This window comes from Holophaga foetida DSM 6591 (genome assembly GCF_000242615.2).
Lineage (GTDB): Bacteria > Acidobacteriota > Holophagae > Holophagales > Holophagaceae > Holophaga > Holophaga foetida.
In genome coordinates this window covers 1,257,725-1,481,763 of record NZ_KI912268.1, presented here as the reverse complement: position 1 = coordinate 1,481,763, position 224,039 = coordinate 1,257,725, and the positions used below count along the sequence as shown (strand labels likewise).

Here is a 224,039-nt window from a genome sequence, read left to right as displayed (position 1 = left end):
AGGCTGGGGCTGATGAGGTTGCGGCCGCAGGCTTCGGCGACGGTCCGTCCGAGGGCCGTGGACCCGGTGAAGCTGAACTTCTGGAAGAAGCCCTTGTCGATGGCCGCCAGGAAGTGCTTGCCGCAGGCCGCATGGCCCTTGCCGTTGACCGTGTTGACCACGCCCGGAGGTAGGCCGGCATCCATCATGGCCCGGACGAAGAGGTAGGCGATGGTGGGGGCCTTCTCCGAGGGCTTCCACACGACGGTATTGCCGCAGAGGATGGCGGGAATGATCTTCCAGCTGGGCACCGCCAGGGGGAAGTTGCTGGAGGCCAGGACGCCCACCACGCCCAGGGGACGCCGATAGGTGCTGAGGGACTTGTCCGGCATCTCGGAGGGGATGGTCTGGCCGTGGAGCCGCCGTCCTTCGCTGTGGAAGTAGTGGCAGGTGTCGATGGCCTCCTGGACCTCGCCCAGGGCCTCCCGCATGGGCTTGCCGACCTCGCGCACGATGACCCGGGCCAGCTTCTCCTTCTGGGCGCTCAAAACCTCACCGATGCGCTGGATGTAGGCTCCGCGCACGGGGGCCGGGACGTCCTTCCAGGTCTTGAAGGCTTCCGCTGCCGCCTTGGCGGCCTTGGCGATATCCCGCTCACTGCACTCGGGGAAAATTCCGACGATGTCGCGGCGATCGGCGGAGGAACGGGCGTCGAAGGAGGGCAGGTCGCCCTCGAGTTCGCGTCCGGCGATCCAGTTGAACCCGATGACGGATTTGCCCACATGGGCCATTTTCGGGACGTTGGGCTTCACGTACATGCAGGCTCCCGGAGTGCGTCTGCCCAGAATAGCTGTGTTTGGAAGAAAAATCCCGGTTCACACCCGTCTTGTTCGCCCCACATTGGAGGGGGAGGTCGGGAATGCGGCGCTTTGACCTGGTGGTGGTGGGGGCCGGGATCGGAGGCGGATCCCTTGTATACAACCTGCTGGCGCAAGGGTTCCGGGGCCGCCTCCTGGTGGTGGACCGGGGCGCAGCGGTGGCCATGGGGGCCACGGGGCTGAGTGCCGGGGGCTTCCGCAACCTCTGGACCACCCCCATCAATCAGCGGCTCTGCACCCACAGCGCAAAAATCCTGGCGCACTTCGCCGAGGAAATGGGGGTTCCCATCGGCTTCCGCCCCAGCGGATACCTCTTCACCCACGGCCCCGAGGCCTGGGCCAGGGTGCCCCTGGCGGCGGAGATCTGGCGCGAGAACGGTGTGCGCTTTGAGTTGCTGAGTCCCGGGGAGATCGAGGATCGGGTTCCCGGTCTGCGCTGCGGGATAGGGGAGGTGGATGAGGAGGTCCGGGAATTCCTGGGACTGGAACCCATCGTGGGTGGGGTCTTCGGGCCGGACTGCGGCAGTTTCGACCCCTCCCAGGCGGCCCAGGGCTATTTCCTGCGGGCCCAGGACCGCTTCCCGGTCCGGCCTGAACTGGGTTTTGGGATCGAGGTGCTATCCCTCCTGTTTGGCAAGGATGGCGCAGTCACCGGTTTGCGCCTCAAGGGCCCTTCGGGGGAAGAGACCGTCGAGGCCGGGCAGGTGGCCCTCTGCACCGGGCCCTGGACCAACGCGCTGCTGCAGGCCTCCGGGTGCCCACCGGAGGAGCTCATGCCGGTGATCAGCCAGAAACGCATGCTTTTCGTGACGGACTTGCCGGGGCAGGACCCGCGCTGGAGGGATATCCCCCTCACCATCGTCGACCAGGGGATCTACTTCAAGGCCGAGGGGGACAACCTGATCCTCGGCAAGGCCCGCAAGGACGCGCCGGACAGCCTGGAAACCACCTTCGAGCCAGACTATTACCTGGAGGAGATCAACCTGGTGCTCCAGGAGCGCATTCCGGCGGTGGCCTCCTGCCGTCTGAAGAGCGGGTGGGCCGGGTTGTACGACACCTGCACCGCCGACCATAACGCGATCCTGGGCTGGCACGATGCCCATGCCGGGCTGCTGCTCCAGGTGGGCTACAGCGGGCATGGCGCCATGGAAAGTCCGGCGGCGGGAGTGTGCCTGGCGGAGCTGGTGCTGGACGGAGCCTATCGGACCCACGACTGCCGGCCCCTGCGGGGGAGCCGCTTCCGGGAGAAGGATCTGGTGGAGGAAAGGATTGTGATCTAAACCTTGAACTGTGCCACGCCCTGGAGCAACTGGTCGGAGATCTGGGCCAACTCTTCGGCGGTGCTGCGGATATCCCGGGTGGAGGCCGCCATCTGGGTCGCCGCCGAGGCGTTCTGGGTGGCTTCCATGGCTGTTCTTTCCACCTGGCGGGCGGACTCGCCGCTGGTGACGGCCTGCTGCTCGGAGGCGGTCCCGATTTCTGTGGAGATGTCCGCCAGCTTTTCGATCTGTCTCCGGATGGTCTCCAGGACCTCCACTGAGGCGGCCACCCGGGTCTGCCCCTCCTGGACCGCCAGATTGCTCTGATCGATGAGGGCACTGATCTCCCGGGCTGCGAGGCCCGAACGCTCGGCCAGCTTGCGCACCTCCTCGGCCACCACCGCGAAGCCCTTCCCATGGGTGCCCGCCTTGGCGGCCTCGATGGCGGCGTTCAGGCTCAGCAGGTTGGTCTGACGGGCAATATCCTGGATGACCCTGACTGCCGCGATCATCTTGCCGGTTGCGGCATGGATGGCCTCCATTGCCTGGGTGGCGGAGGCACCCGCCTCGACGCCGGACCCCACGGTCTGCACGCCTTCCTCCGCCATGGAGCGGGTCGTGCGGGCGTTGGTGGAGACCTCTTCGATGGAGGCGGAGAGTTCGGTGATGGCAGAGGCCAGCTGCTCGGTGGCCTGTTCCTGGCGATCGGCACCCTCACTGATCTCGTGGGTCGTGGCGGCCATTTCCGTGGCAGCCTGGGAGAGCTGGATGGAGCCCGCCGCCACCCGTTCCGCCTGGGCTGCCAGGGCCTTGAATATCTCTCGGAACTTGGCGTTGTAAGCATTGAAGGTGGTGGCAGCCTCTCCGATCTCATCCTGAGTATCCACCTGGAGGGTCGCGGTCAGATCGCTGTTGTGCATCCCCTGGACCAGGGCATCGAGGGGTTGGGTGATCTGTCGGGTGAGGATGCGGGTGAGGATGGCAATGGCGGCTAGGGAGACCAGCAGGATGGCCAGGGTGCTCCAAAGTCCCCTGGTGGTCTCGCTCAGCAGGGCATCGGACCGTTCCCGTGCGTTGGCCAGTTCTTGGAGTTCCACCTCTCTCAGGTCATTGATCTTGGTGGTGGCTTGGGCAAAAAAGGCCTGGGGGTCAATGCCGAAATGGCCCACGGCCGCCTGGTCGATGGCTTGGTTGAAGTGCTGATTCACCGCCTCCCAGTGGGGCTGCAACCGCTTCTCCTTCATGAGGGCGAGGCTTCCAGGGCTGAGGATTAGGGCCCTGGAGTTCAGGTTGCCATCCACGAGGGCCTGGATCGAGAGAAGTTGGCGGCGCTGTTCCGCGGGCAGGGGCTTGTCCACCGCCAGGATGTTGCTCAGCAGGGCCCGCATCTGGCCCATGGATTCCTTGGCGGTTTCCAGGATGGTGAGGGAGACGAAGACCTTGCCGATGCCCTTGGTGGTGGGGGCGTTGGCCGCCGCAGCCTCGAGGTCGATGAGGCACTTGATATTCTCGGAATAGGCCTTCCGGGCCGTGGCCGCATCGTTCTTCTCCTGCACGAGGTTTCGGGTGGACGCAATGGACCCCAGGGCCGCCCGGACCCCCTGGACCTTCTCGGGTGACAGGCTGGTGGTTTCCAGGCTTCGCTGCAGGGCAGGGAGGGTCAGGTCCGTGACGGCCCGCTGTTCCTGGACCTTCTGTAGGGGAACGCCATTCCCGAGATAGAGGGAGCTGAGTCCCCTTTCCTTCTGGATTTCATGGACGGAGGCCGCTGCATGCTGGATGAGGTCCAGGTTGGCCTGCACCCCCAGGGCCATCCGGCGGGTCTCTAGGGCCTGGCGGGAAGTCTGAAAACTTTGGAAAAGAAAGGCTGCGGTGGGAACGGCGGCGATGAGCAGAATCTTTCTGGAGATGCGCATGTGGTATTCCCTGGCTTGGGTCGTGGATGAAGGTAATTCATTCCTGAATGTTCTTTATATAATAATATCCAGGCAAGTAAGAATAACCAAGCCTTCCGCGGCTTTTTTACAAGGATTCAACGAGGTATTCGGTGGAAATTTCAAACCTTTCCTGGTGTAGGGGCCTGTCGGGTACCATGGACTTTCTGCTGGAGTCGCTTTGTTCGATAGCCTTCCCATCGCCACCATCCTTGTCAGCTACGTCGCCGTCCTCTTTGCCCTGAGCGTCCACGAGGCTTCCCACGCCACCGCCGCCTACCTGTTGGGGGACGACACGGCCAAGCATCTGGGTCGCATGACCCTGAACCCCGTCGCCCACATTGATTGGATCGGCACCGTGCTGATGCCCCTTATCGGTGCCATCAGTGGTTTCAACGTATTGGGTTGGGCCAAGCCCGTTCCCGTGGATACCTCGCGCCTTACCCGCCGCTTCCGTGCCCGCGTGGGCTATGCCATGGTGGCGGCGGCGGGCCCGGCGTCCAATCTTGTGCAATCGCTCGTTTTCCTGGTCGCGCTCTGTCTATACATCCGGGTGGGCTTCCCCGGGCTTCCCTCCCTGGGGCTCCTCGGGGCCAGCATGGGGTATCCCGTGGAGGAATTGTTGAAGATCCCCGGCCTTCCCGCCGGGCAGGTTCTGGTGCTGACCCTGCTGGGACATCTGGTCTGGATCAATCTCGGGCTTGCGATCTTCAATTTGATCCCCTTCGGCCCACTCGATGGCGCAGGCATCCTGCGCGGTTTCTTGCCCTTCCGCTGGCTGGCTCCCTTCGATCGGGCCCAGCCCACCATCACCATTATCCTGCTGGTGCTCTTCATGGTGGGTGCCCTGAAATACATCCTCGGGCCCTTCTTCATGCTGGCGGAACTGGTCTACATCAACCCCCTTGCCCGTCTCATCCTTGGAGTCTGATTCATGCAGCGTGTGCTTTCCGGCGTCCAGCCATCCGGTTCCCTCCATCTCGGCAACCTCGTGGGGGCCATCGAGAATTACGTCAAGCTCCAGGACGACTACCAGACCTTCTACATGATCGCGGACTGGCATGCCCTGACCTCCAAGTTCGACAAGGTGGGCGAGATCCTGCCGGCCTGTCTCGAGGTCACCGCCACCTTCCTGGCCGCTGGCCTGGACCCGAACCGTTCGGCCATCTTCATGCAGTCCCTGGTGAAGGAGCACGCTGAACTGCACCTCCTCTTCTCCATGATGACGCCCCTCTCCTGGCTGGAGCGGGTGCCTACCTACAAGGAGAAACTCCAGAATTCCGTGGCGGATCTGGGCAGCTATGGCTTCATGGGCTACCCCCTGCTTCAGGCGGCGGACATCGTCATCTACAAGGCCAACAAGGTGCCCGTGGGTGAGGACCAGCTCTTCCATCTGGAACTCTGCCGCGAGGTCCTGCGCCGCTTCCACTTCCTATACGAAACCGAGATCTTCCCCGAGCCCCAGGCGGTGCTGACCCAGGCGGCCAAGGTGCCGGGCCTGGACGGCCGGAAGATGTCCAAGACCTACGAGAACTGCATCTATCTGAGGGATACTCCGGAGGTGATCCTCCAGAAGTGCACCCGGCAGATGGCCTCCGACACCGCCCGTGTGCGCAAGACCGATGCGGGGAATCCCAGCATCTGCACCGTCTTCGAATTCCACAAGCTCTTCAGCACCCCTGCCACCTGTGAGGAGGTGAATACCGAGTGCCGACGTGCTGGCATCGGCTGTTTCGACTGCAAGAAGCGCCTGGCGGAGGCCGTGACCGCCCGGGTCGAACCCGTGCGGGTGAAGATCGAGGACCACCTGGCCAAGCCTGATGGCCTGCGCGACATCCTCCGGGATGGCAGCGCCAGGGCTCGAGCTGTCGCCCAGGAGACGATGGTGCAGGTCCGTGAAGCCATGCAGATGCCTTCTTTCTGACACGGCGCCGCATTTTTGCTTGCTTTTCTCGTTGCTGGTGATAGACTGAATTCTGCTCTGACGGTTCCTTAGCTCAGTTGGTTAGAGCATCTGACTCTTAATCAGAGGGTCCCCGGTTCGAGCCCGGGAGGAACCACCAGCAAAAAGCCCTGAAACCTAACGGTTTTGGGGCTTTTCTTTATGTTTTATCAGGCTGTTTTCTGAGTGTGCCCATGGCTCTTGGGCACACATTGGGCACACCGTCAGGAAGTGCGGGGGGCAAGCCAGGAGGCAGAACTAGACGCGATCGCTCTTCCATCGCTTGCACTCCCCCCGGGGGGGGGAGCTCAAACAATGCAAAGTCGATTTTCTGGAAATGGCACGTAGAGGCCGTACGAGCTGTGCAGTCCCCTCGATCCCGGGCTCCAGATCCCCAGAAGGACCCGTCAGGGGGGGGTGGGGCCATCATGCCCCCTCCCTTGCCCCCCTGGAACTCTAGGAGTCTGAGAAGGCATGCATTTCTTGCCCCATGTGTAGGCATTAAGGTGGGCTCGTGCGATACCCCTTGGCTTCGCCCCCCCGGCAGAGGACCCGCCCCGCTTGATGGGTCACTCCTCGCCTTGGGCTGGAGCCGGGTAGCGGGTCCGCTGGGACCGGTAGACCAGGCGCAGGCATGAGCGGCACCCCCAGGTGTCCCCGGCATCGTTCAGGTAGACGGCAGAAGCGCGGCAACCGCATGAGCAGCGGAACCACCAGGCCCGCCCCCCGAAAGGTAGAGGGCGGGGCACCAGGTCCACCCATTGAATGGACGGGCCACCTCGGGGCCTCCGCCAGGTCAGGCGGAGCATGTGAGGGGGGCCAAGTAGGAGGGCCACTGTGAGGCCTCCGGCTTCCACCCCCTGAGATACCCATCTCGTCCTCGGCACCTGGGCCACCCTGACCACCGGGCGGCCCTCTACCGTCGAAAGAGTCTTCTGGCTCATGCAGCCGCCCTCCTGGGGGCGATCCCTGCCCGGCGCTCTGCCTCCGCCCTGGGCAGCCCGGCCTCATGCTCCAGGATGGCGGCCCGCTCCTCCCGGAGCTCCTGGGCATCCTCTGGAGGCAAGCCAGAGCAGAGGGCCTCCAGGGTGGGGTCTTCGATCAGGGAGAGGATGGGGGCCTTCCATGCCTTCAGTCGGCTCATCAGGTCAGGCGACAAGGGGGCCGGGCTCTCGTAGTGGAGGTGGCCCAAGTGTGCCCAGAGGATCACACCCTGGGCACGGGCTTGGATGATGGCCTCCTGGGCATCTCCCGCAGCGGTCACAGCACACCTGTGAAAAGAGTTTCGGGGTTGGTGATCGTCCGACCGTCCGATTGACCGAAATTTAGTGCTGGTGCGGGTTTGGCTTCGGACGGTTCATTTTCGGTGATCGTCCGACATGCGGGATCGTCCGAATGATCGTCCGAAGGCTCAGGGGCCGGGTAAGCCAGGTGGAGCATCCGGCCATTCTTCTTGGACCCGTCCCGCCCGTCCGGATTCACCTCCCACCCCTGGAGCCGGAGGACCGGGGCGATGCGGCGGAGGCGTTGGGAAAGGTGATTCGCGGCAGGCGGCCACACCATCCCGGTGGGGATCGTGCTGGGCCTCTTCTCGATCAGTCGGCGCAGCTCACTGGCGGTCCCTGTGAAGCTCCAGAATCCGGCCCGGTGCTGGACCAGTTCAGCCAGGGCGATGGCCAGGGGGTCACCTTCGGCCACATTGGCGGCCACACTCTCCCGGGCCTGGTCTGAGATACGGGCGAAGGTGCCCGGCTCCCATCCAAGGGCAGGCTCTGCGGCGGCCATGAGCTTGGCGCTCTGAGCCATCCTGGGGAGGCGGTCCAGGGCGACCGTGGGGAGGCGGTCCAGGGCTGAAGCCAGCACATCCAAGAGGGCCCCCAGGACCCCGGGAAGTGCCTCCTGGAAATCCGCGTCCATCTCGTCCCTGGCTCGCATCCTCTCCGGGTCGATCCTGTGCAGGGTGACACTGAAAGCCCGGTCCGCCAGGTCGGACCTAGTGAGCTGCTCAGAGATGCCGTTCAGGATTATGGGGGCGGCCACCCGGAACACCATCTCATCGTCATCGGTATAGAGAGCCCGGCAAGCATAGCCGGTATCAAGGGCCAGGGCGCACAGGGCGTCCGGTAGCCACTCCGGGGGGCTGCTCAGGTTGTCGAAGGTCAGGACATGGGCATTCTTGGCGGCAATGAAGAGGTCCTTCTCTTCCTTGGGTACCTTGCGGAGCGGAGCCACGTTGGGGTCAATCAGAGCCCGAGCATAGCGGGTGGCGGTGCTTTTGGCGGCCCCGGGCTCACCGCCGAAGACCAGCACCGGGTATTCCCGCCCGGCGGAGATGGCGGCCAGTGCCCAGGCCACCACCATGCGGAAAGAATCTTCATCGCAGTTGAAGAAGGGGCGAAGGGCCTCCACTTGGCCACCCCGAACCGGAACCGGGAGGGCCATCATCCCTGGGGATCGGGTGAAGCGGATCGGGGATGATGCGGCGGGGATGATGCGCCAGGCCTGGGGGGCGATCTCTGCCACCTCCCATGAAGGGGTGCAGAGGTCCAGGAAGACCCGCCCCTCAAACCGGGCCACCCTCCGTGCCGTGGGGAACACCCGCTTGGATGCGGATGCCTCGGCCACCAGGTTGGCTAAGGCATCCTTCATGGCACTTGAGCCCAGGGCCCGGCGCTCGGAGCGGTAGAAGAGACCCCCCAGCCATCGCCCCGCTGGGGAGCCGGGATCGGCCCTGAGGCGGTAATGCTCCACATGGTCCTCAACGGGCACCGTGATGAAAGCCGTGTCCGCATCATCCAGCCAGGCGACAGCCCCGGCGGAGGCGGCCAAGCGGAGGGCGATAGTTGCCTGAGAAGCCTTGGGGGCCTTGGGGGCCGGAGGGGCTCCAGCAGGTGCAGGAGCGGCCTGGTTGTCAGCCGAAGAGGGCGAGCCAGGAGAGAGGCGGGGGCCTTCTCTCAGGAGGTGCCCGCGATCCTGGCAGAGGGGGGCGGCCCGATCTACCGCTCGCTGAATCTCCGCAGTGCTCCAGAGGGGCTGGCACCGGGGGTTGTAAAACCGCTCCAGGAAGTCCACTGCATGGCCATTGGTCAGGTCATAGCCGTCCGTGATCTTTAGGGCGGCAGTGAAGAGGGCATGGCTACCGTCCTGGCCCTGGATGGAGGGTTCCAGGGTGTCCAGGTAGCGGCGCACTTGGTCAGAGTCCGGGGCGGTCCTGCGGGTGCTGGAGGGTTGGGCCTTGGGCTCCTGGGCCTGCGGCTCTTTCCTGGCTCGCTGGGCCTTCTCCTGGGGTGGGAATGCCTCCCGGATCTCCTCCCGGCTGTAGCGGGGGCCATCCACCAGCACCAGGCGCACCGGGAGGGGCTGGTCTTTCCTGTGCTCGAACCCCGGGAGGCGCAGCACCCGGGCAACCTCGCAGGCGGCCCGGTCGGCTCCGAAGATGGAGAGAGCCGCCTGGAGGCCTCGCAGCTCGGCTTCATGCTCCAGCCTCCGGGCCTCCTCCGGGCAGGGCATGGGCTCATGGGGCAGCCAATAGAGATGCCAACCGCCGGGGGTCTGCACGGCCATGGTTGGCGGCAGGGGCACCCGGGCCAAGTCGAAGGGTTCAGAGGCGTCTTTTGTGTCCAGGTCGGCATGCCAGCCCCGGAGGGCCTGGATGTGGGCTTTGGTGCGGCCCCTCCCATCGGTGCGGTTCACGGTCAGGAAGATGCCCGCCCCTGCCTGGTTCAGTCGCTCCAGTTCTGCGGCGGCCCCGTCCAGGTCTTGGGGCCAGTGCTTGGCCAGGCTCCCATCCTTGCGGGTCTTGTCCTCATCAAAGGTCTGCCAGTGCTGGGGGCGGAGCCACGCATCCTCAGGGGCGCACTCCTCCAGGCAAGCCAGGAAGGGCAGGGCCTCCCGCACCAGGCGTTCACGAAGGCCGGTCATCGGGCCACCTCCGCCAGGTTCCGTTCCTTCAGGTAGGCACCAACCACCCCGGCCAGGAGGTCGAAATCAGAGGTTCGGCCCCGCAGGCGCTCCAGGAGGGTTTCGGGGGTGGGCAGCATCTCGATAGCCTTGAGGCGGTCCAGCTCCTCCAGGGCGAGGGCCACGGCGACAGCGGGGCAGATCGCGGGGGCGGTCATTGGGTCACCTTCTCGGCTCGCTTGGTCTCCATCTTCTCGATGTCCTCCAGGGTGAGAAGGTCAGCCTTCCCATCTCTCCACCAGCCCAGACGAACCCTTGTTCCACCTTGGCGGCGCAGCTCGTTCAGGAGCGGATAGGAAAGGTCGCTCGCAAAGGTCGGCAATGGGTTGATCAAGATCCCGCCTTCGCCGTCGAAATCAGCGGCCACAACACAGAGCGGGAAGATGGATAGGCACCCCTCGAACCATCCTCCAGGGGCTGCGGATCGGGCTTGGTCCAGGAGTTCCGCAGCCATCGCATCCGCTTGGCGGGAGAGTTCCACAAAAACAGGGTCAGGAGTAGAATGGTTTCCAGCGTTCCCGCGCTGTTCTTGGTTCTTGGGGGTCTGCATCAGCGGGCCCCTTTCTTCTTCTTGGGCTTCGCCAGGGGCAGAGGGCGGCCCTCCAAGGCCCAGGCGTGGAAAGCAGCCCCGGCCATGAACTCCAGGGCGGGGCGGTGGAAGTTCAGCATTACCCGGGCCTGGCCCTTCGGGCCTTCCTCCTGGAGCTGGACCACCCGGGAGGCGCATTCCTTGGCCTTCTTGCGCCAGTCGGAGAGGATGGAGGCGGCCAGGATCTCCGGGGCCATCATGAGCCCCACGGCCTCATGTCGCAGCCGGTAGGCCAGGATCTCGGGGCAGGGGAACCAGATCAGGGCCTGATACTCCTCGCAAGAAACTACCACCTGGTCTTCATCGCGAGCCAGGGAGCAGCCAACGGCGCGGGCGGCCTCGATGGCGTGGACGTAAGCGGGGTTGTCATAGGTGTGTTCGGCTCCCATCTCAGGCCTCCAGCGCATCGGCCTGGGCCGTGTTCGTGACGGTCCGGGAGTTGAGCCAGGCTTCCAGGTCGGAACGGCGGTATCGAACACACCGGCCCACCTTGAGGAAGGCGGGGCCCGTGCCCTTGCATCGCCAGTCGGCAAGGGTCAGAACCGAGACGTTGAGCACTCCAGCGGCGTGTAGGGAATCCAGCAGAGCCGGGGGGTGGGGCTCCTGGTGGATGGGTTGGGATTGTGTGTTCTGTGCCATGTCTGGCCTCCATGGGCGGTATGCCCTGGAGGCAGGTTCGAGCCGCAGCGGAGAGGACGGCCCTGTCGCGCTCATCATGTTTTGCGGGTGGAGTTCAACACCATCAAGCCGGGTGGGCTTTGCACCATCGGCGGTAAGCCTGTTGTCCCGCTTCCAAGCCCCAATCCTTGCCGGGGGCCAAGTGGAAGAGGATCACCTGAACGATGGGGAGCACATGCTCCCGGGGGCATCCATTTCGGGCTAGGCATTCAGCAACAGCAGTCGTAAGGGCCCCAGGTAAATCGGTCAGTGGCCTGAAAAAGGATGTCTTCTGCCTAGCTCGCTCCGCCTTGATGGCTCCAGCGAGGGCCCCCAGTTGCTCCGCAAGGCCCGCCAGCGCGTACAGCTCTTCAATACCTGCCCCGGTATCTTCTGGCACAGATGCACTTTGTCCGTCCGGATTCATCTCTAGAATGCCTTTGAACCACTGCCCGCCCCGACAGGCCCTCCACCCCGGGGATGGGGCACCGCCAGCAGAGATTGCAACCTCCTGGAGCAGCCCCGATGCCTCGGGAGGCAGGGATGAGCACAGGCGAGCCAGGGTGGTGGCGGCCTGCTGGATCTCGTGAAAGCGGTTCTCCAGCGCCTTGCAGGTCGTAGAAGGGGGGAAGTATCGTTGGCGAGCGTAGGCAATAGCAAAGCCCTGGGCGAGGCTCGCAAGGCCTGGAGCTGGGTTCACCTTTTTCGCCCCTGAGGGGTCCAGTTCGATCAGGGTGTATCCCACCCGAAGGGGCTTGCCCTCCACCCCCCAGCACCTAGCGGCGCTCTCACGGTGGAGGGGGGATAGTGCTTCCCCTCCATCAAGAGGGGGCTTGGTCAGCTTGGCCTCCAGCCCTTTCATGTCGGACTTCTCTACCAGCTCTTTGCACATGCGTCCGAAAAGGTCTTCCAGGACTTCGAAGCGCTTCACTGCACCCTCCTACCGGATGCCCTACAAGGTTTCGGCGCGGCGGGCCCGTGTAGGAGCGGGCTTTCGGCGGCCAAACCTAGCCGCGCCGATGGTCATATTACGACAGGTGCAGATTGCCGGGGGGGGCAAGCCAGGTGGGGGAGCCCCCCGCAGGGTTTCGGACGATCAACCACCCTTCGGACGATCACCTATTTTTGATTGTCCGAACGGAGAGGCGCACCAGTTCTGCATTTCGGACGGTCGGACGATCGGACGATCCTCTTTCTCTTTCCCGATTATCCACATGCCTCCGAAACCAGGAGGCGGACAGGGTGAGGCGGGGTATTTGTGACTGCGGCGAACAAGGCAGGGAAGATGGCCTGGAGGTTGAAGCGGCGATTGAAACGGAACTGGTGTTCGGCAAGGTATCTGGGCAGATGCCGTGCGCTACACCAGCGACAGACGCCGAGGATGTTGCCCTTCAGGTTGGAGATGACGGTGTTCACGGCCTGAAAGGCCTCCATCTTGGAACCCTTCCAACCCCCTTCACTTTTGATGGGTTCGTGGGAGGCTCCAGATGCGGCGACGCCACGAAAGCAGTGAAGGCCATCCGATACGACGTGAGTTCCAGGGTCCAGGGCCTTCTTGGCCCATGCCTCGATCGTCTCAATTTTGAAGTCCGTCACGGCTTTGAGCACGGTATAGATGACCTGCCTGTGGTTCTCCATCGCTGTTTGGACCGCAACCAGGAAGGGCTGCTTCCCGGGAGCCCCACGGCCACGCTTGCCTCCGTGGGTAGCTCCACCCGCATAGGCATCATCGATCTCAACCCGATCCTTGAGCTTCCGGCTCGATTCCGCAGCACTCATGGCGCAAAGGATCTTCTGCTTCAGGTAGTAGGCAGTGGGGTATCTGACACCCAGATAACGCTTGAGTTCCAGGGCAGAAATCGAGTGTTTGCCGTGTGAAAGCCGATACATGGCCTCGAACCAGGTCCTCAGTGGGAGGTGGCTGGACTCCATGACGGTCCCCACGGTGACAGATGTCTGGTGGTGGCAAGCCTTGCACTGGAACAACTGCCGAGGAACCAAGAAGTAAGCCCCGCCACTACCACACTTCGGGCATTGGAACCCGTGTGGCCACTTTGCCTTCACCATTGCGTCCCTGCACTGCACTTCTGTGCCATACCGGGCTTGGAAATCCCGAAAGGACAGACCCTTCTGGAACTGGATCCGATTGATCGCCATGGAACACCTCCATGACTCGAAGGTTCGGTCCCATGGCGCGACAAATCCTGTCCAAAACCCGCCTCACCCAGAGGTTTCGGAGATACATGGATAATCGGGTTCTCTTTTAGGAAGAGAGAAGAAGAGAGAAAGAGGGGAATGCATTCAACGCAGACCCCCCTTTTAGCCTTAACGGCTACCGCTCCCTCCTGATCTCATGGCGGATGGTCAGGATTTCCTCATGGGTGATCCCCAGGTCCTTCCTTACGCTTTCCTGGGCAGCGTGAAAATTGATCAACCGGTGCTGGATGCCGTCCGCGATGAACTCAAGGAACATGGGCACATCAAAGCGGTCGAAGTCATCCACGACCTTCTCGATGGATTCAGGGCAGGTTGCATGCCCCCGGATATCGCGGATCCTGTCGAGGGCATACAGCACCTCGGGAATCTCCAGGAATCGGCTTGCCCGCTCCTCCAGCTCCGCCAGGCACTCGATGACCTGCTCACGGGGAAGAGTGGATGCGGCTTCGCCCTGACGCCGGGCGGCGTTGCTGATGGCCATGGGGCCTCCTGTAGACCGGGTTTCAATCCGGTATGAGATTGGGATAGAGCGGTCCCAGGGCGCGGCCTGGAACCGGGAGTTTGAAACGGGGTACAGGGCCCCTGTCCTTCTTTCCCTTGCGGGTGTTGTATCCGGACACTCCCGGCATGGATGCCGTTCTGTGCCGCCTGCATTTCTGTGCTGTCGAGGGCGGTTCCCCGCCTGTAGGAGGTTTCAAGCTCCGAGGCGAGAATATCACCAGCCCATGCAGGAGTGATTGATCTTTTTCGGGGCTGATCGAGTTGAGCCGGGCCGGGAGCCTCCGCATTGGGATGCAGAGCACAGGCTGGCCAACCTGGGGTATCACGATGTTCGTGACACACGAATGGGGGGTGGCTGTCCAGGGACCCTGCTAGCTGGTCTTCTTGGTCTTCAGGGCTTGGGCCTTCTTGCGTTCCTCTGCTTCTTTCTCGGGGTCAATGGTGCCCTTGAGGAGCCCATCAATCCTGACCCCTATGGTCTCCGCTGCTTCCTGGAGGCGGTCCCCGGCTGTCCGGGTGTAGATGTCCGTCACGGTCTTCTCGACATGGCCCACCAGCTCCGGCACGAAGCCCCGGAGTCCCAGGTCTGCGGCCACGCTGGCAAAAGTCCTGCGTAGGTCATGCAATCCCGGGTCCTGCTCCTCTGGCTTGCCTTCCTTGGTCAGTTTGGCGGCCAGACGCAGCCGCTCCCAGTTGTTCTGGAGGGCTGTGTAGGGCTTCCATGTGCGGGTCTTGTCCTTCCCGACCACCCCCCGGCCAGGCACCACGTAGGGGCAACCCAGGGTCGGCATGATGGCCTTGAAGTCCTCCACCAGGGCGGAGCAGAGGCGAACCACCCGGGCGCGGCCAGTCTTCTTCCCGGTCTTGTGGGCCTCCATGGGGATGCGGATCATCCCGGCGTTGATGTCCACCCATTCCCACCGGAGCCCCTGAATCTCGCCTTTTCGCATCCCCGCCAGGAGCCCCAGCCGGACGGCCAGGAGCATCTCAGGGGCTTCCTTTGACTCCCGGAAAGCCTGGCCCAGGGCCACCAGCTCCGCATCAGTGAGGCGGCGGTCCCGCTTGGTCTCCTGGTGCCTGGCCTTCACCACGGCCACGGGGTTGGTGCCCAGGTCCCGAAGGGACCACTCTTCAGCCCGCTGGAACATTGTGCACAGGACAGCCCGCACCCGGTTGGCCTGGGTCGGGGTGTCCTTCCCGATCTTGAAGAGCAGGGCGGAGACATCCCCGGGAGTCACGTCCTTGACGGGGGTCTTGCCCAGGGCCGGGAGGATGAAGCGAGCCAGGTAACGCTTGATGTTCATCTGCCAGGAGGCGGAGTTGTCCGGTAGGTGCTCCAGCTCGTAACGCTCCGCCAGGTCGGCAACCGTGAACCTGGTTCGTCTCTCTTCCTCTGCGGCCTTCTTGGCATCAGCTTTGGCCCGGTTGGGCTCCTGCCTCTTGTGGATGTCATCCCATAGCCGGGTCCATTCCTTATCCGCCCGGTCCGGGGTCATGGTGGGATATGTGCCCATGACGTGCTTTCTCTGGATGCCATCAAATCGATACCGCAGCACAAAGAAGCGTGTGCCGTTGGGCAACACTCGGATGTTTAGCCCCTTGTGGGCAACCACCGGCACAAAGTATTCCTTCGCCTCTGGAAGGAGCTTCTCGATTTCCGTCTTGGTCAGCTTCACCGGCTCGCGGTCCTTTCGTTCGCTTCGGGGTGTCTCATGTGTGCCCATCATCTCCTCCTTGGGCACATTATGGGCACACTTTGGGCCCATCTCGACATGAATTGACCTTGCTTGATCGATGTTGTGGCTGCTTAAGTGTCCTATTTTCATGTATCGGCCAACAAGTGCCAATGCTTGCCAATCTTGTTTTCCTTGACTCTTAATCAGAGGGTCCCCGGTTCGAGCCCGGGAGGAACCACCAGCAAGTCCCTGAGGTTGCAAAACTTCGGGGACTTTTTCCGTCATGGGAAAGATCCAAAGCCACCTTCTAAGTGGTGCCTCCATGGTAGGGCAGGTGCAATAGAGGTGTAAGTCGAATTGATGGCTAACCTTTTGCATTTCTTGGCTTGCGATCGCCCTGGGCGCTAGGGTTGCCTGTGGTTGTTGTCTTGATGGTGGGGCAAGGGTTTCCCGCTGCAAAAAACCGAATCCTGGATACCCAGGGTGGTCAGCATTGATCCCGAGGTCTGAACGGTCACAAAGAGGTAAAGGAGCGTGGGTGGGGCCTGCCAGTCACCCCACATCGCGCTCCGGGTTACCCCGTGTCCATTGTCATGGGTCCGAACTGCCGCAGGTTGTTGCCGCGGCGGCGGCCTCTGTGCGCTACTAACGAATATTCTTCCAGGGTTTATACACCGATGCCACAACAGCAAGCACAATGATCGTCAGATTGAGCATTGCAGCTTTTATGGCAAGATCCATCGAGTTCTGGAAAAACGGATGTTGAGCCAGTGTCGATTGTTCCCGTATTGACCACGCAAGCAGAGCTTTGACCGAGGGACCCAGATAGAAAGTCCCCCACAGGACCATAAAGAGGGTGACAACCCACTTGAAGATGATCCAGCCATGCTTGGCAAATCCCCAGTTAGTGAAGAGGGAATACACGAGTCCTGTAAGCAGTGTAAGCGTGGCTGCGGGACTCAGAACGCATATGTCGATTAAATGATAGATGCGTACAAACATCCGTACGGCGCCGTTCTCCACATCCTTCGTCAAGACTAAAGGAGTCACCAGGAGTAGAAGGATGCACGATAGCCATAGAAACGAGCATGACAGATGAACAAGCTTGAGAGCTTTTTGGGCTCCAGGAGAAATCCTCTTCATAGATCACCACCCTTCCCATCTGTAGCCAAACGGTCACACAGTGATTGAATGGATTGGACCACTTGGTCGATCCGATCCGCCTCATATCCTTGGGAAACCCTGTTCGCCCATTCGACCTGACGGCATTCAACCTCATCCATAACCTGTCGACCATGTGACGTCAAATCAAGCAAGTTAGCAGTGGCATGGTCGGGATTCGGTATAAATTGAGCGAACCCAGTCTCAACCAAACGATCTGCTGTGCGCTGGACGCTTTGTCGAGCTAGTCCCACTCGCCGTGCGATCGCGGATACCGTAAGCGGATTTTCCACTATCATGCCAAGCACCTGCCAGCGGGCAGAGTTGAGCCCGAGGTCTTTTACCAGCTTGTCGCCGGCAGCGATCAAAGCCCCGTTCGCACGAAATATGGCAAGGGTAAGACCCGTAAAAGCCACCCCTGTATCAGAGTGTTGCACCCTTCCTCCTCGTGATGACAGCAGGCTAACGTGGTGACATCGTGCTGTCAAATATTCCCCAGCTCCGAACCTCGGCATTCCATCGAAGACGAGAGTGGGGAGGGATGCCCCCCCTCATTCCGCCCCTGCACGCTTGGAGAAGCTGCACCGGGCATCCCTAATCCGCCACCGGAGCCGCAGCATCAAGACCTCCAGGTGATCGAAGATCTGCTCGTGAGAAGGGCCCTCTTCACATGGTTCGTCCTACCGCCCACAGCGGTTCATGACGAGGCAGAACACTGTGAGCAGCACCGCAGCGATCGCGAACCCGTAAAGCTTTTCCTTGTTTGGATTCCTGCCTTGCGGCCCAGGGGTGGGGTTTGTTGTGCCCAAGACTGCCTCCTTGTGAAGTGCTGAGGTGGGTCAGGGTACACCTCTCGAAATGGTTCTGAATCTGCGATCTGACTGCCCGCACGCGAGGTTTCCCGGCCACATTGTCACGTTTCATAGGGTGCTACGTCGGGTTCTTCCTTGGATCCGAGCCTTGGGGGACTGGGTGCGTCTACCGTTGCAAAGGCAAAGGCTTGAAGAATTTCAACAATAATAAACTATTAAATTGTAACATTCTGGGCCTTCATTTTTTTTCGATCCGGCTGGGTACGGGTTTTCCGCAAGTTTCGCGGATTCTCGAACAATCGTCGTCCACGAAAACCATGCGGCTCAAGCAGGAATTCCTGTCTGTGCTTGGAAAATCATGAATGGGCCACTTGCATTACAAGCTCTTGACGTCGCCTTGGGGGCTGTCTTTTGCGCCCTGAGATGTATCAAGCATGAAAATTGCGGACTCCATCCTTGGATGGGAGGTGTATGCTGTCCTCCCTGAAGGAGCTGACTATGAAAAGACTCATTCTCCCCTTAGCTTGTCTGATCTTGCTGGCAGGAGCTCCAGCCAAGGCGCAGGTGAATGTGCACATCGATCTGGGCCTTCCGGTCGCTCCTCCTCTCGTGGTGGTGCAGCCTGGCATTCAGGTGGTGGAGGGTTTCCAGGATGAAGTCTTCTTCCATCTTGGCTGGTACTGGTGCCGCAGGCCCGACGGCTGGTACCGTGCCCATCACCCCCGGGACCGTTTCGAGCCCGTTGAGCGGCGTTGGGTTCCGAGGGCCCTGGTCAGGAGTCCCGAAGGGCGCTACCGGAACTGGCATCGCCGGGACTCGGACCACAGAGCTCCTGCGGTTGTGAGGCGCTCCCGCTCCGAGGAGCGGCGCATGGAGCGCCGTGAAGATCGCCGCGAGGACCGGAGGGAAGAACGTCGAGAGGAACGTCGTGAGGAGCGTCGTGATCGACGGGGCAATGATCACGGTCCGAAAGGCAGGGATGATCGAGGGAACCGCGGTCACTAGGACTTGGAAGGGTTGTCTCAGGCCCCCGATCCATCGTTCTTCGATGGGCGGGGGCTTGGTTGCGTTGGGCGTCCAAAATCCCGCAATCGAAGGCTGGGAGCTTCCTGAAACGCTTCGGAAGCCTTATGTTGAGGTCTGGAGGCGCTTGGGGGGATGGCCATGGATGCTCTGACCTTGATGAGCTATGCCGCTGCCAGCATGGCCAGCCAGAGCCAGGGCCGCCTACAGGGCTTGATTGTGGCAGCTGGCCAGGACCCGTCGGCGGAGTCCATCACGGCGGCCAAACAGGCTCAGGTGCGATCGGAAGAGGCAACCCTGGTGTTGGCCAAGGCCATTGCCGCCACCGAACAGGCCGGAGCCGATCTGGTGGCTCTGATGGATCAGGGGGCTGGGCTGGGGCGTAGCCTCGACACCTATACGTAGCCATGGCTGATGACCAGAATTCGGTAAAGTCCCTGTAAAACTTTCCCGGGTTGGGATATGAACCAACCCAAGGCATCATAATGCTTAGAGGGGGAGGTTCCATGCCTGCACACACCGATGTCTTGGCGGTCATTCTTGGGGGGGGCAGGGGGTCGCGTCTGTATCCGTTGACGAGCATGCGCTCCAAGCCTGCCGTGCCCATCGCAGGGAAGTACCGCCTGATCGATATCCCCATCAGCAACTGCATCAATTCAGGGATTTTCAAGATCCATGTCCTGACCCAGTTCAATTCGGTCAGTCTGCACCGTCACATCACCAACACCTACAAGTTCGACGCCTTCCACACCGGCTTCGTGGAGGTCCTGGCGGCGGAGCAGACGCCCACCAGTGAGGCCTGGTACCAAGGCACGGCCGACGCCTTCCGCAAACAGCTCTTCGAGATCCAGGCGGCCCGGGTGGACCATGTGCTGGTGCTGGCGGGTGATCATCTATATCGCATGAATTACTCTTCAATGATCGCCCACCACCTCAAGACAGACGCCGATATCACCGTGGCGGTCCAACCGGTGCTTACGGAAGAGGCCCATCGCTTCGGCATCCTGAAGCGGGAGCCGGATGGCCGCATTGTGGACTTCGTGGAAAAACCCAAGGACCAGGCCACCCTCGAGCGCATGAAGAGCCGGGAGGACGGCGCCCGCCCCTTCCTGGGTTCCATGGGCATCTACATCTTCAAGATCACGGCTCTGATCGATCTCCTCACGGAGCATCCCGATTACGATGATTTCGGCAGCGACGTGATCCCCCACGCCATCCGGCACCGTCCCGTGCAGGGTTTTGACTTCGAGGGCTACTGGGAGGACATCGGGACCATCCGATCCTTCTACGACACCAACCTCAAACTGACGGTTCCGAACGCCCCCTTCAACTTCTACGATTCCAAGGCTCCCATCTACACCCATTCCCGCTTCCTGCCCGGGTCCATTGTGACGGACAGCCGCATTGATGCCGCCCTGATCACCGAGGGCTGCGTCATCGATCGCGCGGAGATCATTCACTCCATCGTGGGACTCCGAAGCCTCGTGGGTGCCGGTTCCGTGGTCAAGGACAGCATCCTCATGGGAGCCGACTACTACGACACCAGGCCCCATGACATCCCCATGGGCATCGCCGAGGGTTGCCACATCGAGGGGGCCATTCTGGACAAGAACGTTCGGGTGGGTCGCGGATCCCAGATCCGCCCCTTCCCGAGGGGAACCGAGCTGGATTGCGGCTCCTATGTGGTTCAGGACGGCATCGTGGTGGTTCCCAAGGGCACCATCCTGCCGCCGGACACCCGGATCGGGCCCTCTGCGTGAGCGAGGCTCCCCTCTCCGTCAAGGTCTTCCTGGAGCGGGTCAAGGACCTGGTCGAGAAGCCCTTTGCCGGGGTTTGCGTGGAGGGCGAGGTCTCCAACTTCCGGGGTTCCGGTCGGCATTGGTACTTCACCCTCAAGGAGGAGGGCGCTTCCATCCAGTGCGCGGTATGGGCCAGTCAGCAGCGCTTCCTCAAGCACACCCCGAAGGATGGTGAGCGGATTGTTGTCATCGGGAATCTCAACCTCTATGTGGCCGGGGGCAGCCTCACCTTCGCCGTGACCCAGGTGCAGTTGGCGGGGTTGGGGGATCTCCAGGCGCGGCTCAGGCAGCTGGAGGCCGAGCTGCGGCGCCGTGGGCTCTTCGACCGTCCCAAGCGAGCCATTCCCCGCTTTCCCAAGAGGATTGGTGTCGTGGCGGCCCAGGGGGGAGCCGCCCTCCGTGACGTGCTGGAGGTCTGTGCCCGCCGGGCCCCCGGGCTGGATCTCCTCATCGCACCTGCCGCCGCTCAGGGCGAGCGCTGCGTCCCCGAGAACCTGATGGCTCTCCAGGAGATCCAGGACGAGTTCTGGGGATGCGATCTGGTCCTGTTGGTCCGGGGCGGGGGAAGCCTGGAGGATCTCTGGGCTTACAACGACCCGGCCCTGGTGGAGGCCGTGGCCACCTGCCGCCTGCCCATCATCACCGGGGTGGGGCATGAGATCGATACGACCCTGGTGGACCTGGCTTCAGATCGCCGGGCCGCCACCCCCAGTCAGGCCGCGGAACTGGCCACCCCTGACCGGCAACAGCTGGCCAGCGAACTCGCCCGCCGGGTGGATGCCCTCCACGGGCGCATGGCCTGGAGGATGCAGGGTTTCGAAACCACGCTGAACCTGCTGGTGGATCATGGCTTGATGCGCTGTGAGCCCGTTGTGGTGGCCTCCCAGCGCATGGAAACCCTGGGGCGGCGGCTGGAGGATGCCCAGCCCCTGCGGCGTCTGGAAAGGGCTGCAGGCCGCTGGGCCCTGCTGAACCAGCGGCTGATGCACGCTGCGGCCGGTGTCTCCGGGGAAGGGGACCGGCCCCGCTGGGTGGAGGCCAGTCGCCGTCTGGCTCCCGCCGCAGAACGGGTGCTCGCGGATCGCCGCGAGCGGCTTTCGGTGCTGGGGGCCCGACTGGAGGGGTTGAATCCCACGGGGCCTCTGAGCCGCGGCTTCGTCCTGGTGAAGGACGGGGAAGGGCGCCCCGTGCTCTCCGCAAAGGCCCTGCCGGATGGCGCTGAAGCCGCCCTCCTGTGGGCCGATGGGGAGCGCAGGGCGAAGCTGGATTGATGCATTCCGGACCCCTGCGCCTGGCTCGGCAAAGCCGGGCTCATCGCTGCTTCGCAACGCGGATAACGGGGGCACCCTTTATCCGCGTGCACCCAATTCATCTGCGGCCAACATGCTTTTCTCCTCGGGGAAAGCACGATCCGTGGCTCTCGGGCTGAACGGCTACCCTGTTTTAGCCCACGACCCTGTTCCGCCCCTGGCGTTTGGCTTCGTACATGTTCTGATCCGCATGGCGGGTCAGGTCCTCGGGAGTGACACACTCGCCCGGCCAGGCGGTGGCGACGCCGAGGCTTATGGTCACGTGGTCCGCCACCTCAGAGAACTCGTGAGGGAGTCCCAGGGCAGCTACGGCCTGGTGGACGGTCTCCGCCACAGCCCTGGCCCCTTCCTGATCCGTTTCAGGCAGGATGCACACGAATTCCTCGCCCCCATAGCGGGCCGCAAGGTCACCCGGGCGATGCAGACTCTCAGCCATGGCTTTGGCAACCCGCCGCAGGCAGTCATCCCCCTGCACATGGCCATAACCATCGTTGTAGCACTTGAAGAAGTCCACATCCCCCAGGATCACCGAGAGGGGCTTGGCCCTGCGTCCGCAGCGGAGCCATTCCTGGTGGAGCTGCTCGTCGAAACGCCGCCGATTGGCGATGCCGGTCAATCCGTCCAGGAGGGTCAGGGCCCGCAGGATGTCCCGGTTGCGCTTCAGCTCCAGGTGGTTTTTCACCCGCGCTGCCAGGACCGGTGGACTGATGGGCTTGATGATGAAGTCTGAGGCACCCCCAGCCAAGGCCATGGCTTCGTCCGTGTCCCCGCTGAGGGCGGTCAGGAAGAGCACGGGGATATCCGCCGTGAGAGGATCCGCCTTGAGGGCCTTGCAGACCGCAAATCCATTCATGCCCGGCATGATCACATCCAGGAGGATCAAATCCGGCTTGGCTTCTCGGGCGATTTCCAAGGCCTCCATTCCGTCTCCGGCCATGAGGATGTCGTAGTCCTTGGCCAGGATGCCCCGGATGAGCTGGCGGATGGTTTTGGAATCATCGGCTGCCAGGATGGTGCTGCGCTCCGAGTCCGGCCCGGATTTCCCGGGCTGGGCCTGCTGGGAGGTTGCATGGGGGGCCTCCCGGGGCACCGGACTCGCGTCCGGCAGGGTGATGGTGAAGCTGACGAGTCCCGTCGGACGCTGATGGGCGATGAACTTGCCACCCAGGCATCGCTCCGTGAGCAGTCGGATGGGGTAAAGCTTCGGGTCGTTCCCCAGGTTAAGAGGCATGCCTGCTGCATGGTTGAACTGGAGGTAGAAGTGGCGATAGGCGCCACCTCGCTCCATCCAGAGCCGGATCGGCTCCTTGGGGGGCGCCAGGTGGATCCCAGCCTTGATCATGAAGATCAGGGTGGATGTGAGCAGGATGGGGTCAGTGAAGAAGGGATGACTGGGCTCAATCCGGATGTCCAGGCGGTTTTCCCTGCTGATCTCATGGTGGAGGAACGCAAAGCGGATCTCGTCGAGCACCTCGGCCGAAACGACCGTCCGGGGCTCCAGTTGGAGCAGGCCCTCCTCCGCATGGCGCACCAGACGGTGCATGAACACCTCCAGGGTCAGCCGTTGGGAGAAATCCAGGATCCTGCTGGCCGATTGTCTGCGGGTCGGGGTGTCAGGACTCAGGGGACTCCCCCCGGGCATCTCCGAAGCTTGATCCAGGCTGACCGAGAGATCCGCCATGGTTGCCAGGAGTTCCCGGGTCAGGGGCTGTTCCGCACAGAGCTCGACGAGCCTCCGCACATGATCTGCGTCCGGTCCCGAACAGGAGGGGATAGGGCTGGGGGGCTTCAATGGCTGGTGCACAAGGGACTTTCTAATGATTATTTGGAGCTGCTGATCTCCTTATTGTTACCTGGATATGGCCATTTGATCAGGGTGCCTGATCAATCCTTTCAAAAAAGGCAGGGCTGCTGGTTCTGGACCCGGGGAAGGGCGGGGCGGGGTGGAGTCGGCGGCCTTCGCTGGGGCCGAAGACCCTGGGGAATCTCCCTCTGGACGGCCTGGCGCACCTCCTCCGCATAGTCAGCCTCCAGGATCCGCTCCCAGCCATGGTCCTTCAGAACCCCAAGGAACGGATCCCTTTCCAGGAGGCGCAGGCGTCCCACCCAGGCGCTGCTTGCCCCGCTGGAGGCCGCCCGGCGGGCGAAGGCCTGGATATTGTCCATGGGCATGAGGGGGGTCACCGCCAACCCCACGTCGATGCCGCCCCGGGCCAGACGCTCCACCGCAGCCCAGCGGGTAGGGATGGGCGGTGCCTTGGGTTCCACGACTTGGCGTACGGTGTCGTCGTCCGTGGGGATGGAGAAACCCACGGAAAGGCGGTTACCGAACTCCCGGAGGAGATCCAGATCCTGGAGCACCAGGGCAGAACGGGTGTGGACGACCACCCTCGGCGTGGCCAGTTCCAGGAGGATCTTCAGGCAGGCCCGGGTGAGGCGGTGCTCCCGTTCAATGGGCTGGTAAGGATCCGTGGCGGTGGAGAGGAAGACCGTGGCGTTGTGGAGCCGGTGGCGCTGGCTCCAGAGGAGTTCAGGAGCGTTGAGCTTGGGGGCGATCCACCCCCCCCACTCTTCCTGGCTGTGGAGGGCATTCGGGTATTCCCGGACATAGCAGTAGCGGCATCCGTGGGCGCAGCCACGGTAGGGACTGAGGGTGAACCCGAGCCCAAGTCTTTCGTCCCGCTGGGGGCGGAGGATGCTCCGGGCCTCCTCGGGTTCCACCAGGCAGTTCTGGAAGAGGGAGGGGGCGGACGGAACTTCGTGGAAGAGTCGGGCCATGAATCTATTTTCGTCAAAAATTCGTCATCGGCAAGTGGATATTGCCCATGAATATGGCATGCTGGTGGAAAGCCTGGAGATTCCATGTTCACCACCGCGCGACACGCGAGATTTACGCCTTTCAGGGAGAATCGTTTCCTGAAGATCCTGGTCACACTGTATGCCCTGATGTGGCTGGCCATGGCCTACAAGCCCCTCTATCCCTCGGGTTGGCTCCTGGAAAACTGGCTGGTGTTCGCCCTTGTGGGGCTGCTGTTCCTGAGCTATTGGCGTTTTCCGCTCTCCGATCTCTCCTATCTCCTCCTGGCCGTATTCCTGAGCCTTCATGCCGTGGGGGCCCACTACACCTATTCCAACGTGCCCTTCGGATTCTGGCTCCGGGATCACTTCCACCTGGCCCGGAACCCCTTCGATCGCATCGTGCACTTCAGCTTCGGACTGCTCCTGGCCTATCCCGCCCGGGAGCTCTTCATGCGGGTGGCCAGGACCCGGGGCTTCTGGAACTACTATCTGCCCCTGGACATGGTGCTGGCGCTTTCGGCCATCTACGAGATTATCGAGGCCCTTACTGCCCATTCGGCGGCGCCTCACCTGGGAGATGCCTTCCTGGGCACCCAAGGGGATATCTGGGATGCCCAGAAGGACATGGCCATGGCAGCCACCGGGGCCGTAGTCGCCATGGCGGTGACCTTCATCGTGCGGCGATGGATTTCGCCTCCGGAGACGGACTGACTTATACCAGAGCGCCGTCAACCATGGGGTCTTCATCCCCGCAGTTACAGGTTTTGTAGCCGTTTAGCTCGAGAGCCACGGATCGCGATTTCCCCGAGGAGAAAAGCCTATTGGCCGCGGATAAATTGGATGCACGCGGATAACGGACGCCCTGGTTATCGGTGTTGCGAAGCTTGATCTCCCCGTCCCAGGAAAAGCAAAGGCCCTTTCAGCCACCGACGAACAGGGGCGGCACAGATCAAGAACGTTCACCAGGGCACCTGGGGCTGCCCATAGACCATTTCTTCATCCGCGTTTATCCAATTTATCCGCGGCTGATTCTGCTTTTTTCACCGATCCTCTTCCATGGCGAAGGCTGCTGACCTCATGCTGCGGATGAACGAAGCCGGTATTCGGGTTCAGATCACCCAGTCGTGGGGCATCTCCTGGACAAATTCCTCGGACCTGCGGTTCTTGTACTGGAGTTCGGGGTTCTTGGTACTTACCCGGGTGTGGGCCGGCACGGACTGGGTGATGAACACGTTGCTGGCGATGACCGCCCCCTGTCCGATGACCGTCTCGCCACCGAGGATCGAAGCTCCGGAATAAACCGTGACGTCGTCCTGGAGGGTGGGATGGCGCTTGACCCCCCGCAGGGTCTGGCCCCCCCGGGTGGATAGGGCCCCAAGGGTCACACCCTGGTAGAGCTTCACATGGCGACCGATGGTCGTGGTCTCGCCGATCACAACACCGGTGCCATGGTCGATGAAGAAATACTCCCCCAGGGTGGCTCCCGGATGGATATCGATGCCTGTCACTGAGTGGGCGTATTCGGTCATGATCCGAGGGATCAGAGGCACCTTCAGGAGGTGCAGTTCATGGGCGATGCGCTGGATGGTGGTGGCCAGGAGGCCCGGGTAGGAGAAGATGATCTCGTCCGTGTCCCCCGCCGCCGGATCCCCTTCGAAGGCCGCCGCCACATCCGTCGCCAGAATGGCCCGGAGCCGGGGCAGGGTACCCAGGAACTCCAGGACGATCTCCTGGGTCTTGCCGTCCACGTCCGGCAACCTCACGCGGTGGCGCAGCGAGCGATGCACCAGGGCGTTGCGGATCTGGCTGTGGAGCTTGCTGTGGATGGACTCCAGCAGCTCCCCCACATGGTTTTCCAGGGTGCAGGAATCCAGATCCTGCTTTCCGAAGTAGCCAGGGTAGATCAGTTCCCGCAACTGCTTCAGGAGCTCGATGACACTATCCCGATCCGGCAGGCTGCCCGAATCCACATGCCGGGTGCTGGCATCTTCGCTGTAGCTGGTGACGATGGCTCCGACCAGAGGGGAGAAATCGATCTCTGTCATGGCTGTTCCGTGAGTACGGCCTGGAAGGCGGGAGTGCTGAGGTAGCGGTCCCCGGCATCGGGAAGGATCACCACGATGGTCTTGCTGGCGTACTCGGGACGCTGGGCCAGCTGGATGGCAGCCCAGGCCGCGGCACCGCTGGAGATGCCCACGAAAAGCCCCTCCTCCCGGGCCAAGCGGATGGCGGTCTGGATGGCCTGTTCGTTGGAAACCGTCACGACCTCATCCAGCAGCTTGACGTCGAGGACCTCGGGGATGAAGCCCGCTCCGATGCCCTGGATGCCGTGGGGCCCCCGCTTTCCCTGGCTGATCATGGGGGAGGCGTCCGGCTCCACCGCCACTACCTTCAGGGTGGGCTTGAGTTCCTTCAGGAAGGAGCCGGCCCCCGTGATGGTCCCTCCCGTGCCCACGCCCGCCACCAGGGCATCCACGGTGCCATCGGTATCGTTCCAGATCTCAGGGCCGGTCGTCCGGTGGTGCATGGCGGGATTGGCTGGGTTGCCGAACTGCTGGAGCAGGAGGTAGCGGGCATCCGAGGCCGCGAGTTCCTCAGCCTTCTTGACTGCGCCGGGCATGCCCTCGGCAGCGGGGGTGAGGATGAGGCTGGCGCCCAGGTGGCGGAGCACCTGGCGGCGTTCCAGGCTGAAGGACTCGGGCATCACCAGGGCGATCTTGTAGCCCTTGGCGGCGGCGACCCAGGCCAGGGCGATGCCGGTGTTTCCGCTGGTGGGCTCCACCAGGATGGTGTCCGCCTTGATCCTGCCCTCCCGCTCGGCGGCTTCGATCATGGCGACGCCGATGCGATCCTTCACGCTGTTGGCCGGATTGAACATCTCCAGCTTCGCCAGAACCGTGGCCCTGCTGTCTCCCACGACCCGGTTGAGGCGCACCAGGGGGGTCCGGCCGATGACGCGAGTGATATCCGGTGCGATATTCATGGCTTCCCTCTCAAATCGAATAGTTCAGGATGGGGTTCTGTTCCTTGGCCCGCTGGCGTTCCAGCAGGGTGGCCAGCGAGGTCTCCAGGAAGACCTGGTTCATGGCCGTGCTGGCCTCCTGCCAGAGCTCCTTGAGGACGCAGGTTTCGGGGTGGCCGCAGCACCCGGAACCGCCGGGGCAGTCCGAGAGCGTCAGGGGACCCTCCAGGGCCTCCAGGAGAACCTTCACGGGGATCTCCGAGGGATGCCGGGCGAGGGTGTAGCCACCCTTGGCGCCCCGGACCGCCTGGACCAGACCCGCTTTGCGCAGGGGGACCATCAACTGCTCCATGTAGGTGCCGGGCAGGTTCTCCCGTTCGGCGATGTCCTTGAGGAACATGGAGCCGCGTCCGTGCTCCCGGGCCAAGGTGAGCATGGCCCTCATTCCGTATATGGCGCGGGTGGAGAATTTCATATCCTGGTGCTCCGGAGGCGCCCTGGGGCGTACGGGCTCATTATATCTATTTCTGATCGGTAGAGTTGGTAGTTTGTGTCATCGGGGAATCGCATAGATGTGTTGCAGGTCACAACGGCTGGGCGGGTTGCGGATATAGACTGGCGCTCATAACAGTAAGCTTCACTGTCCACGAAAGGAATCCCCATGGCTCACCAGACCTTCCCGGAACTCGTTGCCGAATTCCGCGGCAAGCTTGCCCGCAATCCCGAAAAGGTCGTGGAATCCGGCCTCCAGGGTGTCATGCAGTTTGACTTCCGTGAGGATGGAGCTGGCCAGTTCCACGTCATCTTCGACCAGGGCAAGGCCACCCTGGTGGAGGGCGGCCATCCCGCCCCCACCTTCACCGTCACCGCGCCCCACGCCATCTTCGACGCCATGCATGCCGGCGAACTCACCCACGACGAGGCTGGCAAGTCCGGCAAGCTCAAGGCCGCCGGTCTTGAGACCTTCGGCCAGGGCTTCGGTAAACTAATGAAGAGCCTGTCCTAGTGATCGTTTCCGATGAGGTTGTTCAGCCGTGGTCGTTCAGGCCTCCGCCATGGAATAGGAACGGTGGGAAAAGCAGAACCGGCCGCGGATAAATTGGATAAACGCCGATAAAGAAGTGGTCTACGGGCGGGGCACCTGGGCCTGCCCCGCGACGCGGGGGCGGACGGCGAAGCCGCCCGCGTTCAACAAGGGAGAGGGAGGCTATGGCACGCATACGTGCCTCCGCCTCCCTCTCCCTTGCTGAACCAGTCCCAGGTACCCAGGTGGACTTCTCTGATCTGTGTGCATCCTGCGCGTCGGAGGCTGAAACGGGGAGATCAAGCTTCGCAACGCCGATAACCGGCGCGTCCTTCATCCGCGTGCATCCAATTTATCCGCGGCCAACATGCTTTTCTCCTCAGGGAAATCGCGCTCCTCGGTTCTCGAGCTGAACGGATACAAAATAAGGGAGTAGCCAGGATGAAGGGGATTCAGGGGATAAAGCTTGCCAACAAGCGGTAAATCCAATTGTCCAGGAGCGTGAAGCAACTGGGCTACGATCACTAGGCGATCGACAACTCAAATACATAACTAGCTGCAGGTTAGTGGTGTCTTTTCATGGCATGGCCAGGATTTCTGGACAGCGACTCAGTGGCTTTCCTCCGCTCCCCCGCCCAGGAACTGCTTCAGGCTTTCCAGGTTCGGCTCCATGAGCACGCCCTTCTCGGTGATGAGGGCCGTGACCAGTTCCGCGGGGGTCACATCGAAGGCGGGATTCCGCACGGTGACTCCTGCTGGAGCCCACTGGCAGTCCCGGAAGCCCGTGACCTCCTCGGGGGCCCGCTCCTCGATGGGGATGGCGTTGCCATCGGGGATTTCGATATCAATGGTTGATAGCGGACAGGCGACGTAGAAGGGGATGCCGTGGCGTCGAGCCAGGACCGCCACCATGTATGTGCCGATCTTGTTGGCCACGTCGCCATTGGCGGCCACGCGATCCGTGCCGACGATGACCGCATCGATCTCACCCCGGCTCATGAGGTGTCCGGCCATGTTGTCGGTGATGAGGGTGACGGGGATGCCCTCCTGCACCATCTCCCAAGCCGTAAGCCGGGCCCCCTGGAGGAAGGGGCGGGTCTCGTCGGCGATCACGGAGATGCGCTTGCCCGCCTCCACGGCGGATCGGAAGACCCCCAGGGCTGTGCCGTGTCCGGCGGTGGCCAGGGCTCCTGCGTTGCAATGGGTCAGCACCCGGGCACCATCGGCCAGGAGGGCGGCTCCATGGGCGCCCATGGCCCGGTTGATGCGGATATCCTCCGCCAAGACCTCATGGGCCTCCTGGAGGAGGGCCTCCGCGATCTCAGGGGGCGGAAGATGGGCCTGGGCCTCCCAGCAGCGCCTCATGCGCTTCAGGCCCCAGAAGAGGTTGACCGCCGTGGGACGGCTGGCGGCGAGCACCACGAAGGCATGCTCCAGGGCGTCCTCGAAGGCCTCGGGGAAGGTCGCACGGTATTTCATGGCCTCAAGGGCGATGCCGTAGGTCGCCGCGCAGCCGATGGCCGGTGCCCCCCGGACCACCATGGAACGGATGCCTTCGGCCACCCCGGCGGCATCGTGGTAGGCCAGATACTCGAAGCGGGCCGGGAGGATCCGCTGATCGATCATCTCCAGACATCCCTCGCGCCAGCGGAGCGTCTCCACGCCATGGTCGGTCATCCTAGTCCCCCTCGAACTCACAGAGGGCGAAGACTTTGTGGCCGTGGCCCTCAAGGCGCTTGCGTCCCCCGAGGTCTGGCAAGTCGATGACGAAGGCGCACTCCACCACCTCGCCACCCATGCTGGTGATGAGCTTGCAGGTGGCTTCCGCCGTGCCGCCGGTGGCGATGAGGTCATCCACCAGCAGGACGCGGTCCCCCTTGGAGATGGCGTCGGTGTGCAGTTCCACGCGGTCGGTGCCGTATTCCAGCTCGTAGTCGTGCCCCACGGTTTCCGCCGGAAGCTTGCCCTGCTTGCGGACCGGGACGAAGCCCACCCCCAGCTGGAAGGCCAGGGCCGAGCCGATGATGAAGCCCCGGGACTCGATGGCGGCGATCTTGTCGATCCTGGCGCCGGAGTAGCGGTTGACGAGCTCCTGGATGGTGATACGGAAGCCCACCGGATCCTTGAGGAGGGTCGTGATGTCCCGGAACATGACGCCGGGCTTGGGGTAGTGGGGGACAGTGCGGATGCGGGACTTGATGGGCATGGTCATGGCTTCAGAAGGCGACCAGCCACGGCGTCCAGTTTCTGGAGCAGGGCGGGGTCGCGGCGTTCGGGGGCGGTGAGGAAGGCGTTGTCAAGGGCGCGGCGGCAGGCACATGCCGGCCCATGGGGATCGGAGGAGAGGCGGGGCGCCACCCGCTGAACCAGGGTGCGGGCGTTCTCGGCGTTGGCCGTGAGCACCTTGACAATGGCCTCCACGGTCACGCTGTCGTGGTCGGGGTGCCAGCAGTCGTAGTCCGTGACCATGGCCACGGTGGCGTAACAGAGCTCGGCCTCCCGGGCCAGCTTGGCCTCCGGCAGGTTGGTCATGCCCACCACATCGCAAGCCCAGCTGCGGTAGAGGCGGGATTCCGCCAGGGTGGAGAACTGGGGACCCTCCATGGCCACATAGGTGCCCCCCCGGGCCACCTTCAGCCCCGCCTCCCGGGCGGCGGCCTCCAGATGGTCACCCAGGCGGGAGCAGACAGGGTGGGCAAAGGCCACATGGGCCACCAGTCCCGTCCCGAAGAAGCTCTTCTCCCGGGCGAAGGTGCGGTCGATAAATTGGTCCACGATGACGAAGGTGCCCGGGGGCAGGTGCTCCTGTAGCGAGCCTACGGCGCTCACCGACACGATCTCCGTGACACCGGCCCGCTTCATGGCGTCGATGTTGGCCCTGTAATTGATGCCCGTGGGGGAGATGCGGTGCCCGCGCCCATGGCGGGGCAGGAACACCATGGCCTGGCCCTTCAGTTCGCCGAAGAGGAGCTCGTCGGAGGGCTCGCCGAAGGGCGAGGCCACCCGCTCCCATCGCTTGTTCTCCAAGCCTTCGATGTCATAGACCCCACTGCCGCCGATGACCCCGATGACCGGGGTTCCGTTGCTTCCGCTCATACCGCTTTGCTCCCTCGATTGAAAAATCATTTCACAGATGGAGCCTCTGCGGGCATGGGGAATCGATGGAATCTTCTCTGGTCTGATTGCTTGGCGCGTCGGCTCGGTGCGCCTTGGTTGACCAAGGCCTCCTTCTTTGCTTCGGTATCCCTTTCATCCCCTTCATCCTGGCTAAATGCTTTTTTTTCTGCTTTTGGGCTGTGGCTATGGCTCTTCTTTTATGTCGGGGTTGGCATAAGGCTTTGTGTTGCTTAAATGTCTTGTGATGTATGGCTTCATTTGGTAAAAATACGCCAATCGTATGGCGTGCATGGGTCGCAATGCCAACGATCACTGCGAGGGACGGCCATGACGCTCCGAAACACCTCCGATATCGACTGGCATGAACTCACGGACCGGGCCTACACGCCCTCGCCCGCCGCCTGGGAGGACCAGGTCTTCTACTTCCTGATGGTGGACCGATTCTCGGACGGGAAGGAGAAGCACTACCTGGACCTGAAAGGGAAGGTGGTGGAGAAGGGGACCACGCCCCTCTTCCAGCCCCGGGACGAGGGGACGGCGGAGCGGGCCGCCTGGACCGAGGCTGGGCGGGGCTGGTGCGGCGGCACGCTCAAAGGACTGGAGAGCAAGCTGGGCTATCTGAAGCGCCTCGGGGTCACGGCCATCTGGGTCAGTCCCATCTTCCAGCAGGTGGCCTTCCAGCCCACCTATCACGGCTATGGGGTGCAGGACTTCCTTTCCATCGACCCACACTTCGGGACGGAAGCCGATCTGCGCCGTCTGGTGGACCGGGCTCACGCGGTGGGGATCTACGTGATCCTGGACATCATCCTCAATCACTCCGGCAACGTCTTCTCCTACAGGCCCGATCGCTACTGGGTTCCGCAGGGGGATTCGGGGTATTTCGATCCCCGATGGGACGGTCAGCCCTACCCCGTGGCGGGCTTCCATGACGCCAAGGGCCTCCCCTCGCTGCCCTTCGCACCCTCGGAGGAGGCCTGGCCCTATGGTGCAATCTGGCCCGAGGAGCTCCAGAACCCTGAGACCTTCTCCCGGAAGGGGCGGATCTCCAACTGGGACCACGACCCGGAGTTCCGGGAGGGAGACTTCTGCGACCTCAAGGACATCCATCACGGCAGCGGGGACGTGGGGGCCTTCGAACCCTCTGCCGCCTTCCTCGCCCTGGTCGAGTGCTGCAGATACTGGATCGCATCGGCGGATCTCGACGGCTTTCGCATCGATACCGTCAAGCACATGGAGCTCGGTGCGACACGGCTCTTCGCTTCCATGATCCGGGAGTTCACCCAGACCCTCGGCAAGGAGAAGTTCTTCCTCCTGGGGGAGATCACCGGGGGGCGGGAGCGGGCCTTTGACACCCTGGAGATGACGGGACTCGATGCCGCCCTTGGCATCGACGACATCCCGGACAAGCTGGAATACCTGGTGAAGGGCTACCGCAACCCCTCGGACTACTTCGGCCTCTTCCGCAACTCCATGCTCGTGAACAAGGATTCCCATGTCTGGTTCCGGGACAGGGTAGTGACCCTCTTTGATGACCACGATCAGGTTCGCAAGGGGAAGGGGAAGGCCCGTTATTGTGCCGGGGAGCAGGGACGGAAGAGCATCCTCTCGGTCATGGCCCTGAATGCCCTCACCCTCGGGATTCCCTGCGTCTACTACGGCTCCGAGCAGTATTTCAACGGCGCGGCTGAGGCCGAGGCGGACGGCAATGATGTCTTCCTCCGGGAGTGCATGTTCGGCGGCCCCTTCGGTTCCATGCAGAGCAGGGAGCGCCACTTCTTCAACGAGGAGAGTCCAGCCTACGCCGAACTCGCCAGGATCCTGGCCCTCCGCGCCGAGAAGCTCGCCCTCCGCCGAGGACGGCAGTACTTGCGTCCCATCTCCGGGAACGGGATCGATTTCGGGGTGCCTGAGATGCTGGGTGGGGAACTGCGATCCCTGGTGGCATGGTCACGCATCCTGGACCGCCAGGAAATCCTGGTGGCCATCAACACGGACTGCGATCAGGCCCGGACCGCCTGGGTGACCCTGGATGCGGGGCTTCAGAGGGAGCACTTTGAACTGACCTGCCTGTATTCCACAGATGCCACGCGTATTGGGCAGAAGGTAATGGTGGAGCCCCGGAACGGACGGGCTGTGTCGCTGACCCTTCAGGCGTCCGGGGTTGAGGTGTGGGAATAGCCACCCGTAGGCGTTCATTGCGCCAAGAATCGCGATTTCACCGAGGAGAGAAGCAAAAGCGGTTTCATCCACAGATACAGGGGATGGACACCGACTCAAAGAAGTCCACCTGGGCACCTGGGGCTGGTTCAGCAAGGGAGAGGGAGGCGATGGCACGCATGCGTGCCTCTGCCGCCCTCTCCCTTGCTGAACGCGGGCGGTTTCACCGTCCGCCCCCGCGTTGCGGGGCAGGCCCAGGTGCCCCGCCAGCAGACCATTTCTTTATCGGTGTCTGTGGACGGTGCTGCTTTTGCGAACGGTTCTGGTCCATGGCAGAGCCCTGAACGCATGCAGGCACCCTATGTTAAATGCCTGACTTTCGAAGCTTTTCCGAACATCTTATCAAAGGTGACCACTTCCCTGGCCCCGTTGGTGAAGCCGACCTGGGCCAGGAGGTGGTCCGCAAAGCCTCCAAGACCGTCTTGCCGGGTGGCTTCGATCGCTTCCTGGGCAAAGGCGGGTGATTCCACGAGTACACCACGGGTGTGGAGCAGGCCCTCAAGGGTGTCCAGAATCCGTTCCCGTTCCCACCTGGCCCGGAGAACCCATGAAAGCTCGGCGAGGACGATCAACGGGACGAAAACCCCGCCTCTGGCCTGTCCATCGGCCAGCGCCTTGCGAGCCTTCGATGTCTGGGATGCATCGTCGTTGAGGAATGCGCGGGCCCATACATTCGTGTCTGCAACGATCATTACCAAGTCCTCCGAGCCTTGGCGGCATCCATTTCTTCGAAACTCAGGACATCCCCGGGGTGGGCGCCTTCGTCCGCCATCTTCCAGATGTCCTCCAGGTCGTAGAGCACCGGATCTGCCCGGAATCCCCCGAGGGGGTCAAGGCTGAAGCGGAGTCGGGAACCGGTCTGGATGCCGAGATGGATTCGCAGGGCCTTGGGCAGCGTCACTTGGCCCTTGGAGCTCACGGTGGCCTCCACCTTCGTTGCTGGAATGTAAGGAATACTGCGGAGCATTATAAGACCTCCGCTTTACATTTTAGGTAATTTTGCCTTACTCACCACTCTCTTCATCCGGACGCATCCCATCCTTCCGCTGCCCGGAAGCTGTGGTAGGCCTCCCGCCCCAGGATCAGGTGGTCCGCCAGGGGAACCCCCAGGGATTCACCAGCGGAGCGGAGCCGCTTGGTCAGCAGGGCGTCCTCGCGGCTGGGGGAGGGGTCGCCGGACGGGTGGTTGTGGTACGCCAGGGCCGAAGTGGCGCCGTAGCGCAGGGCCTCCCGGAAGAACTCCCGGGGGCTCACCAGGGTTCCGGTGGCGGTGCCCTGGCTCATGACACGCTCCGCAAGCAGTTCGCCCTTGGCATTGAGCGCCAGGAGCCCGAAGCGCTCCTCGCCCAGGCCCTGGCAGCGCGGCAGCAGGTATTCACCTGCGGCCCTGGGACTGGTAATCCGAGGGCGGGGGCCGCCCCGCTGGCTCCTCCGGCAGATCTCCTGGGCGGCCCACAGCTGGCAGGCCCGGGCAGGTCCCAACCCCGGGGTCTCCTTCCAGTCGTTCAGTCCCAGGGAGAGGAGCCCCGCCAGCCCTCCGGCCCGGCTCAGGATCTCCTGGGCCAGCTCCACGGCGTTGCGTCCCTGGCGTCCCGTGCCCCACAGGAGCGCCAGAAGCTCCGCATCGCCCAACTCGTCTCCCTGGCCCGCCAGCAGGCGCTCCCTGGGGCGGAGTTCGGGGGAGAGATCCATCATCCGCATCTCAGCACCTCGTCCATTTCTGCTGGGAAGCCTTCCAGCGAAGCATCTGGACTCGTCCATGCCCCGACAAGCGCATGCATAGGACATCCCGCCCGTCGTGGAGGAACCAGGCGGAGGCTGTGGCGGTCCGCCTGGGCGTGACCGTGATCCGGGCATGGGCAAGGCCCGTGGTGGCGGCCTTGACCGTGGGATCCATGCCCGAGGGCAGGGGGACTTCCGGGAGCTTTCCCCAGTGGACTCCCCGGGGGAGCTGAAGGGGAATGATGTCCTGGGCCGCCTGGGAGTTCAGGACCACCGTCACATTGGAGCCCCGGGCCCTGGCCAGGTGGAAGGCCTGATCCAGGCTCCCCTGGAGTTCCACCTGGAAACCCGTGAGGGCAAGCCCCCCACCGAGATCCAGGGTGCTGATTCCGCAGGCTCCGAGGATTCCGACAATCCCAAGGGTGATGGAGGTTTCCGCCAGGGTGAACCCCTGGCCGCTCATGGCTTGTTCGCTGGCTTGGTGCCGACACTCAGATGGGTGCGCAGCTTGGCGAAGGATTTCTCACCAATCCCCTTCACGTTCATGAGTTCCTCGGTTCGCTTGAAGCCCCCGTGCTGCTTGCGGTAGGCCACGATCCGCTCTGCGGTCTTGGCACCCACCTTGGGAAGCTGCATCAGCTCCGTCACGCTGGCGGTGTTGATATTGACGGGGGCCTGGGGTGTTCTGTCACCCGCAAAAAGGGGCAGGGCAAGGGCGAGGACGGCGGTCCGAAGGATTCTGGGCACGGTTTCTCCTGAGAAAGGTGCTTCCCGGAAATCAAAGGTCGTGCCGTGATGTAAATTCATTTATCAAAATGTTTGCTGAACAACCGGCAAAATGTTTGTGTATTAATTTTTTTACATCGATTTGCGGCGGCGCCTATGTAGAACTATTCATCTTGATAATTGGACCGTGTGAGTTCGTGTCGCATCTGCCCCAGCGACAGCATCGAAGACCGGTAAGTTTCGATTCGCGCTTTCGGCCCTCCGGGGCGATGATGTTCTCAAATGCATTGCCAGGTGAATGAATGATCAAGAAGGTCCGCAAGGAAGATCTCAAGCTCGGGATGTACATCCACGACCTCAACTGTGGATGGATGGATCACAACTTCTTCCGCAGCCGCTTCATGCTCCGCAAGGAGGAGGATCTCCAGAAGATCCACGCCAGCGGCATCACCGAGCTCTACATCGACACCGTCAAGGGCATCGATGCCGACGGGCCCACGCAGCAGGAGGTGGAGCAGAAGATCCACGACTCCATGACGGACATCGCTGCCGCTGCGGCCAACCTGGGACATACGACCAGCCACAAGGAGGAACTGGCCGTGGCCAAGGCCATCCATGGCGAGGCCAACAAGGTGATCCATTCCATGTTGACGGATGTCCGCCTGGGCAAGCAGATCCAGGTGGAGCGGATGGAGCCTGTGGTGGCCCAGGTCACGGATTCGATTCTCCGCAACCAGGGCACCCTGGTGAGCCTCTGCCGGATCAAGGAGGGGGATACCTACACCTTTCAGCACTCCGTCAGCGTCTGTGCCCTGCTGGTGACCTTCTGCCGCTACATGGGCATGGACCGGGACCAGATCCAGCTGGCGGGCATGGGGGGCATGCTCCACGACATCGGCAAGATGAGGGTGCCCGATCACATCCTGAACAAGCCCGGCAAGTTGACGGACGAGGAGTTCGGGACCATGAAGTCCCACGTCACCCTTGGCCTGGAGGTGCTCCAGCAGACCCCAGGGATCTCGCCAACGGTTTTCCAGGTGACGGGGCAGCATCACGAGAAATTCAAAGGGGCAGGTTATCCCCTCGGCTTGGCTGACGCTGAGATCAGCACCCTCGGCAAGATGGCCGCCATCGTGGATGTCTACGACGCCATCACCTCCAATCGCGTCTATCACCGGGGCATGGAGCCCGGTCTGGCCCTCAGCAAGCTCTTCGAGTGGGGGGAGAACCACTTCGACCCGGCACTGGTCCAGCACTTCATCCAGGCCCTTGGGATCTATCCCGTGGGCTCCCTGGTGAAGCTGGACAGCGAGCGTCTGGCGGTGGTGGTGGAACAGAGCGAGGCCGGCCTTCTCTATCCCGTTGTGCGGGTGGTCTTCGATATCAGGCGGAACCAGCTCGTGAGCCCGGTGGACCTCGACCTCTCCCGTCCCGAGTCCGGCGGGGACAGCATCGTGGGCAACGAGAATCCGGAGAGTTGGAGGATCGACCCCTTTCGTTATCTGACACTGGCTGTCAATTAATGGCACACGAGGGCTCTGGACACTGTTTGCAAACAGGAATCCGGTTGTCGGGCTGAATGCCTACCTGTTTTGTATCCGTTCCGCTCAAAGGCCACGGATCGACCTTTTTCGCAGGAGAAAAGCATGTTGGCCGCGGATAAATTGGATGCACGCGGATAAAGGACGCCCCAGTTATCGGCGTTGCGAAGCTTGATCTCTCCGCTCTTGGAAAAGCAAAGGCATTTTTAACCACCGATGCACAGGATGCACACAGACGTGATGGTCGGGCTTTGCCCGGCCACCACGTGGGGGTCAAAGGGGGGACATCGCGAGCGCAGCGAGCAGGCGGTCCCCCCTTTCATGGCAGAGCAAGGAAGTCCACCTGGGCGCCTGGGACTGGTTCAGCAAGGGAGAGGGAGGCTATGGCAAGCTCGCTTGCCTCCGCCTCCCTCTCCCTTGCTGAACGCGGGCGGCTTCGCCGTCCGCCCCCGCGTTGCGGGGCAGGCCCAGGTGCCCCGCCCGTAGACCACTTCTTTATCCGCGTTTATCCAATTTATCCGCGGCCGGTTCTGCTTTTTCCACGGCGGTTTCTATTCCATGGCGGAGGCATGAACGACAAACCTGTTTTTCACCTGAGCGGCATTGATTCCCAGCAGTTCCTGAGCCGTTTCGCTCGACCCCTTGACCGTTGCCGCCAAGGCCTCGCCGGAGACACCCATTAGGACCAGGAACAGGGCTCGGCTCAGGTGTTCCATCCGGACATTGGCCACATGCATCTCCTGGACACTCAGGGTCCCTTCCTCCTGATCCTTGTACCAATGGGTGTAATAGTTGCGAGTCCTGATCCAGGTGTGGGGGATCGTATCCTCAGCACCTAGAACCCAATGGCGATAGGGTTGGGGCACTATGGCGGCCAGGGCATCAAGGCGCTCCTGAAGCGGTTGCCGCTTCTTCTTCGAGGTGGGCAGCGGGACGTCCTTGGGCAAGGTGTCCATGAGGACAGCGTCCTCCATGCCGTGATGCAATCCCTCCAGCGCCTGTATCCACATGAGAAACTTGAGGTTGATCCACAAGTTCTCGGAGGCGAAGATGCTGTGGGCCAGTCTGCATGGCTTCTCGATCTCGGGAAAGACGTTGAACCATCGGGAGACGATTTCGTTCAATTCCATACCCGTGGCCGATCTCGGCAGGAAGAACTTCCAGAGCCGATCAAAGGCGCATGGGGTTCGGTCATTCTTCAGCAGCAGGGAGGCTCTGTTGGGGGATTCGTCAACGAAGGCCTCGATCTGGTCGGCGGACATGGTGCTCCCGGCCAGCCAGGCCAGCATGAAGGCGATCTTGTCCTGCTGTTCCAGATACCATTCCAGGGGCTTGGGGGAATCGGGCCGCAGCGTTGTCCACCCGGAGACCTCCAGCTGGATTCCCGAATAGGGATCCCTGGTGTTGGTCTCGCGGCCGACGATCTCCCAGTCCAGGGTTGCGCCAATGCACTGGATTCGCGTGCTCCACGCATCCAGCTCCGCGATCCGGTACACCCAGTTCTTTTCGTCAGAGTCAGGGTTCATCTCCAAAGACCGTTTCACCAGAGGGCGGGCCAGCCAGAGGTGCAGACCGGGAATCCGGAATCGCATCCTGGGGTACAGGTGGGACAGGGAAACGTGCCCTCCGACCAGAAGTGCCCAAGCCCCGATCTTTTCGAAGACCTGCACCCCGGTGGGGCGGATGTGCCTCGATAGCCCGGACTGGTGTGCCTGCAGGAGGGTTACGGCTCCGAAATCCTCGCTGACGCCGTGGATGATGGGGTACGCGTGCAACTGGCCCTCGAAGGCCTCCTCCACCTCGCAGAACGCCCCATCCAGCTTCAGTTCCACTCCTTTCGGTGAGCGGCTGAGCTGTCCGTGAAGGACTTTTCCGGGCTCCTCGGGACGGTGCCATTGCCCCATGACTGCAAACTGGGCATCCAGAGCCAGGTCTGTCATCGTTCAATCCCCTCTTCTTCCTTGAGTATTCCAGGCTGGAAGGTCTGTCGGGGGGGCGTAGATGGTAAGGCTCGGGTTGCTCATGGATGTGGCATCTTGCGCGAGGCTGCATAAAGTGCGAACTTGGGTACTAAAGGTGGTGCCAAATGCTTCCACGCCTCGTTCCCATTACCGATATCAAACGCCAACCAGGCAAGATCCTTGACGAACTTCGCCAGGATCGTGAACTCATGGTCATCACTGAACATGGAAAGGCCGCTGGGGTGCTCATGGATGTGGCCAGCTTCGAGGCGATGGCTCGCCGCGCTCAGATCATCGAGGGCTTGAGCGAAGGCGAACGGGATATCGCGGAAGGTCGTATGCATTCTTGGGAGGAGATCAAGGCGGAGCTTGCCACATGGCACCGTTGAACATCCATTTCACGACACGAGCCCGCCGTGAAATGCGCGAGATCTTGGGGAATCTTCCCTGCCTGGAACTGGAGACCACCCGATGAGTGAAGATGTCGTGCTCTATCGGACCGAGGATGGCCAAGCCCAGGTCCAGCTCCGTGCTGAAGGGGGCACAGTCTGGCTCTCTCAGGCGGCCATCGCAGAGCTGTTCGCTACCACCAAGCAGAACGTGAGCCTTCACGCCCGGAACATCCTGGAGGAAGGGGAGCTGGGCCAGGGGGCAGTTGTCAAGGAATCCTTGACAACTGCCGCTGATGGCAAGAACTACAGAGTCAAACTTTACAACTTGCCCATGATCCTGGCCATCGGCTACCGGGTGCGATCCCCGAGGGGCACGCAGTTCCGCCAGTGGGCTACGGCCCACTTGGCCGAATACTTGGTGAAGGGCTTCGTCATGGATGACGAACGGCTCAAGAACCCCGGCGGATGGGATTACTTCGATGAGCTGCTAGCACGGATCCGGGAGATCCGGGCTTCGGAAAAGCGCTTTTATCAGAAGGTGCGGGATCTCTTCGCTCTCAGCGACGACTACCGGGCCAACGATGCCAGTGCCCATCTCTTCTTCGCGGAGGTCCAGAACAAGCTGCTCTACGCGGTCACCGAGAAGACTGCGGCGGAACTGGTGGTGGCCAGGGCTGATCCCGAAGCACCCAACATGGCCCTGAGGTCATGGAGTGGCCCTTGGGTCCGCAAGCTGGACGTCGTGGTCGCCAAGAACTACCTGACCGTCGACGAGGTGGACACCTTGAACCGCTTGGTGGTGATCTTCCTGGAGCAAGCCGAATTGCGCGTCAAGGACCGGAAGCCCCTCAGCTTGGCGTATTGGCGCGAGCAGGTGGACCGCCTGCTGGCCTTCAACGACCGCCCTGTGCTGACCCATGTCGGCAGTGTCAGCCACGAGACGATGAGGGCCATTGTCCACGAGCGCTTTGAACGCTTTGATGAGAAGCGCCGGGAGGCGGAGGCTCTGGCCGCCGATGCGGAGGACATCCAGGCGTTGGAATCCATTGCCCTTCAGGCCAAGGGGCCTCGCAATACGAACTGAGGCCCAGTTCGCGGATGCTTGTGCACTCCTTCCGCAAAGGCTTTCAGGACAAGTTCGGAACACGGCCCCTTTCCGAAAAAAGGTGTGGCGGTTCAATGCAAAAAGGACCTGGATTTCTCCAGGTCCTTTTTCTGGAGTTTGGACCTTTTTCGGGACCACCACGACCGTGGGAATTAGGGTTCCGACGGCTCCCCTATTGAATCAGCGGCTTCGGGTCTCGTGACATGTCACCGTTTTTTCCAGCGAAGGTTCCGCACGCTGGCGCCAACGGGTGACATTCCCTCTGGTAGTCATTCCCAGGTCGGCTTCAGGCAGGGTCAGATCGATCTTTTTCGATTTCTTGTTCGCCCTGTTGTTACATGTCCAGAAGCTCCCGCAGCCCCTTTCGGGGCATTCGGGAGCTTCCTAGTTATGCGTGGCGGATCAAGCGGCCTGGTAGGTCTCGTGGTGAGAGAGCACCCAGCCTTTTGGGCGCCTCATTCGCCGCTGCTCTTGAGTCCACACGTCTGTGAGGTTGTTTCGCAACATCGACACCAAGTCATGCTGGCTGGGTCGCATAGGTGGCTTTCGCTTCCGCCAAGCTGGCAGATCAGGATAGTCCTTGGTTCGCTTCCCATTGAATGTGCGAAGACCGGCAAGATTGAGCATCGAGTAGGCCGCTACTGTCGCACCGTGAACCCTCTCGTTTGCCGCATGGCTGAAAGCCTGCACCTGACCCACTCCGATGCCCGCCTTCAAATCCCGGTGCAGCACTTCGATCTGCCAACGGTCCAGATAGGCCTGAACGAGCTGGGCGGCGGGTGACGTTAGGTCAGTGGTCAAGAGATAGGCGGGGTTGTTGTAGCCTCGCTTTCTGCGGCCAACCACTTTGTAAGGAATGGGCATCACGATGAGGAGGCGCATCACCTGCCCACGTGTCCCATCCTTCCAGAGAACATTCTGAATTTCCTTGAATCGGATTTCCCGGAGGCCACCCCCGTAATGGAGTTCTACGCTCTGAAATGGGATCTCCAGATCCTGCCGAAACTGCTCCGGTGTTGGGAGGACTTCGCCATAAATCCTTTTCCCTTCCTTTTTTTCGGTGGGTGCATAGATGCGGGCATTCTTTCTGAAACGCCCGATGAACTCTGTGTTTGCAGGCAAATGAGCAATCGTGGCCCCATTGGTGAAACTGCTGTCCGCGACGATGAGGAGCTTCCTTCGCTTTTCACCGCTCTCATCCAGTGACTTCCGGATGTTTGCGATCAAACGGACTGCCCGCGTTGTTAGGCTTGCTTCCTTTTTGGCAGCTTCGAGAGCTGCCAATTCCGCCTCAGATAGGCCTTCCTTGTTTTTGACCTTCTCGACTGCGGGGATGGGCTCAAAAGCCACGCTGAGTGCCAGAGGTCTGTGATTGATGTAGTTCGGGACGATGATGGCCGCGTGCAGCATTCGAATGCCCCACTGAATGGGCATATCCAGGAATTTCGGGGCCAGCGGATCATGACACCATCGAGCCTGGGGAATCTTTGTTCCAGTCTTCGGGAGGCTGGTGTCATCCATGGCCAGCACCAGGGGTGCCTTGACGGGCTGTTCCTTGATCGCCTCAAGAAGCACCGCCCTGAAGAGTTCCGAGGCCTTCCACTCGGAGCGATTGAAAGCCTTGTAGTCTGCACTCCAATCGGCCTGCTCTTGGCCTCGATACATAATCGAGTTAGTTAACGTTCCCCTTCCCTGGCACACCAAAAGGCCAACCACTGCATTCACGACCCGTTCAAAGGTCCGAAATTGCTTGAATGCTGGCTCCCAGCTCGTTAGCAGTCCCCGGAAGTGATCCATAAACGAGGCTTTTTCTGGCGTGGCTTGCCTAGGCGCCTGGCGGGCGCCATACTTCCTTTTAGCGTTCACAAGCACTCCTTGCCACGGCAGTGGCGGGCTACAAGCGGGGCTGCAACCCCGCTTTTTTGTTGTGGGTTACTCGTCCTTGGGGCGGGTTCTGACCAGTCGATATCGGGACGGCCATATGTCCTGGGGCTGAACGCCAAGTAGCTTTGAGATGAACTCGCAGACACACTCCGACCGCCCGTTCTGGATGGTCAGAAGGACCGTTCGTCGGCAAAGGTCGAGTTCGTCGGCGATACGTTGCTGGGTCCACCCCAACTTTCGCAGGGCCGCTTTGGTATCTTCGGGATGCCATCCTGGCGGATGAGGTAACATAAGTCACCTCCTTGACATCAAGGATAACCATCGGGAACCTTCATGCAAGATAAAAATAACCATTCGGAATCATTCGAGACCATTGGTGAACGGATCCGCGCCGCCAGAAAGCATCGCGGACTCACCCAAGAAGGGCTAGGAACTGCGGTTGATGTGGCCAAGGCGAGCATCGCTAGATGGGAAACAACATCGCGCAATCCCGGTGGAAGCGCCCTTGTTGCCCTCTCTAAGGCCCTCAAGGTTCCCTTGGAATGGTTGGTCGCTGGTCAGGGGCCGCCCCCTGACAGCTCCGAAGACAAGTTGGTGCAACTGGTGAAGGCTCGACGAGCCCGTCTGCGACAAATCCTTGAGGGCCAGCCCGACCTTGGCGACTTTGCAGAGCGGTGTAGCGTCAACATCCTCTACCTAGAAGAGGCCAAGAAAGGGCGAAATGATAGTTTCACCATCGATGAGGCCATGCGAGTTGCTCATGCAGCCAACAAATCACCCTCCTGGCTGCTCTTTGGGGAGAAGGGTGAGAGTGTGTTCTTTGCTCCGGAGCCAGCGAAGTTGCACCTGTTTCCAGGTCAACGAGAATACTTGCCGGGTCACGACCCAATCCTCGGCGCTGATATGCGCGACGATGGGTTGCCCAGCGCGGACAACACTGATCGTAGGCGGAGACTGGAACAAATCTTGAGAGCCCAGATTGATCTGAAGGCGCTTGCGGCCAAAGCAGAGGTCTCAGAAAGCAGCCTTCGCGAGTTTCTAGGCGGAAAGCGCACATTAAATTTTGATCAAATTGCCCGACTAGCAATCGCAGCAGGACTTTCGCTTAATTGGCTACTCTTCGGGGATCAGACCAATGATCCAATATCGTTTTAGTCCAAGCGTTCAGGCCTCCACAGTGGTCCGAACACTTTCCCACCCCAAGCTCAGGCGAGGGTTGGAGCTTGCTTGCCTTCGATGTTCGCATGGAGGGCGTGCGTGAGCCAGTCGAGGAGGTTGGTCAAGTTCGGCTACAGCCGGGACCACCGAGGCGACCGGATGCAGTTCACCTATGAACTGCTGTGCAGTGCGGAGGGCGCTCCGGTGGCGGTGGAGGTGTTCGATGGCGCTATCAACGACCACAAGACTGTAGGGAGTCAGATCGACAAACTCAAGGTCCGGTTCGGAATGGATCATGTGGTGCTGGTGGGGGATCGAGGAATGGTTTCCGAGACCACCATCCACAAGGAGTTGGAGCCTATCGGCCTGGACTGGATCACAGCCCTGAAGTCGGCCAGTGTCCGGAAGCTGGCCGAGGCCAGGGTGATCACCCCCAGCCTGTTCGACACCCATCAGGTAGCCGAGGTCCAGCATCCCGACTTCCCTGGAGAGCGCCTCATCACCTGCTTCACCCCCTTCACCAAGGAGCGCAACATTCGCCGGAGAGAGGATTTGCTCCCGCTTCTGCGACAAACCCAAGCAGATCAAGGGGACTCTCGCTGATTCAATATGGAACTTCAGGAAGGAGCGGCGCCGGAGGAACAGGAACCGAAAGCGTGCCTGGTAGATCAGAAAGCTGTTCCGAATCCTCTTGACGAGAGTAATAACTTACTTACACTATTTTCAGGCCTCGTAGTACCGGCCATCCTGCTCCATGTTTCCACTTCACGAGCAACCACTGATGCCAGGAAAACGCACCACGACCCTCAACCGAATCGAAATCGCCGACGCGGCCATCCGCATCATTGGCGACCGCGGTATCTCATCACTCACTACTACGGCGCTTGCGAAAGAACTGGGAGTTTCATCCGGTGCGCCCTTTCGGCATTTCGCGTCGCGAGAAGAGATCCTGTGTGCGGTAGGCGAGCGCGTGCTCGAGTTGATGGGAAAGACATTCCCAGATGAAGCCCTTCCGCCACTGGAGCGCCTTTCACAACTCTTCGTGGCAAGGATCCAGGCGGTGACCCGACATGGTGGTGTGGCGCGCCTTATCTTCTCGGATCAATTTTCCAAAGCTCTTCCTGAGGCGGCTGCCGAGCAGATCTATGCCTTCGTCCTGCGCACTCGAAAGTTCGTGCTGGATGCCATCGCTCAGGGGGCCGCGTCCGGGGACATTCGAAAGGATGTGCCAGCCGAGCATCTCCTGGTTCTTTTCGTTGGCACCATGCAGCACGCTGCGTTCCTCTCCGCGATGAACTGCGACCAGAGGCCGGCTCTCCCCCTGGATCCCCAGATCATTTTCCAGTCCATCCGGACCTTGATCGGATCCCAGGGTCAAGGCACCACCAAGTAGTCCCTTACTGGCCCCCAGCTTTCCCTTTCGTCTCCGTCCTGAATAGGCGGCCTAGAAGGCGTGTATTCACTCGCAGAGCCGCCCCAACCCTACTCGTCCCCCCGCTCATCCCACGAGGTCTCCATGAACAAGAAAGCGATTATCGTCCCGGCAGCCCTGCTGGTTGTCGCCGCGGCCGGGATCTCCTGGTACCGCCAGCATGATGCAGCCGCCAAGAACGGCACCATCTATGGCAATGTCGATATCCGGGAAGCGACACTCGCATTCCGTGTTGCAGGCCGCGTTTCCGCCTTCAATGTCGATGAAGGGGCCACCGTAAAGGCCGGGGACGTCATTGCCGCACTCGACGCGGAACCCCTCCAGAACGCCTTGTCAGCATCCGAAGGAACCGAGGCCGCGCTTGCCGCTCGCAACAGCTTGGTTCATCACGGATTCCGTACCGAGGACATTGAGCAGGCCAAGGCGCGTCTGGCTTCGTCGAAATCCGCGTTCGCGGAAGCTGAACGGCAATTGGCGCGTCAGCAGGCGCTGGCACCCGAAGGTGCTGCCCCCCAGAAAGCCCTGGACGGCGCCCAGACGGCACGGGATCAGGCTGCCGCACAGGTAAAGGTGATGGAGGAACAGGTGCGCACCATGACCACAGGCTTCCGCAAGGAAGAGGTGGCAGAGTCCGATGCCCAGCTACGACAAGCCCAAGCCCAGGCACGCGCGGCGCGCCTTGCATTGAAGGATGCGGTGCTTACGGTGCCCAGCGACGGCGTGATCCTCTGCCGGTCCATCGAGAAAGGCACGATGGTTCAGAACGGCACCCCCGCATTCAGCCTCTCTCTGACAAATCCGGTGTGGGTCCGGGCGTATGTCAGCGAGTCTCAACTCGGCACCTTCGCTCCCGGAACGAAGGTGACGCTGCACACAGATGCCAGCCCGGACAAGGCCTACAAGGGCACCGTCGGATTTGTGTCGCCTACGGCGGAATTCACCCCAAAGCCGGTCGAGACTTCTGACCTCCGTACATCGCTCGTCTATCGCTTACGGGTCGTGGTGGAAAATGTGGACGGCCAGCTCCGGCAGGGCATGCCCGTCACCGTGAGGCTTGCGAAATGAACATCCCACCTTCGACAGGCGCCGCCTTGGAGGTGCGCGGCCTAGTGAAGACCTTTGCCCCAGGCCTTCCTCCGGCACTGGATCACCTCACCACCAGCTTTCATGCAGGCACCATCACCGGCCTGGTGGGCCCGGATGGCGCAGGTAAGACTACTCTGCTTCGAACACTCGCGGGTCTTCTCCAGCCCACCGAAGGAAGCGTTCGTGTTCTCGATATGGACCCCTTCACCCAGGGGGACTTCCTTCGGGACCAGGTTGGCTACATGCCTCAGAAGTTCGGGCTCTACGAGGACCTGTCCGTTCTCGAAAACCTCGTATTGTATGCAGATCTCAGGAACGTGACTGGGGAGGACCGAGAGCGCAGCTTCAAGCAGATGCTGGCATTCACGGATCTAGCACGCTTCACGGACCGCCTCGCCGGCAAGCTTTCGGGTGGCATGAAGCAGAAACTCGGGCTCGCTTGCACCCTGCTTGGTTCGCCTCGGGTCCTTCTGTTAGACGAGCCTGGCGTGGGGGTCGATCCCATCTCCAGGCGAGAGTTGTGGCGGATGGTGCGGGGATTGGCCAGCGAAGGGTTAACCATTCTGTGGAGCACCGCCTACCTGGATGAGGCCGAACTCTGCGATGACGTCAGGCTGATGAACAAAGGAAACATCATCGCTAGCGGAACGCCGAAGGAACTCATGGACCAAATGCGGGGACGATGCCTCCATGTGGCCAATCTCAAGGCTCAACGTCGCGAGGTTCTCCGCAAGGCACTTCACGACCCAGAAGTGGTCGATGGAGTCATTCAGGGAGCGAATGTCCGAGTGGTTATCCGTGAGGTCGGTCGGTTCCCGGATCTTGCGGCCATGGAAGCCGGTCCGGATGCCGTGCTAGTGGAAGTCGATCCCCGTCTGGAGGATGCCTTCATCAGCCGCCTCGGAGGCGTCCACGGAGGTGATTCGGCCCTCGCCGCAGTGACCAAGCCCGTGGAACTACCTGCTTCAATCGACCCAGAAGCCGTGATCGAGGCGCGAGGCCTCACCAAGCGTTTTGGTGAATTCACGGCCACGGACCATGTCAGCTTTAAGGTGTCCAAGGGAGAGATCTTCGGTCTCCTTGGACCCAATGGCGCAGGCAAATCGACAACATTCAAGATGAAGTGCGGCCTGCTGAAGCCCACGGAGGGCCAAGCCCTGGTGATGGGGCTCGACCTCAAATTCAGCCCTTCCGAGGCCCGGCAGCGGCTGGGTTACATGGCCCAGAAGTTCTCTCTCTACCTCGGATTGACCGTCGAGCAGAACCTAGTCTTCTTCTCCGGAATCTACGGCCTGGATGGGCAGCAGCAGAAGGAGAAGATCCATGAGCTGGTGGAGGCGTTTGGACTCCGCCCATTCCTCCAGACGAAGACCGTGGACCTCGCCCTGGGGTTCAAGCAGCGGCTGGCGCTCGCCTGTGCGGTGATGCATGAGCCTCAAATTCTCTTCCTGGACGAGCCGACCTCAGGCGTGGATCCGGTCACCCGGCGGGAGTTCTGGACCCACATCAACGGCCTGGCCCAGAAGGGCGTGACCATCATGGTCACCACCCACTTCATGGATGAAGCCGAGTACTGCGACCGCATTGCCTTGATCTACCGGGGGAAACGAATCGCCATGGGTACACCGGATGACCTCAAGGGTATGGTTGTCACCCCTGACTGCTCGAATCCAACCATGGAAGACGCCTTCATCGAACTGGTCCTGCGAGCGGACCGCGAACGTGAAGCGAAGGTGAGCCAATGAACCTCAGCCCCTCCCTCCGTCGCCTCCTTGCGCTATGCCGGAAGGAGTCCTATCAGATCGTCCGTGACCCCAGCAGCATCCTCGTGGCCTTCATCCTTCCAGTGGTGTTCCTGTTCGTGATGGGCTACGCCATCAATCTCGATGCTGACCATGTCCGGATCGGTGTCTTGCGCGAAGATGCGGGACCGGCAGCGGTTCGTTTCGAACAGGTTCTGAGTGCTTCGAAAGCCTTTGAAGTCCACTCGGGTCCTTCCCGGGAGGCTCTGGTCAAACAGATGGCCCGCGGAAATCTCCGAGGTGTCGTGGTCATTCCAAACGATTTCAGCATCCGCATGGCACAGGGACAGGGCAAGGCATCCTTACAGGTCCTGGCCGATGGTTCCGAACCCAATACCGCAGCCTTCGTCGGCAACTATGTGCAGGGGGCCTGGGAATCCTGGCAACAGAGTCTGGCACGCGACCAGGGGCGAACCCAACCCCCTGGGTTGGAGGTTCGAACACGCTCCTGGTTCAACCCTTCCGCCATCAGCCGCAATTTCCTGGTTCCCGGCTCCATTTCCGTGGTGATGACCATCATCGGAGCCCTCCTCACGTCCTTGGTCGTGGCACGGGAGTGGGAGCGAGGAACCATGGAGGCACTTCTGGCGACGCCGGTGACCCGCACAGAGCTGCTGGTTTCGAAGATCATTCCCTATTACGGGCTGGGCATGATCGCGATGGTGATTTGCATGCTGGTGGCCGTCTTCGTAATGGGCATGCCATTTCGAGGTTCCCTGTTCGTGCTATTCGGCGTATCCACCCTCTTCCTCGGCAGCACTCTCGGCCTGGGACTGTTTCTCTCCACCGTCATGCGCAGCCAATTCAATGCGGCCCTGGCAGCGCTCACAGCGGGCTTCCTGCCTGCGCTGATGCTCTCCGGGTTCGTGTTCGAGATTTCAAGCATGCCTATGCCCATCCGGGTCATCACGCGGTTCATCTCGGCTCGCTATCTTTCCAGTTCCCTTCAGACCCTGTTCCAGGTCGGCAATCTGGGGTCGGTCCAGGGCTATGCATCCATCTGGCTCATTGCGTTGACCGTCTTCTGGATCGGCCTCACCGCCTTGAAGACCCGCCGAACCTTGGACTGAAACCATGCTCAAGCGACTCTTTCGACTCATCGTCAAGGAACTCCAGGTCACGGCGGGTGACAAGAAAGCCCGCCTGATGCTGTTGGTTCCCGTGCTGCTCCAGATCGTGATCTTTCCATGGGCCGCCACCCTGGAAGTGAAGAACAGCACCATCGCTGTCTACAATCAGGATGGAGGTCCGGCCTCTATCGAGATCCTTCAGCGACTCACTCACACGCCCGCCTTCGAGCGCATTATCGCCGTGCATAGTGATGGTGCTTTGCAGGACAGCATCGACAGCCAGCAGGCTCTCCTGGCCCTGCGGCTGCCTGCGGACCTCTCCCGGAACCTCCAGGCGGGGCGACCGGCCACCGTCCAGATCCTGATCGATGGCCGTCATTCCAACAGCGGACAAATTGCATCTGGCTATGTTTCGCAGATCCTCCAGGCCACACGCTCCGAGCATGGCGTGCGCCCGACGTCGATCGTGAACATACGGAATCTCTTCAACCAAAACCTCAATTTCAAATGGCACATCGTTCCGAGCTTGGTTGCCATCATCACGACCATCGGCTGCCTGACCGTTACGGCTCTTTCCGTGGCTCGGGAGCGTGAGGAGGGCACCTTTGATCAACTGCTGGTCTCCCCTTTGACGCCGGGTTACATCATGGCGGGTAAGGCCATACCCGGCGTGCTGGTCGCCCTGGGGCAAGCGGGACTTATCGTTCTGGCAGCCATCTTCGGGTATGGCCTGCCCTTTACCGGGTCCATCCTCACGTTGCTGATGGCCATCATCTTCTACGGGCTAGCGCTGGCCGGGATTGGGCTATTCATTTCCTCGATCTCCGCCAATCAGCAGCAAGCGTTCCTCGGCGTCTTCTCCTTCATGGCACCTGCGGTGCTCCTGTCCGGATTTGTGTCCCCCATCGAGAACATGCCCACGGTGTTCCAGTGGATCGCGTGGATGAATCCGCTCAGCTACTTCATTCCGCTGGCGAAGGGGCTCTTTCTGAAAGGCTTCGGGTTTGCGGATGCCTGGCCCTTCTTATGGCCAATGCTCGTCATCGCCACCTGCACCCTCTCCATCTCATTGTCCCTGTTCCGTCGCCACATTGCCTGAATGGACCACCCCATGAACAAACTCCTGCTACTTCCCCTGCCGCTTCTTCTGGTTGCCTGCCGCCCCGTGGGCCCAACCTACACGCCACCGAGACCGACGGTTCCGGAGCAGTTCACCTCCACGGGAGGAACGGCGGCCGCGGCCAGCGAATGGGGCTCAATCTGGAAGGATTCGCAGCTTCAGATGTTGGTCAAGCGCGCCTTCATTGAAAGCCCTGACTTAAAGGCGGCCGAAGCCCGGCTGCGACAGGCGCGTGCGAGCCAGGGCATCCAGGAGGCAGCCGGCGGGCCTGACATTGGCATGGGCGCGAAGGTATCCCGTGACAAGATGAGCGAGAACAGTGGCCTGATCTCCAACCTGCCCGTGAAAAACCTGAAAACCGAGTTCACCACCTACCAGGTGGGCTTTGATGCCTCCTGGGAGATTGATCTCTTTGGACATCAGCGGCGCATGGCCGAAGGTGCAAGGGCGAGAACCCAGGCTTCGGAGGAACGCCTGCGCGACGTTCGGCTGGTGCTCGCGTCGGAGGTGACCCGGAACTATGTCGAATACCGGATGGGCCAGCAGCGCTTTGTGCTGACTGAAGAGAGTGTGAAGCACTACGAGGAACTGGTCCGTCTCACGAAGCTCCGTGTCAGCGCGGGGGACGCCGCGAGCCAGGATCAACAGAGGGCAGAGACGAATCGGAACCAGGCCCAGGCCGCTCTGGCGGGGTTGAGTGTGAACGTACACCAGAGCCTGGCGGCATTGTCGGTCCTGACGGCCACTCAGTTGCCGGAACTGGACGCCCAGCTTCGTGAGACCGCACCGCTCATGCCCGTTCCCGCGGCTCCGGCAACCGGGCTGCCTTCCGAACTCCTCCAGCGACGCCCCGATGTCCGGGCCGCCGAGCGCGAAATGGCAGCCGCGTGCGCGGATGTGGGTGTCGCCCAGGCTGAACGCTATCCTCGTTTCGCCATCCTGGGCTCGGGTGGATGGACTTCCATCTCCTCCGAGACCTTGATCAGTTCGGCCAGTTCCGCCTGGAGCGTAGGGCCCCAGCTCAGCCTTCCGCTCTTCAACCGGGGCAAGTTAAAGAACAAGGTTCGGGCCAATGAGGCCGCCTACGATGCGGCCACGGCAACCTACCGCAAGTCCGTGCTCACGGCCGTGGCTGATACAGAGGTGGCCCTCACTCGCGTCGCCAAGAGTGAAGACCGGCGCTTGCGGCTCGAGGATTCCGAGCGGTTGTCTCGCGAGTCCGTCAAGCTCGCCGAGCTTCAGGTCAAGGCCGGCGAGATCTCCAAGATGTCGCTTCTGGAAGCCCGCCTGAACCACGCCAACCAGGAGGATCAGAAGATCCAGGCCCACGCCCAAAGCCTTACCGCGCTTGTGTCGCTTCAGAAGGCATTGGGTGGCGCGTGGCAGTAACCATCACGCAATCAGACCGACTCCGCAATTTAGAAAGGCTGAATCTGAATGGCCATGAATCCCACCCCTGAACGCATCCTCGAAGCGGCAAGGATACTCTTCTCCGAGCAGGGGTTCGAGCGCACCACCATTCGTGGGATCGGGGCATCCGCGGGTGTGGATCCAGCACTGGTCGTTCACTACTTCGGGAACAAGGAGAACCTTTTTTTCGAGACCACACTTTCGGGCTTCGAAGTTCCCGACTTGCGTCAGATGGAGGGGAGGGTCACCGGCAAGAAGCTAATCGCGCTCCTGCGGGCCTCCGTATCCCATCCCGGTGCCCTGCACGCCCTCCAAGGCATTCTGCAAAAGCGCCTCCAGCGAGTGCTGGCGGAATTGCTTCCCGTTGATGAGGCAGACCTGCGGTCGGGCCTCATCGCGACCCAAATGGTTGGCCTCGCCGTGACCCGCTACATCCTGAGAATTCCATCTGTGGTGGCCCTGACGAAGGACGAGATTGTCCGGCGGATCGGTCCGGTGATCCAGCACTACTTGTTCAGCCATATGGCCGATGCCACAAAGAGCACCGTCATCGCTGGCTAAGAATCTGTCCCCAGCAAGGAGCCAAACACCCATGCCTATCGGAATTCGGACAACCATGGCTGTAGTGCTCGCGACAGGTTCCATGGTTCCTGGTCAAACCGTCATCGGGCGACCGGGTTGGATCCACACGGGCGAAGGGGTTCGCGAGAAGAATCTCGCCCTTATCCACGTCCAGGCCTACGCCATCAGCCATTGGGTCCGGATGCGGCCTCCTGCGATCACCCGGTTCGCCATGATCGACCTTGAGGAGGACAAGCAGTTCACCATCAGGATGCTTCGCGATGTCGGAGTCCTCCGAATGAAGGGCATGTTCCGGGATGCCTTCGCGTTGAACGGCTATCGAGACCAAGCCAGGATCGAAACGTTTCTGGCCGCCCTCACGAGGGATCTTGCGAAGGACGACCAGATCACGGTTGCCTACACACCACAGGGGGCGACCACCTCGATCTCTTTGCAGGGCTGCGGAACTGCGACCGTGCAAGGCAAGGACTTTATGCGGGCGACCTGGAGCATCTGGTTTGGTCAATCGGACCAACCGGCCCTGGGGGAAGCCCTGGTCTCGAAGCTGCGAACCGGGAAATGAGCCGAGGGTGTAACCGTCCGATCTACTCGCCGTCACCGTAGGAGTGACGAGGCTGCTTTTCCTCCGCCTGTCCGCTGAGTCCGGAAGCCTGGGTGTGGAGGTTCACTACGTAACGGATATATTTAGGCGGGCGTTCTAAAAATGTCCAAACTCCAGAAAAAGGACCTGGATTTCTCCAGGTCCTTTTTTGGTTGGCGCGAGTGGTCTCGAACCACCGACCCCCACCGTGTCAAGGTGGTGCTCTACCCCTGAGCTACGCGCCATCGGAAGTTCCATGCTACCAGCTTTCTCGCGCTTGTCGAGTCCTAATTGCCGGGAAAAGGCCGACACGGGCCGTTCTGCTTTTGGCTCAACCTTCCTGCGGCGGCGTGGTAGCGTGGATGTTTAACGGTTAATCCTTTTCGCGGCGGAGAGTCTGGATGCACATCACGGGTTCCATTCTGGTCACGGGCGGTGCTGGCTTCATCGGGAGCCATACGGTGGTCGAGCTGCTGGCGGCGGGGCGCGAGGTCGTGGTCCTGGACAACTTCTGCAACGCCAAACCCTCGGTTCTCCCACGCATCCGCACCCTCGCGGGGCGGGACTTCACCTTTCAGGAGGGGGATGTCTGCGACAAGGGGACTCTTGAGTCCGTCTTCAGGAAGCACGATATCGGGGCCGTCATCCACTTTGCGGGGCTCAAGGCCGTGGGCGAGTCCACCCGCCTGCCCCTGGACTACTACCGCAACAACCTCAGCGGAACCATTGGGCTGCTGGAGACCATGCAGGCCTTCGGCTGCCGCAACCTGGTCTTCTCCAGTTCCGCCACCGTCTACGGCGATCCGGCCGAAGTGCCGATTCGCGAAAGCTTCCCGCTCTCCGCCACCAATCCCTACGGTCGATCCAAGCTGATGGTCGAGGATCTCTGCCGGGATCTGGCCGCCAGCGAAGCGGGGTGGCGCATCGCACTCCTGCGCTACTTCAATCCGGTGGGAGCCCACCCTTCGGGTCTCCTGGGTGAGGATCCCCAGGGCATCCCCAACAACCTGATGCCTTATCTGCTCCAGGTGGCAGCCGGTCAGCGGCCCTTCCTGGAGGTCTTCGGGCAGGACTACCCCACTCCCGACGGCAGCGGCGTCCGGGACTACCTCCATGTCGTGGATCTCGCGAAGGGGCATCTGGCGGCCCTGGGGGCGCTTCACGGGCTGCAGGGGGCGGTGCCTATCAATCTGGGAACAGGCAAGGGCTATTCGGTCCTGGAGATGATCCAGGCCCTGGAGCGCACCGTGGGCCACCCCATCCCCTGGCGTTTCGGGCCCCGGCGCCCCGGTGATATCGCCCAGTGCTACGCCGACCCCACCCGGGCCCAGGAGCTCCTGGGCTGGCGGGCGGTCCTGGATCTGGACTGCATGTGCCGGGACGGCTGGAACTGGCAGCAGAGCGGAGCGGTTGCCCAGATCTGACCGCATCACGCCGGAGTTGCGGGCTCCGCCAGGCCCAGGACAATTCGCTTGAATTCGATCCTGGGCTTTCCGAAGTTGATGAGGAGGCAGAGGTCCAGTCCTGTGGCTTTGAGGTAGTTGATGCATTGGGCTGCGTGGGTGTCGTCCAGGGCCTTGGCTGCCTTGAGTTCCACCACGATGCGGCCCTCCACGAGGAGATCCGCGAAGAACGCTCCCACCACGACACCGTCATAGCGGACCTGGATGCCGTGCTGCTGAAGAACGGTTAACCCTTGTTTGCTGAGTTCATGGACTAGGGCGTTCTCATAGATCTTCTCGAGGAAACCAGCACCGAGGATGTTGGAGACTCTGAATGCAGCGCCAATGATGGCCTCAGTCAGCGGATCCTGGATCGGCATCGCAGCTCCTCGTGTCAGCTTGATGTGTGTATCATAGATTTCTTGAAAAAGCAAAAGCAGAATCAGCCGCGGATAAGTTGGATGAACGCGGATAAAAGATAAGGAATTTGAGGTTCGCCTCTGGGCACTGCCACGGCGCTCTGGCCGCCCCGCAAAGCGGGGGCGTCCGGCTTTGCCGGGCGCGTTTCGGGAGGGTGTGGGGGCCCCGGCACGCTTGCGTGCCCTGGCTCCCACACCCTCCCGAAACCAGGCCAGAGCGCCGACGTTGAGCCGGTCTTCATCCGCGTTTATCCAATTTATCCGCGGCCAACTTTCTTTGCTTTTCCTACTCCACCGTCACACTCTTGGCCAAGTTTCGCGGCTGATCCACGTCGCATCCCCGCAGCACGGCGATGTGGTAGGCCAGCAGCTGCAGCGGCACGGAATAGAGGATGGGCGCCAGCCAGGGGTGGACCTCCGGCATCTCCAGCGTGTCCTCGGCGATACCCGCCAGGCCCGTATCCCCCTCCGTCACCAGGGCCAGGATCCGGCCCTCCCGGGCCGCCGCCTCCTGGAGGTTCGACAGCGTCTTCTCCCGGTGCTCATCCCTGGGCATGACCGCCACGATGGGCAGGTGCTGGTCGATGAGGGCGATGGGGCCGTGCTTCATCTCTCCCGCCGGATAGCCCTCTGCGTGGATATAGCTGATCTCCTTGAGCTTCAGCGCACCCTCCAGGGCGATGGGGTAGAGCGGACCCCGGGCCAGGTAGAGGAAATCCCGGGCCTCCTGCCAGCGATGGGCCCACTTGATCAGCGTCTTCTCCTGGTTCACCGCCCGCTCCATCACAGCCGGGAGCTCCCGCAATCCCTGGAGCAACTCCGCCCGCAGGGCCGGGTCCAGCGTGCCCCTGGCATCCCCCAGGCGGATCGCCAGGAGCAGCAGCACCGCGAGCTGGGTCGTGAAGGCCTTGGTGGAGGCCACCCCGATTTCCGGCCCCGCGTGGGTCAGGAGGACCGCCTCGGCGGTGCGGGTCGCGGTGGAACCCTGCACATTGCAGATGGCCAGGGTCCGGGCCCCGCGGCTCGCCGCCTCCTTCAGGGCCGCCAGGGTGTCGGCGGTCTCGCCGCTCTGGGTGATGCCGATGGCCAGCGTCCCAGGCTCCACCACGGGTTCCCGGTAGCGATACTCGCTGCCGTAGTCGACCTCCGTGCTGAGGCGGGCGATGTGCTCGATGTAGAACTGCCCCACCAGCCCAGCGTGGCGGCTGGTGCCGCAGGCCAGGATCACGATCCGCTTGAAGCCCCGCAGTTCCTCGTCCGTGTAGGGCAGCTCCAGGGGCAGGGTCTCGCCATCGATGGGCAGGCGGTTGAGCAGGGTGTTGGAGATGGCCAGGGGCTGCTCGAAGATTTCCTTCTGCATGAAGTGCTTGAATCGGCCCTTCTCCGCGCTGACGGGATCGTAGGGGATGGTGTGGACCTCCCGGGTCACCTCGCTGCCATCCTGGCGGAAGATCCGCACCCCCTCGGCCCGGAGCTCCGCGAGATCCCCGTCCTCCAGGTAGATCACCCGGCGGGTGTACTTGAGCAGGGGCACCACATCCGAGGCCAGGAAGTTCTCCCCCTCGCCGATGCCGATGATGAGGGGCGGCCCGCTGCGGCCCACCAGGATGCGGCTCGGGTCATCGGCGTGGAGGCAGGCCAGGGCGTAGATGCCGCGGACGCGCCCCAGGGCCTCCCGGAAGGCCATGGCGAAATCCCGGCCCTCGCTCATCAGGTGGGAAACCAGCACGGGGAAGCACTCGGTGTCCGTCTCACTGACGAAGGTGTGGCCCGCCTTGCTCAGTTCCTCACGCAGCTCCAGGTAGTTCTCGAAGATCCCGTTGTGCACCGCCACCACCTTGCCATCGGCACTGCGATGGGGATGGGCGTTCTCCTCCGTGGGCCGCCCGTGGGTGGCCCAGCGCGTGTGCCCGATGCCCACGGGCGTCGGGTCCGAGAAGTCCAGACGGGCCTGGAGGTTCACCAGCTTCCCCGAAGCCCGGGTGATGCGGAAGCTGCCATCCCCAGGCGCCAGGGCGATTCCCGCGCTGTCATAGCCCCGGTACTCCAGGCTCCGCAACCCATCCACCAGGATCGAGGACGCGCCCTGATGGCCGATGTAACCGACGATGCCGCACATGGGAACTCCTAGTAATTGTTAGTAGGGATGGACCCCAGGATCAGCTTAGGGCTTTTGGCGGTCCCGGGGGTATGGGGTGGAAAACACCTCAGGCGAGGCGGGGTGTCTTTTGTTTCCATTTGTGGGGGTCAATGGGCGCAAGAAGCCGCCGGATGTCGATTGGTGTGTGCTGAATGCATATGCCCCCCCCGGGCTCCTATGGAAGCAAAACGCCTTGCCAGACCCTGCTCCGGGGAGGACACTTGTGAGACCGTTTTGCGACTGTCTCGAGGGGTTGTTCGTTCTGGTTGGGATGTGGCGTATGTTTCATGGCGAAAATTCGATGGCTTGGCTGGCTGGATCCATGGTTTTTACAGCCATCCTCGCCCTTCTTGCCATTCGTCTTTCCCGGCGCTTCGGTCTGCTGGACCATCCCCAGGGACGCAAGCAGCACGGTCGCCCCACGCCCCTCTGCGGGGGCCTGGTCCTCTGGAGTGTCCTTTCGATCCTGAGTCTCCTGGGGAAGCTGGATCTGGGCCTTTCCCTTTGGGACTGGCTCGCCCTCCATGCCATGGCCCTGGTGGGGCTTCTTGATGACCGCTTCGGTTTCCGGGCCCGGACCAAGGGGGTGATCGGCCTCGCTGCCGCCGCCATGCTGGCCCTTACCCACGGCGTGGCCCTGCTGCAGCTCGGCGGCACCTACCCCCTCTTCGGCATGGGCCTGCCCAACGCCGTCTACACCACCTTCCCCCTCTTGCTTCTCTGGTTCTGGTTCCTGCCCCAGGCCATCAACCTCATGGATGGCATCAACGGCCTAGTGATCGGCTTCAGCCTGCTCGTCCTCTGGTTCCTGGGGGCGCCCGGCATCCTGCTGATCTCCCTCGGGGCGCTCCTCCTCTTCAACTACCCCAGGGCCAGGCTCTTCCTGGGGGATTGTGGGGCCCTGCTCCTGGGCACCCTCCTGGCCATCCTCACCGTCAAGGCAAGGCTGCCCCAGAATCCCAACGGGTTCTTCGTGCTGTTCATCTACCCGATGGTGGACGTGAGTCTGGTGGTGTTCTCACGATGGCGGAGCAGGAGGCCGCTGGGGGTGGGGGATCGGGGGCATTTGCATCATAGGATGACAGACCTCCTTGGGGGGTGTTCTTGGATGGCAACTCCAAGTCTTCTCTTGATTGCCTTTGGGCTTCGAATATTACTGGAACTCGGGTACGGTGATGATTTGGAGATGCGGCGGCTTGGAGTGTCTCTATTTATTTGCTTCGTAGTCATTCTTGCTCGGCGATCTGGTTCGGGCGCTAGGTTACAAGGGACTTTTGGTCCGCGTGTTAATAACGCATCAATGAGGTAGGTTGACGAGTGGTTTACCTCCCAGATTGAGGCACTTCAGCCACCAGAAGGCAGCCTGCTGTGTCGTGGAGCTTTACACGTTTGGCTAGCCAGAGGTTGATTTGGTTGAATATTACCTCTGTAAGCCGGTTTTGGAATATGGTTAAAACTGAAGCAAGCAAATACAACGGCTTGTTGATCTGGCGCAGTTTGGCGGTATAGCGTTTTGGGTAGAATGGGAACCGGATCGGATCATAAGGGTAAAGACGCACCTTGACGAAGCCAGACTGTTCTAGAAATTCCTTAAGCTCGTGTACGGAGTGCAGGCTGATGTGTTCCTCTTCGGAATCGTCCATCCTGAATCCTTTCCGGGCGAGATAGGTTGGGATCGTAAGCGCTTGGCCAGTGACTGTTTCCGAAAACGCGATCAGCCGTCCGCCTGGGGGGAGTAGCTTGCGCAATGTCCTGAATGTTTCTGGTACCGAGGGCACGTGCCCAAAAACATCGCATGAGATGATGGCGTCCAGTGGAATCTCCCGGAGAACTGCTTCCATGTCGCAGGAAGGGTCGGCGATGAAGCTCACGCTGGCCTGATGGCACTCGGCAGCGCGGTGAGCAATTTCGACGGCTTTGGGGCTCACGTCGTAGCCATGCATCCTGATCCTGCTTCCCATAACTGTGGCCACATCTATGGTGACTCCACCGTGGCCAGAACCGAAATCCAGCACGTTCAGACTGGATTTGTCCATATCAGCCTGCAGTCGCTCCAGTTCCCGCACGAAGAAGAACCGCTTGGTGTCATGCCAGAGCTTGAGGCGGTCTACCCAGTTCATCTGTGGTGAGAGCTTGGGGGGATTGTTCCATTTCTCGATTGCGGCATCATTTCGCTCGAGAATGTTCTGGCTGTTCATGATCGAGACTCTATAACGGCGTTTCTAGAACCCCCTGCTTTGCGCATGTTATGCCCCAAATTAGATGCGTCTGTCCTGTCTGCGTGGTTGGGGTGCGGGGGCTTGGGTGGCTTTTTAGGTGTTGGCAGCAGGCCGATTCCTAGATTTATTGGAAGTTGGGCGACGTCAATCTCTGAATGTGCTGCACAGTTGTAATTGTCGTCGCGCACAAATTTAGTGCATTTGAACATAAGATTCCAAAGGTGTATATTTGCGGTATTTGGGCTGGTCTTTTGATCTGCTCGAAATTGAATTTGCATAGTTTGACTGGGTGAATCTGTGGATAAAATTATCTGCTGCAATGTCGGAATTGTCCAAGCCAAGCTGGGCCCTCGAAATACAGGCATGAAGTCGGATCTGATCTGATCTCGGAGCGAATGATACGTGCTGGGGTTCCTGCCACTAGGGTATTCGGCGGGACATCCTGGGTGACCACTGCTCCTGCGGCTACGATAGAACCATCGCCAACGGAGACACCTGGCAAGATGACGGCTCTCGCCCCGATCCAGACTTTGGAGCCTATGTGGATTGGAGCAGCAATGCTTTTGCGGGTTTCGGCGTCGTGATTGATGGTTAAGAACATTGCTTGTGGTCCTACCATGACTTGGCTACCAAAGGAAATCACGCCATGCCCTTGCAGAAAGCAGCCATTGGAAATCAACACGTCACTTCCAAAGCTCACCTTCTTGGGTGATGTGATGTGGCACCCAGGTAAAATGGTAACTCGGGATTGCAGCCACTGCGCCTTGAATTGAAACTGTTGACACCGCTCCTTCCAGTGGGTTAACGATGCGCGGAAGAGTAGCCAGTAAGCCATCACGAGGGCCTCCTCTGTGGTTGTGTGGATATCCACATCCAGCTTATGGATATCCCGCACCAAGCTGCTAGGGTCAAGGCACCTAGCCCTACGACCCCGAAAAACTTTCCGGCTGGGTAAGTCAAGATGACTGCACCCGCAAGAACTGGTAAATAACCCCTTACGAGCAACTCGCGAATGCGGGTGGAGGCTAGAATTACCGAAATTTCGAAGCGGAACCAGCAGGATATGGCGACGCCCAATAGGATCAGGGTAGTAGCCAAGGCCGCTCTGGGCTCGATTCTGCCTGTGACTGAGAAGTGCCAAATCTGGTAACCACCAAAACCGAACAGCGCGACTCCGCTAAATTTGAAGATCTTGCGATAATGGGTCGAGACGGCACCCTCCCCTCGTGAGTAGCCATGAATTACAACTGATTGTAGAACCTGGAGGGGGACTAGTGCGGCCAGTAACAGGCGATTGATGTAGGCGATTTGACCTACTTGTTGAGCTGAAACACCATCAAACATCCCCATGGAAATAGGTGCTAACTGCGCGAGAGCCATTGTTGTTAAAGATATCCCCTGTGACCAGAGGCCATAACGTCTTATTGCGTAGTTTGCGAAAAGTATAATCCGAGATATGTTGAGTTGGAAGGGAAAAAATAGTATGCATGAGAGCATTAGGGGGAGTGTGTAGCCCAAAATGTAGAAGGAAACGGAAATTTGGGGCAGCTGATCCAATACCAACAAAATACCTAAACCCAATAGCCTTGTTCCTACAGCAGCGATCGCCACCCGGCGCACATTCCCAAGGGCCAAAGAGACTGTGCCTAAGACTCCCCACAGGGCTTCCGTTGCTGAATAGATCGTCGCCCCGAGGGTCAGAAGTATAAGATTGCCAGCCTGTGCTTCAATTAGGCTAGAGCTCACCAGGAATGGCACGCATAGAACGGTCACGATCACTGCCAGGAGCGTCTTCGCCAGGAGGTATGGCGTGGCCAGCGACAATAGCCTTCGTGCCCGGTCTCCATGTCCTCGAACCAGAATGAATCCATGAGGGTCGGGAATAGGCCCAAGAATTAGATTAAAAATGCCGAAGATCCAGGCTGGCAATGCATACCCAGGCCCACCGAAGCGGTGAAGGATGAATGAGTGGAAGATCAAGCCGAAGATGCGCGGAGCAAAAGCGTCCAAATATCGCCAAACGACTGGCCCGTTGACTAATTTCCTGAGGTAGTGGTGAAGTGACATTCAAGGCACCCTTTCCGAACAATGCGAGCCCCACGACCAACCCAGGACGCGAGACCTGGGCGTGACCACATGAGTGATTCGGTTTCCAGGGATCCTGTGGTTTCCCAAGAGTCAAAACCATGTTCTGCCCTAAGCCACAGGGTGGGAGAGAATAGAACATGTGTGCCACTCGATGGCAAAACTTCCATCGAAAATCGGAAAGTATTGCCATCGTATTGCAGCGTGGAGGATCCGCATGAATGCTTGAATCCTGGGGTAATTGTTGATGGGTTTTCCTGTCGGTAGCGAGTGGGGTGTTGAGTCAACATGCGCCTTGGCATTGTTTGAATGACACTGCGGAGTAATGTGAGCCCCTCCCGAAGTCCAAATGTGTCAGGCATTGCCACTGGGGTTCTGGGCGGTAGTAGGGCTGCCTGAACGCCTCTAGAATCGGCGATCAATCCGTGCCCTGCAAAATCTAGGGGGTGCCACCAGAGGCCTTGCTCCCTGTTGCACATACCAGTAAACCCGGTGAATCCCTTGAGCCAGAACTCGCCAAAGGCCCGGTAATCTTGAGACGTGTTGTACCCATGCAGCAGGGCCGTTCGATGGGGTCCTGTCCAATCTGAAGCAAGCGAGCCATTTGGTTGTTCTGGTGGCAATCTGCGAATGACTTGGGCAGTCCAGCCCCGGTCCAATTGGACCTCCCATGGTTTGGAATACTGGATAGCGGCTGCCATGGAGGCATAACCGAATGATTGGAAACGTCCGCGGCCCAAGGGTGAAGGATCTCCGAACATGGTGCAGGTATTCGCAAGCCAATCAAAAGACGCCTGCACTCTGGATTGCAAACTTGGCGTAGGCTCTGCGAAACGAAGAATTAAAAGCAAAAGGTAGGCATGATATTGCGTGCTGCGATCTTCGTGTGTGTCCCAAAGCAGTCCATCCGAGGCTTGGGTGAGCCGAATTTCCTCAAGGTCCCGTTCTGTCAAAGGGCGCTGATCTAGGGCACAGGCCGCAATTCGTTGCATCAGGCGCCAGTTGGTCGTGTGGTGGCTTTGGCCGAGGTGGGGGGACGCATGCCGGAGCAAACGTCTGAGATTCGGTTCCAAGGGTTTGCCGAGAGTGGGGGTAAATGTGTCCACCAGGGCGGTCGAAAGGAACTCCCAGTGGCCCTCTCCTGGTGGATTACGGGCGTGAACCTCGTATAGATACTGAGCTAGTGATTTATCTAGTCTTGCTTCAGGTGCGCCTTTGACCATAGTCAGGAGGCGGTAGGATTCAGCATAGAAACCATCAAAGGTTGGGTTCATTCTTCAATCTCCCATTCGACGCTGAATTCAAGCCATTGTTTTGGAAGCATCAGGATGCCCCCATTAGTTTGAAAAGGAATCCGCTGACTGACTCGCTCTCTCACATAGAGTGTTCGATCTAGAAATCCTGGGATTGCTCGGGCGATCTTTTGGAAAAAAGGTGAAAAGGGTGCATTGAACCAACTGTTGCAGCCTCGTACGACCGTGTTGGTAGGTTGAATAGCCAGCATTCGGATATGGAAAACCCATGCATCTGGCTCATCCCGGAAATAGACAAACAGGGCCATACCTTTTGGGGTGCGAACTGCTTTTGGTCGAAAAATGATTCGACTGCCATTAGTCAAACAAACCAGTGAATCCTCCGCCAAATACTGGTGGTAATGGTTACGCTTTTGCCAGGGAATCACCCTCCCCCCAATAGAAACGCTTTTGACTCGTAGCAGAGGGAAGACAAAGCGAATTACTGAATCCATGAGGTAAGAAGGCTGTGTTACCTGCACTCTCAATCGGCGTGAACCTGTTGCTTGGTGAATAGAAAAACCTTCAAACACATTAAAATACGCATCCTTTAGCCGAACCTGGGCATGAATGTAGTCCTCTCCGTCTTCCTTTGAATCCGTGACCGCAAGGCTCAAGATTTCTCCGAGCCCAGGACGGTCCATTGAGTAGAACGTAGATAGAGAACCGACTTCGACTCCCATGTGTGCGAGCAAGCCATCTTCATCTTCAAGGATGCGAAGAATTGCTAGGGAATTCGGGGGGGGGGGGAGCCTATGTATCTGCATCAGCCACCTCATGGTGCAAAGGCAGATGTCGCATGGAAATTACAACAAATAGTAGTAAAAACCAGTAATCGCCCAAGCGATGGGCAAAGAAATAGTTACCTCCCTTTAGGTGAGCAATAAATGTGAGCATTGAGATGTGATAAAGGCTGTGAGCATACGTTCGTGTGGCTGTAGGCCAGCGCTGATCCTGGGAAGCGCGTGCACAAACCCACGTCATCAATCCATGGATTAAGCTCCAGAATGCGAGACCAATCGATCCAAACATAAAGAGGTATTTGGCGTAGAGTTGGTCTGCTGTCGTCTTAATATCCAAGCCTGCTCCTAACCATGGCTCCCAAGGATTCAGAAAGAAGACCGACAGGTTCATGTAAACAGTGCCATAGAACGATTGTACGTCCATTGGATTACCTCGTTTGAATATCTTCAAGACCTCGAAATATCGCCCCATTAAAGATCCCTCTCTCCACACATCATCTGGGAGAAAGTGGGCGACACTTCCCGTTACTACCAGGGTGATTACAAGCAAGAGTTTCTTTGTGTGGCCCAGTCGGCAGATCAGCTTCAAAAACAGGTAGAATCCCAATAACAAAAAGCCTGTCCGCGCCGCTAAAAATGCGCCGATGGCGCTAAATACAATTGCTAGACGAAGGACGTTTGGATTGATCCGGCAGTCGCGCTGGAGGGCGTGGTAGAAGATGATGGCCATTCCGCAAAAAAACATAGATGTCACGTCATAGCCGCTGAAAATGGCCCGCGCCCGATAGGAAAGTTCTTGAATGCGATCGGGCGCGCTCATGGGGTACAGGTCCAGCAGGAGACTCCGAAAGGACGAATTTGTTAGTTCCATAACCTGAATAAAGAAAATAAGAAATGTCAAGGTCAATAATGACCTGAGTAAGTCCCTGTCCCAATCAAGGGTTCGAACGACCAGCTCTCTTATGAGCATTGCCCAAATAAGCATTTTCCATGGCCAAATGGCATATTTGACGGCTTCTCCGAAGTCAGGATAGTTCGAAGGGATCCTTAACAGTGCCATGATCCCAAACATTGCGATCAGGAATATGAGCAAGGACTCCATCCTGCTCAAATTGTATCGGAATTCCGTTTGTCCGATTTTGAAAGTGCAGGAATACAACCAAATAAAAGCCGCAGGCAGAAGGAGCAGGTAATCCCACCGAAGAAAGATGCCACCGACATGAAAGAAACGCTCAGGCATGACGACTGCCAAGGGGAGCGCGACTACCAGCAGGAATGTGTGAACCCGTCGATGTTCCATATTAGTATGAGCAAGAATGGGGTGCTGATGTAAGCGTCATAGCAGCCTCGGATGCCCAGTCCGCAAAAGAATTACCCGTTAGATATTTGCTTGCGTAACTTTTGCCCAGCTCACTGCATCGCTGCCAAACCTCGTCATCCCTCACAAGGATGTCCACAAACTGAGCAAACTCGGTGGGTGTATCCGCAACCAGCAGGCCGGTCTTATCTAGTTCGGGAAGCCCCTCGGCTCCAATGGAAGTGGTCACGATGGGTAGACCATGGGCTAAAGCATGGATCACCTTGATCTTTACTCCTGAGCCCGAGAGCAGTGGTGCTATGAAAACCCTGGCAGACTGGTAGTAGGCATCAAGATCCTCGATGAAGCCTTTCATGTATACCTCCGCGTGTTTTCCTGCCTGGGCCAGCAAGGACGCAGGGGCCCCATTGCCGACGACATCCAGGCGAAGCCCCTGTAGCCATGGCCAGACTTCCGCAAGGAACCACGTCAGCCCTTCTGTATTGGGGTGCCAGGATAGGGACCCCACAAAGAGGAGTGCGGACTGCCGATTGCTTAGCGGCCCGGGTTCACAAGGAATCTGGACTGCTGGCAAGAATACCTTGGCTGGCAAGGTGTAACCACAATCTCGCTGGGTGATGTTCAGGTCATCTTGGGAAAGGAAATGGATTTCGTCAAAACTTGCAAGCCATCGGCGCAGAAAATCCATAGCTCTAACGCTTTCACATCGCGTGACCCATGCCTTTATTCCCTTCATCTGCAATGCAGCCCGTTCGAGAAGTTGATGCTCTGCATTATGCAGATGCAGAACCCTGTATGGGCCCTTAAGGTGATATGCAGCGGGTATCATTAGCCAGTGATCCACATATATCAGATGAAAGGGGCGAGAACCCATCTGGCGGGACAGTTCCAGCAGTTCTTTCGAGTGATTACGGAAAATAGAAAGCGGAAGACGGTATGCTAACGAACATAACCAAACCCATAATCTCCTGGGCCTCAGGTGTCCCGCCGCAAGATGACTTCCCTCTGTGATTGGGGTTGCAGGTTGTTCGCCTTCTAAACTTAGAACGGTAAGGTCAAAAAAAGAGGCCAGCACCCGGAGCCGTTCCTGAGTGACCACAAGTCCTCCGCTTGCTCCGGAAGAGGGATAGCTTGGTGTAAGGAAAAGGGCACGCGGTCGTTCTTTGGCGGACATTGATATCCTATTAATTGTTAACTATTGTTTTTTAATAGATTTATAAGGCGACGGACGTGAAGCCGATGCCACACGAATTTCATCTGAGAGCGCAGAGAACATACATTCCACTGCTCTTCTAGAAATTTGCGGTTTCGCATCCAGAAGACAGCATTGTTGCGAATGGCCCAATACTCATACCAGAGTATTCCATGTCGTCTTTGTCCGCCTCCGTCGGCATAGGCCAATGCCAAAGGGAGATGGAAGCAGAAGCTGGCAGGGATCAGATACACAGACGCTTCGTATCGCATTTGTGCTTGCACCTGGGGGTCCGTTTCTTCTCGGAAACCGTTCCCTTCATAGCCTTCGAAGTACCGCAAGCCCTTTTGAAATAAATCTCGCGGCCACAAGGCGATTGAGGTTATAAAAGGCACTCTAATGGCCTTGCCGTCGCCTGCCCAGGGGGTCAACAACAATCGACCCATGTCCATATATGGCAAAGATGCATCTGGCTTGGTTCTTTCTATTGCTTGGGTTGTCGTCTCCCCATCCCTCAAATAGATAACTTTAGGCCCAGTCACTACAGATTTGCCGGAAGGGCGGAAAAGTCTGCAGGTACGCACAAGATCGTCTGCAAGGATGATGTCATCGTCTACTGTCAGGATTTCCTCGCCAAGGCACTCTAGAATGCCTCGGTTTCGTGCTGCAGGTGCGCCCCTTCGTGCGGGTAGGTTGATGAGGTGAAAGCGAATGCCTTGGGCCGCGCATGCCTCGCCTATGGAATTGTGCAGCTTGGCATAGTCTTGACTGCTGCCGTCATTCACTAGGACAACATCAATTAGGCCGTCTTGTTTCATCCAGCTCGCCCAGACTCGCTCTATCACATTAAGGCGATTGTGAGAGGGGATCAGGATGCTCAGCGTGGGACAGGTCATGCCAAATCTCCCGAATCTAATTTGTTGCATGGTTTACCGGATTCTGGCACCAATCCAAAATCTCTAGTGGGGTATTGCCATGGGAGATCGCTGCATAGCTTGGAAAGGAGGTCGTGATATTGCCTTAAGACCACTGGCAGGGATGACGTCTTCTCCACGAATGCTCTGGAGAGATTACGCACTGTTGGGTAGACATCAGGATGGGAAATTGCTTCCACTGCCGCGACCCAATTCCTTGGGTCGTCTGGTGAATTGACCACCCCCAGTGATAGCGGAGGACCGGCCTGCTTCAGAAGTCGAGTCGGACCTTCCACGCAGGTGACCACTGGACATCCGCAGGCTTGGGCCTCGCTTATCACTTGGGGGTAGCCTTCAAATCGCGATGGGAGTAGAAGGACGTCAGCGGATCGATAAAGGTCCGGCATGTCGGCATGGGCTGTGTCGAATCTGAAGAGGATTTCTGGCCTGTTATCTCTATGAAATCCAAATGGCTTAGGTGTGGCAACCAAGAGCTGCCAGCCAGCGGGTAGCATACTGGCAATGGCCTCCATGCGATCCATGCCCTTGGCGTATTCCCATCTCCCTGCAAATAGAGCCAGTTTTGACGTCAGTTGGAGTCCAAGGCGTCTCCTTGCATCTCCCTGATGGCCAAATGTGAATCTCTCCGTATCAGTGGGTGGCATAATGGTATCTGGGTGGACTCGAACACCAAAGGACTCCAATTGATCCCTCAGGCTCTCGCTGTTGGCAAGTGCTCCTAATGTCCCTCCTGCTTTTCGCTCCAGGATCGCAGACACTCTGATCAGGACCATGTTGATCAAACGATGCAAGGTTCCGCGAGGTCGGACAGCTTTTGAGCGGAACCCCGCGTAGGAACCCAAGAACAGGTGTAGATGCCGCGGATGATGGACACCGATACCCATCAATTCTGTAGAAAGGATGAAATCGAAGTCACTGAATTTGGGGTATCCAGGTAGGTCCTTGGTTCGAATCAAAGATGCCATAAGAGGGGCCATTTGACTGAGGCATGCTCGGAGCCCAGATGTATCACTATCATTCCACGTTCTTATTGTGACGCTCCCGCCAAGTTCCGTCAGGATCTTCTCCATGTACCCAAGCATGACTTCTGCACCACCGCGGTCTCCCTTTGGGTAGGGTGCAAGTATCAATACCTTTATGGGCTTAGGCATTCGCTTCTCCCGGGCTGAAATTGGACGGGTCATGCAGGGCAGATCGGCTATTTGAAGTGGGCCAGAGTGGCTGCTCGTAACAAAAATTCAATTCTGTCATTGGCGATTTGACGACTGTAATATTTACGCGCCACATCAGATCGATATTCTGTGAACGATCTCAGGTTCTGCGTGTTTTCAGCAGCTGAGTCCGCTGCAATTTGAAAAGCCTCCCAGTTCGTTGTTACGATGCCCAAACTGGGGTCTTGAAAAATGTTATGCAACGGCGAAGATTCACTTGCAATAGATATGTTATATAAACCGCATGCCATGTACTCAAAGGTTTTCACTGGAAGGCAGTAAGCTCGGTGCTTAGGCAGTGGATTTAATCCGAAATCTGCCGCACACATAGCCTCGGCGAGTTGTTCGCTGTTTAAGTTTTCTAGCCAGTAGAACCGGTTCTTCATGCCTGCTTTGGCGACCATGTTTCTGAATTGAGATAGTAGGTTGATTGAATATTCGTTGCTGACCGCAGCGACGATTACCCTAGCATCATGTCGATCCAGGACTGGGAATAGCGCCAAAAATGTTTGGTCTAGTTCTTTGCCGCCAAGAATACCCTGATAAATGAAGACTGGACTATCGCCAAGGCCTAGTTTGAGGCGAGTGGTCACCCGCTTGTTCGCGTTGGCTGGGAAAACTTTCAGATCAACACCATTGGGGGCAATGATCGACTCGGGGAAAGGGGTTCCCTGCAGTTCGGTCATTGCGGCTCGGAGGTCCTCTGAAACAAAGCTGATACGCCTGGTCGACGAGAGGAGCATTCGCTCCAGTCGCTCTTTCATCCATAGGCGCCAGCCTGGAGGTATTTCCCCAAGCTTGCGGGCCTCGGCGACATACGGATCACGTATGTCGACCACTAGCTGATAACCAAGCAGTTTAGCCAATAACGCGACTTCTGATGCTGGTGTTGCTGGTGGTGAGCTTATCATGATTGGACAAGGTTGCTCTCGCCAAAGCCATCGAAGCAGTCCAAGCCGCCCACGCACGCGTACCACGTCAAACTCATTGGAAGCTTGGTGGTGAGGGCGGGACGTCAAGAGGGTCGGACGGTATCCCTTTGTCAGCAGATGGCGGGCAAGGCTGGCGATGCGGGTCGAGCATGCGGATGGCTCTGGGGGCAAATAATGGGCATATATGATTACGCGATTCATCCTGGATAATCTCTCTTAGGGGTGGAACCCTTTGTTCGAAATTTAAGAGATTCCATGAAAACAATTGCAAGAAATACGGGGAGCGTGGTCAATTGGCGCCGCAGGCGGCGGGGTTCTCGGAGCAATCGGAATAGCCATTCCAGTCCTGCTTTGCGAACCCACAGCGGTGCACGAGGCACCTCTCCGCTCAGAAAATCAATCGTCCCACCCAGGCCGGCTGCAAGCCCGACCCCGGATGCTTTGAGTATGTCCATGTTGGAGTGGATCCACATTTCCTGACGTGGGGCGCCCAAGCATACGGCAACGACCGCTGGTCTGGTTTTTTGTAACAATGAAGTGATTTCTGACTGTTGAATTAGAGGCAAGCCGGGGTGATAAGTCGGCGAAAATCCAAATACTGCTAAACCGGGATAACTGTCCTTGAGATTGGTGATAGCCTGGGCTAGGTGTTTTTCTGAGCCACCAAGAAAAAAGATGGGACGTCCACACTGCTGTGCGGCGCGGGCGAACACATGGACAAGGTCCGACCCACAAAGGCGCTCAGGGCATGGTTTCTTCCTTAATGTCAATGCTAGGGCGACTCCGACGCCATCCACCACGTTCCAATTTCCCTGGCGTAGTACTGACAGATATTCCGAGTTTCGCTGACCTAGCATGATGATTTCTGGATTTAGGGTGTAAAGAGAAATTGGGGTAAGGCATGTTTCTAAATGGGTTCTCAGGGATTGCTGAAGAGCAGCCTTGGTGGTCAACCAGAGAGGGATTTGTAATAGCGTTGTGGTTGGGTGTGGATGCAACATTAATTTACACCCATTAACTTGGCCGCAAGCCATCTCCGGTTCTGGTAAGTCCAGCTTATTGTTGACACAAGTAGGAAAGTTGCAAATACAAAAAGAGAGCGTTTGGGGCCACTCTTCTCGGTCGGGGTGTACCCCTTGTCAAGAATATTGATTTCCTGGAGCTGGCTTCTCGCGTCGAGAAGGCTGACTTCATAGGCTTGCCCTGCATTTACGACAAGAGATCTCGCAAAGCTAAGTTCTGCTTCTAGTCTTGCGCCCTGAAGGCGGATAGATGGGTCATTACTGGTGTTATAGTTGTGATTTTTTTCGATAAAATTACGCAAATTTGATTCTGCGGTCAATAACTCGTTTCTTTTTGATTCGAGTCTCTGGTTGGCAAATTCCGCTTTGACCGCTTTGTCTGAAATATTTTTGTTCTTAAGATAGAATGAAAGTGACTCAGTTGTCTTCTTGACGATAGCCGCGGACAGATCAGGAGAATGGGTGGTGGATGTTATGGTGATAATGGATAATTTGGGGTCTCTCTTGACTTTCATTAAACCCCGGAGTGCGCCCACTCCTTGATCTATATTCTTAAGACCAAGATAATCAAGAAGGGTTTCTTGATGCCGGACTGGTTTGCCCCAGTACCCCCAGCGCTGGTCAAAGGAATATTGATTTGTTAGAATCTGCTCAGCCATCCATCTACTTCGTAGGATATTCTCATACATGACCAATTCGTCATCCTGGCCGCTTACTGAGCCTGTTAGCTCGGCAGCTGCAATGGCTAGGTTATTGGTTATCTGATTGGATTTAGATGCGGGTATAAGGGATGACTCCGATGTGTAATTGTTTGAAATAAGCATGGATGCAGCAGTGGTAATTGCTGATGCAAATATTGCATGAACAAGAGCGCGTTTGATGGCTGATTTTAGTTGGCTTTTCATTGGTTCCTGCACGTATTTTTGCTTTTGTTTTGTTAGCGTCTCACGGCACTAATCAGGATCGCCAACGGCGTCAACGCCGTCATATTCTCCTGCCAGGTCACATCCCTGCGCACTCTCTGCGGTATCAGCAGGGCATCGCCGGGTTCGACTTTGGCCCAGCTTACCCAGGAGTCCTTGATGCGGCCATCGGCCTTGAGGAGGCGGATCTGGCTGGTGTCGGCGTTGCGGGTGGTGCCGCCAGCTAGGGTCAGGAGGTCGGAGACGGACATGCCGGGGGTGACCTTGTAGTAGGCGAAGGGGGTGGCGGCTTCGCCCAGGACGATGGCGGAATCGGTCTGCTTGGGGATCACCACGGTGTCGCCATCCAGGAGCTCCACGTCGTGCTGGGCTTCCTTCTTGAGGGCACCTTCGAAGTTCACCACCAGGCGATTCGTCTGGCTGCTGTCCAGGCCGTGGAGCACCGGGGCGCGGAAGAGCTGGGGTTCTCCGACCTTGCCCAGGGCGCTGGTGGTGCTGTTGACGTAGAGCTTGGTCTCGTTGAGGCGTTCCAGCACCTCTGCCAAGCCCAGGGTCTTGGCGCTGGTCTCCAGGGTCGTCTTGTCGCTGTTGAGGGGGCGGATGAAGATGCCGCTCTTGGGCATGGCCTGGGGGGTGAGGCCCCCGGCGCGCTCCACGAGCTGGGAAAGGGTGAAGTGCTCGCTTGCCAGGACGTAGTAGCCGGGGCGGGCCACCTGGCCCAGGATCTGGACGGTGCGGTGGAGCTTGAACTGGGGCTTGGAGTAGACCGTGACCTGGTCATCCTCCTGGAGCTTGGGGTTGAGGGCCTCGTCCTGGAGCCGCAGGGGGCTGGCCTCCTCGCTGGAGAGCAGCTGCCCCAGGTCCAGGCGCCGGACCTCACTCACCTTGCCATCCTTGGTGCGGGCCAGTTCGGCGTAGAAGCGGTTGGCATCCTTCTGGGGGATGCCCCCCTTGAAGACCAGGTCCGCCACCCGCATGCCCTCGTGGAGCTCGAAGGTGCCGGGGTGGGTGAGGGGGCCGGAGATGGTGACCTTCTTGGGGAGGCGCAGGCTCTGCACCCTGAAGAGTTCCACCCGATCCCGGTCCTCCAGCAGGAGGTTGTGTTCGGGATCTCCCGCCAGGGCCTTGGCCACATGGAAGGATAGGTAGCGGGTGGAGCCGTCCTCCAGGGTGCGCACGAGCTCGCCCCGGCCTTGGTAGGTGTCGGGAAGGATCTGGCGGTCGCGCTTCAGGAGTTCGCCCACCTTCAGCCCCTCGGTGCGGCCGAAGGCGCCGTTGACCCGGGCCCAGCCGGTGACGGTGACGGCCTGGGAGAGGCGTTCCCGGCGGGGGAAGGCCGAGAGGACATCGCCCCGCTTCAGTTCGGTTCTGGACAGGGTGGCGATGGGGATGTCCTGGACGCTGGTCAGGCCCTCGGCATCCTGTCGGCGCAGGCTCAGCAGCTCGGGATAGGCCTCGGGGCCCAGGCCTCCGGCGTAGCGCAGGGCGTCCTGGGCGGTCTCTCCGGGCAGGAGCTCGAATTGCAGCCTGGTGGGCTTTTCCGGCTTCACGGGCGCTTTGGGGGCGGGTTTGGCCTCGGGGGTCTTCCCCTCCGGGGACTTGGCCGGCGTCGGGTCCGTTGCGACTTCGGGCGGCGGGGGAGGGGGTAGCAGGGCCTTGACCCGGGCGAAGGGGCCTTCCAGGGTGATCTGGTTGTAGGCCATGGGGACGAAGATGGTGTCCCCGTTCTGGAAGGACAGGTTCATGTTGCCCAGGCCTTCGGCCCGCAGGGGGTAGAGGTCCAGGGCGTGGAGGAGCTTGCCGCCCCGCAGGACCCGGATCTGGCGGTAGCTTCCGGCGGCGGTGGGGCCCCCGGCCAGGCCCAGGACGTTCACCAGGCTGCTGAGGCTGGGGGCCAGGTAGCTGCCGGGTTTGTAGACCTCGCCCATGACGAAGATGCGCACTTCCCGCAGCTTGAGGACGGTGAGATCCACTTCGGTATTGGAGAAGTTCTTCTGCACCAGTCCCTGGACCCGGGCCTTGGCCTTGGCCAGGGAGAGGCCGCCCACCTTGACGGTGCCGACCTTGGGGATGACGACCTGGCCGCGGCCATCCACCTGGACGGGGAGGTCGAAGGTGGCGCTGCCGAAGGCGTTGAGGTTGAGCCGGTCTCCGGCGCCCAGGACGTAGTCATCGGCGATGCCTCCTTCGGTGCCGCTGGCGCCGCGTCGGCGCATCTCGAAGAGGTCGGCGGCGAAGCGGGCGGGTGCGTTCTCCCGGGCCCTGAGTTCCCGGATCTCCTGTTCGAGGCGGTCCTCCTCGGCCTGTTCGCGCTGGAACTGCATGGTGTCGAGGGTGGGGCTGGTGGTGGCGGTCCTGGGGACGGCATCGGCGATGGTCGGGGTCGTGCTGCTGGCCTGGTTGGCGGCCTTCAGTTCGTTGATGAGGCTGGCATCCTGGGCTCCCAGGGAGGCCACCAGGATCATGGGTATCGTTGCACGGAGGCGGGGCATACGCAGCTCGAAGAAATGCGGCCCCTTGGGGGGGCGCTGGCGTGGGAACCCAGGTTGGGGTTTGCTTTCCAAGATAGCGCTGGGGATAGGCAAATGTCGACCGGCGATGGGCTAACCCATCAGAGAGGAAGCCCACTGGGTGACCTGAGTGGCCAGGTTGATGGCCTCATTCCAGTCTTCCTCGGTCAGCGGGGGGTAAACGCCAGGGTATCGAGTCTGCACTGCGTACCGGGTGAGAATCACTGCTGCATCAACTGGCTCTGGGATGGCTACGTCGTGCTCGTCCAGAAGGTCCATGAGTTCTGCAAGATCGTGGGTGTATCCGAACCTGATGTCCTTGCTTCGGTACACTGCTTTCAATGCTTTTTCTGCAGCCAGTTGGGCCTGGAAACACAGGTCTTCGAGATAGATTTGTCGTTGTTCAGGCCTCCGCGATGGAAGAGGATCGGTGAAAAGCAGAATCAGCCGCGGATAAATTGGATAAACGCGGATAAAGAAATGGTCCATGAGTGGGGCACCTGGGCCTGCCCCGCTGCGCGGGGGCGGACGGCAGAGCCGCCCGCGTTGAGCAAGGGAGAGGGAGGCTATGGCACGCATGCGTGCCTCCGCCTCCCTCTCCCTTGCTCAACCAGTCCCAGGTGCCCAGGTGGATTTCTTTGAGCTGTGCGCATCCTGTGGATCACAGGCTGAAAACAGCTTTTGCTTCTTCTTGAACGGGGAGGTCAAGTTTTGCAAAGCCGGTAACCGGGTATTCCTTCATCCGCGTGTATCCAATTTATCCGCGGCCAACATGCTTTTCTCACCGGGGAAAGCGCGATCTGTGGCTCTCGAACTGAACGGCTACGATTTGCTGATCTGGAGAAATGAGAAGCCAGGGCGAGGGGCGAGGTGAAGCGTGATAAACGACTCCGCTGGAAACGGTATCCGAGCTTTCTCGTGACTGAACCTGGAGCCGTTATGCTGGGGTTCGACTTTGCGAGGTTCTCGGGCATGTTCGATGTCGTCATAGCTGGTGCCGGACCCGCCGGGGGGCATCTGGCCCGTTTGCTGGCGGGGCGTGGGCGTTCCGTGCTGCTGGTGGACGCCATACCGGACTGGCGGCACAACCCCTTCAGCAGCGCGGGGTTGCCCCTGGAGGCCCTGGACCGGTGGGGCTTGCCCCATGGGCTGGTGAAGGCTCGCTGGAGGGGGCTGGATATTGTCTCCACGGCGGAGCGGGGGCACTGGGAGGGGGATCGGGACCGGGGGGCGGTGCTGGACTTCGGGGAGCTGCGGGCCTTCCTGGGGCAGGAAGCCTGCGCCCAAGGCGCGGAACTGCGCCTGGGGACGCGCCTAGTGGGGTGGGACGCCCTGCCGGAGGGCGGGTGCCGGGTGAGGCTGGCTTCCTGTGCCGGTATAAAGGAGGTCCAGGCGCGGGTGCTGGTGGATGCCACGGGGCCTGCGCGGGCGGCCTTTGGCCTGCGGCCCGGCACGGACTACCTGTATGGCGTGGGGCTGGAGCATCTGGTGGAGGTCGATGAGGCGACCTATCGGCGCTTCGGGGACCGTTTGGTCTTCTATCTGGGAAGGGGCTGGGTTCCCGGGGGCTACGGCTGGGTCTTTCCCATGGGGCAGGGGCGGCTCAAGGTGGGGGCCGGGCTCTTCACGGTGGGGCGGGGGGCTGGCCGTCCGGGGCTGGAACCCTTCGTTCAGCGGCTGCTCCGGGAGGAAGTGCGCGCGGAGGCCCGGGTTCTGGATACCCACGGCGGGGTGTTGCGCTACGCCAGGGGCCTGGGGGACACCTACGCCTCGGGGCCGGTGATCGCCATCGGGGATGCGGTGAGCACCCTCAATGTGCTGGGGGGTGAGGGGATCCGCTTTGCCATGGAGGGGGTCGAGATCGCGCTGCCTTTCGTCGAGGCGGCGCTGGGGGATCCGGGGCGGGGCTTCCATGGCTACGAGCGGGCCATGAAGAAGCGTTTCCGCCATTCCTGGAACCAATGCGAGGCCCTGGCCATCCGGAAATACCTGGAGGAGGATGACAGCCGCTTCGACCGCATGGTGCGGCTCCTGAAGAAGCAGGATCTGGATTTGCTGATGGACGTGCTCTTCCATTACCGCTTCGGTCGGGCCCTCCGGGCAGCGGGGGCGGGGTACCTCCTGGGCAAGCTCTGGCGGAAGCTGCGGGGGGGATGAACCGGATAAAGCAATCCGGCGGGCAATGATGGTCCACAAAGGCGATCTGGCCCGCCCCGCTATGCGGGGGCGCGCGGCAAAGCCGCACGCGTTCAGGAAGGGCAAAGGGGCATAGGCGCGCCTACGTGCCATAGCCCCTTTGCCCTTCCTGAACCTGGCCAGAGCGCCGAGCCTCCTCTGGCTTTTCATCTCTTTCATCCTTTGCATTCCCAGCTCATGTCTTTCTCGGCTGAGCAAAGGCGATAATCGGGTAAGTCAAAGCCCGAGAGCTCGATGAACTCCACGCGTCCCGCCAGGGTTTCCGAAGCATGGGGTATCGTATGGTGAAAATTCGGAGTCTAGGTCCGAATTTTATCCAATTTATCCGCGGTCTCCTACGGCTTCCCGGTCTCCACGAGGTGTGCCAGATAGTCACTGGGTGATCGCACGATGACCCCCTTCCGGGCGATCTCAGGAAAATGCTTGAGGTTCCCCGTCACCAGCCAGGCCCCGGATGCATGGGCCAAGGCAAGAAAGGGGGCATCCTTCGGGTCCTGGCCCTGATAAGGCCAGGGAGGCGGATCTGGAAGATGAAGGCTTTCCTCTACCAGGTATTCCATCCATTGGGGAGGGAACCCGTAGCGACGGAACTTCGCCCGCTGGACAACTTCCCGGTACTCCCCGATCACCCAGGGGCTGGTCACGACCTGTATGTGTCCATCCAGGGCCCAGTCCATGACGATCTTTGCGGGGATGCTTCCGGGCTTGATGGCAGCGGAGACAATGACATTGGTGTCGAGGACGACGAGTCTCATCCGGCCTTCCGGCGGCGGCGTGCCACGCGGACCTGATCGATTTCCTTGTCGATCTCCTGCTCACTCATGCGGTCCAGGCCGGAATCCTCCGCCACGCGCCAGCTTTCCCGCAGGCTCGCTTTCGCCATGGCTCGCCGCAGTTCCTGGTCTTCCAGGGTGATATCGCCGAGCACCGGGACCAGGAAATAGGCCGGTCCCTGCTGATCGGACAGCAGAACGGTTTCCCCTGCGGGGACGGACTCCAGAGCCTTGGCCCCCCGGGTCCGGAACTCTCGTAGTGATACCTGGCGCATGGATCGCCCCCTCTATCCAAGTGTAGCTAAATTGGCTACACCTGCCAGGATTCTGAACCTGTGCTGCGGCATCTGGAGTGCGGGAGGAAGACGCTCTACGAAAAGTTGTGTGGGTAGGTAGGGGTACCCCTTGAGGTGATGACCCTTGACGGTAGTAACGTCATGCGTTAGTAATGTCGCATGGCCATTCAATTCGTGGACTACCACTGAAAAGAGGCATCATGCGCGAAGTCCCTTACCCGCATCCTGGCGAAATCTTGATGCATGAGTTCCTGGAACCCATGGGCATCACGCAGTATCGCCTTGCCAAGGAAATCCATGTTCCCCAGCGTCGTATCGGGGAGATTATCCAGGGGAAGCGAGCGATCACGGTAGACACCGGCCTTCGCCTCTCGCGGTTCTTTGGGGTGTCGGAAACCTTTTGGGTTGGCCTCCAACTCGACCATGACGCGGCCACCGCCAGGGACCGGCTTGCGTCCGTGCTGGATGCCATCCATCCGTGGGGGCAAGCCTCCTGAGCCCTACTTCCAAAGATCACCCACAAGGAATAGCGAGGAACCCTTCCGAGTTGTCCATCCCCCACGGGTCTTTCTTCGGCCTGCGGCATCCGGAGTGTGGGCTGGGCGTGGCGTCTGCCTGATCAACCCCGGGGCATCGCCTTGCCCAGGTCCCAGGGCATGGCGTAGTCCAGGTCGCTGATCCGCTCCATCCGTTCACAGGGGGCGATGACGAGGCCCGGTGCCACCTTGAGATCGGGATAGGCGTCTCGGAAGGCCTTGATGCCCCGGGCATCGGCCCGGGAAACTCGTCTCTTGGCCTTGATCTCGATGGGGTAGAAGCGCCCGTCGCGTTCCAGGATCAGATCCACCTCGGCCCCGCCTGCGCTGCGCCAGTGGTGCAGCCGTGGGGCCGGGGAGAGCATGGCCATCTGCTTCCTGAGCTCGGAGGCCACAAAGCTCTCGAAGAAGTGCCCCCAGAGCGGGTGCCCACCCAGGGCGGCCGGGGATGAAACGGCCTGGGCCCAGCAGGCGAGGCCCGTGTCGCTGAGGTAGCCCTTGGGCTTGCCCGAGACCCGCTTGATGGCATTGCCCGAGTAGGCTGGGACCTCGTACCACTGGAAGGTGGCCACCAGCAGGTCCAGCCATCGGCGCGCCGTCTGGGGCGTGATGCCGAGTTCACGCCCCACGTGGCTGGCGTTGATTTCCTGGGCCGTAAGGGCGGCGGCGATACGGACGAAGCGACCGAAGGTGTGCCAGTCGGAGACTTCGGACAGCAGACGCACATCGCGTTCCACGTAGGTCCTGAAGTAGGCGCCCCAGAAGTCCGGAACCGCCTCTCTGGGCAGGCTCACGGCTTCGGGGAGCGACCCCCGCCAGACCAGCTCGAAGGGGGGATGAGGAAGGTTCAGGCGGGTACGGCGCCGCTGCACGAAGCCCTCTGGATCCTGGAGCCAGTCGCCCAGCCAGGCCGCCGAAGCCTCCTCCCGGGCCATTTCGCCGAGGCAGAATCCCTCCAGATCCAGGAAGACTGACCGTCCTGCGAGGCTTTCGGCGAGACTTCTCAGGACGTGCCACTGCTGGGAGCCCGTCAGGAGATACTGGCCTGGGTGTCGGTCCAGGTCGATACGGCGTTTGAGGGCCGCCACCAGCTCGGGGACGTAATGGATCTCGTCGAGGATCACCGGCGGGGGATGATTGTCCAGGAAGAGATCAGGGTCCTGCCTGGCGTTTCCGATGTCCTGGACCGGATCGAAGACGATCATCTCGGCCTGATGCCCGAAGACCTGCTTGAGGAGTGTGCTCTTGCCGACTTGGCGCGCCCCGGACACGACGACGGCAGGGAAGCTGCGGGCCAGGGTCTCCAGGCGGGCGGTCAGGAACCGGGGGGTGTACATGCTTGCAATTTGGTGTTGGTATCATCAAATCGCAAGCATATTTGCTCCACCTGCCCCTCAGGGCACCGGGTCCTCGCCCCCCTTGCTGAAGGGGTTGCATCTCAGGACCCGCCATGTGGTGAGGATGCCGCCCCGGAGGGTGCCGTATCTGCGGATGGCCTCCAGTCCGTAGTGGCTGCAGGTGGGGTGGTACTTGCACTGGGTGGGAAGGGCGGGGCTGAGGGTGAACTGGTAGACCCGGATGGCTCCCCGCAGGATCCAGGCGCTGGGCTGGTAGCGCACGGGGAGGAAGGCCTCGATGACCAGGTAGATTCCGAGGGCGATGGCCCAGTTCATGACCCTAGACCGCCGTTTCACGTTCGGCCTTGAGCCTGCGGGCTTCTTCCAGGAAGGCTGTGAGGATTTCCTCTTCCTTCACCTTGCGCAGGAGCTGGCCCTTGCGGTAGATCAGGCCCTCACCGTTTCCTCCGGCCACGCCGAGGTCGGCATCCTTTGCCTCTCCTGGGCCGTTCACGGCGCATCCCATGACGGCGTAGGTGAGGCCCGAGTCGCCGATCTCCCGGAGTCCCTCCTCGATCTCCCGCGCCAGACGGTGCTGGTCCACCTGGAGGCGCCCACAGCCGGGGCAGCTCACCAGGCGGAAGCCCCCCTGCCGCAGGTTGAGGCTCCGCAGGAGTTCGTGGCCCACCCGGCACTCCTCGGTGCCGGGACCCGTGAGGGAGACCCGGATGGTGTCGCCGATGCCTTCCGCCAGCAGGATGCCCATGCCTGCGGCACTGCGGATGGTGCCCCCCCATGGGGTGCCGGCCTCGGTGATGCCGAGGTGCAGGGGGCAGTCCACCTGGGAGGCCAGGAGGCGGTAGGCCTGGACGGTGCGCACCACGTCGCTGGCCTTGAGGCTGATCTTGGTGTGGGTGAAGCCCTCTTTCTCGAGGAGTTCGAGGTGGTGCAGGGCGCTGGCCACCATGGCCTCGGGGGTGGCGTGGCCGAACTTCTCCAGGAGCTCCTTTTCCAGGCTGCCGGCATTCACGCCGATGCGGATGGGGATGCCCTTCTCCCCGGCCTTGGCCACCACCGCCTTGACACGGTCCTGGCCACCGATGTTGCCGGGGTTGATGCGCAGGCAGGCGGCGCCGCCGTCGGCAGCCATGAGGGCCAGGCGGTGGTCGAAGTGGATGTCGGCCACCACGGGGATGGGGCTGCGGGCGCAGATCTCGCCGAAGACCTCTCCGGCCTTCTGGGTGGGGACCGAAACCCGCACGATCTCGCACCCGGCGGCGGCGTAGTCATAGATCTGGCGGACCGTGGCTTCCACGTCCCGGCTGTCGGTCTTGGTCATGCCCTGGACGGTGATGGGAGCGCCCCCGCCCACCGGTACGCCCCCCACCAGGATCTGGCGGGTCTTGCGCCGGGGACTCAGGGGGATCAGTTCGGGTTCAGACATGGAGGCCTCGTGGGAATCCAGGATAGCAAGGCGCTGCCGATCCCATGGAAAAGAGGGCACGTGGAGAAAAACCTGTTGGCCGCGGATGAATTGGATGCACGCGGATAACGGACGCCCGGTTATCGCTGTTGCGGAGCTTGATCCCCCCCGTCCCAGGAAAAGCGGAGGCCCTTTCAACCACCAATGAACAGGAGGGACACAGATCAAGAAAGTTCACCTGGGCACCTGTGACTGGTTCAGCAAGGGATAGGGAGGCTATGGCAAGCTCGCTTGCCTCCGCCTCCCTATCCCTTGCTGAACGCGGGCGGCTTTGCCGTCCGCCCCCGCGTTGCGGGGCAGGCTCAGGTGCCCCGCCCATAGACCATTTCTTCATCCGCGTTTATCCAATTTATCCGCGGCTGATTCTGCTTTTTTCACCGACCTATTCTATGGCGTAGGCCTGAACGCCTACGTTTATCAGTGGCCTTCGAGCTGAACGCCGAAGGGGCGGCGGGGTTTGCCCTACCCCAGTGGGTTCATGCTGCTCCGCTCGAGGTCGAGGATCTGGCCATGGGCGTAGGGCTTGGTGATGTAGGTGTTCAGGTTCTGGATCTGGCGGAGGATGGTGGTGGTGGATTCCAGGCAGTCGTGGAGCTGGGTGAGCTGTTCCCTGGTGGGGGGCTCTTCCTGCTTGATGAGGCGCTCCAGCAGGATCTGGGCCGTGGTCAGGGGCTGGGCCAGTTCGTGGGCGGTGCCGCCCGCCACCTCCAGCAGAGCGCGATGACGCTCGCCTGCCAGGGCCACCCGATCCTGTCGTGACAATCGCACGAGCATCCGAAGCTTGGCCAGGAGCTCGGGCAGGGCGTAGGGCTTCACCAGATAATCGATGCCACCGGCCTCGATGCCCTCGGTGATCCAATCCGTGCCGATACGGACGGCGCTGATGAAGATCAGGGGCGTCCGCTGATTCAACGGGGTCGCCCGGATGCGTCTACAGGCCTCGATCCCATCCACCACCGGCATGCTGACATCCATGAGAATGCCATCGAAGGCCGTGTTCTGGCAGGCTTCGATGGCTTCCTGGGCGGTGCTGCATGTTGTGAGCGTGAAGGGATACCGCCTCAGCTCCATGGTGATGACCTTCAGGTTTCCCGGTAGGTCATCCACCACGAGAATGCGGCCAGGATTGTCTGGGGTGGGGGAGTAGTCGTTTGGCATCCGTGCCTCGTTTACCCCACTCTACCCGACTCATCCTGGCCGCAAAGAGCCTATTGCGTTCACCGCTTCAGGTTCAAGGTCTCCTGGAGGAGGTCATCGGTGGTGGTCACCACGCGGCTGTTGGCCTGGTAGCCCCGCTGGTTCACGATGAGCTGGGTGAACTCCGAAGCCACGTCGACGTTGGAAAGTTCCAGCTGGGATCCCAGCACCTGTCCCCGTCCCGCTTGGTTGGCCACGCCGATGGCGGGGGTGCCGCTGGCCAGGGTCTCGGACCAGCAGTTGTTGCCGAGCTTGGAAAGGCCGGCCTGGTTGGTGAAGCTGGCCAGGGAGACCTGGGCCAGGGCCATGGTCTGGCCATTGGTGAAGGCGCCGATGATCTTGCCGTCCTGGTCCACCGTCACGGAGGTGATGTTGCCGCCGCCCATGCCGTTCTGGGTGGTGGTGGTGATGGAGGAATCCGTGGCGAAGCTGGATACATCGGTGGCGGGATTCCAGGAGATGGAAGAGGCCGCGGCGCCGTCGGACCAGCCTGTGACGCCGATGGTGATGGCACCGGTTGGGCTGGTCATGTTGCCCGCGTTGTCAAAGGTGAGGACCGTGGTGGCGGGGGTCACGGTGGCGCCGGTGTCGTCCACGCTCAGGGCCATGCTCCAGGTGCCGGTGCCGGTCTTGGTGTAGGTGGCCGTGAGATTGTGGGTCGCGCCGAGGCTGTCATAGATGGAGATCGGCGCGGTGAAGGTGCTGCCTGTCGACGCAGAGGCATTCAGGTTCGTGGTCATCGTGATGGTGTCGGTGGCGATGGGCTGGCTTGAGGCACCCAGGTTGATATGGATGGGGGTCAAGGCCCCTGAATTGGTGATGGCTCCTGCGGTCGCATTCCAGCCGAGGACGTTGTTTCCGCTGGGGTCGATCAGGTTGCCATCGTGATCCAGGGAGAAGTTTCCGGCCCGGGAGTAGACCCGCCCGCCCGAAGGGGTCTGCAGCATGAAGAAGCCGGTGCCTGAGAGGCCCATGTCGGTGGTGTTGCTGGTGGATTGGAAGGAGCCCTGGCCGAAGTTCTGGTTGATGCTGGCCAGCTGGGATCCGAGGCCGATCTGAATCGGGTTGCCGTTGCCGGAGGTCCCGTTCCCCAGGGCGGCCGCGTTGAACATGTCCTGGAAGGTGCTGGAGGAGCCCTTGAACCCGATGGTGTTGAGGTTCGCGAGGTTGTTGCCGATGACGCTCAGGGAGTTGGCGTTGGTGGCCAGGCCTGAGAGGCTTGCGTAGAAGGATGAATAAAGGCTCATGGTTGCCTCCGCTTATGCGTAGATCTGGGTGACATCGGAAAGAGCGATCTGCTTGCCGCCAGCCACGATGTAGGCTGCGCCATCGTTGAAGAACACGGAATCGACTTTCACCTTGGTGCTCAGGGTCGAGGTGACATCAGCCCCGCTGGCATTCTTGGCGGAAACGCTCGCGGTGTAGGTGCCGTCGGGAAGGGCTTTGCCGGTGGCATCCTTGCCATCCCAATTGACGCTGTGGGACCCGCTCGTCATGTTGCCCTTGTCGAGGGTGGCCACGGTGTTGCCCTTGGCGTCCTTGATGAGGATCTTGACATCGGCCTGGCTGTCCAGGTTCAGCTTCATGGAAGAGGAGCCGCTGCTCAGGTCGAACTGGGACGTGGTGGCCTCCACCATCTTGCCCACCAGGCCCACCGCCTGGGTCTGCAGCATGGTCTGGTTCTGGACCTGCATGGCCTTGAGGAGCGTATTGGTGTTCTGGGCCTGCTCAAGGGCGGAGAAACTGGTCATCTGCTGGACCATCTGGTTGGGATCCTGGGCCTGGGTGGGGTCCTGGTTCTGCAACTGGGCCACCAGAAGCTGGAGGAAGGCATCCTTGTCCAGTTCCTTCTTGATGGTGGTGGATGTGCCGGTTGTGCCGGCGGTCGAGGTGCTGGATGTGACTAGGCCGCTATCCATGGGATTCTCCAGGCGGTGGTAAACAGGGATCGTGCCAATCAGGCGAGGACTTCAACGCGACGCTTCCCGAATACGCCAGACAAGCTGGGTGCGGGGCTTTCCACGGAGGGCTCCCGGGGGAAGTCCATTACTGGACCGGCGAAGGATGCCTGCCCAGTGCTCTGTTCCGTTGGGTGGCGGGGAGAGCCCTGGCCTTGGTGAAGGTCAAAGCTGCCCAGCGAAAGGCCCTGCTCCCGGAGGGAGGTCTCCAGCATGCCCCGGTGGCTCTCCAGGAGAGGGACGGTGCTGGGTTCACTGGCCCAGACCTTGGCATGGACCTGGTTGCCCTCTACCTTGAGCTGGATGCTCACTTTGCCCAGGGATTCTGGGCGGAGCTGCAGTTCTGCGGAGTTCTGCTGGTTCTTCAGGACCCAGCGGACGGTGCCCTCCATCTGTTCCATGGGAAGGGATGGCCTGGTGGCCGCGACCTCCGGGACGGTTGCCTTGGCCTGGGCCGCTACAGGAGCGTTCAGCGTGAAGCCCGTGGAGATGTTTCCTGTGGGGTTGGCCTGGGGGGGGGCCTGGGTCCCTTGGCCGCCATGGAATTCTCTGCCCTGGAACAGGTCGGAGCCTTGGGAGGATTCCATTCCGGGGAGTGGGGCGGTCGGTATCGCCGAGGGGGTTGTACTGGAGTTCCTTGCCTCCTGGATGGCCTGGACCACGCTGGGGGTCTCCATGGCCGGGGCCGGGCGGCTCAGGAATTCGGTCAAGGCGGGTTTGGGACTCGGGGGCTTCAGGCCCAGGGCTGCCTCGGCTGTCTGGGTCGTGGGCGCTTCCTGGGTCGAATTTGCCTGATGGGGCTTCTTGAGGGGTTCCCTGGTGGCTTCGGTGGAAACCGAGGGGGCCAGCTTCCTGGACAGGGGCTCCTGGGTATCGTCTGTGGTCTTTTCCGGGGCGTCCTTCTCCTGGATCGGTGTTCCCTGTTCGGGGGTGGCCTTGGGGCTGGGCAGGGCCTGGGGGAATACAAGCGGAGTCGGAGTTCGAGCGGCCTGGACTTCGGAGGGAAGCGCTTCCGTTTCCGGGGAGGCTACGGATTCCTCCTGGGGCGCCTGGCTTGGCATCGGTGCGGCGGGGACCTGGACCCGGGTGAGCTCTTCGAGCGGGATGGGGGTCGCCATCGGCTGTTCCACCGGGGTCTGCTCACCTGCAACCTCGGCCTTCTGCTCCGAAAGGGGGGTGCTCTGGGGGGGGACCGCTTCCGGGGTGCTGAATAGGGGGGGGGGGACCAGTGGGGCCATCGCAAGGGGCGTTGCCACTGTTTCCGGCTCCGGGGCTGCCTCACCGTTGGCGAGGGGTTTCGGGAATTCGGTCGGGACGGGGGCTGCTGCGACAGGAACCTGGATTCCAGTGACCGTCTGGCCTGCGGGCTCTGCCTGGTCCGCGGTTTTATCAGCGGTTTTCTCTGCAGGCTGCTTTTCGGCGCCACGGGGCTTGGATGTCTTGCTGGGGGGCTTCTGCCCTGTGGGGGGGGCCGGCTCCTCGGAGGTGGTCTGGGGCGTCTGTTCCTTCTCCGGGGCCTGGGGGCGCTCGGGGCTTGGGGCTTCCGCCCTGGGAGCCTCCTGGGGCTGCTCCTTCTGCACGGGGGCTTCGGCCCGCTTCTGGGGGGGGGCCACCCGAGTCTTGGACTGGCTGGCTTCTGGCTCTACCAGACTGGCCAGCATGCTGGAGAATCCTCCATTCCCGGTGTCTCCCTGGGAAAGGTCCCGGGAGACCATGGGACTGTCCAGCTTGACGGGTTGGATCATGCCTGCCTCCCTTTGATGGGAAGGGGGTGGCAGGGCTCGTGCCGGAACGGATGGGCGAGATGTGCCGTGTGAACGCCACGAAAAGCAAGGAATCAGCTGGGACGAGAAGGATGGACGGGATAGAGAACATGGACCAGGAACCAAGCCTGAGTGTCCTGGTGAACCGCGGTGCCTTCCTTCATGCCAGGAAAATCTGGCAGCCGTTCAGTTCGAGAGCCGCGGATCGCGATTTGCCCGAGGAGAAAAGCCTATTGGCCGCGGATAAATTGGATGCACGCGGATAACGGACGCCCTGGTTATCGGTGTTGCGAAGCTTGATTTCCCCGTTCCAGGAAAAGCAAAGGCTGTTTCAGCCTCAGATGCGTAGGATGCATCCGGCTCAAAGAAGTCCACCAGGGCACCTGGGGCTGGCTCAGCAAGGAATAGGGAGGCTTTGCCGTCCGCCCCCGCGTTGCGGGGCAGGCCCAGGTGCCCCGCCCATAGGCCATTTCTTCATCCGCGTTTATCCAATTTATCCGCGGCTGATTCTGCTTTTTTTAGTCGTTCCTATTCCATGGCGGAGGCCTGAACGAAGCTCCCGATTTCTTTCCCTGAGGTGCGCAGCTCCGCGCCTGTGTTTCCCTGGCCTACATGCTTTTCATACGAAACCGCTATTGCTTCTCACGGAATGAAGCGATCAGGCCTTTCCCTTCGCGGGGTCCAGCGCCCGGCTCTTGCCGACCCGCTCCATCAGCTTGCCCGCCAGGGGGGCATCCAGGAGGGCGACCTGATCCATGAGCTTGGCGGCCTTCTTGGGGGTCATGGCGCCGAGGAGGCCCGTGGTCAGTTCTATGTTGATGGCGGCCATCTCCTTGATGGATTTGGCTCCGGCCACGGGGTCCATGGCCTCGGTGGTGCGCACGAGCTGGGGGTCGACGGGGGGGCGCAGCCTCAGGCTCTCAAGCTTGGCCAGGGCCTCCTGGACGGCCTTCTCCCGGCCCTGGAGCTCGTTCCGATCCTTGTCCAGGGTGCCCTGGAGGGTGGCCAGGCGCTGTTCCAGTTCCCGGAGCTGGGCCTCCTTCTGGCCCAGATCCTTCTCCCTGGCCTGGAGCTTCTCGGCCAGTTCCGGAACCTTGACGCCCTCGGGGACTTTCTTCTCCTGGGCCGATAGCCAGAGGACGCCAACGCTGAGTGCGACGGGGGCAACGATCCAGGGAACGGGTCGCAGGTTCATGGGTTCACCTCCGTGGGGGAGAGGGACTGGAGTTGGGTATTGAATCGGTGGCGCAGCACGGCGATCTCGTCGAGATTGCGGATCTCTTCGTGAAGGGCCTCAAGGTTGTGGGCCTCCTGGCGCCGCTCCTTCAGACGCAACAGGGTGAGATGGGCCTGGTGCGCTTCGGTGAGGGCCTTGCGGGCCTGGTGGACCCGCTGCTCGGCTTCATGCCGCTCGGCCTGGGATGCCTGGATGCGCCGCTCCAGCGCCACCAGGTACCGCTCGATGGCCCGCCAGTGCTCCAGGTCCACGACGCCTCCCTGGGGTGCCCGGCGGGTGTCCAGGGTCCGGCCATGTTCGGCCTGCATGCCTGCGATGTGCTTTTCAATCTCCCGCAGGAGGGCCATCTCCCGCCCGAGCTTGCGCTGGGCCTCCTCCTCCAGGGATTTCCGGAGCTTGAGGAGGGCTTCCAGGCGGAAGCGGAAACGGGTGGCCATGTCAGTTCTGCTTCAGGAAGGGGGCCAGGTCGATGCCGAAGATCTGTCCCATGGCGAGCTGGGTCTGGCGGTAGCTGCTGTCCTCGGCCACGGCCTGGCGCAGGAAGGCCTGGATGGCAGGCTGGAACTGGATGGCCTGGTCGATCTGGGGGCTGGAGCCCTTGTTGTAGGCGCCGATCTGGATGAGGTCCTCGGCGTCGGCATAGGTGGCCATGAGATCCCGGAGCTTGGCGGAGAGCTGCTTCTGCTCGGGGATGGCCAGGGTGCTGAATAGACGGGAGATGCTGCCCAGGACATCGATGGCGGGGTAGTGGTTCTTGGCGGCCAGCTTGCGGGAGAGGATGACGTGGCCGTCCAGGATGCCCCGCACGGCATCGGAGATGGGCTCGTTCATATCGTCGCCCTCCACCAATACCGTGTAGATGCCGGTGATGGAGCCCATGCCTTCGAAGTTGCCAGCCCGTTCCATGAGCCGGGGCAGGAGGGCGAAGACGGAAGGCGTGTAGCCCCGGCTGGAGGGGGGCTCCCCGGCGGAGAGGCCCACTTCCCGCTGGGCCATGGCGAAGCGGGTGACGCTGTCCATCATGATGAGTACATCCTGCCCCTGGCGCATGAAGTGCTCGGCCACTGCGGTGCCTGCCAGGGCGGCCCGGAGGCGCAGGAGGGGTGCCTGGTCACTGGTGGCCACCACCACCACGCTGCGCTTGAGGCCCTCGGGCCCCAGATCGTTTTCGATGAACTCCCGCAGCTCGCGGCCCCGCTCCCCCACCAGGATGATGACGTTGATGTCGGCGGTGGTCTTGCGGGCGATCATCCCCAGGAGGGTGGACTTGCCCACGCCGGAGCCCGCGAAGATGCCGATGCGCTGCCCCTTGCCCAGGGTGAGGAGGCCGTCGATGACCCGGACTCCGGTGGAGAGGGCTTCTTTGATGAGGCGGCGCTTCATGGGGTTCGGGGGCAGGCCGTGGATGGGGAGGCGGGCTTCGGCGGGGATTGGCGGGCCCCCGTCCAGGGGGCGTCCCAGGGGGTCGATGACCCGCCCCAGGAGGGCCTGGGAGACCGGAAGTTCGGGCTGGTGCCCCATGGCCTCCACCAGGAGCCCCGGGCGGATGCCGTCTGCGTTCTCCACGGGCATCAGGAGCACTTGCCTGTCCTGGAACCCCACCACCTCGGCGCTTACGGACTTGCCCTCACCCATGTGGATGAGCACCTGCTCCCCAAGGGCGGCCTCGGGTCCCCGGGACTCCACCAGGAGGCCCACGACCTTGGAGACGCGGCCCAGGATATCCCCGGGGGGGAGCTGGCGGATCTGGGGCACCAGGCCGAGGAAGTTCATGACAGGAGGTCCTTTTCCCGGGACTGTTCGATCAGTTCCAGCAGGCGTTTCATGCGGCGCTCCACCGTTGCGTCCAGAATTCCGTCGGCGGCCTCCAGGCGAAGGCTTCCCCGGCTGAGTTCCTGATCCTCCTGGAACCGGATTCCCGGCATGGTGGGATCCAGGGCTTTGAAGCTTTCCAGGTCCTTCGGGTTCAGGAAGGCCTGGATGGCACCTTGGGTCCCCTCGGGGCCGGGGAAGGGGTTGGCCTCCAGGATGGCCTCCAGGAGGGGGGCTACGGATTGGGGGGATCGCTCGATCTGCTGGCCTGCGAGGTACTCTCCCATGGCCATGGCCATGGCCAGGATTTCGTCCCGGCTTGCGTGGTTCAGCAGGGTCATGGTGGCGGAGAGTTCCTTCATGTTCCCGTCAAGGCGCTGCATGTAGGCCTTGAACTGGCTCTCTCCGAAGGTGCGGCCCTCGGCCTCCCCGGAGGCGAAACCCTCCTCGTAGGCCCGCTGGGCGATGTCCTGGGCCTGCTGCTCGGCGGCCTGGAGCTTTTCGTGGATGATCTGGTCCACGGAGGCCAGACGATGGGCATCTTCTTCCGGGGTGCTGAGGGTGCTGCCGATGGGGGTGTCATCCCCCGCATCCCCGGGCTCGGTTTCCGGAGAGAAATCGGCAGCATAGTAAGGGAAAGCCTCGATCTGCTTCCGCTCGGCCTGCAGGGCCGTGATGATGCGGCCGCTACGAGACATAGTCCTCGCCTCCGCCGCCGCCCACGCTGATGAGGCCTTCCTCTTCGAGCTGGCGGACGATCTCCACGATCTCGTGCTGGGACTTCTCCACATCCTTGAGCTTGATGGGGCCCATGAACTCCATCTCTTCCTTCATCATTTCGACGGCTCGGCTCGACATGTTGCGGAAGAACTGGTTGCGGAGCTCTTCGCTGGTGCCCTTGAGGGCGATGGTGAGCACCTTCTTGTCGGCCCGTTTGAGGATCTCGGCAATGCCCAGGTCGTCGATGAGCAGGATGTCATCGAAGACGAACATGAGGTCCCGGATGCTGGCGGCCAGCTGGGGGTTCTCGTTCTCGATCTTCTCCAGCACCACCCGGCCCGTGGACCGGTCCATGCGGTTGAAGAGTTCGGCCACGGCCCGGACACCGCCGTAGGCCTCGGTGGCGAAGGAGCCCAGGGACTCCAGTTTCTGCTCCAGGATGAGGGAGATGCGGCGTACCACCTCGGGGCTGATCTCCTGGAGGTTGGCCATGCGCATGGCCACATCCGCCCGCAGGGTCTCCGGGAGGCTGGCGATGAGCTCTCCGGCCTGGGTGGCGTTGAGGTGGGCCAGGATGAGGGCGATGGTCTGGGGGTGTTCGCTCTGGATGAACTTGGAGAGCTGCTGTGGGTTGGCCCGCTCGATGCTGGAGAATCCGGCGGAACTCTCCAGGGCCTTGGTGAGGCGATCGATGATCTTCCGGGCGGCTTCGGGGCCCACGGACTTGATGAGGAGCTTTTTGGCGTATTCGAGGCCGCCCTGGGCGATGTAGCTCTTGGCCAGGGTCATGGTGTGGAACTCTTCCAGGACCTCGTCGGCGACCTCCGGCTGGACATTCTTGGTCAGGGCGATCTCCTTGGAGATGGACTGGATCTCGTCCTCCTCCAAGTACTTGAAGATGCCAGCGGCACTGTCGTCCCCCAGGGCAACCATCAGGATCGCAGCCTTTTGGGTGCCGCTCAGTTTGGCCATGCCTACCTCCCGGTGTCTTCAAGCATCCAGGAACGCACCAGGGAGGCTATCGTCTCGGCGTCGCCCACTGCGGTTTCCTGAATGCGCTTCTTGATGAGCTGGCGCCGCTGGGCTTCGGGGGCGCTGGAGGCACCCTCGGCGTTCAGCTCCGCCTCGATCTCGGCGGCGAGTTCTTCCTTGCTCTTGGTATGGGTGACTCTGCGGCTGGCGGACACGGGTCCTCCTTCCTCGTCGCCCTCTCCGGCATGGACGCGCAGGGGGGAGGGACGGTTGATGGCCGATGACAGTTTCTTGAGCATGGGGAGCACGATCAGGAAAAAGACCGCCAACCCAAGGATGGTCGGAACCAAGTAGGGCACCAGGGCTTTGGCCTGATCAAGCCAGTACTGCTTGCGGGCCTCGGCCTCCTCTTTGGGATTCTCCATGGAGGCGAAGGGGATGTTCTCCACCGTGAGCTGGTCTCCGCGGTCCTCCTTGATGCCCACGGCGGCTGCCACCTGGTCCCGGATCTTCTTGAGTTCTTCCGCGGTGCGCGGTGTGACTTTTTCCTTGGGGTCGCCCTTGGCGGGCTTCTCCCAGGTGGTGGCGTTGTCCACGATCACCGCCAGAGAAACCCGTTTGATGGTTCCCGGGGCCTGCTCGACGCTGCGCAGGGTCTTGCTGATCTCGTAGTTGGTGGTGGTTTCCTTCTTTTCGCTGCTCTCCAGGACCCCGGAGCGGCCGCCTCCCCCGGTGGCGGGAGCCACATTGGAGGCCGTGCCGGGAACCCCGGCTCCGCCTTCGCCCTTGGTGATCTTCTCTTCCTTCTGGTTGACGGAGCGCTCCACCTGCTCCTGGGGATTGAAGCGCTCCTCGTTGATCTTGACCTTGTCGAAGTCGAGATCCAGGTGGGCGGTGGCTCGCACCTTGCCCAGGCCCACCACGGGTTCCAGGAGTTCGGTCACCCGGCGCACCAGGTGATCCTCTTCCTCCCGGGCCACCTTCTTCTGGGAGTCGGAGGCGCCCACCATGGGGTCCCGGCCCGTGCGGCTGAGAATGCGGCTGTACTGATCGATCACCACCACGCTATCGGCCTTCAGGCCTTCCACGCTCCCTGCCACCAGGTTGACGATGGCCTGGGTGTTCTCCTCCGGGAGCAGGCGTCCTCCCTTGAGCTTGAGGAGCACGGAGGCCTTGGCCTCTTCCTTGTCGGTGACGAAGGGGCTGTCGGAGCCGGGTGTGATATGGACCACGGCGTCCTGGACCTGCTGGAGACTGCGGATGGTCTTGGCGAGGTCCGCCTCCATGGCCCGGCGATGGACGACCTTCTGGGTGAAGTCCGTGGTCGTGAGGCTGGGGGATTCCAGCTTCTCGAAGCCCACCTTGTCCCCGTTCAGGAGGCCTTCACCGGCGAAGCGGAGCTTGAGTTCGCCCACGCGCTTCTCCGGCACATAGACGGTGCGCTGGTCGGAACTCAGGTCATAGGGGATGTTCTGCTTCCGCAGGTTCTCTACGATGGTGCTGGCGTCCCCCGGGGGGAGGTTCGAGGCCAGCACCTCCATCTTGTCCTGGCTGGCCCAGATGCCGAAGCCCGCCAAGACGATGACGAAGGTCAGGACAATCACCCCCACCACGACCTTCTGGGTCGAGGACATGTTCTGGAGGGTGCGCTGGAGCTGGGAGGTCAGGTTGTTCTCGCCGGCCATGGGATCCTTTCGATGGCCGGGCGCCTAGGTCACATCTGCGTTCGCATGACTTCCCGGTAAGCGTCGATCAGTTTGGACCGAACGGCCATCATCATCTGAAAACTGACATCAGCTTTCTGGACCGCCAGAATCGCCGTATGCATGTCAGTTGTCTCCCCTGTCATCAAGTTCCGTGCCTCTTGTTCGGCGGTGCTCTGGACGGCGTTCACTTCCTGAAGCGCCTGCTTCAGAATGTCGCCGAAATTCGCACCGTCGCTGCTCGAAGTCCCTTGTCCTGCGGCCGTGCCGGCCTCGGTGAGGGGCTTGATCGAGGGGAGCTGGTTGAGGTTCAGGGGATCCATGGGGGCGGCTCGCAAGGGCTCAATTCAGGATGGGGCAGGGATGGGGCGGACGCCAGTCAGAATTCCGTCACGTCACCCGGAGGAGGTCCACGGTGGAGAGGGCCATGGTCCGGACGGCGCGGATCACGGCCACGTTGGCCTCGTAGGAGCGGCTGGCCTCGGTGAGGTTCACCATCTCTTCCACGGGATTCACGTTGGGATACTGCACGATCCCTTCGGCGTCCGCATCGGGGTGGTTGGGGTCGTACTTGGCCACGAAGGGATCCCGGGAGTTCAGGACCTGACCCACGCCCACGCCGGTGAGGGGCATGCCATCGGAGGTCTGGCCCATGGGCTGGACCTGGAAGGTGACTTCCTTCTTCCGGTAGGGGCCGCCACCTGCGGTCCGGGTGGTCTCGGAGTTCGCCACGTTGGCGGCGATGAGCTGGACCCGGAGTCGCTGGGCGCTCATGCCCGACGCGGCGATGTCGTAGATCTGGTTGAAGCTCATTACTTGGCTCCCTCGGTGATGGCCTTGAGGATGCGTCGGAGTTCGGACTGAGCGAAGTTGGAACTGAGGGTGTAGGCGGCCTGGGTCTTGTTGAGGAGCATGGATTCCCGATCCAGGCTCACATCATTGCCGTCGTTGCGTTCGTAGCTGGGGCTGATGGGATCGGTGGTCCGGGGCAGGAAGCCCGAGGACTGGACGGACATGTGGTTGGCGTGGGTCCGCTGGATGGGCAAAGTGTTCCCAGAGATAGCGCTGACTTCCTCCTTCAGGGCTTCCTGGAAGGAGAAGTCCTGGGTGTGGTAGCCGGGGGTGTCCAGGTTGGCCATGTTGGAAGCGATGAGCCCCATGCGCCGGGAGGCCAGCGTCATGCTGCGGTCCATCGTCTGGATCATGGGATTGGAGGAAATGAGGTCGAACATGGAACCCTGCAGAAATCGCCGGGAATCGGCGGATGCGAATGGCTGGTTGCAGGGTTCGTGCCGGGCTCTTGGCTGTCCATCTGTGGACTGACCTGCGTTTTTCCCAGACCCGTGCCGATGGGACTTGGTACACTGCCGGACAAGCTGCGCGAGGACGTGACATGAACATCATTCAACGCACTCAGGGGGATGTCCGGATCCTCTGCCTCGAGGGGAAGATCACTCTGGGGGAAGGGGATCAGGAGCTGAGTGAGGCTGTCCGCGCAGCCCTGGACAATGGGACCCGACGGATCGTGCTCAATTTCGAGAAGGTCAGCTACCTGGACTCCTCTGGGGTGGGGGAGCTGGTGGGCTGCTACACCTCCATCAAGAAGGCTGGCGGTGAGCTCAAGATCTGCGGCATGAACTCTCGCACCCTGGGCTTGATCACCCTCACCGGTCTCCACTCGGTTTTCGCCGTCGCGGAAACCGAGGCCGAAGCCGTCGCCGGGTTCTGAACACGATTTCATGGGGCTACTTCGCGGATCTCTCATCTCTCTGGGCGCTCTGGCCCCTTCCCTGTTGATAGGGGCAGAGCCTGCGACCGTCAACGCTGCTCCCCTGGCCTGGGTCCACTTTTCTGGGGGCGAGGGCGATGACCAGGCCTTTGCCCGGGTGGCAGCGGGACTCCCCACCGGGAGGCCGCTTCCTCCGGAGGATCTCGAGCTCGCCCTGGCGGCCATTCGGGCCACAGACCGCTTCCGCCAAGTGTCCGGGGCTCTTCAGGCCGAGGGAGGGCAGGCGGGCTGCCTTATCACCCTGGAACCATGGCCATCCTTGGAAGGATGGGAGTGGGCTGGGGACTGCCCGGCGGATCTGAGGAAGTCCCTGTTCTCCGAGTTGCGTAAGGGCATCCGGGTGGGGGATGCCCGTCGGGAACAATGGCGCAGCCGGGCCGAGACCCAGCTGCGAGGTTCGGGCTACCCGGAGGCCAAGGTCAGTGTTGAACCCCGCCAGGGGGGAAGGGCGCTTCTGATCCGGGTCGACTGCGGGAGCGCCACCCTGGTCAGGCACATTCAGATCACTGGGCGCCCCGGACCCTATTCCGTGGAGAAACTCCGGAAGATCATCGGCCTCAAGACCGGGGTCAGCCTCTGGCATGCCGAGGCCGCCCGGGTGGCCAGGGTGCAGCTGCGGGAGCGCTTCCTGAAGGATCGGCGCTACGAATGGAAGGCGGAACTGGCCTTTGATGCTGCGACTGGGACGCTGGTGGTCCAGGTGGAGCCCGGCCCTGTGGTGCGTCTACGGATCCAGGGGTCCGGCCTGGGGTGGAGTCGTCCCAAGGAACTGCTGCCTCTCGCGCGGGCTGAATCCTACAGTCCTGAGCTCCTGGGGGAGGGAGAACGTCGGATCCTGCGGCTCCTGAGGTCCCGGGGATACCTGGATGCCCAGGTGTCTTCCGTGCGGGAGATCATCAGGCCTGTCCCTGAGGAGGTGCGGGTCACCTACCGGATACAGAGTGGTCCTCGGTACCGTCTTCAGGGGGTGCGTTTCGAGAGGAATGCGGAAGTCCCCTCTGCCCAGCTTCTGGATTCCCTGCAGATTCCCCGGCGCTGGCTGTTCTTTGGGGATCCCCTTCTGACTCCGGACCTGATCGGAGGGCTGGAAAACCAGATCAAAGGCCATTACGCCGTCCGGGGCTATACGGACATGACACTTCGTCGGCCTCCCATGGAGCGGAAGGGGGAGGATGCCACCCTGGTCTTCCAGGTGCGGGAGGGCAATGCCAGAGCCCTTCGTCGGTTGGAACTCTGGGTGGCTCCAGAGCTCGCCGCAAGCGCCTCCGGCATGGCGGAGGTTCTGACGGCTTCCTTTGCGGATCGTCCCTTCATGCTCAAGTCTGGGGATCCGGCTTTGCGGATCTACCGCAGCGACCGACCCGGCCTCGAAAAGAACACGGCCACCCTGCGCGCCATTCCCGGCGAGAGCGGTGCCTATGCCCTGGACTTCTCCAGCCCTGTCCCCATGGTCAAGCGGGATCTGGCCCAGGTCCTCTACCTGGTGCACCAGCGCCTGGTCGCCCTGGGGGTGCAGCGCCCCCAGGAACATTTGAAGCTTGAGGGGGGTGAGGGGGCCGCTGTGGTGCGCATAGATGTGCCTGCCCAGCCCACAGAACAGATCCGGCGGGTGGTGATCAAGGGGGCGGACGACACCCGTGCCGCCGCCTTCCTTCGGGGATCGCTCCTTGATCCGGGAGCCCCCCTGGACCCGGAGCGGGCGGTGCGCACCCAGGCCCAGGTGGCCAATCTGGGGGCCTTCGACCGGGTGGACCTCTACAGCCTGTCGGAGGGCAAGTCCGAGGGGGCTGCGTGGAAGCCCGGGGACATGGCCCTGAATGTTCAGGAGCGTTCCCCCTGGGTCATCACCAACTCCTTCGGGTATGACCGGGCCCAGGGGTACCACATCGGGACCGGCGTCCAGCGACTCAACGTGGGGGGGATGGGGCGCACCATCGATTTCGGCCTGCGGGCGGGCGATGGCACCATCAACAACCCTGGACTCCGCAAGGTCTTTCCCACCGGCGATTCCCCCCGTTCCGTGGACATGTACAGCCTGGGGTATACGGATCCCTGGTTCTCCCCCTGGGCCTGGCTGCCGAAGCGCACCCAACTCCGGATGGAGGGGGCCTACATTCTCGAACGGCGGGATGCCTATGAAATCACGCGCGAACGCCTCACCACCGGGCTGGAGTGGCGCAAGGGGGAGCACCTCCTCTTCCAGGTGGGTCACCGCTTTGAGCAGGTGAAGGTCAAGGTCAGGGCGGATCTGGATGCCCCCAGCGTGTCCGACGAGGTACTGAACAAGATCATCCGCAGTCCCAGCCACTCGGTGATCTCAGCCCCCTACTTCCAGGTCGTGCGGGACACCCGGGACAACCCTTTCGATCCCACCCGTGGCCAGTATTCGGTGGGGCGGGTCGAACTGGCGACCCAGTTCCTGGGCACCAGCCCCAACAGCAGCTTCGTGAAGGTGGATCTCCGGCAGCAGTGGACCTGGCCCGTGGGGGCCCGGGCCTGGGCCGGTGTGGCCATGCTGGGGTTGCGGGTGGGCATGGCCCGTCCCACCGCCAGCAGCGCCGAGGATCTGCCCCTTTCTGAGCGCTTCTTCGGGGGCGGTCCCTTTTCCCAGCGGGGTGTCCAGCCTGACTGGTTGGGGCCCCGGGAAAAGGTGCCCATGACCACCTCAAGCGGCACCACGGTGGAACAGTGGGTGGCCCTTGGCGGGCAGGGCTTGGCCCTTATCAATGCGGAATACCGCTTTCCCGTCGTGAGTCCCACCTTCTGGGGTGAGGTCTTTGTGGACTCTGGGCAGGTGTACTCCAAGCTCAACGATAAGCACCATGATCCATTCCGGACCTCCGTAGGGCTGGGCGCGATCCTCAAGATCGGCTTCCCTATCAAGATCGAGTACGCCGTGGATGTGAAACAGCTTCTGGGCAAGCCGCGCACCCAGGAGGAGAAGGAAACCCAGCTGAAGAACCTGCTGATCTCGGCAGGATTCCAGTTCTGAGATGGAGTTTCAATGAAGGACTTTTTCAAGTCTCTGTTCGCTTCCCTGGTCGCCCTGGGGCTTTTCGTGGGCATAGGGGTGCTCCTGCTCTTTGGGCTTCTGGCGGCGGTCGGGGCCTCCAGCAAGCCCGCGGTTCCCTCCCGGGCTGTGCTGGTATTCGACCTGTCCACCAACATCCCGGACGCCCCTCGGGAAGAGGGACCCGGCGAGATCCTCCGGAAGGCCATGAGGGACCAGGATTCGGATGGGACGCCGCTTGCGGTGCTCATCTCCGCTCTGGATCGGGCGGCCAGGGACCGGAATATCAGTGCGCTGTACCTTACGGGCAACATCCAGTCCGTGGGCTACGGGGCGGGGCCCGCGGCCCTGAAGGAGCTGCGGGAGGCCATCCAGCGCTTCAAGGCGGAATCCGGCAAGCCCGTCATCGCCTACAACCAGACCTGGAGCAAGAAGGAATACTACCTCTGCGCCGGGGTCGGGACCCTCTACTGCAACCCCTTCGGGATGGTGGAAATGACCGGCCCAAGCGCCGAGATGGTGTTCCTGGCCGGGGCCTTCAAGAAATATGGCATCGAGGTCCAGGTCACCCGGGTGGGCAAGTACAAGAGTGCCGTGGAACCCTTCATCCTTGAGAGGATGAGCGATGCCAACCGTGAGCAGTACCAGAAGCTGCTGGATGATGTGTGGGCTGACTGGAAGGGGACGGTGGCCCAGGACCGTGGCAAGACGGCGGCCTTCATCCAGTCCCTTGCGGACGAAAAGGCCCTGTTGACGGCCGAGGAGGCCGAGAAGGCTGGACTGGTGGACAAGCTGGCCCCCTATGACGAGGTTCTCGACCAGCTCAAGACCTTCGCCGGGAAGGGGCATCATGACCAGGACTTCCCGCAGATCGACCTTTCCGCCTACGCCAAGATGCCTCACAAGACCAAGGGGAAACACCTCATCGGGGTGGTCTACGCCGAGGGCGAGATCGTGGATGGGGAAGGGGAGGGGAACCAGGTGGGCGGGGATCGCCTGAGCCAGGAGATCCGCCGCCTGCGCCTGGATTCCGATATCAAGGCCATCGTCCTGCGGGTGAACAGCCCCGGGGGAAGCGCCACTGCCAGCGAGGTGATCCAGCGGGAGCTGGTGCTGGCCAGGAAGTCCAAGCCTGTGGTTATTTCCATGGGGACTGTGGCGGCCTCCGGCGGGTACTGGATCAGCGCTTTTGGCGACCGCATCTTTGCCGAGCCTGCCACCATCACCGGATCCATCGGCGTCTTCGGGATGCTGCCCAATGTCCGTAAGCTGGCCACGGACCATGGCATCAGCTTCGATGGCGTGCAGACGGCCAAGCTTGCCCTCCCCAGTCTCTTCCGGCCTGCTTCTCCGGCGGAACTCGCCCGGATCCAGGGGCTCGTGGACCACATCTACGACCAGTTCCTGACCAAGGTTGCCGAGGGGCGGAACATGAAACGGGAGCGGGTCCAGGAGATTGCCCAGGGGCGGGTGTGGTCCGGTGTCGAGGCCAAGCGTCTCGGCCTGGTGGACGATCTGGGGGGCCTCCAGGATGCCATCCGCTGGGCTGCCAAGAAGGCCAGGATCGAGGCGGATTACCGGGTGGATGCACCCGAATCCCCCCGGTCGCCCGCGGAGAAGCTGATGAAGCTTCTCGGGGGCGGTGGAGGCAAACCCCTGGCCCGGGGACCCGTGCTTGAGCTCAAGTCGCAACTGGAGCGGCAGCTGGGCACGCTCCAGTCCCTCAATGATCCCTTCGGGATATACGCCCGCCTGCCTGTGGATGTGACGTACCGCTGATTGTCGGCATCCGAGTTCCATCAGCCCGCCCCTTTCGCGGCGGGCTGTTTCATTTGGAGTCCCATGAAATACCGTTCGGAAGTCCTGCTTACGACCGCCCTTGTGGGCCTGGCGGCTGTGCTCTTCGCCCTGCGCTGGGCCATCTTCCCCGGCAACGAGTTGCACAATGAGATGTGGCGTTTCCTGCTGGGGGATGTGGCCTTCCTCTTCCTGCAAGTGGCCATCGTCACCATCTGTATTGATCGCCTGTTGCGGGCCCGGGAACGCCAGGCCACGCTCCGAAAGCTCAATATGGTCATTGGCGCCTTCTTCTCGGAGGTGGGCAGCAGCCTGCTGAAGCGTCTGGCCGCAGCTGACCGGAACCTGGGGGATCTCCACAGGGAACTGGTGCCCAGCAATGCCTGGAAGCCCGCCGACTATGTGGGGGCCAAGCGTTTTCTGGCCGGGCACCACGCCGTCATGGATCTGAGTGGCTGCGATCTGGAAGGGCTCAAGAATCATCTGGTGCAGGAGAAGCGCTTCCTGCTCAGCCTGCTGGGCAATCAGGCCCTGCTGGAGCACGAGGCCTTTGCAGAGCTCCTCTGGGCCGTGACCCACCTGGGGGAGGAGCTGGAGGCTCGCCGCAGTCTGGTAGACATCCCTTCGAGCGATGCGGCCCACCTCGCCAACGATGCCAGGCGCGCCTACACCCAGCTCTGCGCCCAGTGGCTGGACTACGTGCGCCACCTCCAGAGCGACTATCCCTTCCTGTTCTCCCTGGCGGTGAGGACCAACCCCTTCGATCCGAAAGCGGAGGCGGTGGTCTATTGAGAAACTTTTTTCCCTTTTTCCAGGAAAGGAGTCATTGTGGAGAGAGGAGACTGCGCATCTCGCGGGTTTCTGACGCTGAGCCGGCCATTGTCTCGACTTGCACCAGCCCCCATAAAAGAGACAATCAGGATATTTACAATGGCTCAAGGTATCGTCAAGTGGTTCAACGCTGAAAAGGGCTTCGGCTTCATCTCTCCCGATGGCGGGGGCGCTGACCTCTTCGTCCATCACACCGCCATCCAGGGTTCCGGCTTCAAGAGCCTGGACGAAGGCCAGCGCGTGAGCTTTGAAAGCGCCCAGGGCCAGAAGGGCCCCCAGGCTGTTAACGTCGTCAAGCTCTAAGCTTGTCCTTTGAAATACTTGGCCCGCCCCCTTTCAGGGTGGCGGGCCATTTTAGCTTTAGGAGAACATCTTGGCTCGTGTGAACTACCAGCGCGAGAAGCGGCTCAAAGACCTGGACCGCCAGCGCAAGCAGGAAGAGAAGCGCAATCGCAAGCTTCACAAGGACGATGCGCCGACAGAAGAAATCCCCCAGGAAACCCAGGGGATTGAGGGAGAGGCGGCTCCGAGCCAGCCTGAATAGGTCTGTATCCGACTCAGTCCTTGAGCCGATCCAGTTCCAGGAGTCCCGGGGGAGGGTCCAAATGGACCTTCCGGTTGGGCAGGTCCAGCTGGAACCAGGCCTTGATGTAGGGGATGTCCCGCTGCCCTGTGCGGCCCGGCCGCAGGTCACGCATGATGACCATGTCGTAGCCCGTGGGGCTGGGGTCCAGGCGGATCACCTCGCCCACGATCTGGTCACCCACCAGAACCTGGCATCCGATCCAGTCGTGGCGGAAAGTCTCGCCATCCTCCAGGGAGGCTTGGTCTTCGGGCATCCATAGGGCCCAGCCCTTGAGTGCTTCGGCGGTGGTGCGGTCCGGGACATCCTGGAGGGCCACGCAGGGACGCTCCTGGTGCCAGCGGAAGCCGCGCAGCTTGACCTGACGGGCCGGGGCCACGGGCTCGGCGTGCTGGAGGTCCAGCTCCGGGGGGGCCAGAACCAGCCCCTGGATGTCCGGAAGCCTATCCGGGTCATCCATGATGGCGTGGAAGAGAAACTCGCCCTTCAGGCCTTGGATCTTGGCCAGTTGACCCAGGAGCAGCATCAGGCCTCCGCCTTCTTTTCGTCTTCGTCGAAGAGCTCGACGTTCACGATGAGACCGCTCTTGTCGCCGGCAGCCTTGCAGATGGTCCGCAGGGAAGAGATCATGCGGCCACTCTTGCCGATGATGCGTCCGCGGTCCTTCTGGGCGGCCACGATGAGCACGTCCCGCTTCTTGCCGGTGCCCGTGACCTCGATGCGAAGGCTCTCGGGGTGGTCCAGAACGGGGCTCAGCACGTCTTTGAGAAAGGCTTCGAGGTTCACAGGGCCTCCGATTGCAGCGCGAAAGGCCGGGATGGACCCGGCCCTTCGTTCAATTTGTTGTGAATTAGAGGATCGCGTTCTTCTTGAAGAGATCCAGGACGGTCTTGGAGGGCTGGGCACCCTTCTGGATCCAGGACTTGGCCTTGTCGGCGTCGATGCGGACCGTCTCGCCGGCGGTGGCGATGGGGTTGACGAAACCGAGGATCTCGATGGCACGGCCGGTGGGAATGCGGTCGTGCTCAGACACGACGATGTGGTAGAAGGGCCGCTTCTTGGCACCGTTGCGAGCGAGACGGATTGTGAGCATTTGAACTCCTAGAGCTTGCCAGTTTATCCCGGATTGGGGTGAAAACCAAGTTGAAATATGGCCTCGATGGGGTCGAGGGGTGGGGACGAAGGGGGAAAGGCTGGTGGTGGGGTGCGCGGGTCCCTACCGGGATCGCATCAGAACGGCATCTTGGGCATCCCCGGCATGTTCTTCATGGCAGCCATCCGCTTCATGAAGCGGGGGTCCTTCATCTGACCCATCATCTTCTTCATTTCGAGGAACTGCTTGAGGAGCTGGTTGATCTCATGGACCGGCCGCCCTGCGCCGGCAGCAATGCGCCGCTTGCGCTTTGCATCCAGCAGGTTGTGGTTGGCCCGCTCCCTGGGGGTCATGGAATTGAGGATGGCCTCCAGGTGCGTCATGCGCTTGTCGGTCACCACGCTCTCGATCTGGGCCTTCATCTGACCCATGCCCGGGAGCATCCCGATGAGCTTCTGCATGGAACCCATCTTCTTGACCTGCTGAAGCTGGCTGCGCATGTCCTCCAGGGTGAACTGGTTCTTCACCAGCTTCTGGGCCATGGCCTCGGCTTCCTTCTCGTCGATCTTGTCCTTGGCCTGCTCGATGAGGGTCAGGACATCGCCCATGCCCAGGATGCGCTGGGCCATGCGGTCCGGGTGGAAGCGCTGGAAGTCGTCCAGCTTCTCGCCCTCGCCCACGAACTTGATGGGGCGGCCGGTGGCGTGCTTGATGCTGAAGGCCGCGCCGCCACGGGTGTCGCCATCGGTCTTGGTGAGGATGACGCCCGTGAGGCCCAGCTTCTCGTGGAAGGCGGTGGCGGAGCGGACCGCGTCCTGGCCCGTCATGGCGTCCGCCACGAAGAGGATCTCGTTGGGCTGGGTGCCTTCCTGGATCCGGACGAGTTCATTCATTAATTGTTCATCAAGATGTAGGCGGCCAGCGGTGTCGAGGATGACCGTATCCCAGCCCTTGATCCGGGCCTCCTCCACGGCGGCCTTGCAGATGGCCACGGGATCCTTGGAGTCCGTGCGGTAGCTGGGCACCCCCGCATCCTGGGCCACGACATGGAGCTGCTCCACGGCGGCGGGGCGCTGGATGTCGGCGGGCACCAGGAGGGGCGAGCGGCCGAGCTTCTTGAGAAACTTGGCCAGCTTGCCGCAGGTGGTGGTCTTGCCGGCGCCCTGGAGGCCCACCATCATCACCACCGTCGGGGGCTTGCTGGCGAAGTCCAGGGGATGCTCGGGGGCCGTGCCCCCCATGATCTCGGTGAGTTCCTGGTAGACGATATCGATGAACTGCTGGGCGGGATTCAGGCCATCCAGGACCACGGTGCCCTTGCCATCGGGGCCCTGGGCCAGGGCCTTCTCCTTGACCCGCTGGAGGAAGGTGCGGGCCACCTGGACGTGGACATCGGCCTCAAGGAGGGCCATGCGCACTTCCCGCAGGGCGTCCTCGATATTCTTCTCCGTGAGGCGAGTCTCGCCCCGGAGCGACTTCATCGCTTTGGTGAGCTTTTCGGTGAGGGATTCGAACATGGGCCTTCCGGTGGCCCGGAAATGGGCCAATTCCCCATTCTAGCCATGGATGGACGTGGGCGAGGAAATTCAATTCTTGGCGGCCCGAGGATCGCATCGATCATCCGGTAGAGGCCCTCGGGGCACTCCGAAGCCGGGAAGTGGCCGACCCCCCTCATCCGGTGCTCTTCAGCAAAGATGGTGTGCTTGCGCCCCCAGGGCCAAGCGAGTAGGCGGGGGGATGCCGCTCCGACAATGCGATGGCAGGGGCAGGCGAGTTGGGCTGGGGTCAGGGGGAGGCCCTTCTCATAGCGGCTGATGATCCTCAGATATGCTTGAGCTGCGGAGGCCGACTGAGGGCGGCCGAAGGCCTCCCAGAATCCCGGGGGCAGTGCCGACTGTCTGCCGAAGAGAGCCCACTTGATGCAGGCACGACCGGGACGGGTTCCGGTGAACCCCCGGAACAGCCATGGGCCGATCCCTGGAACGAGGATCGGAACCAGGGGCAGGGGGAAATGGTAAGGGCTCTCCACAAGGATCAGGGGGGGGTGTCCTGTCGGAGTCCTCCTGGCATGTTCCCAGGCCACGACGCCCCCCAGGCAGAAGCCGACCACCCCGGCGAAGGGTCCCTGGGCGAGGGCTGAGCGCACCTCTCCGACCAGTTCCTCCATGTCTCCGGGTGGGGCCCAGGCGCTCCGGGCGCCGAGGCCAGGCCATTCGTGGATGCGGCAGGTCCAGTGCTGGAGGAACCAGGGCGGAAGCGTCCCTTCAAGGTAGCGAGCCGGGGTGTTCCATCCGGGCAGGAGAAGGAGGCTGGGCTTCTCCTGCCTCATGCCTCCCCAGCCACCAGATGGGCCAGGAGGAAGCCTGCAACGGCTCCGACCAGGGCGCTGAGAGGGATGAAGAATAGTGTCGCACCGAGGAGATCGGACACCCTTCCGGTGCCCAGCCCCATCACCAGGGAGCAGAGGAAGGAACCGGCGACGGCTACCAGCAGACCGGCCAGGAGACCTTTCCACTTCCGGACAGGCCTCCATGCCTTGAGCCAGCTGAAGAATGCAAGGGTGTTGGCGCCGCAGACGAAGAACATGGCGGCATAATTCAGCGGGTGGAAGTGCACGCCGCTCCACAGCTCGTTGGAATGGGCGGCGATCCTCACGTAGATGAAGGCGGCGATGGCGCCGGTGACCAGGGCGTTGATGGCCGAGAGGAGGGGGTGGGTGTCTGAGGAAGGGCGGGGCATCGAGGCTCCATTGGATTCGGGTCAGGGTTGCCCCGCAAGGATGCGGTAGAAGCGGGGGAGCTGGGCTTCTTTCCTGCATTTTCCGCAGAGCTCCTGGGAGGTATCTGGTGGCAGGGGGCGCTCCGGGGAACTCCCTTCCAGGAGGGGCTGGAGTTCGAATGCGAGGCAGCGGGAGCGGGGGATGCCGACGGCTTGGTTCATCTGCTTCCAGATTTCGGCGATGGGCTCCTCAAAGGCGTTCCCGAACCCGAGGGGAACGAAGTCACAGGGGCTGAGGTTGCCCATGGCGTCCAGATACGAATGCTGGGTTCCAGCCCCGCAGCCGAACATCTCAGGGCTTTCAGTGTGGGCGAACACGGTGACCTTGGGGTATTCCGATGACCAGTTGGCCCTCCTCTGGAATCTGAGGAGCAGCTCCCGGTCCCTGGGGGAGAGGAAGGCTCCAGGCTGGCAGGTGGAGAGCCGTCCTGCGGGCATCGCCTCCAGGAAACGGATCTCGTGGGCGCCGATCCTCTTGGCCAGGCGGGCGAGGGCTTCGTGCTCCCCCCGGGCAAGGCATTCTTGGTCCACCACGCACTGCACCATGACGTGGATCCTGCCGGTGCTTCGCAGATGGTCGATGGCGGTCACCGAGGCTTCCCAGGCTCCAGTGTGTCCCCGCATCCGGTCAAAGGTGGCCGGATCGGTCCGGTCAAGGCTGATCCCCGCCGCGAAGAGTCCGGCCCCGGCCAGATCGCGCGCCCGCGCCCGGGTCAATCCCGAACCGCTGCTGTAGAGGATGCTGACGGAACGATCGTCGATGGCGGCGATGAGATCCTCCAGGTCTTCCCGCAGGAGGGGCTCGCCGCCGGTGAGCCCGAGGATGGAGGTCCCCATGTCCTGGAGCTGGGCGATGACGGCCAGGAGCTGCTCCCGGCTGGGCTCCGGTGATCCAGCCTGGTTGGCCGCGCTGCAGTGCCAGCATCGGTATGCGCAGCGTCCGGTGACGGCCATGAAGAGGGAGATCGGGGCCGTGCGCTGGGCTCGGATGTGCTCCTCGTAGCGGGTGCTCTCCCCTGGAGTGGCCCGGAGAAGCTGCTCGAATGCTCTGGAAGGGATGGGGGGCAGGAAGGAGGAGACGAGGTATCCCACCCTTGTCTGTACGATCCGCTCGTGGAGTCCCACATGGATCATGGCTCGGAGCAGGTGCCGGAAACGGTAGTGGGGGTCCTGTCTGAACTCCCGGTGGACCTGGAGCAGGAGGCGGTGGCTGCTCGGGCTGCCGAGGAGTCCAACCAAGTGGAGGGCGTCCCTCAGCATGGAAGGGCCCCGGCTACCCATGAGAATCGGTGGGTCGTGGTGCATGAGGAGCCTTCTGGGCGGTCCATGACTTCGGCCAGGCGCTCCTCCAGGTCGGGGATGCCGAGGATGCAGCGAGTGCCAGCCAGGGCGCCGGTCTTGAACCCCCAATCAATGGCTTCTTTGGGGCCATCATGGGTGCAGATCCGCTCTCCGTCTCCGGCGTGGTCGACCCTGAAACCGCACTGGGCCAGCTCCCTGGCCATCTGTCGGGAGCTTTCGGGCATCCGCAGGCCGAGGTGGAAGACCTTCCGGATATCCCTGGGCCGTCTGGCCATCAGCTCCAGGAACGCCCTCTCCAGCTCGGGGACCGTGGACCGTCGATTGGCCAGAAGGATGAGCTGCCCGCCGGGCCGCAGGACCCGCTTGAGCTTCGGGAGCAGCTTGGTCCGATCCATGTATTCCCAGGACCACAGGGCTGTGACGGCATCCAGGGAGGAATCCCCAAGGCCCTCCACGAGCTTGTGGGCATCCCCCAGCATCAGGGTATCGCCCTCTCTCGCCTGGATCCTGGCCAGCATGCCTGGGGAGGCGTCGATCCCGAGAATGATTCCATCAAATCTCCGGTCGGAGAGGTGGTCCATCACGAGTCCCGTTCCACAGCCCAGGTCCAGGACCCGCCCCCCCGGGGGGGGCTTCAGGTGGGCCAGGACGGTCTGGTTCACTGGGGTCATGAAGGCCCGCCAGGTCCTGTCGTAGGTTGCTGCCGCTGCATCATAGTCGCTGGCGATCTCGTCGAGGCCTGCTCGGTGGCCTCCCAGGAAGCGCTCTGTGACGCGCCAAGCCATGAGCAGGCGTTTCATGGCTCCGCCTTTCTGCCGAGGAAAGTGTATTCCAGCCAAGAGTGCCGTCGGCTCGTTCCAGGAATCCCTGTGCTTCCAAAGAGATCCTGGAGGGTTTCGGGGGCAATGAATCTGGAGTGGTCGATGAATAGATGCTCGAATATGGCGGCGAGCTTCCCGCGCCATCCACGCACATCAAACTCCTGGACGATGACCCTCCCGCCTGGCTTGAGGACACGGTGCATCTCCGCAACGGCACTCTGGGCCTCCTTGATGTGGTGGAGGGCATCCACGCAGAGGATGGCATCAAAGGTCGCTTCGCCGAAGGGTATCTGTCGGGCGCCCCCACGGACCCGGTGGATCGTGGGGTGGCGGGGGCCGCGCTCCAGCATGGCCCGGCAGGGGTCAAGGATGACGATTTCGCCCACGGTGCCGACGGCGGCCGCAGCGATGCGGCCCGTGCCGCCGCCGACGTCAAGAATTCTCTCGTGCGTTCGAAGGTCTGCTAGTGCCAGCAGGGCCTCGGATGGGGCGATTCTGGTGATCTTTAAGAACGGATCATATATTGGGGCGTAGACGGAAAACCAGTCCCAAGGCATAGAGCCATTCTCTACCGTGCACGATGCCTATTTCAAGGACCCTGTGCGCTTTCGCTCTGGGCGAAGTATCCCACGCTGTCTTCCGACAAAAGAAATCGGGAAAGGCCCGCCGGATGGGTTCCGGCTGGGCCTTTTCTGCGCGAGGACTTGAAACCTACTTGTAGTGGTTCGTCTTGTAGAGCTCCACGAAGGAGTCGCAGTAGATCTCCTTGTTCATGATGATGCGGGCGGCGGCGGCGGTTTCCATCAGGTCGTCGTCGTTGGCGTCGGCGATGGCGGAGTCCAGACCCGAGGCCATCAGCATGGCGATCATGGTGCGGTTGAGGAGCTTGCGGTTGTTGCAGCGCTGGCTGACGTTGGAGAGGCCCACGGTGGTCTTGGGGGGGGGATCGGACAGCATCTTGACTTGGCGGAGGGTCTCCATGGCCTCGATGGCGTGGTCCTGGGCCACATTGACCGGCAGGATCAGGGGATCGAGGTAGAGGTCCTGGAGGGGAAGGCCGAATTCGTCGGCGGCGGCCACCAGTTCCATGGCCAGGGCAACGCGGGCGTCGGCGGTCTTGGGGATGCCGGACTCCTCGCTCATGGCCAGGGCGATCACCTTGGCGTTGTACTTCACAGCCATGGGGAAGACGCGCTCGATCTTATAGCGGTCAGCGTGGCAGGAGTTAATGAGGGCGGGGCGCTTGCAGAGCTTGAGGCCCTCCTCGATCACATCGTAGTTGGTGGAATCCAGGGAGAGGGGGGTGTCCACCACTTCCTGGACGGTGTTCACCAACCACCTCATGGCTGCCGCAGGATCCCCTGCCGTGGGACCGACGCAGACATCCAGCCAGGTGGCGCCGTTCTCGGTCTGCTTGATGGCCCAGTCCTGCACGGGCTTCTTGTCCTGATTGGTGATGGCTTCACGGATGTCCTTGAACATCCCGTTGATGCGTTCGCCGATGATCTCCATCGCGGTGGGTCTCCTTAGGGAAATGACGTTTAAACGTGAAACTGACGAGGCTCTGATTGAGTATTGGATTTGGTTTTATCGCTGTTCATCGCCGTCCATCGCTGGCTGAAAGGCTTTTTGGAGCGTGATGGACAGCGATGAAAAGCAGGCCCTACTGATCTACAGGAAAAGATCCTGGCGTGGCGATGGCAAATTAGAGACTGCTCGGTGCCATCAGGTCCGCCACGTTCTTCTTCACCAGCGCAATGGCCTCGGGGTGGCGCATCACCAGGATGTCCAGACCGGACTGCAGCAGGGAGGCGGCGGTCACGGTCTCCCAGAGGATGCCGCGCTCAGCCTGGTCGCCCCAGCCGGGGAACTCGTCGGCGCCCACGTTGGCTTCCTTGGCCTTCCAGGCCTCGAAGCCGACGGTGCCAATGACGGGGAGAGCCAGCATCTTGTCGCCCTGGAGGGAGCCGATGCGGGCGCGCTCACCTACGGAGTAGGCATACTCCAGGCCGTAGCCCAGGCCGCCGATGCTGGGATCGACGATGATGCGGTCCGCGGGGATCCCCATCTCGGTGATGAGGATGTTGAGCTGCTTGCACATGTTGATGTCCAGGGGGGACTGGGCGATCACGGTGTGCTTGTGCACCATGGCGGCGGCCACGATGGTGTTGTAGTTCTCGGTGGTGGCGAGGCCCAGGAGCAGGTTCTCACCGGCACAGGCCTCGGCCACGGCGGGGATCACCTTGTTGTCCACCTCATCGATGCCGCAGCCGATGACGGCGACGGGCACACCCACGGTGGCCAGGACCTTCTTGACCGTCGCGACGCACTGCTCGGGGGTGCTGGCACCCAGCTCGGGGTCGGCACTCTGGAGGCGGAGGTAGATCAGGTCCGCGCCACCGCACTCGACGGCAGCCTTGGCCCAGGTGGCGGCATCCTTCATGGCGTCGCCGTAGGCGGCCTTGACGGCGTCGTTCCACTCCTCGGGGTAGCGGTCCAGGACTTCGACGGCCACGACGGGCTTGTTGGGGGTCTCACCCTCGAAGTGGAGCCAGGGCAGGCTGGATTCGCCGCCCACCGTGATCGTGCAGGCGCGGGTGCCACCCTGTTCGGCGGTGGCGCCGAGGGTGACACAGGTGATCTTGCCCGAGTTGCGTTCCTTCAGGATCTGAACAGGCATGGGTATTTCCCCTTTAAATGTTGAGGTTGTCCAGGATTGCGTAAGCCGCTTTCACGGCTGGCGAGTGAGCGGGAAGGTTGAAGAGGGGCTGGCCCTTGATGTCGAACTCGTTCACCAGGGGGTCGCTGGGGATGATTCCCGCCAGTGTCAGGCCGGTCTTTTCGATCTCTTCCCGGAGAAGCTCCACGTCTTCCGGCGTGGCCCGGGTGACCACCAGGCAGATGTTCTTCACCTTGGTCTGGATCTGCTTGACCAGTTCGTGGACCCGTCCGGCGGAACGGATGGCCCGGGCCGAGCTATCACTGACGACGAAGAGGAAGTCCACGTCCTGGGTGGTGCGGCGGCTGATGTGCTCCAGGCCGGCCTCGTTGTCGATGACGACGTACTTGTAGCCATGGGTCAGAAGCTTGTCGAGGTGCTTGCGGAGGATGTTGTTGGGGAAGCAGAAGCAGCCGGGGCCGTCTGGGCCTCCCATGACCAGCAGGTCCACATCCTTGCCCTCCGCCAGGGCGGCGTTGAGCTTGTATTCGATATAGGTCTCCTGGCTCATGCCCATGGGGATGCTGTTGGCATCCTTGGTGCTGGCGATGAGTTCGGAAACCGTTTCACCTTCAAGCTTGAGACCCAGCGCCTCGTTGAGGTTGGCGTTGGCGTCGGCATCCACCGCGAGGATGGGCACCTTGCGCTTGTCGATCAGGTAGCGGGTGAGAAGGGCGCAGAAAGAGGTCTTGCCTGTTCCGCCCTTCCCGGCGACTGCGATTTGTACGGGCATATTCAGGACTCCTGACTTGAAGGAGGGGGACCGCCCGCTCCCGTTGGTCGCTCTGCGTCCCCCTCCTGCTCCCCACGGAGCGCCTGGGCAGAGCCCGGGCACTCCGTCTGCAGGGAAGGGAAGAGGTTCAGATCGGTATGGGGAATGAAGAGCGCCGAGATGAACTCGTCCATGAACTGGTTCCCATTGGAGAGCTCCAGGTAGGTCATCCGGTTGGCCAGATCCAGGGACTCGGCCAGACCTTCCTGGCTGAGCAGCACGGTCATGGCCCCCTGGATACAGCTGTTGCCGACGTACTCGAACTTCTCCCGGGGCAGGTCCGGCAGCAGTCCGATGCGGACCGAGTCGGAGATGTTGAGGTAGTTGCCGAAGCCGCCGGCAATGTAGACCCGGGCGATGTCCTGCATCTCGAGCTGCACCAGGTTGAGCATGGTGCGGATGCCCGCCAGGATGGCGCCCTTGGCCCGGAGGAGGTTCTTGATGTCTCCCTCGGTGATCACAATGTCCTGCTTGCTTCCGCTTTCATCAGCCCAGACGAGAACGTATTCCATGCCTTCGGAGCCGAGACGGATGCGCTGGTTCTGGTGAGGCAGCATCTTGCCCGCGCGGTCGATGATCCCGGCGCGCTTCAATTCGGAGAGGGCGCAGATGAGGCCGGAACCGCAGATCCCCCGGGGTTTGATCTTCCCGATGGTGCCGCAGTGGGCTTCCAGGGTCTCGCGATCGATCTCCAGGGAGTCGATGGCGCCTTCCATGGCGCGCATGCCGCAGGCGATGCCCGAGCCCTCGAAGGCCGGGCCCGCCGAGCAGGCGCAGGTGACGAGCCAGTCGTTGTTGCCGAGGACCAGTTCGCCGTTGGTGCCGATGTCGATGAAGAGGGTGAGTTCTTCGGAACGCGTGATCTGGGTGGCCAGGACACCGGCGGTGATATCTCCCCCAACGTAGGCCGCCACCGAAGGGATGGTGACCACCAGGGCGTCGGGATTGATGTGGAGCTCCAGTTCCTTCGCCCTCAGGACCGGGGGGGCCGTGACGGCGGGGGCATAGGGCTCCAGCCGGAGCCAGGTGGCGGGGATGCCCAGGAAGAGGTGGGTCATGACGGTGTTACCGCCATGGACCAGGACAGGAATTTCCCTGGGATCAATCCCGTTCTTGGCGAGCAGACCGTCGATGAGCTCGTTGAGGGTGTCCAGTACGGCCTTCTGCAGCAGGGCCAGACCCTCCGGGTGATCATCGGTATAGATGATCCGGGAGATCACGTCCGAGCCGTAGACCGACTGCTTGTTGTAGGTGCCGGCCTTGTCGAGGATCCGACCGGTGGCGGTATCCAGCAGCGCCACCACGACGGTGGTGGTGCCGATGTCCACGGCCAGTCCGTAGGTGGGGCGGGTCGTGTGGCCCGGCTCCACCGTCAGGACCTTGGGGACCCCCAGGAGGGTGCCCACGGTCACCGTGATGTCCCAGTTCCCCAAGCGGGCAGCCGCCGGAAGGGCCTGGAGACAGCTGATGGCGATGGTGGCATCCTTCAGGCCGTGCTGCTTCCGGAGGGCATTCTGAAGACGGTCCCAGTCGCTCTGGTTGTCCACCAGATCCGGGGGATCCAGGCGGAGGCAGTAGCGATGGCAGATGGGGTTCATCTTCCGGGTGGCAAAGAAGTCGTTCTCCTTGGTGAACCGCGTCCGTTTGCTGCCCAGGAGCACTTTGTGCTCCGTGAGGCGGGACTGGGTCGGCACCTCCACCGTCATGGGTCCCCGGACCTTGATCTTGCAGGCCAGGACAAGCCCCTGTGCCTTGAGATCCTCGGACAGGTGGGCGTCTTCCCTGGAGTCGTAGCTTCCGGAGATTACCTTCACGGCGCACTTGCCGCAGGTGCCGCGCCCCCCGCAGGGGCTGCTCATATCGATTCCGGCTTGCTTGGCGGCCGCCAGGAGGTTGGTGCCCTCCCGGACGGCCACCGAAACATTGTCCGGCATGAAGGTGATGAGGTGCTTTTCCAAAGTGCGGTTCTCTCTACGCGAAGTTGCCCTTGGCGAAGGCATTGATGCCGGAGGCTTCGGCGGGGCCCACCAGGACCTTCCAGCCGGACTTCTCCTCCAGGGCGCCCTTGATGACCGCCACGTGGCCAGGAATCACGATGTTCCGGTGCTTGACGGTCTCTTCGATACCGCAGGCCTTGATGAACTCGGTGATCTTGTCCCCGTTGAACTTGCCAGCGGCCCAGGCGGTCAGCACCGAGGTGCCGTCCGTGGGGCAGGCCAGGATGTAGGAGGGGATCTTGCTGGCGGAGACCTCGCCTTCCACCGTGTAGTAGGTGAGGGCGAAGTTGGTGGTGATGTAGACCGGGGAGTCGGCGGTCACATTGCCGATGGCGTTGACCTTGGGCTCCACCTGGCTGGGTTTCTGGGGATCCGAGAAGATGTTCATCTTCAGGGCGGCGAGGGGCAGGATCTGGGACTTCTCGTCGGCCTTCAGGACCACCACGCTGGCGTACTTGGTGATGTAGGCGGCGGCTTCGATGACCTGGTCCCGGGGGTTCTCGGAGGCCGTGAAGGCGATCACGGGGTAGCCGAAGGGCCGGAACTTCTTCTTGATGGAGAGGCGGCGGGTCTGGGTGATCTCCGCCAGGGACTGGGAGAGTTCCCGGGTGCCGAGATCGACCACCAGCTCCTTGTAGGAGGCGGCGACCTTCTCCACCAGATCGGCGGTGGCGTCCAGGCCCTTGCCCTTGACCACCAGGGGAGCCTCGTATTTCTTGGCCAGCTCCACCATCTTTTCCCAGTTCGCTTCGGTGGCGGCGTGGATCAGGGGCTTCTGGCTCCCGATGATGGCCAGGGCCTTCTCCATGGCGACGGGATCCTCGGTGATGAGGACGGTGGCGAAGCAGGTCACGTCGGCCACGGCCTTGACGGCGGCGGCGAAGGCGTCGGCGTTGCCGGAGTCGTTGCGGACCGCCATCATGTCGATGGACACGGACTGGCCCACACGCTCGAAGGCCAGCTCATTGACCTTCTTGACCTTGGCTTCGAGCTCGGCGCCGCTGAGCTTGTCGGAGATCTCAACCGCCAGCAGGGTGGGGTGATAGAAGGCCTTGTCGTGGCGGAAGAGCACCACTTCATCGCCCATCTCGCGCTCGGCGCCCAGGGTGCCGACCTTCACCAGCTTGATGGGAGGGGCGGCTGCTCCGCCCAGGGTTTCCTTGGCGGCGTCCGAAACGTAGGGGCACTTGTCCAGGGAGGTCTTGGCGTTGGCCAGGGCCATCGCGAAGGCCAGACAGGTGGGCTGCTCGCATTCCTTGCAGTTCTTCTTGGGCAGCAGTTTGAAGATATCTAGGCCGGTTAGCGCCATTTTCACAACTCCTTTCGGTTAGAACAACGATTCCATCGCAAAGGCCGGGTGGCCCTTTTCTTCCAGGAAGGGGAGGATCTCCTCGGTGGCGGTGCCGATGCTCTCGTCGGCGATCTTGTCGATGAAGTCCTCGCCGAGGCCCTCCTCGACGCTGCGCTTCACGAAGTCTTCCCGGATCTGCTCCTTGAGGGCCTTGGGCATCCAGACGATGCGGCCCATGCCGCCGTCGGCGCTGATGAACTTGCGGCTGGTGATGTAGCGCTTGCCGATGCCCATGAAGCCGGGGGACTGGACACCACCACCGACCGAGCCCGCCAGGGTGGAGAAGGTCATGCCGCTGGGGGTCATGCCGGTGTGCTCACGGGTGGTGATCATGATGCCGTTGGCTTCGGGGACGATGGCCATGATGGCCTCGAAGCAGCCGCAGGAGGTCATGGGCAGTTCCATGAGGGTGTAGAGGGCCACTTCTTCCAGGGTCTTGTTGGTGCTGTTGTAGATGAAGTCGTTGACGCTCTTCCAGATGCCCTTCTTCTCGTCGATGGTCCCTTCCTTGAGGATGGGCTGGTTGGGGCCCGTGGGGTTGATCTCGAAGGAGGCCTTGGCATCCAGCCAGCTCACGGCGCCGCAGAGGCCCACGCGCTCGGGGGTCACCACGCAGGAGTGGTTGGGGGCGAAGGACTGGCAGAGGGTGCAGGAGAAGAACTCGTCGACGGTGTCGTCCTTGAGGCCCCGCAGGCGCTCGTCGCGCTGGCTGTAGGCGGCGCGGGCCTCCAGGAGCTTCTCCTCGACGGCGGCCTTCTCGGTGTAGATGGTCACCTCGACGCGATCCACGATGGCGGGGAACTCGGACTTGTATTTCGCGATGAGGATGTCGCCGTAGTTCTTGAACTTGAAGCCCTTGGCGGCGGCATCCTTGCTGATGCGGAGCCAGCAGAGGTCGCGCTGGGCCACGTGCCAGAGGCCCTCGCCGTAGTTGACGAAGTAGTGGACCCGGCGTTCCAGCACGCTCTCGAAGTCGGACTGCATCTTGCGGCCGTAGATCTTGATGTAGATGCCGATGGGCAGGACGGAGCCCTCTTGGACCTCATCGAGTTCAGGCCCGATCACCGTGATCTTGCCGTCCTCGATTTCGTCCTGGCCCACCATCTTCACCAGCTCGAAGCCCGGGGCCTTGGAACCGCCGAACTCCACATAGGCATCGGCGCGGCGGATGGTCTCACCCTCGAAGGCGGGACCGATGGTGATGGGCACATCGATCTCGACGTTTTTCAGCTTGATGCTGCGGAGCTCCATGGCCTCGGCCACCATCTTGTCGTAGTCGGGCTGGGAGGTGTACCAGTCGGGGATGGGCTCGGCCACGGGCTGATCGGTGATGGTGGGGTGGCCCAGGAAGGCGGCCCCGAACTCGGCGACGGTGCGGACATCATCCTGGGGCCCGAGGGCCAGGACGAAGGCCCGGACACGGCGCTTCTGGTAGTCCAGCTGGGCTTCCTTGGCGCCGGGGGCGATGCCGCCGAAGGCCAGACCGGCCCGGAGGGCGAAGTTCACGGCGTGGATGACCTGGGTGAAGTTTCCCAGGGGGAAGGCGATGTAGTCGATGCCGAGCTTGACGTTCTCTTCGAGGAGCTGCTCGATGATCTCGTTGCAGAGCATGAGCATGATGCCCTTGCCCTGGAGGTTCTTCACCAGCTTGGCCGCTTCCTTGCTGCTGCGGGCCTTGCCGAGGATGACCGCCACGCCGGGGATGGAGAAGTCCACCAGCTGGATGCCGAACTTGCGCAGGACGGGGTCCGTGAGGAAGCCGGTCCAGGGGGCGGGATGGGGATTGACCCCCTTCAGGTAGCGCAGGGCCTCGATGATCTCGGCGCTGTAGAGGGCCACTTCGCCGTTGAGCAGGGCGCCCTCGAAGGTGTAGTTCTCCTTGAGGTTGTTGTGGCGGATGCGGTTGAGGATGGGCACCAGGTCCTTGAGGGTCTGGACATCCTCGCCGCTGAGGGCGGTGATGACCGGGAGCTTGTAGGCCGTATCCGGGTAGCTGACGGGGCAGTTCTCGCCGTGCTCCCGGATGGCCTGAGTCAGCAGGATCTCCGCATAGCTGGCGGCGATGACGGCGCCGTCAAAGGCCTTCTTGTAGAGAGGATTGGGCTTGCCCTCCACCTGGAGGTGCTTCATGGGGCTCAGGTTTGCGTAGGCGTCGTTGATGGTGAGTTCGCTCATGTCTGGATCCCTTATCCTTCGAAGGCCATGGCCGGGGTGCTCTGGTACTTGGCGGCGGTGTCGGCGTAGATGCGGAGCTTCCACGCGCGGTTCTCAAGGCGCTCGTAGAGCTGGGCCGCAGCCTTGACCGGATCGGTCTCGAAGATGAAGTAGCCACCGAAGACATCCTTCGCGATGCGGGTGGTGACACCGTAGACCAGGTCACTGCCCTCCAGGGGAGGCAGGACGCCCACGTGGCAGGGGATGCCGCTGGAGATGACCCAGGAGCCGATGACGACAGCCTTCTCAGACATGGCCTCGGGGGCGGTGGCCACGAAGGGCAGCTGGGCCACGGGGATTTTGAGATTATTGGCCATGGCGGTCCAAAGGGTGGCGACGCGGGAGTTGTCCACGCAGGAGCCCATGTGGTAGACCAGGGGCAGGTTGGCCTTGAGGCCGGAGTTCTCCTCCAGGCGCTTGATGAACTTCTTGAGGCCGGGGCCGGCGAACTGCTCGACACCCTCGGAGGACAGGAAGCCCGCCTTGGCGAAGGCGCCAGCGGCGCAGCCCGTGGACACCAGGAAGACATCCTTAGCGGCCAGTTCCCGGGCTATGGTGAGGGTGGCGTCGTCGTGGATGGTCTTCTGGTTGTTGCAGCCTGCGAAGGCGGCCACACCCTTGATCTCGCCCGCCAGGATGGCGTCGGTGAGCACGCTGATGGGGTTCTCGGGACAGAGCTTGGCAAAGAGGTCGGTCATGGCTTCGAAGGAGAAGCCGCCCACCACCTGCTTCTTGTAGAGGGGGATCTTCACGAGGGCGGGATTGCGCTTGGCATACTGCTTGATGGCTAGGCGGACGATCTTGCGGGCGTCATCCATGGCCGTGGCTTCGTTGAACTCGATGTGCACGGAGCCAGGGATTTTGGAGATGTTGGAAGTGGTCACCAGCTGGGTGTGGAAGCAGTTGCAGAGATCCTTGACGCCGGGGGCGATGCACTGGACGTCCATGACCATGGAATCCAGCACGCCGGTCATGATGACCAGTTCCTGGGAACCGAAGTTGGCCACGGAGGGGACGCCTTCGCGCATGAGGACTTCGTTGCCTGTGCAGCAGATGCCCACCAGATTGATGCCCTGGGCACCGGCGGCCTTGGCCTCGCCTTCGAGCTCGCGGGCGGCGTAGACCACCATCTGGCTCAGCAGGGGATTGTGGCCGTGGACGGCGATATTGATCTTCTCCTTGTCCAGGGCGCCGAGGTTGGCGTCTGTGATCACGGCGGTGGGGGTGCCGAAGAGCACGTCTGTCAGGTCTGTGGCGATATGCTCACCTGTGAGGTCAGCCAGAGCCGCCTTCAGGCCGCCGAAGATGATGTTCACGGGGTCGGCGTCCGTCCCCACATGGGTCTGGTGCAGGAGCTGGACCACGGAGCGGTCGATGGCGGAGGGGGCGATGCCGGTGTGCCTGAACTTGACCTTGCGTTCCTCGGTGATGTTGGTGCTCAGCCAAGTGCAGGGCTCGTTGTTGTACTTGCCGAAGTCCGCCAGGGCGAGGAGGGCCACATCCTTGGCGACCTCTTCATTGGTGCGGCCTTCGGTGGGGACGCCGACCCGCTTGGCCACGGCCATGAGCTTCTTGATATCCGTGATCTTGAAGTCGGGGGCGTGACCCTCCCCGACGGCTAGCAGGGTCAAGGCGATCTCGCGGGCGTGGTCCGAGTGGGCCGATGCGCCACCGGCCATCATGCGTACGATGTTGCGGGCCACGATGGTGAAGGCGGACGCGCCGCAGATCCCCTTGTCCTGGCCGGGCTTGGTGGGGATGATGCGGCAGGGACCCTGGATGCAGATCCGGCAACAGATGCCGGTCTGACCGAACTTGCACTGGGGCTGCTGGGCCTTGTAGCGGTCGAAAGAGGTCGTCAGCTTGGCAGCTTCGGCGAGGTCCAGCATTTCGCGGGCAGCCAGATCAACCGTTCTGTGACCTGTTGGGGCTGTGCTCATAGGATGGTCTCCGTTGGTTCAGGAATGGGTGCGGTGGACGATACGGGTCAAAAGATCCTTCAGTTCTGCGCTGTCCGCCTCGCCGGGGGTCTGGCCGAAACCCATGGCTTTGTCGGAAATAACTTCGTCATAGCGCTGGATGCCCAGCAGCTCCTTCCCGGTGAAGTGTTCCCGGATGAAGGTCTCTTCCTTGTCTGTGCGGACTTTGTTGGCGATGAAGCGGATGTCCTTGATGCCCAGCTCCCGGGCCAGGTTCTCCACGATCCGGGCGGTCTGGATGCTGGCGCGGCCGGGTTCGGTGACCACGATCATCAGGTCGACGCCACCGGAGGTGCCCCGGGTCAGGTGCTCGATGCCGGCCCCCATGTCCAGGATCACGATGTCCTTGTTGTCCAGGATCAGGGAGTTCACCAGAGCCCGGAGGAAGGTGTTCTCCCGGCAGTAGCAGGCAGATCCGCCCTGCTTGACGCCGCCCATCCGCAGGAAGCGGATGCCGTCGAGCTGGATACTGTACTCGTCGATGATGTGGTCCACCGCCGGGTTGAGGGTGTAGATGGCCCCGCCGCCGGTCTGCTGGTCCATCAGCTCCTTCATCTCGATGACGGGCCTGATTTCCTTGAGCCGATCCTCGCTGATGCCGAGGGCCAGGCCCAGGCTGCTGTCGGGGTCGGCGTCCACGGCGTAGACGTTGAAGCCCTCGTTGCGGAAGAGCTTGGCCAGGTTGGCCGCCATGGTGGTCTTGCCCACGCCGCCTTTGCCGGAAATGGCGATCTTCATGACTTGGCCTCCTTACGGGGGCTGGCTGCGCCCACCATGCGATAGGTCCCGAAACTGGCAGCCAGGACAATATCCTCCACGGGAAGGAAGTCCGCCACCGAGGCATCGAAAAGGATCGTGCCCGAGGCCGGGAGCTCGTCGTCCCCGGCCCAGACCACATAGCTGATGGGCACCAGGGGAAAGGCCTTGAGGGTGTAGCTGCGGTCCCCCATGGTCTCGGGGGTTCCACCGAACTGGGCGGCGGCCGCTGCGAAGGCTTCTAGACGGTTTGCGAAGGCCTTCACCATGGGGTCGATGGCCCTCAGCTTGAAGGAGGGACAGTAGATGGAGCCCCCGCCGGGGACTTCCATGAAGGAGATGGCCCGCCCCGTGAGGTGGCTGGGCTTGGCGTGGATCAGGTAGTGGAGGATCAGGGCCTTCTCGGTCACCGGCACTTCGCCTTCCAAGTCCAGGCGCGTCACAGCGCCCGTGGCCTGGATGATCTCGTGGACTGAACCGAAGAAATCGACCCGGAAGGCTCCCTTTGCGGGGTCGAAGGTGGCTCCGCTGTTGCTGCTCACCACAGTGGCATCGCACAGGGCGAGCTTCTCGGCGGCCAAGCGGAAGGCTTCCTGATAGGCGGATTTCAGGTGATTTTCCACCTGCATCGCACCCCCCCTAAGAGGGCTGATTGGGGCGAGGGTCTGGGTATCTCGACACATATTTCTCGATTTGCTTTCCACTGCTTGCGCGTGATGGGCGATGAAAGACTTCACGACCGTGGTGCTTCGAGTTGCTGGGTTGGCTGGATCGAATTCATCTGAACCGATGCTGATATGACCAGTCAAGTTCTATTTGAGGTATCAAGATATTTTTTTCTCGATACGCGAGTCGTGAATGTGTTGATGGATTCGTTTAAGTGTTGAATTAGATTTGTTTGTATGCCAATGGCTTGGATCCATTACGGAGGAGCCTGGCTTGGGGCGGGTGTTGCAGGGATTATGTTTGGTCATCTGATATGATCAGTCAAGTGGATTTCTTGACTTTCATGCCCCCAGGTGGAAGATCTCCGAGCCCACGATCTTTGCCAGATCCGCCAGGGTGTTGCAGGGAAGCATGCGGGCGTGTCTCTGGAACAGCCCGGTGGTGCGATGGCGGGGCCATTCCTCCCGTGGCAGGGTGTTGAGCCAGATGATCCGTTTCACGCTCCGGCGCAGCAGGCCCAGTTCCTCCGCAGCGGCATCGGCCTGCAGGGTCTTGGTGTCGCTGAGGATGATCACGACCGTTCCGGGCTGGATCACCCGGCGGTGGCGGGTGCGGAGGCTTACCAGGCTCTGCTGGAGATGGGTCCCCTTGCCCCACTGGGCGCTGCGACTGGTGATCGCCTCCGAGAGCTCCTTCATGGAAGGGTGGGCCCGGAAGCTGGGGGTGAGGCGTTCCAGCTCTTCGGCGAAGATGAAGCTCTCGATGTTGTAAGCCAGGTTGGCCACGCTGCCGAGGAACTGGAGGACGAAGGCCACGTACCGGGCCATGGAGCCCGAGACGTCGCAGAGCAGCAGGATCTTGGGCTTGGTACGGCTCCGCTGGCGGTAGCACACCTTCAGGAGGGTGCCCCCATAGCGGAGGTTGACCCGGATCGTTCTGCGCAGATCCACCTGCTGGGCGGCTCTGGACTTGCGTCGGCGCCGGGAGAGCTGGGTGGCCAGGGCCTTGGCCATGCGCTTCATGAGCTGGAGCACCTGGGGGAGTTCGGATTCGGCGATCTTCGCGAGGTCCCGTTGCATGAGGGCTGGCAGGGAGGACTGGAGGGCCTCGGTGGAGGCCTCCAGGGCGGCGTCGATGCGGGGGTTCCCCGTGTAGTCCACCTGGAGGCTCTGGATTGCCTGCTCCGCCAGCTGGCGCCGCCAGTATTCCAGGGAGCCCGTCACCATGCGTTCGGCGATGGACTGGAACTTCTCGGTCACGTTGTGGCCCGTGGAGGTGCGCTCCAGGAAGTCCGTGATCCGCCGCTGGTCCTCCGGCGAAAGCTGTTTGTGGACCTCTTTCAGGTCCTCGGGGATGTCCAGGGGCTTACCCTGGAAGAGAAACTCCGTTTCTGCCTCCTCCTGGGCCTCGGTCCGGTGGCCACCGCACCCGCAGGGCTTCCGGGTGGGCTGGAAGTAGGTGGCGAAGGCCTGCTGGAAGAGGGGCCGATCCTCCATCCGCTTGATGAGGGTGGCCTGGAGGCAGGTCTTGAATTCATCTGCCTGGTGCCAGTCGATATGGGCCAGGGCCTTGGCCGCGTCCAGGGCTTCCGTGGTGCTGACCCGCACCCCCAGGCCCCGCAGGACCTGGCAGAACTCGACGATGGCGGTGGCGGTGTTCATGAAAAGATTCGCCTCCAGGACTCCAAGGAAAAGTAAAAGGAAATAAAATTAACAATTAATTAAATTGTTTTTACTTCCCGGATTGGCGGCTCTGCTCAGCCAGGAAGATCAAAAGAGTAAACACAGAGGGCACAGAGGTTCAAAAGAGAGGGCACAGACGTGATGGTCGGGCTTTGCCCGGCCACCACGTGGGGGTCAAAGGGGGGACATCGCGAGCGCAGCGAGCAGGCGGTCCCCCCTTTCATGGCAGAGAAAAGCAAAGGCTGGCTGGGATGGAGGGGATACAGGGGATGAAAAGCCTCTGGTCTGAATGATCGGCGCTCACCCTCCCGGAACGCGCCCGGCAAAGCCGGACGCCCCCGCTTCGCGGGGCGGGCAGGAGCGTCTTGGTGGGCCATTGTTGTACGCTGATTGCTTTATCCTGCTTCATCCTTTTTATCCCAGCTGATTCTGCTTTTCGGGGCCTGCCAAAAGCCCTCCCAACCCTCGGTCTTGGCTGAAGCAAGCCGATAATCGGGTTTGCTTTTTATCTTTTATTGGAGTCTTGGAGCCTTGGCGGTGGATCTTTTTTTCCCAGAAAACCAGGCATCTCCCGCATCTGCCGCAGGTCGTGGTCGTGCTTGAAGACCACGCCCAGGGTGTCCTGGAGGGCGGTCTCATCCAGCTGCTCGTGGCCGAGGGCCATGAGGGCCTGGGCCCAGTCCAGTCCCTCGGAGATGGCGGGCTTCTTCTCGATCTCTGGCAGGGCTCGCATGCGGTGCAGGGCGCTGGCCAGTTCCAGAGCCAGCTGGTGCAGGATGCCGGGGATGCGGGATTCCAGGATCGCGGTCTCCTTTTCGATGGAGGGGTAGCCGATGTGGAGGTAGATGCAGCGGCGGCGCAGGCCGTCCGATAGTTCGCGATCATGGTTGCTGGTGAGCACCACGATGGGGATGTGCCTGGCCCGGACCGTGCCCCACTCGGGGATGGAGACCTGGAAATCCGAGAGGATCTCGAAGAGGAAGGCCTCGAACTGCTCGTCGGTCTTGTCCACCTCGTCGATGAGGAGCACCGGCTGGCGTTCCGCTGTCAGGGACTTGAGCAGGGGTCTTTCCAGCAGATACTCGGGGCCGAAGAGATCCTGTTCGCTCCCGGCACCCCCCAGTTCCTTCTGGAGCTGGATCTTCAGGAGCTGCCGCTGGTAGTTCCATTCGTAGAGCGCCCGGCTTTCATCCAGGCCTTCGTAGCATTGGAGCCGGATCAGCTCCGTCTCGAAGATGGCGGCCAGGGCCTTGGCGATCTCGGTCTTGCCCACGCCGGGAGGGCCTTCGATCAGCAGGGGCTTGCCCAGCTTCAGGGCCAGGAAGAGAGTGGTCGCCACTTCCTCCTCGGCGATGTAGCCCGTGCGGGCCAAGGCCTCCTTCAAGCCCTCGCGAGTGATCTCCATGCCGCCTCCTGGTATGTCCAGATGACTCTGATGCTAACCAGGAGCCCGGGATGCCATCACCAAAGTTTTCCAATGTGGCAGATCAGTCCTGCCTGGAGTGCGAAACGGGGGGATTCGTCGGCCCAGCCTCGCTCTAGGCTCATATCCACCCACAGGAGGAGAGCGATGGTCGTGGGTCTCATAGTAATACTCCAGTGGTGGATGGGATTTCTGATGATGTGAACCTTCCGGCCAGGACGCCTGTTAATGCCTGGAAGGTGTCCAGGCTGCCCGGCAGGAGCCGTCCACTGTTCTTGAGCTGGCCGGTCTGAATGAGGAAGGATAGGTGGCGTAGGCCATGTGCCACGACTTGCTCTTCCCGGATCTCTGTGGGTCGAGGCCGAGCAGGGTCTGGGTTTGAAGCCAGATCGAGTTGCCTGAGATCCACCCTCCTGGCCTGCCCTCTGGGGAAGCCCGGGTGGTCTGTATAGACCAGGTAGGTGAGGACGAGCCTGGGGGTGGACTCGAACCGCCAACTGGTGGAGTGGATGATGCAATCCTGCGGTGAAAGGCCGACGTGCTGGAGTTCCATGAGGCTGCGCAGGACCATGTCGTCAGGATCTTGGGCCCCATGGGAGATGTCCAGGTGCAGGGGGAAGTAGTCCAGAGTGTCGCATTCTCCCAGTTGGGCCAGGAGGATCTCCAATTCGACCGGCATGGGTTCGGGTTCGGAAAGCATTGCTTCAGACATGACAGCCTCCCGCTGGTTCGGGGATCACCAGATTTCCGCCACCAAAGGGCACAGCCAGGGTGCGCACACCGTAGACTTCCTCCATGAAGGTCGGTGACCATGGGTGGCCCCCGGGCTCAATCACCCGGCCCTCCTTGAGAAACACGAAATGATCTCCGTATAGCAGGGCCGCATTGGGGTCGTGGAGAACGCTGATGACGGTCGTGCCCTCTTGGGTGAGGCGTTTTAGGAGTCTCATGAGGCGTTGCTGGTGGGCGAGGTCCAGATGGGAAACAGGCTCGTCCAGGAGGATGATCCGGGGCCGCTGAGCCAGGATCCGGGCCATCAGGACAATCTGCCGTTCGCCGCCAGAGAGTTCCGAGTAAGGCCGTTCGGCCAGGGGCAGGAGATCCAGCTCTTCCATGGCCTCCTGCGCCAGCTTGCGGTCCCGTGGTCCTGGGGTAGAGAGAACAAATGCCGCTCTCCCCGTGAGCACGACGTCCTGGACCGCAAAGGGGAAGACCGTGCGGTGGAACTGGGGGAGATAGCCGAGGAGGCTGGCCCGGGCACTCCCAGAAAGGCGCCGAAGGTCCTGGCCGTGCGCCTGGACTCTGCCTGAATGGAAGGGCAGCACCCCCGCCAGGAGCTTCAGAATGGTGGACTTCCCGCTGCCGTTGCGCCCCAGGATGACCGTGAACTGCCCTGTCGGGGCCGTAAATGAGACGTTCTGGAGCACAACTCGCTGTTCGTAGGCAAAGGAGAGGTTCTGGACATCGAGGCTCATGGCTACTCCCCGAAAGCCGCGCCAGAGCGCTTGAGCAGGTAGATGAAGAAGGGGCCGCCGATGAGGGTGGTGAAGATTCCCACCGGCAGCTCAAAGGTGGTGATCGCCCGGGCCAGATCGTCTACCAACACCAGGAAGATGCCCCCGGCCAGGAAAGAGGCTGGGACCGCGCGGGTGTTGTCCGGCCCCACGGCCATGCGCACCATGTGGGGCACCGCCAGACCCACCAGACCGATGATGCCCGCCACGGCCACCGAGGCCGAGGCCACCAGGGTGGCGGGAAGGAGCACGAAGAGCTTCTCCCGCTCGGGGTTGAGGCCCACGGCTCGGGTCTCTTCATCCCCCAGGGCCAGCACATTCATCCGCCAGCGCATGAAGTAGAGCCCCGCCAGGCCCAGGAGGATCAAGGGGGCCGCCGAGCGGAGCTTCTCCCAGCTCGCCAGATGAAGGTTGCCCATGGTCCAGTGGACGATGGTCTGGAGCTTGAAGGGGTCCACCCAGACCTGGATGAGGGTCAGGATGGCCGTGCAGACGCCCCCTACGATGATTCCGGAGAGCACCAGGGAGAGAATGGAAAGGCCCCGACGGTTCAGGGCCAGGAGGTATGAAGCCCCCGCTGCCAGGAGGCCCCCCAGGAAGGATGCAGGCTGAAGGGGGATGCCGGGCAAGGCCAGGGCCAAGGCCGCTCCACAGGCGGCACCGGAGGAAAGGCCCAGGATGTCCGGAGAGACCAGCGGGTTGCGCACCAGGGCCTGAAGGGAGAGGCCGCTGGTGGTGAGGGCACCCCCCACCAGGAAGGCCAGGAGCACACGGGGCAGGCGCACCTGAAGGAGGATCTCCCGGGCCATGGCCAAAGTCTCGTCTCCGGGGAGGCTGAAGGGATGGGTGAGGGCCTGGGCGATGTGCCGGGCCTGGACCAGGTCCGAGGGCCCCACGAAAAGGGAGGCCAGCACAACGGGAATGGCCAAAGCGGCAAAGAGCCCGGGAGAAAGGCGTTTCATCGTTTCAGCTCCCGGCCATAGAGGCGCTTGAGCATGGCCTGCTCCTCCTGGGCCAAGTCCAGGTCCCGGAAGAGCCCCGGGTGGCACCACTGGGCCACCTGCTTGATGGCGAAGGGGTATTTCAGAGTCCAGAGGTCGCAGAGGAAGACCTCCGACAGCATGTGGATACGCCCCTTCTGGACAGCCTGTACGCTCCTCCACTGGGGGTCTCCCATGACCTGGGTTGGAATCAGGCGCTCGTTGTTCCACATCACGATCAGATCCGGGTTCCACCCCAGAAGCCGCTCCATGCCTACGGTGACGTGCTCTCTGGGAATGTCACCAGCGACGTTCCGGCCCCCCGCCAGGGTGAGAAGGTCATCCACGGTACTGCCGCCCCCGGAGGTTTCCATCTTCCCCTGGGCCCACATGAAGTAGATCCCAGGACGCTGGTTCGCTGGGATCCGGCGGGTGCGCCGGGCGAAGCGTTCCACTTCTGCCTGGGTATAGGCCACCAGTTCCTCCGCCCGGGAGCCGTGTCCCGTCAGGGTGCCCAGGTCCCGGATCTCCCGGTAGAGGTCCTCCCGGGACTTGAGGAAGATGCCGTAGACCGGAATCCCCCGACTTTCCAGGGCCGCAATGGCCTCCCCCTGGCTGGACCAGAGGATCACCAGGTCCGGACGCATGGCGATGACCCCCTCCAGGCTCACGAAGTCCCAGTTGCCGGGGGCCGGGAGTCGCCGCTGGCGGAGACGATCATCCAGGGCGGCGTACCAGACCTGGACCGGGGGCCGGTAGACCTGGGCAGGCACGCCTACAACCTGTTCCTGGGCCCCCAGCATGTAGAGACCGCTGAGGGCGCTTTCCATCAGGCAGACGATCCGCCGCGCTGGCCGGGGGAGAGACAGGGTCTTTCCTCGGAAATCCCGCACCTGAAGCGGCCCCCCCGCGAGGAGGGGGCACAACAGGAGCCAGAGCAGGAACGCGCGGCAGAGTCTGGGGTTCATCAGAACTTCAATTCAAGATTGGCGGAGAAGTTGCGGCCTGGGTCCTGGAACTGCCAGGGCATGGCGTAGGTGCGGTTGAAGAGGTTGTTGGCCTCTGCCGAACAGTTCAGGGCGTAGTCCGCATTCTTGACCAGCGACTGCGTGAGCTTGCAGTTGAAGACCTGGTAGGGGCCGAACTGGGCGCGGCCGCTGCGGGAGGTGCTGTCGTAGTACTTGCCCACCATGTGGAGATAGGGCGACACCTGCATGCCCCAGGGCAGTTCGGCGCTGAGGCCCAGGTTGGCCACGTAGTTGGGCACGAAGGTGATCTCAGTGCCGTCCTGGTCCGTATCCTGGGGGTTCTCCACCTTGGAGCGGGTCCAGGTCATGTTCCCGAAGCATTGGAGGCCCTTGCCGACGAACTGCTCCGCCGAGAGTTCCAGGCCGTAAGACTTGGCCTTCCCGGCATTGATGGACTTGGTCTGGGACGGCGTCGTGCTCACCGTGTTGTCCAGGATCATGTCGCTGACGGTGTTGTAGAAGGCCCTGACGCCGATGTTCAGGGTGCGCAGGGGCCTCAGGTCCAGGCCGATATCCGAGCCGATGCCGCTTTCGGGCTTGAGATCCGGGTTGGGGAGCTGGCCGTTCTTTCCGGTCACGCCCAGGTCGGAGCTGAGGAGGGTGCCGCCCACGGCCTTCGCGGAGGGCACCACGAAGCTGGAACCGGAATTGGCGTAGATGGCCAGGGCCGGAGAGGCGTTGTAGCGTGCCCCCAGGCTCCAGAGGAACTTGTTCCAGGAGTTATCGGAAATCCCTGGAGCGCCCCCGCTGATGATGTCGTACTCGTGGTGAGTGCGGTTAAAGCGACCTCCCGCCCGGAAGACCCACTTGTCCACCACCAGCTTTTCCTGGGCGAAGAGCCCCATGGAACTGGCCTTCACATCGTTGCCGGTGCTTTGGAGCCCGTTCACCTCGGCATAGGTGTGGTAGGTGGCGAACTGGGAATCGGCACCGAAGGTCAGGAGGCTGTTGCCCCCATGCCTGTAGTTGAAGGTCAGGTCCGTGGGGATGATCTTCTGCTGGACGCCGTCGTGCTCCCGGAGGGCCAGGTTCGTGGGGTAGTTGTCCTCGGCCCAGCGCCTATCGTAGCTGCGGTACCCGGTCTTGAAGTGGACGCTCAGGGCGGGGGTGAACTGGTTGAAGTAGTTCAGGTTGATGGTGTCGTAGCCGTGGTTATAGTCCCGGTTGGGACGACCGGCGTCGCCCTCATGCTGGGTGTGGTTGATGAAGAGGGAAATCCGGTGGTCCTCCCGGTCGAAAAGGTAGCTCACCTTGGCGTAGAGCTTGGTCTTCTGATACTCGGGATCCTTGGTGAAATTGAGCCAGGAGGGCTGGGTGCCATAGTCCGTGTAGTCGGACTTCTCTAGACCAGCCCCGAAGAAGTAGTTCAGGTTGCCCTTGCGGTCCTGGTGGTAGAGGCGTCCCGTGTAGGTGTTGTACGAACCGTAGCCCAGGGACAGGCGGGTGGCAGGTCCTTCGACGCGGTCCTTGAGCAGGAAGTTGGTGATGCCCGCCAGGGGGGCCTCGTTGCCCGCAAAGTCCATGGTCAGGTAGTTGGAATACATGACCGAGGCGGGCCCCTTGTGCATCTCCACCTGCTGGAAGGCCGAGGGGTCCAGGTTCATGGCATCGGCGAAGGAATCGATGGGCAGACCATCCAGGAGATAGGTGCTGTACTTGGGTCCGATGCCACCGAAGGAGCCCCAGTTGGCATCGTTGCGCGAGAGGGTATCCACGAAGACACCGGCGCGGTACTGGAGGAGTTCGGCGATATTGCGGTTAGCGGAGGTCTGCTGTTCCAACTGCTCCTGGTCCAGGACGTCAATATGCTGAGTCACCTGGGACTGGGGCTGGGCAACCTTGGTGTCTGTGACCACGACTGCGGGTAGGGTTGCCGGGGCCTCAGCGGACAGGGGGGCAGCGACCAGCAGGGTTCCCAGGAGGGAGATGGCAGGGTGTTTCATGGAAAGGCTCCTATGTGTGCGGGTTGGGTTTCAGTTGTCCAGGGCGAAGGTGAGGGGAACTACGACCCAGGCGTCGACAGCCTCAGGGCCACAGCGAGCCGGAAGGAAGATCCAACGGCGTACGGCCTCCATGGCTGCCTGATCCAGCCTGGAGAAGCCGCTGCTCTGCTGAACTTCCAGCTGGATCACCCTGCCGTCAGCTCCTACCAGCACCCGAAGTCTCACGGTGCCGGTTTCTCCGGCCCTGCGGCTGAAGGAAGGATAGATGGGGTGGGGATTCTTCAGGTAGGTCGCATCGGCCTTGGGAGGGGTAATGGAAATGTTGAATCCATGGCCATCTCCACCGGAGGTCGCGTCCTTCTCTCCCCCCTGCCTGCCACCTGGGACTCCGCCAGGGAGACTCCCCGGCGCTCCAGGAACACCTGGGGTTCCGAGAGCCCGGGCGGGTTCCGGAGGGAAGAAGTGGATGGGATCGGAAGGGGCCGCTTCCTGGACTGGGGCTGGGACTTCCTCTGGGGTCTGGGGGGCCTTGACAGTCTCAGCAGTCCCGCCTGCCACTGCCGCTGGAGGTTGAGGGGGTGACGCTTCCCAGGAGCCTGGCGATTCGGTTGTGCCCAGAGCGATGGTCACCGTCTTCGGCGGGGCATGCTGCTCATGGACAGAGGGCCAGATGGCTCCAAGGCCGACCAGAAGGGCCAATGCTCCTCCGAAGGCCAGAGTGGGGTAAACCCGGGAGGGGGGCTGGTAGTCCGCCAGCAAGTGGGGCCGATAGATCGCATCCATGAGCAGGGGCTCCCCCATCTGCTCCTGACTGGGCGCATCCTTCCATGGGTTCCGGTCGCATGCCAGAGTTTTGGATAGAACAGGCACCCTCTCGATGGAGGAACTGGCCATCATCTGCAACTGGGGAGAGGGGGCTATGGTCATAACCTGACAGCTTTCGGGGCTGAATCTGGTATGACCATATCATGTGGTGTGTTACGTAAAATACAAAAGTGCTATTAGTAGTGATTTTTATATCGAAACTTTATTAAGTGTTTTGTTTTCATCTTTTGTATTGGAGATCGGGATCTCGTGGATTGCGGATTCCGGGACATCTGCATTCTCTGTCTCCCGGAGGATCCAGAAAGACAGGGTCTGGGCGGCATCTTCTGGCGCAGGGGGCTTATGCGCACGGATGGACCGTTGGATCAAAAGCTCCAGAACCTCCTTGTGGCGTTCTCTTTCCAGGTGGATGCCCCGTTGTTGCAGCACCTGGTGCAGGGTTTGAGACGCGTCCAGGAAAATATCGATTGCCTGGGGGGCTTCTGCTTCCTGAGGCGCCAATGCTGGCTCCTCCCGCCATGGGGAGATGGGCTTGAAGGCAATGGAGGGCTGGCTTCTCCTGGATCCCAGCTTCAGCATGGTGCCTCCTTCCTGGAATGACCGAGATGTGGTTCATTCGGGAATGTAGCACTAAAAAAATAAACGTGTTACAAATCGAGAAAAAAATATCTAATGTCAGAAACCAGTAACCCTAGGTGGAAAGGGCCGCCGCGACTGGGTCTGCCTGCGTGTGTTACGCGAAGAAAATAGATGGCACGGTTTTGGGGGTTGGGGTATAGGTATGGTGATCATACCAGAGCCCCCATGCGTCTCTCTCTCGAAGCCCTCGAAAGCCCCTCCTTGACCCCTCGTCTAGCCGACGGCGGAGCAGACCAGGTGGCCGTGCTGAACGCCCTTGGTGGCGATGAGGGCGTCCGCGATGCGGCGCACCACTTCGGTGGTGCCCTTCACGATGATGACCTCCAGGCAGCTGTGGGCGTCCACATGGACGTGGGTGGTGCAGAGGATGGAGGCGTGATGGTCGTGCTGGAGTTCCGCCAGGACTTCGGAAAGGCCCCGGGCGTGGTGGTCGTAGATCAGGGTCACCGTGCCGAAGACCAGGGCGTTGGGCTGTTCCCAGGCGCTTTCCACCAACTCCTGGCGCACCAGGTCACGAATGGCCTCGGAGCGTGTCCGATACCCCTTGAGGGCGATGCGGTCATCGAAGCGCTTCAGGAGATCGCCCTCCATGGACACTCCGAATCTCTCCAGCTGGGACATGGTGACCTCTGTGTGTTACGGTTTTGTTGTTTTGTGGTACGGATGGCCGAATTTTGTAGGCAGGGGATGGCGAGGTGGCTGTTCCCCCCGATTCTGGCACAACTTTCCAACCCTTCTGCCATCTGAGGACATTCCATGCACATGGCTGATGCCCTTCTCTCCCCTGCGGTCGGTGCCACGATGTGGGTGCTCTCCGGGGCCACTCTGGGGCGCAGCGCGACCAGGGTGCGCAAGACCCTGGACGAGGGGCGCCTGCCCCTCATGGGCGTCCTCGGCGCCTTCGTCTTCGCCGTCCAGATGCTGAACTTTGCCATCCCTGGGACCGGCTCCAGCGGCCACCTGGCGGGGACCCTCTTCCTGGCCCTTCTCCTGGGACCCCACGGGGCCTTTCTGACGGTGTCCTCGGTGCTGGTGGTCCAGGCTCTCTTCTTCGCGGACGGCGGACTCCTGGCCCTGGGGTGCAACCTTTTCAACATGGGTTTCTTTCCGGCCTTCGTTGCCTATCCGCTCATCGTCCGTCCGCTGCTGGCGGGGGCTCCGGGACAGGGGAGGCGCGCCCTCGGAATCATTCTGGGAGCCGTCATCGGGCTCCAGCTGGGCGCCTTCGGGGTGGTGCTGGAGACGATCCTTTCCGGGCGCACGGCGCTGCCCTTCAAGGCCTTCCTCTACGCCATGCAGCCCATCCACTTGGCCATCGGACTGGTGGAGGGACTGGCCACACTGGCCCTGGTGGCCTTCCTGGCCCGGACCCGGCCCGAACTGCTCGAAACCCAGTCCCGGGGACGCTCTGCATGGAAGGGGGCCCTGGTGGTGGCCGTCATGGCTCTTGTGGCCGGGGGCTGTTTCTCATGGTTTGCCTCGACCCGCCCCGATGGCCTGGAATGGGCCCTGGCCAAGGTCGGCCAGCAGGAGATTGAGGCTCCCGAGCAGAGCCTTCACGGCAGGATCGCCCACGCCCAGGCCAGGACGGCCCTGATGCCCGACTACGCCTTCAAGGGAGGCGGGGAGTCCCGGGGCGCGACTTCCCTGGCTGGGGTGGGGGGCGGCGTTCTGACCCTGCTCATCGTAGGTGGCGTGGGGATCGCCCTGCGACCCCGCCGAAAAATGGCCTGAGGTGGCGAACTTCGGCGATCACCTGCGGGAGTTGGGGGCCCTGGACCGCCTAGCCTCCATGGACACGCCGATCCACCGCCTGGATCCGAGGGCCAAGGTCCTGGCCACGCTCCTCTTTATCCTTATGGTGGCCTCCTTCGGACGCTACGAGGTGTCGGGTCTCCTCCCCTTCGCCCTCTTCCCGGTGATCCTGGGGACCCTGGGGGAGGTGCCCTGGGGTCTGGTGGGGAAGCGGGTGCTCATGGTGCTGCCCTTCGCCCTGGTGCTCGGGATCCTGAACCCCTTCCTGGACCGCTCCCAGGTGGCCTTCGGCTCCTGGACGCTTTCTGCGGGCTGGCTTTCCTTCGCCTCGATCCTGCTTCGTTTCGCGCTGTGCGTGGGCGCCTCGGTGATCCTCATCGCCACCACCTCCATGGATGGCGTCTGCATGGCCCTGGAGCGGCTGGGGCTGCCCCGGGTCTTCACCCTCCAGATCGCGCTGCTCTACCGCTATGTCTTCGTGCTCCTGGAGGAGACCTTGCGTATCACCCGAGCCCGGGAGTTGAGGGCCAATGGCCGTCCCCTGTTGCTTTCCGAATACGGTTCTCTGGCAGGCAGCCTCTTCCTTCGCACATGGGAACGGGCCCGGCGGGTCCATGTCGCCATGCTCTCCCGGGGGTTCGAAGGGGAGTTCCACGGGGCGAGCCCGCCCCACTTCCGCTCGAAGGATGCCGCCTTCCTCATGGGGTGGGGGGCCGTCCTGGTCGTGCTGCGGCTGGTGAACCTGCCGCACCTGCTTGAAAGCTTGCTGAAGGGAGTCGCGTCGTGAGCCATCACCTCCTGGAAGGCGTCCAGCTCTGCCACCGCTACGCCGATGGCACCGAGGCGCTGCGGGGCCTCGACTTCTGCATCCGCCACGGCGAGAGCGTGGCCCTGGTCGGGGCCAACGGGGCGGGGAAGTCCACCCTCCTGCAGCACCTGAACGGCACCCTGCTGCCGACTTCCGGTGCGGTGAAGATTGGCGGAATCACAGTCTGCAAGGAAACCCTGCGGGACATCCGCCGTACGGTGGGAATGGTCTTTCAGGATCCTGACGACCAGCTCTTCATGTCCACGGTCTTCGAAGATGTGGCCTTCGGCCCCCGGAACCTGGGGCTGCCTGATGCCGATGTGGAGACCCGGGTGCGGCAGGCCCTGGACCGGGTGGAGATCGGGCACCTGGCCCACAAGCCCCCCTTTCGGCTTTCGGGTGGTGAAAAGCGCCGGGCGGCCATCGCGACGGTCCTCTCCATGAGCCCCGATGTCCTGGTGATGGACGAGCCCAGCGCCGGACTGGACCCCCGTTCCCGCCGCCAGCTCATCGGACTCCTGAAGGACTTCCAGCACACCAAGCTCATCGCCACTCACGACCTGGACCTGGTGCTGGACCTCTGCGACCGCACCCTGGTCATGCACCAGGGGAAGCTCATGGCAGACGGCCCTACCCGGGAGATCTTCGCCGATGCCGCGCTGCTGGAGGCCTGCCACCTGGAAAAGCCCTTCAGCATGCAGGGGTGCCCGGTGTGTGGAAGGACATAGGCGCCAAAAAGAAAGGGATGGACGGGGATAAAGCGTCCAGTTCGGTGCCCTGTCCTCCCTGGGGCTCACGTTTCCATAGGCCCTCGCAGACAAAAGCATAAATTCCACCACAAAGACTCCAAGGGCACCAAGTTCCACTAAGAAAAGCCTGATGCGTCGACCAGGACACTCCCTCCCGGAACGTGTGCGGCGCCGCCGGGTCCGCCTTCGGGCACACCCCGCGTCGCGGGGCGGTCAAGAGTGTCCAGCCAGTGGCGCGCAGCGGTGGGAGTTGGCTTTCACATTGACCCGGGGCGCAGACATTGATCGCCAGTAAACCATTGGTCGTGGAAGTCGTTTCACACTTTGTATAGTGGCCGTTCAGTTCGCTGGGGTCCGGGGGCCAAGAATCTCGCTTTCTCCGAGGAGAAAAGCATGTTGGCCGCGGATAAATTGGATGCACGCGGACGAAAGACGCGACACTTATCGGCGTTGCGAAGCTTTACCTTCCCATTTCGGCCTCAGACGCGCAGGATGCATCCGACTCAAAGAAGTCGACCAGGGCACCTGGGGCCGCCCATGGACCCTTTTTTTATCCGCGTTTATCCGATTTATCCGCGGCTGATTCTGCTTTTTTACCGATCCTATGCGATGGCGGAGGCCTGAACGCCTGCTTAGTTTATTGATTGCGAATCGGGATCATCCCCGTTAATCCCCGGCAAAATAGCTTTCTTGATTGGGATGAAGAGGTCTGGCCAGGGGAGAAAGTCGGCAGTTGAGCGCCCGGTTCTTCAAGGGGCCTCAGGCTTCATCCCGATGGATCCCGGCTCCTACAGTCCCAGCCCCCCAAGCGCCCCTTCGAGGATCAGCAGGGATTCCTTGATCTCCAGGCCCCAGGCGTAGCCGCGAAGGCTGCCGTCGGTGCCCACGACTCGGTGGCAGGGGATCAGGATGGCGATGGGGTTGGCCCCAACTGCGGTACCCACGGCCTGGGAGGCGTTCTCGTTGCCGATGCGGTTGGCCAGCTCGTGGTAGGAGAGGGTCTGCCCGTAGGGGATGCTCAGCAGCCGCTCCCAGACCTGCACCTGGAAGGGGGTGCCGCTGGGGTCCAGGGGGATGGTGAAGGTCTGGAGGGTGCCCGCGAAGTAGGAATCCAGCTGGCGCTGCAGGAATCTGAAGGTTTCCTGGAGGGCCTTGGGGGGCAGGGGCATGGTGGCCTTGGGATCCAGGCCACCGAAGGCCAGCTGCTTCAGGCGACCCTGTTCCGTAAGGGCCGCCCACATGGGGCCGTAGGGTGAGCTGAGCTCGTAATGCCACACTCGCATGGCAAGCATCATCGCAGGAGTGGGGATGTTCTGCGATAGGGATGTGTCGCCAGCTTTGCCTGGAAAGGCATCGTCAGGCAAAGCTGGGCGATCACGAAGGCGCTGCTCCTTGATAGACGCAATGGCCCCCGTGACGAAGGCCTAGTCGATGAAACGCGTGACCCGGCTTCGAGCGATGCGGAAATATCTGGCGATCTCGCTCACCGGATAGCCTTTCGCCTGGGCGAGGATCACTTTTGCCCTGAGGTCCTGCGGCGATTGGCTGCGCGCAAAATAATACAAATGAGGCCCTCTGCATGGATTTCTCCCGCAGGGGGCCCCTTGCCTGACTACTCGGGCTTGTAGGGATACTGTTCCATGGGGATGTCCTCAGTGGACACTTCCATCTGACCCTTCACATTGCGGACGACGGTCCACTTGAGCCAGTTGGCGTTGTCAGTCTTGGGGAAGTCCTCGCGGAAGTGGAAACCGCGGGACTCCTTGCGGACCAGGGCGGAGCGATAGAAGAGCTCGGCACTCAGCACCATGGCCTCGGCATCGACGCAGCGGCACAGCTCGTGGGGGTCTTTGGCCTTGAGTTGCTGGACCTTGGGCTTGAGCGTCTCAAGCTCCGCCAGGGCCTTCAGCATGCCGACCTCGGTCTTGACGACGCTGTAGTCCACCGGGGAGATCACATCCTGGACCTAGTGGATGAGCTCGTGGGCTGTGAGGCTGCCCTGGCGCTCCATCGGTGCCAGGATCCGGGTCTTCAGGGCCTGGACCTGTGCGGGGTCCAGATCGGCTCCAGGGCCGAAGCTCTTGACCGTCTTGGCGTGCAGGGCGGCGGCGGGGCCTCCCTTGCTGCCCATGAAGAGGGCGTTGAGGATGCCCGTGCCGTGGATCTTGGCCGGGGGGGTCGGAACCGCGCCGCCCCGGGCGCTGCCGCTGCCCGCGACATTGCCCACCGCGAACAGACCTGGGACGGTGGTGGCCATCTGGTGGTTCACCCGGACGCAACCCAGCTCCCCGATGAAGCCCGGCACCACCTGGTAGGGCTGGCCCATGGGGAAGTTGGCCTTGACGGCTTCGCGGTGCATCTGGTCCAGGGCCTTGGGGTGGAACTTGAAGAAGGCCGGGTGCGAGAAGATGCTGGCGTCCACGGAGATGGGGGCGTTGCCCAGCTTGAACTCCTGGAGCCAGGCGTTGGCCGCGACGGGGTCCATGGAGGAGTGCAGGCCGGGGCGATACTTCTCGCTGACATTTTCCCCCTTGGCATTCTGCAGGTGGTCGTGGGCGATATGGGCGCCGCCGTGGACGCCGTAATAGAGCCAGCCCTTGGGATCGACCCGGGCGAAGTCGCACATGCATCCGAATTCGGCATTGCGCATCTCGGCGCCCGCCCGCCAGGCCGTGGCCAGGCCGTTGCCCGTGCCGCACCAGAGCAGGGTGATGTCGTAGTTCTGGGAACCGTTGGCCAGAATGACCGTGCTGCACTTGAAGATGTGGAACTCGCCGTTCTGAACCTCAAAACCGACCGCTCCGATCACCCGTTCACCCTGTTTGAGCAGGTCCACGACGGCGATGTGGTCCATGAACCGCACGCCGAGCTTCTTCGCGTGATCGGACATGTTCAGGCACATGTCCGGATCGATGGCGGCGGTGCCCCAGGGGAAGGGCCACTTGGCGTAGTCGATCTTGCCCTTTTCGTTGTGCAGGATTTCCACGCCCCAGGTGGCCAGCTGTTCGGTGATCCGGCGGCTGCAGTGGGCCATATCCCGAAGAAGGACCTGGTCGTTCAGGTAGCAGCCGATTTCCTTCAGGTTGTAAGTGACGAAATCTTCAGGGTCATCCTCACCGGTGACGAAGCTGAGGAGGCCAGCGGTGCGGCCCGCCATGCCAGCATAGCCCTTGCTGGCCACGGCCTTGTCGACCAGCAGCACGTCAAGGCTGGGATCGGTCTCCTTGGCGGTGATGGCCGCCGTGAGGCCGGAGATGCCGCCCCCCACGATGAGGATATCGGCGGAGAGGACTTTCCCGAGGGAATCGAGCTGGGCCATGATTACCACCCCTTTGCGTTGGACAGGGTTCTGGGGATGTACTTGCTCGCCCAGTCCGGGATGATCTCCAGGGCCTGGGTGGGGCAGAGCTTTTCGCAGTAGCAGCAGATCTGACAGTCTGCAGGGTAGGCCAGCACCGGAGCGCCCTTGGGGATGGACGTATCCCATTTGAGGGCGTTCACGAAGCAGGTGTCCACGCACTTCCTGCATCTCGTGCAAGCTTCTTCGTTGAGCTTTAGTGAATGCATAGGTTTGCACTCCTTATAAAGAGATGAGTATTCGAATCGTATTGATCGAATACTGGAACTGTGATTGTTGATTGCCTTGCTGTTTTTTATGTATATGCAGGTATGGATTGGGCATCGAATGAGTCGATGGGACGATAATGATAAAGTGGTTTATTTAACGATTGTTTTTGCGTAATTATTTAACTATATATTTTGAAGTCGTTCCACTCACACTGCACGCTGGAATAAAGGGGATGTCCTGGGATTATTGTTCAGGAAAGCGATCCTGACTTCCAATGAAACCCCTTGGTACTTTCGGTGGATGCTTGACCTTTTCGGCAGGAATCAGGGCTTGGATGCTTCGGGAAGCTGGCTCCTGTATCGCTCGGGAGCCAGGCCGATGGCCTTGATGAAGGCCCGGTTGAAGCAGGGGGGCTCGGCGAATCCCAGAGTGAAGGCGATCTCCTTGATGGAGAGGCCCGGTTCGGCCAGCAGGTGCTTGGCCCGATCGATCATGAGGCTGTTCTGTATGGCTCGGAAAGATGTCCCCTCCAGGGCCAGCTTCGCCCTAAGGCTCCGCTCCGGTATCTCCAGAAGGGCAGCTACCTCCGGAAGCTTCGGGAGGCGATCCGATGGGGCGTCCGCCAGGATCCTCCGGATCTGGCGCTCGAGATAGGAATGGCTGAACTCTTCCTTCAGCCTGGCCTTCAATCGTTCCTCGCAGAAGTGCCGGACCCCTTCGTCCGCCATGGGGGAGGGGATGTCCCCCCATTTCCGCGGCACCCTCAGTTCGTTGCAGGGCTGTTCGAAGATGCAGGGGAAGGGGATGTACTTCGCATATTGGTCCGCATAGGCCGGGGCTTTGAAGGCGAAACGGGCTTCGCAGGCCGACCAGTCCACCCTGGGGAGGACCTCCGACTGGACGCGCACTCCGGTCATGACGGCCTGCTCGATGAGGCTGACGTTCTGGGCCAGGGAAGGAGGGGATGCCTCGTAGTGGGAGATCATCCAGGTGTCGTCGAGACTGACGCTCAGGCGGAGGTAATGGCCGAAGCAAAGCTCGAATGCGTCATGGCCGAACTGGCTCGCCCGGCTCATGGTGCTCTGAGTGAGGAAGACCAGGCCCGCGAATCCGAAGGTGCTGCAGCGCTTCAGCAGGCCCAGGCGTGCCCCCAGGGCGGGAATGCGCGCCTCCTCTTCGAGGATTCGCAGGGCGCTGAGGTAGTGGTCGAAGCTCAGGCTGCCGGGGCGAACTCCCAGGCGCTCAAGAATGGAGCCGTCGGAGGCTCTAATGCCTTCTTCGGCCATGATGGTCTCCAGGTCCTCGAAATAGTATCTGAGGACCCTTTGGCGCTCGGCTTGAAGGGTGGGATAGTGCATGGCGGCAGCATTAATGACCAGCTTTGCACAGATATCAGGAGAACAGGAATGACATTCATCCTTGCCGCAGGGCCATCAACTCCGGGATGCGCGCATGTCCCCGCCGTTCCAGGAAGTCCAGGAATACCCTGGGCGAGGTGTTGAGGAGGCGTTCCCTGGGGAAGCCCGCCTCTTCGATCAGTTCACTGGCTTCGCTGAAATCGCCCAGGGAGGGGGCAAAGTGGGCATCCGAGCCCATGACCAGGGTGGCCCCCAGGTCCCGGGCGGCTTCGGCAATAAGCCTGCAGTAAGGCTTGCTCCCCTTGCGGGATACGCTGAACGAAGAATTGTTGATCTCGATGGCCACGTTGCAGTCCACGGCTGTCTGGACCACGGCCTCGATATCGATGGGAAAGTTGGGATTCCCCGGGTGGGCGATGATATCCGCCTGCCCCCGCTTCATGACGTTGATGAGGGCTCTGGTGTGCTCCTCGCTGGACCTGGGTGCGAACACCGGCTCGTGGAAGGCCGCCAAGATCAGGTCCAGGCCATCGGGGCTGTCCCCGGGCAGGTCGAGGGTGCCTTCGATGTCCCGGATATTGGCTTCGATGCCCCGCAGGATGCCAACCCCGTCGACGATTCGGGGGATCACCCTGAGGTTGATGAAGTGCCAGGGGTGGGGGGCGTCGGGCATCCTCGGGCCGTGGTCGGTGTTGGCGAAGAGGCGGATGCCCCTGCGCTTGGCCTCGGCGATGTATTCCCCCAGGGTGCTGTACGCGTGGGAGCAGGCGATGGTGTGGGTGTGGGGGTCTACTGGGAAGGGCATGGCGGGATCCTGCTTTTTTTGATTCTAGCGGTTTCAGCTGCGTATCTCGTGAAATGTTCGATTTTGATAATGGTGTCCCGGGCGCGGTTTGCTTGTAAAAAAGCCGGAGATTTACATCCGGGAGGCTTGAAGCCCCTTGGAAGCTGGCAGACTGGAAGGGTTGAAAGGAGCCATCATGAATGCCAATCACCAAGCTTGGTTCAAGACCTTCGGGGAGCGCGCCAAGGGACTGGGTCGCCACATCGTCCTGCCCGAGGGCGTGGATGACCGCACGCTCGTAGCCTCTGACAAGATCCTGAAGGAAGGCCTCTGCCGCCTGACCGTGCTTGGCAATCCCGAGAAGATGCAGGCCCGGGCCAAGGAACTGGGGATCTCCCTCGAGGGTGCCACCCTGCGGAACCCCGAGACTGATCCCGAGGCGCAGACCCTCGCTGATGCCTTCTACGAGTCCCGCAAGCACAAGGGCATGACCCCCGAGAAGGCCGCTGAGACCCTGAAGTCGCCCCTCTACTTCGGCGGCATGATGGTCAAGCTGGGCCAGGCCGACGGCTTCGTCGCTGGTGCCCTCAATACCACCGGAGAGACCGTCCGAGCCTGCCTTCTCACCATCGGCGTGGCCAAGGGCATCAAGACCGTCTCCAGTGCTTTCCTGATGGTCAGCCCCGATGCCAGTTTCGGCGAGAAGGGTGCCCTGCTTTTCGGCGACTGCGCTGTGAACATTGATCCCAACTCTGACCAGCTGGCCGATATCGCCGTGGCCTCTGCCTCCTCCGCCAAGGCCCTGCTGGGCATCGATCCCAAGGTGGCCATGCTGAGCTTCAGCACCGCCGGATCTGCCGAGCACGCCTTCGTGGACAAGGTCCGTGAGAGTGTCAAACTCGTCCGTGAACGCGCTCCCGAGCTCCAGGTGGATGGCGAGATCCAGTTCGATGCCGCCATGGTGCCCGCCGTGGGCCAGAAGAAGTTCCCCGGCTCCAAGGTGGCTGGCAACGCCAACGTCCTGATCTTCCCCAGCCTCGAGGCTGGCAATATCGGCTACAAGATTGCCGAGCGCCTGGGCGGCTGCAGCGCTGTGGGTCCCTTCCTCCAGGGCCTGGCCAAGCCCGGCAACGACCTCAGCCGCGGATGCAACGCCGAGGACATCGTCAACACGGTGATCCTGACCATCATGCAGAGCGCGCAGTAAGCGTCTCGCCGTGATATGAAAAGCGCCCGGTTCCGCCGGGCGCTTTTTCTAGGTTCTGGTCTTTTCCTGGGCCTTGATGTGCTTGAAGGAGCCCAGCAGAAGGTTGGGGCCCTGGGTGGCGATGCCAGCCTCCAGGGTTTCCGAACCATACTGGAACTGGTTGAGCCGGAAGGATAACTGCATGGGACCGAGCTCCGGGAGGCTTTGAAGGACGGCGAATACCAGGTGGACCAGGACTTCATTGGTCTGGTGCTGGATGGTTACCGATCTGTCCAGCAACAGGTTCTGTTCGTGCTTGTTCAAGGGCCGACAGTAGTAGATGACTTTATCGTCGAACAGGATCTGTGATTCCCTGGTGGAGACGGTGTAGACCTTGCTCTTGTCGGAAACATCAAACTTGAAGGCGGAGCCCTTCTTGAAGGCTGTCATCAGTTCCTGGAATTTCGGATGCTTGAGGTAAGGAGCCCCGTAATTGGTTTTCTTGGGGACTGGTCTCAGCTCACCTGCGGTCGGACCGTACATCATCTGGTTGTAGCGGTTGGCTTCAAGCCGTTCCTCCGGGGACTGCTTCCTATCCTTTTCCTTCTTGGGGGCTTTTTTGGCAGATGCAGTCATTGGGGTCCTTGTCGCACATGATTTCCAAGGTTGATTGTTGCACAGGCCGACCGGGCCGCCGCCTTTCTGCTCACCCCAGCGGAGATCGGCTCTATCATGCTTGTGGCCTCGTGAAGAGCCGAGGCGTTTCAGGAGTGTTCCGTGGCATCACCAGACGCTGGCATTGCAGGCTTTCACCATGTGGCCATCCGGGTCAGTGATTTCGACCGGAGTCTGGCCTTCTACACAACGGTGCTAGGTTTTCCGCTGGCCCGGACCTGGGGTGAAGGAGAAGGGCGCGGTGCCCTGCTGGATGCAGGATCAGGCAACTATCTGGAAGTTTTCGCGGGGGGAACTCCCCCCCTGAAACCTGAAGCCCACTGGTTCCACCTGGCCTTGCGCAGCCGTGACTGCGCGGGGCTTCTCGAACGGGTCAGGGCCGCGGGTGCTCCTGTCACGGTCGAACCCAAAGACATCGTCATTCCCAGCGCGCCGCCCCTGCCAGCCCGGATTGCGTTCTTCACCGGCCCGGATGGGGAGTCGATCGAGCTGTTCCAGGAGAAATAGTCGGTCCACCCGGCGCTTTGAGGGCCACGGATCCCGGTTTCCCCGAGGAGAAAAGCCTACCCGATTATCGGTTTGCTTCAGCCAAACCCGAGGGGCTAGGAAGGCCTTTGGCAGGCACCGAAAGGCAATGACTTCAGCTGGGATGCAAAGGATGAACAGGATAAAGCAATCAGCGGGCAACGATGGTTCACAAAGGCGATCTGGCCCGCCCCGCTATGCGGGGGCGCGCGGCAAAGCCGCACGCGTTCAGGAAGGGCAAGGGGGCGTAGGCACGCCCACGTGCCATAGCCCCCTCGCCCTTCCTGAACCTAGCCAGAGCGCCGAGCCTCCTGTCAGCTGCTTTTCATCCCTTTTATCCTGGGCATCCCAGCTCATGTCTTTTTCGGCTGAGCAAAGCCGATAATCGGGAAATCGTCTGCTATGACTGCAATTGGCATCAGTTCCGCTGCGCGTAGTCCTTCGCCTCTTCCCGGCCCTCCAGCACCCTCAGGGCGCCTTCAGCCAGGGCGAGCATCTCGTTCTCGCCGGGGTAGAGGGTGATCCCCGCAGGGAGGGCCGCCAGACCTTTCAGAAGCTTGGCCATCAGGGGTTCGCTCCGGGCCACGCCGCCGGTGATGATGATCTGGTCCACGGACTCGCCGTCGAAGGCGGGCCAGAGGGCGGCAATGGCCTTGGCGATGGCGTAGACCATGGCGTCCAGGACCTCCACGACTTCGCTCTCTCCTGCCAGATAGCGCTGGGTGAGGACCCGGACATCGGATGTGCCCAGGAGGTTCATGAGGCCCCCCTCTCCCACCACCATGCGGCGCACCTGATCCCGGTTGTGCCGACCGGAATAGCAGAGGTCGATCAGTGGAAAGGCTGGCAGGGAGCCTGTCCGCTGGGGGGAGAATGGGCCTTCACCCCCCAGGGCGTCATTGACGTCCACGCATCGTCCGTGGTGGTGGGCTCCTACGGAGATGCCTCCCCCGAGATGCGCCACGATGAGGTTGAGGGCGTCGTAGCGGCTGCTGCGCTCCGCAGCGAAGCGGTGCCCGCTGGCCACCTGGCTCAGGGCGTGGCTGATGGGCCGTCGACGGATTCCCTTCAGACCTGTGATGCGGACCCGCTCCAGAAGCTCATCCACCACCACCGGATCCACGATGAATGCCGGTTTCCCGGTGTCTTTTACCAGTTCGAAAGCCAGAAGCCCGCCGAGGTTGGATGCGTGCTGTCCCTGGACACCCGTCCGGAGATCCTCCAGCATCCGTTCGTTGATGCGGTAGGTTCCGTGGGGAAGGGGGTGCAGGAGCCCCCCTCGGCCCACCACGGCGTCCAGACTGGCCACCTGGACCTGTTGCGCTTCCAGAAAGCCCTGGATAGCCCGCAGGCGAAGGGGGAGCTGGTCCTGGATGTTCGGCAGGCAGCGTAGATCCACAGGGAGGTGAGTGAGCTCGGAGGAGGCCTGCTCTGAGGTGCCTTCGAATAGCGCTATGCGGGTCGAGGTGGACCCGGGATTGACGGCCAGTATCCGGATACTTGAATTCATCTCAGGTATTCTTCTCCGGCGAACTGATCCGGGTGTGCGTTGAGGATGGCCCGGAATGCCTCGAAATGGTTCAGGAACACGTCTACCAGCCTTCCATCGAAATGGCGATCCCGGTTTTCCCGGATGTACTGGAGGGTCGCCTCCTCGCTCCAGGCCCGTTTGTAGATCCGCTTGCTGCTGAGGGCATCGTAGACATCCACCAGGGCGGTGATCCGCGCCTCGATGGGAATGGCTACTCCGGCTTGGCCTGCGGGGTAGCCCGTGCCATCGAACTTCTCATGGTGGCATGCGGCGATGCGGGCGCCCATCTCGATGAAGGGGACGGCGGAATCCCGCAGGATATTGGCGCCCATGGTGGTGTGGGTCTTCATGATGATCCACTCCTCGGGGGTGAGGTGCCCGTCCTTCTGGAGGATGCGGTCGGGGACGCCGATCTTGCCGATATCGTGCATCTGGGCCGCGGCCCCCAGGTGCTCCAGGGTGTTCTCGTCCATGCCCAGTATGCGCCCCATGGCGGCGGCGTAGAGGCCGATGCGTCGCACGTGGGCGCCGGTTTCGTTGTCCCGGTGCTCACTGGCCGCCAGGAGCCGGAATGCGATCTCCTCGCGGCTCTGTCGTATCTCAGTGGTCTGCTCCCGTACCTTCTGGGCCAGGATGGCTTCCCGGTCCCGGAAGTGCAGTTCCAGCATCCGTCGTCGCAGGGCATTGGCCACGGCCACCAGGATGCCGTTGGTCTTGAAGGGCTTCAGGACATAGCCGTAGGCTCCGAGCCGGAGGCACTCCATGGACATCTCGACGTTGTCCAGGGAACTGACCATCACGATGGAGGTCTCGGGAATCCGGGGCTGGATGGCCTTCACCAGTTCGATGCCGTTCATGCCCGGCATCTTGATGTCGCTCAGGATCAGGTCCACCCGCTCCCGCTCCAGAAGGGTCAAGGTTTCCGGGCCACTTGCCGCCTCCAGAACCTCGAAGCCGTTCCGCTGGAGGATCTTGATCAGCATTATCCGCACGATCTCCTGATCGTCCACCACCAGGACCCGGAAATCCCTCGGCTCCTGCCCAGGCAGGGGCCACTCGAAAGGCATGGGCTTGAACTGGGTGGCTATGAGCATGGGAGCAGTCGTCTGGCTACCTGGAACGGCCCGTGGGGGGGGTGGGGGTGGCCTCGTTCTTCCCACTATAGGCCTGCAGGCCCACCCCGGCCATGATGATCGCCAGAGCCACCCAGCGCATGGTCGGGATGGACTCCCCCAGGATGAGGCGGCACATGAAGGCGTTGGCCAGGAAGCCCAAGGCCAGGAAGGGATAGGCGAAGTTCACCGAAACAAACTTGAGGGCGGCGGCCCACACCACCACGCTGAGGGCGTAGCAGGTCAGGCAGAGCAGCATCCAGGGGTTCAGGAAGAGGCGGATGAGGGGCATGAGGCTCCACTGCATCCCCTCGGCCTGGACAGCCTTCTTCATGACGATCTGGGCGAAGGCGTTCAGGAGGACGCCGGTGACGATGAGGGGAAGGGCTTTCATGTGGGGATTCATGGGCGCTTTCAGAGGGAATAGAAGTCTCGGTACCAGCGGACGAAGTGCCCCAGGCCCACCGCCAGGGGTGTATAGGGCCGATGCCCCAGAAGCGCCGTCAGGGGGGAGGTGTCGGAGCTGGTCTCCAGGACATCTCCCGGCTGGATGGGCTTCATGACCAGCTTGGCCTCCTTTCCCAGGAGGCGTTCCAGGGTGTGGATGAAGTCCATCAGGAGAACGGGCTCCCCGTTGCCGATGTTGTAGATCCGATGGGGGGCTGAGCTGGCGGCGGGATCGCCGGTCTCCACGGTCCAGGTCGGGTCGGGCTCCGGTTGGCGTTCCAGAAGGGCCACTACGGAGTCGGCGATATCGCCCACATAGGTGAAGTCACGCTTCATGGCGCCTTCGCCGTAGACATCGATGGAGCGGCCTTCCAGGATGGCCCGGGTGAAGGAGAATGTGGCCATGTCCGGTCGTCCCCAGGGCCCATAGACCGTGAAGAACCGCAGGCCGGTGGTGGGGATCCGGAAGAGGTGGGCATAGCTGTGGGCCATCATCTCGTTGGCCTTCTTGGTGGCGGCATAGAGGCTGATGGGGTGGTCCGTGCGCTGGGCGGTGCTGAACGGGGTCTCCCGGTTCATGCCGTAGACCGAGCTGGAACTGGCGTAGATGAGGTGCCCGACGCCGGTGTTGCGGCAGCCCTCCAGGATCGCCAGATGGGCGGTCAGATTGGCGTCCACATAGTCGAAGGGGTGCTCGAGGGAATACCGGACCCCAGGCTGGGCCGCCAAGTGGATGACGCGGTCGAAACGCTCCTGTTCAAAGAGGGCGGCAGTCGCGGCCCGATCCGACAGATCCATCCGGACGAAGCGGAAGCCCTGCCGCCCCTCCAGGCGGGCCAATCGGGCCTCCTTCAGGGTCAGGTCGTAGTAGGGTGTGAAATTATCCACACCCACGAGCTCCAGGCCCTGGTCCAGCAGGCGTTCGGCCACATGATGGGCGATGAATCCGGCGGCACCGGTGAGGAGTATCTTCATGGGCTAATTCTGCGCGTATGGGATGAATCTGTGAATGGGTCCCTCGGGGACGGTGCCCTTGGGGCGGGCGGAACCCGGGGGGAGGAGGAGCCAGTTCTCGCCGTGGCGCTTGCCCAGGGGCTGGGCCTGACTCAGGTCGAACTGCCCCGACAGGTGTCGCTGGGGTCCCATCACCCAGCGGTCGGCTCCCTCCGCCTGCCAGTGGGCCGCCAGAAGGGCCTGCTGGGGGAAAGGCATGAGATAGGGCAGGTGGTTCAGGGGGCGCCCTGTAAATAGCAGGAACTGCTCCTTGTAGGCCACCAGGACCACCTGGGAGCCCGGAGGGGTCAGGGCTTCCATCCGCCTCATGGTGCTTGCGGGGGTCCTGGCCTCATTGATGGCGGGACTGATTCCGAAGCCGACGAATAGCCAGAGGGCGGCCAGGATGGTCCCCAGGGCCGCGAGGATGGAGCGGCGGAAGGTGATCATGGCCGCCAGGCAGGCCAGGGCCAGGAGTGAGGCCGCCAGGGTGGGGGCCTGGGCTCCGGCCTCCACGAGTTTCCCGGTGAGTTCCGGCTTGGCGAAGAAGATCACCGGCAGAGCCACGGCCAGAAGGGTCAGGAGACCCGCCAATCCCCACCACAGGCGACGGGGCCATGGGCGCTCCAGCAGTTCCGGCAGGTAGGGTGCCGTCGCCAGGACCAGGGCAGGGACCGCCGGGAGGATATAGACCCCCCGCTTCCCCGCAGAGCACGAGAAGAAGATCAGTACCAGGACGAGGTAGCCAAGCAGCAGGGTGATGCGGCGGTCTCCCTCCCGGACGGCCTTGAACCAGGGAAGCGCCACCAGCCATGGCAGCAGCAGGGAGACCGGGAGCCAGAAACCTGGGATCACGGAGACGATGTAGTCGTACCAGGGGGCGACATGGTGCCAGGAGGCGCCATAGCGGGTGACGGTCTGGCGGAAGAGGATGTTGTTGCGGTACGCCAGGAAATCCGGGTTCCCGCTGGCTTTCACCACCAGAAGCATGGGCACAACCCAGAGCGCCATGGCCAGCAGGAGGCAGAGGGGGCCCACGAGCCCCTTGGCCCACGCCTTGCCACCTGCGGCCTTCAGTTCCTGGCGATGGGTCCAGAGGGCCGGAATCAGGACGAAGAGGGCCAGGATCCCGACCCCCTTGGTGATGATTCCCAGCCCTGCGGCGAACCAGCCCAGGGCGAACCAGTCCCAGCCGCCCTCCGTTAGGAAGCGGAGCAGGGCATAGACCCCCAGGGTGATGAAGAAGGTCACGAGGGCATCGATCTGGGCTGTGCGGGCCTGGAGGGTGAACTGGACGACGAGGAGCATCAGGAGGCCAGCCCGCCAGGCCGTGGCCCGGTCCCAGAGGCGCCGCCCCAGGTCGAAGACCAGGGCGAGGGTGCCCAGGGAAGCCAGGGCCGAGGGCAGCAGGAAGGCCACCCGCAGGGAACCCGTGAGCTTGTAGAAGCAGGCGATGGCCCACATGAACATGGGCGGCTTGTCGGGGTAGAGCTCCCCGCCCCGCATGGGGAAGAGCCAATGTCCGGAATCCACCATCTGGCGTGCCACCAGGGCGAAACGGGGTTCATCAGCGGGCCAGGGGTCCCGAAGCCCGATCCCCGCCCCGAAGATGATCAGTCCGAAGAGCAGGAGCAGGAGCAGGGCTCGGCGCTCGCTTTCGGGGCCGTTCATGGCAAAGGCATCGTTCGGCATCAATGGGTCGCCTTTTCGCGGTTCCAACCCCGGTGCTTGATGTCCAGGTAGAGGCTGTACAGGGCCGTGAAAGACGGGAAGAGGTTCTGCAGGACCCCCACCGAGTCCTTCTTGGCCGAGAACAGGAAGTAGCTGAGAGTCATCAGGCTGCCCACCACGCTCATGTACCAGAAGAGGCGCGGCATGACCGGCTTGCCGGCCCGCTTGGAGGCGATGAACTGCACCAGCCACCGGCCCCCGAAGAGGGCTGCGCCGATGTATCCAATGAGTTTCCAGGCGGTGACCACCAGGCCTGTCCACTGGAGCCAGGGGATGGGGGTGTCCATAGGACTCATGGCAAGGTTTCCCGGATCACCACGGCCTTGGAGCGGCGCTTGAGCCACCAGACCCCGAGGACGTCCACCAGGCCCACCCAGAGGCGGTTCCAGACGCCGTAGTTGGAGACTCCGGCCACCCGGGGACGGTGGTTGACGGGGTGGACGATCATCCGCCCCCCCTGGGCTTGCACCAGGGCTGGGATGTAGCGGTGCATATGGTTGAAGCCGGGGAGGCGCAGATACCAGTCCAGCCGCAGGGCCTTGAGGCCGCAGCCCACGTCGGGTACGCCATCCTGGAGCAGCCCGTTCCGGAAGCTGTTGGCGATCCTGGAGGACATGCGCTTGACCCAGTCGTCCCGGCGGTTCACCCGATGGCCGATGATGCCCACGGTGAGGGGATCCTGTGCGTTTGCGGCCAACAGGGCGCGGAGCATGCCGGGAATATCGGCTGGATCGTTCTGGCCATCGGCATCCAGGACCACCATCCAGGTCCCCCGGGCGGCCCTGGCACCCGTAAGCACCGCCAGGCTCTGGCCGGAGCTCCGCTCGTGGCGCAGGAGGCGCAGGCGGTCATAGCCTTCACCTCTCAGGGCCAGCAGGGTTTCCCAGGTGGCGTCCGTGCTGCCGTCATCCACATAGACCAGTTCGTAGTCGAAGGCCCCGTCCATGGCGGTCCGGATCTCGGCCACGAGTGGACGGATATTGTCCACTTCGTTCTTGGCCGGGATGATGATCGAGATCGTGGGGAGGGGGTGACTGGATTCTTTCATGTGCCTTCCGGTCCGGAGCAGGGTTCGCTCAAACCCGCCATTCTACCGCCAAAGGGGCTTGGGGCAGAAGGACTGGGTGTGGGGAGGGCGGTGACCAAAGGCCGCCTGGTTAGCGTTTCTGTGCGGTTTTCCCGGCGATGGTTCCGAATTCAGGTCACGGCCCGACGCGTCTTCCCCCGTCTCCCCGAAAGACTATGCTTGGCATAGAGAGCTCCCCGAGGTGTCCCATGCGAGTCCATCTTTCCCGCTTCATCTGCCTGGAGGTGGCTTCCAACCTGATCCGCTTCGAGCTGGAGGCGGACCATGCGGCCCGGAATGGAGCCGATCTGGTGGTGTTTCCCGAGGCCTTTCTCCACGGCTACACCCGGGAACTGCCGCCCCAGGAGGTCCGCCCCATCTTCCAGCGCATCAGCGGGGATCATCCTGGGGCCACCTTCGTCTTCGGATCCTTCACGGAGGATCGCCGGAACCGGATGACCATCTGGCGGGGAGGGAAGGAACTGGGGCACTACGACAAGGTTCACCTCTTTGCGCCCCATGGCGAGCTTGAGGTCTGGGATCCAGGGAACTGTTATGCGGCGGTGAAGGTGCAGGACTGGACCCTGGGGCTCCTCACCTGCAGTGATATCCGCTTTCCCGAGCAGGCCAGGACCCTGAGGCTCCAGAGCCAGTGCGATGCCCTGGTGGCCGTCGCCTGGTGGCCCTGGCGTCGGGATCACGTCTGGGAAACCCTGCTCAGGGCGAGGGCCATGGAGAATGGGATCTACACCCTGGGGTGCTGCGTGGCCGCTTCCGAATTCCCCGGCGAGATCTTCTCCGGGGCGGGGAACCACGTCTTCGATCCTCTGGGGGAGCCTCTCCACACCGCCGATGACCGTACCTACCACCTGGACAAGGACCGCCTGGATGATGTCCTGGTGGACCCCTTGAAGACCTACGTGGAGATCTCCAGGGTGGAGTGTTTCTGATCCCTCATTAATCGGGCAGGTGCTTCCGTGTGAGGTTCCTTGGCCCGTCCTGGGTCACAAGCACGTTGTCCTCGATGCGGATGCCGCCCAGGGGGGTCAGTTCGTCGATCTGCTTCCAGTCGAAGCGGCTGGCGTTGTCGCCTTCGCGGAAGGGGCGCAGGAGCATGGGGATGAAGTAGAGTCCCGGTTCGACGGTGATGAGGTGCCCGGGGGTCAGGGTCTGGGTGGTGCGAAGGTAGGGGTGTGCCGGGGGGGCTGGCTGGACGCTGCCGTCAGGCGAGGCCAGCTTCCCCGCCACATCGTGGACCTGGATGCCCAGGAAATGCCCCAGGCCGTGGGGGAAAAAGGGGCGGGTGAACCCCTTGGCCACCGCCTCCTCGGCATCGACCTTCAGGATGCCTGCCTCCTGGAGCAGGGCGCCGATCTTGAGGTGGGACAGGTGGTGGACCTGGCCCCAGGGCCTCCCGGCGATCACCTCGTCGCAGAGCTCCCGTTCCAGCTTCTCGACACCGTTTCTCAGGGCTTGGAAGCGAGTGTCGCAGCTGTCCTTCACGGTGGTCCGGGTGATGTCGGAGGGGTAGCCCAGGTGGCGGGCTCCGCAGTCGAGGAGCAGCACCCGGCCCTTCCGGAAGCCCCGCTTCTTCTCGTAGTGCAGGGTGGCGCTCTTCTCATCCAGGGCCACGATGCTGGGGAAGGCGAGTTCGTGGTCCAGGCAGCCGACGGCCTGCACGAAGGCGTAGTGGATCTCCAACTCGGAGGCTCCGGCCAGGAAAGCCTTGCGCCCGGCCTCATGTCCCTTGGCGCCCAGGATCGTGGCTTCCTCCGTGCAAGCCACCTCGTAGGGGGTTTTGAGGGCCCGGCCCCAGTCCAGGTAGGACATCAGACTCGAAGGGTTGAGTTCCAGCTCCGCCCCGGTGGCCCGGACCAGTTCGTTGCCGACGTAGGCCCCGCGCATGGGCTTGCCCACGGCCTCCCAGACCGCGTCCACTGTGGGGGCCTCCACCAGGTCGAAGTCATTCAGCCAGAAGGGGTTTCCCAGGGGGAGTTGCTCGTACCAAAAATCCTCTGGGGCGTAACGGATCAGCTGGGGCTTCCGGCCCGGTTGGAGCTTCAGGACGTGGTGGGGGCCCTCCAGGGGGCAGTAGTGGCGGAAGTGGGGGGTGGTGTTGAAGGGGGCTTCCTGGTCATCGGCGAAGTAGGTGAAAGGCTCACCGCTGGAGATGATCAGCGTATCGAAGCGGGTGGCTGAGAGGGCCGTTGCGACCCAGTGCATCCTTTCGCTCAGGTGGTCATGGAAGAGGGCGGTCAGGCTCATGCTTGGCTCCTCGTCTTGGGAGACGATGTTGCGATTATGGGGCAGTGTGTCCCTGAAATCCTGCTGGAAACGGGATTTACCATGCGTAGAATGGGGACACTTTCCCTGGAGTATTCATGCGCCTGATCACCCGATCGGACTTCGACGGCTTGGCTTGTGCAGCACTTCTTGAAGAAATCGGACTGATCGATGACTTCCTCTTCGTCCATCCCAAGGATGTCCAGGACGGGAAGATCGAGGTGGGGCCTGATGATGTGCTGACCAATGTTCCCTACGCAAGGGGCTGTGGCCTATGGTTCGATCATCATTGCAGCGAGGATCAGCGTCTGGCCATGGAGGACGAGAAGATCGAGTTCGTCGGCGCCTCCCGGGAGGCCCCCAGCTGCGCCCGGATCATCTACGACTACTACGGGGGGGCCGAGAGGTTCCGCAAGTTCGACGAGAGCGGCCTGATGGACGCGGTGGACCGTAGCGATTCCGGGAACCTGACGCGGGAGGAGGTCCTGAACCCGTCGGGGTGGGTGCTGCTTTCCTTCGTCATGGACCCCCGCACGGGGCTGGGGCGCTTCAGGGACTTCCGCATTGGCAACCACGGCCTGATGAAGGACATGATCGGTTACTGCCGCACTCTGGGCATGGAGGAGATCCTCCAGGTGCCGGACGTGCAGGAGCGCGTGGAGCGGTACTTCCAGCAGGAGGAAGCCTACGAGGCCATGATGAAGGCCCACAGCCGGATGGATGGGAATGTCCTGGTGACGGACCTCCGTTCCGTCGAGGAGATCCCCTGCGGCAACCGTTTCGTGGAATACGCCCTCTTTCCTGAAGCCAATGTCTCCGCCCGCATCCTCTGGGGCCGCGGACGCCAGAACATCGTCCTGACCGTGGGGCACAGCATCCTCAACCGCACCTGCCAGAGCGATATCGGGGCCCTGCTGCTCATCCACGGGGGGGGAGGTCACCACAAGGTGGGCACCTGTCAGCTGGATGCCTCCATCGCCGAACATCACATCTCCGGCATTATCGAGGCGCTCAAGACCATGGGGTAGGCATCATAGGGATTGGGGAGTGACCGATCCATGATGTTTGAATCCGAGAAGCGTCCAGAAGACTACATCCGTGAAGGGGCCAAGTTCGTCTCCGGGGTGGTGAACCCGGAGGGGGCTGAACGCTTCACAGCAGAACTCCTCTATCAGAGGGTGCTGCTGGGGCTGGAGTCCATGCTCTACGGTCAGCTCGTGAATCGAGGTGTCCAGCCCTTCAGTCACAACGCTGCTGGCCTGGCGGCAGAGTTCCAGCGCCTTGAAGTCGCTGACGAGCTCTTCTGTCTCAACTTGGTGGCCTTCAGTAAGATCCAGAACATGGACAGCCAGCGTCCCAGTTCTGAGACACCGTTCCCCCTCGGTGTGGACGAGGTCCGGGCCCAGGCACGGCGCATTCTGGAGGTCCTGGGACCTACTTGTGGCATCATTTAGGTGTGATCAAATACCTTCTCTTCGATTCCTTTGCCTTCAATCTTGCGAGAGTGGCCACAGCGGCTACCAATGCCATGGCCCGTCGTTTGGCTCCCTATGACATCACCCCTGTGCAGTGGGGCGTGCTGGCAGGCCTCAAAGAAAAGGATGGCGTGACGCCAACCGAGCTCATGCTTGACCTGGAGCGGGATCTGCCCTCCACCCTTCGAGTCATCTGGAAGCTGGAGAAGAAGGGCTTCGTGCGCCGGGAGTGCAATCCTGCGGATCGTCGTTCCTACATTGTCCATCTGACTCCGGAGGGGCGGGCCCTGTGGGAACGCTTGGTGCCTGTCGTCCTCCAGCTCAACCAGGATGCGTACGGCCATCTGGATCCAGCCTATGTGGAACAGGTAAAGCAGACTACGTTGGAATTACGTACAATTTATGACTCAATGCTAAAGGAATAGAATTGCAGGTTTCCGGGGATAGCTGTATTCTGGGGCCACATACATGTCGCGACACTTAAGATCTTGACTCTGACCCTCCCCCGAAAAGGAGAAAAAGCATGGAATCCTCCTGTGGTTGTGAGCAGAACCTGCCATCGACCTTCCCCATCAAGCCTCTGCACGGGGGGATCAGTGTGGCCGATATGGATGCCTCCATCGCCTGGTACCAATCCATGCTGGGCTTTCAGCTTGTCTCCAACAAATTCATTCCCCCGCTGAAGGCCAGGGTCGCTTTCCTGGAACGGGACGGCTGGAGTCTTGAGCTCTTTGAGCACACCGAGTGCAAGCCGCTTCCGGCTGATCGCCGCACCCCCAACCTGGACATTCAGACCCAGGGCTTCAAGCATGTGGCCTATGCCGTCGAAGACCTGGCAGCGGCCATGGCCGAGCTGAAGGCGAAGGGTGTGGATGTCGCCATGGACCTCTTCCCCATGGAAGGCGATCAGGTCGCTTTCATCCGGGACAACACGGGTAACCTGGTCGAACTCATCCAGCAATCCTGAATTTTGAATAACTTTCACCCCCCCCAATAAGGAGGCATCACGATGACCGTCGAATTCTGCCCCATGCGTAGTCTCATCTACGTGGGCCTGTCCAAGGAAAAGTACCGCCATCTCCTTCAGAACTGGCTCTACCGCATCCACATTCCGGACAGCATCTCCCAGTTCGGTCCCTACGTGACCAAGTACGCCTTCTACAACGCCCTGCCGGTTCCCCCCGAAGGCGAGCGCTTCGGCACCATCAAGATGCAGCTGACCGAGCACTACTGGCAGTGCAATCCCTTCCAGCAGGCCGTTGCCGTCAAGACCTTCAAGGAGGTCTTTCCCATCGACGTGCTGCGCTGGCAGGGCAACATGCCCGACGAGTCCGATGGCGCCGTGGAGCTGGAGGGCGATGAGGCTCGCTCCGCCAAGGGCGGCCAGGGCGCCAAGCCCTTCATCTTCGCCTTCGTGCCCCTCTGGTGGGAAGAGGACATCAAGGGCAAGATGCGCACTATTGCCGACGGTCCCAACTACCGCTGGCAGTTCGTCATGAAGTACCCCGAGGGCGTCAGCCAGGAGCAGGGCGACAAGTGGTTCCTGGAGGAAGTGGCCCCCGCCTTCGCCGCCATGCCCGAGGTCAATCGCATCCTCAGCAGCAAGATCATCCAGAACGTTAACGGCTGCTCCTTCAACCGTGTGGTCGAGATGTGGTTCGATGGTCCCGATGAGTGGTATGCCGCCGCCGTGACCAAGGCCGCCGCCCTGCCCAAGCCCACCTGGGCCAAGCAGGACAAGTTCCCCTTCTTGGCCTCCGACTACGAGTTCGCCAGCGTCTTCCTCACCGACTACGCCACCAGTGACAACCTGAGCCAGTACCGCGGCTACATCACCCTTCGGTAGACCGGCTGCACTTCCGGCGGCGACGTTCCCTCGTGGGTGTCGCCGCTGTCTTTGTACAGCTACAGGAAGCTCAACGGCTTCTCCTGTGGGGCCAGTCCGTGGCGCACGGCCTTTTCGTAGAAGAGGGCGAGGCCCTCCCGCTCCCGGGCTCCCAGGCTGTAACTGATGTTCTCGGTGAAATATTCCCGCAGCTCCCCGGCGGTCCAGCCCACGGAACGGCGAGCCTCTTCCACCAGCACATCCAGGTTCGCCCGGCCCATCTCAAGACTCCGGTGGAAGAAGGGGCCCACGCCGCCCGGGGTGGGCAGCTCCGGGGCCCCGCTCCGGACGGTCCACAGGGCGAAGACGAAGGGGAGGCCCGTCCAGGCGTGCCATTCCTCCGCCAGGTCCATGACCAGCAGGCCCTCCTTATTGGCCCGCATGGCGCCGTCGCCGATCATGACGGCGGCATCGCAGTGCGCCAGCATGGCGGGGAGTCCCGGCGCCATGTCCTGCACCTGGGGATCAAGCCCATAGCGCTCCCGGAGCAGGATCTGCACCAGGGCCACGGAACTGCGGGAGGAGGTGTCCAGGGCCACGGTGCGGATCTGCTCCGTGGGGACCTTGGACATGAGCAGGACGCTGCGGACCCGCCTGGGGGAGGCGATGCAGAGGCCCGGCACGATCTTCAGATCGGGGATCCGCAGATACTCGATGGAACTGACGAGAGCGGCGTCCACTTCACCCGCGCGCAGTCGATCCGCGCACACCGCGGGCACATGGAACTTCATCTGGAAGACGTTTTCGCCCAGGCCTCGCTTGAATCCATAGTTCAGGGGCGCCGCATTGAGGTAATCAATGATGGAAACGCGGAAGGGAAGGGGCGCAGGTCCAGTCATGCTTTCCATTGTTGCACCTTAGAAGGTGCAACGGCCAACGCTGAAGATCCGGTTTTCTATGGTCAGGAGGTGTCGACTTCGATAAACTCTAATCCCAGCCTGTCTTTGGAGATCTACCATGCGCTACGCACTGCTTGGCCTCGCTCTGGTGTCCGCCGCGACCCTCTCCGCCAGCGACAATGAGCTCAATCTCTTGGTTTCCAAACAACTGACCCGGGACTACTCAAGCTACAGCACCGACCAGCCTGTGGGTGTGACCCTCCGCTACGGTCGGGATCTGATTGGCCTCGGCCCCGCCCAGCTCCAGCTCCAGGCTGGCTATCACAGGCAGACCACGGCTGACTTCAAGAGTGGCTCCACTACTGGCGAATTCAAGAACACGGGTTACAGTCTTGGACTCCAGGCCCAGTGGCGCATGGGGGTTGTTCTGGGTGCGGGTGCTGAGGTGAGGGCCGAGCGCCTTCAGGCCACCACTCTTGGCAGCACCACCCAGATCCGCCCCTGGTTGACTGGCCGGGTGGGCTTCAGCATTCCCCTCCCCCTGGTGCAGCCGGTCGTCGGACTTGAAGTTGCCATACCCATGACCAATAAAAGCGCCGACTCCATTTCCAATAATGAGGATGTGCTCAAGCGCCTCTCACCCAACTTCGAAGTCAGCGTCTACGGCGGCGTCCGCTTCTAGACTCTGCACTTCTTCTGTCTGCCAGGACGCGAAAGCGTCCTGGCATTTTTTTTGGACGTTTGAAGCCTCAGACCTATACTTGAATGCACATTCGTTCAAACGGAGGAATCGATCATGCGTCCCACACTGATCGGCTTTGTGCTGGTTTCTGCGGCCACTCTTTCCGCCAGTGACAATGAACTCAACCTTATTGTGTCCAAGCAGATGACTCGGGACTACTCGGCGGCCAACATCACGACCGAGCAGCCGGTGGGCATCTCCCTCCGCTACGGCCGTGACTTGGTGGGCCTCGGTCCCGCTCAGCTCCAGCTCCAGGCGGGCTATCACGCCCAGACCACCGCTGACATTGAGCAGAATGGTTCCACGGGTGAGATGAAGAACACCGGCTACAGCCTCGGCCTCCAGGCCCAGTGGCGCATGGGCGTGGTCCTGGGGGCTGGCGCTGAGCTTCGGGCCGAGAAGCTCAAGATGGCTGGGATGGAAAGCACCACCCAAGTGCGCCCCTGGATCACGGGCCGTGTGGGGTTCAGCATGCCTCTCCCCCTGGTGCAGCCGGTCTTCGGCCTGGAGGTGGCGCTGCCCGTGACCAACAAGAGCGGGGATGCCAACAACGACGAAGATCTTCTCAAGCGCCTCTCCCCCAACTTCGAGGTGAGCGTCTACGGGGGAATCCGCTTCTAGCGTGGTGTCAGATCCGCTCTGAGTGGTCTGCACTTCACTGGGACACCACTAGGCTTCCGGCTTGTGCCTCAATTCCGGCAGCCGCAGTATCCCCCGCCTCAATTCCGTGGCGCTGCCATGCCCGGCCCCCAGGGACTCCTTGAGGAGGTCGAAGGCCTTCCATGGGTCCACGGTTTCGCCGCAGGTGAAGATATCGGCGGCGGCATAGCCGTACTCGGGCCAAGTGTGGATGGCCAGGTGGCTCTCGGCGATGATGACAACCCCGCTTACGCCCAGGGGCTTGAAGTGGTGGAAGTTGTGGGCCACTACAGTGGCGCCGCTGGCCTCGGCGGCCGCGAGCATGGCCTGGGCAATGTGGTCCAGGTCCGAGAGGCGCTGGACATCGCATCCTGTGAACTCAGCAAGGACATGGCGGCCCAGGGCTTCCATCAGGCCATCCTCCTCCGGAGGATCCCCACGCATTCGACGTGGATCGTGTTGGGGAAGAGGTCGACGGCAGCGAGGTCCACCAGTTCCCATCCTTCGGAAAGGCGCTGGACGTCGCGGCAGAAGGCCGCGCCATCGCAGCCCACCAGCACCATCCGGTCAGCCCCGGCCTCCAGGAGGCGGGCCACCACGCCGGGCGCAAGGCCCGCCCGGGGGGGATCCACCAGGATGCCGTCACCGGGCTCGCCCAGACGGGCGGGTAACCAGGCCTCCACATCCTCAGCCACGCACTGGGCGCTCAGGCCCTGGGCTTCCATATTCTTCTTGGCCCAGGCCACCGCGGCTTCGTCGGCTTCCACCAGGACACGCTGGCTGAACCGGTCTCCGAGCAACCCGGAGAAGAGTCCCACGCCGCCGTAGAGGTCAAAGAGGGTGCTGCCCTGGAACTCCCAGTCCTTCAGCAGGTCCTGGAAGGCTTCCATGGCCCAGGGGGCGCAGACCTGGAAGAATCCCCCGGCCCGGTGGGCCCAGGTGCGGCGGCCGAAGGTGTGGCGGATGGGATCTTGACTGGAATGCCAGCCATCGGGTTCGAGGGTCCAGGTCCGCCCGTTCTCTGCGATGGCATAGACTTGGCCCGCGGGGGTGCCGGTGGCCAGTTCCCAGCGCTGGGCGCGGGTCGGAAGCATGCGTTCCTTCAGGGCCTCCTCCATGCGGGGCAGGGCCTCTGAAAGGCAGGGAGCCGCAACCGGGCAGCTCTTGATGGGCACCACCCGGTGGCTCTGGCGCTGGTGGAAGCCCAGGCAGCTCCCGTCCCAATGGAGCTGGATGCGGTGTCGGTGTGTGTTCTCAGGGGCTGGAAGCCATCGCCATTCCTTGGCGGCGGGCAGCTGGCGCCGGAAGAGATCCTCCACCATCTGGCGCTTCAGTTCCGGGGCCTGCCGACCGGCTTCCCACAGATCGCAGCCACCGCATTCCAGGGCCACGGGGCAGGCCGCCGGGATCCGTTTCGGATTGGCGCTGATCCAGCGTTGGACCACGCCCTCGCCGTGTCGGGGCTTCCAGATCACCTGGGCCACGACCTGCTCGCCTGGGAAGATGGCCAAAGGAGCTGATAGCAATAGGATGCGACCATCATCCATCCGGGCCATGCCCTTCCCGCCCCAGGCCAGTCGCTCGATTTTCACAGAGCATTCCACACTGGCCGATAGATGGGTCCGGTAGACTGTTCTGGACTCCTTGGAACTTTCTTTTTTCGGCTTGCCTGTGCGACTCACTGTTGTGATCCCCCTCCAGTACCGTAGCAGCCTCGAAGGTCACCTGGGGCGGGAGCTGCGTCAGATCTTGCACTGGATCCCCGAAGCCCCGGCGGATGTGGTGGTGGGGTCCCCTGGGGAAGGTCGGCTCGCCCAGTGTACCGCATGGCCCGGAGAGGCAGGGGCCCTTGCCTTGCTGGAAGCGGGGTATCAGCGGCTCCGGGATCAGAGGGACATGGAGCGGCTCCACGAGATTGGGCGGGCCCTGGCTTCGGAGCACAACCTGGATCGCCTTCTGGATCTCATCCTGATCCAGGCCAGGCGCCTTCTGGACGCCGAAGGCGGCTCCATCTATCTGGTGGTGAGTGGCGGCGGAGGCAGGGAACTCCTCTTCGCCCATACCCAGAACTCGCGGATCAGCCTCCCCTTCCATCGTTACCGGATGCCCATCTCCACCCAGTCGATGGCGGGCTTCGTGGCCACCACCGGGGAATGTCTTAATATCCCGGATGTATACGAGATTCCGGTCGAGGCCCCCTATCACTTCAATGACAGCTTCGACTGCCAGGCTGGGTACCGCTCCACCTCCATGCTGGTTGTTCCGCTTCAGGACACCGAGGGGGAAGTGCTCGGGGTGCTCCAGCTCATCAATCGGGTGGAGGAGGATGGGGAGATCGTCCCCTTCCTTTCGCAGCATGTGCGCCTGGCCCAGAGTCTGGCTGGGCAAGCGGGGGTGGCCGTCAAGAACGCCAGTCTCCGTGAGGATATCGAGCGGCTTTTCGAGGGCTTTGTGAACGCTTCCGTTCTGGCCATCGAGCAGCGGGACCCCGTGACCAGTGGTCACTCGGGAAGGGTGGCGGCCCTGACGGTAGGCTTGGCGGAAGCCATCAATGCCACCCCTGACGGCCCCTTCGGGGAGCTCTGCTTCAACGAACGCCAGCTTCGGGAACTCCGTTATGCCAGCCTTCTCCACGACTTCGGGAAGGTCGGGGTTCGTGAACAGGTGCTGGTCAAGTCCAAGAAGCTGGACCCCGGTCGCCTGGAGCTCCTTCTCCACCGTCTTCGTCAGCGTCAGGAGGAACGGATGCTGGAGACGCTCAAGGCCGAATGGGCTGCGGGGCGTGCCTTCCGCAAGGCGTTCTGGGAAGAGACCCTGCGCAGCTTTCAGGCGGAAACGGATCGTCTCGTCTCCCTGGTGCAGCGGTCCAATGAGCCCACTGTGCTCCCCCAGGAGGTAGCGGATCTGCTCGGAACCCTGGGCGGTCTGCAATACACCCACTGGAATGGAGCCGTGGAGCCGATCTTCCAGCCTCAGGATCTGGCCTGCCTTGCGATTCCCAAAGGGAGCCTTTCGGAGGAAGAGCGTCTGGAGATCGAGAGCCACGTCACCCACACCTTCCGATTCCTGCAGCAGATCCCCTGGACCCGGGATCTCTCGGATGTTCCCGAGATCGCCTACGCGCACCACGAGCGACTCAACGGGCGGGGCTATCCCAGGCAGATCACGGCCCCGGAAATTCCCATCCAGAGCCGCGCCATGTCCATCGCCGACGTATTCGATGCTCTCACGGCCCAGGATCGGCCTTACAAGGCCGCAGTGCCTCTGGACCGGAGCCTGGCCATCCTGGAACTGGACGCAGTGGCCGGGCACCTCGACAAGGATCTGCTGAAGCTCTTTGTCGACGCCAAAGTATACGAGCGCACGGTGCGGCGTTACTGAGCCTAGGGCACGACCCGGCACCAGAGAGCTCCCCCCTCGTTCATGACTGGGTGGCTATGCCAAAATAGCCTCTTGGAGAACCTCATGACCGAGAGCCCTGACCGCACGCCCAATAAGATCGATCTGCTGGGGATCATGGAGCTGCTGCCCCATCGCTATCCCATCCTCCTGGTGGACCGTATCCTGGATTTCGAACCCGGTCAGTGGATCCGCGGCGTCAAGAACATCTCCATCGGCGAGCATGTCTTCCAGGGGCACTTCCCCAAGCAGCCCGTCTTTCCGGGGGTTCTCATCGTGGAGGCCATGGCCCAGACCGGCGGCTGCCTCATCATGCAGAACATCCCCAACCGCGCCCAGAAGGTCATCTACTTCATGGCCATCGACAACGTGAAGTTCCGAAAGCCCGTGACGCCTGGGGACCAGTTGGTGATGGAGGTCAAGGCGGTGAGCGTGAAGGGCAAGATCTGCAAGATGCGGGGTGAGGCCTTCGTGGATGGCCAGAAGGCCGCCGAGGCGGACTTCATGTGCATGCTGATGGACGTGCCCGGGGAGAAGGCTTGATGAGCATCGAGATCCATCCCTCCTCCGTGGTCAGCCCCAAGGCTGACCTGGCTGACGGCGTGGTGATCGGGCCCTTCTGCGTTGTGGAGGAGGATGCCCGGATCGGACGGGGCACGCGCCTGCGCAGCCATGTCGTCGTTGGGCCCCACACCGAGATCGGCGAGGACAACGTCCTGTACCCCCACTGTGCCGTGGGCATGGACCCTCAGGACCTGAAATACCAGGGCGGGGCCACCCGGCTGGTGGTCGGCAACCGGAACACCATCCGGGAAAACTGCACCCTTCACCGCGGGACCGAGCACGGTGGCGGCATCACCCGCATCGGGGACGACAACCTCATGCAGGTGGGCGCTCACATGGGTCACGACTGCCAGGTGGGCAGCCAGTGCATCCTGGCCCATCAGAGCAGCCTGGCTGGCCACGTGAGCGTCGGCGACGGGGCCATCATCGGGGCCTACTCCGCTGTCCATCAGTTCTGCCGGGTGGGCAACCACGCCTTCACCGGGGCCTATACGGTGCTCACTATGGATGTGCTGCCCTTCATGAAGACCGTGGGTACCCGGGAGGTCAAGAGCTACGGGGTCAACACCCTGGGGCTTCAGCGCAAGGGCTTCCCCCAGGAGACCATTGAGGCCCTCTCTCACGCCCATCGCGTCCTCTTCCGCAGGCAGCTCCGTCTGGAGGAGGCCCTGCAGAAGCTGGACGAGGAAGGGGCTGGAAAGGTGCCGGAAGTGGCCTACCTTCTCCAGTTCATCCGGGAGGCTGAGCGCGGTATTCACCGGGGGTGAACTCCCGGGTCGCGGAACAAGGGCGCAGATGCCAAAAGAGATAATTCTTCTTTCGGCTCCGCGCCCTTCGCGTCTCCGCGTGAGATAATTCCCTTTTCTTCGTTTTCTAAGGATCTTCATGTCTGATATTCACCGCTATGCCTCCGTCGCCCTGGTGGGCCTGCCCAACTCGGGCAAGTCCACCCTTCTCAACGCCCTGGTGGGGGAGAAGGTGGCGGCCGTGAGTCAGATGCCCCAGACCACCCGGGGGCGCATCCTGGGGGTGGTCCAGCGGGGGGCGACCCAGCTGGCCTTCCTGGATACCCCGGGTGTCCACAAGGCCGAGCATGCTCTCAACTTCCGCATGCTCCAGCACGTCGACACCGTCCTGGCGGACGCCGACCTGATCCTCTGGGTGGTGGATGCCGACGGCTTCCTCGGGCCCGGGGAGAAGGAGCTGGCCAAGCGTCTCAAGGGTGCCCAGCAGCCGGTCTACCTGGTGCTCAACAAGATCGATCTGGTCTCCAAGGGGCGTCTTCTGGAAAAAATCGTAGCCTACAAGGATCTGCTGGAATTCCGGGAGATCCTCCCTGTGGGGGCCAAGCTGTCCCAGAACCTGGAACCCCTCTGGGCCACCATGGAGCGGGATGCCCCCGAAGGCGAATGGCAGTTCGACGACGAGACCTTCACGGACCAGACCGAGCGCGGCATGGCGGCCGAGTTCATCCGGGAGAAGGTCCTCCGCAAGACCAAGGAGGAAGTGCCCCACGGGGTGGCCGTTGTCATCAGCCGCTGGATCGAAGCCGGACATGATGACTTCCCCGAGGATCTGGACCCCTCCGGACTCTATCTCGAAGTCGAGATCCTGGTGGAGCGGCCAGGCCACCGCAAGATCCTCCTGGGATCGGGCGGGGAGATGATCCGGGACATCCGCCAGAGTGCCCAGCGGGAGCTGAAGAAACTCCTCCAGCGCCCCGTGCGCCTGGACCTTCACATCAAGGTGGACGAAGGCTGGCGGGATCGTCCCGACAAGCTGGACCGCCTCGGACTCTGATGGGCAAGGTGCATCCTTCCGTCGTCATCCTCACCGGCGCTGGCATCAGCGCCGAGAGCGGCCTGCGGACCTTCCGGGCCTCCGATGGCCTATGGGAGGAGCACCGCATCGAGGATGTGGCCACTCCCGAGGGCTTCGAGCGGGATCCCGAACTGGTGCAGAACTTCTACAACGAGCGGCGACACCAGCTCAAGACGGTTGTGCCCAATGCAGCCCATCGGGCCCTGGCGGAGCTGGAGCAAGGTTGGCAGGGGGATTTCCTCCTGGTGACCCAGAACGTGGATGACCTCCATGAACGGGCCGGGAGCCGCTCCCTGATCCACATGCACGGCGAGCTTCACAAGGCTCGCTGCCAGCGCTGCCATGGCGTCTTCCGCTGGGAGGCTGACCTTGGAGCCATGACCCCCTGTCCGAGTTGCGGTGCCCATGGGGAGTTGCGGCCCCACATCGTCTGGTTCGGAGAGATGCCGCTGGAGCTGGACCGCATCGGGGAGGCCTTGGAGCGCTGCAGCCTCTTCCTGGCCATCGGCACCTCGGGGAATGTCTATCCGGCGGCGGGCTTCGTGCGCATGGTGCCTCGCCAGGCCCGGCGCATCGAGCTGAACCTGGAGGCCTCGATGGTGGCGGGTGCCTTCCCGGAGCATCGCACCGGACCGGCTTCGGAGACGGTGCCGGAGCTGGTCCGGGAACTCCTCGGCTGATCGCTACTCTGCGACGCCCGCATTCTCCATTACCCAGACCTCCGGCGCTCCGGAAGCCTGCTTGAGGGCATCCTGGGCGCGGTGGATGGCATGGCTGGCCGTGAAGTCCTGGCGGTCCGGATCGTGGGATGGATTCCACAGGGTGGCCCCCATGGGGATGTCCCCGATGCGGGCCCGGATGCGTTCCAGGAGAATCTGGGCCCCGTCCTGGGGGGTTCTGGGCAGGAGGAGGAGGAACTTGTCGTGGCCCATGTCCACGAGCAGGTCCTCTCCCCGCAAGGCATCGGCCACGGTCTTGAGGTGCTTGGCGGATTCCTTCGTCAGGGGGAGGTCCCAGCGGGCTACGCTCATGCACTCGCCCCGGCGTCGGGCCAGGTAGAGGTTGGCCTTGAGCCAGATGTCGAGGTAGTGGAGGTTGGGGAGGCCTGAACTGTGGCATTCCAGGGCGCTATCCTCTACCACCGCGGTGGTGAGGTCCAGGGCGTCCCGGGTCATGCGCAGTTCCTGCTTCAGCGTTTCCACTTCAAGGGTCTTGCTGAAGAGATTGGCCATGGCGTTGACCATGGCGATCTCGGCCCGGCTGAAATTCTTGGGCTGGGTGCTCTGGACGTTCAGGGTGCCGATGATCTTGCCCGTCTGCCGGAGGGGGGCGCCGATGTAGGCCCGGATGCCCAGCTTCTTCCATCCGCTGTGGTTCTTCCATCGGGGGTCCAGGGTGGCATCCCGGATCACCAGGGTGCGCGTCGGGTTTTCCAGCACCCTCGGGCAGTACCCATCGCTCACCTGGTGGATGCTCGGATCTGGGTTTTTTCCATCCGATGTCGCCCACCAGAAAGCCTCGAAGCCAAGGTCGCCAAGGCGGGTCATCACGGCCCGCTCCACCCCCAGCTGCTGTACCAGGAGTTCCAGGCCGTGGCAGAAGAGTTCGCCTGGGTTCGGGAAGGCCCTCTCCACCAGATCACCCAGGGCGCTGAGGTGATCTGTCCGAAGGCCGTTCTCTTTGAGGCGGACGTGCTTTTCCGTGCGGTGGAACTTGGTCATGCAAGCCTCGGTGTCGTCCCCAATGTTCGGTCGCCGAGAGGGTCCCGCCAGGGGTCAGGCCTGAGATTTCCGGATCTGGACCCCATGCTTGCGGATCTTGCTGTAGAGCGTCGTGCGGCTCACTCCCAGTCGCTTGGCGGCCAGGGAGAGATTGAAGTTGTGGTGTTCCAGTGCCTCCAGGAGGGCGTTCCTTTCGGCCCGCTCCAGGGAGGATGACGGGTGCGTCTCGATGGCAGGGAGCTCGCCTTCCAGGCGATCCGCCAGAACCTGGCGCACGTCCTCCGGCGAGATGTCCCGATCCGACTCCAGGACGCTCAGCCAGGTGAGTACATTGCGCAGCTCCCGGACGTTCCCAGGCCAGTGGTAGCTCATCAGGACTTCCATGGCACCTGAAGAGAGGGTCATGTTGAGGTCGGCCTTGAGGATCAGGTGCCTGGCCAGAAGGGGAATGTCCTCCTTCCGCTCGCGCAGGGGGGGGATGCGGATCTCTGCCGTGCTGAGACGGTAGTAGAGATCCGGGCGGAACTTTCCGCTCTTGCAGCTCTCCTTGAGCTCGTGGTTGGTGGAGGCGATGACCCTCGCGTTGAGAGGGAGGATCTTGGTGCCGCCGATGTGCTCGTACTCCCCCTCCTCCAGTACCCGCAGGAGCTTGCTCTGGAGGCGGAGGTCCATGTCGCCGATCTCGTCCAGGAGGATGGAACCCCCGGAGGCCAGCTCGAACTTGCCCTTCTTGGCGGCCACGGCTCCGGTGAAGGCGCCCTTCTCGTGGCCGAAGAGCTCAGATTCCAAGAGTTCGTTGGGGATGGCGGTGCAGTTGATTTTCACGAAGGGGCTGAAGGTGGAGCCCAGATTCTCCGAGTGGAAGGCGCTGGCCAGGATCTCCTTGCCGGTGCCCGTCTCCCCCAGGATCAGGATGGGATGGACGTGCTTGCGGGCCACGTTGCGGCAGTGGGTGATGAGCTTCCGGGTGACTGCACTATCCCCGATGAAATCGTCGAAGGTGTAGTTGGAATCGATGCGGGCCACGGCGTTGTAGATGTCCAGGCTCTCCCCGCCCTGGCTTTCGTTGAGGCTCGCGATGATTTTCTTCAGGCCGCTCATGCTCCGGAAGAGCAGGGCGCCGATGGCCCCGATCACTTCGCCCTTCCAGAGGACCGGGTAGATGTCCGACATGCACTTGCGGCCATTGATCACCACCAGGATGCCCCGCTCTGCCCGGCCGGTGGCCAGGACCTTCCGGAAGGGGGTCGTGGGGTCCAGGAAGCTGATGTGCCTGCCGGCGGCCTCCTGCTGGGACTTGCCCACCATCTCCGCCGATTTTCGGGTGTTGAAGAGGATGGTTTCGTTGGTATCAACAATGATTGATGCATCAAATACAACTTCGAGGAACTGATCAAGGAGGCCGCCTCGGGTCTTCAAGTCCTCCAGGCTGAGTTCGAAGTGCATTCGGGGGCTTCCCTTGTCCATGGGGGGATTTCCTGACTGGTTCTAGGGTTGATTTCTAAAAATGAACATGTCTAGTTTACACATGTTCAGAATTATTTCAGGTGCCCATGAAGACTTTTTGTAACGTTTTTTTAAATAATTACAAAATATGCAAGTTAGGTCTTCTCGTGGCATTGGCATGGATTCTGCCATAAAGGAGCAAACCTATTCCACTGGGCTTCGTCCCCGTGCTGAATTCAAATGATCTATCCGATAAATATTTAAACATTATCGGTGGACCTTCCTTTGTCTGGGGTCATCACGCCCCCCCTTTTTTGAGGACTTTCTATGCGCCGCGTTCTGACGGAATCCGACAAGGCCCAGCCCTACGCCAAGTGGTTCGACCGCCCCATCACGCTTGCTCCCCAGGAGATCTTCGAGCTCCTGGACAAGGGACCCGTGAGCCCCAGCGATGCGCTGCTCCTGGAGAACCGCAACGATCTCCTCAAGCCCGGCTACCTACCTGTGGAGCGGGGCTGGTGCATGATGCCCGATGGCAGTGCCTTCGTTTCGGGCCTCACCAGGATGCCCGGTGTCACCGCCGAGATGCTGGAGTGGTGGTTCTACTGGCACGGGCTCCGGGGCCTGCGCTATGCCATCTGGGACAGCGACGACCACTACGACATTCATGTGGCCCCCGAGTCCCTGGAGCGCCGCCTGAACCCCGATCTGAGCATCAAGGAGCGGGGCTGGGACACCACCGATGTGGTGACGGAGGATGTGGGCACCGGGTGCATGGTCCTGGACATCTCCTTCGTCTCCCCCATGACCTTCGGCTACGATATGGCGGCCTTCGAAAAGGGTGCCTGCACCGCCATCAGCGCCAATCTGGGGCCCCATGGCGGCGACCCGCTGGTGTGCTTCTCCCACGTGGCCCGGAACATCCCCGGCGGCGTCGAATTGCGGAGCCGCTTCTGGATCGGCTGGAACATGGTGGACGGCAAGCCCGTCCGCGTCGGCCAGGGCGTGCCGACCGAGGTGATCCAGGGACTGGCCAAGGGCCTCGCCTATCACTGCCCCAAGGAATACCACAACCTGGCGGCCATCCTGCCCGGGGTCTACGCCGCGAACGCCCACATCGTCGACAAGCTCGAAGACTACCGCTAAGGCCTCCGGAACGTCATTTCCATACAAGGAACCTCTATGAGCTCTGATAGCACAGTGATCGCCGCAAGCCCGGAAAAGTCCAAGACCGGTTTCGGCAGCTACGGCTGGGGGATGATCATCTTCTCCATGCTGATGTATTTCGCCTACGCAGGCTGGGTGGCGGATGGCATCAACATCTTCACGCCCGCCTTCGCTGCCAGGAACGGCTGGGATGAGGCCAAGCTCCTCTCTCTCGTGGCCCCCGGCGGCCTGATGGGCGTGGTAGGCGCCGGTTTCTTCGGTCAATTGGTGGTGAAGAAGGGTCCCCGCTTCGTGCTGACCCTCTGCCTGGTCTGCTCGGCGGCCTCTGTCTTCTGGTTCGGCCGCATCAGCAGCCTTGCCGAGTTCGCCCTCTCCTTCATGGCCATCAACTTCTTCGCCTCGGGCTTCGGCTTCATCGCTCCGGGAACCCTGATGAACAACTGGTTCCCCCGGAAGAAGGGCATGGCCCTGGCGGTGGCCACCACGGGCTTCCCCCTGGCGACGGCGGTTTTCGTGCCCCTGATCGCCCTCATGTTCAACCGCCTGGGCATCACCCTGGCTACCTCCATCTGGGGTGTCCTCTTCCTGGCCGCCGCCGTTCTCGGCTTCCTGATCGTCAAGGACAATCCCGAGCAGATCGGCCGCTACCCCGATAACGACCCCACCGAGGAAAGGGCCTCCGTCGAGGAGCTGGACAGCTACGAGAGCCCCTTCACTGTCAAGCGCCTCCTCAAGGACCGGGACATGTGGCTCATCTCCTTCGGCTGGGGCTGCCTCTGGATGGTGACCATGGGCATCGTGGTGCAGCTCGTGCCGCGCCTGATGAGCATCGGGTACTCCCAGCAGTCCGCCATCGCCCTGCTCTCCGCCGCCGCTGTCTGCGCCATTCCCGGTGGCCTGCTCTGGGGCTGGCTGGACCAGAAGTTCGGCACCAAGACCGCCAGCTTCATCTATGGGGTGCTCTACATCATCACCCTGTTCCTGCTCATCTATCAGACCAAGAACTACGCCCTGACCTTCATGACCGTGGTCTTCGTGGGCATCGGCCTGGGCGGCATCAAGAACCTCCTGACCTCCATGGTCAGCACGGTCTACGGCCGTTTCGACTTCGGCTCCGCCTACCGTCTGGTGGTGCCCATCTCCCTGATCGTGCGAACCCTGGCCTTCCTGATCATGGGCATCGCATTGGCGGTCTTCAAGAGCCTGTCGGGAGCCTACGCCATGTTCATCGTGGTGGATATCATCGCCCTGGGCCTCATCGTCCTGACCCGCGGCACCTGCAAGGGTAAGACTCACTGATTTTCTGAACGGAATCTGGAATCAGGCCGCAGAGTGCGGCCTGATTTTGTTTTTGATATGGCAGTATGATCACGAGGTTTTGTAATACTTCTTGATGTGATATGGGTCACTGGGTTACATTTAGTCATCAGGCTAAAAGCTGTATTCCAATTAAGGAGGCTTAAGTGTCCCAGAGCGAATCTTCGCCTCAGGAGAGTCCGTCCGGAGCCCGCACGGGCTTTGGCGCTGCGGGCTGGAGAATGATCATCTTCTCCATCTTCATGTATTTCGCCATGGCAGGCTGGTGCGCGGATGGCATCAACATCTTCACCCCCGCTTTCGCCGCCAAGAACGGCTGGGATGTGGGCAAGCTCCTGACGCTGGTGGCCCCTGGCGGCATCATGAGCGTGGTGGGCTGCGGCTTCTTCGGTCAGTTGATCATCAAGAAGGGTCCCCGCTTTGTCATCACCGTGACGCTCATCGCATCGGCGGCCGTCATTCTCTGGTTCGGCCGGATTACGACCCTGTGGGAATTTGCGGTGGTCTTCATGGTCATGAACTTCTTCATGGCGGGCTTCGGTTTCATCGCCCCCGGGACCCTGATGAACAACTGGTTCCCCCGGAAGAAGGGCATGGCCCTGGCCATCGCGACGGCGGGCTTCCCCCTGGCCTCGGCCGTTTTCGTTCCCTTGATCGCCTTCATGTTCCATCGCTTCGGCATTGCCAACTCCACCTCCATCTGGGCCGTCATCTTCCTGGTGGCCGCCCTGGTGGGCTACCTCGTGGTGCGGGACAACCCCGAGCAGATCGGCTGCTATCCCGATAACGACCCCAACGAGAACCGGGCCAGCCTGGAGGAACTGGAGAACTACGAGAGTCCCTTCACGGTAAAGCGCCTGCTGAAGGATCGGGACATGTGGCTCATCGCCGCCGGTTGGGGCGCCCTCTGGATGGTGACGGTCGGCATTGTGGTCCAGCTGGTGCCCCGTCTCACCAGCATCGGATACCCCCTGCCCAAGGCCATCGCCTTCCTGTCCATCGCCGCCCTCTGCGCCATCCCGGGCGGCCTGATATGGGGCTGGCTGGACCAGAAGCTGGGCACCAAGAAGGCCAGCCTCATCTACGGCCTGATGTACATCCTGACCCTGATCCTGCTCATCACCCAGACCGGCAACCAGGTCATGACCTTCATCACCATCGTGTTCGTGGGCATCGGGCTGGGTGGCATCAAGAACCTGATCACCTCCATGGTGAGCACGGTCTATGGCCGCTATGACTTTTCCGCCGCCTTCCGGCTGGTGATCCCCTTCTCGATTATCATCCGGACCCTCTGCTTCCCGATCATGGGCTTCGCCATGGCCAAGTTCCACACGCTTTCGGCGGCCTACGTGATCTTCATCGGAGTGGATGTAATCGCCCTCTTCCTGGTCCTGGGCACCCGTGGCACCTGCAAGGGAAAGACGATTTGATCCTTCTCTGGTGTTAGATTGAAGGCCCCCGCGATGGGGGCCTTCTTGGTGAATGCATGAGCGACTATCCCAGCCTGGATGCCCTGGATCTCAAGGTCTACACCGCCACCTGGTGCCCGGACTGCACCCGCCTGGACCGCTGGCTCCAGGCCTCGGGCCTGAACTACGCCAAGGTCAACATCGAGATGGTGGAAGGGGCAGCCGAAAGGCTGGAGCGTGAGACCGGGAAGCGCGCCATCCCCTTCATCCTGGTCAATGACAAGGCCTGGGTCCGGGGCTACCACCGTGAGTTGCCCCAGCGGTTTGATCCGGAGCTCCTGGTTCAGGAGTTGCTGGAGGCGGTCCCGGCTCAGTAGCTCAGCACCCGGATAGTCGGGTCCACTTCGTCCTGGAGGATCCCTTCGATGAAGTTGAGGGTGCCCCCGGCGGCGCTGGGGCAGGAGCCGCAGGCGCCCTGGTACTGGATTTCCAGGACGGTGCCATCGAAGGAGAGGATCTCCAGGCCGCCTCCGTCCCCGGCGAGGCCAGGGCGGATGCGCTGGTCGATCACGGCCTCGATGCGGGCCAGCTTCTCGTCCACGCTGCCGGTGGAGGCGGGGGCGTGGGCTTCGCCTTCCTCGGCCTGGAAGTCCTCCACCCGTTCGCAGATGGGGTCGATGAGGTCGCTCCAGTCTGCGTCCGGGTGCTTGTTCACAGTCACGAAGCGGTCCATGTAGAAGACCGAGGTGATCTTGCCCTGGGCGAAGATGCCGGAGGCCAGGGGGTCGCCCACCGCACTGGCGAAGTCCCGGAAGGAGCGGATGCCCCGCTTCAGCAGAGGCGTTTCCGTCACGAATTTGAGGGCGTCCGGGTTGGGCGTGGGCTCGATGTTCACGACTTTGGGCATGCGGCACCTCGGTAAATAAAGTTTACTCTTCTTGTCGGGATTGGCTACTACCGCTTCCCCACTGAAAACGGGCGCCGGATTGGCTACCATGAAGGATTCCCCCCTTGCCGGGGTCGAGGTCTTTTCGATTTGGCACTTGGAAAACTGCTTAGCCCCGGAGCCAGGACTCCCCGCCGCCTTCTAGGGAAGCCTGAGGCCCAGGAGCTGGCCGTTGCCCGTCTGCCATGGATCATGTGGCCGGTGTTCGTCTGGGCCTTCGCCATTGTCCTGCGGCTCATCTGGCTCCAGGTGTTCGAACACCACCGCTACCAGTCCAGGGCCTCCCAGCAGCACAACGTGGAAGTGCCCATTCCGCCCATCCGCGGGGAGCTGCGGGACCGGCGGGGGGCTTCCCTGGCCATCTCCATGCGCCTGGAGAGCCTCTTCTGCAACCCTCCTGCCTTCTATCCGGACTACAAGTCCGGCAGGGGACAGGAGCGGGTCTGGGGCGAGCCCAACCGTGAGGCGGCCCAGGTGGTGGCCAACAAGCTGGCCCCCATCCTCGAGATCCCGGCCAAGACCGTGCTGGAGAAGCTGCTCCGCAAGAAGCCCTTCGTCTGGATCGAGCGCCACATGGGGCCCGCCAAGGCTTCGACCATCAAGGCCCTGAAGCTGGAGGGGGTCGAGTTCCTGCCGGAGTTCAAGCGCCAGTACCCCCGGGGGAGCCTGGCCTGCCAGATCCTGGGCTTCACCAACATTGATGGCATCGGCCAGCTGGGCATCGAGCGGACCTTCAACGAACAGCTCGCCGGCAAGCCGGGTGAGCTGGTGGCTCCCCGGGACGCCAAGGGGCGCCTGCTGATCCTCCAGGAGAACTACTCCAAGATCCCCGTCAACGGCTCCACTCTCCAGCTCACCATCGATTCCACCATCCAGCACATCGTGGAAGAGGCCCTGGAGGAGGGGGTGCGGCTCAGCAGGCCCAAGAACGCCTACGCCGTGGTCATGGATCCCAACACCGGCGAGATCCTGGCCATGGCCGGGACCCCCTTCTTCGACCCCAATCACATCATCCCCAAGAAGTTCATGAACCGCAGCGAGAGCGAGTGGAGCGCCGGGGAGCGCGAGGAATACCGCGCCGAGATCGAGCGGGGGAAGGAGGCCCGGAAGGTCCACCCCGTGGAGGACAGCTACGAGCCGGGCTCCACCATGAAGGTCTTCACCCTGGCCATGGCCCTGGAGGAACGCAAGGTCCACCTGGGGGAGAAGGTGAACTGCGAGGGGGGACGCTGGAACTTCGGCGGCGGCCTGACGGTCACGGATACCCACGGCCATGGCCTGCTCACCTTCGAAGAGGTGCTCTGGCAGAGCTCCAATATCGGCGCCGCCAAGATCGGTGTCCGCATGGATCCGGCCACGCACTACCAGTATCTGCGGAAGTTCGGCTTCGGGGATCTCACGGGCCTGAACTTTCCGGGCGAGACCGCCGGGCGCCTGCTTTCGCCTGACCGCTGGTCCGGCACCACCCAGCCCACCATGTCCTATGGCTATGGGCTTTCTGTGTCACCCCTGCAGGTCCTGGTGGCGGGGTGCGCCGTGGCCAACGGCGGCAAACTCATGCAGCCCTACCTGGTGCAGAAGATCTTCAACGACCAGGGGGTGATGCTCCAGGAGAACCGCCCCAAGGTGCGCAACCAGGTCATCAGCGAGGAAACCTCCGCCATGATGCGGGAGGCCCTGAAGGGCGTGATCACCAACGGCACCGCCAAGAACGCCAAGCTGGATGGCGGGGTGGAGGCCTTCGGCAAGACCGGCACTGCCTGGAAGGTTATTAACGGAAAATACGTGAGAGGCCACCACTACGCCTCCTTCATGGGCTTCTTCCCGGCCGACAAGCCCCAGTACGGCATGCTCTTCATGCTCGATGATCCCGCAGGCGGAGCCTACGGCGGCACGGTGGCGGCGCCCCTCTTCAAGAAGATCGGCGATGGCATCATGCGCTACCGCACCCTGGGCTCGGATTCGGAGCAGAATCCGGATTTGAAGCTCTCCCTGCGGGACTGGCCGGTGAGCGAGACGGATGAGGCGGTGGTCCATGTGGAGGTGGGCAAGGTGCCGGATGTGCGCAACCTGGCCCTCAAGAGCGCCATCCAGCGCATTGTGATGGCGGGGGGAAGCCCCCGTGTCGAAGGAACGGGGGCGGCCCAGTCCCGTGCCTTCGTGGTGGCGGAGCAGAGTCCCGAGCCCGGCACTGCCCTGGAGCCTGGGAAGCCGGTGCGTCTCGTCCTGAGGGGACCATGAATTTCAGAGAAATCGTCGAAAGCCTGAGGCTGCCCGGTCACGGGCCCCTGGATGTGGAGGTCCGGGATCTGACCTGCGACAGCCGGGAGGCTGGCCCGGGCTCCATCTTCGTGGCCCTCAAGGGTGAGCACTCCGATGGCGGCGACTTCATCCCGAAGGCCCTGGGGCAGGGGGCTGTGGCGATCCTCGGGGACCGCTGGCTTCCGGAGCTCCCCCCAAGCCTTGCCTTCGCCCGCCTCGATGAGCCCCGCACCCAGATGGCCACCATCGCCCGGATGGTGCAGGGGGCTCCGGATGAGCGCCTGGCCCTCCTGGGGGTGACCGGCACCAACGGCAAGACCACCACCACCATGCTGATCCGCCAACTCCTGCGCGGGATTGGCTACGGCTGCGGGCTCATCGGCACCGTGATGCTGGCCGCCGGGGGGGAGGAAGAGGAAGCGACCAGGACCTCCCCGGAGAGCCCGGTGTTCTATCGCTGGATCCGCAGGTCCGCCGATTCCGGTGACCGCGCCCTGGCGGTGGAGGTCTCCAGCCATGCCCTCAGTCTTGCCCGGGTGCATGGGGCACGCTTCAGGGTGGGCCTCTTCACCAACCTCACCCAGGATCATCTGGACTTTCACGGCGATCTGGAATCCTACTTTCGGGCCAAGGTCCGGCTCTTCGAGCAGTGCGGGAAGGGGCTGGTCAACGCGGACGACCCCTTCGGTCAACGCCTCTTGGCTGAATCCCCCGCACTTCTGGGTTTCGGCATGGCCGATGCGGCGGCTTACCGCATGGCTGGGCTTGCCCTGAGCCCCACGGGCACCCGCTTCCATCTGGAGGCCCCCCAGGGGGGCTGGGAGGTCGAAAGCCCCCTCCTGGGCCGCTTCAACGCCTACAACCTTCTGGGGGCCCTGGCGGTCTGCGCCGAGGCGGGTTTCGATATGGACGCCCTGGTGCGGGCCGTGCCTGCCCTGAAGGGGGCCCCCGGGCGCCTCGACCGGGTGGACTGCGGCCAGCCCTTCGGGGTGATGGTGGACTACGCCCACACCCCGGATGCCCTGGAGAAGCTCCTGGTGGCGGGCAAGGACCTGCTGCCCCCAGGGGGTCGGCTGCACGTCCTCTTCGGCTGTGGCGGGGACCGGGACCGCACCAAGCGGGCCCCCATGGCGGCGGCGGTGGCCCGGGGGGCGGATGTCATCTGGCATACCTCCGACAACAGTCGCAGCGAAGGCATGGAGCAGATCCTGGACGATGCCGCAGCGGGCATCCCCGAGGAGGTCCGCTCCGACCCCGAGCGCTATCACTGCATCCGGGACCGGGCCCTGGCCGTGGAGGCCGCCCTGGCGGCCTGCCGTCCCGGCGACCTCCTGCTGCTGGCGGGGAAGGGGCACGAACACTACCAGGAGATCCTGGGCCGGAAGTTCCCCTACAGCGATCGGGGCGCCGCGGAGGCGGTACTGGCCGGGGGCTCGGTGCCCCGGCCCTGGGCGGAATGATCGCTGGCATAATGACGTGATCCTTGGGGAGGAGGTTCCATGCACCGTGAAAATGTGATCGCCTGCCTCCAGTCCCATCGCTCGGACATGGCTCAGTTCCATATCCGATCGCTTTCCCTGTTCGGTTCCGTGGCACGGGACGAAGCTCGTGCAGATTCGGATGTCGATCTTCTGGTTGAATTTGAAGAACCTCCCTCCTTTCTTGACTACATGGATGCCAAGTTTGCATTGGAGGAGTGGTTGGGGGTTTCAGTGGATCTCGTAACCACAACGTCCTTGAAACCCGCGTTGCGTCCGCAGGTCGAACGAGATGCCTTCCGTGTCGCGTGAGGCCCGAGTTCTCCTGGAGGATGCCGAGTGAGTCCTCGTTCTCCGCATCTTCCTCCTTGTCGCTGTCTTCCAGCCACGGAACCCGCCATCGCCGAAGCCGCCGCCATCCTCCGCGCCGGTGGCCTGGTGGCCTTTCCCACCGAGACGGTCTACGGCCTGGGGGCGGATGGTCTCAACCCCGCTGCGGTGGCTCGGATCTACGAGGCCAAGGGGCGGCCATCCAACAATCCCCTGATCCTTCATGTGGCGGACATCGAGGGGGCCAGGGCCCTCGCCTCGGAGTGGCTTCCCGAGGCCCAGGCCCTGGCGGAACGCTTCTGGCCCGGTCCCCTGACCCTGGTGCTGCCTGCGGCTCCCCACATCCCGGAGATCGTTCGAGCCGGGAACCCGACCGTGGCCCTGCGCTGCCCGGCCCACCCCGTGGCCCTGGCCCTGCTGCGGGCCACGGAGCGGCCCCTGGCGGCCCCCAGCGCCAACCGCTCCCAGGGCATCTCCCCGAGCCGGGCTGAACATGTGGTGAAGAGCCTGGGAAATCGGGTGGAACTGGTGCTGGACGGCGGCCCCACCGAGGCGGGTGTGGAGTCCACCATCCTGGATCTGAGCCACCGGCCCTTCCGGCTCCTGCGTCCCGGTCCCCTGGCACCCAGCACCCTCGAGGCCCTGGCGGGTCCCATCGAGATCTGGGGCGGGGCCGTGGCGGATGGCGAATCCCAGGCCGCTCCGGGCATGGCTGCGCGCCACTACTCACCAAGGACTCCCCTGGAGCTGGTGCCTCGGGAGGCCCTTCCGGCCGCTGCCCGGCAGGCGCCCGGAAGGATCGCTGCGGTGTTCTTCGGCGGAGCCCCCAGCCTCTCTGGTCTTGAGGTCCGTTGCCTGCCCGGGGACGCCGAGGGGGCCATGGCCGCGCTCTATGCCATGCTGCACGATCTGGATGGGGAAGGCTTTGATCGGATCCTGCTGGAAATGCCCCCGTCTGGCGAGGCCTGGATGGCTCTGCGGGACCGGGTGAAGCGGGCTTCGGTCGAGGCGTGACCGCCTCCTGGCGTTCCAGGCTGCACCGGAGGTCGCATTGAGGGACAATGCTTGCATGACGTCCCATGCCCTCTGGTCCCTGGCCCAAGTTGCACCTCACCTGAACGCGCGTCTGGTGGGAAATCCGGAGGTGGTGCCCAGCGCCCTTTCGCTGGACACCCGTACGCTTCAGCCCGGCAACTGCTTCGTGGCCCTGCGGGCCGAGCGGGACGGGCACGATTTCGCGGCCCAGGCCGTCTCCAGGGGAGCTGCGGCCCTGGTGGTGGACCACGAACTGGATCTGCCCGTGGCCCAGCTGGTGGTGGAGGACACCACCCGGGCCCTCCAGACCTGGGGGCAGGCGCGGCTCGCCGCCTGCCGTCCCCCGGTGGTCTTTGGCGTGACGGGATCCGTCGGCAAGACCAGCACCAAGGAGCTTCTCGCCGCGGCCACGGGGGCATGGAAAACCCCCGGGAACCGCAACAACACCCTGGGGATGCCCGAGGCTCTGGCCTCCTTGCCGTCCAGCACCTCCGCGGTGGTTCTGGAAATGGGCATGAGCTTTCCGGGGGAGATCCGCCGCCTGACGGAGATCGCACCCTTGGATTTCTCGGTGATCACCAACGTGGGCTCCGCCCACATCGAGAACTTCGTGGAGGGTCAGCAGGGCATCGCCCAGGCCAAGGGGGAGATCGTGGCCGGGACTCGGGTGGGGGGGACTTGGGTCCATCTGGCTTCGGACGACTGGGCCCGCTGGATCACCCTTCAGCCTTGGGCCCGTCACGCCCGGGCCGTGGCCGTGGGCGAGGGCGGTGCCTGGGGATGGAGCGAGGCCCGCTCCCTGGGGCCCCTGGGGGAACGCTTCACGTTGCTGACACCCGAAGGGCCTCTGGACATCCTTCTCAAGCTTCGGGGGGCCCACCAGGTGCGCAATGCGGCTCTGGCGGGTGCCATGGCCCTTCTGGCGGGCTTTGATGCCGACCAGGTGGCCGAGGGCCTGGGAGGCGTCCAGCCGGAAGAGGGTCGCGGGCGGCTCCACGAACTTCCCGGTGGGGGATGGCTCATGGACGAGAGCTATAACGCCAGCCAGGCATCGATTCTGGCTTGCGGAGCCTCCCTGCTGGAGCTGCCCGGTGGGGAACCGGTGGCGGTTCTCGGGTGCATGCGGGAGCTGGGGGCCGAATCCGAGGGCCTGCATCGGGAGACCGGCGAGGGACTGGCCCGCCTCGGCCTCAGGCGTCTGTGGGCGTACGGGGACCAGGCCACGGTCCTGGCGGCGGGCTTCGGCCCCGGAGCCAGGGCCTATCCAGACTTCGAGGCTCTGCGCGACGACAGCGGCGGGCTCGGGGCTGTTCCGGCCGGGGCCCGCATCCTTGTGAAGGGCAGCCGTTACTGGCGCTCTGAGCGTGCGGTATCCTGGCTTCTTGCGCGCCTGGGTGCCCAGGTGAACGAAACCACCATTCTTGGATAGACGGCATGCTCGTATGGCTTCTCGCGTTCCTGCGCGATCATCTTCCCGGTTTCTCTGTCTTCAAATACGTGACTTTCCGCGCCGCCATGGCCGCGGCCACGGCCATGATCCTTTCGCTTGTCGTGGGTCCCTGGGTCATCGAGACCCTCAAGCGTCTCAAACTGGGGCAGCACATCCGGGCCGAGGGCCCGGAGCACCACCAGGTGAAAGCTGGCACTCCCACCATGGGCGGCGTCCTGGTTCTTGGCACCATCCTTGTCTCCACCCTGCTCTGGTGCGAGCTTCGCAGCGGGCACATCTGGGTGGCCCTGCTCTCCCTGCTCGGCTTTGGAATGGTGGGGGCTTTCGATGACGCCCAGAAGCTCCTGAAGAAGCAGAACCTGGGCCTCACCAGCCGCCAGAAAATGGTGCTCCTGACGGCCATTTCCCTCCTGGTGGCCTTCCTCGTACTGCACTTCGGTCTCCGGGGTGCCAACACCAGCCAGCTCTCCATGCCCTTCTTCAAGCGTTTCCAGCCAGATGTGGGCATTTTCCTGGTGCCCTGGATCTGGCTGGTCATGGTGGGCACCAGCAATGCCGTGAACCTGACGGACGGTCTGGATGGCCTGGCCATCGGCGGCACCCTGGTGGTGGCGGTCACCTTTGTCATCCTGGCCTATGTGGCAGGGCACTACAAGATTTCGGCTTACCTCATGGTGCCCTTCGTGAACGGCGGTTCCGAACTTGCGGTCTTCATGGGGGCCATGGCCGGGGCTTCCCTGGGCTTCCTCTGGTTCAACGCCCACCCCGCCGAGGTCTTCATGGGCGATACCGGTTCCCTGGGGCTCGGCGGCGCTTTGGCCACCGTGGCCATCATGATCAAGCAGGAGCTGCTCCTGGTGATCGCGGGCGGCGTCTTCGTCTGGGAGGCCGTCAGCGTCATTCTCCAGGTGAGCAGCTTCAAGCTCCGGGGTGGCAAGCGCATCTTCCGCATGGCTCCCTTCCACCACCACCTGGAATTGGGGGGGCTCCAGGAGACAAAGGTTGTCATCCGGCTCTGGATCACCGCCATCGTATGCTGCATGCTGGCGCTCAGTTCGCTGAAGCTCCGGTAGTCAGTCCGGGTTTCCTCTGGAACGGCCGATCATGCATCGGCCGTTTTCCGTTTTGCTCTGTGAGGTGATTGTTAAAAAAAGATAATATAAGTGTATTGTATTTGTTTTTATGCATGTTCCTTCTTGTGTTCGATGCTACATGAACCCAGGATTGGGCCAAGGCTGTTGAGTGCCATGTCCCCTGAATCGAATCCGAAGCGTGCCCGGTTTTTGTCGAGCCCGTTGGCTCTGTCCTTGCTGTGCCCGGTCGGGGGCATTCTCTGGAGCATCTGGGCCTGGGTCTTCCTGCGGGATCGCCTGGTGCACCTTCATGTATTCACCTTGCCCATGGCGCCTTGCACGCTTCTGGGCATGGGCTTTCTGGTAAGCGCCCTGTTCCTTGTGTGGCTGGTACCCCGACGGGAATCCACTTGGCGCTGGGCCTGGACGGCCTCGGTGCTGGTGAGCGCCCTGGCTCTGATGGTGCTGGTCGCCTTTGCCTTGGGGGTGGACCTCTTCCTGGAGCGATGGCTGGTCTTCGATCCCACGCCCGTGCGGGACATGATCCGTCTGGAACTCAAGCTGATGGGACGCATGTCCCCTGTGACTGCGGTCCTGTTCCTGTTTCTGGCTCCGATTCCTCCCCTGCTGAGGCGGAGGCCTCAGCTTGCCGCAGTTCTGGCCCTCCTTGTCCTGGGGGGTGGCCTGCTCCTCCTGCTGGGCTTTGTCATGGGAACACCCCTCGTTCATGGTGAGACCCTAAGCCCGACGGCCTTTCTGTCTGATCTCGCCTTCATCTCGATGGGCGCGGGGAGCCTGTGGGCCGCCGGGGGCGAGGTCCGCCCCTTGTCGCTGCTGGTGGTTCGTGGGGATGGTGGGGGCAGTCCGTCGCGCCTCCGCTTCTCCGCCGGTGCGCTCATGACCTTCCTGTTGGTGGCAATGGTGGTGTTCGGTGCTTCCATTGCCTTTCTCCGGGTGGAGCGAAGGGCACTGAGCCGCAGGGCCAGGACAGAGCTGGGCACGGTGGCGGATCTGAAGAGCCAGCAGATCACGGGGTGGATCCTGGAACGAAAGAACGATGCGGATGTCTTTTCGCGCTCCCCCGAGCTCCGGGCGCTCCTGGAGGCCCCGGGTCATCCGACCATCCTCACCTGGATCGAGGTCTTCAGGAGTCGATACGCCTACCAGTCCGTGGCCCTCTTCGATGCCCAGGGAGGGGTTCGCCTATCGGTGCCCGAGGGCTCCCATCGCTTTGCAGACATGTCACGGCTTGGCTTCATCCTTGCGGACGCTCAGGTGGCCATTGAGGACATTCACCGTTCCGGGGCCTCAGGCCCCATCCAGATGGCCATCTGGGCGCCTGTCCGGGATGGAGACAGGGTGGTTGGGGCCATCCGGCTCCAGATCGATCCTGAAGCGGTTCTCATCCCTGTGCTCCGGGCCTGGCCATCCGGGAGCATCACCGCGGAAACCTTTCTGGGGCGTTCTGAGGGCCACCAATTGGTCGGCTTGAGTCTGTCCCACCACCAGGGAGAGTCGCTGCTGAGCCTGCGCCGGGGGCTTGATCCGCGCTCCGATCTCCCTGCGGTCCAGGCTGCCCTGGGACGGACCGGAGACATGGATGGGAGGGACTTCCGAGAGGTTCCTGTCATGGCGACCCTGCGCCAGGTGTCGAAGACGCCCTGGTTCCTGGTGGTCAAGGTCGACCAGGCGGAGGTGCTGGCCCCCCTTCGGAACTGGGGGTGGGTCATGGTCCTCCTGGCCTTGGCCATTCTGGGGATGACAACCCTGCCCATCGGCTTGCAGACCCGCAGGGCGGAGCTTCGGGACATCCAGCAGCGTCTGGAACTCGAGCGTTCGGCCAAGGCCATGGCAGAACGCTTCCATCACCTCATGCGGGAGGCCAACGACATCATCCTCCTGGCGGACCAGGAACAGGTGGTGCTGGAAGCCAACCTCCTGGCGGAGGAATGCTACGGCATCCCCGGGGGGCTGCGGGGGAGGCGGCTCCTGGAACTTCATGCACCCGGAGCCGGTTTTGATCTTGAGATGGGATTGGCGACCCTGTCCCTCTCCGGCTCGGTCCGTTTCGAGACTCGGCATCGGAAGGCTGGGGGCGGGGTATTCCCGGTCGACATGAGCATGCAACAGGTGGAGATCGACGGGATCTCCTACCTTCTGGTCTTCGCCCGGGACATCACGGAACGGGTGGCCCACGAGCGGGAAATCGAGCGGCTTTCGAACCTCTATGCCTCCCTCAGTCGGGTGAATCAGGCCATCGTTCGCCTGGATACCCGCCCGGAGATCCTTGTGGAGGTCTGTCACGCCCTGGTGGATTCCGCTCGCTTCCAGATGGCCTGGGTGGGGTGGCTTGAAGAGGGTGAGTTCGAGCTGCGTCCCGTTGCCCAGTTCGGCGACACGGGGGGCTACCTGAAGAGGATCAGGGTCCGGGCGGATGATAGTCCGGAAGGCCGAGGACCCACTGGGCTGGCCATCCGGAAGGGGATGCCGTACGTCTGCAACGATCTGTTCACAGATCCCATTACGCAGCCTTGGCGTGATTCCATGGCTGAACAGGGCTTTGCGTCTTCCGCGGCATTCCCCATCTTTCAGGGGGGGGAGGTCCGGGGGGCCCTGTCGGTCTATGCACAGGAGCCCGGCGTATTCGGTGCCAAGGAGATCGCCTTGCTGGAGGAGGCGGCCCGGGACATCTCCTTTGGCCTCCAGCATCTGGAGGAGGTGGCGTGCCGTGCCCGGGCGGAGGCTGAGGTCCGCATCCAGGCCGAGCGTTTGCGTCTTGCGGCGGCATCAGCCCGGCTCGGCATCTGGGAGCTGGATATGGAGACCGGACTGGGGGCTATCGATGAGCGGACGGCAGAAATGTACGGGATCCCCGGCTCCTGTGAGTTTTCCCTGGACCGCTGGCGTGAACTGGTTCACCCAGAGGAGCGGGAGCGAGTCCAGTCGCTCGTCCAGGCGGCCCTCCAATCGGGTTCCAGCTTCTCCCTCCCGCTACGGATCCTGCGTCCGGACGGTCAGGTGCGGGTCCTCAGGGGCGATGGCATCTTCCTCAAGGATGCCGATGGCAAGATCGTCCGGGGGATAGGCTTGAACCGGGATATTACGGATGAACTGCGTCAGGAGGACGAGCGACGGAACCTCCAGATCCAGCTCCACCAATCCCAGAAACTCGAGAGTCTGGGAATTCTGGCCGGAGGGGTGGCCCACGACATGAACAACGTCCTGGGGGCCATCATGAGCCGGGCTTCCGCCGAGCGGGAGGTGCTGGAACCCTCGTCCTCCACGGCCCGCTCCCTGGATGTGATCATCAATGCCTGCACCCGGGGGCGCGGGGTGGTTAAGGGGCTGCTCTGCTTCGCCCGCCAGGACCTGGAGGAGAAGCGTCCTGTGGATCTCAACGCTGTGGCCCGGGAAATGGTGCAACTCCTCGCTTACACAACTCTGAAGCGAGTCTCTTTCGTGATGGATCTCCAGGAACCCCTGGCGTGGATCCTGGGCGATCCCGGGGCCCTCAGCCATGCCCTGATGAATCTGTGCGTCAACTCCGTGGACGCTATGCCCGGCGGGGGCACCCTCACCATGAGAACCCGGTCCCTTCCCGAGGGCCGGGTGCAGTTCAGCGTCCAGGACACGGGGGAGGGCATGAGTCCCGAGGTTCTGGAGAAGGCGGTCGAACCCTTCTTCACCACCAAGCCTGCAGGGAAGGGGACCGGTCTCGGACTCTCCATGGTCTTCGGCACGATGAAGGCCCACGGCGGAACCATGGACATTGAAAGTGCCGCCGGGAGAGGCACGGAGGTGATTCTGCGCTTCCCTGGCACCTCCATTCCTGAACCCGTCCTGGAGCCCGTTCCGTCGTCGGCCGAAGCCCCCCCCTTCCTGGATAGAGTCCTGAGCATTCTGGTGGTGGATGACGATGAACTCATCCGGGAGTCCGTGGGGCCCATGCTGGAGATGATGGGGCATCGGGTGGAACTGGCCCCTGGTGGCATGGAGGCCCTCCAGATGCTGAGCGGGGGGCTGGAGGTAGATCTGGTGATCCTGGACATGAACATGCCCGGTCTCAATGGCGCCGAGACCCTCCCTCGGATCCTGGCCCTGCGTCCCGAACAGCCTGTGTTGATGTCCTCGGGGTACAGCCCTCAGGACCTAGGTGGCCTTGTGAAGGGATACCGGACGGTTTCCTGCATCCAGAAGCCCTTCACCTCCAAGGAACTCCGGGTGAAGCTGGCCGAGTTCGTGGGGGGGCTGGAAAGGACGAGGGGGACGCTCCAAACGCCATCCCAGGGCTTATAGTTGCTCTGTAACCTTCCGCAGGGAGCTGGTGATGTCCTGGGTTTCACGTCTGTTTCTGGTCCTGGCCTGCGCATTCTCTGTTCTGTCGGCGAAGTCTGCTCAAGACAGGATTGCGCTTGTGATCGGGAACGACACCTATCAGTACGTGGGCGCGCTGAAGAATGCCCGGGGGGATGCGCGGGCCATTGCCCAGGCCCTGGAGGGGGCGGGCTTCCAGGTCATCCTCAGGCTGGATCTCAACGAGAAGGGCATGAAGGACGCGATCCGGACCTTCAAGGGGCGAGTGAAGGGCGGAGATGCGGCCATCTTCTTCTTCTCGGGCCACGGAGTCCAGATCGGCGGCGCCAACTACCTTCTGCCCACGGATATCCGTGGCGATAACGAAGACCAGGTCCGGGACGAGGCCCTGCCGCTCCAGCGGGTGCTGGACGATCTCCAGGATCAGAAAGCAAAATTCTCCCTGGCCATCATCGACGCCTGCCGGAACAACCCCTTCCGGGGGGCTGGCCGCGCCATTGGGGGCCGCGGCTTGACGGTGACGACCGCCGCCACCGGGCAGATGGTCCTCTATTCCGCAGGGGCTGGCCAGCAGGCCCTGGATTCCCTCGGGCCAGGGGACCGGAATCCCAACGGACTCTTCACCCGGGTGCTACTGAAGGAGATGGTGAAGCCAGGGCTTCCCGCAGACCGGATTCTCCGCAACGTCCGGGATGAGGTGGTCCACCTCGCCCAGGGCGTGGGACAGGAGCAGGTGCCCGCCCTGTACGATCAGGCCCTCGGGGAGTTCTACTTCCGGCCCGGAGTCGCGCAGTCGAAGCCTGAACCAGCCGCTCCGGAGCTTGCTCCCGCTCCCAGTGCCCTCGGTGCCCCACCCGTGGCCGCCGCGCTCGTGGGCGGATTGCAGGTGGCCGTGAATGTGGCAGGCGCAAAGATCTATCTCGACGGCGCCCTCAAGGGCGAGGCCTCTCCCACCCATGCGCTGAACATGAGGGATCTGCCCGTTGGACGTGTTTCCGTGAAGGCTGAGGCTCCAGGCTGCCGACCCGAGACCCAGGTCTTCGAGATCCGGGAAGGGCAATGGACTCAGGCCAAGCTCGTGCTCCGCAGGGAGGAGGCTCCGGTGCTCACCACCCCCGAGCTCAGTGCTCCCGCCCCCGAGTCCGGCACGAAACTGTGGTCGAAACTCAATCCCACCAGGCTCCTGGGGGGATCAAAGAAGGCCCCCGATGCCACCACCCTCTCCAAGGCCGCCATGCGTGGGGACCTGGACAAGCTGAAGACCCTTGTCGATGCGGGCGGGATTGTCAACGGGTATGACAAGTGGGGCTGGACCCCCCTCCTGTGGTCGATCTACTACGGGCACACTCCCGTGGCCACCTACCTGCTGGAGCAGCAGGCCGATCCCAACATGAAATCCACCAAGGCTTACGGTCCCTATAAGGCTGGCATCTCACCCATCATCGTGGCTGCCTATTACGGGCATGACGAGATCGTGGCGGCTCTTTTGAAACGGCGCGCTGACCGGAGGGCCACCGATCTCGAAGGCAAGACCGCCCTGGACTGGGCCGCACAGTTCGGGTTTGAAAAGTGCGTGGAGCTGCTCCGGCGCAAGTGAGCGCTGAAAGGGGTGGCCTTCGATGTCCCTCAGACCGTGCGGTTGTGGTACCTCAGCACCGCCCGGTTGGGTCCGTAGACATCCAACCGGGTGAGGCCGAAGGGCTGCCAGGAAAGGTCGAGGGCGCGATCAAGGGTGAGGCCCAGGAAGTGGGCGAGGATGGCGCGTAGCGAGCCGCCGTGGGCCAGGACCAGGGTGGGCTGCTCACCTTCCAGGGCACCCTGGAGGGCCATCAAGGCCCGGCTTGCGCAGCGGGCGAAGGATTCACCGCCGGGGGGGGCGCCCTGGACCGTATTGGCGAAGAAGTAGTCGGCACCCTTGATCTCGGACCAGGGGATGCCCTCCCACTCTCCGAAGGCCTGCTCCCTCAGCCCCGGAAGGACGAGGCAGGGAAGGCCAAGGTCTTCAGCGTGGAGGCGGGCCCGCTGGAGGTCCGAGGTCAGGACCCGCTCGATGCCCTTGCCCAGGAGCTCCGCCTTGATCTGGGGCCACTGAGCCTGGCCCTCGGCGATCACGGGGAGATCAAGGCTGCCGCAGGGAGCCCCGCCCTGGGAGGCCTGGGTCGGCCCGTGGCGAAGGAGGAAGAGGGGGGTCATCGGGCGAGCATCGCAAGCAGGGCGGCGGCTTCCGCCAGCTGATTCCCGGCTCCCAGGGTGTCGCCGCTGTGGCCCCCCAGGCGGTGACGGAGGTAGAGGACCCACAGCAGGGTGATGCCGATGGCAGAGAGCCCGATCCTGCCGATGGTCCGCACTCCGAAGTGCCACGCGATGGCATTGGCCACGACCAGCAGGAAGGTGGCCAGGGCAAAGGCGCCCCACTTCAGGTCCTTGTGGACCTCCTTGGCCAGGCCCTGGCTGATGGAGGGCAGCATCCGCAGGATCAGGCACACGGACCAGCGCCCCCAGGCCATGGCCAGGGGCAGGAGCCACAGGGCCTTGCGGTCCAGGGCCACCAGACAGGCCCAGCGCAGGGTCAGCGTGGCCCAGAGGGCCATGGAACCGTAGGCGCCGATGCGGCTGTCCTTCATGATCTCGAGGATCCGTTCCCGGGTCCAACCGCCCCCGAGGCCATCGGTGGCATCCGTGAGGCCGTCCTCATGGAAGCCCCCTGTCAGCAGGAGGCCGAAGGCGATGGCGAGCACCGCCGCCACCGGGGCCGGCCACAAGCGCATCGCGAAGAAGAATGCGGCGGAGGTGCCCAATCCCACGACAGCCCCCACCAGGGGGAACCAGCCCACGGCCCAGGCCAAGTCCTCAACCCGTGTCTCAGGGCCGGGCATGGGGATGCGAGTGAGGAAGCGGAAGGAGGCAACGATGGCGCGCACGGATCAGCCTTCGGTCTTCAGGGACTTGGCCAGCAGCTGGGCCCGGACGAAGTCGTCCAGATCCCCGTCGAGGACCTTCTGGGTCTGGCTGGTCTCCCAGTTGGTCCGGTGATCCTTGACCATCTGGTAGGGCTGGAGGACATAGGAGCGGATCTGACTGCCCCAGGCCACATCGGACTTCTCGCCGGAAGCGGCGGCGACCCGCGCCTCATGCTCCCGGAGCCTGACTTCGTAAAGGCGTCCCTGGAGCACCTTCAGGGCCGTGGCGCGGTTCTTGATCTGGCTGCGCTCGTTCTGGCAGCTCACCACGATGCCCGTGGGGAGGTGGGTGAAGCGCACGGCGGACTCGGTGCGGTTCACGTGCTGGCCACCGGCGCCCGAGGCCCGGAAGACATCGATGCGCAGATCCTTGTCCGGGATGTCGACATTGATGGTGTCGTCCAGCTCGGGGCTGACGTAGACCGCCGCGAAGCTGGTGTGGCGCCGCTTGGCGGAGTCGAAGGGGGAGATGCGCACCAGGCGGTGGACCCCGGCTTCTGCCCGCAGGTAGCCGTAGGCGTAGGGAGCGGTGACGATGAAGGTGGCGCCCTTGACGCCAGCTTCGTCGCCATCCTGGTAGTCGATCATTTCGGTCTTCCAGCCCTTGGATTCGCAGTAGCGCAGATACATGCGCAGGAGCATGGCGGCCCAGTCGCAGCTCTCGGTGCCGCCTGCCCCGGGGGCGATGGCCACGATGGCGTTCATCTGATCCAGCTCGCCGCTGAGCATCATGCGGAGTTCGGCACCCTCAATGTCCTGGCGGAGGCTGGCCTCCACGGCCTCGGCTTCCCCCAGCATGTCTGCGTCATCCCGGGAGAGCTCCAGGGCCGTCTCCAGATCGTCCAGGCCCCCGTTCAGGCGCTTGGCGGTGGCGATATCCTCCGTGAGGAGCCCCCGGGCCTTGAGCACTGGCTTGGCGGCATCGGGGTCATCCCAGAATCCCTGGGCGGCGGACTTTTCTTCGATCTGCTCCAGTTCAAGGGCTTTGCGCTCGGGGTCCAGGTGGGCCACCAGCTGGCGCACCCGCGGCTCCAGCTCGTTCTTGGCCCGCATCAGGCTTTCAAAATCCATGGTCCCTCGGCAACAGAAAAGGACCCCGCTGGGCGGGGTGTCGCTCCACTTTAACGTGCTCGGAGCCTTCCTGAAACACGCCAGACCTATCCGGCCCGCTATCCTGTTCGGGATGAGCGAAACGACGACCCTCCTTCCTGATGATCTGGAGCCTACCTTTCGCGGGGTGATGCTGGGGCGGGGGAATGCGCCCCTGGCCTTCTGTCGCTGGGATCATCCCAGTCCCCGTGGCCGCGTCGTGCTTGCCCACGGCTACGGGGAGCACTCGGAGCGCTACCGTCACACGGCCCACTGGCTCCACTCCCTGGGGTGGTCAGTCTCGGCCATGGATCACTGCGGCTTCGGGCGCAGTGCGGGAATCCGGGGGGATGCCGACGGGATCCGGGGTTTCGTCGAGGACTTGACCTGCTTTCTCCGTCAGGAACGACACCACGATGCGCCGTCGACCCCCCGGATGGTGGATGGGGTTCCGGCCCCGGCGCCCCCCACCCATCCACAGGTCCTGCTGGGCCACAGCTTCGGCGGGCTGGTGGCCCTCCTCGCCCTCCTTTGGCACCCCGACGCCATGGAGGGCTTGGTACTCACGAGCCCGGCCCTCAGGCTGAGGAACATCGGCCTTCTGATGCGATTGCTCCAGCGCCTGCTCTACTGCTTAGCCCCCCATCGCCCCCTGGATCTGCCTGGGGACAAGAGCCGAGTCTGCTCGGACCCCATCCTGGTCCAGCGGTACTGGGCGGATCCTCTCTGTCATCACTTCGTCACCGCTGCCTTCCCCGTGGCGCTGGACGAGGGAAGGCGGGTGCTGATGGGGCTGGGGCAGGAACTGGATCGGCCGATCCTCCTCCTGGAGGCTGGGAATGATACGGTGGTGGATCCCGGGGCTTCGGAGGACTTCTGGGACTCTGTCCCGGCAGGGCTCCTGGAACGGCACACCCTGACGGGCTTCCTGCATGAGGTGCTCCACGACCTCCGCCGGAACGAGGCCCAGGCCCTGGTCGAAGCCTGGCTGATGCGCCTTGGGAACCCCACGGGCACTTCCGCCATGTCAGTATGAGTTCCAGAGGATCCTCCATGATGCACGCCAGAACCTATCTCGCCGCTGCCGCCCTCGGGGCTCTTGTCCTGGGCGGAGGGCTTGGGTGCAGCAAGAAGGCCAAGGCCACCCCTCCCAAGGTCGATAATGCCGAGGTGGCCAGGCTCCTGCGGGAGGGTGAAAACCTCCTCAAGCACAAGGAGTGGGATGCCGGCCGCAAGACCCTTCGGGCCATTGAGGAACGTTATCCCTCCAGCCCGGAATTCCCCAAGGCGAAGCTCCTCATCGCCGACAGCTTCTTCTTCGGCACCACCAGCACCTACCCAGAGGCTCTGGTGGAATACCAGAGCTTCCTTGGCTATTTCCCCCGGCATGAGCGTCGGGATTACGCGCAGTACCGCATCGCCCTCTGCCACTACGCCACCATCGAGAACGCGGAGCGGGACCAGAATTCCACCCGCAAGGCCATTGAGGCCTTCCGGCGGCTTGTTGCGGACAACCCTGGCTCCCCCTACGCCGCTGAGGCTAAGTCGAAGATCACTCAGTGCTGGCGACGGCTGGCGGAATCCGAGCTGATGGTGGGTGTCTTCTATACCAAGAGCAACCACTTCGCCGGGGCTGAGGCGAGGCTCAAGCAGCTTCTGGAGACTTACCCCGATTACGTGGACCGGGAGCGGGCCTACTACTACCTCGGGGAGGCCATGCGCCAGAAACTTCTGCCTCCCCAGGCCATGGAACAGTTCCAGAAGACCTATCTGGAAAGGGTGCAGAAGGACGAACTCTCCAGCCTGAGCAAGTCCGAGCTCGACCAGTACCGGAAGGAACTCAAGGCACTGGAGCGCACCGAGATCGATGCCTACCGCGCCGAGGCGCGCTCCTACTACCAGAAACTGGTGGAGAGCTACCCCGACAGCTCGTGGGCCTCCCGGGCCAAGGACCGCCTCATTGAGATGGGCCAGACCCACATCAAGGAAGAGCTGGATAGCTGAAGACTGCTGACGGGCGACCGGGCGATCTGATCAGGTTCTGGACGGATCGCCCATGTCGTCGCAATGATTGATTTGTCTCGCCCGCTGCCCTGTTAAAAGGTTTCCAACAGGATAGACAGGATAGACAGGATAGACAGGATAGACAGGATAGACAGGATGGGAAGGATAAAAAAAGCGTGCCAACACGCGACAAAGTCAATTAATCATGAGTGTGACATGGGTGGGCGCAATAAGTTGGCGCTCATCGGGTCAAATGTATAACTGAATGCATCTTGATTTCAAGTTTTTATGGCCATAGACACAGGCCGACGCGGATAGGGGAGTTCAACCTGGGTGCTTGGGGCTGGTTCCGGGAGGGACAGGCGGCTATGGCACGCGTGCGTGCCTCCGCCGCCTGTCCCTTCCGGAACGCGGGCGGCGTAGCCGTCCGCCCCCGCGAAGCGGGGCGCCCCAAGCACCCTGCCCCTGGATGACTTATTTGTCTGTGTCCATCCTGTTTATCTGTGGACTAACTTGCTTTTTTACTGCATAAAATCCTGCTGGATCTCCTCTGGCGCCCCGAGCTTCCGCAGGCTCCGCGCGAGCCTCTCCCGGTAGCGCTCCCGCAGGTCGGGGGCATCGGTCCAGCGGGCCTTGTCCCAGTCCAGCAGCAGGATGCCCTGGTCCCCCACCATCACGTTGGTGGCGTTGAGATCCGGGGACCAGAGGTGCCATTCAACCAGGGCATCAATGGCTGCCCCCAGGGCGGGGAGCACCCCGGGGCTTTCCCAGCACTTTGGCCAGGGCGTGGCCTCGGCATAGCGCGTGAGGAGGACGCCTTCCACCCCCCAGCCCCGGCGGCGGTGGGCGATGCCCAGGGGTTCCACGGTCGGGAATCCGGCCTCCCACAGGGCCCGGTGGACCTCCAGTTCCTGGCGGAAGCGCACGGGGTCGGGATAGGTCCGGCGATTGATGAAGCGGACTAAGCCCCCGCGCCGATAGGGACGGAGCACCAGATCTCCGGCCCGGATCACGCCCCCACGCCCGAAGGCCGAGGGGATCTCCGATGCGGCTTCCGGGAGCTGCAGCCCGGCTGCGGCCTCCAGGTTCCAGCTGCAGCCAAGGCTGGGAAGGGAGACGCCTTCGCGCAGGGCCACCGGAGCCAGGGGCGCTCTGGGGGCGAAAGGCCACTGCTGGGGAAGGGGGGGGGCCTGGGACATGTCTCAATCTTGCCTGCTCTTCGGGTTCGACCGATAGGGTGGTGCATCTTCCCTCCCTGGAGGTGCCCTGTGCCCCTTCTCCCTCCCCGTGTCGCCGTTCTCATGTGCCACGCCCCCATCGTGATCCCGGCCATTTCGGGAGAACGGGGCGGGGACTGTGTTTCCACCACCCGGGCCATGGCCGAGGCTGCACAGGTGCTGGTGGCGGCGGAGCCCGAGACCTTGGTGGTCCTTTCTCCCCATGCCCCCAGGCACCAAGGTGCCTTCACCTGGAAGAGCGGAGGCCGATGGGTGGGGAGCTTCGCCCCTTTCGGTAGACCGGAGCTGCGCATGTCTTTCCATGCGGACCTGGATGCGGCCGATGCCCTGGCGCGGGCCTCCCTGCAGAAGCGGGTGCCTCTGGACCCCTCCGATGACAGCCCGATGGATCACGGTGCCCTGGTTCCCCTATGGTTCCTCCGGGAAGCCGGCTATCAGGGAAAGGTCCTGATCCTGGGTTTCCCCTGGCAGTCCAGCGAGGCGCTCGTGGAATGCTTTGCACTGGCCCTGGGGGAGGCCATGGCCGAAGGGGGAAGGTCCTGGGGGCTGGTGGCTTCCGGGGACATGAGCCATCGCCTCCTGCCGGGGGCTCCCTCGGGCTTCCATCCCAGGGCCCGGGACTTCGATCAGGCGGTGGTGGATTGCGTCCGGGCAGGCCGACCCGGCGATGTGGTCAGGATCTCCGTGGACTTGCGGGAACTGGCGGCGGAGGATGTGACGGAGAGCCTGATGGTGGCGGCCCCTCTCCTTGGGAGTAGGCCCGTGGGGCATCGCTTCCTCTCCTATGAAGGCCCTTTCGGGGTGGGCTATCTCATCGCCATCCTGCGAAGTGAACGGCCATGAACTCCGCCCGCTGGTGGCGATCCCTGGAGGGTGGGCGTGTGCTTTGCGAACTCTGCCCCAGGGGCTGCCGTCTGGCCGATGGCGATAAGGGATTCTGCCAGGTGCGCCGGGCGGAGGGGCACGCGCTCGTTACCGATGCCTACGGCGTATCCAGTGGCTTCTGTGTGGACCCCATCGAGAAGAAGCCTCTCTACCACTTCCATCCAGGGGCCCAGGTGCTCTCCTTCGGGACCATCGGCTGCAACCTGGGGTGCTCCTTCTGTCAGAACTGGCCCCTGAGCCGGGGGCAGGCCCGCCTCCATGCCACCCGGCCCGAGGATATCGTGCGCATGGCCCTGGCCCAGGACTGCCTGGGAGTGGCCTTCACCTACAACGAGCCCATTGTCTCCGCTGAGTTCTGTCTTGAGGTTGCCGCCGCCTGCAGAGAGGCAGGACTGGCTGCGGTGGCGGTGACCTCGGGCTACATCTCCGACAAGGCCCGGGAGAGCTTCTTCGATGCCATGGATGCCGCCAATGTCGATCTCAAGGGCTTCACGGAGGCCTTCTACCGCGATTACTGCTCTGCGCGTCTGGGCCCGGTGCTGGAGACCCTGGAATACCTGGCCCAAAGGAAGCGCACCTGGGTGGAGGTGACAACCCTTGTGATTCCCGGTGCCAATGATGGCGAGGCCGAACTGGAGGCCCAGGGGCAATGGATGATGGAACGCCTTGGGCCTGGGGTGCCCCTGCATCTCAGTGCTTTCCATCCCGATTACAAGCTCCTGGATCGCCCCCGGACCCCCCTGTCCACCCTCCAACGGGTCCGGGAGATCGTGGAAGGGCAGGGGCTTCGATACGTGTATCTAGGCAACGTCCGGGACGAGGATGGGGGTACTACCTGGTGCCATGCCTGCGGGCGCAGCCTGATCGAGCGAGAGGGCTTCGAGGTGAGCAGCCTGGAGCTCTGGCATGGGGCCTGCCCTGAATGCGGAGAGAGGCTTGCCGGCGTATTCAATACTTAGGTTGTGGGTGCAAGTTGGATGGCAATGTGCAAAAATCGACTCATACAGCCCAATCCCATTGTTGTCCGGAGGTGTGATGAAAATCCGCTGGTTTTCCAATTTATCCGTGGGGCGGAAGATTGGGCTCGTTGTTCTGCTCTTCGTGATCGGGACCTTCCTCGGAACCGGCCTTTCGCTGAAGGACGCATACCGTGAGCAGAAACGCCTCGAAAATGTCTATGGGATCCTGGCGCCAGGGGCCGAGCGTGAGGCCTTGCGGAAGGCTGGCGAGATCCTGGAGGAGGGACGTCAGGCCACGCGCGCGACACTGGTGGGCAATGTGGCGGGTGCTGCTGTCACCTTCAGCATCTGTATTTTCTTCGCCTATCTCCTGGCCAGCGGTGTCCAGGGAGCCCTGAATGCTTTCCAGAAAACCCTTGGGGTGGTGGCCCAGGGAGATCTGACCAGCCAGGCCGAAGTGGGGAGCCGGGATGAGATTGGGAAGATGGCGGAGACTCTCAACTCGATGGTCGTGCAGCTCCGCCACCTCTTGACTGGGGTGAAACAGGGGGTGGAAGGCGTGGCCAGCGGGGCCGCGGAGCTCTCGGCTTCTGCTGAACAGATGTCCGCCACCACGTCTGAGATCGCCCGCAGCACCGAGAACCAGCAGAACGCTGCCGAGGGCATGGCCGCCGCCGTGGCCCAGCTCTCCGCCTCCATCGACGAGGTCAGCCGTGCGGCCCAGACCTCCCTGGAGCAGCTGGAGCGGGCCCTGGAGGCCACCCAGCGCGGGGACGCGGCCGGAGGCGCCACCCAGGAGGCCATGCGTGGTGTCACGGAAACGGCTGGGCGCATCGCCAGCGCTGTCACGGTCATCACCGAAATCGCCAATCAGACCAATCTGCTTTCGCTCAATGCCGCCATCGAGGCCGCCAAGGCCGGAGAGCACGGGAAGGGCTTCGCCGTGGTGGCTGAGGAGGTTCGCAAGCTGGCGGAGCGCAGCGGCAGTTCCGCCAAGGAGATCGCTCACCACATTGAGGAGGCCCGGTCCGCCGTGAACACCGGTGAGGGCAGGGTGACGGATACGGTGGCGCTTCTCAAGCAGATCCGCCAGAGCCTGGAGCAGTTTGCCATGCAGACCCGCGAGTCCGCCGCCGCCATGGCGGAGCAGTCCAACGCCGGGGGCGAAGTCGCCCGCCAGGTGGATCAGACCGTGCAGGAGGCCGTAGCTGTGGCCTCCGCCGCCACCCAGATGTCCGCCACCACCTCGGAGGTGGCCCGTACGGCCGCCGATCTGGCCCAGCTGGCTGAGGGGCTCCAGGCCCAGGTTGCCCAGTTCAGGGTGTAGGGATCTGAAGGGCGGAAAGGGTTTCCCGATTATCGGCTTTGCTCAGCCGGAAAAGACATGAGCTGGGGTCGCCAGGATAGACAGCCGGATGGGCGGTCGGCTGTGGCCAAATGCGTGACCCATGCGAACATGAATCCATGGGTTTGAGAGAGATCAACGAGAAACGGACGAGGGAGCTCATCGAGCAGAAGGCTCGAGAGCTGTTCTGCGCCAAGGGGATTGGGGAGACCGATCTCAAAGAGATCGCCGAGGCAGTGGGCATCCCCCGGACGACCTTCTACACCTACTACCGGGACAAGAACGAACTTGCGACGGCGGTCTACCTCCGCAATCTGCAGGCCCTGCTGAAACCCCTCGAACTCAAAGCCCTGGAAAAGCGGTGGAAGGCGTGCAAGGGGGATGTCAGGGCTTTCATCGTTGGGGTCACGGATGCCTCCATTGCCCACTTCGTCAAGGATCCGGACGTCCATCTCTACGACTTCGCCTACAACCTCCAGGCGGCCAAGGCCCACCAGGATCCCACGGCGCTGGCGGGGCATGCTGCGGATGCCGCCGCGGGGATGGCCTTCTACGCCGAGAGGGTCGAGGAGGCTATTCGGGAGGGTGAGCTGCGGGGCTGCGAGAACAATCAGGACTTCCAGGATCGGGTGGTGTTCCCTCTCCTGGCCTACTTTGTGCGCCTGGCGGTCTTCGAAAGGCACAAACCCCAACCTGACTATGCTGCAGCCGCCCACAAGGCCCAGGATTTCCGGGACCTTTTGCTGATGGGCGCCTTCGGCTCCCGGGGGGAGTGAGGGCGGGAATTGTCATTCCGCGTGTGATGGCCGTCACAGGGTGACGGCTTTTTAGTATTTGCAAGTCTGATCGCTGAATCGCTGTTGACGGCGGGTGGGCGGATGTGTAAATTTATTTCGACACAGCGTCGATAATTGAACTTTGAGTCGATATTTTGGTATTTTATTAATATTCAAATAGATCGACTTATCTTGTTTGTGCGGTGAAATCCGCCTTTTATTGGAGGTTAAATTGAGTAAGTGCCTCAGATACTCCCATCGCCTCGGTCCCCTGGCTGCTTTGGGGGCTTTGACCTTCATGCTCGCCTGTGGCGGCAGTGGGGGCGGGTCCGCTGCCAGCGATAGCGCAGGCCCCTGGCCCACTCCCCCCACCTCCGTGGCCTATGCCAGCAAATACGGCACCTTGAGGCCCGCAAAGGTGGTCAGCTCCACGGGGGTCACCAATCCCGAGAACGCCAAGACCGGGGAAAGTATCACCCTGACCTATCCGGCAGGGGGCACAGCGCCTTCCATCGTGCTGGACTACGGCCAGATCGTCGGGGGCTACCCCCAGTTCCAGGTTACGGCCCTGGAGGGGGCACCCACCCTCAATACGACCTTCACCGAGGCCTTCACCTACGTGGACACCGGGGACCAGACCCCCTACCTGGAGACAGCCCTGGAGCCGGCCCGTTCCATGAACTACAGCCTCATCTCTCCCAGCTTCGTCCGGAACCAGCTCCTCCAGGGGGGACAGCGCTACCAGAAGCTGAGCCTCACGAGCCCCGGTACTTCGGTGACCCTCAGTGCGGTCTCCCTGGATTCGACCTTGGCCGCCCCCAACGTTTCCCCTGACGCCGCTGGATACTTCAGCTCCAGTGACGCCACCCTGAACGCCATCTGGCAGGCCGGGGCCTACACCCTGGAGGCCAACCGCATCGATGCCTTCAAACTGCCCTCCCCCTGGACCCTGACCTCCGAAGGGGCCCTCATCGCCCCGAGCAACCCGGCCATGTACCAGGGCCTCTCCTTCAACGGGACCGGAGGCGTCACCACCTTCCTCTTCCGGGTCGAGAAGGGCGGGGTCTCCTGGACCGTCAATGCCACCTTCCCCTCGACTGTCCAGTTCACCCTGCGCGCCACCGATGACGCCACTGGCCCCAACACCCTTACCGGGAGTGCTGGCGGCAGCTTCAGCGCCTTCCTGAGGGCTCCCCTGGATTCCGTCAGTCTGGCAGACAAGGGGATCACTCTGACGCCGGGCACTTGGCATACGGTGACCACAACCTGTGCTCCCATTTTCAGTGGCGGCACCATCACAGTAAGCCTAGACGGGACAGATATCGTGACAGGTCTGAACCCGGCGGAAGCCATTGCCGCCTCGCCCCTGGCAGCTGCCATCCCGAGCTACCTGGCCCTGGGCAGCTTCGGCTTCTTCAATCAGGTGGGCCACTTCGCGACCATCAAGGATGTGAGCCTCTCTGCCACGGACCTCCATACCTTCACTCCCAAGACCTATACCGCAGCCTTCACGGACGGAGATTCCTCGGTGCTGGACGACTTCGGGGTGGGCACCAATCTGGTGGCCGCCTTGACCGACGGGGCCAAGCGGGACCGTGAAGTCTGGTCCGGCGACCTGCTGGTTTCGGGCCCCTCCCTCTACTACAGCACCGGCAACCCCGAGCCGATCCAGGGTTCCCTGACCCTGCTCGGCAAGTATGTGGACGCCGACGGTCAGGTGGCCTCTGTGCTGCCCCCCCAGAGCTCCCTGGAGCTCAATGAAAACCGGAGCGCTGCCCCCAGCAACCCCTGGTACAGCCTCGGTTACTCGATGTATTTCGTGAATATCCTCCACGACTACTACATCCATACCGGTGACCTTTCCCTGGTCTCCCGCCTCTGGCCTTCCGCCCAGCAGGAGCTTGCCTATCTGGCGGGCAAACAGGACGGCACCAGTCATCTCCTGGTGACGGATTCCGGCTCCGGCTTCACCTGGCACCCCCAGTTCGACGCGACCCAGGCTGGCACAGTGGCTGAATTCAATGTGGACTACGTCCGCACCCTTCAGCTTGCCAGCGAACTGGCTACCGCCCAGGGACTGGATACGGACGCCGCGTCCTACTCTGCCACGGCGGCGACGGTGAAGACTGCCGTCAATGAGACGCTCTTCAATGGCAGTGTCTACGAAATCAGCAACAACCGGACCGGGTATGTGGCCCAGGACGTCAACAGCAAGGCTGTGCTCTACGGCGTGGCTCCGGAGGACAAGGTGGAGGGCATCTTCTCTGCCATGGATTCGGCTTTGGACAACACCTACGGTCGTCTGGCATTTGATCAGGCCTACTTCACGGCCTACAACAACGGGGCCGGGGTGGTCAGTCCCTTCATCTCCAACTGGGAGATGCTGGCGCGCCTGGAGAAGGGCGATACCGCAGGCGCCCTGGCACTCATCGGCAAGGTCTGGGGCCGGATGATGACGGAGAGCAACTATTACTCCGGGGCTACCTGGGAGTCCTTCAATGCCACCACCGGATATCCCGTGGACGACAGCATCAGCTTGGCCCATGCCTGGTCTTCTGGGCCCACCGGCGCTCTCTCCAAGTACGTGCTCGGCGTCCGTCCTGTGAGCGCTGGCTTCCGGACCTGGATCATCAAGCCCCAGATGGGCAGCCTCTCCTGGGCGTCGGGTCGTGTGCCGACCCCCTACGGCCCCATTACCTTCAAGTGGGCCAAGAACCATGAGGGCACCCCCTTCAAGGCTGAGCTGGTCGTGCCTGCCGGCACCTCGGGTACCCTGGCTGTGCCAGTGGTCTCTGGTGCCCAGGTGGTCCGTATTGACGGCACCGTGGTGACACCTGCCTCCAGCTCCACCCTGGGTGGTGTGACCTATCTGAACCTGACTGGCATCCAGCCCGGCACCTACACCATCGAAGTCAAGAACAGCTGAGGCGCCTCATTCCGTAGCCCCCGGCCTCCGGCTGGGGGCTTTTTCATGGAGGAGTGGCGATTTCGACCATCCTGTTGGATAGTGGATGAACACTTTGTTTGGAGCCGCTATGGCCTTGCTTTCCCGTTGGACTTTGGCCTTGAGCCTTGCTGGCTCCCTGGGGGCCCAGTCCCTTCCCGATGCCCTGGCCATGGTGCCGGAGGATGCGTCGGTTCTCATCATCCTGAAGGAGTCCGGAATCACCGACCGGAAGTTCCAGGCCTTCACGGGCCGTTTCGGCAAGGGCTCCTCCTTCCACGAGTGGAAGACCCACTTCGGCCGGGATCTGGAGGGCCTGGGGAGCGGGCCTGCCCTCTTTGTGGAGCAGAAGCGTCCTGAACAGAAGGCGTCAAGCGATGTCCTGCTGGCGCCCGTGGCCAACTACAAGGCCCTGCTCAGGGAGCTGAAGGCTGTGCCCAGCGGCAAACTCCATACCTTCAAGCGGAAGAAGCAGGCCTTTTTCATCGCCTCCAGGGCTGGTTTCGCTCTCTTCTCCAAGGACAAGGCCCTGCTCCAGCAGGTCCTTCAGACCCAGGGGGGGCTCCAGGCGAGCCTTTCCCCCCAGCTCCCCTGGCTCCAGTCCCATGACGTGGTGGGCGTGGTTCCCGAGAAGACCTTCCGCACGGCCATGGCCACTGCCAAGGCGGATCTGGAGAAGCCGGACAAGGCGGAAGCCCAGGCCTTGCCCACCGCCAAGGCCACCAAGGAGATGGTCAAGCTGGCACTCGAGGCCCTGGACCGTTCCGCGAGCTACTTTGCCTTCTCCATGGACCTGCCGGAGGATCGCAGTCTCAGGGCCTCGGCCAAGCTCTTCTTCCGGCCCGGGGCGCCCATGGCCTCCTGGGCTCCCAAGGCGTCGGTGCACCCGCTCCTGGGGGTGCCTACCACACCCTACGCCCTGGCCATGGGGGGCCCCAGCCCCAAGGGGGTTTCCACCTGGATGACGGACGTCCTGATGCCCCTCTTCTACCGGGAGTGCGCTCCCGGGGATCTTCAGTCCCTCAAGAGCATCCAGGGCGAGATTCAGGGGAACGTCCGCTCCGCCGCCTGGATCCTGGGGGCTCCTGTGGCTCCCGGGCGCGGGCTCCTCTCGGGTACCAGCGCCGTCCTGAAGGTGGAGGATCCTGCCCGCTACATGGACAGCCTGGAGCGTCTCACCCGCCTCCAGGCTGATCTGGCGGCCAAGAAACCCAAGGGAGAGGCCGGGACCCCGGTGCCCCTTCCGGTCTTCACCCGGAATGTCCTTCCCGGCGCTCCCAGTGTCACGGTTTCCACGCCCCTCGGCCTTCCTGATTCCCGCCCGCAGGATCTGATTTTCCAGGGAATGATCTTTGGGGGCGATCGTGTCGAGATGAGTCTGGCCCAGGCTGATGAGCACACCTTGGTGGCGGTTGTGGGGGGGGCCGAGGTTCTCCAGCGGAACCTGGATGCCTACCGCACGCCCCTCGGAACCCTGGAACAGGAGGCGGGCGTCAAGGCTGTGGACGCCCTGCTTCCCGCCGAGACTCCCTGGCGGCTCTATCTCCACCCTGGGGGGATGCGGGACTTCGCCCACTCCGTCCTGGAAACCCTCCCCCTCCTGCCCGGTGGCAAGACCCTCCCCAAGGTGGACACCGCTCCTCCCGTCGCCCTGGGCCTGCGCATTGATGCCCAGGGGGCGGACCTGAGTTTCGTGGCCACGGGAAGCACCCTGGACGCCCTCGCGAAATGGGGGAAGGATGTGAAGCAGCTCTTCCCACAAGAAAGCACCTGTGGAGACTGAAACCGAGCCCTGACATGGATCCCGACCTTCCCCCCACCCCAGAGGATCGCCGTCTGGCCGATCCGAGGCCCTGGCGTCGCTGGGGCCCCTACCTGGGGGATCGCCAGTGGGGGACGGTGCGGGAGGACTACAGCCCCGGGGGCACTTCCTGGGAAGCCTTCCCCTTCGAACACGCCCACCTGCGGGCCTACCGCTGGGGGGAGGATGGCCTGGCGGGTTTCTGTGACGAGGCCCAGCGGCTCTGTCTGGGCCTCGTGTTGTGGAACGGGGTTGATCCCATCCTCAAGGAGCGCCTCTTCGGCCTCACAAACCGGGAGGGCAACCACGGGGAGGACGTCAAGGAGCACTACTACCACCTCGACGCCCTCCCCTCGGGTGCCTACCAGAAGATGCTCTACCGCTATCCCCAGCGGGCCTTTCCCTATGAGCTTTTGCGGGAGGAGAACCGACGTCGGGGGCCCTGGCTGCCGGAGTTCGAGCTGGCGGATACCGGTGTTCTGGCGGAGGACCGCTTCTTCGATGTCCTGGTGGAGTACGCCAAGGGGGAACCCGAGGACATCCTCATGCAGGTCACGGTCCGGAACCGGGGGCCGGAGGAGGCCAGCCTCCACGTTCTGCCCCAGCTCTGGTTCCGCAACACCTGGAGCTGGGATGGTTCGGAGCGCCCCTCCATCCTGGCCGAGAGCGGGACCCTGGCCACGGCACGGCATCCGCGCCTGAAAACCCTGCACCTCCATGTGGAGCCCGGCAGTGAGTGGCTCTTCTGCGAGAACGAAACGAATGCCCAGGCTCTCTACGGGTGCCCCGGGCCCCGATTCCCCAAGGACGCCTTCCATCGCTTCCTGATCCAGGGCGAGGAGGGGGCCGTGAACCCCGAACGTCGCGGCACCAAGGCGGCGGCCCATCGGCAGCTGAGCCTGGCCCCCGGGGAGTCCCGGACCCTCCGGGTGCGTCTGGGGCGCCACGAGCTGGAGGAGCCCTTCGAGGACTTCCAGGGGATCCTGGAGGCGCGGCGGCTGGAGGCGGACGCCTTCTACGCAAGGGTCCTGGGGCAGTCGGACCCGGAAGCCCGCCGCATCCAGCGGGAAGCCCTGGCAGGGCTTCTGTGGAGCCGGAAGTTCTACCACTTCGATGTCCCCCTCTGGCGGTCGGGAGATCCGACCCAGCCTTCGCCGCCGCCCGGACGCGCCCGCAACGCCGAATGGACCCATCTCAACAACGCCGAGATTCTCTCCCTGCCGGATGCCTGGGAATACCCCTGGTACGCCGCCTGGGATCTGGCCTTCCACTGCCTGCCCCTGGCCATGGTGGATCCCGAGTTCGCCAAGGAGCAATTGGTGCTGCTCACCCGGGAGTGGTACATGCACCCCAATGGGCAGCTCCCGGCCTACGAATGGGCCTTCGGGGATGTGAATCCCCCGGTCCACGCCTGGGCGGCCTGGCGGGTCTACCAGATGGACGGGGATCGGGCCTTCCTGGAGCGGGTATTTCATAAGTTGCTGCTGAACTTCACCTGGTGGGTGAACCGCAAGGACCCCGATGGTCAGAACGTCTTCCAGGGGGGCTTTCTGGGGCTGGACAACATCGGGGTCTTCGATCGCAGCTCCACACTGCCCCAGGGCCAGGTCCATCAGGCGGACGGCACGGCCTGGATGGCCATGTACTGCCTCAACATGATGCGCATCGCCCTGGAACTGGCTCTGCGCAACCCCGTCTACGAGGACACCGCCACCAAGTTTTTCGAGCATTTCCTCTACATCGCCAAGGCCATGACCAGCATGGGGCACAGCGGCGTGGCCCTCTGGGATGAGGAAGATGCGTTCTTCTACGATGTGCTGGAGACCCCGGAGGGGCGCCACGAGCACCTGAAGATCCGATCCATGGTGGGCCTGATCCCCCTCTTTGCCGTGGAAGTCCTGGATTCGGAACTCCTGGAGCGTCTGCCGGAGTTCCACCGCCGCATGAAGTGGTTCCTGAAATACCGCCCCGATCTGGCGGGACTGGTGAGCCGCTGGGAGGAACCGGGGCAGGGGGAGCGCCACCTCCTTTCGCTGTTGCGGGGGCATCGCATGAAGCGGATCCTCGCCCGGATGCTGGACGAGGGGGAATTTCTTTCGCCCTTTGGGGTGCGCTCACTATCGAAATACCATCGCGAGCATCCCTACGCCTTCTGCGACGATCGGGGTTTCTGCACCCAGCAGGTGAAATACCAGCCCGGGGATTCGGACACCCGGCTCTTCGGAGGGAACTCCAACTGGCGTGGGCCTGTCTGGTTCCCCGTGAACTTCCTGATCCTGGAGTCCCTGGGAAAGTTCCAGAGCTACTATGGGGACGAGTTCCGGGTTGAGTGCCCAACCGGGAGCGGGGAGCGGCTCAGCCTGGGGGAGATCCGCGATGAGCTGCGGCGCCGTCTGGCCTCACTCTTCAGGACGGACGGGCAGGGGCGCCGCCCCGGCGTGGACCTTCTGCATCAGGATGCCCTCGGCAATCCACTCCCGCTCTTCCACGAATTCTTCCACGGCGAGACGGGCCGGGGACTGGGGGCATCCCATCAGACAGGCTGGACGGCCCTCATCGCACAGATTCTGCATCCCGACGGATCTGGCCGATGAATTCAACGCTGTGGCGAGAGCCGCAGGCCTTTGGAGGACGACATGCAGATAGGCTTGGTGGGGCTTGGGCGGATGGGCGCGAACATGGCCAGGAGGCTGATCCGGGGCGGGCACCAAGTGGTGGTCTACAACCGTGGTCAGGAGGCCGTGGAGCGGCTGGTCGCCGAAGGGGCCATCGGTTCCACGTCCCTCGCCGATCTCGTTGCCAAGCTGGAGCGGCCCCGCCATCTCTGGGTGATGGTCCCTGCCGGGGGGGTTACCGAGCAGATGGTGGGGGAGCTGGGCTCCCTGCTGGTGAGTGGCGATACGATCATCGACGGAGGCAACACCTTCTTCAAGGATGATGTGCGCCGGGCCGCGGAGTTGCGGCCCCGGGGCATCCATTATGTGGATGTGGGCACCAGCGGGGGGGTCTGGGGTCTGGAGCGGGGCTACTGCCTGATGATCGGGGGGCCGAAGGAGGCGGTGCAGCGCCTGGACCCCGTCTTCCGCACACTGGCGCCGGGCAGGGGGGAGATCCCCGAGACACCCGGCCGGGCGGAAGGCACGGCCGAGGAGGGCTACCTCCACTGCGGTATCGCCGGGGCCGGCCATTTCGTGAAGATGATCCACAACGGCATTGAATACGGCCTCATGCAGGCCTACGCCGAAGGCTTCGACATCCTGCGGAGCGCCCGGAATCCGGAGCTTCCGGAATCCCAGCGCTTCAGCCTGAACCTGGCGGATATCGCGGAGCTCTGGCGGAGGGGAAGTGTGGTCAGCTCCTGGCTCCTGGACCTCTCCGCCGCCGCCCTGGCCAAGGATCCCGAGCTGGAGGGGTACACCGGCGTCGTCCAGGACTCCGGGGAGGGGCGCTGGACCATCCAGACCGCCATTGAGGAGGCGGTGCCCGCCGATGTCCTTTCCGCCGCCCTCTATGCCCGATTCCGTTCCCGCCAGGAGCACACCTTTGCGGAGAAGTCTCTGTCGGCCATGCGGGCCGGCTTCGGTGGCCACCAGGAGCCCAAGGCATGAGCCCTGATTCCATCAATCTCACCCGGATCGGAAAGCCCGGGAAGCCTTGTGTCATGGTCATCTTCGGTGTGGCCGGGGATTTGGCTCAGCGGAAGCTTCTGCCGGCTCTCTACTACCTCGCCCACCATCGCCTGCTCGCTCCGGAGTTCGCGGTGCTGGGGGTGGGGCACCAGGAGATGGACGCCGAGACCTTCCGGGAGCACATCCGGGAGGAACTGCCCAAGTTCGCCCCTGGCCAGGTGGACCCCGACCTGGTGAACGAGCTGCTGGGCCGCATCCACTACCTATCCGGGGAGTTCGGGGATCCCGGTACCTTCGAACGCCTTCGGGTGCGGCTCGCGGAGCTGGACCAGACCCATCACACCAAGGGCAACTACTTCTACTACCTGGCTACGAGCCCCTCCTTCTTCGCACCCATCGTTGAGCGCCTGCACACGGCGGGCCTGACCCAGCAGGAGGGTTCCTGGCGCCGGGTGATCGTGGAAAAGCCCTTCGGGTCCGACCTCAAGAGCGCCAGGGCCCTCAATCGGAAGCTCCTGGACTACCTGGAGGAATCCCAGATCTACCGGATCGACCACTATCTGGGCAAGGAGACGGTGCAGAACATCCTGGCTTTCCGCTTTGCCAATGGGATCTTCGAGCCCCTCTGGAACCGGCAGTACATCGACCACGTCCAGATTTCCGTGGCAGAGACCGTGGGGGTGGAGCAGCGGGGCAACTACTACGAACACTCCGGGGCGCTGCGGGACATGGTGCCCAACCATCTTCTGCAGCTCGTGAGCCTCATCGCCATGGAGCCCCCCATCTCCTTCCAGGCCGATGCCGTGCGGGACGAGCAGGCCAAGGCCGTGCGGGCCATCCTGCCCCTGACCGAAGAACAGGTGCTCAGGGATACCGTCCGGGGGCAGTACGGAGAGGGCCTGGTGGGTGGACAGCGAGTGTCCGGGTACCGCCAGGAACCCCGGGTGGATCCCGAATCCACCACCGAGACCTTTGCGGCCATGAAGCTCCATCTGGACAACTGGCGATGGGCGGACGTTCCCTTCTATCTGCGCACCGGCAAGCGACTCCAGGCCCGAAACACCCACATCGTCATCCAGTTCCGCCGTGCCCCTTTTGTGCTCTTCCGGGATACGCCTGTGGAGGACCTGAGCCCCAACCAGCTGGTGCTCCACATCCAGCCCGAGGAGGGCATGTCCCTGCGCTTCGCCGCCAAGCGCCCAGGGCCGGTCATGCGTCTGGGCACCGTCGACATGGACTTCGAATACGGGGCCACCTTCGGCCAGGTTTCCAGCACGGGCTACGAGCGGCTCCTCCTGGACTGCATGATCGGGGATGCCACCCTCTTCCAGCGTTCGGACATGGTGGAGGCTGGCTGGGGCGTGGTCCAGACGATCCTGGACGTGTGGAAGGCCCTGCCTCCCAAGTTCCCCAACTATGAGGCCGGGTCCTGGGGCCCCAGGGAGTCCGGGGCCATGCTGGAGCGGGACGGTCGATCCTGGCGGGACTTCCCGTGCTGAACCCTGAGGTGGTGGTTCATGACGCACCCCAGGCGCTGTTCGAAGGGGCGGCCCGGCGCTTCCTGGCTTTGGCCCAGGGCTGCCTGGAGCGTCAGGGGCGTTTCCGTGTTGCCCTGGCGGGAGGCTCGACGCCGATGGGCCTCTACGTCCGCTTGGCCGAGGCCGAATTCCCCTGGGAGCGCATCGACTGGTTCTGGGGGGATGAGCGTCGGGTACCGCCGGAACATCCGGATAGCAACTACGGCATGGCTTGGAAGACCCTGCTTTCCAAGGTGGCCGTGGCCCCTGACCGGGTCCATCGAGTGGAGACCGAGTTCCCGGATGCTGCTGAGCGATACGAGATCACCCTGAGGGCGGTCTTCGGGGAGGCATGTCCCCGTTTCGACCTGATCCTGCTGGGCATGGGGGCCGATGGCCACACGGCTTCGCTCTTTCCGGGCAATGCTGCCTTGGAGGAGTGTCAGCGCCTGGTGGTCGCCACCCAGGTGGCGGGTCTCGGGGAGCGCATCACCCTCACCCTCCCCGTGCTGAATCATGCTGCAGCCGTGATGTTCCTGGTGAGTGGCCGGGAGAAGCGAGAGGCCCTGCGAGCGGTTCTCAATCCGGAACCCCGGGTGCCCCCCCGTCCGGCAGGGCTGGTCCAGGCCCCCCGGGTCTGGATGGTGGACGAAGCTGCTGTGTGAATAAAAAAACCGGCACCGAAGTGCCGGTTTCTGGAGTTGCTTCAGAAACTACGAGATACCCAGCAGCTTCTTGGAGTATTCCACGGAGTCCTGAGCGGTCTTGCAGTAGGCGTCGGCGCCCACGTAGTTGGCAGTGGTCTGGTCGCAGGGGCCACCGCCGATGAGGATCTTGACGCCGTCACGCAGGCCGGCGGCCTCGATGGCGGAGATGCACTCCTTCATGCCGTCGAAGGCGGTGGTCAGCAGGCAGGAGATGCCGACAACCTGGGGCTTGTGCTCCTTGATGGCCTCGAGGTACTTGGCGGTGGGGACGTCCACGCCGAGGTCGACGACCTTGAAACCGTTGCAGCTCATCACGGTGGTCACGATGTTCTTGCCGATGTCGTGGATGTCGCCATAGATGGTGCCCATGACCATGGTGCCGTGGGAGGGGGCGCCGCCACCGGCCAGATCGCCACCGATGAGGGCGGCGGCTTCCTTGAAGATCTCAGCGGACATGATCAGCTCGGAGAGGTAGTATTCCTTCTCTTCGTAGCGCTTGCCGACGATGTTCATGCCTTCCTGCAGCTTCTGGATGATCTCCAGGGCGGGCACGCCCTGCGCCTGAAGATTCTTGACTTCCTTGACGAGGACCGATTCCTCGAGGTCAGCCATGGCGTTGATGAGGGTCTGGCTCATGTCATTGCCTTTCATGAGAGTGGGGGGGTTGAACGGTTGCCTTAGTGATATTGAGTTCGCGTCAACTTGTTTGTCAACTGATCATTTCAGTTTGGTCAGACCAGTTGTAAAGGGTTGACTCTAGAATAGATAATCTTTGTGATTGAGTATCTGGGCGGCTCTGAATCTTTTGCTGAATGTATCATGGTCATGAACGGGCATAGGCCTTCCTATTCGGAATGAAGTATCAGCCCCTTTAATCAGGACTTGGCTACGCTCCTGGAACTGAGTCATCTCGGCGGGGTGGCCTTATTCGTTCATGGATAACGGTGTCGTCCCAGTCTGGCTATTGTCGCGGGAATGCCGTGGCGAGAGCCAGGGGGCGGGGCTTTCCGAAGATGAAGCCCTGTCCCCATGGCACATCCGCATCCACCACGGCCTGGAGTTCGTCCAGGGTCTCGATTCCTTCGGCGATATAGCCAACCCCCATGCGCTCCGCAAAGACAGCCAGGGCATTGAGGAGGGCTGCCTGGTAGGGACGACGGTGGACGCCGCTCACCAGGCTCCGGTCTACCTTGATGAAGTCAGGAGCCAGGCGGGCCATGTGGGCGAGGCTGGCCACGCCGCTGCCCAGATCGTCCACGGCGATGCGGAACTCAAGATCCCTGAGCCGTTTGGCGATGCGGCTCATCTGTTCCAAGTCCAGCCCCGAGCACGCTTCTGTGATCTCCAGGACGATGCGATGGGGTGGGATCGTGAGGTCCCAGAGCCAGGGCTGGATGCGCTTCCAGAATTCGGGGTGGTCCAGGGTGTCGGGCGACACATTCACGAAGATCAGGTGATCGGTGATGGGGGTTTCGGCCAGGGTGGTGAATACGGTGTTGAGGCAGTGCAGATCCAGCATGACCTTGGATTCCGGTGCCAGGGTCGCATCCTCGAGAAGTTCTCCCACTGCCCGCAGGGTGCCCGCCTCGTCCACAAAGCGCGTGAGGATCTCCTTGGCCTCCACGAAGCCTGACTTGAGGCCCACGATGGAATGAACATAGGGGATGGCCGAACGTTGATGGCTCAGGATGCTGTGGAGGACGGATTCGCTCATGGACCTCTCCATTGTGCCAGGAGGCCGGGCTTCGGCCAGAATGAAAGGGGAGGACCCATGGGTCGCGTGGTTGTCATTGGAGCTGGGAAGTCCGGGGTGGCGGTGGTGGAATACCTGGCGGGAGAAGGGCGGAAGGCTCTGTTGGCCGATGTGGCGCCCGCCCCGGAGGCTGCTCTGACGGCCCGCCTCGAAGCCTTGCGGGTGCCGGGTGTCTGGGGTCCCCATCCCCTCGCCCTGCTGGATGACTGCGAGGAACTGGTGCTGAGTCCTGGGGTTCCCCTTCGCATTCCCCTGGTCCAGGAGGCCCTGGGGCGGGGCATCCCCGTTCTCGGGGAGCTGGAATTCGCCCATCGGGTGTTGAGGACCCAGGATCCAGATGCGGTGATCCTGGCCGTGACGGGCACCAACGGCAAAAGCACCACCACGGATCTCCTGGCCCACCTCCTCAGGGCTGCCGACCTCCCGGCCGTGGCCTGCGGCAACCTCGGGACTCCTCTGATGGACGCCCTGAAGGGCGCCCAGCCCGGCACCCGTTATGCCCTGGAATGCAGCAGCTACCAGCTCGAAACCGTCCGGGAATTCCACGCTCAGGGCGCGGTCCTGCTCAATCTCACTCCGGACCACTTGGCTCGGCATGGCAGCATGGAAGGCTATCTGGCGGCCAAGTTGAGGGTTTTCGAACGGCAGGAGGAAGGGGACCTCGCCTTGATGCCCATGGGAGCGACCTTCGAGAACCCCGGGCATGGGCGGCGCGCCGATTTCGGCTGGAGTGAGCCCGAGGGGCCTGGGGCCTGGTGCGATGCTTTCGGGATGCTCTGGCTCCGCACGGATGCGCAGGCCCAGGAACTGCTTCACCGTTCGGAGCTGAAGATCCCCGGGGATCACAACGTGGAGAATGCCCTGGCCGCCATTGCACTGGCCTCCCATGGCGGGGCGGATCCCGGATCCCTGCGGCAGGGACTCCGCTCCTATCCTGGTCTGGCCCATCGCATCGCCTTCTGCGGGGAGCGGGACGGCGTGAGCTTCTACAACGATTCCAAGGGCACCAATGTCGATGCGACCCTGACGGCCATCAAGGCCCTGTCCGGCCCGCTGGTGCTGATGCTGGGGGGGGAGGACAAGGGTGCCAGCTACGAGCCCTTGAGGGCTGTCCTGGATGGCAAACTGCGGCGCCTAGTCTTCCTGGGGGACGCCATCCCCCAGTTGGAGCGGGATCTGGGGGATCTTCCCCACGATTCCGTCTGGGCCTTCGACGAAGCCTTCAGCCTGGCCTGCCGCTGCGCCCATCCCGGCGATCAGGTGCTCCTGAGCCCCGCCTGCGCCAGTTTTGATCAGTTCCGGAACTTCGAAGAGCGGGGGGAGCACTTCGAAGCCCTGGCCAAAGGGTGATCCTTGGGGTCGAATCGGGGTATCGTTGTCCTTATTCGAGAGCCCCATGAAACGCCGTCTCACCAGGGAGCACGAATTCCCGCCATTCCTGGCGCTGTGGGTTCTTTGCCTGGGTGGGATGCTGACGCTGGTGGCCGTGCTGATTGTGGGGTCGGCACAGCTCCATCGGGGGCGGACGCGCTTCGAAATGGCGAGCCGTGACGCCGAGGAGCATCTCCGGGATCGCCTGAGGCTCTGCGAAGACTTGCTGCTGGCTGTCCAGGGTCACATCCAGGCCTCCGGGGGGGTGAACCGGTACAGCTTCCGTGTCTTTCTGGAGTCCATGGAGATTAAGTCCCGTTTCCCGGGGCTCCTGGGGGTGGCCTATGGGGTGCCCCTCGCCCCGGCGGGGGCCGAAGCCGTCCAGAGGCGGCTCCAGATGGAGCACGGACGCTCCGATCTCCGGATCCACCCCGGCACCGGATACGGGGATGACGCCATCGTGCTCTTCGAAGAACCGGAACTGCCCAACATCCGGGCCCTGGGCTTCAACTCCGCCAGCGCCCCTGACCAGCGGGTCTCCTTGCTCGCAGCCAGGGATTCGGGGCAGATCCGAGCCAGTGCCCCCATGGCCCTGGCCCAGGCTCCGGAAAGGGGGCCGGGTCTCATCCTGCGCCTGGGGGTATACCGGGGAGGCCGGGTGCCCGATGCTGTGGAGGCCCGGAGGTTGGCCTTCGCTGGCTATGCCAACGGCATCTTCCTTCTGGATGATCTGACCCGTGACTCCATGCAGGGGCTGCCGCGGGGAATCCAGCTTCGCATTGCCGATGCCACGGACCCTTCCAGCCCCATGGCGGTCAGCCAGGGGGGGGCTCCGGGTTCTGATCCCTGGTGGAGCCTCGTCAGCCCACCCCTTCCAAGGCTGCGGAGATCCTTCGGAATCGGTGGCCGGGTCTGGGAATTGGACTTCGCTGCCAGTCCTGCCTTTTTCGAGGCTGGGGAGGTCGGCCTGCCCTGGTTTGTGGGACTGGCTGGTCTTCAGGCCACGCTCCTGCTGGCGGCCCTCGTCCACGCCATGGCCCGCACCGGGCGGCAGGCCAGGGCGCTGGCGGATCGGATGACCAGGGAGCTTCACCAGAGCGAATCCCGCCTCAGGGCCATCGCCCAGGTTCTCCCCGATGTGATCCTGGTGGTCGATGACGAGGGCTGCTATCGCGAGGTCCTCACCGGGGACCCCTCCCTTCTGGCCGCCCCCGTCGAGAGTCTCCTGGGGCACAACATCAGTGAGGCCCTACCTCCGGAGTTGTCGCGGGAAGTCCTGGAGGTCATCCGCAGGACCCTGGCTCTCCAGCAGCTCCAGGACGTGGAATACTCCCTGGAAACCCCACTGGGGCACCGCCGCTTCGATGCCCGGGTGGCCCCTCTGGACCTCACCATCGAAGGGCGGCCTTGCGTCCTCTGGGCTGCCCGTGACATCACCGAGCACCGTGCCCAGGAGGAATCCCTGCGCCAGGCGCAACGCTTGGAGGGGTTGGGGGTTCTGGCGGGGGGCATCGCCCACGACTTCAACAACCTGCTCGCGGCCATCATGGGATACGTCAATCTCAGCCGCATCGCCCTGGAGGGTGGAGGGGATCCCGCCCGCCATCTGGCCAAGGCGGAAGCCAGCATCGAACGGGCCGCGGACCTTGCCCGGCAGCTGCTGGCCTATTCTGGACGGGCCAGCTTCCGCCTCGAATCGATGGACCTGAATGCCAAAGTGCTGGAAATGAATGAGCTCCTGGCGGTCTCTCGCTCCAAGAAGGTGAGCCTGGAGCTGCGTCTGGCCCCATCGCTCCCTTTCATCGAAGGCGATCCCGTCCAGTTGCAGCAAGTGGTCATGAACCTGGTCACCAACGCCGGGGAATCCTTCGGAGACGATCCTGGAAGGGTCGCGGTCCGGACGGGCACCAGCGAACTGGACGCCATTGCCCTCAAGCATCGCTTTGCCGGTCAGAGCCTTCAGCCAGGGTGCTTCGTCTTCCTGGAGGTGGAGGACGAAGGCTGTGGCATGGGCCCGGAGCTTCTGGAGCGGATCTTCGATCCCTTCTTCACCACCAAGCCCGCCGGGCGAGGCCTCGGACTTTCGGCCATCCGGGGAATCCTGAGGACCCACCGGGCTGGGATCGAGATCGTTTCCCAGCCTGGAGAAGGGACGACCATCGGCGTCTACTTCCCCGCCGCCCAGGACGCTCTTCTCCCGGGCACGGTGTCGGCCGCTGTCACCTCAACCGTCCCCTTGACGGGCCTCCTTCTCCTGGCAGAGGACGAGCCCGCCCTTCGGGAGACCGCCCAGCAGATGCTGGAGCGTCTGGGGATGGAGGTCCTGGTGGCCGCCGATGGGGAGGAGGCCTGGAGCCTCTTCCAGGCCCATCGGGAGCAGGTCAGCATCGCCCTGCTGGACCTGACCATGCCCCGGCGGAGCGGCGTGGAGGTCTATGGCCTGATCCGCAGCGTGGCGCCGGACCTTCCCGTGATCATCTGCAGCGGCTTCAGCCGGGAAGCCATGCCGGAACTGAAGGATGCCTCCGAGCGCCGGGTCTTTCTCGCCAAGCCCTATACCTTCGAGCAGCTGGAACAGGCCCTGAGGAAGGTCCTGGGGGGCTGAGACTCACTCGCAAATATAAATAATAAATTGCACCACCAAGACTCCAAGGGCACCAAGCGTCACCAAGAAAAGCCTGATGCGTCGACCAGGACACTCAGGCCTGGTTCCGGGAGGGGCAGGTGGCTATGGCACGCTCGCGTGCCTCCGCCGCCTGTCCCTCCCGGAACGCGTGCGGCTTCGCCGCGCGCCCCCGCGTAGCTGGGCGGCCAGAGTGTCCAGCCCGGTGGAACAATATGGCACGGGCTGGCCTTCACATTCTCCCCGGGGCAAAGCCATGGGGCGCTGGTAAGCCCTTGGTGAATCCTTCGTGTCTTTTGAATCTTTACGATTGATGGCAAAGGGGTAAGAATTCCTGACTCAGGGCCAGAGCAGGAGCAGCAGCACGATATCCGTGACGGCCCAGGCGCCGAGGGTCCAGTACATCCCGGCCTCGTGCTGCTTCTGGGTCATGGTGCGCCAGCGCTTCCACCAGGGCAGGAGGACGCCGCACCAGGCCGCCAGGGAGAGGAGGATCGGCAGGAGGCTCCGCTGGCTCTGCCAGGCTCCCAGGGCGAAACAGGCATGGGCCAGGAGGGTGAGGAGCACCGCGAAGCCCAGGCTGAGGCTCTCCCCCATCTGGATGACGAGGGTCCGGTCCCCCCGGGAGCGGTCCTCCTCGATCTGGTAGATCTGGGTGGTGGGGTAGAGGGCCCCGAACAGTAAGGCGAAGCCGATGCACACCCAGAGGAAGGCCATGGGAACGGGGCGTCCCGTGAGGCCCCATCCGGCCAGGGGCGTCAGGAGCCCGAAACCCACCCCGTTGATGAGCAGATCCCAGCCCGCCCGCGCCTTGAGGCGGATGGGGGGCACGGAGTAGACGACCGCCATGACCACGCAGGCCGCATTGCTCCAGGCGAAGACCGTCGGCAGCAGGAAGCCCAGGAGCAGGGAGGCCACCAGCATGACCACGGAGACATGCAGTAGGTATTTCGGCGGCTTGGGGGGCTGGCGCAGGTAGCCGATATCGCCCTCATCGTTGTCGAAGGCGCTGTTGATGGCCAGGGTGCCGCCATTCAGCAGCGCCACGAAGATGAACCACCCCAGCAGGGTTGCCTTGCCAGGGATCCCCCAGCCGACGGCCAGGAGGGTGCCCAGGAGGAAGTGGGCCGACATGATGGGCCATTCCATGGGGCGGAGGTGGAGGAGGTAGGCCATGGTTTCGGGGCCCAGGAGCTTTTCGCAGCAGCGGCGGATCAGGAAGGGGCTGGTCGTCATGGGCTAGGCGGTCTCGCTGGTCTGCAGGGGCTGAATGTTATCGGGGGTCTCTGCCCGGGGGCGGACGAGGTGGGCCATCGCCTGCTCCAGCAGGCTGGGATCAAAGGTGGTGTCCACGCACATGCCGCGGGGGAGGTCCAGGGGGATGCCGAAGCAGGGGATTTCCGGGAGCTTCAGGATCCCCTTCAGGAGGCGATCCGAACAGCTCACCGCCACCATCAGGTCCGGCTTGTACTCCTTGGCGTGGCGGGCGGCTTTGTGGCTGCGGTTGAAGATGCAGACCTTCCAGTGCCCGGCCAGGGAGCTCTCCAGGATGTCCCCCACGGGGCATTGGTCGCAGTGGTAGCAACTCTCCAGGTCTTCCGTGACTCCGGCCTTGCAGCGGGAGAGCTGGATGCAGTGGGGAAGCATCACCAGGGCCTTCCTGGCCTTGCGGACGGCGAAGACCTCCTCGATGCGGTAGTTGTTCCAGGCGAGGAAGGAGCGGATCCATGCGTCCTCCCAGCCGAGGAGCCGCGCCATGGGACGGAATGCCTTCACCCAGAGCCCGTCCCGGTGGACGATGGCAGCCCTGTGTCTCAGGTAGGTTGCGCCCTGCTGGAAGGCCTGGGATGCTTCCGCGAGGCAGGCTACGCTGAGCAGGAGCCACCAGCCCCGGGATGAGTGCAGAAGAGTGGCGCAGACCAGTCCCAGAAGTGCCAGGCCTATCGGCAGCCCGAGGCGCACAGCCAGGAACAAGGCTTGGTTTCCTCTGATTCGGGTAAGGTCTCGCATCGGTGTTCTATTGGAACACGAACGGCGCCAAAAGGCGCCGTCCGTCCACGAGCTTGTGATCGCCTTACTTCTTGAGGCTTTTCAGGATCTCCGCTGCGGCCATGCGTCCACTGCCGGCGGCGAAGCCCATGCTGGTGCCGGGGGAGTCGAGGCCGTAGGAATCGCCGTAGAGGCCGCCCACATCGACGCCGGTCACATAGACGCCCTGGATGGGGCGATCACTGGCATCCAGAGGCTGGAAGTGCTTGTTCACGACGACTCCGCCCACGGTGGTGAGGTAGGAGAGCACCTCGTGCATGGCATAGAGCTTGCCGTTGAGCTTCCTCATGAAGAAGGGCTTCTTGCCGAATCCGGAATCGTGATTGACCTCGCAATCGTGGTTGTAGGTCTCCAAGGTCCTCTTGAGGACATCGGCGGGAACCTTGATCTTGGCGGCCAGCTCCTCGACGGTGTCCGCAGAATAGAGGTTGCGATCCCCCGCGGCGATATAGCCGTCGATGGCGCCATCCATCTTCTTGAGCTTGGTGCCGATGGGGATGATCACCCCCATGCCGGCGTCGGTGCCTTCGTTCGCGTAGCGCTTGCGCTGATCCTCGGAGAAGATGATCCAGGCGCTGCTGGTGGGCTGGCGTTCGATGGCGTTGGACTGGAGGACGAAGTCGTTGGCGATGATCTCGTCGCAGAAACGCTCGCCGTTATTGTTGACCATCACATTCATGGGCTGCTGGCCCATGGCATCGAATTCCAGGTCCACAGGGTTGGCCATGCCCATCTTCGCGCTCTTCTTCTTGTCGTAGACGGCGGTGTTCATGAGGGTGGCCATCCCTTCCGTCTTCGCCCCCAGCTTCATGCATGCGTTGATCCCGAAGCCCATCTTGTGGAAGTTGGCCACGGTTCCCGTGAAGGCGTTCCCGTGGTATCTCTTCACCATTTCCAGGTTGTCTCCGAATCCGCCGGTGGCCAGGATGACGGCCTTGGCCCTGATCCGCATCTCGCCAGCCTTGCCCTTGGCCGTGACACCGATGACGCGCTTCTGGTCGTCGGTGATCAGGCCGGTTCCCTCGGTTTCCATGAAGACCTTGACGGTGGGGCTCTGCTTGGCCTTGCCGAACAGGACCCGGATGAGGCCAGCACCGTGGCCCACGGGCACATGCCAGGTCCGGATTCCCGTGTAAGTGGTCTGGGCGACCTCTTCGAACTTGACGCCCTGATCCTCGAACCAATTGATGGTGTCCCCCGATTGGTCGACGAAGGCCTTCATCATCGGGGCATTGCCCATCCAGTGGTTGTAAGCCATCTCATGGTGGAAGACCTCGTCCTTGTCCATCATGGGGGGGCCGTAGTAGTGGTCGCGTTGGAAGCGGGAACCCACGCCGAACACACCCTCTGCGGCATTGGCGGTACCGCCGGGGAAGGGGTTCTGCTCCAGCAGGATCACGCTCGCGCCTTCATTGGCCAGGGCGACCGTGGCGGAAAGGCCTGCCATGCCGGCGCCCACCACGACCACTTCCGTCTCCTGGGTGAACTGGGGCTGGGCCGCGACCAGGGAGAGCGATACGAGGGAGCCGAGCAGCATGAGCACGGATCTTGAGTTGAAACGGATCGGTATGGGCATGGATACCTCCTGGGTTGGGGGGCTACTTGGAAGGCTTGAACTCCATCTCGGAGTGGCAGGTGAGGCAGTAGTTCTCTTGGGGCTTGTGGCCCTGGTGGCACTTGTCGCAGTCCAGGTCGATCAGGTGGTTCTCGTGGGGGTTGGGTTTGAGTCGCGCCGTGCGTTCCGCGACCTTGGGGTAGGACTCGTGGCACCCCAGACAGGTCTCTGCGGCTACGGCCTTCTTGGGGCCCTTCCCGTGGCAGTCCTCGCAGGCGATGCCAGCGTCCTTGTGGCGGTTGGCGAGGGGGATCTCCTTGCGTTCTCCCCCGATGACCGGGATGGCGATGCCCAGGAGGAGCATGAGGGCCAGGCCCGTTTTTTCGATGGCAGGGCGCGTGTTTCTGGACACGGTTTGGCTCCGGTATGAATCGACTCTCTTATTGAGTCTTGGCGCTTTTGGCTGGAACAGCCTTGAGCCTAATAGGCCGCCAGGGGGGGGCACAATCGAGGCTCTGCGCAACATGGCCTACGAGAATTTCGTAGGCTCTCCGGGGAGTCTCAACCCAGTCTGGGCGCCCACTGAATGGCCATCTGGAGCAGTTCGGAGGCGTTCTTCAGGTGGAGCTTGTGTTTGATGTTCTCGCGGTGGGTGTCCACGGTGCGGATGCTGACGCCGAGCTGCTCCGCGATCTGGCGGCTGCCCATGCCCTTGCCGAGCATGCGGAAGACCTCCCGTTCGCGGGCGCTGAGGCAGAGCTCATCCCCGGACTCCTCGGCGCTGGGCTTGGCCAGGGCTCGGCGCAGGAGGGCCCGGGTCATGGACTCCGGCACGTAGATCTCCCCGCGCAGCACCTCGCGGAGAGCCTTCAGCAGGACTTCGGGGGGCTCGTACTTGGTGACGTAGCCGTTGGCCCCGGCCCGCAGGGCCTGCTCGGAGTGGTAGGCGTCGTCGTGCATGGTGAAGACCAGGACGGGCAGCTTCGGGTGGAGCTTGCGGATCTGTTGGATCAGGTCCAGCCCGTTGCCGGTGGGCAGGGACAAATCCGTGATCACCAGGTCGGGGTGGGCGCTCCGGAGGGCCGAGAGGGCCCCGGGGACATCCACGCACTGGGCCACGACCTGGAGGTCGGGCTCCTGGTCCAGGAGCTTGGCCAAGCCTTCCCGCAGGATGGGGTGGTCGTCGACGAGGAGGATACGGACAGGGTTCATGGGGACCACGGCAGGGAGCAGCTCACCAGGACGCCCCCCCGGTCCTGGTTGAAGATGGAAAGGGTGCCTCCGAGGGCACTGGCGCGGTATTTCATCGTTCTCAGGCCCAGCCCTGGGCCTTGGCCGGCTTCCGGAGGGAGGGGACTGCCGTCGTTCTCGATAAAGAGGAGCAGGCGGCCCAGGGTCAGGCGCGCGGTGAGCCGCAGGTGGGTGGCCTGCCCATGCCTGACGGCGTTGGAGGCCGCCTCCCGCACCATGCTGTGCAGGTGGTGGAAGATCCCGGGCTGGTTCTCCCGGATTCCGGAGGGGCATTCGACCCGGCACTCGATCCTGAAGAGGGTCTCCAGGGAAGCCGCAAGATCGGTCAGCACCTCCAGGAGGTCCTTGCCCTCCAGGTGGGCCAGGACGAGCCCCTTGGCCAGGAGCCGGGTCTGGCTTAGTGCTTCGGTCGCCAGGGCGGCCACCTGGGCGGCGGAATCAGCCTCGGGGCTTCCGGAGGCGTCCAGGCGGTGCCTGAGGGCGCTGGCCAGGAAGTTCATCCCGGTGAGGAGCTGGCCCAGGCCATCGTGGAGCTCCCGGCCCACCCGGGCTCGTTCCAGGGCGCTGGTCTCCAGGAGGTCCCGCTCCAGCTGCCGACGTTCAGTGATGTCCATGGTGACCTGGACCACGCCGACGAGGGATCCCGACGCGTCCCGCACCGGGAAACCCCTGAGGACGAAGGAGCGCCCTCCGTGGTGCCGCTCGGCCGTCTCCGGCTGCCCCGTCTCCAGGGCCCGGGCCACCGGGCAGGCCTCGCAGGGGGTTTCCCGGCCGTAGAGGGCCTGATGGCAGCGTTTTCCGGTGATGGGATCGGCCTGGTCCGCATAAGGCAGCACCTGGTCCTTGTTGGCCCAGATCACCTCCATGCGGGTGTCGTGGTAGACCACCCAGTCGGACATGATGTCGAGGATCAGGGCCTTCTCCCGCTCGGAGCGGCGGAGGGCCTCGTCCGCCCGCTTCCGCTCGGTGAGGTTCTGGGTGAGGGTGTGGATTCGCATCCAGGTTCCGTCCTGGCTCGGGGTTGTCCGGCCATGAACGATGACCTCGAGGACGGTCCCATCCTTCCGGACATACTCCAGGGCGACCCCATCGACCAGGCCGGAATCCAGGACCTCGGGCCAGTGCCTGCGGAAGTCCTCCCGGAAGTACGGCGAGAAGAAGTCTCCCAGCCAGCGCCCGATCACCTCCTCCCGCTCGTAGCCCAGGAGGTCCAGCCAGGCCTGGTTGACCGTGATGATCCGCCCCTCCACATCCAGGGAGTCGTAGGCCAGGGGAAGGCTCATGTAGAGGTTGTCGAAGCGGGCCTCGCTCTCCTGGATGAGCTGCTGGAGGACCTGGAGGTTCTGCTCGGCGGCCTCCATCCGCTGGAGCTTGGCCCGCTTCCGGGCCAGCTGGTCCGGAGGCGGGGCGGGTGGGATATGTGGGTCGAAGGGCATGGGCTGGTTGCCTGCAGTGTAGCTGACGTCTGGCCCCGGAGGTGTCCGGAGATGCCGCGCCCTGAAAAATACGGAAATTTCGTAGGCAGGATTGCGAGCCCGGCGGATTCACGGTGCCCAGATGCGGGGGCTAGGGTTGGGGAAGCCTACCAACAACCTGCCATCCCAGCCCTCGACGGGCTGCCCTCTGGAGGATCCTCGTGAACCGGACCCTGCTGAAGCTCACGCTTCTCTCCGTATCACTGCTGCTCATGGGCTCGATGTCCATCGCCCCGGTCCTGGGGGTGATCTCCCAGGCCTTCCCCGCCGCCACGCCGACCCAGATCCAGATGCTCATCGCGCTGCCCGGGCTGGTGCTGATCCCCTTTTCGATCCTGAGCGGGGGCCTGGCTACCCGCTTCCCCAAGCGGCCGATCCTATGGACGGGCCTGGTGGTCTTCCTCCTGGGGGGGATCGCCCCCATATGGGCCCGTGGCTACGGCCAGATGCTTTTTCTGCGGGTGGTCTTCGGGGTCGGGCTCGGGATCATTACGCCCTTCGCCTCAGGCCTCATCGCGGACTTCTTCGAGGGACAGGAGCGGGCGAAGCTCATCGGCTTCCAGTCCGCCGTGGTCAGCTTCGGCGCCATCCTGACCAGCCTGCTGGCCGGGCTGCTGGGAGTCGCGGGCTGGCGGAACGCCTTCTGGGTCTACCTCATCGCCGTGCCCGTCCTGGTGCTGACCCTGGTGGGCTGCCCCGAGCCCCCCCGCTCCGGGGAACCGGGGGAGAAGGCGGGCCCCAACGGCCCGGTCTTCCTGATCGCCGCCTGGGCCCTGCTGTATGCGCTCTGCTACTTCACCTTCTTTACGAACACGGCGCTGCTGATCCAGGGGGAGAATCTCGGGACCGCCGCCGCCAGTGGCATTGCCATCACCCTCATGACCGTGGGGGGCTTGATGGTCGGGATGGGCTTCGGGGCCATTCATCGCCTCTGTGGGCGCTTCACTCCGGTCCTGAGCCTCTTCCTGACCGCCCTGGGGTTCCTCGTGCTGGCCCAGTCGTCCGCCCTCGCGGGTGTCTTCGTCGGTGCCCTGGTCATCGGAGCTGGCTTCGGGATCACCATGCCCTTCATGACCCTGCGGGTCACCCAGGTGGCTCCCCGGCCAGCTATCACCCTGAGCTTGGCGATCATGCTCAGTTTCGTCAACATCGGCTCTTTCATTTCGCCCCCGATCTTCGTCGGTCTCGGCGGGGTTCTCGGCCACCCAGGGGAGCGTTTCACCTTCCTGCTGACGACGCTCTTTCTCGCGTTCGCCGCCGTTGTCACCCTGGTCAAGCTGCTGGTAGGGCGGAGCCCCGTGCCCGGCTCGGCGCACCGATAGCGGCCCTGGAGCGTCTGGACCTTCTGCCCAGAGCGACCTGCGGGATACGAACTGATCGGCGAAGGAATTCGCCCATCACCTGGGTTTCGGTCACCCGTCCAACTTCTACGCTTTCTTCCACTGAGGCGGACTGGACCCCCTGGGAAACGCCAGGGGCGGTCTTCCTCCCTCCTTATCGAGAGTCTCCATGAACCCACCCTCCCCCCTCCCGATCTTCCTGGAACGGACCGCCCGCCTCCAGAAGGCCATCGCCCTCCAGCCCGTGGATCGGATTCCGGTCACCGCCTGGCTGGATTCCTTCGCAGCCACCTATCGCAAGGTGCCGATGTCGGTCTTCACCACGGATCTCCTGGCGGCCAACCGGGCGATGATCGAAACCGTCCAGGCCTTTCCCACTCTGGATGCCATCGAGACGGCGGTCACACCACCGGTCCTGATGGGGATCTCTTTCCTCTCCCGGGTCAAGCTTCCTGGGCGTGAATTGCCGGAGGGATCCCTCTACCAGGTGGAGGAGATCGAGCGGATGAGCCTGGAGGACTACGACCGGATCCTTGAGCAGGGTTGGCCTGCCTGGAACCAGGATTACATTGCCCGCCGACTGGGATACACCGAAGCCGAGATCGGCAGTTCCATCCAGGCCTGTGGCATGGCCGGGCAGCGGCTTTTCGAGGCCGGCATCCCGGCTCTGACATCCGTGAACTACGTGCCGCCCATCGAGTCCATCGCGGCGGCCCGGTCCATCGGCCGTTTCATGACGGACCTCCATCGGGTGCCAGACAAGCTGGAGGCGGTGCTGGATCACATGGAAGGCTTCTACCTTGAGATGCTGAAGGGGATGATCCGGCAGACCCGGCCGATGACCGTCTTCGTCGGCATGTCCCGGGGCTCCAGCGAGTTCTTCTCGCCCCGGCTCTTCAACCGCTTCACTTGGCCTACGGTGGTCCGCACCGTGGAGACCATCCTCGATGCGGGTTCCGTGCCCAACCTCCACTTCGACGCCAATTGGGACCGGGATATCTCCCGCTTCAAGGACCTGCCCAAGGGCAAGTGCATCTGGGCCTGCGATCACGCCACCGATATCCGGAAGCTCAAGGCCGAGTTGGACGGCCATATGTGCATCAAGGGGGATGTCCCGGCGGCCATGTTGAGCGTCGGGAATCCGGACGAGGTCTACGCCTACTGCCGGAAGCTCATCCAGGACATCGGTCCCACGGGCTTCATCCTCTCCCCGGGATGCACGACGCCCATGAACTGCAAGCCTGAGAATTTCAAGGCCATGCTGGCAGCGGTCGATGCCTAAGATCCTGGCTGTGGGGTGAGGTTTTCCTCTTCCCTGTTTGGCCGGAGTGGTCCAGAATGGCGGCACTTTGACATACCGCAACCCAATGGCTTTGAGTGATGCACAACTCCTGGGAGGTCCCGATGCGCCATATTTTGCGTGTTAACCTTGCGAGCCTCTCCTCTCTTCGGGAGCCTGTACCGGAGGCCTGGGCTTCCCTGGGGGGCCGCGCCCTGACCTCCACGGTGGTCGCCCAGGAGGTTCCACCGGCCTGTCATCCCCTGGGGCCCAACAACAAGCTCGTCTTCGCCCCCGGCATGCTGACGGGGACGCCCGCCGCCAATTCCGGGAGGCTGTCGGCTGGTTCGAAGAGCCCCCTCACCGGAGGCATCAAGGAATCCAATGCCGGTGGCACGGCTGCTCGGATGTTGGCCAAGCTGGAGATCCATGCCCTCATCCTGGAGGGCATGCCCCAGGGCGAGGCCTGGTACAGCCTGCACGTCACCAAGGACGGCGTGAGCATCCAGGAGGAGAGGGATACCGTCGGGATGGGCAACTACGAACTCGTGAAGGTGGTCCATGCCCGGTACGGCAAGCCGGTGGCGGTGGTTTCCGTGGGGCCCGCCGGTGAGATGAGGATGCTCACCGCCAATATCTCGGTCGCCGACAAGGAGCAGCATCTGCGAAGCCTGGGGCGCGGAGGCCTGGGGGCCGTCATGGGCTCCAAGCGGGTCAAGTTCATCTCCATCGATGACTCGGGGACGCCTGCGATCACGTCGAAGAACCCCGAGAAGTTCAAGGAAGCGGCCCGCATTTTCGCCAAGACCCTCCTGGATCACCCGGTCAGCGGCAAGGGCCTGCCCACCTACGGCACCAATGTGCTGGTGAACATCCTGAACGAGGCCGGGGGCTTGCCGACCCGCAACTTCACACAGGGCACCTTCGAGGGCCACGACAAGATCTCTGGCGAGACGATGCACGACACCATCGTGGCGCGGGGGGGGGCTCCCACCCACCCCTGCCATCCGGGCTGCATCATCCGCTGCTCCCAGATCTACAACGACCAGGATGGGAACTACCTGACCTCAGGTTTTGAATACGAGACGATCTGGGGCTTCGGCGCCGACTGCTGTGTCGAGAATCTGGATGACATCGCCATGGCCGACCACCTGATGGACGATCTCGGCGTGGATAGCATCGAGACCGCCGTGACCTTCGGTGTGGCCATGGAGGCAGGGGTCCTTTCCTTTGGTGATGGCAAGGAAGTCGTCCGCATCCTCCGGGACGAGGTCGGGAAGGGCACTCCCCTCGGGCGTCTCCTCGGCGGCGGGGCCGCCCAGGTGGGGCGCGCCTATGGCTTGACCCGGGTTCCCGTGGTCAAGGGGCAGGGGATTCCCGCCTACGATCCGCGCTCGGTCAAGGGCATCGGGGTCAACTACGCCATGAGCACCATGGGGGCAGACCACACCTCCGGCTACGCGGTCGCAACGAATATCCTGAACGTGGGAGGCCGGGTCGATCCCCTTGGCAAGGATGGTCAGGTAGAGTTGGCCCGCAACCTGAACATCGCCACAGCGGCCATCGATTCCACGGGCATGTGCCTCTTCGTCGCCTTTCCGGCCCTGGATATTCCGGAATGCCTGAGTTCCCTGGTGGACATGATCAATGCCCACTACGGCATCAGCCTGACGGGGGACGACGTTACCGCGCTCGGGAAGTCCGTGCTCAAGCTCGAACGGAAGTTCAATCTGGCGGCCGGTCTCGGGCCAGAGCAGGACCGGCTTCCGGAGTTCTTCTGCCTGGAACCCTTGCCTCCCCATAACGTGGTGTGGGACTTCACCCCTGCCGAACTGGATGCCTACTGGGATTTCGACTGAGCCTGTTTTTGGCTGAGGCCTTGCGCCAGAACTGAGGGGTTCCCCTTCAGTTCTGGCTCTTTTTCCCGGGAGGACGTGCGTGCTGATCACCGTCAAACTCTTTGCCAATTTCCGCGTGGGCAGGTTTGTGGTCGAAGTGCGGGACTACCCTGCCGGGACGGCCATCAAGGCTGTCAGTGGATCCCTGGGATTGGCCAGCCAGGAAATCGGGATGACCATGCTGAACGGGCGCCATGCCGAGCCGGAGAGGGTCCTGAAGGACGGGGATGTGCTGGCCTTCTTCCCCCTGCTTGGGGGGGGATGACATGGACCTGGAGGCCTACCTTTCTGCAGGGGCCAAGGGCGGGCTTCTGCCATGGTCCGTGCAGCTTTCCGCCGCCCGGAACTTTGACCTGCCCCTTTCGGTGGTCGAGGAGAGGGCCATCCTGGCGGGGCTGCTGCCTGCCCGGTACCAGCGGAACCGGGAGAGTATCTCGATAAATGAGCAATTTATCTTGTGCCGCAGCCGAGTGGCCATCATCGGTTGCGGAGGCCTCGGGGGCTACCTTATCGAGGAGCTGGCGCGGCTGGGGGTCGGCACGCTGGTGGGCGTGGATCCGGATGTCTTCGAAGAGCACAACCTGAACCGGCAGCTCCTCTCCCAGATTGATGCACTGGGTGAACCCAAAGTGCAATGCGCCTCCCGGCGGGTCATGGCCATCAATCCGGCGGTCCGTTTCGAGGCCAGGCCGGAACGGCTTGGGCCGGAGAATGGGCTGGCCCTGCTGGAGGGCTGCCAGGTCGCCGTGGACGCTCTGGATGGCGTTTCCAGTCGCAGGGCATTGAAAGATGCCTGTGCCGCCATCGGTATTCCCATGGTCCATGGCGCCATTGCGGGCTGGTACGGGCAGATCGCCACTGAGTTTCCTGGGGATGGGATCCTGGAGGCGCTGTACGCCCATGCCACCGAGGAAAAGGGCTCGGAGAAGCAGCTCGGCAACCCCTCCTTCACGCCTGCGGTGATCGCGAGTCTGGAGGCCGCCGAGGTCTGCAAGCTCCTGCTGGGGAAGGGGCAGGCCCTGAGGCATATGATGTTGGCAGTGAATCTTCTTGATATGAGTTTTGAACGGATCAAGTTGTAGCTCGAGCCATGTTCTCAGGGGGATGATCTACGTGTTCTTGAAACCCAGCAGCGCACGATGGGGGCCCGGCACCCCTGGCGGAACGAGGGCCACCCGGTCCCCGGGCCTGATGCGGGTCCCTTCAACAGGACCAGCCCGGTGGTTCACGAAGACGACCTCGACCAGATCGCGGTTGATTTCCAGGAGCTGGAGCAGCTCCGCGGCGCTGATCCCGGTCTCCAGGTGGACCAGATGGGGGTTTGCCCAGCCCCTCTCTTTGAACAGATCCGCCAGCCACATGAAAACATGCACTTCAGCAGGCTTCTGCATGGTCACCTCGTTTCCACTGCCGAATCATGTCCCAGCCCCTGCCCTTGGGCAAGGGCTGGTGAGCCTCGGTCCGGGTGGGAGTTCATGATGCTGGATACCCTCTGGGAAGCCCTCGGCCTCATTGGCCATCTGGACGCCCAGGTTCTGGCCATCGTGTGGCTTTCGCTCAGAGTGAGCCTTGGTGCGGTCCTGGTGGGTTCCCTGATCAGCCTGCCCCTGGGGGCCTGGCTGGCCATCGTTGCGTTTCCGGGGCGGGATGCCCTGGTTGTGCTCCTGAATGGACTGATGGGGATTCCCTCGGTCGTGGTGGGTGTCGTTTTCTACCTCCTGCTCTCCCGCTCGGGCCCTCTGGGGAGCTTTGGCATCCTCTATACCCCCATGGCCATGACCATTGCCCAGGTCTTTCTCGTGGTCCCCCTGATGTCGGCCCTCACCCGGCAGGTCGTCGAGGATGCATGGAACGGCTATTCCCTGGAACTCCGTTCCTTCGCCTACTCGCCTTGGTTGTGCGTCAGGACCCTTCTCTTCGACTGCCGCTTCTCTCTGGTGGTGGCCGTGATCGCCGGTATGGGACGCGCCATCTCGGAAGTGGGGGCCGTGATGATCGTGGGGGGCAACATCTTTGGGTTCACCCGGGTCATGACCACGGCCATCGCCCTGGAGACGGCCAAGGGCGACCTGCCTCTCTCCATCGCCCTCGGTGCCGTGCTGCTGTCGATCGTCATCCCCCTCAACGCCCTGGCCTACGGGATCCGCAGGTGGGCCATGAACCGGTTCGGTTGATCATGTTCCCCATCCGCTTGGAAAAGCTCCAATTCTGCCCCAATGGCCGCCAGGTATTGGCCGACGTGGACCTCCTCCTGGGCCCCGAGGGCATCACCGCCGTCCTGGGGCCCAACGGGGCGGGGAAGAGTGTGCTCCTGAAGACCCTGGCGGGCCTGGAAAGGCCCACGGGGGGGAGCATTGACTGGAACGGTGGCCCCACCCCTGCGGGGCGCATCGCCATGGTCTTCCAGCACCCCATCCTGTTGCGCACCTCCGTTTTCGACAACGTGATCCTGGGGCTCAAGCCCATGTCACTCTCACGGCGCGAGCTTCGCCAACGCGGGTTGGAGATGCTGGAGCGGGTGGGGCTGGCGGACCGGGCCTCGGACAGTGCCCGTCACCTGTCGGGCGGTGAACGTCAGCGTCTCGCCCTGGCCCGATGCTGGGCCATCCGTCCCAGGCTGCTCCTGCTCGACGAGCCAACTGCGGCGCTGGATCCCACGGCCACCGAGGCCGTGGAACAACTGATCCGGGAGATCCGGACCGATGGGACCAAGGTCATGATGACAACCCACAATCTGGGACAGGCCTTGCGTCTGGCTGATGATGTTGTGTTCATCTATGGCGGTCGGATTCGCGAACACACCTCCAATTCCGAGTTTTTCGTGCGCCCTCGCACTGAGGACGCAAAACGTTTCATCCAGGGAGAATTGCCATGGCGAATCGCCTTCACCGACTGATTCTGCTGCTGCCCATGCTGTTTGCCATGGGTACGGCTTGGGCCCAGGAGAGCATAACCCTGTCCTCCACCACCTCCACGGAGCAGTCCGGGCTCTTCGGCTTCATCCTGCCCCGATTCGAGGCCAGGACCGGTATCAAGGTCAAAGTGGTGGCGGTCGGGACCGGGCAGGCTCTGGACATCGGACGTCGCGGGGACGCCGATGTCGTCCTGGTTCACGACCGTTCCGCGGAGGACAAGTTCGTGGCCGAGGGCTTCGGCATCGCTCGACGGAATGTCATGTACAACGACTTCATCGTGGTGGGACCCAAAGATGATCCCGCCAGGGTCTCAAAGGCGGCGGATGTGGTCGAGGTGATGAAGCGCATCGCGACCGCCCAGGCCCTGTTCGTCTCCCGGGGCGACCGGAGCGGCACCCATGCGGCGGAATTGAGGTTCTGGCGGGCGGCGGAAGTGACTCCGGCGAACCTGAAGGGATACAAGGAAACGGGCTCGGGCATGGGGCCGACCCTGAACATGGCCGCGGCCATGGAGGCTTACACCCTGGCCGACCGGGGGACATGGCTCGCTTTCAAGAACCGCCAGGCCCTGGTCCCCCTCTTCATGGGCGACAAGCGGCTCTTCAACCCCTACGGAGTCATGCTCGTCAACCCGGCCAGGCATCCCCATGTGAAGCAGGCTGCCGGGATGAGCTTCATCGACTGGATCGTTTCCGCAGAGGGGCAGGCGGCCATCGCTGCCTATCGCATCAATGGTGAGCAGCTGTTTTTCCCGGATGCCGGGAAGTAGAAACCGATCCATCCCGTTTCCATGAGGAGTCAGTCATGCCGGAATCCTGCACGGAAGGCGGCAGCGCACCCTTGACCATCCTGGAGGCCCGGGGCATTGTCCTCGAGAGGGTGAGTCCCGTGAATGGCTGGGAGAGGGTGCCCCTCCAGTCGGCCCTCAACCGGGTCGTCCTCCAGGATGTTGTCGCCCCCTTCAATGTGCCCCCCTGGGACAACTCGGCCATGGATGGCTTTGCTGTGCGCAGGGCGGATTGCCTGGAGCCGGAGCCACTGCTCCAGATTGTCGGGGCGGCAGAGCCTGGTCGAGTCTTTACCGGTCTTGTGGGCGAGGGTCAGGCCGTGCGCGTTGTGACCGGGGCTGCGATCCCCCGGGGGGCGGATGCGGTGGTCCCCCTGGAGTGCGCCCGCACCACAGGCAGCACCGTCTGCATCCAGGGGGGGATCGAACCGGGGCAGCATATCCGCCATAGCGGGGAGGATCTCGCCGAGGGGAGCCGCGCGATCCCCTCGGGGCGTCGTCTTGGCCCGGCAGAGCTTGGCATCCTGGCTTCCCTGGGGCTGGCGGAGGTCTTGGTGCGGCGTCGCCTGAGGGTTGCGCTTCTTTCCGCTGGCAGCGAAGCGGCTACCTTCGGGCGCCCCCTGGGCTTCGGGGAGTCCTTCGACGCCAACCGATACATTCTATTCGGGCTTCTCGCTGAAATGGGGGTGGATCTCATGGACCTCGGGGCGTTGCACGGCGACCCTGAATCCATGGAGGCGGCGATTCGGGCGGCGGCGGAAGGCGTTGACGTGGTGCTGGCATACAGCCGCAATTCCAGCCTGGACAAAGACTGGCTCAAGCCCCTGCTCCTGGGTTCCGCCCGGATGGAATTCTGGCATGTGAACATCAGGCCCGGTCGGCCCCTGGGCTTCGGTCGACTCGGTCCGAGCTGGTTCTTCACCCTTCCCCTCAATCCCGTCGCCGTGATGGTCACCTACTATGAGATCATCGCCGACGCCCTGCGGAAACTGGCCGGGGAACACCCCTTGGCCACCCGTACGGAGTTCCGGGTGAGATCCCTTTCGAGCATCAGGAAGATGTCTGGGTGTTGTGAATACCTGCGAGGCAATCTGATCCAGGAGGGGGAGGAGACCTGCGTTCGTCTCCTGCCAGGCCAGGGCTCTGGAGTGCTTAGCTCCATGGCCGACAGCGACTGCTTCATCGTGTTGCCAGAGGAGGCCGGGGACCTCAGGGAAGGGGACTTCGTGAGGGTACGCCCCTTCCGGGGCCTGAGCTGATCCCGGTCTTATACCAATTCGCAAACAGAAGAAGAAATTCCACCACCAAGACTCCAAGGGCACCAAGTTTCACCAAGAAAAGCATGATGTGTTGACCAGGACACTCAGGCTTGGTTCCGGGAGGGGCAGGTGGCTATGGCACGTTCACGTGCCTTCGCCGCCTGTCCCTCCCGGAACGCGTGCGGCTTTGCCGCGCGCCCCCGCGCAGCGGGGCGGCCTGAGTGTCCAGCCTGGTGGAGCGATACGGCACGGGCTGGCTTTCACATTCGCCCTGGGGCAAAGCCATGGTTGAACGAAGCCGCTCCGCGGCGGGGGTGGCGCCGTGTGGCGGGCCCGCGCAGTAAGAAAGCTAGCAATTCCATGTAAATGAAGGCTCCTTGGTCATCGCGATGTTGACGCATCGCCAGACGACTGTCAAGCGACATGAAAATTAACCCACCCGGCGACACGAATATTGACCCCCTTGTTGTATGAGCCCGTGGGGTGTCTGGAGCGTAGG

Annotated in this window: 212 protein-coding genes and 2 tRNA genes (1 of these 214 cut by a window edge); 87 read left to right on the top strand and 127 right to left on the bottom strand. The window is 62.6% G+C overall.

Going from position 1 to position 224,039, the window contains the following annotated elements; all coding sequences use genetic code 11:
- Window positions 1-797, bottom strand: the 5' end (the start) of a protein-coding gene (locus tag HOLFODRAFT_RS0206420; RefSeq protein ID WP_005036551.1) for an aldehyde dehydrogenase family protein. The gene continues 817 nt to the left of window position 1, outside the view; 797 of the gene's 1,614 nt are visible here — the first part of the coding sequence; it begins with the start codon at window positions 795-797; its stop codon lies beyond the left edge, outside the window.
- A gap of 101 nt (window positions 798-898) precedes the next feature.
- Between HOLFODRAFT_RS0206420 and HOLFODRAFT_RS0206415 the strand changes: the two genes are divergently transcribed.
- Entirely contained in the window at window positions 899-2,137 is a 1,239-nt protein-coding gene (locus HOLFODRAFT_RS0206415; RefSeq protein WP_005036553.1) for an NAD(P)/FAD-dependent oxidoreductase, read from the top strand.
- On the opposite strand, the gene HOLFODRAFT_RS0206410 is transcribed toward HOLFODRAFT_RS0206415, so the two are convergent.
- Window positions 2,134-4,032, bottom strand: coding sequence for a methyl-accepting chemotaxis protein (locus HOLFODRAFT_RS0206410; protein ID WP_005036554.1), 1,899 nt, complete (start codon window positions 4,030-4,032; stop codon window positions 2,134-2,136). The two genes, HOLFODRAFT_RS0206415 and HOLFODRAFT_RS0206410, sit on opposite strands and share 4 nt — an antisense overlap.
- Before the next feature lie 199 nt (window positions 4,033-4,231).
- Between HOLFODRAFT_RS0206410 and HOLFODRAFT_RS19765 the strand changes: the two genes are divergently transcribed.
- The 3 genes from HOLFODRAFT_RS19765 (at window position 4,232) to HOLFODRAFT_RS0206395 (ending at window position 6,113) form a co-directional block, all read left to right on the top strand.
- The gene (locus tag HOLFODRAFT_RS19765; protein WP_005036555.1) at window positions 4,232-4,981 is read left to right on the top strand and encodes a site-2 protease family protein; all 750 of its coding nucleotides are present in this window, start codon (window positions 4,232-4,234) and stop codon (window positions 4,979-4,981) included.
- A 3-nt stretch (window positions 4,982-4,984) separates the two neighbouring features.
- Window positions 4,985-5,974, top strand: a complete 990-nt coding sequence (gene trpS, locus HOLFODRAFT_RS0206400; RefSeq protein WP_005036556.1) for a tryptophan--tRNA ligase — start codon at window positions 4,985-4,987, stop codon at window positions 5,972-5,974.
- Window positions 5,975-6,036: 62 nt separating this feature from the next.
- Window positions 6,037-6,113: transfer RNA gene (locus tag HOLFODRAFT_RS0206395), tRNA-Lys, on the top strand.
- Between the two features lie 448 nt (window positions 6,114-6,561).
- Here the strand turns inward: HOLFODRAFT_RS0206395 and HOLFODRAFT_RS24405 are convergent.
- From HOLFODRAFT_RS24405 to HOLFODRAFT_RS25770, 13 genes are all read right to left on the bottom strand, one after another.
- Window positions 6,562-6,936, bottom strand: a complete 375-nt coding sequence (locus HOLFODRAFT_RS24405) for a hypothetical protein (protein WP_005036557.1) — start codon at window positions 6,934-6,936, stop codon at window positions 6,562-6,564.
- Entirely contained in the window at window positions 6,933-7,256 is a 324-nt protein-coding gene (locus HOLFODRAFT_RS0206390; RefSeq protein ID WP_005036558.1) for a hypothetical protein, read from the bottom strand. Before HOLFODRAFT_RS0206390 ends, HOLFODRAFT_RS24405 begins: the two co-directional genes overlap by 4 nt.
- A complete protein-coding gene (locus HOLFODRAFT_RS22750; RefSeq protein ID WP_005036560.1) occupies window positions 7,253-9,913 on the bottom strand; it encodes a DNA-primase RepB domain-containing protein in 2,661 nt (886 codons plus the stop codon). The genes HOLFODRAFT_RS0206390 and HOLFODRAFT_RS22750 overlap by 4 nt, the downstream gene beginning before the upstream one ends.
- On the bottom strand, window positions 9,910-10,110 hold the full coding sequence (locus tag HOLFODRAFT_RS0206380) for a hypothetical protein (protein WP_005036562.1): 201 nt from the start codon (window positions 10,108-10,110) through the stop codon (window positions 9,910-9,912). The genes HOLFODRAFT_RS22750 and HOLFODRAFT_RS0206380 overlap by 4 nt, the downstream gene beginning before the upstream one ends.
- Entirely contained in the window at window positions 10,107-10,502 is a 396-nt protein-coding gene (locus HOLFODRAFT_RS0206375; RefSeq protein ID WP_005036564.1) for a hypothetical protein, read from the bottom strand. The genes HOLFODRAFT_RS0206380 and HOLFODRAFT_RS0206375 overlap by 4 nt, the downstream gene beginning before the upstream one ends.
- Window positions 10,502-10,930 (bottom strand): hypothetical protein, encoded by a 429-nt coding sequence (locus tag HOLFODRAFT_RS0206370; protein WP_005036565.1) that lies wholly within the window; start codon window positions 10,928-10,930, stop codon window positions 10,502-10,504. Before HOLFODRAFT_RS0206370 ends, HOLFODRAFT_RS0206375 begins: the two co-directional genes overlap by 1 nt.
- A 1-nt stretch (window position 10,931) precedes the next feature.
- Window positions 10,932-11,180: a helix-turn-helix transcriptional regulator gene (locus HOLFODRAFT_RS0206365; RefSeq protein ID WP_005036566.1), complete on the bottom strand. Its 249-nt coding sequence runs from the start codon at window positions 11,178-11,180 to the stop codon at window positions 10,932-10,934.
- Window positions 11,181-11,283: 103 nt separating this feature from the next.
- Complete coding sequence (locus tag HOLFODRAFT_RS0206360) at window positions 11,284-12,129, bottom strand: hypothetical protein (protein ID WP_005036567.1); 846 nt, start codon at window positions 12,127-12,129, stop codon at window positions 11,284-11,286.
- 275 nt (window positions 12,130-12,404) lie between these two features.
- Window positions 12,405-13,355: an IS1595 family transposase gene (locus tag HOLFODRAFT_RS0206355; RefSeq protein ID WP_005036503.1), complete on the bottom strand. Its 951-nt coding sequence runs from the start codon at window positions 13,353-13,355 to the stop codon at window positions 12,405-12,407.
- 175 nt (window positions 13,356-13,530) lie between these two features.
- Window positions 13,531-13,896: a hypothetical protein gene (locus HOLFODRAFT_RS0206350; protein WP_005036568.1), complete on the bottom strand. Its 366-nt coding sequence runs from the start codon at window positions 13,894-13,896 to the stop codon at window positions 13,531-13,533.
- 391 nt (window positions 13,897-14,287) lie between these two features.
- Window positions 14,288-15,640 (bottom strand): tyrosine-type recombinase/integrase, encoded by a 1,353-nt coding sequence (locus tag HOLFODRAFT_RS0206345; protein WP_005036569.1) that lies wholly within the window; start codon window positions 15,638-15,640, stop codon window positions 14,288-14,290.
- A 597-nt stretch (window positions 15,641-16,237) separates the two neighbouring features.
- Window positions 16,238-16,594 carry a hypothetical protein gene (locus HOLFODRAFT_RS0206340; RefSeq protein WP_211237936.1) on the bottom strand — a complete coding sequence of 119 codons (357 nt, stop codon included), beginning with the start codon at window positions 16,592-16,594 and terminating at the stop codon, window positions 16,238-16,240.
- 137 nt (window positions 16,595-16,731) lie between these two features.
- The gene (locus HOLFODRAFT_RS25770) at window positions 16,732-17,268 is read right to left on the bottom strand and encodes a MarR family winged helix-turn-helix transcriptional regulator (RefSeq protein WP_084053414.1); all 537 of its coding nucleotides are present in this window, start codon (window positions 17,266-17,268) and stop codon (window positions 16,732-16,734) included.
- A 795-nt stretch (window positions 17,269-18,063) separates the two neighbouring features.
- Here HOLFODRAFT_RS25770 and HOLFODRAFT_RS24785 point away from each other — a divergent pair.
- From HOLFODRAFT_RS24785 to xseA, 4 genes are all read left to right on the top strand, one after another.
- Entirely contained in the window at window positions 18,064-18,570 is a 507-nt protein-coding gene (locus HOLFODRAFT_RS24785; RefSeq protein ID WP_158412923.1) for a hypothetical protein, read from the top strand.
- A gap of 153 nt (window positions 18,571-18,723) precedes the next feature.
- Window positions 18,724-18,993: a hypothetical protein gene (locus HOLFODRAFT_RS0206325; protein ID WP_026939101.1), complete on the top strand. Its 270-nt coding sequence runs from the start codon at window positions 18,724-18,726 to the stop codon at window positions 18,991-18,993.
- A gap of 101 nt (window positions 18,994-19,094) precedes the next feature.
- Complete coding sequence (locus HOLFODRAFT_RS0206320) at window positions 19,095-20,348, top strand: glucose-1-phosphate adenylyltransferase (protein WP_005036573.1); 1,254 nt, start codon at window positions 19,095-19,097, stop codon at window positions 20,346-20,348.
- Window positions 20,345-21,658, top strand: a complete 1,314-nt coding sequence (gene xseA, locus HOLFODRAFT_RS19750; protein WP_005036574.1) for an exodeoxyribonuclease VII large subunit — start codon at window positions 20,345-20,347, stop codon at window positions 21,656-21,658. The genes HOLFODRAFT_RS0206320 and xseA overlap by 4 nt, the downstream gene beginning before the upstream one ends.
- Before the next feature lie 172 nt (window positions 21,659-21,830).
- Here xseA and HOLFODRAFT_RS0206310 read toward each other — a convergent pair whose 3' ends face one another.
- Complete coding sequence (locus HOLFODRAFT_RS0206310) at window positions 21,831-23,438, bottom strand: diguanylate cyclase domain-containing protein (RefSeq protein WP_005036575.1); 1,608 nt, start codon at window positions 23,436-23,438, stop codon at window positions 21,831-21,833.
- A 152-nt stretch (window positions 23,439-23,590) separates the two neighbouring features.
- Complete coding sequence (locus HOLFODRAFT_RS22740; protein WP_005036576.1) at window positions 23,591-24,475, bottom strand: SPL family radical SAM protein; 885 nt, start codon at window positions 24,473-24,475, stop codon at window positions 23,591-23,593.
- An 84-nt stretch (window positions 24,476-24,559) separates the two neighbouring features.
- Here HOLFODRAFT_RS22740 and HOLFODRAFT_RS0206300 point away from each other — a divergent pair, with 84 nt between their 5' ends.
- A complete protein-coding gene (locus HOLFODRAFT_RS0206300) occupies window positions 24,560-25,207 on the top strand; it encodes a DUF2238 domain-containing protein (RefSeq protein ID WP_005036577.1) in 648 nt (215 codons plus the stop codon).
- A gap of 398 nt (window positions 25,208-25,605) precedes the next feature.
- Here HOLFODRAFT_RS0206300 and HOLFODRAFT_RS0206295 read toward each other — a convergent pair whose 3' ends face one another.
- Genes HOLFODRAFT_RS0206295 through HOLFODRAFT_RS19740 form a run of 3 tightly spaced genes read right to left on the bottom strand, consistent with a single transcriptional unit; the run spans window position 25,606 to window position 27,933 of the window.
- Window positions 25,606-26,541, bottom strand: a complete 936-nt coding sequence (locus tag HOLFODRAFT_RS0206295; RefSeq protein WP_005036578.1) for a serine O-acetyltransferase — start codon at window positions 26,539-26,541, stop codon at window positions 25,606-25,608.
- Entirely contained in the window at window positions 26,538-27,479 is a 942-nt protein-coding gene (gene cysK, locus HOLFODRAFT_RS0206290) for a cysteine synthase A (RefSeq protein ID WP_005036579.1), read from the bottom strand. Before cysK ends, HOLFODRAFT_RS0206295 begins: the two co-directional genes overlap by 4 nt.
- Before the next feature lie 10 nt (window positions 27,480-27,489).
- Window positions 27,490-27,933, bottom strand: coding sequence for an RrF2 family transcriptional regulator (locus HOLFODRAFT_RS19740; protein WP_005036581.1), 444 nt, complete (start codon window positions 27,931-27,933; stop codon window positions 27,490-27,492).
- 186 nt (window positions 27,934-28,119) lie between these two features.
- Between HOLFODRAFT_RS19740 and HOLFODRAFT_RS0206280 the strand changes: the two genes are divergently transcribed.
- Window positions 28,120-28,464 carry an SCP2 sterol-binding domain-containing protein gene (locus HOLFODRAFT_RS0206280; protein WP_005036583.1) on the top strand — a complete coding sequence of 115 codons (345 nt, stop codon included), beginning with the start codon at window positions 28,120-28,122 and terminating at the stop codon, window positions 28,462-28,464.
- A gap of 627 nt (window positions 28,465-29,091) precedes the next feature.
- On the opposite strand, the gene mtnA is transcribed toward HOLFODRAFT_RS0206280, so the two are convergent.
- The 3 genes from mtnA to HOLFODRAFT_RS0206265 are packed head-to-tail and all read right to left on the bottom strand — an operon-like array spanning window position 29,092 to window position 31,578.
- Window positions 29,092-30,159 (bottom strand): S-methyl-5-thioribose-1-phosphate isomerase, encoded by a 1,068-nt coding sequence (gene mtnA / locus HOLFODRAFT_RS0206275; RefSeq protein ID WP_005036584.1) that lies wholly within the window; start codon window positions 30,157-30,159, stop codon window positions 29,092-29,094.
- A 1-nt stretch (window position 30,160) separates the two neighbouring features.
- Window positions 30,161-30,688: an adenine phosphoribosyltransferase gene (locus HOLFODRAFT_RS0206270; protein ID WP_026939098.1), complete on the bottom strand. Its 528-nt coding sequence runs from the start codon at window positions 30,686-30,688 to the stop codon at window positions 30,161-30,163.
- 2 nt (window positions 30,689-30,690) lie between these two features.
- Window positions 30,691-31,578, bottom strand: coding sequence for an S-methyl-5'-thioadenosine phosphorylase (locus HOLFODRAFT_RS0206265; RefSeq protein ID WP_005036586.1), 888 nt, complete (start codon window positions 31,576-31,578; stop codon window positions 30,691-30,693).
- A gap of 348 nt (window positions 31,579-31,926) precedes the next feature.
- Between HOLFODRAFT_RS0206265 and HOLFODRAFT_RS0206260 the strand changes: the two genes are divergently transcribed.
- Window positions 31,927-33,780 carry an alpha-amylase family glycosyl hydrolase gene (locus HOLFODRAFT_RS0206260; RefSeq protein ID WP_005036587.1) on the top strand — a complete coding sequence of 618 codons (1,854 nt, stop codon included), beginning with the start codon at window positions 31,927-31,929 and terminating at the stop codon, window positions 33,778-33,780.
- Window positions 33,781-34,118: 338 nt separating this feature from the next.
- Here the strand turns inward: HOLFODRAFT_RS0206260 and HOLFODRAFT_RS0206255 are convergent, their stop codons facing one another.
- From HOLFODRAFT_RS0206255 to HOLFODRAFT_RS0206235, 5 genes are read right to left on the bottom strand one after another with little or no spacing between them, the layout of a single operon-like run.
- The gene (locus tag HOLFODRAFT_RS0206255) at window positions 34,119-34,511 is read right to left on the bottom strand and encodes a PIN domain-containing protein (protein ID WP_005036589.1); all 393 of its coding nucleotides are present in this window, start codon (window positions 34,509-34,511) and stop codon (window positions 34,119-34,121) included.
- The gene (locus HOLFODRAFT_RS19735; RefSeq protein ID WP_005036590.1) at window positions 34,511-34,786 is read right to left on the bottom strand and encodes an AbrB/MazE/SpoVT family DNA-binding domain-containing protein; all 276 of its coding nucleotides are present in this window, start codon (window positions 34,784-34,786) and stop codon (window positions 34,511-34,513) included. The genes HOLFODRAFT_RS0206255 and HOLFODRAFT_RS19735 overlap by 1 nt, the downstream gene beginning before the upstream one ends.
- A gap of 53 nt (window positions 34,787-34,839) precedes the next feature.
- A complete protein-coding gene (gene radC / locus HOLFODRAFT_RS0206245) occupies window positions 34,840-35,520 on the bottom strand; it encodes a RadC family protein (protein WP_005036591.1) in 681 nt (226 codons plus the stop codon).
- A 1-nt stretch (window position 35,521) separates the two neighbouring features.
- Window positions 35,522-36,004, bottom strand: a complete 483-nt coding sequence (locus HOLFODRAFT_RS24400; protein WP_005036592.1) for a pilus assembly FimT family protein — start codon at window positions 36,002-36,004, stop codon at window positions 35,522-35,524.
- Window positions 36,001-36,288: a ComEA family DNA-binding protein gene (locus HOLFODRAFT_RS0206235; protein WP_005036593.1), complete on the bottom strand. Its 288-nt coding sequence runs from the start codon at window positions 36,286-36,288 to the stop codon at window positions 36,001-36,003. The genes HOLFODRAFT_RS24400 and HOLFODRAFT_RS0206235 overlap by 4 nt, the downstream gene beginning before the upstream one ends.
- 281 nt (window positions 36,289-36,569) lie before the next feature.
- Here HOLFODRAFT_RS0206235 and HOLFODRAFT_RS0206230 point away from each other — a divergent pair, with 281 nt between their 5' ends.
- Window positions 36,570-37,790: an HD-GYP domain-containing protein gene (locus HOLFODRAFT_RS0206230; protein WP_005036596.1), complete on the top strand. Its 1,221-nt coding sequence runs from the start codon at window positions 36,570-36,572 to the stop codon at window positions 37,788-37,790.
- 569 nt (window positions 37,791-38,359) lie between these two features.
- On the opposite strand, the gene HOLFODRAFT_RS0206225 is transcribed toward HOLFODRAFT_RS0206230, so the two are convergent.
- A complete protein-coding gene (locus tag HOLFODRAFT_RS0206225) occupies window positions 38,360-39,748 on the bottom strand; it encodes an ApeA N-terminal domain 1-containing protein (RefSeq protein WP_005036597.1) in 1,389 nt (462 codons plus the stop codon).
- A 146-nt stretch (window positions 39,749-39,894) separates the two neighbouring features.
- Between HOLFODRAFT_RS0206225 and HOLFODRAFT_RS0206220 the strand changes: the two genes are divergently transcribed.
- Both HOLFODRAFT_RS0206220 and HOLFODRAFT_RS0206210 read left to right on the top strand, forming a co-directional pair.
- Window positions 39,895-40,158 carry a type II toxin-antitoxin system Phd/YefM family antitoxin gene (locus HOLFODRAFT_RS0206220; protein WP_026939097.1) on the top strand — a complete coding sequence of 88 codons (264 nt, stop codon included), beginning with the start codon at window positions 39,895-39,897 and terminating at the stop codon, window positions 40,156-40,158.
- 82 nt (window positions 40,159-40,240) lie between these two features.
- Window positions 40,241-41,245: a virulence RhuM family protein gene (locus tag HOLFODRAFT_RS0206210; RefSeq protein ID WP_005036600.1), complete on the top strand. Its 1,005-nt coding sequence runs from the start codon at window positions 40,241-40,243 to the stop codon at window positions 41,243-41,245.
- 423 nt (window positions 41,246-41,668) lie between these two features.
- Here HOLFODRAFT_RS0206210 and HOLFODRAFT_RS19730 read toward each other — a convergent pair whose 3' ends face one another.
- On the bottom strand, window positions 41,669-43,132 hold the full coding sequence (locus HOLFODRAFT_RS19730) for an IS701 family transposase (protein WP_005036601.1): 1,464 nt from the start codon (window positions 43,130-43,132) through the stop codon (window positions 41,669-41,671).
- 66 nt (window positions 43,133-43,198) lie between these two features.
- Window positions 43,199-43,441, bottom strand: coding sequence for a helix-turn-helix domain-containing protein (locus tag HOLFODRAFT_RS25765; protein ID WP_005036603.1), 243 nt, complete (start codon window positions 43,439-43,441; stop codon window positions 43,199-43,201).
- A 42-nt stretch (window positions 43,442-43,483) separates the two neighbouring features.
- On the opposite strand from HOLFODRAFT_RS25765, the gene HOLFODRAFT_RS22735 reads away from it, so the two are divergent.
- The 10 genes from HOLFODRAFT_RS22735 (at window position 43,484) to HOLFODRAFT_RS0206150 (ending at window position 53,372) form a co-directional block, all read left to right on the top strand.
- Entirely contained in the window at window positions 43,484-44,305 is an 822-nt protein-coding gene (locus tag HOLFODRAFT_RS22735) for a helix-turn-helix domain-containing protein (RefSeq protein ID WP_005036604.1), read from the top strand.
- A 102-nt stretch (window positions 44,306-44,407) separates the two neighbouring features.
- Window positions 44,408-44,911 carry an IS1634 family transposase gene (locus HOLFODRAFT_RS0206190; protein ID WP_005036605.1) on the top strand — a complete coding sequence of 168 codons (504 nt, stop codon included), beginning with the start codon at window positions 44,408-44,410 and terminating at the stop codon, window positions 44,909-44,911.
- A 178-nt stretch (window positions 44,912-45,089) separates the two neighbouring features.
- Window positions 45,090-45,701, top strand: coding sequence for a TetR/AcrR family transcriptional regulator (locus HOLFODRAFT_RS23865; protein WP_005036607.1), 612 nt, complete (start codon window positions 45,090-45,092; stop codon window positions 45,699-45,701).
- Window positions 45,702-45,824: 123 nt separating this feature from the next.
- Window positions 45,825-46,805 (top strand): secretion protein HlyD, encoded by a 981-nt coding sequence (hlyD, locus tag HOLFODRAFT_RS0206180; protein WP_005036609.1) that lies wholly within the window; start codon window positions 45,825-45,827, stop codon window positions 46,803-46,805.
- The gene (locus HOLFODRAFT_RS0206175) at window positions 46,802-48,571 is read left to right on the top strand and encodes an ATP-binding cassette domain-containing protein (RefSeq protein ID WP_005036610.1); all 1,770 of its coding nucleotides are present in this window, start codon (window positions 46,802-46,804) and stop codon (window positions 48,569-48,571) included. Before hlyD ends, HOLFODRAFT_RS0206175 begins: the two co-directional genes overlap by 4 nt.
- Window positions 48,568-49,698, top strand: a complete 1,131-nt coding sequence (locus HOLFODRAFT_RS0206170) for an ABC transporter permease (protein ID WP_005036611.1) — start codon at window positions 48,568-48,570, stop codon at window positions 49,696-49,698. Before HOLFODRAFT_RS0206175 ends, HOLFODRAFT_RS0206170 begins: the two co-directional genes overlap by 4 nt.
- A gap of 4 nt (window positions 49,699-49,702) precedes the next feature.
- Entirely contained in the window at window positions 49,703-50,797 is a 1,095-nt protein-coding gene (locus HOLFODRAFT_RS0206165; protein WP_005036612.1) for an ABC transporter permease, read from the top strand.
- A 12-nt stretch (window positions 50,798-50,809) separates the two neighbouring features.
- Window positions 50,810-52,207: an efflux transporter outer membrane subunit gene (locus HOLFODRAFT_RS0206160; RefSeq protein ID WP_005036613.1), complete on the top strand. Its 1,398-nt coding sequence runs from the start codon at window positions 50,810-50,812 to the stop codon at window positions 52,205-52,207.
- A 54-nt stretch (window positions 52,208-52,261) separates the two neighbouring features.
- Window positions 52,262-52,789 carry a TetR/AcrR family transcriptional regulator gene (locus HOLFODRAFT_RS19720; RefSeq protein WP_158412922.1) on the top strand — a complete coding sequence of 176 codons (528 nt, stop codon included), beginning with the start codon at window positions 52,262-52,264 and terminating at the stop codon, window positions 52,787-52,789.
- 31 nt (window positions 52,790-52,820) lie between these two features.
- Window positions 52,821-53,372 carry a chalcone isomerase family protein gene (locus HOLFODRAFT_RS0206150; protein WP_005036615.1) on the top strand — a complete coding sequence of 184 codons (552 nt, stop codon included), beginning with the start codon at window positions 52,821-52,823 and terminating at the stop codon, window positions 53,370-53,372.
- Window positions 53,373-53,560: 188 nt separating this feature from the next.
- Here HOLFODRAFT_RS0206150 and HOLFODRAFT_RS0206145 read toward each other — a convergent pair.
- Window positions 53,561-53,635, bottom strand: a tRNA-Val gene (locus HOLFODRAFT_RS0206145).
- A 156-nt stretch (window positions 53,636-53,791) separates the two neighbouring features.
- On the opposite strand from HOLFODRAFT_RS0206145, the gene galE reads away from it, so the two are divergent.
- Entirely contained in the window at window positions 53,792-54,814 is a 1,023-nt protein-coding gene (galE, locus tag HOLFODRAFT_RS0206140; protein ID WP_005036616.1) for a UDP-glucose 4-epimerase GalE, read from the top strand.
- Between the two features lie 5 nt (window positions 54,815-54,819).
- Here the strand turns inward: galE and HOLFODRAFT_RS0206135 are convergent, their stop codons facing one another.
- Both HOLFODRAFT_RS0206135 and glmS read right to left on the bottom strand, forming a co-directional pair.
- Window positions 54,820-55,212: a GxxExxY protein gene (locus HOLFODRAFT_RS0206135; protein ID WP_005036617.1), complete on the bottom strand. Its 393-nt coding sequence runs from the start codon at window positions 55,210-55,212 to the stop codon at window positions 54,820-54,822.
- Window positions 55,213-55,537: 325 nt separating this feature from the next.
- A complete protein-coding gene (gene glmS / locus HOLFODRAFT_RS0206130) occupies window positions 55,538-57,370 on the bottom strand; it encodes a glutamine--fructose-6-phosphate transaminase (isomerizing) (protein ID WP_005036618.1) in 1,833 nt (610 codons plus the stop codon).
- Window positions 57,371-57,713: 343 nt separating this feature from the next.
- Between glmS and HOLFODRAFT_RS0206125 the strand changes: the two genes are divergently transcribed.
- The gene (locus HOLFODRAFT_RS0206125) at window positions 57,714-58,700 is read left to right on the top strand and encodes an MraY family glycosyltransferase (RefSeq protein WP_005036619.1); all 987 of its coding nucleotides are present in this window, start codon (window positions 57,714-57,716) and stop codon (window positions 58,698-58,700) included.
- 13 nt (window positions 58,701-58,713) lie between these two features.
- On the opposite strand, the gene HOLFODRAFT_RS0206120 is transcribed toward HOLFODRAFT_RS0206125, so the two are convergent.
- From HOLFODRAFT_RS0206120 to HOLFODRAFT_RS19715, 13 genes are all read right to left on the bottom strand, one after another.
- Window positions 58,714-59,589 carry a class I SAM-dependent methyltransferase gene (locus HOLFODRAFT_RS0206120; RefSeq protein ID WP_005036620.1) on the bottom strand — a complete coding sequence of 292 codons (876 nt, stop codon included), beginning with the start codon at window positions 59,587-59,589 and terminating at the stop codon, window positions 58,714-58,716.
- Window positions 59,590-59,917: 328 nt separating this feature from the next.
- Complete coding sequence (locus HOLFODRAFT_RS25245) at window positions 59,918-60,211, bottom strand: DapH/DapD/GlmU-related protein (protein ID WP_244432653.1); 294 nt, start codon at window positions 60,209-60,211, stop codon at window positions 59,918-59,920.
- Between the two features lie 233 nt (window positions 60,212-60,444).
- Window positions 60,445-61,677 carry a hypothetical protein gene (locus HOLFODRAFT_RS0206115; protein WP_005036621.1) on the bottom strand — a complete coding sequence of 411 codons (1,233 nt, stop codon included), beginning with the start codon at window positions 61,675-61,677 and terminating at the stop codon, window positions 60,445-60,447.
- 1,288 nt (window positions 61,678-62,965) lie between these two features.
- Entirely contained in the window at window positions 62,966-63,604 is a 639-nt protein-coding gene (locus tag HOLFODRAFT_RS24395; protein ID WP_148300373.1) for a hypothetical protein, read from the bottom strand.
- Window positions 63,605-63,740: 136 nt separating this feature from the next.
- The gene (locus HOLFODRAFT_RS0206110) at window positions 63,741-64,970 is read right to left on the bottom strand and encodes a hypothetical protein (RefSeq protein ID WP_026939091.1); all 1,230 of its coding nucleotides are present in this window, start codon (window positions 64,968-64,970) and stop codon (window positions 63,741-63,743) included.
- Between the two features lie 61 nt (window positions 64,971-65,031).
- Window positions 65,032-66,222, bottom strand: a complete 1,191-nt coding sequence (locus HOLFODRAFT_RS0206105; protein WP_005036628.1) for a glycosyltransferase — start codon at window positions 66,220-66,222, stop codon at window positions 65,032-65,034.
- A gap of 17 nt (window positions 66,223-66,239) precedes the next feature.
- On the bottom strand, window positions 66,240-67,136 hold the full coding sequence (locus HOLFODRAFT_RS0206100; protein ID WP_005036629.1) for a glycosyltransferase: 897 nt from the start codon (window positions 67,134-67,136) through the stop codon (window positions 66,240-66,242).
- Entirely contained in the window at window positions 67,133-68,326 is a 1,194-nt protein-coding gene (locus tag HOLFODRAFT_RS23855; protein ID WP_005036630.1) for a glycosyltransferase family 4 protein, read from the bottom strand. Before HOLFODRAFT_RS23855 ends, HOLFODRAFT_RS0206100 begins: the two co-directional genes overlap by 4 nt.
- 47 nt (window positions 68,327-68,373) lie before the next feature.
- Window positions 68,374-69,519 (bottom strand): glycosyltransferase, encoded by a 1,146-nt coding sequence (locus HOLFODRAFT_RS25635; protein ID WP_005036632.1) that lies wholly within the window; start codon window positions 69,517-69,519, stop codon window positions 68,374-68,376.
- Window positions 69,516-70,319 carry a WecB/TagA/CpsF family glycosyltransferase gene (locus HOLFODRAFT_RS23850; protein ID WP_005036634.1) on the bottom strand — a complete coding sequence of 268 codons (804 nt, stop codon included), beginning with the start codon at window positions 70,317-70,319 and terminating at the stop codon, window positions 69,516-69,518. The genes HOLFODRAFT_RS25635 and HOLFODRAFT_RS23850 overlap by 4 nt, the downstream gene beginning before the upstream one ends.
- Window positions 70,319-71,245, bottom strand: coding sequence for a GumC domain-containing protein (locus HOLFODRAFT_RS24390; protein WP_005036636.1), 927 nt, complete (start codon window positions 71,243-71,245; stop codon window positions 70,319-70,321). The genes HOLFODRAFT_RS23850 and HOLFODRAFT_RS24390 overlap by 1 nt, the downstream gene beginning before the upstream one ends.
- A 32-nt stretch (window positions 71,246-71,277) precedes the next feature.
- Window positions 71,278-73,755: a polysaccharide biosynthesis/export family protein gene (locus HOLFODRAFT_RS0206085; RefSeq protein WP_084053389.1), complete on the bottom strand. Its 2,478-nt coding sequence runs from the start codon at window positions 73,753-73,755 to the stop codon at window positions 71,278-71,280.
- Between the two features lie 111 nt (window positions 73,756-73,866).
- Window positions 73,867-74,262 carry a HEPN domain-containing protein gene (locus HOLFODRAFT_RS19715; protein ID WP_052572490.1) on the bottom strand — a complete coding sequence of 132 codons (396 nt, stop codon included), beginning with the start codon at window positions 74,260-74,262 and terminating at the stop codon, window positions 73,867-73,869.
- Between the two features lie 450 nt (window positions 74,263-74,712).
- Between HOLFODRAFT_RS19715 and HOLFODRAFT_RS0206075 the strand changes: the two genes are divergently transcribed.
- Window positions 74,713-75,930, top strand: coding sequence for a lycopene cyclase family protein (locus tag HOLFODRAFT_RS0206075; protein ID WP_005036640.1), 1,218 nt, complete (start codon window positions 74,713-74,715; stop codon window positions 75,928-75,930).
- A 374-nt stretch (window positions 75,931-76,304) separates the two neighbouring features.
- Here HOLFODRAFT_RS0206075 and HOLFODRAFT_RS0206070 read toward each other — a convergent pair whose 3' ends face one another.
- Window positions 76,305-76,724: a putative toxin-antitoxin system toxin component, PIN family gene (locus HOLFODRAFT_RS0206070; RefSeq protein ID WP_005036641.1), complete on the bottom strand. Its 420-nt coding sequence runs from the start codon at window positions 76,722-76,724 to the stop codon at window positions 76,305-76,307.
- A complete protein-coding gene (locus tag HOLFODRAFT_RS0206065) occupies window positions 76,721-77,017 on the bottom strand; it encodes a hypothetical protein (protein ID WP_005036642.1) in 297 nt (98 codons plus the stop codon). Before HOLFODRAFT_RS0206065 ends, HOLFODRAFT_RS0206070 begins: the two co-directional genes overlap by 4 nt.
- 221 nt (window positions 77,018-77,238) lie before the next feature.
- Here HOLFODRAFT_RS0206065 and HOLFODRAFT_RS0206060 point away from each other — a divergent pair, with 221 nt between their 5' ends.
- Window positions 77,239-77,535, top strand: a complete 297-nt coding sequence (locus HOLFODRAFT_RS0206060; RefSeq protein ID WP_005036643.1) for a HigA family addiction module antitoxin — start codon at window positions 77,239-77,241, stop codon at window positions 77,533-77,535.
- Window positions 77,536-77,657: 122 nt separating this feature from the next.
- On the opposite strand, the gene HOLFODRAFT_RS0206055 is transcribed toward HOLFODRAFT_RS0206060, so the two are convergent.
- From HOLFODRAFT_RS0206055 to flgB, 16 genes are all read right to left on the bottom strand, one after another.
- On the bottom strand, window positions 77,658-78,911 hold the full coding sequence (locus HOLFODRAFT_RS0206055) for an ATP-binding protein (RefSeq protein ID WP_005036644.1): 1,254 nt from the start codon (window positions 78,909-78,911) through the stop codon (window positions 77,658-77,660).
- A gap of 57 nt (window positions 78,912-78,968) precedes the next feature.
- The gene (gene yidD, locus HOLFODRAFT_RS0206050; protein ID WP_005036645.1) at window positions 78,969-79,247 is read right to left on the bottom strand and encodes a membrane protein insertion efficiency factor YidD; all 279 of its coding nucleotides are present in this window, start codon (window positions 79,245-79,247) and stop codon (window positions 78,969-78,971) included.
- Window positions 79,248-79,251: 4 nt separating this feature from the next.
- Window positions 79,252-80,355, bottom strand: a complete 1,104-nt coding sequence (ispG, locus tag HOLFODRAFT_RS0206045) for a flavodoxin-dependent (E)-4-hydroxy-3-methylbut-2-enyl-diphosphate synthase (protein ID WP_005036646.1) — start codon at window positions 80,353-80,355, stop codon at window positions 79,252-79,254.
- 501 nt (window positions 80,356-80,856) lie between these two features.
- Window positions 80,857-81,552 carry a response regulator transcription factor gene (locus tag HOLFODRAFT_RS0206040; RefSeq protein ID WP_005036647.1) on the bottom strand — a complete coding sequence of 232 codons (696 nt, stop codon included), beginning with the start codon at window positions 81,550-81,552 and terminating at the stop codon, window positions 80,857-80,859.
- A 59-nt stretch (window positions 81,553-81,611) separates the two neighbouring features.
- Window positions 81,612-82,838, bottom strand: a complete 1,227-nt coding sequence (locus tag HOLFODRAFT_RS0206035) for a flagellar hook protein FlgE (RefSeq protein WP_005036648.1) — start codon at window positions 82,836-82,838, stop codon at window positions 81,612-81,614.
- A 12-nt stretch (window positions 82,839-82,850) separates the two neighbouring features.
- On the bottom strand, window positions 82,851-83,510 hold the full coding sequence (locus tag HOLFODRAFT_RS0206030; protein WP_005036649.1) for a flagellar hook assembly protein FlgD: 660 nt from the start codon (window positions 83,508-83,510) through the stop codon (window positions 82,851-82,853).
- Between the two features lie 38 nt (window positions 83,511-83,548).
- Complete coding sequence (locus HOLFODRAFT_RS0206025) at window positions 83,549-85,294, bottom strand: flagellar hook-length control protein FliK (RefSeq protein WP_005036650.1); 1,746 nt, start codon at window positions 85,292-85,294, stop codon at window positions 83,549-83,551.
- Window positions 85,295-85,970: 676 nt separating this feature from the next.
- Window positions 85,971-86,507 carry a MotE family protein gene (locus HOLFODRAFT_RS0206015; RefSeq protein ID WP_005036651.1) on the bottom strand — a complete coding sequence of 179 codons (537 nt, stop codon included), beginning with the start codon at window positions 86,505-86,507 and terminating at the stop codon, window positions 85,971-85,973.
- Complete coding sequence (fliJ, locus tag HOLFODRAFT_RS0206010; protein ID WP_005036652.1) at window positions 86,504-86,986, bottom strand: flagellar export protein FliJ; 483 nt, start codon at window positions 86,984-86,986, stop codon at window positions 86,504-86,506. Before fliJ ends, HOLFODRAFT_RS0206015 begins: the two co-directional genes overlap by 4 nt.
- A gap of 1 nt (window position 86,987) precedes the next feature.
- The gene (locus tag HOLFODRAFT_RS19710) at window positions 86,988-88,322 is read right to left on the bottom strand and encodes a FliI/YscN family ATPase (RefSeq protein ID WP_005036653.1); all 1,335 of its coding nucleotides are present in this window, start codon (window positions 88,320-88,322) and stop codon (window positions 86,988-86,990) included.
- Window positions 88,319-89,059, bottom strand: coding sequence for a FliH/SctL family protein (locus HOLFODRAFT_RS0206000; protein ID WP_005036654.1), 741 nt, complete (start codon window positions 89,057-89,059; stop codon window positions 88,319-88,321). The genes HOLFODRAFT_RS19710 and HOLFODRAFT_RS0206000 overlap by 4 nt, the downstream gene beginning before the upstream one ends.
- Complete coding sequence (fliG, locus tag HOLFODRAFT_RS0205995) at window positions 89,049-90,053, bottom strand: flagellar motor switch protein FliG (RefSeq protein WP_005036655.1); 1,005 nt, start codon at window positions 90,051-90,053, stop codon at window positions 89,049-89,051. Before fliG ends, HOLFODRAFT_RS0206000 begins: the two co-directional genes overlap by 11 nt.
- Window positions 90,054-90,055: 2 nt before the next feature.
- Complete coding sequence (gene fliF / locus HOLFODRAFT_RS0205990) at window positions 90,056-91,738, bottom strand: flagellar basal-body MS-ring/collar protein FliF (protein WP_005036656.1); 1,683 nt, start codon at window positions 91,736-91,738, stop codon at window positions 90,056-90,058.
- 29 nt (window positions 91,739-91,767) lie between these two features.
- Window positions 91,768-92,079 (bottom strand): flagellar hook-basal body complex protein FliE, encoded by a 312-nt coding sequence (fliE, locus tag HOLFODRAFT_RS0205985; RefSeq protein WP_005036658.1) that lies wholly within the window; start codon window positions 92,077-92,079, stop codon window positions 91,768-91,770.
- 67 nt (window positions 92,080-92,146) lie between these two features.
- Complete coding sequence (gene flgC / locus HOLFODRAFT_RS0205980; RefSeq protein ID WP_005036659.1) at window positions 92,147-92,569, bottom strand: flagellar basal body rod protein FlgC; 423 nt, start codon at window positions 92,567-92,569, stop codon at window positions 92,147-92,149.
- Entirely contained in the window at window positions 92,569-92,988 is a 420-nt protein-coding gene (gene flgB / locus HOLFODRAFT_RS22730) for a flagellar basal body rod protein FlgB (RefSeq protein ID WP_005036661.1), read from the bottom strand. The genes flgC and flgB overlap by 1 nt, the downstream gene beginning before the upstream one ends.
- 161 nt (window positions 92,989-93,149) lie before the next feature.
- On the opposite strand from flgB, the gene HOLFODRAFT_RS0205970 reads away from it, so the two are divergent.
- The 6 genes from HOLFODRAFT_RS0205970 (at window position 93,150) to HOLFODRAFT_RS24780 (ending at window position 99,727) form a co-directional block, all read left to right on the top strand.
- Window positions 93,150-93,485, top strand: coding sequence for an STAS domain-containing protein (locus HOLFODRAFT_RS0205970; protein WP_005036662.1), 336 nt, complete (start codon window positions 93,150-93,152; stop codon window positions 93,483-93,485).
- A gap of 10 nt (window positions 93,486-93,495) precedes the next feature.
- Window positions 93,496-96,537, top strand: a complete 3,042-nt coding sequence (locus HOLFODRAFT_RS0205965; RefSeq protein WP_005036663.1) for a BamA/TamA family outer membrane protein — start codon at window positions 93,496-93,498, stop codon at window positions 96,535-96,537.
- A 12-nt stretch (window positions 96,538-96,549) separates the two neighbouring features.
- Window positions 96,550-98,334 (top strand): signal peptide peptidase SppA, encoded by a 1,785-nt coding sequence (gene sppA, locus HOLFODRAFT_RS0205960; RefSeq protein ID WP_005036664.1) that lies wholly within the window; start codon window positions 96,550-96,552, stop codon window positions 98,332-98,334.
- Between the two features lie 63 nt (window positions 98,335-98,397).
- The gene (locus HOLFODRAFT_RS0205955; RefSeq protein WP_005036665.1) at window positions 98,398-99,144 is read left to right on the top strand and encodes a hypothetical protein; all 747 of its coding nucleotides are present in this window, start codon (window positions 98,398-98,400) and stop codon (window positions 99,142-99,144) included.
- Window positions 99,145-99,282: 138 nt separating this feature from the next.
- Window positions 99,283-99,486, top strand: a complete 204-nt coding sequence (locus HOLFODRAFT_RS0205950) for a cold-shock protein (RefSeq protein WP_005036666.1) — start codon at window positions 99,283-99,285, stop codon at window positions 99,484-99,486.
- A gap of 70 nt (window positions 99,487-99,556) precedes the next feature.
- On the top strand, window positions 99,557-99,727 hold the full coding sequence (locus tag HOLFODRAFT_RS24780; RefSeq protein ID WP_005036667.1) for a hypothetical protein: 171 nt from the start codon (window positions 99,557-99,559) through the stop codon (window positions 99,725-99,727).
- Window positions 99,728-99,740: 13 nt separating this feature from the next.
- Here HOLFODRAFT_RS24780 and HOLFODRAFT_RS0205940 read toward each other — a convergent pair whose 3' ends face one another.
- The 28 genes from HOLFODRAFT_RS0205940 to nikR all read right to left on the bottom strand — a co-directional run bounded on the left by HOLFODRAFT_RS0205940 (window position 99,741) and on the right by nikR (window position 128,869).
- A complete protein-coding gene (locus HOLFODRAFT_RS0205940; protein WP_005036669.1) occupies window positions 99,741-100,292 on the bottom strand; it encodes a ribosome maturation factor RimM in 552 nt (183 codons plus the stop codon).
- Complete coding sequence (locus HOLFODRAFT_RS0205935) at window positions 100,292-100,552, bottom strand: KH domain-containing protein (RefSeq protein WP_005036670.1); 261 nt, start codon at window positions 100,550-100,552, stop codon at window positions 100,292-100,294. Before HOLFODRAFT_RS0205935 ends, HOLFODRAFT_RS0205940 begins: the two co-directional genes overlap by 1 nt.
- A 64-nt stretch (window positions 100,553-100,616) precedes the next feature.
- Window positions 100,617-100,859, bottom strand: a complete 243-nt coding sequence (gene rpsP, locus HOLFODRAFT_RS0205930; protein WP_005036672.1) for a 30S ribosomal protein S16 — start codon at window positions 100,857-100,859, stop codon at window positions 100,617-100,619.
- Window positions 100,860-100,996: 137 nt separating this feature from the next.
- A complete protein-coding gene (gene ffh / locus HOLFODRAFT_RS0205925; RefSeq protein ID WP_005036673.1) occupies window positions 100,997-102,376 on the bottom strand; it encodes a signal recognition particle protein in 1,380 nt (459 codons plus the stop codon).
- On the bottom strand, window positions 102,337-103,188 hold the full coding sequence (locus HOLFODRAFT_RS0205920) for an alpha/beta fold hydrolase (RefSeq protein WP_026939082.1): 852 nt from the start codon (window positions 103,186-103,188) through the stop codon (window positions 102,337-102,339). The genes ffh and HOLFODRAFT_RS0205920 overlap by 40 nt, the downstream gene beginning before the upstream one ends.
- Complete coding sequence (locus tag HOLFODRAFT_RS0205915; protein ID WP_005036674.1) at window positions 103,185-103,598, bottom strand: hypothetical protein; 414 nt, start codon at window positions 103,596-103,598, stop codon at window positions 103,185-103,187. Before HOLFODRAFT_RS0205915 ends, HOLFODRAFT_RS0205920 begins: the two co-directional genes overlap by 4 nt.
- A gap of 21 nt (window positions 103,599-103,619) precedes the next feature.
- On the bottom strand, window positions 103,620-104,942 hold the full coding sequence (locus HOLFODRAFT_RS19700; RefSeq protein WP_005036676.1) for a radical SAM/SPASM domain-containing protein: 1,323 nt from the start codon (window positions 104,940-104,942) through the stop codon (window positions 103,620-103,622).
- A complete protein-coding gene (locus HOLFODRAFT_RS0205905; RefSeq protein WP_005036677.1) occupies window positions 104,891-105,739 on the bottom strand; it encodes a class I SAM-dependent methyltransferase in 849 nt (282 codons plus the stop codon). The genes HOLFODRAFT_RS19700 and HOLFODRAFT_RS0205905 overlap by 52 nt, the downstream gene beginning before the upstream one ends.
- On the bottom strand, window positions 105,736-106,317 hold the full coding sequence (locus HOLFODRAFT_RS25760) for a class I SAM-dependent methyltransferase (RefSeq protein WP_005036678.1): 582 nt from the start codon (window positions 106,315-106,317) through the stop codon (window positions 105,736-105,738). The genes HOLFODRAFT_RS0205905 and HOLFODRAFT_RS25760 overlap by 4 nt, the downstream gene beginning before the upstream one ends.
- A gap of 154 nt (window positions 106,318-106,471) precedes the next feature.
- The gene (locus tag HOLFODRAFT_RS0205895) at window positions 106,472-107,272 is read right to left on the bottom strand and encodes a methyltetrahydrofolate cobalamin methyltransferase (RefSeq protein WP_005036679.1); all 801 of its coding nucleotides are present in this window, start codon (window positions 107,270-107,272) and stop codon (window positions 106,472-106,474) included.
- A gap of 193 nt (window positions 107,273-107,465) precedes the next feature.
- Entirely contained in the window at window positions 107,466-108,440 is a 975-nt protein-coding gene (locus HOLFODRAFT_RS0205890; RefSeq protein WP_005036681.1) for an acetyl-CoA decarbonylase/synthase complex subunit delta, read from the bottom strand.
- A 13-nt stretch (window positions 108,441-108,453) separates the two neighbouring features.
- Entirely contained in the window at window positions 108,454-109,212 is a 759-nt protein-coding gene (locus HOLFODRAFT_RS0205885; RefSeq protein WP_005036682.1) for an ATP-binding protein, read from the bottom strand.
- 2 nt (window positions 109,213-109,214) lie between these two features.
- On the bottom strand, window positions 109,215-111,209 hold the full coding sequence (locus HOLFODRAFT_RS0205880; protein WP_005036683.1) for an ASKHA domain-containing protein: 1,995 nt from the start codon (window positions 111,207-111,209) through the stop codon (window positions 109,215-109,217).
- A gap of 13 nt (window positions 111,210-111,222) precedes the next feature.
- Window positions 111,223-112,557, bottom strand: a complete 1,335-nt coding sequence (gene acsC / locus HOLFODRAFT_RS0205875) for an acetyl-CoA decarbonylase/synthase complex subunit gamma (RefSeq protein WP_005036684.1) — start codon at window positions 112,555-112,557, stop codon at window positions 111,223-111,225.
- A gap of 18 nt (window positions 112,558-112,575) precedes the next feature.
- Window positions 112,576-114,729 carry an acetyl-CoA decarbonylase/synthase complex subunit alpha/beta gene (gene acsB, locus HOLFODRAFT_RS0205870; RefSeq protein ID WP_026939080.1) on the bottom strand — a complete coding sequence of 718 codons (2,154 nt, stop codon included), beginning with the start codon at window positions 114,727-114,729 and terminating at the stop codon, window positions 112,576-112,578.
- Window positions 114,730-114,785: 56 nt separating this feature from the next.
- Window positions 114,786-116,753: an anaerobic carbon-monoxide dehydrogenase catalytic subunit gene (gene cooS, locus HOLFODRAFT_RS0205865; RefSeq protein ID WP_005036686.1), complete on the bottom strand. Its 1,968-nt coding sequence runs from the start codon at window positions 116,751-116,753 to the stop codon at window positions 114,786-114,788.
- 18 nt (window positions 116,754-116,771) lie between these two features.
- The gene (locus HOLFODRAFT_RS0205860; RefSeq protein WP_005036687.1) at window positions 116,772-117,530 is read right to left on the bottom strand and encodes an ATP-binding protein; all 759 of its coding nucleotides are present in this window, start codon (window positions 117,528-117,530) and stop codon (window positions 116,772-116,774) included.
- Window positions 117,527-118,177, bottom strand: coding sequence for a DUF3786 domain-containing protein (locus tag HOLFODRAFT_RS0205855; RefSeq protein WP_005036689.1), 651 nt, complete (start codon window positions 118,175-118,177; stop codon window positions 117,527-117,529). The genes HOLFODRAFT_RS0205860 and HOLFODRAFT_RS0205855 overlap by 4 nt, the downstream gene beginning before the upstream one ends.
- Before the next feature lie 378 nt (window positions 118,178-118,555).
- Window positions 118,556-119,875, bottom strand: coding sequence for a vWA domain-containing protein (locus HOLFODRAFT_RS0205850; protein WP_005036691.1), 1,320 nt, complete (start codon window positions 119,873-119,875; stop codon window positions 118,556-118,558).
- Window positions 119,876-120,401: 526 nt separating this feature from the next.
- Window positions 120,402-121,301 carry an AAA family ATPase gene (locus HOLFODRAFT_RS19695; protein ID WP_005036692.1) on the bottom strand — a complete coding sequence of 300 codons (900 nt, stop codon included), beginning with the start codon at window positions 121,299-121,301 and terminating at the stop codon, window positions 120,402-120,404.
- Window positions 121,302-121,479: 178 nt separating this feature from the next.
- Window positions 121,480-122,031: a hypothetical protein gene (locus HOLFODRAFT_RS0205835; RefSeq protein WP_005036694.1), complete on the bottom strand. Its 552-nt coding sequence runs from the start codon at window positions 122,029-122,031 to the stop codon at window positions 121,480-121,482.
- The gene (locus tag HOLFODRAFT_RS0205830) at window positions 122,024-122,794 is read right to left on the bottom strand and encodes an ABC transporter ATP-binding protein (protein ID WP_005036695.1); all 771 of its coding nucleotides are present in this window, start codon (window positions 122,792-122,794) and stop codon (window positions 122,024-122,026) included. Before HOLFODRAFT_RS0205830 ends, HOLFODRAFT_RS0205835 begins: the two co-directional genes overlap by 8 nt.
- A 2-nt stretch (window positions 122,795-122,796) precedes the next feature.
- Window positions 122,797-123,795 (bottom strand): FecCD family ABC transporter permease, encoded by a 999-nt coding sequence (locus HOLFODRAFT_RS0205825; RefSeq protein ID WP_005036696.1) that lies wholly within the window; start codon window positions 123,793-123,795, stop codon window positions 122,797-122,799.
- On the bottom strand, window positions 123,792-124,781 hold the full coding sequence (locus HOLFODRAFT_RS0205820) for an ABC transporter substrate-binding protein (protein ID WP_005036697.1): 990 nt from the start codon (window positions 124,779-124,781) through the stop codon (window positions 123,792-123,794). The genes HOLFODRAFT_RS0205825 and HOLFODRAFT_RS0205820 overlap by 4 nt, the downstream gene beginning before the upstream one ends.
- Window positions 124,781-126,784, bottom strand: coding sequence for a TonB-dependent receptor plug domain-containing protein (locus HOLFODRAFT_RS0205815; RefSeq protein WP_005036698.1), 2,004 nt, complete (start codon window positions 126,782-126,784; stop codon window positions 124,781-124,783). Before HOLFODRAFT_RS0205815 ends, HOLFODRAFT_RS0205820 begins: the two co-directional genes overlap by 1 nt.
- 30 nt (window positions 126,785-126,814) lie before the next feature.
- Window positions 126,815-127,711, bottom strand: a complete 897-nt coding sequence (locus HOLFODRAFT_RS25045) for an energy transducer TonB (protein ID WP_052572487.1) — start codon at window positions 127,709-127,711, stop codon at window positions 126,815-126,817.
- An 87-nt stretch (window positions 127,712-127,798) separates the two neighbouring features.
- Window positions 127,799-128,188 (bottom strand): hypothetical protein, encoded by a 390-nt coding sequence (locus HOLFODRAFT_RS0205805; RefSeq protein ID WP_005036702.1) that lies wholly within the window; start codon window positions 128,186-128,188, stop codon window positions 127,799-127,801.
- Window positions 128,189-128,461: 273 nt separating this feature from the next.
- Complete coding sequence (gene nikR, locus HOLFODRAFT_RS0205800) at window positions 128,462-128,869, bottom strand: nickel-responsive transcriptional regulator NikR (protein ID WP_005036703.1); 408 nt, start codon at window positions 128,867-128,869, stop codon at window positions 128,462-128,464.
- A 135-nt stretch (window positions 128,870-129,004) separates the two neighbouring features.
- On the opposite strand from nikR, the gene HOLFODRAFT_RS0205795 reads away from it, so the two are divergent.
- The 3 genes from HOLFODRAFT_RS0205795 to HOLFODRAFT_RS0205785 are packed head-to-tail and all read left to right on the top strand — an operon-like array spanning window position 129,005 to window position 131,539.
- Window positions 129,005-129,982 (top strand): energy-coupling factor ABC transporter permease, encoded by a 978-nt coding sequence (locus HOLFODRAFT_RS0205795; RefSeq protein WP_005036704.1) that lies wholly within the window; start codon window positions 129,005-129,007, stop codon window positions 129,980-129,982.
- 1 nt (window position 129,983) lies between these two features.
- Window positions 129,984-130,790 (top strand): cobalt ECF transporter T component CbiQ, encoded by an 807-nt coding sequence (cbiQ, locus tag HOLFODRAFT_RS0205790; protein WP_005036705.1) that lies wholly within the window; start codon window positions 129,984-129,986, stop codon window positions 130,788-130,790.
- Window positions 130,787-131,539 (top strand): energy-coupling factor ABC transporter ATP-binding protein, encoded by a 753-nt coding sequence (locus HOLFODRAFT_RS0205785; RefSeq protein ID WP_005036706.1) that lies wholly within the window; start codon window positions 130,787-130,789, stop codon window positions 131,537-131,539. The genes cbiQ and HOLFODRAFT_RS0205785 overlap by 4 nt, the downstream gene beginning before the upstream one ends.
- Window positions 131,540-132,348: 809 nt before the next feature.
- Here the strand turns inward: HOLFODRAFT_RS0205785 and HOLFODRAFT_RS0205780 are convergent.
- From HOLFODRAFT_RS0205780 to HOLFODRAFT_RS0205755, 6 genes are all read right to left on the bottom strand, one after another.
- A complete protein-coding gene (locus HOLFODRAFT_RS0205780) occupies window positions 132,349-132,843 on the bottom strand; it encodes a methylated-DNA--[protein]-cysteine S-methyltransferase (protein ID WP_043485780.1) in 495 nt (164 codons plus the stop codon).
- A 329-nt stretch (window positions 132,844-133,172) separates the two neighbouring features.
- The gene (locus HOLFODRAFT_RS0205775) at window positions 133,173-133,505 is read right to left on the bottom strand and encodes a hypothetical protein (RefSeq protein ID WP_026939077.1); all 333 of its coding nucleotides are present in this window, start codon (window positions 133,503-133,505) and stop codon (window positions 133,173-133,175) included.
- Window positions 133,506-133,526: 21 nt separating this feature from the next.
- Entirely contained in the window at window positions 133,527-134,879 is a 1,353-nt protein-coding gene (locus HOLFODRAFT_RS0205770) for an FAD-dependent oxidoreductase (protein WP_005036711.1), read from the bottom strand.
- Window positions 134,880-134,881: 2 nt separating this feature from the next.
- A complete protein-coding gene (locus HOLFODRAFT_RS24775) occupies window positions 134,882-135,127 on the bottom strand; it encodes an ATP-binding protein (RefSeq protein ID WP_005036713.1) in 246 nt (81 codons plus the stop codon).
- 324 nt (window positions 135,128-135,451) lie between these two features.
- A complete protein-coding gene (locus tag HOLFODRAFT_RS0205760) occupies window positions 135,452-136,486 on the bottom strand; it encodes a helix-turn-helix domain-containing protein (protein WP_005036714.1) in 1,035 nt (344 codons plus the stop codon).
- Between the two features lie 55 nt (window positions 136,487-136,541).
- Window positions 136,542-137,291: a phosphatase gene (locus HOLFODRAFT_RS0205755; protein WP_005036716.1), complete on the bottom strand. Its 750-nt coding sequence runs from the start codon at window positions 137,289-137,291 to the stop codon at window positions 136,542-136,544.
- A gap of 175 nt (window positions 137,292-137,466) precedes the next feature.
- Here HOLFODRAFT_RS0205755 and pta point away from each other — a divergent pair, with 175 nt between their 5' ends.
- Window positions 137,467-138,477, top strand: a complete 1,011-nt coding sequence (gene pta, locus HOLFODRAFT_RS0205750) for a phosphate acetyltransferase (RefSeq protein WP_005036717.1) — start codon at window positions 137,467-137,469, stop codon at window positions 138,475-138,477.
- Between the two features lie 48 nt (window positions 138,478-138,525).
- Here the strand turns inward: pta and HOLFODRAFT_RS0205745 are convergent, their stop codons facing one another.
- Complete coding sequence (locus HOLFODRAFT_RS0205745; protein WP_005036718.1) at window positions 138,526-139,092, bottom strand: hypothetical protein; 567 nt, start codon at window positions 139,090-139,092, stop codon at window positions 138,526-138,528.
- Between the two features lie 141 nt (window positions 139,093-139,233).
- Here HOLFODRAFT_RS0205745 and HOLFODRAFT_RS0205740 point away from each other — a divergent pair, with 141 nt between their 5' ends.
- Window positions 139,234-139,638 (top strand): VOC family protein, encoded by a 405-nt coding sequence (locus tag HOLFODRAFT_RS0205740; protein WP_005036720.1) that lies wholly within the window; start codon window positions 139,234-139,236, stop codon window positions 139,636-139,638.
- A 436-nt stretch (window positions 139,639-140,074) separates the two neighbouring features.
- Here HOLFODRAFT_RS0205740 and buk read toward each other — a convergent pair whose 3' ends face one another.
- From buk to HOLFODRAFT_RS0205705, 7 genes are read right to left on the bottom strand one after another with little or no spacing between them, the layout of a single operon-like run.
- Complete coding sequence (buk, locus tag HOLFODRAFT_RS0205735; protein ID WP_005036721.1) at window positions 140,075-141,166, bottom strand: butyrate kinase; 1,092 nt, start codon at window positions 141,164-141,166, stop codon at window positions 140,075-140,077.
- A complete protein-coding gene (locus HOLFODRAFT_RS19680; protein WP_005036722.1) occupies window positions 141,163-142,281 on the bottom strand; it encodes an HD domain-containing phosphohydrolase in 1,119 nt (372 codons plus the stop codon). The genes buk and HOLFODRAFT_RS19680 overlap by 4 nt, the downstream gene beginning before the upstream one ends.
- Before the next feature lie 16 nt (window positions 142,282-142,297).
- On the bottom strand, window positions 142,298-142,693 hold the full coding sequence (locus HOLFODRAFT_RS19675) for a DMT family transporter (protein WP_148300371.1): 396 nt from the start codon (window positions 142,691-142,693) through the stop codon (window positions 142,298-142,300).
- Window positions 142,694-142,713: 20 nt separating this feature from the next.
- Entirely contained in the window at window positions 142,714-143,721 is a 1,008-nt protein-coding gene (locus tag HOLFODRAFT_RS0205720) for an NAD-dependent epimerase (protein ID WP_005036725.1), read from the bottom strand.
- Window positions 143,722-143,724: 3 nt separating this feature from the next.
- Window positions 143,725-145,431 (bottom strand): ArnT family glycosyltransferase, encoded by a 1,707-nt coding sequence (locus tag HOLFODRAFT_RS19670; RefSeq protein ID WP_005036726.1) that lies wholly within the window; start codon window positions 145,429-145,431, stop codon window positions 143,725-143,727.
- Entirely contained in the window at window positions 145,431-145,766 is a 336-nt protein-coding gene (locus tag HOLFODRAFT_RS0205710; protein ID WP_005036727.1) for a lipid-A-disaccharide synthase N-terminal domain-containing protein, read from the bottom strand. Before HOLFODRAFT_RS0205710 ends, HOLFODRAFT_RS19670 begins: the two co-directional genes overlap by 1 nt.
- The gene (locus HOLFODRAFT_RS0205705; RefSeq protein WP_005036728.1) at window positions 145,763-146,518 is read right to left on the bottom strand and encodes a glycosyltransferase family 2 protein; all 756 of its coding nucleotides are present in this window, start codon (window positions 146,516-146,518) and stop codon (window positions 145,763-145,765) included. The genes HOLFODRAFT_RS0205710 and HOLFODRAFT_RS0205705 overlap by 4 nt, the downstream gene beginning before the upstream one ends.
- Window positions 146,519-146,745: 227 nt before the next feature.
- Here HOLFODRAFT_RS0205705 and HOLFODRAFT_RS0205700 point away from each other — a divergent pair, with 227 nt between their 5' ends.
- A complete protein-coding gene (locus tag HOLFODRAFT_RS0205700) occupies window positions 146,746-147,486 on the top strand; it encodes a nitrilase-related carbon-nitrogen hydrolase (protein WP_005036729.1) in 741 nt (246 codons plus the stop codon).
- Window positions 147,487-147,493: 7 nt separating this feature from the next.
- Here HOLFODRAFT_RS0205700 and pepQ read toward each other — a convergent pair whose 3' ends face one another.
- Complete coding sequence (gene pepQ, locus HOLFODRAFT_RS0205695) at window positions 147,494-148,801, bottom strand: Xaa-Pro dipeptidase (RefSeq protein ID WP_005036731.1); 1,308 nt, start codon at window positions 148,799-148,801, stop codon at window positions 147,494-147,496.
- Between the two features lie 116 nt (window positions 148,802-148,917).
- Between pepQ and HOLFODRAFT_RS0205690 the strand changes: the two genes are divergently transcribed.
- The 5 genes from HOLFODRAFT_RS0205690 (at window position 148,918) to HOLFODRAFT_RS0205670 (ending at window position 152,140) form a co-directional block, all read left to right on the top strand.
- Window positions 148,918-149,847 (top strand): hypothetical protein, encoded by a 930-nt coding sequence (locus HOLFODRAFT_RS0205690; protein ID WP_005036732.1) that lies wholly within the window; start codon window positions 148,918-148,920, stop codon window positions 149,845-149,847.
- Between the two features lie 30 nt (window positions 149,848-149,877).
- A complete protein-coding gene (locus HOLFODRAFT_RS0205685) occupies window positions 149,878-150,273 on the top strand; it encodes a hypothetical protein (protein ID WP_005036733.1) in 396 nt (131 codons plus the stop codon).
- Window positions 150,258-150,719: a MarR family winged helix-turn-helix transcriptional regulator gene (locus HOLFODRAFT_RS19665; RefSeq protein ID WP_005036734.1), complete on the top strand. Its 462-nt coding sequence runs from the start codon at window positions 150,258-150,260 to the stop codon at window positions 150,717-150,719. The genes HOLFODRAFT_RS0205685 and HOLFODRAFT_RS19665 overlap by 16 nt, the downstream gene beginning before the upstream one ends.
- A gap of 98 nt (window positions 150,720-150,817) precedes the next feature.
- Window positions 150,818-151,261, top strand: coding sequence for a VOC family protein (locus HOLFODRAFT_RS0205675; RefSeq protein ID WP_005036736.1), 444 nt, complete (start codon window positions 150,818-150,820; stop codon window positions 151,259-151,261).
- 42 nt (window positions 151,262-151,303) lie between these two features.
- Window positions 151,304-152,140, top strand: a complete 837-nt coding sequence (locus HOLFODRAFT_RS0205670) for a hypothetical protein (RefSeq protein ID WP_005036737.1) — start codon at window positions 151,304-151,306, stop codon at window positions 152,138-152,140.
- Between the two features lie 59 nt (window positions 152,141-152,199).
- Here HOLFODRAFT_RS0205670 and HOLFODRAFT_RS19660 read toward each other — a convergent pair whose 3' ends face one another.
- A complete protein-coding gene (locus HOLFODRAFT_RS19660; protein WP_052572484.1) occupies window positions 152,200-153,018 on the bottom strand; it encodes a menaquinone biosynthetic enzyme MqnA/MqnD family protein in 819 nt (272 codons plus the stop codon).
- 118 nt (window positions 153,019-153,136) lie between these two features.
- Here HOLFODRAFT_RS19660 and HOLFODRAFT_RS0205660 point away from each other — a divergent pair, with 118 nt between their 5' ends.
- Both HOLFODRAFT_RS0205660 and HOLFODRAFT_RS0205655 read left to right on the top strand, forming a co-directional pair.
- Window positions 153,137-153,700 carry a hypothetical protein gene (locus tag HOLFODRAFT_RS0205660; RefSeq protein WP_005036739.1) on the top strand — a complete coding sequence of 188 codons (564 nt, stop codon included), beginning with the start codon at window positions 153,137-153,139 and terminating at the stop codon, window positions 153,698-153,700.
- Window positions 153,701-153,814: 114 nt separating this feature from the next.
- Window positions 153,815-154,381 carry a hypothetical protein gene (locus HOLFODRAFT_RS0205655; protein WP_005036740.1) on the top strand — a complete coding sequence of 189 codons (567 nt, stop codon included), beginning with the start codon at window positions 153,815-153,817 and terminating at the stop codon, window positions 154,379-154,381.
- Window positions 154,382-154,429: 48 nt separating this feature from the next.
- Here the strand turns inward: HOLFODRAFT_RS0205655 and speD are convergent, their stop codons facing one another.
- Both speD and HOLFODRAFT_RS0205645 read right to left on the bottom strand, forming a co-directional pair.
- A complete protein-coding gene (speD, locus tag HOLFODRAFT_RS0205650) occupies window positions 154,430-154,810 on the bottom strand; it encodes an adenosylmethionine decarboxylase (RefSeq protein WP_005036741.1) in 381 nt (126 codons plus the stop codon).
- Complete coding sequence (locus HOLFODRAFT_RS0205645; protein WP_026939075.1) at window positions 154,810-155,991, bottom strand: class I SAM-dependent RNA methyltransferase; 1,182 nt, start codon at window positions 155,989-155,991, stop codon at window positions 154,810-154,812. Before HOLFODRAFT_RS0205645 ends, speD begins: the two co-directional genes overlap by 1 nt.
- Before the next feature lie 79 nt (window positions 155,992-156,070).
- On the opposite strand from HOLFODRAFT_RS0205645, the gene HOLFODRAFT_RS19655 reads away from it, so the two are divergent.
- The 5 genes from HOLFODRAFT_RS19655 to cobB all read left to right on the top strand — a co-directional run bounded on the left by HOLFODRAFT_RS19655 (window position 156,071) and on the right by cobB (window position 160,863).
- Complete coding sequence (locus HOLFODRAFT_RS19655; protein ID WP_052572483.1) at window positions 156,071-157,780, top strand: HD domain-containing phosphohydrolase; 1,710 nt, start codon at window positions 156,071-156,073, stop codon at window positions 157,778-157,780.
- Between the two features lie 84 nt (window positions 157,781-157,864).
- Window positions 157,865-158,341 carry a 3-hydroxyacyl-ACP dehydratase FabZ gene (gene fabZ, locus HOLFODRAFT_RS0205635; RefSeq protein ID WP_005036744.1) on the top strand — a complete coding sequence of 159 codons (477 nt, stop codon included), beginning with the start codon at window positions 157,865-157,867 and terminating at the stop codon, window positions 158,339-158,341.
- Entirely contained in the window at window positions 158,341-159,129 is a 789-nt protein-coding gene (lpxA, locus tag HOLFODRAFT_RS0205630) for an acyl-ACP--UDP-N-acetylglucosamine O-acyltransferase (RefSeq protein WP_005036745.1), read from the top strand. The genes fabZ and lpxA overlap by 1 nt, the downstream gene beginning before the upstream one ends.
- Window positions 159,130-159,247: 118 nt before the next feature.
- Window positions 159,248-160,162, top strand: a complete 915-nt coding sequence (gene era, locus HOLFODRAFT_RS0205625; RefSeq protein ID WP_005036746.1) for a GTPase Era — start codon at window positions 159,248-159,250, stop codon at window positions 160,160-160,162.
- Window positions 160,162-160,863 carry a Sir2 family NAD+-dependent deacetylase gene (gene cobB, locus HOLFODRAFT_RS0205620; protein ID WP_005036747.1) on the top strand — a complete coding sequence of 234 codons (702 nt, stop codon included), beginning with the start codon at window positions 160,162-160,164 and terminating at the stop codon, window positions 160,861-160,863. The genes era and cobB overlap by 1 nt, the downstream gene beginning before the upstream one ends.
- A 3-nt stretch (window positions 160,864-160,866) precedes the next feature.
- Here the strand turns inward: cobB and HOLFODRAFT_RS0205615 are convergent, their stop codons facing one another.
- Together HOLFODRAFT_RS0205615 and HOLFODRAFT_RS19650 are read right to left on the bottom strand one after the other, a co-directional pair.
- Complete coding sequence (locus tag HOLFODRAFT_RS0205615; protein WP_005036748.1) at window positions 160,867-161,904, bottom strand: sensor domain-containing diguanylate cyclase; 1,038 nt, start codon at window positions 161,902-161,904, stop codon at window positions 160,867-160,869.
- A gap of 54 nt (window positions 161,905-161,958) precedes the next feature.
- Window positions 161,959-163,371: a sigma-54 interaction domain-containing protein gene (locus tag HOLFODRAFT_RS19650; protein WP_005036751.1), complete on the bottom strand. Its 1,413-nt coding sequence runs from the start codon at window positions 163,369-163,371 to the stop codon at window positions 161,959-161,961.
- Between the two features lie 306 nt (window positions 163,372-163,677).
- Here HOLFODRAFT_RS19650 and HOLFODRAFT_RS0205605 point away from each other — a divergent pair, with 306 nt between their 5' ends.
- From HOLFODRAFT_RS0205605 to HOLFODRAFT_RS19645, 4 genes are all read left to right on the top strand, one after another.
- Entirely contained in the window at window positions 163,678-164,496 is an 819-nt protein-coding gene (locus tag HOLFODRAFT_RS0205605; RefSeq protein WP_005036752.1) for a DAPG hydrolase family protein, read from the top strand.
- A 36-nt stretch (window positions 164,497-164,532) separates the two neighbouring features.
- On the top strand, window positions 164,533-165,816 hold the full coding sequence (locus tag HOLFODRAFT_RS0205600) for an MFS transporter (RefSeq protein WP_005036754.1): 1,284 nt from the start codon (window positions 164,533-164,535) through the stop codon (window positions 165,814-165,816).
- Window positions 165,817-165,980: 164 nt separating this feature from the next.
- Window positions 165,981-167,264 (top strand): MFS transporter, encoded by a 1,284-nt coding sequence (locus HOLFODRAFT_RS0205595; protein WP_005036756.1) that lies wholly within the window; start codon window positions 165,981-165,983, stop codon window positions 167,262-167,264.
- Between the two features lie 56 nt (window positions 167,265-167,320).
- Window positions 167,321-167,620, top strand: coding sequence for a glutaredoxin family protein (locus HOLFODRAFT_RS19645; protein WP_005036758.1), 300 nt, complete (start codon window positions 167,321-167,323; stop codon window positions 167,618-167,620).
- Here the strand turns inward: HOLFODRAFT_RS19645 and HOLFODRAFT_RS0205585 are convergent.
- The gene (locus tag HOLFODRAFT_RS0205585) at window positions 167,614-168,150 is read right to left on the bottom strand and encodes a NifU family protein (protein ID WP_005036760.1); all 537 of its coding nucleotides are present in this window, start codon (window positions 168,148-168,150) and stop codon (window positions 167,614-167,616) included. The genes HOLFODRAFT_RS19645 and HOLFODRAFT_RS0205585 overlap by 7 nt on opposite strands.
- A 129-nt stretch (window positions 168,151-168,279) precedes the next feature.
- Here HOLFODRAFT_RS0205585 and HOLFODRAFT_RS0205580 point away from each other — a divergent pair, with 129 nt between their 5' ends.
- From HOLFODRAFT_RS0205580 to HOLFODRAFT_RS22720, 8 genes are all read left to right on the top strand, one after another.
- On the top strand, window positions 168,280-170,430 hold the full coding sequence (locus HOLFODRAFT_RS0205580; protein ID WP_005036761.1) for a penicillin-binding transpeptidase domain-containing protein: 2,151 nt from the start codon (window positions 168,280-168,282) through the stop codon (window positions 170,428-170,430).
- Entirely contained in the window at window positions 170,427-171,911 is a 1,485-nt protein-coding gene (locus HOLFODRAFT_RS19640) for a UDP-N-acetylmuramoyl-L-alanyl-D-glutamate--2,6-diaminopimelate ligase (RefSeq protein ID WP_005036763.1), read from the top strand. The genes HOLFODRAFT_RS0205580 and HOLFODRAFT_RS19640 overlap by 4 nt, the downstream gene beginning before the upstream one ends.
- A 39-nt stretch (window positions 171,912-171,950) precedes the next feature.
- Window positions 171,951-172,241, top strand: a complete 291-nt coding sequence (locus HOLFODRAFT_RS0205570) for a nucleotidyltransferase family protein (protein ID WP_005036765.1) — start codon at window positions 171,951-171,953, stop codon at window positions 172,239-172,241.
- 27 nt (window positions 172,242-172,268) lie between these two features.
- On the top strand, window positions 172,269-173,273 hold the full coding sequence (locus HOLFODRAFT_RS19635) for an L-threonylcarbamoyladenylate synthase (RefSeq protein WP_005036768.1): 1,005 nt from the start codon (window positions 172,269-172,271) through the stop codon (window positions 173,271-173,273).
- A gap of 55 nt (window positions 173,274-173,328) precedes the next feature.
- Complete coding sequence (locus HOLFODRAFT_RS19630; protein WP_005036771.1) at window positions 173,329-174,723, top strand: UDP-N-acetylmuramoyl-tripeptide--D-alanyl-D-alanine ligase; 1,395 nt, start codon at window positions 173,329-173,331, stop codon at window positions 174,721-174,723.
- 5 nt (window positions 174,724-174,728) lie between these two features.
- Window positions 174,729-175,817, top strand: a complete 1,089-nt coding sequence (gene mraY, locus HOLFODRAFT_RS0205555) for a phospho-N-acetylmuramoyl-pentapeptide-transferase (RefSeq protein ID WP_005036772.1) — start codon at window positions 174,729-174,731, stop codon at window positions 175,815-175,817.
- 234 nt (window positions 175,818-176,051) lie between these two features.
- On the top strand, window positions 176,052-180,113 hold the full coding sequence (locus tag HOLFODRAFT_RS0205550) for an ATP-binding protein (protein ID WP_158412921.1): 4,062 nt from the start codon (window positions 176,052-176,054) through the stop codon (window positions 180,111-180,113).
- Window positions 180,114-180,144: 31 nt separating this feature from the next.
- On the top strand, window positions 180,145-181,728 hold the full coding sequence (locus tag HOLFODRAFT_RS22720) for a caspase family protein (protein ID WP_005036778.1): 1,584 nt from the start codon (window positions 180,145-180,147) through the stop codon (window positions 181,726-181,728).
- Between the two features lie 29 nt (window positions 181,729-181,757).
- On the opposite strand, the gene HOLFODRAFT_RS22715 is transcribed toward HOLFODRAFT_RS22720, so the two are convergent.
- The 3 genes from HOLFODRAFT_RS22715 to prfB are packed head-to-tail and all read right to left on the bottom strand — an operon-like array spanning window position 181,758 to window position 184,162.
- Entirely contained in the window at window positions 181,758-182,324 is a 567-nt protein-coding gene (locus HOLFODRAFT_RS22715) for a histidine phosphatase family protein (RefSeq protein WP_005036781.1), read from the bottom strand.
- Window positions 182,321-183,052: an adenosylcobinamide-GDP ribazoletransferase gene (gene cobS, locus HOLFODRAFT_RS0205535; RefSeq protein WP_005036783.1), complete on the bottom strand. Its 732-nt coding sequence runs from the start codon at window positions 183,050-183,052 to the stop codon at window positions 182,321-182,323. Before cobS ends, HOLFODRAFT_RS22715 begins: the two co-directional genes overlap by 4 nt.
- A 3-nt stretch (window positions 183,053-183,055) precedes the next feature.
- Window positions 183,056-184,162 (bottom strand): peptide chain release factor 2, encoded by a 1,107-nt coding sequence (prfB, locus tag HOLFODRAFT_RS0205530; RefSeq protein ID WP_005036785.1) that lies wholly within the window; start codon window positions 184,160-184,162, stop codon window positions 183,056-183,058.
- Between the two features lie 37 nt (window positions 184,163-184,199).
- Here prfB and HOLFODRAFT_RS0205525 point away from each other — a divergent pair, with 37 nt between their 5' ends.
- Together HOLFODRAFT_RS0205525 and bamD are read left to right on the top strand one after the other, a co-directional pair.
- The gene (locus HOLFODRAFT_RS0205525; RefSeq protein WP_005036787.1) at window positions 184,200-185,216 is read left to right on the top strand and encodes an alpha/beta fold hydrolase; all 1,017 of its coding nucleotides are present in this window, start codon (window positions 184,200-184,202) and stop codon (window positions 185,214-185,216) included.
- 17 nt (window positions 185,217-185,233) lie between these two features.
- Window positions 185,234-186,184 (top strand): outer membrane protein assembly factor BamD, encoded by a 951-nt coding sequence (gene bamD / locus HOLFODRAFT_RS0205520; RefSeq protein WP_005036789.1) that lies wholly within the window; start codon window positions 185,234-185,236, stop codon window positions 186,182-186,184.
- A gap of 521 nt (window positions 186,185-186,705) precedes the next feature.
- Here bamD and HOLFODRAFT_RS0205515 read toward each other — a convergent pair.
- Window positions 186,706-187,383 (bottom strand): lipopolysaccharide kinase InaA family protein, encoded by a 678-nt coding sequence (locus HOLFODRAFT_RS0205515; RefSeq protein WP_005036790.1) that lies wholly within the window; start codon window positions 187,381-187,383, stop codon window positions 186,706-186,708.
- Between the two features lie 69 nt (window positions 187,384-187,452).
- On the opposite strand from HOLFODRAFT_RS0205515, the gene HOLFODRAFT_RS19615 reads away from it, so the two are divergent.
- The 10 genes from HOLFODRAFT_RS19615 to pgl all read left to right on the top strand — a co-directional run bounded on the left by HOLFODRAFT_RS19615 (window position 187,453) and on the right by pgl (window position 201,943).
- Window positions 187,453-188,265: a class III extradiol dioxygenase subunit B-like domain-containing protein gene (locus tag HOLFODRAFT_RS19615; protein ID WP_005036792.1), complete on the top strand. Its 813-nt coding sequence runs from the start codon at window positions 187,453-187,455 to the stop codon at window positions 188,263-188,265.
- Window positions 188,262-189,266 carry an AmmeMemoRadiSam system radical SAM enzyme gene (gene amrS / locus HOLFODRAFT_RS0205505; RefSeq protein WP_005036794.1) on the top strand — a complete coding sequence of 335 codons (1,005 nt, stop codon included), beginning with the start codon at window positions 188,262-188,264 and terminating at the stop codon, window positions 189,264-189,266. The genes HOLFODRAFT_RS19615 and amrS overlap by 4 nt, the downstream gene beginning before the upstream one ends.
- A 76-nt stretch (window positions 189,267-189,342) precedes the next feature.
- Window positions 189,343-190,593 (top strand): methyl-accepting chemotaxis protein, encoded by a 1,251-nt coding sequence (locus HOLFODRAFT_RS23840; RefSeq protein WP_005036796.1) that lies wholly within the window; start codon window positions 189,343-189,345, stop codon window positions 190,591-190,593.
- A gap of 110 nt (window positions 190,594-190,703) precedes the next feature.
- Window positions 190,704-191,387: a TetR/AcrR family transcriptional regulator gene (locus tag HOLFODRAFT_RS0205495; RefSeq protein WP_026939071.1), complete on the top strand. Its 684-nt coding sequence runs from the start codon at window positions 190,704-190,706 to the stop codon at window positions 191,385-191,387.
- Window positions 191,388-191,619: 232 nt separating this feature from the next.
- On the top strand, window positions 191,620-194,313 hold the full coding sequence (locus tag HOLFODRAFT_RS0205490) for an alpha-L-rhamnosidase-related protein (RefSeq protein ID WP_005036800.1): 2,694 nt from the start codon (window positions 191,620-191,622) through the stop codon (window positions 194,311-194,313).
- A 109-nt stretch (window positions 194,314-194,422) separates the two neighbouring features.
- A complete protein-coding gene (locus HOLFODRAFT_RS0205485; protein ID WP_005036801.1) occupies window positions 194,423-196,114 on the top strand; it encodes a hypothetical protein in 1,692 nt (563 codons plus the stop codon).
- Between the two features lie 14 nt (window positions 196,115-196,128).
- The gene (locus tag HOLFODRAFT_RS0205480) at window positions 196,129-198,726 is read left to right on the top strand and encodes an MGH1-like glycoside hydrolase domain-containing protein (protein ID WP_005036804.1); all 2,598 of its coding nucleotides are present in this window, start codon (window positions 196,129-196,131) and stop codon (window positions 198,724-198,726) included.
- Between the two features lie 42 nt (window positions 198,727-198,768).
- Window positions 198,769-199,740 carry a phosphogluconate dehydrogenase (NAD(+)-dependent, decarboxylating) gene (gene gnd / locus HOLFODRAFT_RS0205475; protein WP_005036807.1) on the top strand — a complete coding sequence of 324 codons (972 nt, stop codon included), beginning with the start codon at window positions 198,769-198,771 and terminating at the stop codon, window positions 199,738-199,740.
- Window positions 199,737-201,260, top strand: coding sequence for a glucose-6-phosphate dehydrogenase (gene zwf, locus HOLFODRAFT_RS0205470; protein WP_005036809.1), 1,524 nt, complete (start codon window positions 199,737-199,739; stop codon window positions 201,258-201,260). Before gnd ends, zwf begins: the two co-directional genes overlap by 4 nt.
- The gene (gene pgl / locus HOLFODRAFT_RS0205465; RefSeq protein WP_005036810.1) at window positions 201,254-201,943 is read left to right on the top strand and encodes a 6-phosphogluconolactonase; all 690 of its coding nucleotides are present in this window, start codon (window positions 201,254-201,256) and stop codon (window positions 201,941-201,943) included. Before zwf ends, pgl begins: the two co-directional genes overlap by 7 nt.
- A 48-nt stretch (window positions 201,944-201,991) precedes the next feature.
- On the opposite strand, the gene HOLFODRAFT_RS0205460 is transcribed toward pgl, so the two are convergent.
- Window positions 201,992-202,621: a cobalamin B12-binding domain-containing protein gene (locus HOLFODRAFT_RS0205460; protein ID WP_005036812.1), complete on the bottom strand. Its 630-nt coding sequence runs from the start codon at window positions 202,619-202,621 to the stop codon at window positions 201,992-201,994.
- 325 nt (window positions 202,622-202,946) lie between these two features.
- Complete coding sequence (locus HOLFODRAFT_RS22710; protein ID WP_005036814.1) at window positions 202,947-203,699, bottom strand: EAL domain-containing protein; 753 nt, start codon at window positions 203,697-203,699, stop codon at window positions 202,947-202,949.
- 57 nt (window positions 203,700-203,756) lie between these two features.
- Between HOLFODRAFT_RS22710 and murD the strand changes: the two genes are divergently transcribed.
- A complete protein-coding gene (gene murD, locus HOLFODRAFT_RS0205450; protein WP_005036816.1) occupies window positions 203,757-205,088 on the top strand; it encodes a UDP-N-acetylmuramoyl-L-alanine--D-glutamate ligase in 1,332 nt (443 codons plus the stop codon).
- 46 nt (window positions 205,089-205,134) lie between these two features.
- A complete protein-coding gene (locus HOLFODRAFT_RS22705; protein ID WP_005036820.1) occupies window positions 205,135-207,714 on the top strand; it encodes a CHASE domain-containing protein in 2,580 nt (859 codons plus the stop codon).
- Between the two features lie 357 nt (window positions 207,715-208,071).
- On the opposite strand, the gene HOLFODRAFT_RS0205440 is transcribed toward HOLFODRAFT_RS22705, so the two are convergent.
- The 6 genes from HOLFODRAFT_RS0205440 to HOLFODRAFT_RS0205415 form a co-directional block, all read right to left on the bottom strand.
- Window positions 208,072-208,968 (bottom strand): prenyltransferase, encoded by an 897-nt coding sequence (locus HOLFODRAFT_RS0205440; RefSeq protein ID WP_005036821.1) that lies wholly within the window; start codon window positions 208,966-208,968, stop codon window positions 208,072-208,074.
- Between the two features lie 3 nt (window positions 208,969-208,971).
- Window positions 208,972-209,706, bottom strand: coding sequence for a DUF116 domain-containing protein (locus tag HOLFODRAFT_RS0205435; protein WP_005036823.1), 735 nt, complete (start codon window positions 209,704-209,706; stop codon window positions 208,972-208,974).
- 100 nt (window positions 209,707-209,806) lie between these two features.
- Entirely contained in the window at window positions 209,807-211,357 is a 1,551-nt protein-coding gene (locus tag HOLFODRAFT_RS0205430; protein ID WP_005036825.1) for an FAD-dependent oxidoreductase, read from the bottom strand.
- Window positions 211,358-211,379: 22 nt separating this feature from the next.
- Complete coding sequence (locus HOLFODRAFT_RS0205425; protein WP_005036826.1) at window positions 211,380-211,748, bottom strand: cytochrome c3 family protein; 369 nt, start codon at window positions 211,746-211,748, stop codon at window positions 211,380-211,382.
- Between the two features lie 149 nt (window positions 211,749-211,897).
- Window positions 211,898-212,548: a response regulator gene (locus HOLFODRAFT_RS23830; RefSeq protein WP_005036828.1), complete on the bottom strand. Its 651-nt coding sequence runs from the start codon at window positions 212,546-212,548 to the stop codon at window positions 211,898-211,900.
- Window positions 212,545-214,023, bottom strand: coding sequence for a PAS domain-containing sensor histidine kinase (locus HOLFODRAFT_RS0205415; protein WP_005036830.1), 1,479 nt, complete (start codon window positions 214,021-214,023; stop codon window positions 212,545-212,547). Before HOLFODRAFT_RS0205415 ends, HOLFODRAFT_RS23830 begins: the two co-directional genes overlap by 4 nt.
- A 200-nt stretch (window positions 214,024-214,223) precedes the next feature.
- Between HOLFODRAFT_RS0205415 and HOLFODRAFT_RS0205410 the strand changes: the two genes are divergently transcribed.
- The 5 genes from HOLFODRAFT_RS0205410 (at window position 214,224) to HOLFODRAFT_RS0205390 (ending at window position 219,661) form a co-directional block, all read left to right on the top strand.
- Window positions 214,224-215,384: an MFS transporter gene (locus tag HOLFODRAFT_RS0205410; protein WP_005036832.1), complete on the top strand. Its 1,161-nt coding sequence runs from the start codon at window positions 214,224-214,226 to the stop codon at window positions 215,382-215,384.
- A 187-nt stretch (window positions 215,385-215,571) separates the two neighbouring features.
- On the top strand, window positions 215,572-216,684 hold the full coding sequence (locus HOLFODRAFT_RS0205405; protein WP_005036834.1) for a uroporphyrinogen decarboxylase family protein: 1,113 nt from the start codon (window positions 215,572-215,574) through the stop codon (window positions 216,682-216,684).
- A 122-nt stretch (window positions 216,685-216,806) separates the two neighbouring features.
- On the top strand, window positions 216,807-218,540 hold the full coding sequence (locus HOLFODRAFT_RS0205400) for an aldehyde ferredoxin oxidoreductase family protein (RefSeq protein WP_005036837.1): 1,734 nt from the start codon (window positions 216,807-216,809) through the stop codon (window positions 218,538-218,540).
- 79 nt (window positions 218,541-218,619) lie between these two features.
- On the top strand, window positions 218,620-218,844 hold the full coding sequence (locus HOLFODRAFT_RS0205395) for a MoaD/ThiS family protein (protein ID WP_005036840.1): 225 nt from the start codon (window positions 218,620-218,622) through the stop codon (window positions 218,842-218,844).
- A 1-nt stretch (window position 218,845) separates the two neighbouring features.
- The gene (locus HOLFODRAFT_RS0205390) at window positions 218,846-219,661 is read left to right on the top strand and encodes a HesA/MoeB/ThiF family protein (RefSeq protein WP_005036842.1); all 816 of its coding nucleotides are present in this window, start codon (window positions 218,846-218,848) and stop codon (window positions 219,659-219,661) included.
- Window positions 219,662-219,688: 27 nt separating this feature from the next.
- Here the strand turns inward: HOLFODRAFT_RS0205390 and HOLFODRAFT_RS0205385 are convergent, their stop codons facing one another.
- On the bottom strand, window positions 219,689-219,970 hold the full coding sequence (locus HOLFODRAFT_RS0205385) for a MoaD/ThiS family protein (protein ID WP_005036845.1): 282 nt from the start codon (window positions 219,968-219,970) through the stop codon (window positions 219,689-219,691).
- 87 nt (window positions 219,971-220,057) lie between these two features.
- On the opposite strand from HOLFODRAFT_RS0205385, the gene HOLFODRAFT_RS0205380 reads away from it, so the two are divergent.
- From HOLFODRAFT_RS0205380 to HOLFODRAFT_RS0205365, 4 genes are read left to right on the top strand one after another with little or no spacing between them, the layout of a single operon-like run.
- Window positions 220,058-220,753, top strand: coding sequence for an ABC transporter permease (locus HOLFODRAFT_RS0205380; protein ID WP_005036847.1), 696 nt, complete (start codon window positions 220,058-220,060; stop codon window positions 220,751-220,753).
- Window positions 220,754-220,755: 2 nt separating this feature from the next.
- Complete coding sequence (locus tag HOLFODRAFT_RS0205375; protein WP_005036849.1) at window positions 220,756-221,475, top strand: ABC transporter ATP-binding protein; 720 nt, start codon at window positions 220,756-220,758, stop codon at window positions 221,473-221,475.
- Entirely contained in the window at window positions 221,451-222,263 is an 813-nt protein-coding gene (locus tag HOLFODRAFT_RS0205370; protein ID WP_005036851.1) for an ABC transporter substrate-binding protein, read from the top strand. Before HOLFODRAFT_RS0205375 ends, HOLFODRAFT_RS0205370 begins: the two co-directional genes overlap by 25 nt.
- A gap of 35 nt (window positions 222,264-222,298) precedes the next feature.
- The gene (locus HOLFODRAFT_RS0205365) at window positions 222,299-223,540 is read left to right on the top strand and encodes a molybdopterin molybdotransferase MoeA (protein ID WP_005036852.1); all 1,242 of its coding nucleotides are present in this window, start codon (window positions 222,299-222,301) and stop codon (window positions 223,538-223,540) included.
- Window positions 223,541-224,039: the final 499 nt, after the last annotated feature.

Coding starts and splice junctions, on each gene's coding strand:
- HOLFODRAFT_RS0206415 (WP_005036553.1), top strand. CDS start 899: ATGCGGCGCTTTGACCTGGTGGTGGTGGGGGCCGGGATCGGAGGCGGA.
- HOLFODRAFT_RS0206410 (WP_005036554.1), bottom strand. CDS start 4,032: ATGCGCATCTCCAGAAAGATTCTGCTCATCGCCGCCGTTCCCACCGCA.
- trpS (WP_005036556.1), top strand. CDS start 4,985: ATGCAGCGTGTGCTTTCCGGCGTCCAGCCATCCGGTTCCCTCCATCTC.
- HOLFODRAFT_RS24405 (WP_005036557.1), bottom strand. CDS start 6,936: ATGAGCCAGAAGACTCTTTCGACGGTAGAGGGCCGCCCGGTGGTCAGG.
- HOLFODRAFT_RS22750 (WP_005036560.1), bottom strand. CDS start 9,913: ATGACCGGCCTTCGTGAACGCCTGGTGCGGGAGGCCCTGCCCTTCCTG.
- HOLFODRAFT_RS0206380 (WP_005036562.1), bottom strand. CDS start 10,110: ATGACCGCCCCCGCGATCTGCCCCGCTGTCGCCGTGGCCCTCGCCCTG.
- HOLFODRAFT_RS0206375 (WP_005036564.1), bottom strand. CDS start 10,502: ATGCAGACCCCCAAGAACCAAGAACAGCGCGGGAACGCTGGAAACCAT.
- HOLFODRAFT_RS0206370 (WP_005036565.1), bottom strand. CDS start 10,930: ATGGGAGCCGAACACACCTATGACAACCCCGCTTACGTCCACGCCATC.
- HOLFODRAFT_RS0206365 (WP_005036566.1), bottom strand. CDS start 11,180: ATGGCACAGAACACACAATCCCAACCCATCCACCAGGAGCCCCACCCC.
- HOLFODRAFT_RS0206355 (WP_005036503.1), bottom strand. CDS start 13,355: ATGGCGATCAATCGGATCCAGTTCCAGAAGGGTCTGTCCTTTCGGGAT.
- HOLFODRAFT_RS0206350 (WP_005036568.1), bottom strand. CDS start 13,896: ATGGCCATCAGCAACGCCGCCCGGCGTCAGGGCGAAGCCGCATCCACT.
- HOLFODRAFT_RS0206345 (WP_005036569.1), bottom strand. CDS start 15,640: ATGGGCACACATGAGACACCCCGAAGCGAACGAAAGGACCGCGAGCCG.
- HOLFODRAFT_RS0206340 (WP_211237936.1), bottom strand. CDS start 16,594: ATGTTTGTACGCATCTATCATTTAATCGACATATGCGTTCTGAGTCCC.
- HOLFODRAFT_RS25770 (WP_084053414.1), bottom strand. CDS start 17,268: ATGCCGAGGTTCGGAGCTGGGGAATATTTGACAGCACGATGTCACCAC.
- HOLFODRAFT_RS24785 (WP_158412923.1), top strand. CDS start 18,064: ATGAAAAGACTCATTCTCCCCTTAGCTTGTCTGATCTTGCTGGCAGGA.
- HOLFODRAFT_RS0206325 (WP_026939101.1), top strand. CDS start 18,724: ATGGCCATGGATGCTCTGACCTTGATGAGCTATGCCGCTGCCAGCATG.
- HOLFODRAFT_RS0206320 (WP_005036573.1), top strand. CDS start 19,095: ATGCCTGCACACACCGATGTCTTGGCGGTCATTCTTGGGGGGGGCAGG.
- HOLFODRAFT_RS22740 (WP_005036576.1), bottom strand. CDS start 24,475: ATGGCCCGACTCTTCCACGAAGTTCCGTCCGCCCCCTCCCTCTTCCAG.
- HOLFODRAFT_RS0206300 (WP_005036577.1), top strand. CDS start 24,560: ATGTTCACCACCGCGCGACACGCGAGATTTACGCCTTTCAGGGAGAAT.
- HOLFODRAFT_RS0206295 (WP_005036578.1), bottom strand. CDS start 26,541: ATGACAGAGATCGATTTCTCCCCTCTGGTCGGAGCCATCGTCACCAGC.
- cysK (WP_005036579.1), bottom strand. CDS start 27,479: ATGAATATCGCACCGGATATCACTCGCGTCATCGGCCGGACCCCCCTG.
- HOLFODRAFT_RS19740 (WP_005036581.1), bottom strand. CDS start 27,933: ATGAAATTCTCCACCCGCGCCATATACGGAATGAGGGCCATGCTCACC.
- HOLFODRAFT_RS0206280 (WP_005036583.1), top strand. CDS start 28,120: ATGGCTCACCAGACCTTCCCGGAACTCGTTGCCGAATTCCGCGGCAAG.
- mtnA (WP_005036584.1), bottom strand. CDS start 30,159: ATGACCGACCATGGCGTGGAGACGCTCCGCTGGCGCGAGGGATGTCTG.
- HOLFODRAFT_RS0206270 (WP_026939098.1), bottom strand. CDS start 30,688: ATGCCCATCAAGTCCCGCATCCGCACTGTCCCCCACTACCCCAAGCCC.
- HOLFODRAFT_RS0206265 (WP_005036586.1), bottom strand. CDS start 31,578: ATGAGCGGAAGCAACGGAACCCCGGTCATCGGGGTCATCGGCGGCAGT.
- HOLFODRAFT_RS0206260 (WP_005036587.1), top strand. CDS start 31,927: ATGACGCTCCGAAACACCTCCGATATCGACTGGCATGAACTCACGGAC.
- HOLFODRAFT_RS0206255 (WP_005036589.1), bottom strand. CDS start 34,511: ATGATCGTTGCAGACACGAATGTATGGGCCCGCGCATTCCTCAACGAC.
- HOLFODRAFT_RS19735 (WP_005036590.1), bottom strand. CDS start 34,786: ATGCTCCGCAGTATTCCTTACATTCCAGCAACGAAGGTGGAGGCCACC.
- radC (WP_005036591.1), bottom strand. CDS start 35,520: ATGCGGATGATGGATCTCTCCCCCGAACTCCGCCCCAGGGAGCGCCTG.
- HOLFODRAFT_RS24400 (WP_005036592.1), bottom strand. CDS start 36,004: ATGAGCGGCCAGGGGTTCACCCTGGCGGAAACCTCCATCACCCTTGGG.
- HOLFODRAFT_RS0206230 (WP_005036596.1), top strand. CDS start 36,570: ATGATCAAGAAGGTCCGCAAGGAAGATCTCAAGCTCGGGATGTACATC.
- HOLFODRAFT_RS0206225 (WP_005036597.1), bottom strand. CDS start 39,748: ATGACAGACCTGGCTCTGGATGCCCAGTTTGCAGTCATGGGGCAATGG.
- HOLFODRAFT_RS0206220 (WP_026939097.1), top strand. CDS start 39,895: ATGCTTCCACGCCTCGTTCCCATTACCGATATCAAACGCCAACCAGGC.
- HOLFODRAFT_RS0206210 (WP_005036600.1), top strand. CDS start 40,241: ATGAGTGAAGATGTCGTGCTCTATCGGACCGAGGATGGCCAAGCCCAG.
- HOLFODRAFT_RS25765 (WP_005036603.1), bottom strand. CDS start 43,441: ATGTTACCTCATCCGCCAGGATGGCATCCCGAAGATACCAAAGCGGCC.
- HOLFODRAFT_RS22735 (WP_005036604.1), top strand. CDS start 43,484: ATGCAAGATAAAAATAACCATTCGGAATCATTCGAGACCATTGGTGAA.
- HOLFODRAFT_RS23865 (WP_005036607.1), top strand. CDS start 45,090: ATGCCAGGAAAACGCACCACGACCCTCAACCGAATCGAAATCGCCGAC.
- hlyD (WP_005036609.1), top strand. CDS start 45,825: ATGAACAAGAAAGCGATTATCGTCCCGGCAGCCCTGCTGGTTGTCGCC.
- HOLFODRAFT_RS0206175 (WP_005036610.1), top strand. CDS start 46,802: ATGAACATCCCACCTTCGACAGGCGCCGCCTTGGAGGTGCGCGGCCTA.
- HOLFODRAFT_RS0206170 (WP_005036611.1), top strand. CDS start 48,568: ATGAACCTCAGCCCCTCCCTCCGTCGCCTCCTTGCGCTATGCCGGAAG.
- HOLFODRAFT_RS0206165 (WP_005036612.1), top strand. CDS start 49,703: ATGCTCAAGCGACTCTTTCGACTCATCGTCAAGGAACTCCAGGTCACG.
- HOLFODRAFT_RS0206160 (WP_005036613.1), top strand. CDS start 50,810: ATGAACAAACTCCTGCTACTTCCCCTGCCGCTTCTTCTGGTTGCCTGC.
- HOLFODRAFT_RS19720 (WP_158412922.1), top strand. CDS start 52,262: ATGAATCCCACCCCTGAACGCATCCTCGAAGCGGCAAGGATACTCTTC.
- HOLFODRAFT_RS0206150 (WP_005036615.1), top strand. CDS start 52,821: ATGCCTATCGGAATTCGGACAACCATGGCTGTAGTGCTCGCGACAGGT.
- galE (WP_005036616.1), top strand. CDS start 53,792: ATGCACATCACGGGTTCCATTCTGGTCACGGGCGGTGCTGGCTTCATC.
- HOLFODRAFT_RS0206135 (WP_005036617.1), bottom strand. CDS start 55,212: ATGCCGATCCAGGATCCGCTGACTGAGGCCATCATTGGCGCTGCATTC.
- glmS (WP_005036618.1), bottom strand. CDS start 57,370: ATGTGCGGCATCGTCGGTTACATCGGCCATCAGGGCGCGTCCTCGATC.
- HOLFODRAFT_RS0206125 (WP_005036619.1), top strand. CDS start 57,714: ATGGTTTTTACAGCCATCCTCGCCCTTCTTGCCATTCGTCTTTCCCGG.
- HOLFODRAFT_RS0206120 (WP_005036620.1), bottom strand. CDS start 59,589: ATGAACAGCCAGAACATTCTCGAGCGAAATGATGCCGCAATCGAGAAA.
- HOLFODRAFT_RS25245 (WP_244432653.1), bottom strand. CDS start 60,211: ATGTTCTTAACCATCAATCACGACGCCGAAACCCGCAAAAGCATTGCT.
- HOLFODRAFT_RS0206115 (WP_005036621.1), bottom strand. CDS start 61,677: ATGTCACTTCACCACTACCTCAGGAAATTAGTCAACGGGCCAGTCGTT.
- HOLFODRAFT_RS0206110 (WP_026939091.1), bottom strand. CDS start 64,970: ATGCCTGAGCGTTTCTTTCATGTCGGTGGCATCTTTCTTCGGTGGGAT.
- HOLFODRAFT_RS0206105 (WP_005036628.1), bottom strand. CDS start 66,222: ATGTCCGCCAAAGAACGACCGCGTGCCCTTTTCCTTACACCAAGCTAT.
- HOLFODRAFT_RS0206100 (WP_005036629.1), bottom strand. CDS start 67,136: ATGACCTGTCCCACGCTGAGCATCCTGATCCCCTCTCACAATCGCCTT.
- HOLFODRAFT_RS23855 (WP_005036630.1), bottom strand. CDS start 68,326: ATGCCTAAGCCCATAAAGGTATTGATACTTGCACCCTACCCAAAGGGA.
- HOLFODRAFT_RS25635 (WP_005036632.1), bottom strand. CDS start 69,519: ATGAATCGCGTAATCATATATGCCCATTATTTGCCCCCAGAGCCATCC.
- HOLFODRAFT_RS23850 (WP_005036634.1), bottom strand. CDS start 70,319: ATGTTGCATCCACACCCAACCACAACGCTATTACAAATCCCTCTCTGG.
- HOLFODRAFT_RS24390 (WP_005036636.1), bottom strand. CDS start 71,245: ATGAAAAGCCAACTAAAATCAGCCATCAAACGCGCTCTTGTTCATGCA.
- HOLFODRAFT_RS0206085 (WP_084053389.1), bottom strand. CDS start 73,755: ATGCCCCGCCTCCGTGCAACGATACCCATGATCCTGGTGGCCTCCCTG.
- HOLFODRAFT_RS19715 (WP_052572490.1), bottom strand. CDS start 74,262: ATGGACCATTTCTTTATCCGCGTTTATCCAATTTATCCGCGGCTGATT.
- HOLFODRAFT_RS0206075 (WP_005036640.1), top strand. CDS start 74,713: ATGCTGGGGTTCGACTTTGCGAGGTTCTCGGGCATGTTCGATGTCGTC.
- HOLFODRAFT_RS0206070 (WP_005036641.1), bottom strand. CDS start 76,724: ATGAGACTCGTCGTCCTCGACACCAATGTCATTGTCTCCGCTGCCATC.
- HOLFODRAFT_RS0206065 (WP_005036642.1), bottom strand. CDS start 77,017: ATGCGCCAGGTATCACTACGAGAGTTCCGGACCCGGGGGGCCAAGGCT.
- HOLFODRAFT_RS0206060 (WP_005036643.1), top strand. CDS start 77,239: ATGCGCGAAGTCCCTTACCCGCATCCTGGCGAAATCTTGATGCATGAG.
- HOLFODRAFT_RS0206055 (WP_005036644.1), bottom strand. CDS start 78,911: ATGTACACCCCCCGGTTCCTGACCGCCCGCCTGGAGACCCTGGCCCGC.
- yidD (WP_005036645.1), bottom strand. CDS start 79,247: ATGAACTGGGCCATCGCCCTCGGAATCTACCTGGTCATCGAGGCCTTC.
- ispG (WP_005036646.1), bottom strand. CDS start 80,355: ATGTCTGAACCCGAACTGATCCCCCTGAGTCCCCGGCGCAAGACCCGC.
- HOLFODRAFT_RS0206040 (WP_005036647.1), bottom strand. CDS start 81,552: ATGCCAAACGACTACTCCCCCACCCCAGACAATCCTGGCCGCATTCTC.
- HOLFODRAFT_RS0206035 (WP_005036648.1), bottom strand. CDS start 82,838: ATGAGCCTTTATTCATCCTTCTACGCAAGCCTCTCAGGCCTGGCCACC.
- HOLFODRAFT_RS0206030 (WP_005036649.1), bottom strand. CDS start 83,510: ATGGATAGCGGCCTAGTCACATCCAGCACCTCGACCGCCGGCACAACC.
- HOLFODRAFT_RS0206025 (WP_005036650.1), bottom strand. CDS start 85,294: ATGATCCAACCCGTCAAGCTGGACAGTCCCATGGTCTCCCGGGACCTT.
- HOLFODRAFT_RS0206015 (WP_005036651.1), bottom strand. CDS start 86,507: ATGAACCTGCGACCCGTTCCCTGGATCGTTGCCCCCGTCGCACTCAGC.
- fliJ (WP_005036652.1), bottom strand. CDS start 86,986: ATGGCCACCCGTTTCCGCTTCCGCCTGGAAGCCCTCCTCAAGCTCCGG.
- HOLFODRAFT_RS19710 (WP_005036653.1), bottom strand. CDS start 88,322: ATGAACTTCCTCGGCCTGGTGCCCCAGATCCGCCAGCTCCCCCCCGGG.
- HOLFODRAFT_RS0206000 (WP_005036654.1), bottom strand. CDS start 89,059: ATGTCTCGTAGCGGCCGCATCATCACGGCCCTGCAGGCCGAGCGGAAG.
- fliG (WP_005036655.1), bottom strand. CDS start 90,053: ATGGCCAAACTGAGCGGCACCCAAAAGGCTGCGATCCTGATGGTTGCC.
- fliF (WP_005036656.1), bottom strand. CDS start 91,738: ATGGCCGGCGAGAACAACCTGACCTCCCAGCTCCAGCGCACCCTCCAG.
- fliE (WP_005036658.1), bottom strand. CDS start 92,079: ATGGATCCCCTGAACCTCAACCAGCTCCCCTCGATCAAGCCCCTCACC.
- flgC (WP_005036659.1), bottom strand. CDS start 92,569: ATGAGCTTCAACCAGATCTACGACATCGCCGCGTCGGGCATGAGCGCC.
- flgB (WP_005036661.1), bottom strand. CDS start 92,988: ATGTTCGACCTCATTTCCTCCAATCCCATGATCCAGACGATGGACCGC.
- HOLFODRAFT_RS0205970 (WP_005036662.1), top strand. CDS start 93,150: ATGAACATCATTCAACGCACTCAGGGGGATGTCCGGATCCTCTGCCTC.
- HOLFODRAFT_RS0205965 (WP_005036663.1), top strand. CDS start 93,496: ATGGGGCTACTTCGCGGATCTCTCATCTCTCTGGGCGCTCTGGCCCCT.
- sppA (WP_005036664.1), top strand. CDS start 96,550: ATGAAGGACTTTTTCAAGTCTCTGTTCGCTTCCCTGGTCGCCCTGGGG.
- HOLFODRAFT_RS0205955 (WP_005036665.1), top strand. CDS start 98,398: ATGAAATACCGTTCGGAAGTCCTGCTTACGACCGCCCTTGTGGGCCTG.
- HOLFODRAFT_RS0205950 (WP_005036666.1), top strand. CDS start 99,283: ATGGCTCAAGGTATCGTCAAGTGGTTCAACGCTGAAAAGGGCTTCGGC.
- HOLFODRAFT_RS0205940 (WP_005036669.1), bottom strand. CDS start 100,292: ATGCTGCTCCTGGGTCAACTGGCCAAGATCCAAGGCCTGAAGGGCGAG.
- rpsP (WP_005036672.1), bottom strand. CDS start 100,859: ATGCTCACAATCCGTCTCGCTCGCAACGGTGCCAAGAAGCGGCCCTTC.
- ffh (WP_005036673.1), bottom strand. CDS start 102,376: ATGTTCGAATCCCTCACCGAAAAGCTCACCAAAGCGATGAAGTCGCTC.
- HOLFODRAFT_RS0205920 (WP_026939082.1), bottom strand. CDS start 103,188: ATGAGGCAGGAGAAGCCCAGCCTCCTTCTCCTGCCCGGATGGAACACC.
- HOLFODRAFT_RS0205915 (WP_005036674.1), bottom strand. CDS start 103,598: ATGCCCCGCCCTTCCTCAGACACCCACCCCCTCCTCTCGGCCATCAAC.
- HOLFODRAFT_RS19700 (WP_005036676.1), bottom strand. CDS start 104,942: ATGCACCACGACCCACCGATTCTCATGGGTAGCCGGGGCCCTTCCATG.
- HOLFODRAFT_RS0205905 (WP_005036677.1), bottom strand. CDS start 105,739: ATGAAACGCCTGCTCATGGCTTGGCGCGTCACAGAGCGCTTCCTGGGA.
- HOLFODRAFT_RS25760 (WP_005036678.1), bottom strand. CDS start 106,317: ATGCCTTGGGACTGGTTTTCCGTCTACGCCCCAATATATGATCCGTTC.
- HOLFODRAFT_RS0205895 (WP_005036679.1), bottom strand. CDS start 107,272: ATGGAGATCATCGGCGAACGCATCAACGGGATGTTCAAGGACATCCGT.
- HOLFODRAFT_RS0205890 (WP_005036681.1), bottom strand. CDS start 108,440: ATGCCTGTTCAGATCCTGAAGGAACGCAACTCGGGCAAGATCACCTGT.
- HOLFODRAFT_RS0205885 (WP_005036682.1), bottom strand. CDS start 109,212: ATGCCCGTACAAATCGCAGTCGCCGGGAAGGGCGGAACAGGCAAGACC.
- acsC (WP_005036684.1), bottom strand. CDS start 112,557: ATGGCGCTAACCGGCCTAGATATCTTCAAACTGCTGCCCAAGAAGAAC.
- acsB (WP_026939080.1), bottom strand. CDS start 114,729: ATGAAGCACCTCCAGGTGGAGGGCAAGCCCAATCCTCTCTACAAGAAG.
- cooS (WP_005036686.1), bottom strand. CDS start 116,753: ATGAGCACAGCCCCAACAGGTCACAGAACGGTTGATCTGGCTGCCCGC.
- HOLFODRAFT_RS0205860 (WP_005036687.1), bottom strand. CDS start 117,530: ATGAAGATCGCCATTTCCGGCAAAGGCGGCGTGGGCAAGACCACCATG.
- HOLFODRAFT_RS0205855 (WP_005036689.1), bottom strand. CDS start 118,177: ATGCAGGTGGAAAATCACCTGAAATCCGCCTATCAGGAAGCCTTCCGC.
- HOLFODRAFT_RS0205850 (WP_005036691.1), bottom strand. CDS start 119,875: ATGAACACCGCCACCGCCATCGTCGAGTTCTGCCAGGTCCTGCGGGGC.
- HOLFODRAFT_RS19695 (WP_005036692.1), bottom strand. CDS start 121,301: ATGGAGATCACTCGCGAGGGCTTGAAGGAGGCCTTGGCCCGCACGGGC.
- HOLFODRAFT_RS0205835 (WP_005036694.1), bottom strand. CDS start 122,031: ATGTCTGAAGCAATGCTTTCCGAACCCGAACCCATGCCGGTCGAATTG.
- HOLFODRAFT_RS0205830 (WP_005036695.1), bottom strand. CDS start 122,794: ATGAGCCTCGATGTCCAGAACCTCTCCTTTGCCTACGAACAGCGAGTT.
- HOLFODRAFT_RS0205825 (WP_005036696.1), bottom strand. CDS start 123,795: ATGAAACGCCTTTCTCCCGGGCTCTTTGCCGCTTTGGCCATTCCCGTT.
- HOLFODRAFT_RS0205820 (WP_005036697.1), bottom strand. CDS start 124,781: ATGAACCCCAGACTCTGCCGCGCGTTCCTGCTCTGGCTCCTGTTGTGC.
- HOLFODRAFT_RS0205815 (WP_005036698.1), bottom strand. CDS start 126,784: ATGAAACACCCTGCCATCTCCCTCCTGGGAACCCTGCTGGTCGCTGCC.
- HOLFODRAFT_RS25045 (WP_052572487.1), bottom strand. CDS start 127,711: ATGACCATAGCCCCCTCTCCCCAGTTGCAGATGATGGCCAGTTCCTCC.
- HOLFODRAFT_RS0205805 (WP_005036702.1), bottom strand. CDS start 128,188: ATGCTGAAGCTGGGATCCAGGAGAAGCCAGCCCTCCATTGCCTTCAAG.
- nikR (WP_005036703.1), bottom strand. CDS start 128,869: ATGTCCCAGCTGGAGAGATTCGGAGTGTCCATGGAGGGCGATCTCCTG.
- HOLFODRAFT_RS0205795 (WP_005036704.1), top strand. CDS start 129,005: ATGCACATGGCTGATGCCCTTCTCTCCCCTGCGGTCGGTGCCACGATG.
- HOLFODRAFT_RS0205780 (WP_043485780.1), bottom strand. CDS start 132,843: ATGCGAGTGTGGCATTACGAGCTCAGCTCACCCTACGGCCCCATGTGG.
- HOLFODRAFT_RS0205770 (WP_005036711.1), bottom strand. CDS start 134,879: ATGGCCCAGCTCGATTCCCTCGGGAAAGTCCTCTCCGCCGATATCCTC.
- HOLFODRAFT_RS24775 (WP_005036713.1), bottom strand. CDS start 135,127: ATGCATTCACTAAAGCTCAACGAAGAAGCTTGCACGAGATGCAGGAAG.
- HOLFODRAFT_RS0205760 (WP_005036714.1), bottom strand. CDS start 136,486: ATGCACTATCCCACCCTTCAAGCCGAGCGCCAAAGGGTCCTCAGATAC.
- HOLFODRAFT_RS0205755 (WP_005036716.1), bottom strand. CDS start 137,291: ATGCCCTTCCCAGTAGACCCCCACACCCACACCATCGCCTGCTCCCAC.
- pta (WP_005036717.1), top strand. CDS start 137,467: ATGAATGCCAATCACCAAGCTTGGTTCAAGACCTTCGGGGAGCGCGCC.
- HOLFODRAFT_RS0205745 (WP_005036718.1), bottom strand. CDS start 139,092: ATGACTGCATCTGCCAAAAAAGCCCCCAAGAAGGAAAAGGATAGGAAG.
- buk (WP_005036721.1), bottom strand. CDS start 141,166: ATGAATTCAAGTATCCGGATACTGGCCGTCAATCCCGGGTCCACCTCG.
- HOLFODRAFT_RS19680 (WP_005036722.1), bottom strand. CDS start 142,281: ATGCTCATAGCCACCCAGTTCAAGCCCATGCCTTTCGAGTGGCCCCTG.
- HOLFODRAFT_RS19675 (WP_148300371.1), bottom strand. CDS start 142,693: ATGAAAGCCCTTCCCCTCATCGTCACCGGCGTCCTCCTGAACGCCTTC.
- HOLFODRAFT_RS0205720 (WP_005036725.1), bottom strand. CDS start 143,721: ATGAAGATACTCCTCACCGGTGCCGCCGGATTCATCGCCCATCATGTG.
- HOLFODRAFT_RS19670 (WP_005036726.1), bottom strand. CDS start 145,431: ATGCCGAACGATGCCTTTGCCATGAACGGCCCCGAAAGCGAGCGCCGA.
- HOLFODRAFT_RS0205710 (WP_005036727.1), bottom strand. CDS start 145,766: ATGAGTCCTATGGACACCCCCATCCCCTGGCTCCAGTGGACAGGCCTG.
- HOLFODRAFT_RS0205705 (WP_005036728.1), bottom strand. CDS start 146,518: ATGAAAGAATCCAGTCACCCCCTCCCCACGATCTCGATCATCATCCCG.
- HOLFODRAFT_RS0205700 (WP_005036729.1), top strand. CDS start 146,746: ATGCGAGTCCATCTTTCCCGCTTCATCTGCCTGGAGGTGGCTTCCAAC.
- pepQ (WP_005036731.1), bottom strand. CDS start 148,801: ATGAGCCTGACCGCCCTCTTCCATGACCACCTGAGCGAAAGGATGCAC.
- HOLFODRAFT_RS0205690 (WP_005036732.1), top strand. CDS start 148,918: ATGCGCCTGATCACCCGATCGGACTTCGACGGCTTGGCTTGTGCAGCA.
- HOLFODRAFT_RS0205685 (WP_005036733.1), top strand. CDS start 149,878: ATGATGTTTGAATCCGAGAAGCGTCCAGAAGACTACATCCGTGAAGGG.
- HOLFODRAFT_RS0205675 (WP_005036736.1), top strand. CDS start 150,818: ATGGAATCCTCCTGTGGTTGTGAGCAGAACCTGCCATCGACCTTCCCC.
- HOLFODRAFT_RS0205670 (WP_005036737.1), top strand. CDS start 151,304: ATGACCGTCGAATTCTGCCCCATGCGTAGTCTCATCTACGTGGGCCTG.
- HOLFODRAFT_RS19660 (WP_052572484.1), bottom strand. CDS start 153,018: ATGACTGGACCTGCGCCCCTTCCCTTCCGCGTTTCCATCATTGATTAC.
- HOLFODRAFT_RS0205660 (WP_005036739.1), top strand. CDS start 153,137: ATGCGCTACGCACTGCTTGGCCTCGCTCTGGTGTCCGCCGCGACCCTC.
- HOLFODRAFT_RS0205655 (WP_005036740.1), top strand. CDS start 153,815: ATGCGTCCCACACTGATCGGCTTTGTGCTGGTTTCTGCGGCCACTCTT.
- speD (WP_005036741.1), bottom strand. CDS start 154,810: ATGGAAGCCCTGGGCCGCCATGTCCTTGCTGAGTTCACAGGATGCGAT.
- fabZ (WP_005036744.1), top strand. CDS start 157,865: ATGACCGAGAGCCCTGACCGCACGCCCAATAAGATCGATCTGCTGGGG.
- lpxA (WP_005036745.1), top strand. CDS start 158,341: ATGAGCATCGAGATCCATCCCTCCTCCGTGGTCAGCCCCAAGGCTGAC.
- era (WP_005036746.1), top strand. CDS start 159,248: ATGTCTGATATTCACCGCTATGCCTCCGTCGCCCTGGTGGGCCTGCCC.
- cobB (WP_005036747.1), top strand. CDS start 160,162: ATGGGCAAGGTGCATCCTTCCGTCGTCATCCTCACCGGCGCTGGCATC.
- HOLFODRAFT_RS0205615 (WP_005036748.1), bottom strand. CDS start 161,904: ATGACCAAGTTCCACCGCACGGAAAAGCACGTCCGCCTCAAAGAGAAC.
- HOLFODRAFT_RS19650 (WP_005036751.1), bottom strand. CDS start 163,371: ATGGACAAGGGAAGCCCCCGAATGCACTTCGAACTCAGCCTGGAGGAC.
- HOLFODRAFT_RS0205605 (WP_005036752.1), top strand. CDS start 163,678: ATGCGCCGCGTTCTGACGGAATCCGACAAGGCCCAGCCCTACGCCAAG.
- HOLFODRAFT_RS0205600 (WP_005036754.1), top strand. CDS start 164,533: ATGAGCTCTGATAGCACAGTGATCGCCGCAAGCCCGGAAAAGTCCAAG.
- HOLFODRAFT_RS19645 (WP_005036758.1), top strand. CDS start 167,321: ATGAGCGACTATCCCAGCCTGGATGCCCTGGATCTCAAGGTCTACACC.
- HOLFODRAFT_RS0205585 (WP_005036760.1), bottom strand. CDS start 168,150: ATGCCCAAAGTCGTGAACATCGAGCCCACGCCCAACCCGGACGCCCTC.
- HOLFODRAFT_RS19640 (WP_005036763.1), top strand. CDS start 170,427: ATGAATTTCAGAGAAATCGTCGAAAGCCTGAGGCTGCCCGGTCACGGG.
- HOLFODRAFT_RS0205570 (WP_005036765.1), top strand. CDS start 171,951: ATGCACCGTGAAAATGTGATCGCCTGCCTCCAGTCCCATCGCTCGGAC.
- HOLFODRAFT_RS19630 (WP_005036771.1), top strand. CDS start 173,329: ATGACGTCCCATGCCCTCTGGTCCCTGGCCCAAGTTGCACCTCACCTG.
- mraY (WP_005036772.1), top strand. CDS start 174,729: ATGCTCGTATGGCTTCTCGCGTTCCTGCGCGATCATCTTCCCGGTTTC.
- HOLFODRAFT_RS22720 (WP_005036778.1), top strand. CDS start 180,145: ATGTCCTGGGTTTCACGTCTGTTTCTGGTCCTGGCCTGCGCATTCTCT.
- HOLFODRAFT_RS22715 (WP_005036781.1), bottom strand. CDS start 182,324: ATGACCCCCCTCTTCCTCCTTCGCCACGGGCCGACCCAGGCCTCCCAG.
- prfB (WP_005036785.1), bottom strand. CDS start 184,162: ATGGATTTTGAAAGCCTGATGCGGGCCAAGAACGAGCTGGAGCCGCGG.
- bamD (WP_005036789.1), top strand. CDS start 185,234: ATGATGCACGCCAGAACCTATCTCGCCGCTGCCGCCCTCGGGGCTCTT.
- HOLFODRAFT_RS0205515 (WP_005036790.1), bottom strand. CDS start 187,383: ATGTCCCAGGCCCCCCCCCTTCCCCAGCAGTGGCCTTTCGCCCCCAGA.
- amrS (WP_005036794.1), top strand. CDS start 188,262: ATGAACTCCGCCCGCTGGTGGCGATCCCTGGAGGGTGGGCGTGTGCTT.
- HOLFODRAFT_RS23840 (WP_005036796.1), top strand. CDS start 189,343: ATGAAAATCCGCTGGTTTTCCAATTTATCCGTGGGGCGGAAGATTGGG.
- HOLFODRAFT_RS0205495 (WP_026939071.1), top strand. CDS start 190,704: ATGCGTGACCCATGCGAACATGAATCCATGGGTTTGAGAGAGATCAAC.
- HOLFODRAFT_RS0205485 (WP_005036801.1), top strand. CDS start 194,423: ATGGCCTTGCTTTCCCGTTGGACTTTGGCCTTGAGCCTTGCTGGCTCC.
- HOLFODRAFT_RS0205480 (WP_005036804.1), top strand. CDS start 196,129: ATGGATCCCGACCTTCCCCCCACCCCAGAGGATCGCCGTCTGGCCGAT.
- gnd (WP_005036807.1), top strand. CDS start 198,769: ATGCAGATAGGCTTGGTGGGGCTTGGGCGGATGGGCGCGAACATGGCC.
- zwf (WP_005036809.1), top strand. CDS start 199,737: ATGAGCCCTGATTCCATCAATCTCACCCGGATCGGAAAGCCCGGGAAG.
- HOLFODRAFT_RS0205460 (WP_005036812.1), bottom strand. CDS start 202,621: ATGAGCCAGACCCTCATCAACGCCATGGCTGACCTCGAGGAATCGGTC.
- HOLFODRAFT_RS22710 (WP_005036814.1), bottom strand. CDS start 203,699: ATGAGCGAATCCGTCCTCCACAGCATCCTGAGCCATCAACGTTCGGCC.
- murD (WP_005036816.1), top strand. CDS start 203,757: ATGGGTCGCGTGGTTGTCATTGGAGCTGGGAAGTCCGGGGTGGCGGTG.
- HOLFODRAFT_RS22705 (WP_005036820.1), top strand. CDS start 205,135: ATGAAACGCCGTCTCACCAGGGAGCACGAATTCCCGCCATTCCTGGCG.
- HOLFODRAFT_RS0205440 (WP_005036821.1), bottom strand. CDS start 208,968: ATGACGACCAGCCCCTTCCTGATCCGCCGCTGCTGCGAAAAGCTCCTG.
- HOLFODRAFT_RS0205430 (WP_005036825.1), bottom strand. CDS start 211,357: ATGCCCATACCGATCCGTTTCAACTCAAGATCCGTGCTCATGCTGCTC.
- HOLFODRAFT_RS23830 (WP_005036828.1), bottom strand. CDS start 212,548: ATGAACCCTGTCCGTATCCTCCTCGTCGACGACCACCCCATCCTGCGG.
- HOLFODRAFT_RS0205415 (WP_005036830.1), bottom strand. CDS start 214,023: ATGCCCTTCGACCCACATATCCCACCCGCCCCGCCTCCGGACCAGCTG.
- HOLFODRAFT_RS0205405 (WP_005036834.1), top strand. CDS start 215,572: ATGAACCCACCCTCCCCCCTCCCGATCTTCCTGGAACGGACCGCCCGC.
- HOLFODRAFT_RS0205400 (WP_005036837.1), top strand. CDS start 216,807: ATGCGCCATATTTTGCGTGTTAACCTTGCGAGCCTCTCCTCTCTTCGG.
- HOLFODRAFT_RS0205390 (WP_005036842.1), top strand. CDS start 218,846: ATGGACCTGGAGGCCTACCTTTCTGCAGGGGCCAAGGGCGGGCTTCTG.
- HOLFODRAFT_RS0205385 (WP_005036845.1), bottom strand. CDS start 219,970: ATGCAGAAGCCTGCTGAAGTGCATGTTTTCATGTGGCTGGCGGATCTG.
- HOLFODRAFT_RS0205380 (WP_005036847.1), top strand. CDS start 220,058: ATGCTGGATACCCTCTGGGAAGCCCTCGGCCTCATTGGCCATCTGGAC.
- HOLFODRAFT_RS0205375 (WP_005036849.1), top strand. CDS start 220,756: ATGTTCCCCATCCGCTTGGAAAAGCTCCAATTCTGCCCCAATGGCCGC.
- HOLFODRAFT_RS0205370 (WP_005036851.1), top strand. CDS start 221,451: ATGGCGAATCGCCTTCACCGACTGATTCTGCTGCTGCCCATGCTGTTT.
- HOLFODRAFT_RS0205365 (WP_005036852.1), top strand. CDS start 222,299: ATGCCGGAATCCTGCACGGAAGGCGGCAGCGCACCCTTGACCATCCTG.